Raw genomic sequence first — 230,686 nt, 5'->3', positions numbered from 1 at the left:
AGAGCCGCCTGCCGGAAGGCGACGTGACCGTTGATATCGACTGGTCCAGCCTGAACTATAAGGACGCGCTGGCCATCACGGGAAAAGGTAAAATCATCCGAAATTTCCCGATGGTGCCGGGCATCGATTTTGCGGGCCGCGTGCACGCGAGTGAAGATCCGCGTTTTCATGCCGGGCAGGAGGTATTGCTCACCGGCTGGGGCGTGGGTGAAAACCACTGGGGCGGGCTGGCGGCACGGGCTCGCGTGAAGGGCGACTGGCTGGTACCCATGCCGAAAGGTATGGATGGCCGCAAAGCGATGATCGTCGGCACGGCTGGCTTTACCGCCATGCTCTGCGTGATGGCGCTGGAAGAGGCGGGGATCCGCCCTGAATCCGGCGAAATTGTCGTGACCGGCGCCAGCGGCGGCGTGGGCAGCACGGCCGTCACTCTTCTTCACAAGCTGGGATATCAGGTCGCCGCCGTCTCTGGCCGCGAAAGTACCCACGACTATCTGCGCCAGCTGGGCGCAAGCCGCATCCTCGGCCGCGACGAGTTTGCCGAAACGCGCCCGCTGGAAAAGCAGGTTTGGGCGGGAGCGGTTGATACCGTCGGTGACAAAGTCCTGGCGAAGGTGCTGGCACAGATGAACTATGGCGGCTGCGTGGCAGCCTGTGGGCTGGCGGGCGGCTTTGCTCTGCCGACAACGGTAATGCCATTTATCCTGCGTAACGTGCGTCTTCAGGGCGTCGATTCGGTTATGACTCCAGCCGAGCGGCGCGCGGAAGCCTGGGAGCGTCTGGCGCAGGATCTGCCGGCCTCGTTCTACGATCGGAGCGCCACCGAGATTACCCTGAGCCAGGCGCCGGAGTTCGCGAATAAAATCATGGACAACCAGTTCCACGGCCGCGCGCTGGTCAAAATTGCCTAATCTTCAAATTTTCGTGACATATTCGCGCTAAACCGCCTCCTCCGTCATGCTTAGAAAAACGCCCGACGGAGGATGCCATGAAAACCCGAAAACTGACGGAAGCCGACGTAACGTCTGAATCTGTCTTTATGCTACAGCGCCGCCAGATCCTGAAGATGCTTGGCATCAGCGCTACCGCCCTGACGCTTACGCCTGCGGCCCACGCCGACCTGCTCGACTGGTTTAAGGGCAACGATCGTCCGAAAGCACCCTCCGGCGCACCGCTCGACTTCACCAAACCCGCCCGGTGGCAAAATAAGCTGACGCTGACGCCGGAAGATAAGGTCACCGGCTATAACAACTTTTATGAATTTGGTCTCGATAAGGCCGATCCGGCCGCCAACGCGGGCAGCATGAAAACCGATCCGTGGACCCTCAAAATTGACGGCGAGGTGGCAAAGCCGCTGACCCTCGATCATCACGACCTCACCACCCGCTTTCCCCTCGAAGAACGCATTTACCGTATGCGCTGCGTGGAGGCCTGGTCAATGGTGGTGCCCTGGGTTGGCTTCCCTTTGCATAAACTGCTGGCGCTGGTTGAGCCCACCAGCAATGCGAAATATGTCTCCTTCCAGACGCGCTACGCTCCGGACGAGATGCCGGGCCAGAAAGATCGGTTTATCGGCGGCGGGCTGGAATATCCCTATGTGGAAGGGTTACGTCTCGACGAAGCCATGCATCCGCTAACGCTGTTAACCGTAGGGGTTTACGGTAAAGCCCTGCCCCCGCAAAACGGGGCCCCCATTCGCTTAACCGTACCGTGGAAATACGGTTTCAAAGGCATTAAGTCGATCGTCAGCATCAAGCTCACCCGCGAACGCCCGCCAACCACGTGGAACCTGGCGGCGCCCAACGAGTACGGTTTTTTTGCCAACGTTAATCCGCACGTTGACCATCCGCGCTGGTCGCAGGCGACGGAGCGTTTTATCGGTTCCGGCGGCGCGCTGGACGTTAAGCGCCAGCCAACCCTGCTGTTTAACGGCTATGCGGATGACGTCGCGTCGCTTTACCGTGGGCTGAATTTACGGGAGAACTTCTAGGTGCGTTTGACTGCAAAACAGATAACCTGGCTGAAAGTGCTCCTGCATCTGGCGGGGTTGCTGCCCTTTCTCTGGCTCTTTTGGGCAGCCAGTCAGGGGCAGTTCAGTGCCGATCCGGCAAAAGATATCCAGCATTTTACGGGTCGGATGGCTCTGAAATTTTTGCTGGCATCCTTGCTCGTCTCGCCGCTGGCGCGTTACGCTAAACAGCCATTATTGATACGCACTCGCCGGTTACTGGGGCTATGGTGTTTTGCCTGGGCGACGCTGCACCTTACCAGCTATGCGCTGCTGGAACTGGGCATTAATAATCTGGCACTGTTAGGCAGCGAGCTGATTACGCGTCCGTATCTGACGCTCGGCGTTGTCAGCTGGCTGGTTTTACTGGCGCTGGCGCTGACCTCAACGCAATATGCGCAGCGAAAGCTGGGCAGGCGCTGGCAGCTATTGCATAATTTCGTCTATCTTGTCGCGATCCTCGCCCCCATTCATTACCTGTGGTCGGTGAAGATTTTATCCCCTCAACCGGTCATCTACGCCCTGCTGGCACTGGCCCTTTTAGCGTGGCGTTACAAGAAGTTCCGCCAGTGGCTGCGATAGTTCGCGAAACTGTGCGTTTTCCCGCAGATTATTTATCAACCGCGAATCTTTTTCGGATAGCGGTTGATAATCTTCCCTGATAAGACCAGTATTTAGCTGCCAAATGCTACGAAATCGTTATAATGTGCGACTTTGGTTTTCCTGAATGAATTTTAGGAAAGTCATCAGGTGACTTTCGCGTTTCGAAGGTATATTTTGGTTTTTACCCGAGAATCGCAGGAGATAGCGACACAATGACGGAGAAATTCCGAATCTTAGTTTTGAACGGACCGAACCTGAACATGCTCGGCACCCGTGAGCCAGAGAAGTATGGCACGCTAACATTAGGCGAAATTGTTAACCGTCTGGATACGGAAGCAGGATCGCTGAATGTGGATTTGGACCATTTTCAGTCAAATGCGGAGTACGCAATCATCGACCGTATTCATCAGGCTAAAGACACTGTGGACTATATCCTGATCAATCCGGCCGCGTTTACGCACACCAGTGTAGCTATTCGCGACGCACTGCTCGCGGTGAGTATCCCGTTTATCGAGATCCACCTGAGCAACGTGCACGCCCGAGAGCCGTTCCGCCACCATTCTTACCTGTCGGATATCGCCGCTGGCGTTATCTGTGGGCTGGGTGCAGACGGCTATTCATACGCTTTACAGACAGCGGTAAAACGCTTGTCACAATCACACTAAACAAGAGTACGGAACCCACTCATGGATATTCGTAAGATTAAAAAACTGATCGAGCTGGTTGAAGAATCAGGCATCTCCGAACTGGAAATTTCTGAAGGCGAAGAGTCTGTACGCATCAGTCGTGCAGCCCCAGCCGCTAGCTTCCCGGTAATGCAGCAAGCCTATGCTGCGCCAGTGCAACAGCCTGCGCTCTCCGCAGCCGTCGCACCAGCAGCAGAAGCGGCACCTGCGGCTGCAGCAGAAATCAGTGGTCACATCGTACGTTCCCCAATGGTTGGTACTTTCTACCGCACCCCGAGCCCGGACGCGAAAGCGTTCATCGAAGTGGGTCAGAAAGTCAACGTAGGCGATACCCTGTGCATCGTTGAAGCCATGAAAATGATGAACCAGATCGAAGCAGACAAATCAGGTACTGTGAAAGCGATCCTGGTCGAAAGTGGTCAGCCGGTAGAATTTGACGAGCCGCTGGTCGTCATCGAGTAACGAGGCGAACATGCTGGATAAAATTGTTATCGCCAACCGTGGCGAGATTGCACTGCGTATTCTTCGTGCCTGTAAAGAACTGGGCATCAAGACCGTGGCCGTGCACTCAAGCGCGGATCGCGATTTAAAACACGTATTGCTGGCGGATGAGACGGTCTGTATTGGCCCGGCTCCGTCCGTAAAAAGCTATCTGAACATCCCGGCGATCATCAGCGCCGCCGAAATTACTGGCGCGGTCGCGATTCACCCGGGTTATGGTTTCCTCTCAGAGAACGCCAACTTTGCCGAGCAGGTTGAACGTTCTGGCTTTATCTTCATCGGCCCGAAAGCCGACACTATTCGCCTGATGGGTGACAAAGTGTCTGCAATCACCGCAATGAAAAAAGCCGGTGTTCCAACCGTACCAGGTTCTGACGGCCCTCTGACCGACGATATGGATGCTAACCGTGCCCATGCTAAACGCATTGGCTATCCGGTGATCATCAAAGCGTCCGGCGGCGGCGGCGGTCGCGGTATGCGCGTTGTGCGCAGCGATGCTGAACTGGCGCAGTCCATCTCTATGACCAAAGCGGAAGCGAAAGCGGCTTTCAGCAATGACATGGTGTACATGGAAAAATACCTGGAAAACCCACGCCACATCGAAATTCAGGTGCTGGCTGACGGTCAGGGTAACGCGATCTATCTGGCAGAACGTGACTGCTCCATGCAGCGCCGTCACCAGAAAGTCGTCGAAGAAGCGCCAGCGCCGGGCATTACCCCGGAACTGCGTCGCTACATCGGCGAGCGTTGCGCCAAAGCGTGTGTTGATATCGGCTATCGCGGGGCGGGTACCTTTGAGTTCCTGTTCGAAAACGGTGAGTTCTACTTCATTGAGATGAACACCCGTATTCAGGTTGAACACCCGGTTACCGAAATGATCACCGGCGTTGACCTGATCAAAGAACAGCTGCGTATCGCAGCCGGCCAGCCTCTGTCCATCAAACAGGAAGAAGTTGTGGTGAAAGGCCATGCGGTTGAATGCCGTATCAACGCCGAAGACCCGAATACCTTCCTGCCAAGCCCGGGTAAAATCACGCGTTTCCACGCGCCGGGTGGCTTTGGCGTGCGCTGGGAGTCCCATATCTACGCCGGTTACACCGTACCGCCGTACTATGACTCAATGATCGGTAAGCTTATCTGCTACGGCGAAAACCGTGACGTGGCAATCGCCCGCATGAAAAACGCCCTGCAGGAGCTGATCATCGACGGTATTAAAACCAACGTCGATCTTCAGATGCGCATTATGAGCGACGAGCACTTCCAGAATGGTGGGACTAACATCCACTACCTGGAGAAAAAACTGGGTCTGAACGAGAAGTAAGAGAGCTGTGTTGCTAAAAGGCCGGATAATCCGGCCTTTTTTATTTCTGGGGATCGCCAGGCCCCATCATGTACAATCCCCGCTTTCTTCATCCACAAGGGACAAAAAATGGACAAACGTTTTGTTCAGGCCCATAAAGAAGCGCGCTGGGCGCTGTGGCTGACCCTTCTCTATCTTGCTGCATGGTTAGTAACTGCTTACTTACCTGATTCCGCTATCGGCATAACCGGCCTCCCGCACTGGTTCGAAATGGCCTGCCTGCTGCTGCCGCTGGTGTTTATCGTGCTGTGCTGGGCGATGGTGAAATTCATCTATCGCGATATTTCACTGGAGGACGATGATGCAGCTTGAAGTCATTCTGCCCCTTATCGCTTACCTGTTCCTGGTGTTTGGCCTGTCGGTTTATGCGATGCGTAAACGCTCGACCGGCACCTTCCTGAACGAGTATTTTCTCGGCAGCCGCTCGATGGGTGGCGTGGTGCTGGCCATGACGCTGACCGCTACCTACATCAGCGCCAGCTCGTTTATCGGTGGCCCCGGAGCCGCCTATAAGTACGGTCTGGGCTGGGTACTGTTGGCAATGATCCAGCTTCCCGCCATCTGGCTCTCTCTTGGCATACTGGGTAAAAAGTTTGCCATTCTGGCGCGCCGCTACAATGCCGTGACGCTGAACGATATGCTGTTTGCCCGCTATCAGAGCCGCTTGCTGGTATGGCTGGCAAGCCTGAGCCTGCTGGTGGCTTTTATTGGGGCAATGACGGTGCAGTTTATCGGCGGCGCGCGTCTGCTGGAGACGGCGGCCGGGATCCCCTACGAGACGGGCCTGATTATCTTCGGCGTCAGCATCGCGCTGTATACCGCGTTTGGCGGGTTCCGCGCCAGCGTGCTGAACGACACCATGCAGGGAATGGTCATGCTCATTGGCACCATCGTTCTGCTGGTGGGCATCGTTCATGCCGCAGGTGGCCTGAGCCATGCGGTTGAAACCCTGGAAGCGATCGACCCGAAACTGATCTCGCCGCAGGGGGCGGATGATATCCTCTCCCCAACCTTCATGACCTCGTTCTGGGTGCTGGTGTGCTTTGGGGTCATTGGCCTTCCGCATACCGCCGTGCGCTGCATCTCTTATAAAGACAGCAAAGCCGTACACCGGGGGATTATTATCGGAACGATTGTGGTGGCGATCCTGATGTTTGGCATGCACCTGGCGGGCGCGCTGGGGCGGGCGGTGATCCCTGACCTTACCGTACCGGATCTGGTCATTCCGACGCTGATGGTGAAAGTGCTTCCGCCGTTTGCCGCCGGGATTTTCCTGGCCGCGCCGATGGCGGCTATTATGTCGACAATCAACGCTCAGCTGCTGCAAAGTTCCGCTACGATCATTAAAGATCTCTATCTTAACCTGCGCCCTGAGCAGGTCGAGAATGAGCGACGTCTGAAGCGGATGTCGGCCGTCATTACGCTGGCGCTCGGGGCGCTGCTGCTGCTCGCCGCGTGGCGTCCACCGGAGATGATCATCTGGCTGAACCTGCTCGCCTTTGGCGGGCTGGAAGCCGTATTCCTGTGGCCGCTGGTGCTGGGCCTGTACTGGGAGCGAGCGAATGCCGCGGGCGCGTTGAGCGGCATGATCGTCGGGGGCGTTCTGTATGCCGTTCTCGCCACGCTTAACGTGCAGTACCTGGGCTTCCATCCCATTGTGCCTTCGTTACTGTTAAGTTTACTGGCGTTTGTGGTGGGAAACCGTTTCGGTCGCCCGCTTCCGCAAACTGTCCTGATTTCTACTGATAAATAAAGAGTTTTGCCATGCCGTGGATCCAATTAAAACTGAACACAACCGGCGCCAACGCCGAAGAACTGAGTGATGCGCTGATGGAGGCCGGTTCGGTCTCTATCACCTTCCAGGACACGCATGACACGCCGGTCTTTGAGCCGCTGCCGGGCGAAACACGCCTGTGGGGCGATACCGACGTTATCGGCCTGTTTGATGCAGAAACCGACATGAAAGAGGTGGTGGCAATACTGGAAAACCATCCGCTGCTGGGCGCAGGCTTCGCGCATAAAATCGAACAGCTCGAAGACAAAGACTGGGAGCGCGAGTGGATGGATAACTTCCATCCGATGCAGTTTGGCAAGCGCCTGTGGATCTGCCCAAGCTGGCGCGACGTTCCCGATGAAAACGCGGTCAACGTGATGCTGGATCCGGGTCTGGCGTTCGGAACCGGTACTCACCCGACCACGTCCCTGTGCCTGCAATGGCTGGATGGTCTGGATCTGGAAGGCAAAACCGTGATCGACTTCGGTTGCGGATCCGGGATCCTCGCTATCGCGGCGCTGAAGCTGGGAGCCGCAAAAGCTATCGGGATCGACATCGATCCGCAGGCCATTCAGGCCAGCCGCGATAACGCCGAACGTAACGGCGTTTCCGATCGCCTTGAGCTGTACCTCCCCGACGCGCAGCCAGAAGCCATGAAAGCCGATGTGGTGGTCGCCAACATCCTTGCTGGCCCGCTACGCGAGCTGGCGCCGTTAATCAGCGTACTGCCGGTTGAGGGCGGCCTGCTGGGGCTTTCCGGTATCCTTGCCAGCCAGGCAGAAAGCGTCTGCGAAGCCTATGCGGATCGCTTTACCCTCGACCCGGTGGTCGAGAAAGAAGAGTGGTGCCGCATTACCGGTCGTAAAAAATAAGCGTCTGGCGTGGTCCTCTGACCACGCCTTTCCCCTACGATTTTTCTCCCGCCCTTGTCTCTTCCCCGATAAAATACCCCTACAAATCATGGCGGAATCCATCGATTTGAATAATAAAATTCACAGGAAGAATACGATGAAACACATTGCAGGCAAGGCAGCGCTGCTGGCGCTGAGCATGATCCCGGCTTCGGCTTACGCATCACACTGGAGCTATCAGGGGGAAGCCGCACCGGAGCACTGGGGCGAGCTGGACGAGGCGTACAGAACGTGTAAAAGCGGAATGTACCAGTCGCCCATAAACATCGATACCACCACAAAAGGCCACATTGCTCCGCTGGAAACGCGCTACATTGACGGCCCAATCACCCTGACGAATAACGGCCATACTATCCAGGCAAGTGAAAAGGCGGACACGCGGGATAGCATCACGCTTGATAAGCAGACCTGGACGTTACAGCAGTTTCATTTCCACGCACCATCCGAAAACACGGTGCACGGAAAAAAATACGCAATGGAAATGCATCTGGTGCACAAAAATGCCAACGGCGAACTGGCGGTCGTTGCCGTTATGTTCGATCGGGGTGCCGCAAATCCCGAGCTGGATAAGCTCTGGGGCGTGATGCCGGGACAGGTTGACCAGAACGTCACGATTAAGCCACACCTTGATATGAATAAATTACTCCCTGCGGATAAAACCTACTGGCGCTTCAGCGGCTCTCTGACCACGCCACCCTGCTCAGAAGGGGTTACGTGGCTGGTGCTCAAGCACCCGCTGACCGTTTCTGCCGAACAGCTGCAAAAATTCACCCATACCCTGCATCATGAAAACAGCCGGCCGGTGCAGCCGCTTCATGGCCGGGTGGTTGTTGAATAGGTCGATTTTTCGCCCTGATATCCTGTGCTGAAATGCGACGTAGATCGCAAAGAAGCACCATAATCTGCTGCATATAGCAGCAGATTATCCCGGACAAGAGGTTCATTTATTCAGAAATGATGAGAAGTTACGGGAAATTGTAAGCGCCTATAAAATATTCATTTATTCATAACACAATGATTTAAATAGCGAATAATCCTATCCGAAAAGTTTGACTGGCGATTCCTTGATCTACAACAGAGGATTGTTCAAAGTTTGGCCTTTCATCTCGTGCAAAAAATGCGTAATATACGCCGCCTTGCAGTCACAGTATGGTCATTTCTTAACTCATGCGCATCGGACACCACCAGCTCAGAAATCGCCTGATTGCAGCCCCAATGGCAGGTATTACCGACCGGCCGTTCAGGACGCTGTGTTACGAGATGGGAGCAGGTCTGACCGTTTCCGAGATGATGTCGTCTAACCCGCAGGTTTGGGAAAGCGATAAGTCCCGCCTTCGGATGGTGCACGTTGATGAGCCAGGTATCCGCACCGTGCAAATTGCCGGAAGCGTGCCTGAAGAGATGGCAGATGCCGCGCGTATTAACGTGGAAAGTGGCGCCCAGATTATTGATATCAATATGGGTTGCCCGGCCAAAAAGGTGAATCGCAAGCTTGCAGGTTCAGCCCTTCTGCAATACCCCGATCAGGTGAAGTCAATCCTAACGGCGGTTGTCAGCGCAGTGGACGTTCCTGTTACGTTGAAGATTCGCACGGGTTGGTCGCCGGAACACCGTAACTGTGTAGAGATTGCCCAATTGGCCGAAGACTGTGGCATTCAGGCCCTGACCATTCATGGACGCACTCGCGCCTGTTTGTTCAACGGAGAAGCTGAATACGACAGCATTCGGGCAGTTAAGCAGAAAGTTTCCATTCCGATTATCGCGAATGGCGACATTACTGACCCGCTTAAAGCCAGAGCTGTGCTCGACTATACGGGAGCTGATGCTCTGATGATAGGACGTGCCGCTCAGGGAAGACCCTGGATCTTTCGGGAAATCCAGCATTATCTGGACACTGGGGAGCTGCTTGCCCCGCTGCCTCTGGCAGAGGTAAAGCGCTTGCTTTGTTCGCATGTTCGGGAACTGCATGACCACTACGGCCAGGCAAAAGGGTACCGAATTGCGCGTAAACACGTATCCTGGTATCTCCAGGAGCACGCTCCAGATGACCAGTTTCGGCGCACATTCAACGCCATTGAGGATGCCAGCGAACAGCTGGAGGCGTTGGAGGCATACTTCGAAAATCTTGCGTAATGAAATAAAGAGCTGACAGAACTATGTTCGAACAACGCGTAAATTCTGACGTACTGACCGTTTCTACCGTTAACTCTCAGGATCAGGTAACTCAAAAGCCCCTGCGTGACTCGGTTAAACAGGCACTGAAGAACTATTTTGCTCAACTGAACGGTCAGGATGTTAATGACCTGTATGAGCTGGTACTGGCTGAAGTTGAACAGCCACTGTTGGACATGGTGATGCAATACACCCGTGGTAATCAAACCCGCGCTGCCCTAATGATGGGCATCAACCGTGGTACCCTGCGTAAGAAACTGAAAAAATACGGCATGAACTAATTTCGATTAGCTAAATGCTTGTTTAAAAAGGCGCTACTCGGCATGGGGAAGCGCCTTTTTTATCGCCCGGAACCGTAAGCGTCAACGCTTTGTAAACCTTCTCTTTCCCCACTTTTCAACGTCCGCTTTTCGTGTATATTTCCACCACCTGAAAGCTCTCTTTTCCCGGAATGACGCATGATTCGTAAATACTGGTGGCTGGTCGTTTTTGCTGTCTCTGTTTTCATTTTCGATGCGCTGCTCATGCAGTGGATTGAGCTGATGAGCACCGAAACCGATAAATGTCGCAATATGAACTCCGTGAATCCGCTCAAACTGGTGAACTGCTCAGAGCTGGAATAATTTCTCTACCGGGTTAGAAACCTGTTTACACCCAATAAAAACAGGGGTTTAAATCACTTTTCGTCATTTCCTGACGATGATAATGTCTGTGCCCTTTCCGACCGCTCATGCTTAACGTCCCTCAGCGAGTGAACAGACCATGCTGGTTAGCCAATACAACCAAATCCTTGTAGCCATCTCCTTTGTGGTCGCCATACTTGCTGCCTATACCGCCCTGAATATGGCGGCGCGCGTCGCCGGAAGCCGGGGAATGGCTGCACGCGTCTGGCTGGCGGGTGGCGGTGTTTCGATGGGTATTGGCGTGTGGGCAATGCACTTCATCGGCATGCTGGCGATGGACCTGTCCATGAGCATGAGCTACAGCGTCGCCCTGACCGTGTTCTCAATGGTTATCGCCATCTGCTCGTCAATGTTCGCCCTGTGGCTCGTCAGCTGCGAGCAGCTGCGTTTACGCCGGCTGCTTCCCGGCGCAGCCGTGATGGGAACGGGTATTGTCGCTATGCACTACACCGGCATGGCGGCACTGAACGTCACGCCGGATATTATCTGGGATAAAACATGGGTAGCCATATCCGTGGTTATTGCCCTGGCGGCGTCACTGGCCGCTCTCTGGCTGACGTTCCGTTTACGGCATGAAGCCGCGCGAATGGCATTGATGCGGCTGGGGGCGGCAATCGCCATGGGGATCGCCATCGCCGGTATGCATTACGCCGGCATGAAGGCCGCACAATTTCCGATGTCAACGGTGGTTCACCATCACGGCATTAACGGTAGCTGGCTGGCGGTACTGGTGAGCGTGGTCGCGCTCGCGATTCTGGGGATCACTTTACTGGTGTCGATGTTCGATGCCCGCCTTCAGGCTCGTACTTCGCTGCTGGCCTCTTCACTGGCAGAAGCTAACCGTGAACTCGCGCAGCTGGCGTTACATGACACGCTGACGCGCTTGCCCAATCGAGTCCTGCTGGAGGATCGGCTCGATCAGGCCATCAGCAAGGCCGATCGCGAGGGAAACCATTTCGCGCTGATGTTTATGGATCTCGACGGCTTTAAAACCGTTAACGATGCCTACGGTCATGACGTCGGCGACAAGCTTCTGGTCGCGGTGACGCAGCGTCTGCTGTTGCAGCTAAAGGGCCAGTACACGCTGGCGCGTATTGGCGGGGATGAATTCGTTCTGCTGGCCGAAACCAGCAGCCCGGACGATGCGGCCTCGCTGGCCAATTCGCTGGTGCGCGTCATTGACAGCCCGTTCCATCTCGATCCTTACGAACTGATGGTCACGCTGAGCATTGGCATCGCGCTTTATCCGCACGATGGCAAAACCGATCGTGAACTGATGTTTAACGCCGATGCTGCGATGTATCACACGAAGCATATGGGCCGCAACGGCTATCACTTTTTCCAGCCGTCGATGAATACGCTGGCGCAGACGCATCTTCAGCTGATGAATGACCTGTGGCAGGCCATCGCCCGTAACGAGTTGCGTCTGCTCTATCAGCCAAAATTCCACGCTCCTGCCGGGCCGGTTCTCGGATTTGAGGCCTTGTTACGCTGGCAGCACCCAAAACAGGGCTTACTGTCTCCCGACCTGTTTCTGCCGCTGGCGGAAAAAACCGGGCTGATTATTCCGATGGGTAACTGGGTTATCGACGAGGCCTGCCGCCAGCTGCGTGAATGGCATCTTCAGGGTCATACGGACTGGTCAATGGCGGTGAATCTTTCAACGCTGCAGTTCGAACAGCCGTCGCTGGTGAAAACGGTCCTCGACTGTCTGGCGCGCCATAAGGTTCCGCCCGACATGCTCATTCTGGAAGTGACCGAGACCACCGCGATGAGCAATCCGGACGAAAGCGTTCGCCTCCTGACGGCGCTGACGGATGCCGGCGTCAAAGCGTCGATAGATGATTTTGGAACGGGCTACTCAAGCCTTCTCTATCTTAAGCGTCTCCCCGCCTGTGAGCTGAAAATCGACCGCGCTTTCGTCAAAGAGTTAAGTGGAGAGAGCGAAGATGCGACGATTGTCTCGGCGATTGTCGCCCTGGCAAAAACGCTTAACCTGAAGGTTGTAGCGGAAGGGATTGAAACCGAGGCGCAGCAGCAATTTCTGACACAGCTGGGGTGTAATACGCTTCAGGGTTATCTGCTGGGTAAACCGATTACCGCGCAAGCCATTGAGGAACAGTGCCGGCACGGCGACATGTCGCCACCCCGGATGCCGTCATGAGGCTGTATCGTAACGCATCGGCGGCACCCGCGTAATATGCAGCGTCGCCAGAATATGATCCACCAGCGCCGGCGCCTGTTTGTACAGATTAAAACTGTTGCTGTTCATTAACCAGTTTTTGATTATCCCACTAAAAAAGCCGTGAAAAACAATCAGCGTGAGATCGATATTTATCTCTGAGGAGATCGCGTTCCCCGCAATGCATTGCTCCAGTCTCGTACGAAGAAAATCGTCGTTTATCCCAATGCGCCTGCGTATTTCATATTCTGAAATCATATCGTCATGAAATTCACACTTATGATACAGGATTTGTAAAAGAGCGCACTGTCGAGGCTCCCGCGCAATATACTGTAGCGTAACGATGAACTGTTCACGCAGTTTTAACAGCGGATCGTCCCCTTCCGACAGTAACAGCCTGTCGCGAATAACCTCGCGCAGCGGTAATTGTTGCTCCCAGATTGCGTTAAATATTTCTGATTTACTGGAAAAATGCCAGTAAACCGCCCCACGAGTCAGGCGCGCAGCATCGGCAATGTCCGTCAGCGTGGTGTTAGCCACGCCGCGCGCCGCAAACAGCCCGATAGCGGCTTCAATCAGCTGTTGACGGGTCTTTTGAGCCTCTTCTTTCTTTTTACGCGCCATACTCTGCTACTCATTACTCATGCGGTTAATACATCAACAAATCAAAATAAATGGACCGTATAAATTAAAGTATTCACCATCGTCCGTATCGAGTTTGCACAAAAAAAGTCAGTCTCTTTAATTTATAATTCGGGTAAATGAATTGAACGCATTTAATTCATAAGAAATATAAATGTAGCCAGCAAAAATAATTTTGTGGTTTCCCTGGCAGAAATATAGCGTTGAATGCACGCAAACAGATGCCGCTTGTACTTTTCGATGCCTTTCTCAGCACGTATAAATTAAAAAACATTAATTACCCTCATTATTATACGCCACTACATTTTATTTTTGCCTCACGCCCTTTTACCGATTCACGGCCAGTATCGGCTTAAGGGTGATTTAAGGAACAGTAATGACGAATTATTTCAGCCGCTTACCCTTATCCGGTTTAATTGTCTGCGCCGCGCTGCTCGCCGGGTGCGATGGACAAGAAAATCCACAGCAGCATCGCCAGGCTCCTCAGGTCAGTGTTCATATTGTTAAAAGCGCGCCACTGGCGGTAACCACCGAATTGCCGGGCAGAACGGACGCGTTTCGCGTTGCGGAGGTTCGTCCTCAGGTTAGTGGTATCATTCTGCACCGTAATTTTACCGAAGGCAGCGATGTCAAAGCGGGTGAATCCCTTTATCAAATCGATCCTGCTACCTATCAGGCAGCCTATGACAGCGCAAAAGGTGAGCTGGTAAAAGCGCAGGCGGCGGCAAACATTGCCCATCTGACGGTAAAACGCTACGTCCCGCTGGTCGGTACGCAGTACGTGAGCAAGCAGGAATACGATCGGGCGGTAGCAACCGCCCGGCAGGCGGATGCGAGCGTCGTTGCCGCAAAGGCTGGCGTTGAAAGCGCGCGGATCAACCTTGCCTATACGAAAGTCTCCTCGCCAATCAACGGACGTATTGGCAAATCCAGCGTCACCGAAGGGGCGCTGGTCACTAACGGCCAGTCGACGGCGCTGGCAACGGTTCAGCAGCTCGATCCCATTTATGTCGATGTGACGCAATCCAGCAGCGATTTTATGCGTCTGAAGCAGACAAGCCTGCAAAAGGGGGACGCCAGCAGCGTCGAGTTGCTGATGGAAAACGGCCAGCCTTATCCGCTGAAAGGAACCCTACAGTTCTCGGATGTCACGGTAGATGAAAGCACCGGCTCCATTACCCTTCGCGCCATCTTCCCGAACCCGCAGCATATGCTGTTACCGGGTATGTTTGTCCGTGCGCGCATTGATGAAGGTACGCAGCCGAACGCCATTCTTGTTCCGCAGCAGGGCGTAACCCGTACACCGCGCGGGGATGCAACCGTCCTTGTGGTAAACGATAAAAACCAGGTGGAGCCTCGCACTGTTGTTGCACCGCAGGCCATTGGCGATCGCTGGCTGGTGACGGAGGGGCTGAAAAACGGCGACCGCGTCATTACCAGCGGCCTGCAAAAAGTTCGCCCGGGCGTCACCGTTGTGGCTATTCCTGATACCGCCGCCACACCGGCCAGTTAAGGGATAACGACATGGCTACTTTCTTTATTCAACGGCCTGTTTTCGCCTGGGTACTCGCCATCATTCTGATGATTGCGGGCGGGCTGGCCATCTTACAGCTGCCTGTCGCGCAATATCCCACTATTGCCCCCCCGGCAGTTGCCGTGACGGCCACCTATCCTGGCGCTGATGCCCAGACGGTTCAGGACACCGTGACGCAGGTTATCGAACAGAACATGAACGGCATCGATAATCTGATGTACATGTCATCTACCAGCGACTCTGCCGGTAACGTCACCATTACCCTGACATTCGAATCGGGTACGGATCCTGATATTGCGCAGGTGCAGGTTCAGAACAAGCTTCAGCTCGCCATGCCGCTTCTGCCGCAAGAAGTGCAGCAACAGGGGATCGGCGTGGAAAAATCCAGCAGCAGCTTCCTGCTGGTGGCTGGTTTCGTTTCGGATAATAAAAGCCTCACTCAGGACGATATCTCCGACTATGTTGCCTCTAACGTAAAAGATGCAATTAGCCGTACTTCCGGGGTTGGCGACGTGCAGCTTTTCGGTGCGCAGTATGCAATGCGCATCTGGCTGGACAGCAACGCGATGAATAAATACCAGCTGACGCCGCTGGATATCATTAACCAGCTGAAAACGCAGAACGATCAGATTGCTGCGGGCCAGCTGGGGGGAACGCCGTCTATACCTGGACAGCAACTCAACGCCTCAATTATTGCTCAAACGCGCCTGAAATCGCCGGAAGAGTTTGGCCGGGTCACGCTGAAGGTGAACCAGGACGGCTCAATGGTCCACCTGAAAGATGTGGCCCGCATCGAGCTGGGTGGCGAAAACTACAACATGGTCACCAAAATTAACGGTCAGGCCGCAACGGGACTGGGGATCAAGCTGGCAACGGGCGCAAACGCGCTGGATACCGCTGCCGCCATCAAGAGCAAACTGGCGCAATTACAGCCTTTCTTCCCTCAGGGTCTGAAGGTTGTCTATCCATACGACACTACCCCCTTCGTGAAGATTTCAATTCATGAAGTGGTGAAGACGCTGTTTGAAGCGATCGTTCTCGTGTTCCTGGTGATGTACCTGTTCCTGCAAAATCTGCGGGCGACCCTGATTCCGACAATTGCCGTGCCGGTGGTATTACTTGGCACTTTTGCGGTACTGGCTGCGTTCGGCTTCTCCATTAACACGCTGACGATGTTCGGGATGGTACTGGCGATAGGCCTGCTGGTCGATGATGCCATCGTAGTGGTCGAGAACGTTGAGCGCGTCATGGTTGAAGACGGGCTGCCGCCAAAAGAGGCGACGCAGAAGTCGATGGAGCAGATCCAGGGCGCTCTGGTGGGCATAGCCATGGTGCTTTCGGCGGTGTTTATACCGATGGCGTTTTTTGGTGGTTCAACCGGGGCTATCTATCGCCAGTTTTCACTCACTATCGTCTCCGCAATGGCTTTGTCGGTACTGGTGGCATTGATTTTAACCCCTGCCCTTTGTGCAACGCTGCTCAAACCCATATCCAGCGAGCATCATGAAAAGAAAGGTGGTTTCTTCGGCTGGTTTAACGCGCTTTTTGATAAGAGCGTGGAGCACTACAGCAACAGCGTGAGCGGCATATTACGTAAAACCGGGCGCTATCTGCTGGTGTACGTCATCATAGTCGGCGGCATGGCGGTACTGTTCCTGCGCTTACCTACCTCCTTCCTGCCGGAAGAGGATCAGGGGGTGTTTATGACGATGGTTCAGTTACCGGCAGGTGCGACGCAGATGCGTACCCAGCAGGTGCTCGACCAGGTTCAGGACTACTATCTGACGAAAGAGAAAGCGAACGTCGAATCGGTCTTTACCGTAAACGGGTTTAGCTTCAGCGGTCAGGGCCAGAACTCCGGTATCGCGTTTGTCAGTCTGAAGCCGTGGGAAGAACGTCCGGGCCATGAAAACGGCGTTGGAGCCATCGTCAGCCGCGCGACGAAAGCGTTCAGCCAGATTAAAGATGGCCTTGTATTTCCGTTTAACCTGCCCGCTATTATTGAACTGGGCACCGCAACTGGCTTCGATTTCGAACTGATCGATCAGGCAAACCTGGGGCATACACAGCTAACGCAGGCGCGTAACCAGCTGCTTGGCCTGGTGAGGGAACATCCTGAATTACTGGTCCGCGTTCGCCCTAACGGCCTGGAAGATACGCCACAGTTCAAGCTGGATGTCGACCAGGAGAAGGCACAGGCGCTGGGGGTGAGCGTGTCTGACGTCAATCAGACGATTTCAACCGCGCTGGGTGGCACCTATGTAAACGACTTTATCGATCACGGACGTGTGAAAAAAGTCTACGTTCAGGCTGATGCACCCTTCCGCATGTTGCCTGGAGACATTAACGGCCTGTATGTGCGTAGCGCTAACGGCGAAATGGTGCCGTTCTCCGCCTTCAGCAGCTCTCACTGGATTTACGGTTCACCGCGTCTGGAGCGCTACAACGGTATGCCATCTATGGAGATCCTCGGTGAGTCAGCGCCAGGTAAAAGTACCGGTGAGGCGATGGCAATGATGGAAAGCCTTGCGTCGAAATTGCCTGCTGGCATCGGTTACGACTGGACGGGGATGTCATACCAGGAACGTCTCTCCGGTAATCAGGCTCCGGCACTGTACGCCATTTCACTGATTGTGGTGTTCCTGTGTCTGGCAGCGCTCTATGAAAGCTGGTCAATTCCATTCTCGGTTATGCTGGTCGTGCCCCTGGGGGTAATTGGTGCGCTTCTGGCGGCTTCCATGCGCGGCCTTAACAATGACGTTTACTTCCAGGTTGGGCTGCTCACGACAATTGGCTTATCCGCCAAGAACGCCATTTTGATCGTGGAGTTCGCCAAAGATCTGATGGATAAAGAGGGTAAAGGGATTATTGAAGCTACTCTGGAAGCCTCGCGGATGCGTCTGCGGCCTATCCTGATGACTTCTCTCGCATTTATCCTTGGCGTTATGCCGCTGGTAATCAGTAGTGGTGCAGGTAGCGGTGCACAAAATGCCGTCGGGACGGGCGTTATGGGAGGAATGTTGTCAGCAACGTTGCTGGCTATATTCTTCGTTCCTGTTTTCTTTGTAGTAGTCCGAAGACGGTTTACAAAGCACAGGGATTAAGAAACGATAAAGGCACCTCGGGTGCCTTTTTTATTCCATTGTTTTCTGGAAATAAAAAAACCGCCTCTCCACATTTCCTCCATTAATAATGTCCATCCTTCTTTTTTCTCCATGATTTTTACAATTCACACAAATTGAGATTATTCCCCGTGCTGCGCGGGATTGTTGCGGTGGTAAAATATCAACCAGTTCGTTAATTGCCGCATCGGCTTTATAGCGAATAAGCGATTATTTTGAGGTAACATCATGAAAAGATTCATTTCCGTTGCACTTCTCGCTGCGCTACTTGCTGGATGCGCGCACGACTCTCCATGTGTACCGGTATACGACGATCAGGGCCGACTGGTTCACACCAATACCTGTATGAAGGGCACCACCCAGGATAACTGGGAAACAGCAGGTGCGATTGCCGGAGGCGCCGCTGCAATAGCAGGCCTGACGCTGGGTATTGTCGCTTTGACCAAATAAATCAGCCTTTAAAAGCGCGGCAATGTCCGCGCTTTTATTTTTTCTGATGTATTCGTTTTCTGTATTTCGTCAGGGCTTTTCTGATATCAACGCTATTCTTTAGCCTATATTATTTTCCACCACTCCCCTTATTCTCACGCCTGGATATTCAGTTCACCGGGCGCTGACGTGCAGCATTTTATCTCTGCAATACAGGCTGATTAAAAGGCTTTAATACACCCGCACGGTATTAACATTGCGGGTAAATAGAGGAGGAAGAGGTTGATTAACGGAAGCTATAACGCAAAAAGGCCATCCTTTCGGATGGCCTTTCTACTTGTTTGATGTCTGGCAGTTCCCTACTCTCACATGGGGAGACCCCACACTACCATCGGCGCTACGGCGTTTCACTTCTGAGTTCGGCATGGGGTCAGGTGGGACCACCGCGCTAAAGCCGCCAGACAAATTCTTTTACTTCTTGCCGAACTTTAACCTAAGTATAAAGTGGTGCTGATACCCAGAGTCGAACTGGGGACCTCACCCTTACCAAGGGTGCGCTCTACCAACTGAGCCATATCAGCACGCTAAATTTGATGCCTGGCAGTTCCCTACTCTCACATGGGGAGACCCCACACTACCATCGGCGCTACGGCGTTTCACTTCTGAGTTCGGCATGGGGTCAGGTGGGACCACCGCGCTAAAGCCGCCAGGCAAATTCTGTTAATCTGTATCAGGCTGAAAATCTGTCTCTTCGCCAAAACATCTTCGGCGTTGTAAGGTTAAGCCTCACGGTTCATTAGTATCGGTTAGCTCAACGCATCGCTGCGCTTACACACCCGACCTATCAACGTCGTCGTCTTCAACGTTCCTTCAGGACTCTCAAGGAGTCAGGGAGAACTCATCTCGGGGCAAGTTTCGTGCTTAGATGCTTTCAGCACTTATCTCTTCCGCATTTAGCTACCGGGCAGTGCCATTGGCATGACAACCCGAACACCAGTGATGCGTCCACTCCGGTCCTCTCGTACTAGGAGCAGCCCCCCTCAATTCTCCAGCGCCCACGGCAGATAGGGACCGAACTGTCTCACGACGTTCTAAACCCAGCTCGCGTACCACTTTAAATGGCGAACAGCCATACCCTTGGGACCTACTTCAGCCCCAGGATGTGATGAGCCGACATCGAGGTGCCAAACACCGCCGTCGATATGAACTCTTGGGCGGTATCAGCCTGTTATCCCCGGAGTACCTTTTATCCGTTGAGCGATGGCCCTTCCATTCAGAACCACCGGATCACTATGACCTGCTTTCGCACCTGCTCGCGCCGTCACGCTCGCAGTCAAGCTGGCTTATGCCATTGCACTAACCTCCTGATGTCCGACCAGGATTAGCCAACCTTCGTGCTCCTCCGTTACTCTTTGGGAGGAGACCGCCCCAGTCAAACTACCCACCAGACACTGTCCGCAACCCGGATTACGGGTCTACGTTAGAACACCAGCCATTAAAGGGTGGTATTTCAAGGGCGGCTCCACGCAGACTGGCGTCCACGCTTCAAAGCCTCCCACCTATCCTACACATCAAGGACCAGTGTTCAGTGTCAAGCTATAGTAAAGGTTCACGGGGTCTTTCCGTCTTGCCGCGGGTACACTGCATCTTCACAGCGAGTTCAATTTCACTGAGTCTCGGGTGGAGACAGCCTGGCCATCATTACGCCATTCGTGCAGGTCGGAACTTACCCGACAAGGAATTTCGCTACCTTAGGACCGTTATAGTTACGGCCGCCGTTTACCGGGGCTTCGATCAAGAGCTTCGCGTTGCCGCTAACCCCATCAATTAACCTTCCGGCACCGGGCAGGCGTCACACCGTATACGTCCACTTTCGTGTTTGCACAGTGCTGTGTTTTTAATAAACAGTTGCAGCCAGCTGGTATCTTCGACTGATTTCAGCTCCACCCGCAGGGGCTTCACCTACATATCAGCGTGCCTTCTCCCGAAGTTACGGCACCATTTTGCCTAGTTCCTTCACCCGAGTTCTCTCAAGCGCCTTGGTATTCTCTACCTGACCACCTGTGTCGGTTTGGGGTACGATTTCGTGTTACCTGATGCTTAGAGGCTTTTCCTGGAAGCAGGGCATTTGTTACTTCAGCACCGTAGTGCCTCGTCGTCACACCTCAGCGTTAAAAGGTACCGGATTTACCTGGAACCTCCGCCTACATGCTTAAACCGGGACAACCGTCGCCCGGCTAACATAGCCTTCTCCGTCCCCCCTTCGCAGTAACACCAAGTACAGGAATATTAACCTGTTTCCCATCGACTACGCCTTTCGGCCTCGCCTTAGGGGTCGACTCACCCTGCCCCGATTAACGTTGGACAGGAACCCTTGGTCTTCCGGCGAGCGGGCTTTTCACCCGCTTTATCGTTACTTATGTCAGCATTCGCACTTCTGATACCTCCAGCATGCCTCACAGCACACCTTCAACGGCTTACAGAACGCTCCCCTACCCAACAACACATAGTGTCGCTGCCGCAGCTTCGGTGCATGGTTTAGCCCCGTTACATCTTCCGCGCAGGCCGACTCGACCAGTGAGCTATTACGCTTTCTTTAAATGATGGCTGCTTCTAAGCCAACATCCTGGCTGTCTGTGCCTTCCCACATCGTTTCCCACTTAACCATGACTTTGGGACCTTAGCTGGCGGTCTGGGTTGTTTCCCTCTTCACGACGGACGTTAGCACCCGCCGTGTGTCTCCCGTGATAACATTCTTCGGTATTCGTAGTTTGCATCGGGTTGGTAAGCCGGGATGGCCCCCTAGCCGAAACAGTGCTCTACCCCCGAAGATGAGTTCACGAGGCGCTACCTAAATAGCTTTCGGGGAGAACCAGCTATCTCCCGGTTTGATTGGCCTTTCACCCCCAGCCACAGGTCATCCGCTAATTTTTCAACATTAGTCGGTTCGGTCCTCCAGTTAGTGTTACCCAACCTTCAACCTGCCCATGGCTAGATCACCGGGTTTCGGGTCTATACCCTGCAACTTAACGCCCAGTTAAGACTCGGTTTCCCTTCGGCTCCCCTATACGGTTAACCTTGCTACAGAATATAAGTCGCTGACCCATTATACAAAAGGTACGCAGTCACCCCATAAAGAGGCTCCCACTGCTTGTACGTACACGGTTTCAGGTTCTTTTTCACTCCCCTCGCCGGGGTTCTTTTCGCCTTTCCCTCACGGTACTGGTTCACTATCGGTCAGTCAGGAGTATTTAGCCTTGGAGGATGGTCCCCCCATATTCAGACAGGATACCACGTGTCCCGCCCTACTCTTCGAGTTCACAGCATGTGCATTTTCGTGTACGGGACTATCACCCTGTACCGTCGGACTTTCCAGACCGTTCCACTAACACACAAGCTGATTCAGACTCCGGGCTGCTCCCCGTTCGCTCGCCGCTACTGGGGGAATCTCGGTTGATTTCTTTTCCTCGGGGTACTTAGATGTTTCAGTTCCCCCGGTTCGCCTCGTTAGCCTATGTATTCAGCTAACGATAGTGCAACGGATTGCACTGGGTTTCCCCATTCGGACATCGCCGGGTCAAGGGTTCATATCACCTCGCCGGCGCTTTTCGCAGATTAGCACGTCCTTCATCGCCTCTGACTGCCAGGGCATCCACCGTGTACGCTTAGTCGCTTAACCTCACAACCCGAAGATGTTTCTTTCGATTCATCGTCGACTTGCGAAAATTTGAGAGACTCGAACACACATGAGCTGTGTGTCGTTTCAATTTTCAGCTTGATCCAGATTTTTAAAGAGCAAATATCTCAAACGTCACCCGAAGATGAGTTTTGAGATATTAAGGCAGGTGACTTTCACTCACGAACCAGCAAGTGGCGTCCCCTAGGGGATTCGAACCCCTGTTACCGCCGTGAAAGGGCGGTGTCCTGGGCCTCTAGACGAAGGGGACACTGAAGTCTCAATCGCAAGACGCCTTGCTATTTACTTTTCATCAGACAATCTGTGTGAGCACTGCAAAGGCAGGTTCTTTAAGGTAAGGAGGTGATCCAACCGCAGGTTCCCCTACGGTTACCTTGTTACGACTTCACCCCAGTCATGAATCACAAAGTGGTAAGCGCCCTCCCGAAGGTTAAGCTACCTACTTCTTTTGCAACCCACTCCCATGGTGTGACGGGCGGTGTGTACAAGGCCCGGGAACGTATTCACCGTAGCATTCTGATCTACGATTACTAGCGATTCCGACTTCATGGAGTCGAGTTGCAGACTCCAATCCGGACTACGACGCACTTTATGAGGTCCGCTTGCTCTCGCGAGGTCGCTTCTCTTTGTATGCGCCATTGTAGCACGTGTGTAGCCCTACTCGTAAGGGCCATGATGACTTGACGTCATCCCCACCTTCCTCCAGTTTATCACTGGCAGTCTCCTTTGAGTTCCCGGCCGGACCGCTGGCAACAAAGGATAAGGGTTGCGCTCGTTGCGGGACTTAACCCAACATTTCACAACACGAGCTGACGACAGCCATGCAGCACCTGTCTCAGAGTTCCCGAAGGCACCAATCCATCTCTGGAAAGTTCTCTGGATGTCAAGAGTAGGTAAGGTTCTTCGCGTTGCATCGAATTAAACCACATGCTCCACCGCTTGTGCGGGCCCCCGTCAATTCATTTGAGTTTTAACCTTGCGGCCGTACTCCCCAGGCGGTCGACTTAACGCGTTAGCTCCGGAAGCCACGCCTCAAGGGCACAACCTCCAAGTCGACATCGTTTACGGCGTGGACTACCAGGGTATCTAATCCTGTTTGCTCCCCACGCTTTCGCACCTGAGCGTCAGTCTTTGTCCAGGGGGCCGCCTTCGCCACCGGTATTCCTCCAGATCTCTACGCATTTCACCGCTACACCTGGAATTCTACCCCCCTCTACAAGACTCTAGCCTGCCAGTTTCGAATGCAGTTCCCAGGTTGAGCCCGGGGATTTCACATCCGACTTGACAGACCGCCTGCGTGCGCTTTACGCCCAGTAATTCCGATTAACGCTTGCACCCTCCGTATTACCGCGGCTGCTGGCACGGAGTTAGCCGGTGCTTCTTCTGCGGGTAACGTCAATCGGCAAGGTTATTAACCTTACCGCCTTCCTCCCCGCTGAAAGTGCTTTACAACCCGAAGGCCTTCTTCACACACGCGGCATGGCTGCATCAGGCTTGCGCCCATTGTGCAATATTCCCCACTGCTGCCTCCCGTAGGAGTCTGGACCGTGTCTCAGTTCCAGTGTGGCTGGTCATCCTCTCAGACCAGCTAGGGATCGTCGCCTAGGTGAGCCGTTACCCCACCTACTAGCTAATCCCATCTGGGCACATCCGATGGCAAGAGGCCCGAAGGTCCCCCTCTTTGGTCTTGCGACGTTATGCGGTATTAGCTACCGTTTCCAGTAGTTATCCCCCTCCATCAGGCAGTTTCCCAGACATTACTCACCCGTCCGCCACTCGTCAGCAAAGCAGCAAGCTGCTTCCTGTTACCGTTCGACTTGCATGTGTTAGGCCTGCCGCCAGCGTTCAATCTGAGCCATGATCAAACTCTTCAATTTAAGTTTGATGCTCGTGAATTAAACTTCGTAATGAATTACGTATGTTCACTCAGAGACTTGGTATTCATTTTTCGTCTTGCGACGTTAAGAATCCATGTCACTTTGAGTGCCCACACAGATTGTCTGATAAATTGTTAAAGAGCAGTTGCAACGCGGCTTTCGCTCACCGTTGCGAGGTGGCGTATATTACGCTTTCCTCTTTCAGAGTCAACCCGTTATTTCAGGATTTTTTCTCTTCAGCCGACCGGGCTGTTTGTGAAGTGATTCACATCCGCCGTGTCGATGGAGGCGCATTATAGGGAGTTCCCGAGCGACCGCAACAGAAAAGTTGCAAAAAAATGACTGACTGCTGTATTCCCCAGCAAAACCCCGCCTTATACCCTTTTACGCACAGAGTTATCCACAATTCATCGACGATCCCTGTGCGATCCAACGAATTGAAAGCGAAGATCCACTATACTAGCGGCAAATAATTCCCTCGCAGGTCAACCTTATGACGACACAACGTCTTCATCGTGACTGGCGCATCCCTGCAGCCGGACTCACCGTGCTGGTGTTACTCATTGCAGGTTTTGCCCTTCACGCGCACTGGAATGCTTTTCTTCAGTGGTGCCTGGCTGCCCAGATCGCTCTGCACCGTTATCTGGTGATGTATCTGTTGCAGCTTAATAACCACCAGTACAGCGGTGGGCTATGGCTGGTAACCGGCGCTTTCTTTTATGGCGTACTCCATGCCATTGGGCCAGGGCACGGCAAATTTATCGTCGCTACGTATCTCACCACCAATAAAGAGAGCCAGCTCGCGGCGCGCGTCGTACCGTTTATCGGTAGCCTGATGCAGGGCGTCAGCGCGATCCTCTTTGTCTTTATCCTGGCGGTGGGCTTAAACCTCGCATCCGGGGATATCAGCACCAGCCGGTGGTACGTCGAGAAAATCAGCGCCGTACTGATTGCCGCCTTCGGGGCGTTTATCATTTATCAGGCCTTCAAAAGCCTGCGCCCGCGCAAATTGACGATTAACACGCTCACGCCGCTTCACCAGCACGATGAGCATTGCGGCTGCGGCCATCACGGCGTGGGGGTAGATCTCGCAAAAAGCGACTGGAAAACCCGTCTGGGAGTAGTGCTGGCAATTGGCGCGCGCCCGTGCAGTGGCGCAATCATGATTCTGATGTTTTCGAATGCGCTTGGCATCATCAGCTGGGGCATTGCTGCGGTAATGACGATGTCGCTGGGCACGGCGCTGTCGATTATGGGCCTGTCGCTGGCGGTACGTTACGCCCGTGAACGCACAGTGGCCTGGTTTGGCGGCGGATCTTCCCTGAGCGGGATGGTTCCGCTGGTCAAAATTGCCGGCGGGATAGTTCTTATCCTCTTCGCGACCGTCCTGTTCCTGACGGTAATCCCCGTCAGCGCCGGCGGCGACTACATTGCCGCAGGATGCTAATAAAAGAAAACCCGCCAGCGGCGGGTTTTTTTATTACTCGTTGATTCGCGGATGCTGGTCAACAAGGCGAGAGCGTTTTTTCTGAAGCTCTTCAATCTCTGCGTCAATATCTTCAATCTTCTGCTCTACATTATCGTAGTGCTCACGCAGGATCTCTTTCGCTTCCTGAATATCGGACGCCGCGGGCGTTGCCCCTTTCAGCGGACGGTTCGCCGTCTCCTTCATGGTAATACCGGTAATCAGGCCGACCACCGCAATGACCATCAGGTAATAGGCAGGCATCATCAGATTCTGCGTGCTCTCCACCAGGGAAGCGGCAAGCGTCGGCGTCAGGCCCGCAATCAGAACGGAGATGTTAAAGGCTGCCGCCAGCGCACTGTAGCGAATATGCGTCGGGAACATTGCCGGCAACGTAGAAGCCATCACCCCGATAAAGCAGTTAAGGATCACCGCCAGCATCAGCAGACCGGCGAAAATCAGCCCCAGCACATTACTGTTAATCAGGATAAAGGCCGGAATAGCCAGGGCGAACAGCGCGACGCTGCCGAGAATGATGAATGGTTTACGGCCAAAGCGGTCGCTCAGCAGACCCATAATCGGCTGCACAAACAGCATACCCACCATGATGGCGATAATAATCAGCACACCGTGGTCTTCCGAGTAGTGCAGGTTATGCGACAGGTAGCTCGGCATGTAGGTCAGCAGCATGTAATAGGTGACGTTGGTGGAGATCACCAGGCCAATACAGGTCAGCAGGCTGCGCCAGTGTTTGGTTGCAATCTCCTTGAACGACACTTTCGGGCCATCCTGCAACCCTTCGCGGTCGCCCTGCTCCAGTTTTTCTACGTGCTGCTGGAATGCAGGCGTCTCTTCCAGCGCGTGGCGCAGGTAAAGACCGATGATGCCCAGCGGCAGCGCCAGGAAGAACGGGATACGCCAGCCCCAGCTGAGGAAGTTCTCTTCCCCGACCACGGTTGAGATCAGCACCACGACCCCCGCGCCCATGACGAACCCGGCAATCGAGCCAAAGTCCAGCCAGCTGCCCATAAAGCCGCGTTTACGGTCCGGAGAATACTCGGCGACAAAAATCGACGCGCCGGTATATTCGCCGCCAACGGAGAAGCCCTGTGCCATCTTACAGATCAACAGCAGAATCGGCGCCCATATGCCAATGGTGGCGTAGGAGGGAATAAGGCCGATACAGAATGTACTTATCGACATAATGACGATGGTAATAGCCAGGATCTTCTGGCGACCATATTTATCACCCAGCATGCCGAAGAAAAGGCCACCGAGAGGGCGAATAAGGAAGGGAACAGAGAACGTACCCAGCGCGGCAATCATCTGCAGGCTGGGATCGGCACCAGGGAAGAACACTTTACCAAGCGCGTAGGCAACAAAGCCGTAGACGCCAAAATCGAACCACTCCATCGCATTACCGAGCGAGGCCGCCGTAATCGCTTTGCGCAGCTTAGCGTCATCAATAATGGTGACATCGCGCAGCGTGATGGGTTTAACCTTTTTCCTTCTAAGCATAGCTTTCCTCGTAGACTCAGCCCCGTCCGTTTCACAGCGTATTTAGCACTCTGTGAACCAGGGATCCGCTCCATGCGAATCTCCTTATTCAAGCGTAGCAGGTTTACTTACATTGACGTTTTACGTCGATACAACCGAACCTGTTGACGCCTGTCTGGGCAGTTAATGACCTTTTTACCCTACCAGCGTTTATATATGTGATCAACTTCACATATATTTTTCGCCTTCGTAAACTGGCTTCAGCTTTTGTCAATTCCCGAGAATTAAGGTCATTCGCAATCTCCTTCCCGAAGAGATCTTCACGGGCGTTATTATTCCTTTCAAAACCAAAAGCAATCACATTTCTTCACATCGAATTTACACAAAATTTAATAATTAACAGCGGGAAACGCGGTTTACATTGAATATGTGACGAAGATAACTAAAACACTGTTTTATTTTCATTGAATCACAATTCCAAAGATCGCATCATAAATCCGAACACGATTTCTCAACGGCTTTCAAGCGAAGCCTGCATGAAAGCCAGTATTTCGCTTTACAGCATAAGTGACCAATTAACTGGCCTGTCCATAAGCCAATTAGTTGAATTTATTTAGCTATTTTTTTAAAGCTTTCCGCCAGCCAAGCGGGCGAGATGTGAGGGTTAATGATGAAGATTAAAGCAACAATAGAACGCATCCCTGGTGGGATGATGCTGGTCCCGCTGGTACTTGGTGCGATATTAAATACGCTGGCTCCGAATACCGGCGCTTATTTTGGTGGTTTTACAAAAGGAATGATTACCGGAACGGTACCGATTCTGGCCGTCTGGTTCTTTTGCATCGGCGCGTCTATTAACTTACGTGCAACAGGTACGGTATTACGTAAATCGGGGACGCTGGTTATTACTAAAATAGCGGTCGCCTGGGTTGTTGCCATGGTCTGCGCGATGTTCATTCCGGAGAATGGGATCCAGACCGGATTCTTCGCCGGGTTATCCGTTCTGGCGATTGTCTCAGCGATGGATATGACCAACGGCGGTCTGTATGCCAGCCTGATGAATCAATACGGCACCAAAGAAGAGTCCGGCGCGTTCGTGCTGATGTCCCTGGAGTCGGGTCCGTTGATGACCATGCTGATCCTGGGCTCTGCGGGCCTCGCCTCCTTTGAACCTCACCACTTTGTCGGCGCAATTCTGCCATTCCTGATCGGCTTCGCGCTGGGTAACCTCGATCACGATCTGCGCGATTTCTTCAGCAAAGCTACGCCGGTGCTGATCCCATTCTTCGGTTTCGCGCTGGGCAATACCATCAACCTGAACGTGATCCTGGAAACCGGCCTGCTGGGCATTGTGCTGGGCGTGGCAGTTATCATCATCACGGGTATTCCGCTGATTATTGCAGACCGCGTAATCGGGGGAGGCAACGGAACGGCAGGCGTGGCCGCCTCGTCAGCAGCGGGCGCAGCGGTAGCCAACCCGGTGATTATTGCCCAGATTAACCCGGCCTTCGAACCAGTTGCGGCCTCCGCCACAGCTCTGGTTGCCGCCAGCGTGATTGTGACCGCAATTCTGGTGCCGATCATTACGGCGCTGTACGCCAGACGCTTTGGACAGGTTCCGGAGACTCAGGCAGAGCCAAAAGCGGTAGAAATGCACCACTGATCCAGTCGCCCCCTCTTCCCAACGAGGGGGCATCTCACGCGCCAAAAATCTCCTCCACCATGCCATCTACCAGCCGTTTTGCCGAACAGAGCCTCGGCATACCCAACGCGACCGTCTGCCAGCTCTGCGTCACCGACCAGCACAGCGGGTGGTTATCCGCCTGACACCAGTCCCCCAGCCAGCCCAGCATATCTTTATAATCCGTCAGATCGGGAGAAGCGGGCGTCGTCAGCCATTGATGATAAAAATGGCGGGTGGTGGGAGAGGCATTGATCCCCTGCGCCAGATAGTTAGCCGCCATGCTGCGCAGGTTATCCTTAAGCATTGCCGCCACATCGTGATTTGCCAGGCGGCAGGCATCGCCAAAGGCCCCCCAGCGCAGCTCCTCCAGGACAATATAGCAGCGGCCAGCCAGCGACCAGCCGTCATACTGCCCGGCCCGCCAGCGGGTAAAGATTTGCTCGCTGTGCTCCCCTGCCTGAACCATCAGGCCGCGCTGGGCAAGCGCTTTCTCTTTATAGGCGGCACGCTGGCTGAAATGAGCGGAGAGCGCCTCGTACTGCTGTAACACTCCGGGAGACTGAGGAAGGCGTGGATTAGCCTGCTGGCGCAGGGCTACCAGCCTGTCGGTCATACGGGTCAGCGCCAGGTGCCCGGGATCGAGCATACCGGCCAGCTTCTCCGCCAGCCCCATCCGTAATGCTGCATTTTCGTTGAGCATTCCCGCCATGGCCCACGCCCGCAGCCGGGCGTGCAAAATGATTTCCTGCGTCAAACGCTCACGAAACTGCAGCTGCTGTGGCCCGGAGAGGGAATGACGCGCAGCATCCACCCCCTGCACCAGATCGACCATAAATTTGGGATGAATACACTCCAGCGTCCGCCCGGGACCGTCCAGTAGCCGTGTTGTCATGGTTGCTCTGCCGCGAATAAGGTTTGAATATCATCGCGTAACAGTCGGGTATCTTCCTGAATCCACGCCGCTGTGGTCATACTCTGCTTCAGCTGCTGGCTAAGCGCCCGGGTTGAACGCTCATTTTGCTGCCGCACGGCAAGGCTATCACGCAAGCTTTCCTGTAAACCGGTCAGGCATAACGAAAATTCCGCAAAGAACGTTGCCATACCCGCCGTAACAGAAACATCGACCTGCGCAGCCAAAGCTTTACGGATTTGATCGCAAAACCGATCGGTATGCTGCGTAAAGTTGTCATGAAGCTGAGCGATGTTGATGACGTATCGTGTGCGGGTCGCCACATATTCCTCCCAGCCCCAGGACGGATTATTGAGCCAGCGCGAGACGGTCTCCCGCATGCTGCCCGTCCCTGAAGGCCGATCGGCTGGAGGGGTATCCCGCACAATGGCATCATTAAACAGCCCGCGCGTATTGAAATTAAGCTGGTTTGCCTGAAACGCCGGAAAGCTGATCCGCGCCCGAAAACCGGCATGGCTGAGCTGTTCTTTAATTCGCGTCTCGATGGGGCGTATGGCCTCGTTCAGCGAGCGGGCCAGCGTGGACTCCAGCTGATCGAAGCGTAGCGCCAGCTCCCGGCTAATCCTGCTCTGCGCATCCAGCACGATCGGCTCGCATGACGATCTGATCTTATTCAGCAAAATCTGCGCCTGCCCTTCATCTTCAAGCACCAGCTGCTGGATCCCGTCCGCGTCGTCAGCATGCGTGCAGGCTGACTCTCGTCCTGCTAAATCAAGAAGATAAGGACGGCTAAAAATGTCGCCTAGCGCCTGCCGAAGCGCTTCTTTCTGGCGAAGCAGGAACGCATCCGCTGCGTTGAGGGCCTCTTCGACTTCATGCTGCACCTCATCGCTTACCGCGCTCTGCCGCTGCCTGAGCATCGCCATATCCTCTTCCAGACGGGCAATATTCAGCTCCAGTTCGTCAAAGGCGACGGTCAGCCCCTGATGGCGAAAGTCCAGGTACTCTCTGGCGTTTTGCGCGTAATTAAGCAGCTTATGCGAAGCCGAACGCAGCGCGAACAGCGAGGCGTTGGCGTAAGCCGCGTAAATCAGCCTGCGGATCGGTTGCTCAAACAGCGAATCTTCCCACAGCAGATCTGCCGCGTGGCGAATATGATCGATATCGTCCAGATCCGCCGTTCGCCAGCGTCGGCCCAGCGCGGCCTCGGCAAAATCCTGTACCCAGCGCTGATCCTGATGATCGGGAAGCCGCCCGTGGGCGTTAATCTCATAGCGGGCGCGGTTCGCCAGATAGGCCCACATGGATGAAACGGGGTAAATCTGCCCGGGCGAAATATTCCCCTTCATCAGCGTGCCGGAGATCATCGCCCGCACCTGCTCAGCATCGTCGCTGTTACGATCTTTCTGATCGAACTTATTGACCAGGGCATATAGCGGCACGGATTTTCCCGCTGCCGAAACCGCCTGACGAACCTCTGCGTCCGAAATGGATTTGAGCTGGGTATAGTCCATCACCGCCAGCACGGCGGAGGCGCGCGCCAGCTGCTCGCTGAGCATTTTTTGCAGATGCGGCTGACCGGCCTCGTTCGGCCCCGGCGTGTCGAGCAGCGTCAGCTGGCCAAGGTGCGCATCCAGTCCGGCGAGGTGCACAAACTCCACCTCAATCACCGGAATATTTTCAATCGCCGCATACTCGGAAAACGGAAACTCCACGCCCAGCGCCTGGGAAAGGCGCACCAGATCGTTCAGGCTTTTCAGGCAGTGAAAGATAGGCTCTGCGCCCAGATGATGTTTTTCAAACGCCTCGCCTTTTTCGATGCGCGCCAGCAGCGTGTTCATGTCCTTGTCTATTTCCAGACGCCGCGCCAGCTTGCCGCGATCTTTATCGGACAATTTTTTCTGCAGCTGAGAAATCAGGATATCAATGGGCGCAACGTGCAAAAAATGGAGAACCGGCTCCTTCTGGCCCGGCGTATGGCGGATTAGCGTGGGAAGCGCCGTCATCGGACGATTGCGATTTGGCAGCACCTCGGTGCCCACAATGGCATTGATGGTGGTCGATTTCCCCGCTTTCATGGTGCCAACAATCGCCAGCACCATTTCGAGGCGGGTTATTTTGCGTAATTCATTATTCAGCATCGCCTGCTGCGCATCGACGCCACGCGCGCTGAAATGTAATGGCAAAACGTTGTTATTAATGCCGCTCATCGCAGCGGCTGTACTATCCAGCTTAGCTATCGGTATTGATTTTAATGAAGCAAGATTGTTCAGCGCGAGCTGCAACAAACGTTCGGCTTCCTGGCTTAATTCAAATATGGTCTGTGTGTGCATGATAAAAGCCTTTCCTTAACGCAAATTTATTACTTTTATTAAGCCACTTTTTTTAATTATGCTTTTCAGGCTTATATGACCACGTATGGAAAACATGTTCATTTAATACAACGTACTGAAGGCAATGGAAATTTAATTCCCATTGTTGTAACGCGTGTAAAGCATCCCCTGGCCAGAAAGCCAAAAGCGAATAGACAGAGCTCATTTTCAGAAAACTTCAGGATATATCACCGTTATTCCCCCCCTAAAAAAGAGAGGTATTCCCCGTCACCAAAAGATGTATAGGTTAAGAGAAGATGGATAAATAACGGCTTGTGGCTTCACCTTATCCGAAATGACACAGCGTAGCAATTTGCTGTAATAAAATATTCGATATCGTTAGCATCATTACCATCACTGCCGTTAGGGGCTTAAGCTTCCCTTAAATGACTGACGATACCTCTCACCCGGCAGCATTGATACGCTATTTTTATAAGATAATATCACCGACAAAAGTGGGGATTTGCGCTATACTCGCTGCCTTTTTCGGCATCCTGCCGTCATTTGCTGGCATTTTCCAGCGTGTTAACACTTTTGAGGATACCAACATGCAACTTCCACACTGCCCGAAATGCAATTCTGAATACACCTATGAAGACAATGGCATGTTCATTTGCCCGGAATGCGCCCATGAATGGAATGATGCGGAGCCTGCACCGGACAGCGATACGCTGATTGTGAAAGACGCAAACGGCAACCTGCTGGCAGACGGCGACAGCGTTACCGTAGTAAAAGACCTGAAGGTAAAAGGCAGTTCTTCCATGCTGAAGATTGGTACCAAGGTGAAAAACATCCGTCTGGTGGAAGGCGATCATAATATCGACTGCAAAATTGACGGCTTTGGTCCTATGAAGCTGAAATCTGAATTTGTGAAAAAGAACTGATTTATCCGCCCGGTCGCGCTTCGCTCACCGGGCTGACGGGTACTACACTTAACGGGCTTCTCTTACCTGAGGTAATGATTATGCCCTTAAGTCCCTACGTCTCCTTCGCCGGCAACTGTGCAGAAGCCACCGCCTTCTATCAGCAGGCCGTCGGCGCAGAACTTCTCTATAAAATCACCTTCGGTGAAATGCCAAAAGACGAAAACAGCGATGAAGGCTGTCCGTCGGGCATGAACTTCCCGGACTCCGCCATCGCCCACTCTAACGTTCGCATTGCCGGCAGCGATATCATGATGAGCGACGGGCTACCGCCAGGCAGCAACGCGCAGTATGCCGGTTTCACGCTGGTGCTCGACACCCGGGACGTGTCGGAAGGCAAGCGCTGGTTCGACAACCTCGCCGATGGCGGCACTATCGAAATGGCCTGGCAGGAAACCTTCTGGGCGCACGGATTCGGCACAGTGACCGACAAATACGGCGTACCGTGGATGATTAACGTCGTTAAGCAACAGCAACCGCCCCAGGCCGGATAAGCGCTGCGCATCCGGCAACCGCGCCCGGTGACGCCTTGCTCACCGGGCCTGGCGTGGCTGTCATCAAACTCCGCACAACTCTTCAAATTCCCGCAACCAACACTTAACCCAAATGTCACATTGATGCGCCAGCATGAGGCCACATTTATCGTGAGGCCCAGCACATGCAAACTGTCATCCGCGTCGAGAAACTGAGCAAAACCTTCAATCACAACAGGGCGCTGCATGCCGTTGATCTGACCGTCCAGCAGGGCGAAATGGTAGCGCTGCTGGGGCCGTCTGGTTCAGGTAAATCCACCCTTCTGCGCCACTTAAGCGGCCTCATCACCGGTGATAAAACGCCGGAAAGCCACGTTGAGCTGCTGGGTAACACCGTGCAGCGCGCGGGCCGCCTGGCGAGCGATATCCGTAAAAGCCGCGCCCGCACGGGCTGCATCTTCCAGCAGTTCAACCTGGTAAACCGCCTGACGGTGCTGGAGAACGTGCTGATTGGCGCGCTCGGCAGCACCCCGTTCTGGCGCACCTGCCTGCGCTGGTTCTCCCCGTCCCAGAAGCAAGACGCCTTAAGGGCGCTGACCCGCGTCGGCATGGCCCATTTCGCCCACCAGCGTGTTTCTACCCTGTCCGGTGGGCAACAGCAGCGCGTGGCCATTGCCCGCGCCCTGATGCAGAAAGCGAAAATCATTCTGGCCGATGAGCCTATCGCCTCGCTGGATCCGGAATCGGCCCGCATCGTGATGGAGACCCTGAGCGACATCAACAAGCACGACGGCATCACCGTGGTGGTAACGCTGCATCAGGTGGATTACGCCCTGCGCTACTGCGAGCGGATCGTTGCCCTGCGTCAGGGGCATGTCTTCTTCGATGGCGCCAGCCACCAGTTTGATAACGAACGTTTTGATCGTCTCTACCGCAGCGTAAACCGCGTCGAAGAGCGCGCGCAGGCTGCTTAACGTCCGCATAACGAGGAATGGAAATGAACTACAAAGCCGTTGCCGCGCTGGCCTTTACCAGCATGTTCAGCATCAGCACCCTGCTAAGCCCGGCGTACGCCGAGGAGCAGGAAAAAGCGCTGAACTTCGGCATCATTTCGACGGAATCACAGCAAAACCTGAAGCCGCAGTGGGAACCGTTCCTGAAGGATATGGAAACCAAACTGGGGATCAAAGTGAACGCCTTCTTCGCCCCGGACTACGCGGGCATTATCCAGGGGATGCGCTTCAATAAAGTGGATATCGCCTGGTACGGCAACCTCTCCGCCATGGAAGCGGTGGACCGCGCCAACGGTCAGGTTTTTGCCCAGACCGTTGCGGCAGATGGCTCCCCGGGCTACTGGAGCGTGCTGATCGTTAACAAAGACAGCCCGATCAACAACCTCAGCGACATGATCGCCAAACGCAAAGCGCTGACGTTTGGTAACGGCGACCCGAACTCGACGTCCGGCTTCCTCGTGCCGGGCTACTACGTCTTCGCGAAAAACAACATCTCCGCCAGCGATTTCAAACGCACGGTGAACGCCGGGCACGAAACCAACGCGCTGGCCGTGGCGAACGGGCAGGTGGACGTCGCCACCAACAACACCGAGAACCTCGACAAGCTGAAGACCTCCGCGCCGGACAAGCTGAAGGCGCTGAAGGTCATCTGGAAATCACCGCTGATCCCCGGCGACCCGATCGTGTGGCGCAAAAATCTCTCCGAAGGCACCAAGGACAAGGTCTACGACTTCTTCATGAACTACGGCAAAACGCCGGAAGAGAAAGCGGTTCTTGAGCGTCTGGGCTGGGCACCGTTCCGAGCCTCAAGCGATCTGCAGCTGGTCCCGATTCGCCAGCTGGCGCTGTTTAAACAGATGCAGGGCGTGAAGGATAACGCGGGTCTGAAGGAAGAGGAGAAGACCAGCAAAGTGTCGGAAATTAAGGCGCAGCTGGAAGATCTCGACCGTCTGACCGCCGCGCTGAGCGCTATGACCAGCGTGAATAAAGCGGTGCAGTAATGCTTTTCTACCCCTCACCCTAACCCTCTCCCCATAGGGGAGAGGGGACTGCCCGGTGCGGTCTTTTCCCCCTCGCCCCTTTGGGGAGAGGGTCGGGGTGAGGGGACATAAACCAACGGAGTTATCATGCAAACCATCACTCTCCCACCGCCAAAACGCAGCTGGTTCTCGCTCATAAGCTGGGCCATTCTGCTGGCGGTGCTCGTTATCTCCTGGAAGGGCGCGGAGATGGATCCGCTGCTGCTCTTCAAGGATTCCGGCAACATGGTCACCTTCGCCGCCGACTTCTTCCCGCCGGACTTCAGCCAGTGGCAGGACTACCTCGGTGAAATGGCGATCACGCTGCAAATCGCCGTCTGGGGCACCGCCCTCGCCGTGATCCTCTCCATTCCGTTTGGCCTGATGAGCGCCGAAAACATCGTGCCGTGGTGGGTATACCAGCCCATGCGCCGCCTGATGGACGCCTGCCGCGCCATCAATGAAATGGTCTTTGCGATGCTGTTCGTGGTGGCCGTCGGCCTCGGTCCGTTCGCGGGCGTGATGGCGCTGTTCATCCACACCACCGGCGTGCTCTCCAAGCTGCTCTCGGAAGCGGTTGAAGCCATCGAGCCCGGCCCGGTGGAAGGCATCCGCGCGACCGGTGCGAACAAAATCGAAGAGATCCTCTACGGCGTGCTGCCGCAGGTCATGCCGCTGCTCATCTCCTACTCTCTGTACCGCTTTGAGTCCAACGTCCGCTCCGCCACCGTTGTCGGCATGGTCGGCGCAGGCGGGATTGGCGTCACCCTGTGGGAAGCGATTCGCGGTTTCCAGTTCCAGCAAACCTGTGCGCTGATGGTGCTTATCATCGTCACCGTCAGCCTGCTGGATTTCCTTTCTCAACGTTTGCGTAAGCACTTCATCTGAGAAGCGAGGCTTTGTTTTATATGCACTTATCCAGACATCCGACCAGTTACCCCACCCGCTGGCAAGAGATTGCAGCAAAGCTCGAAGTGGAGCTGCGCATGCACTACCGCTGCGGTGACTACCTGCCCGCCGAGCAGCAGCTTGCCGACCGCTACGAGGTCAATCGTCATACCCTGCGCCGCGCCATCGACCAGCTGGTGGAGCGCGGCTGGGTGCAGCGTCGCCAGGGCGTGGGCGTGCTGGTGCTGATGCGCCCGTTCGACTATCCGCTCAATGCGCAGGCGCGCTTTAGCCAGAACCTGCTGGATCAGGGCAGCCATCCCACCAGCGAAAAGCTGCTCTCGGTACTGCGCCCGGCCTCCAGCCACGTGGCCGACGCGCTGGGGATCCAGGAGGGCGACAACGTCGTTCATCTGCGCACGTTGCGCCGGGTAAACGGCGTAGCGGTGTGCCAGATCGACCACTACTTCGCGGATCTTACCCTCTGGCCGGTGCTGCAACATTTTGCCAGCGGTTCCCTGCACGACTTCCTTCAGGAAGCCGCCGGCATTGCCCTCAAACGCACCCAGACGCGCATCAGCGCCCGCCGCGCGCAGGCGAAAGAGAGCAAGGTGCTGGAAATTCCCAACATGGCCCCGCTGCTCTGCGTGCGCACCCTCAACCACCGTGACGGCGACATCAACGCAACGGAATACTCCGTCAGCCTGACCCGCGCCGACATGATTGAATTTACCATGGAGCACTGAATGCACTTCGACACCGCCACCCGTCAGCGCTGGATGCGCGTGCTGGCCCACAGCCAGCCTGCCGCGCTGCACAGCCGCATGAAAGCGCTCGGCCTGACGCCGGACTACGACACCATTCGCGCGCCGGAAATTGGCCTGGTACAAATTCAGGCGCGCATGGGCGGCACCGGCGAGCGCTTCTTCGCCGGTGACGCCACCCTTACCCGCGCGGCAATCCGCCTGCACAGCGGCACGCTGGGTTACAGCTATGTGCTCGGCCGCGATAAACCGCACGCCGAGCGCTGCGCGGTAATCGACGCGCTTTTACAGGAACAGCCGCATTTTCAGACGTTAATGGAAAGCCTTATTGCCCCGCTGGAAGCCGACCGCGCCGCACGCATTGCCGCGCGTCAGGCCGAGGTGAACACCAGCCGGGTCGACTTCTTTACGCTCGTTCGCGGAGATAACGCATGACGCTTCAACCTGCTTTTACCCTTGCCGTTCAGGATGCCCAACAGAGTTTTCGTCGTCTGCTGAAGGCCATGAGCGAGCCCGGGGTGATCGTTTCGCTGCACCAGCTTTCGCAGGGCTGGCTGCCGCTGAACCTCGCCTCCACCAGCGTGCTGCTGACCCTGGCCGACAACGACACCCCGGTGTGGCTGTCGGGCGCGTTACTGAACGATATCGCCAGCCAGAACCTGCGTTTTCACACCAGCGCACCGCTGGTCGATTGGCCCCAGCAGGCGGTCTTTGCCGTGGCCGACGAGCAAATCAGCCATGAGCAGCTGAATGCCCTGAGCGAAGGCAGTGCCGTCGCCCCTGAAACCAGCGCCACGCTGATTTTGCAGGTCTCCAGCCTGAGCGGCGGGCGCATGCTGCGCCTGACCGGTGCAGGTATTGCCGACGAACGCATGGTCGCGCCACGGCTGCCGGAGTGCATTATTCACGAGCTGACCGAGCGCCCGCATCCGTTCCCGCTGGGCATTGACCTGATCCTGACCTGCGGCGAGCGCCTTCTGGCGATCCCGCGGACCACACACGTGGAGGTGTGCTGATGTACGTAGCCGTCAAAGGGGGCGAGAAGGCGATCGCCGCCGCCCATGCGTTGCAGGAGCACAGACGACGGGGTGATGAACAGCTTCCCGAGCTCAGCGTCGCCCAGATTGAGCAGCAGCTTAACCTGGCCGTCGACCGGGTGATGACCGAAGGCGGCGTGGCCGACCGCGAGCTTGCAGCGCTGGCGCTGAAGCAGGCCAGCGGCGATAACGTCGAAGCCATCTTTCTGCTGCGCGCCTGGCGCACTACCGTTCCCCGCCTTGCCGTCAGCGAGCCGGTGAACACGGCGGAGATGCGCCTGGAGCGCCGCATTTCTGCCGTTTATAAAGATATTCCCGGCGGCCAGCTGCTTGGCCCGACTTATGACTATACCCACCGCCTGCTGGACTTTACCCTGCTGGCGAACGGCGAAGCCCCAACGCTCAGCACGTCAGACGCCGGGCAGGAACCGTCTCCGCACGTCTTCAGCCTGCTGGCAAACCAGGGGCTGGCGAAGGCGGAAGAAGATACGGGCGCACAGCCCGACGACATCACCCGCACGCCGCCGGTTTACCCCTGCTCGCGCTCGTCCCGCCTGCAGCAGCTGATGCGCGGCGACGAAGGCTACCTGCTGGCGCTCGCCTACTCTACCCAGCGCGGCTACGGGCGCAACCACCCGTTCGCGGCGGAGATCCGCAGCGGCTATATCGACGTTGAAATCGTGCCGGAAGAGCTTGGTTTTGCGGTGAACGTCGGCGAACTGCTGATGACCGAGTGCGAAATGGTCAACGGCTTTGTCGCGCCAGAAAATGAAGATCCGCATTTTACCCGCGGCTACGGCCTGGTGTTTGGCCTCGGCGAACGCAAGGCGATGGCAATGGCGCTGGTTGACCGCGCCCTGCAGGCGCCGGACTACGGCGAACCTGTCTCCGGCCCGGCGCAGGACGAGGAGTTCGTGCTGGCCCACGCGGATAACGTCGAGGCCGCGGGCTTTGTCTCGCACCTAAAGCTGCCGCACTACGTCGATTTCCAGGCCGAACTGGAACTGCTGAAACGCCTGCAACGGGAGCGCGCCAATGGCTAACTTAAGCGGCTACAACTTTGCCTATCTGGATGAGCAAACCAAACGCATGATCCGCCGCGCCATCTTAAAAGCGGTCGCGATCCCCGGCTACCAGGTGCCGTTCGGCGGCCGTGAAATGCCGATGCCCTACGGCTGGGGGACGGGCGGCATCCAGCTTACCGCCAGCGTCATTGGCGAGACGGACGTGCTGAAGGTCATCGACCAGGGCGCGGACGACACCACCAACGCCGTATCGATCCGCAACTTCTTTAAGCGCGTAACGGGGGTGAACACCACCGAAAAAACCGAAGACGCGACGCTGATCCAGACCCGGCACCGCATCCCGGAGACGCCGCTGGCGGAAGATCAGATTTTGATTTTCCAGGTGCCGATTCCGGAGCCGCTGCGCTTTATCGAGCCGCGCGAAACCGAAACCCGCACCATGCACGCGCTGGAGGAGTACGGGATCATGCAGGTCAAGCTCTATGAAGATATCGCCCGCTTCGGCCATATCGCCACCACCTACGCCTATCCGGTGAAGGTGAACGGTCGCTACGTGATGGACCCGTCGCCGATCCCGAAATTCGATAACCCGAAGATGGACATGATGCCCGCCCTGCAGCTCTTTGGCGCCGGGCGCGAAAAACGCATCTACGCCGTCCCGCCCTGGACGCGCGTCGAAAGCCTGGATTTTGACGATCACCCGTTTACGGTGCAGGAGTGGGACGAGCCGTGCGCCATCTGCGGCTCGACGCACAGCTATCTGGATGAAGTGGTGCTGGACGACACGGGCAAACGGATGTTTGTCTGCTCCGACACCGATTACTGCCGCCAACAGAGCGAGGCGAACGCCCAATGAAACCGCTGCTTTCGGTTAATAACCTGACCCATCTTTATGCGCCGGGAAAAGGCTTCAGCGACGTGTCGTTTGAGCTGTGGCCGGGCGAAGTGCTGGGCATTGTCGGCGAGTCCGGCTCCGGCAAAACCACCCTGCTGAAGTCTATCTCCGCGCGCCTGACGCCGCAGAACGGCGACATTTTGTATGAAGGCAGGTCGCTGTACGGCATGAGCGAAGCCGAGCGCCGCCGCCTGCTGCGCACCGAGTGGGGCGTGGTGCACCAGCACCCGATGGACGGCCTGCGCCGCCAGGTATCGGCGGGAGGCAACATCGGCGAACGGCTGATGGCCACCGGCGCGCGCCACTACGGCAGCATCCGCGCTACGGCACAGCGCTGGCTTGAAGAGGTTGAGATCCCCGCCTCGCGCATCGACGACCTGCCCACCACCTTCTCCGGCGGCATGCAGCAGCGTTTACAGATCGCCCGCAACCTGGTCACTCATCCGAAGCTGGTGTTTATGGATGAGCCCACCGGTGGGCTGGACGTCTCGGTGCAGGCGCGCCTGCTCGACCTGCTGCGCGGTCTGGTGGTGGAACTGAACCTTGCCGTGGTGATTGTCACCCACGATCTGGGCGTTGCGCGCCTGCTGGCGGACCGCCTGCTGGTGATGAAGCAGGGCCAGGTGGTGGAAAGTGGGCTAACCGACCGCGTGCTCGACGATCCTCATCATCCGTATACCCAGCTGCTGGTGTCATCTGTTTTGCAGAACTGATGCTCATTCGCCGGGTGGCGCTGCGCTTACCCGGCAAGTCGATTCGCGAGGCCAAAATGATTCACGTTGAAAATGTCAGTAAGACCTTTGTGCTCCATCAGCAAAACGGCGTGCGCCTGCCGGTGCTGCAAAACGCCTCCCTGAACGTCAGCAAGGGCGAATGCGTGGTGCTGCACGGCCACTCCGGCAGCGGCAAATCCACCCTGCTGCGCTCCCTGTACGCCAACTATCTGCCGGACGAAGGCCATATCCGCATACGCCATAACGAAGAGTGGGTCGATCTGGTGCAGGCCCCGGCGCGCAAGGTGCTGGAAGTGCGCCGCTCGACGATCGGCTGGGTCAGCCAGTTTCTGCGGGTGATCCCGCGGATCTCCGCCCTGGACGTGGTGATGCAGCCCCTGCTTGACCTCGGCGTGCCGCGCGAGACCTGCGTCGCCAAAGCGTCCGGCCTGCTCGCGCGCCTCAACGTGCCGGAGCGCCTGTGGCACCTCGCCCCGTCAACCTTTTCTGGGGGCGAGCAGCAGCGCGTGAACATCGCGCGCGGCTTTGTCGTCGACTACCCGATTTTACTGCTGGATGAACCTACCGCCTCGCTCGACGGTAAAAACAGCGCAGCGGTGATGGAGCTGATCGAACAGGCCAAAGCGCGCGGGGCGGCGATCGTCGGGATCTTCCACGACGACGCCGTACGCAACCGCGTGGCGGACAGGCTGCATCCGATGGGGGCAAACGCATGATTATCAATAACGTCAGGCTGGTGCTGGAAAACGAGGTTGTGGAGGGTTCGGTCGATGTCCAGGACGGCGTCATCCGCTCGTTTGCCGAAACCCAGAGCCGCTCCCCCGAGGCGATGAACGGCGAAGGCGGCTGGCTGCTGCCGGGGCTGATCGAACTGCATACCGATAATCTCGATAAATTCTTCACTCCACGCCCGAAGGTGGACTGGCCCGCCCATTCGGCGATGAGCAGCCACGACGCGCTGATGGTCGCCAGCGGCATCACTACCGTACTGGATGCGGTAGCGATTGGCGACGTGCGCGACGGCGGCGATCGCCTGGAAAATCTGGAGAAGATGATTAACGCCGTAGAAGAGACGCAAAAACGCGGCCTCAACCGCGCCGAGCACCGTCTGCACCTGCGCTGCGAATTGCCGCACCACACCACCCTGCCGCTGTTTGAAAAACTGGTTGGCCGCGATCCGGTCTCGCTGGTCTCGCTGATGGATCACTCGCCGGGGCAGCGCCAGTTCGCCAACATAGAGAAATATCGGGAATACTATCAGGGCAAATACGCCCTCAGCGATGCGGAGATGGCGCGCTACGAAGAGGAGCAGCTTCAGCTTGCGGCGCGGTGGTCGCAGCCGAACCGACTTTCGATTGCCGCAATGTGCCGTGACCGCAACATCGCGCTGGCCAGCCATGACGACGCCACGCACGACCACGTGCGTGAATCCCACCAGCTTGGCAGCGTCATAGCCGAATTTCCCACCACCTTCGAGGCGGCAGAAGCCTCGCGTAAGCACGGTATGAATGTGCTGATGGGCGCGCCGAACGTCGTGCGCGGCGGTTCGCACTCCGGCAACGTGGCGGCAAGTTCGCTCGCCTCCCTCGGCCTGCTGGATATCCTCTCTTCCGATTACTACCCCGCCAGCCTGCTGGATGCGGCCTTCCGCGTGGCGGACGACGAGGAGAACAGCTTCACCCTGCCGCAGGCGATTAGCCTGGTGACGAAAAACCCGGCCACCGCGCTTCACCTTCACGATCGCGGGGAAATCGCCGAAGGCAAGCGGGCCGATCTGGTGCTGGCCCACCGTAAGGGCGAACACGTTCATATCGACCACGTCTGGCGTCAGGGAAAAAGGGTGTTTTGATGGGAAGATTAATCTGGTTAATGGGCCCGTCCGGCTCCGGTAAAGACAGCCTGCTGTCGGCGCTACGGCAGCGGGAACATTCACAGCTGCTGGTGGCGCACCGCTACATTACGCGCGCCGCTAACGCCGGAAGCGAGAACCATATCGCCCTGAGCGAGCAGGAGTTTTTTACCCGCGCCGGGCAAAACCTGCTGGCGCTCAGCTGGCACGCGAACGGCTTTTATTACGGCGTGGGCATTGAAATCGATCTCTGGCTGCACGCGGGGTTCGACGTGCTGGTTAACGGCTCGCGGGCGCATCTCCCGCAGGCTCGCGCCCGTTACGAAACGGCGCTGCTGCCGGTCTGTTTGCAGGTTTCTCCGGACGTTTTGCGCAGCAGGCTGCAAAACCGGGGACGCGAGAACGCGCGCGAGATAGACGAGCGGCTGGCGCGCGCGGCGCGCTACACCCCGTCCGGGTGTCACGTCCTCAATAACGACGGAAGTTTGCTACAGTCAGTCGAGACCTTTCTATCCCTTATCCGCCAGAAGGAGAGACAGCATGCCTGACTGCCAGCTTCGCCCCGCCTCGGCCGAGGATGCACAGAGCGTTTACGCCCTTATCTGCGAGCTTAAGCAGTGTGAATTCGATCGCCAGGCGTTTCACGCCGGATTTCTTGCCAACCTTCAGGATCACAATATGCGCTACCAGCTTGCCGAGCTGGACGGGCAGGTCATCGGCATGATCGGCCTGCACATGCAGTTTCACCTGCACCACGCCCGCTGGATCGGCGAGATCCAGGAGCTGGTCGTGATGCCGCAGGCGCGCGGGCTGAAGGTGGGCAGTCAGCTGCTCGCCTGGGCAGAAGATTTCGCACGACAGGCCGGCGCCGAGCTGACCGAGCTCTCCACCAGCGTGAAGCGCGTGGACGCGCATCGTTTTTACGTTCGTGAAGGGTACACGCAAAGCCATTTCCGATTCACCAAACCGCTGTAGAGGTGCGCCATGAGTCTGACGATCGCGTTAACGGGTACCGGAGGCGCGCAGCTGGTGCCGGTTTTTGGCTGCGACTGCGCGGCGTGCCGCCGGGCGCGTTTGCAGGAGAATTATCGTCGTCGCCCCTGCAGCGCGGCCGTTAAGTTCAACGATGCGGTCACCTTGCTTGACGCGGGGATCCCGCACCTGATGGACGACTGGCCCGCGGGCAGCTTCCAGCAGTTTTTGCTTACCCATTATCATATGGATCACGTTCAGGGGCTGTTCCCCCTGCGCTGGGGCGTGGGCGCGACGATCCCGGTCTACGGGCCGCCTGACGACGCAGGCTGCGACGACCTGTTTAAACATCCTGGCCTACTGGATTTCAGCCACACGGTCGAGCCGTTTGTGACGTTTGAGCTACAGGGTCTACGGGTCACGCCGCTGCCGCTCAACCATTCAAAGCTTACCTTTGGTTATCTGCTGGAGTCTGCCCACAGCCGGGTGGCGTGGCTTTCGGATACCGCCGGCCTGCCGGATAAAACGGTGAAGTTCCTGCTCAACAACCAGCCGCAGGCGATGATTATCGACTGTAGCCATGAACCGCGCCCGGAGACGCCGCGCAACCATTGCGATTTAAACACCGTGATTGCGCTGAACGAGGTGATTGGCTGTCCGCAGGTGATCCTGACGCATATCAGCCATCAGTTTGACGTGTGGATGATGGATAACCCGCTGCCGGACGGCATCGAAGCGGGATATGACGGCATGGTATTGGTGCTGGATTAGGTTATCTCCCTCTCCCGCGGGAGAGGGCAACAGGCTGTCCTTACCACCGTTCGTAATCCTCTTCCAGCCTGCGTTCATCCTCTTCTAGCCGACGTCGGTCATCATCCAGCTGGCGCTGGCGTTCGTCTAAGCGGCGGCGCCTGTCTTCGAGCTGTCGGCGGCGATCGTCGTACTGCCGGCTGTCGGTTTGACGGCTGCGATCGTAACGATCGTCATCATCGTCATTACGGCTGCTGCCGGGGTTATAGGCGTCGTTGATCGCCTGCTGAATATTGCCAATGGCATCATCAATCACATCGGCATGCGCCAGCTGGCTGGTTAAAGTCAGCAGACCCCATAGCAGGGCGGTAGAGTAACGTTTCATAAGGCCAGACTCGCAGGTGAACTGGCCTTAAGGTAATGACTGGCTACTGGCCGGTGTAGCGGAGGAATCTCAAATTATCATCACCTGAGCAGCGCCGCTCAGGCTTGCCGAAGGTTTATTCAATCCCCGTCACCTCCCCCTGCCCTTTCGACACGTCAATTTTGACGATTGCCTGTTTTTCGTCAGGGTTTTGCCCGACAAAGGGTCGTAAAGTCAGGAAATACCCACAACAAAAACATGGCATAGAAGCTGCATAATGGGCAGGTAAGAACTGTTTAACTGGAGCAAAGTGATGAAAAAAGTCGTCACGGTTTGCCCTTATTGTGCCTCAGGTTGCAAGATCCACCTGGTGGTCGATAACGGCAAAATCGTCCGGGCGGAAGCGGCGCAGGGTAAAACCAATCAGGGCACGCTGTGCCTGAAAGGATACTACGGCTGGGATTTTATTAACGATACCCAAATCCTCACGCCACGCCTGAAAACCCCTATGATCCGCCGCGAGCGCGGCGGCAAGCTGGAAGCCGTCTCCTGGGATGAGGCGCTGGATTACGTCGCCTCGCGCCTCAGCGCTATTAAGGCCAAGTATGGTCCGGATGCGATTCAGACTACCGGCTCCTCCCGCGGAACCGGGAATGAAACCAACTATGTAATGCAAAAATTCGCGCGCGCCGTTATTGGTACCAATAACGTTGACTGCTGCGCTCGCGTCTGACACGGCCCATCGGTTGCAGGTCTGCACCAGTCGGTCGGTAACGGCGCAATGAGTAATGCCATTAATGAGATTGATAACACCGATCTGGTGTTCATCTTTGGCTATAACCCGGCGGATTCTCACCCTATCGTTGCGAACCACGTGATTCGCGCCAAACAGAACGGGGCGAAAATTATCGTCTGCGATCCGCGCAAAATCGAAACCGCGCGCATTGCCGATATGCACATCGCACTGAAAAACGGCTCGAATATCGCGCTGCTGAATGCGATGGGGCACGTCATTATTGAGGAGAGCCTGTACGACCAGGCGTTTGTTGCAAGCCGTACGGAAGGGTTTGAGGAGTACCGGAAAATCGTCGAAGGCTATACGCCGGAGTCGGTGGAAGCGATAACCGGCGTAAGCGCGCAGGAGATCCGCCAGGCGGCACGTATGTATGCCGGGGCCAAAACCGCCGCCATCCTCTGGGGTATGGGCGTGACCCAGTTCTATCAGGGCGTGGAAACCGTGCGCTCGCTGACCAGCCTCGCCATGCTGACCGGCAATCTGGGTAAAGCGCATACGGGCGTGAACCCGGTGCGTGGCCAGAATAACGTGCAGGGTGCGTGCGATATGGGTGCGCTGCCGGATACTTATCCAGGCTATCAGTACGTAAAATTCCCGGAAAACCGCGAGAAGTTTGCGAAGGCCTGGGGCGTGGAGAGCCTGCCGGAACATACCGGATATCGCATCAGCGAGCTGCCGCACCGCGCGGCGCATGGTGAAGTGCGTGCGGCGTACATTATGGGTGAAGATCCGCTCCAGACCGACGCCGAGCTGTCCGCGGTGCGCAAAGGCTTTGAGGACCTGGAGCTGGTCATCGTCCAGGATATCTTTATGACCAAAACCGCGGCGGCGGCGGATGTGATTTTACCGTCGACCTCCTGGGGCGAGCATGAAGGTGTCTATACGGCGGCAGACCGCGGCTTCCAGCGCTTCTTTAAGGCGGTTGAGCCGAAATGGGATCTGAAAACCGACTGGCAAATCATCAGCGAAATCGCCACCCGCATGGGCTACCCGATGCACTACAACAATACCCAGGAGATCTGGGACGAGCTGCGTCATCTGTGCCCGGACTTCTACGGTGCTACCTATGAAAAAATGGGTGAGCTGGGCTACATCCAGTGGCCGTGCCGGGACGAGTCGGAGGACGATCGGGGAACGTCTTATCTCTTTAAGGAGAAATTCGATACCCCGAACGGGCTGGCGCAGTTCTTCACCTGCGACTGGGTCGCGCCGATCGATAAACTCACCGATGAGTATCCGATGGTGCTCTCCACCGTGCGCGAAGTGGGCCACTACTCCTGTCGTTCGATGACCGGTAACTGTGCCGCGCTGGCGGCGCTGGCGGACGAACCGGGCTACGCGCAAATCAACACCGCCGACGCCGAACGGCTCGGTATTGAGGATGAAGCGCTGGTGTGGGTGAACTCCCGTAAGGGCCGCATCATTACCCGCGCGCAGGTCAGTGACCGTCCGAACAAAGGCGCGGTGTATATGACCTACCAGTGGTGGATTGGCGCCTGTAACGAACTGGTGACGGAGAACTTAAGCCCGATAACCAAAACGCCGGAGTATAAGTACTGCGCCGTAAACGTGGAGCCCATAGCGGATCAGCGCGCTGCGGAACAGTATGTGATCGACGAATATAACAAGCTGAAAGCCCGCCTGCGTGAAAGCGCAATGGGATGACGCTGTTAATTATTCAATAAATAAATGGGGTGAAATATTCACCCCGTTTTTATTTCTGGCATTGCTATTAATAATATCAATATATATACCTGAAGGCGTCTCGCAGAAAAATGTAATTCACAAGAAAATGAATTACATCTTTGCATTTTGATTCAGGCAGATAAGATATGCGGCGGGTGCTTAAGGCTTTCTGTCTTGAGCATGGTTGAGGGACAGAAGGTGGAAAGCCCCGGGAAATCGTCATTTACCCGAGGCTACCCCTCAACTACCAACAGGTTGAGAGTAGCCTCTTATTCTATTTTTCACAAGGAGTAAAAGGCATGACGCCATTAAAAACTGCGTTAGGCATCGTCTTTATTATTTGCCTGACGATAGTGGTATTTACCTTTATTACTCGCGGCAAGCTATGCGAGTTTTCAATTAAGGGTGAACATCGGGAGGTGGCGGCGAAATTAGCCTGCAACGCAGGCTAACCTCTTCGGGCGGAGCGACGGTTCCGCCCGGCTTGTAGGATGCTGAGGTCTTAACGCACCCGTTTTTTTCTTCTGTCACCGCGACTATACTGCGCGGCATGTACCCAGATGATAAGAATCCATGAAATCCATTTTTTTGTTGTTGTTATTTTTTACCGCTTTTGCCCACGCCGACGAGATTGGCAGCCAGTATAAAAAGCAGGCTGAAGCCGGCGATGCGCGCGCGCAGTATTATCTCGCTGACACCTGGTTCAGCTCCGGCGATAGCGCGCAGGCGGCACGGTGGGCAGAAAAAGCGGCAAAGGGCGGCGACGTCGACGCCATGGCGCTGCTGTCGCAAATCCTCTTTACGCAGGGCGACTATGCGCAGGCTAAAGCCCTGGCCCAGCAGGCGAACATTGCCGGCAGCAAACGCGGCGCAATCATGCTGGCGCGGTTGCTGGTGAACACGCAGGCGGGCAGTACCGATTACCCACAGGCCATCAGGCTGCTGCAAACGGCTACCGAAGACATCGATAGCGACTCGGCGGTAGACGCGCAGCTGCTGCTGGGGCTGATTTATGCCAACGGTGTAGAAGTGGCGCAGGATGACGTGCAGGCCGCGTCGTGGTTCAAGCGGAGTTCAGCCCTGTCACGCACGGGCTATGCGGAGTACTGGGCAGGAATGCTGTTCAGGCAGGGCGAGAAAGGCTTTATCACGCCGAATAAACAGAAAGCGCTCTACTGGTTGAACCTGAGCTGTACCGAGGGGTTTGATACGGGGTGCGAGGAGTTTGATGCGCTGAGCGGGGAGTAGAACCCCCTCACCCTGACCCTCTCCCCACAGGGGAGAGGGAAGGATACGTTACATTACTGGTCAGCCGTCTTATCAAAACGGCCCAGCACGTCGCGTTCATACGCGAGCGCTTTTTTACGGTCGAACTTGTGTTCCCACTTGGAGATAACCAACACCGCGAGCGCATTGCCCACCACGTTCAGCGCGGTACGCGCCATATCGAGGATACGGTCCACACCGGCGATAAACGCCAGGCCTTCCAGCGGAATACCGACGCTGCCCAGCGTTGCCAGCAGCACCACGAACGAGACGCCCGGCACGCCTGCGATACCCTTTGAGGTCACCATCAGGGTCAACACCAGCACGATTTCCTGCCACAGCGACAGGTCAATGCCGTACAGCTGAGCGATGAAGATTGCCGCAATACTCTGATACAGCGTTGAACCATCCAGGTTGAAGGAGTAACCGGTCGGTACAACGAAGCTGGTAATGGAGGCCGGCGCACCGTAGGCCTCCATCTTCTCAATGATACGCGGCAGCACGCTCTCGGAGCTTGCCGTGGAGTAGGCCAGAATCAGCTCATCTTTCAGAATGCGGATCAGGATCCAGATACTGAGCCCGCACAGACGCGCCACAATCCCCAGCACCACCAGCGCGAAGAACAGGATCGCGAAGTGCACCAGAATCACCAGCTTCGCCAGCGGCCACAGGGAAGCAAAGCCGAAGTTCGCCACGGTCACGGCGATCAGCGCAAAGACGCCGACCGGAGCATAGCGCATCACCATGTGGGTCACTTTGAACATGGTTTCAGAGATAGAGCGGAACACGGTTACCAGCGGTTCACGGTGCGTCGCCGGGAGTGAAGAGAGCCCCAGACCGAAGAGAACCGAGAAGAAGATGATCGGCAGCATCTCGCCCTTCGCCATCGATGCCACGATGTTGGTCGGAACCAGCGACAGGATCGTGCCCATCAGACCGTGCGCATGGCTCTGCACGTCGGCGGTGGTGCTTTGATATTTCGAAATATCCACCGTCGCCAGCTGCGACATATCGATCCCGGAACCTGGCTGGAACACGTTCGCCAGGGTAATGCCGAGAATGATGGCAACCGTAGTGATCACTTCGAAATAGATAATTGTTTTTGCACCGATGCGGCCCAGCTGTTTCGCATCACCCACTCCGGCAATACCGACCACCAGCGTCGAGATCACAATCGGCACAACAATCATCTTGATAAGATGAATAAAGATATCGCCCGCCGGCGAGAGAAGGTTCGCAATCAGCCACTCGCGGCTGTCACTATGATAATGGAGATAACTGCCCAGCAAGATGCCCAGCACAAGGGCCAGCAGGATCTGCCAGGCCAGGCTGACTTTCAAATTTTTCATAGAAACTGACTTCCTCAATGAAATCTCCGCACCATCAAAACTGCATGAATATGGAGACATACTGAAAGGGTATGAATTGTGTTGCGTTGGTTTATGGGATTTTTTAACGCGGCGTATGAGTATCATTTGCACGGCATGCTGCGCAAGCCTTAAAGAACAAGGCATTTCACTGCAAAAAGGGGCAATGACGGTAATTTATAACAATACGCATAAATAACCGTTTGTTATACAAACTATTTTTACTTCAAAAAAGTGAATAATTCTTCAGTTGAATTATTTCCCTTCAAAGTTTCATTCGCTCAATTTTCATACTATTCAAACATTGCGTGATCTGTCGCCCAAATACTAAACAAAGCTTGTAAAGCCCCTACTATTAACGTTTTTGCGACATATTATTAACATCTTACAAGGAGAAAAAAAGCCATGAGCCAAATACACAAACACGACATTCCCGCAAACATTGCGGACCGTTGCCTGATCAACCCGGAGCAGTACCACGAGAAATATCAGCAATCCGTATCCAGCCCTGACGCATTCTGGGGTGAGCAGGGCCATATCCTCGACTGGATCAAACCTTATCAGAAGGTAAAGAACACCTCCTTCGCGCCGGGCAACGTCTCCATTAAATGGTATGAAGACGGCACGCTGAACCTGGCGGCAAACTGCCTGGACCGCCACCTGGCGGAACGCGGCAACGAAACGGCTATTATCTGGGAAGGCGACGATGCCTCTCAGAGCAAACATATCTCGTATAAAGAACTGCACCGCGACGTGTGCCGCTTCGCCAACGTCCTGCTGGCCCAGGGCATTAAAAAGGGCGACGTGGTGGCTATCTATATGCCAATGGTGCCGGAAGCCGCAGTGGCGATGCTGGCCTGCGCGCGCATTGGCGCGATCCACTCCGTTATCTTCGGCGGCTTTTCGCCGGAAGCGGTTGCCGGACGCATCGTTGACTCGAACTCGAAGCTGGTGATCACCGCTGACGAAGGCGTGCGCGCCGGGCGCGGTATCCCGCTGAAGAAAAACGTCGACGACGCGCTGAAAAACCCGAGCGTAAAATCTGTCACGAACGTCATTGTGCTTAAGCGCACCGGCGGCAAAATCGACTGGAACGAGGGGCGCGACCTGTGGTGGAGCGACCTGATTGAAAACGCCAGCGACCAGCACCAGCCGGAAGAGATGAACGCGGAAGATCCGCTGTTTATCCTTTATACCTCCGGCTCCACCGGCAAGCCAAAAGGCGTCCTCCATACCACCGGCGGCTATCTGGTTTACGCGGCCACGACCTTTAAATACGTTTTCGACTACCATCCGGGCGACATCTACTGGTGCACCGCCGACGTGGGCTGGGTCACCGGTCACAGCTACCTGCTGTACGGTCCGCTGGCCTGCGGCGCAACGACGCTGATGTTTGAAGGCGTACCGAACTGGCCGACCCCGGCGCGTATGTGCCAGGTGGTGGATAAGCACCAGGTCAACATTCTCTACACCGCGCCGACGGCCATCCGCGCGCTGATGGCGGAAGGCGACAAGGCCATCGAAGGCACCGATCGCTCATCCCTGCGTATTCTCGGATCCGTAGGCGAGCCTATCAACCCGGAAGCCTGGGAGTGGTACTGGAAGAAAATCGGCAACGAGAAGTGCCCGGTGATGGACACCTGGTGGCAGACCGAAACCGGTGGCTTTATGATCGCCCCAATGCCCGGCGCCACGCAGCTGAAAGCCGGCTCCGCCACCCATCCGTTCTTTGGCGTGCAGCCTGCGCTGGTGGATAACGAAGGCAACCCGCAGGAAGGCGCTACCGAAGGCAACCTGGTGATCGTCGACTCCTGGCCGGGACAGGCGCGTACCCTGTTCGGCGATCATGAGCGCTTCGAACAGACCTACTTCTCCACCTTTAAAAACATGTACTTCAGCGGCGACGGCGCGCGCCGTGATGAAGACGGATATTACTGGATTACCGGACGCGTGGACGACGTGCTTAACGTCTCCGGCCACCGTCTCGGCACGGCAGAGATTGAATCGGCGCTGGTGTCACATCCGAAAATCGCCGAAGCGGCGGTTGTTGGCATTCCGCACAACATTAAGGGCCAGGCGATTTACGCCTACGTTACCCTGAACCACGGCGAAGAGCCGTCGCCAGAGCTGTATACCGAGGTGCGTAACTGGGTGCGTAAAGAGATCGGCCCGCTTGCCACGCCGGACGTACTGCACTGGACGGACTCCTTACCAAAAACCCGTTCCGGCAAAATTATGCGCCGAATCCTGCGCAAAATCGCGGCAGGTGACACCAGTAACCTCGGCGACACCTCGACGCTTGCCGACCCTGGCGTGGTGGACAAACTGCTCGAAGAGAAGCAGGCCATCGCAATGCCATCATAATCTTTTCTCCCTCTCCCTGTGGGAGAGGGCCGGGGTGAGGGCATCAGACCGCACCTTCCTCCCCTCACCCTAACCCTCTCCCCAAAGGGGAGAGGGGACTAAAAACAAACCAACCTTACTTCTGGAGATTTCTGTGATGAATAACGATATTTGTCAGCAGATAGAGAATAGTGCGCACTACAGGGAGCTGGTCGAAAAACGGCAACGGTTTGCCTTCTTGCTTTCCATCATCATGCTGATCATCTACGTCGGCTTTATTCTGCTGATCGCCTTTGCCCCCCAGTGGCTCGGCACGCCGCTGCACGCCGGAACCAGCGTCACGCGCGGTATCCCGATTGGCATTGGCGTTATTGTGATTTCATTCCTGCTGACCGGCGTCTACGTCTGGCGCGCGAACGGCGAATTCGATCGCCTTAATAAAGCGGTACTGCAAGAGGTAAAAGCATCATGAAGCGAGTCCTGACGGCGCTTGCCGCCACACTTCCCTTTGCAGCCCACGCGGCAGATGCCCTTACCGGCGAGGTCCAGCGCCAGCCTACCAACTGGCAGGCGATTGTTATGTTCCTGATTTTCGTCGTGCTGACGCTGTACATCACCTACTGGGCGTCAAAGCGCGTGCGCTCCCGTAACGATTACTATACCGCGGGCGGCAATATTACCGGCTTCCAGAACGGGCTGGCGATTGCGGGCGATTTTATGTCTGCCGCCTCCTTCCTCGGGATTTCCGCGCTGGTCTATACCTCCGGCTATGACGGCCTGATCTACTCCCTCGGATTCCTCGTCGGCTGGCCGATCATTCTGTTCCTGATTGCCGAGCGCCTGCGTAACCTTGGCCGCTATACCTTTGCGGACGTGGCCTCCTATCGTCTGAAGCAAGGCCCTATCCGCATGCTCTCCGCCTGCGGTTCGCTGGTGGTGGTGGCCCTGTATCTGATCGCTCAGATGGTGGGTGCAGGCAAGCTGATCGAGCTGCTGTTTGGCCTGAACTACCACGTCGCGGTGGTGCTGGTTGGCGTGCTGATGGTGATGTACGTCCTGTTCGGCGGCATGCTCGCCACCACCTGGGTGCAGATCATCAAAGCCGTGCTGCTGCTATTCGGCGCGAGCTTCATGGCCTTTATGGTGATGAAGCACGTGGGCTTCAGCTTCAATAATCTGTTTACCGAAGCGATGGCGGTGCACCCGAAAGGGGAAGCGATCATGAGCCCGGGCGGGCTGGTGAAAGATCCGATATCCGCGCTCTCTCTCGGTCTCGGCCTGATGTTCGGTACCGCAGGCCTGCCGCATATCCTGATGCGCTTCTTCACGGTATCAGACGCGCGTGAGGCGCGTAAGAGCGTGTTCTACGCCACCGGCTTTATGGGTTATTTCTACATCCTGACCTTTATCATCGGCTTCGGCGCGATCATGCTGGTGGGTGCAAACCCGGCGTTTAAGGATGCGGCGGGTGCGCTGATCGGCGGTAACAACATGGCGGCGGTGCATCTGGCCGACGCGGTGGGCGGTAACCTGTTCCTCGGCTTTATCTCTGCCGTGGCCTTCGCCACCATCCTCGCGGTGGTTGCAGGGCTGACGCTGGCTGGCGCGTCTGCGGTATCCCACGACCTTTACGCCAACGTCTTCCGTAAAGGCGCAAGCGAGCGCGATGAGCTGAAGGTCTCCAAAATCACCGTGCTGGTGCTGGGCGTGGTGGCGATCCTGCTGGGCATTCTGTTTGAGAAGCAGAACATCGCCTTTATGGTGGGGCTGGCCTTCTCGATTGCCGCAAGCTGTAACTTCCCGATCATTCTGCTCTCCATGTACTGGTCAAAACTGACCACCCGAGGGGCAATGATTGGCGGCTGGCTGGGGCTGCTGACGGCGGTGATTTTGATGATCCTCGGCCCGACCATCTGGGTGCAGATCCTCGGTCACGAAAGCGCGATCTTCCCGTATGAATACCCGGCGCTGTTCTCCATTGCCGTGGCGTTTATCGGGATCTGGTTCTTCTCGGCTACCGATAATTCACCGGAGGGTAACCTGGAGCGTGAGAAATTCCGCGCCCAGTTTATCCGCTCGCAAACCGGCCTGGGCGTTGAGCAGGGCCGCGCGCACTAAGCCTTACTCCCCGGCCGCTCCGGCCGGGGTTTTAAAACATCACCCACGCCACCAGCGGTGCAATCAGCACCATCAGTACGCCCGAAAGCATCATCACCAGGCTTGCCACGACCCCTTCCTGCTGGCCGAGCTCGTACGAACGCGCCGTCCCCGCACCGTGCGACGCCGCGCCAAACCCCGCCCCTTTCGCCATCCCTTCGCGGATAGAAAGCCGCAGGAACAGCACATCCCCCACCGCCATACCAAAGACGCCCGTAACCACCACAAACAGCGCCACCAGATCCGGCTGTCCGCCGAGCGGCTTCGCGGCCGCCAGCGCAAACGGCGTGGTCACCGAACGCACGGCCAGGCTGCGCTGAATTTCATCGGACAGGGTAAACAGCCGCGCCAGCCAGACGGAACTGCACACCGCCACCACCGTCGCGGTGATAACGCCCGCGCAGAGGGACATCCAGTGACGTTTGATAACGCGCAGATTGTCATACACCGGCACCGCAAAGGCGACGGTAGCCGGGCCGAGCAGCCACAGTAGCCAGTGGGATTCGCCGATGTAGTTCTGCCAGGAGATATGGCCGAAGACCAGCATCAGCACCAGCAGGATCGGCGTAAAAACCAGCGGCATCAGCGGCAGCGCGCGAAAGCGGCGATACAGGCGCTTGTTGGCATAGTAGATGGCCACCGTCGCAATCAGGCACAGTACGCTTATCTGAAAGTTAGTCATGCTTGTGCCTGCTGATTTCAAACCGATACACCTTATCCACCACCCAGGCGGTGGCGCCCAGCACCATCAGCGTGCTCAGGGCGATAACCGCGAAGATGCGCCAGCCGTCGACCATCAGCAGCTGCGCATAGTTCACTACCGCCACCACGGCCGGCACGAAGAACAGCAGCATCTCCGCCAGCAGCCAGCGCGCGCCGGCCCGCACCCAGCTAAGGGGCAAGGCGCGCGAGAGGATCAGCGTCAGCATCAGCACCATCCCCACCAGGTTGGCGGGTAAAGGCAGATGCAGCCAGTCGACAAGATATTCCGCAAAAACAAACAGTCCCGCGTAGAGCAGTACCTGAACCGGTACCTGGAGTCGTTGCACAACGGCAGGCGTAACACGGCTTAACGCCACGGCCATGGGGGTTTTCCTCAGAAATGAGACGAGGCGCCAGTATAGTGAGCGTACGTAATCGACTGAAATGAATTAAAATCATCGAAGGTATAGTTTCGAGGAATAATCATGGACATAAGAACGCTGCGCTATTTTGTCGAGGTGGTTCGCCAGCAAAGTTTTACCCGCGCAGCGGAGAAGTTGTTCGTTACCCAGCCCACCATCAGCAAGATGCTGAAAAACCTTGAGGATGAGCTGAACTGTACCCTGCTGATCCGCGACGGACGCAAGCTGCTGCTGACCGATACCGGACGCGTGGTGTTCGAACGCGGGCTGGCGATCCTCGCAGAGTTCCGCCAGCTGGAGGCCGAGCTTGGCGATATCAACCACCTGACGAAGGGGCTGCTGCGGCTCGGCATTCCGCCGATGGTCGGCATGATGATGGCCGGGCCGATAAGCCTGTTCCGCCAGCGCTACCCCGGCGTTGAGCTAAAAATTTCCGAGTTTGGCGGCCTGACCGTGCAGCAGGCAGTGATGAACGGCGAGCTGGACGTTGCCATGACGGCCCTTCCCGTGGAGGAAGAGAGCGGCCTGGCGACGCTGCCGCTGTTCAGCCATCCGCTGTGCGTTCTGGTACCGCGCTCCGGCGACTGGCTGAAAACTGACTCGGTGAAGCCCGAGCTGCTCGGCGAACACCCTTTGCTGATCTATAACGAAGATTTCGCCTTAAGCCGCCAGCTGATGGCGCTGTTTAATCACCACAGCGTGAAGCCGCGCATTGCGGTGCGCAGCGGCCAGTGGGATTTTCTGGCTGCCATGGTGCAGGCGGGCGTGGGGATTGCCATTCTGCCGCAGCCCATCTGCGAGCGTCTGGATAAAAGCACGCTGCGCTGGATCCCACTCGAAAGCGATCTGCACTGGCAGCTGGGGATGATCTGGCGGGAAGGGGTGTATCTGTCGCACAGCGCGCAGGCGTGGCTGGAGTGTTGCGAGGGGTTTTGGGTTTCCCCCTCACCCCAACCCCTCTCCCCATAGGGGCGAGGGGCTCGATCGGTTCCCTCTCCCCTATGGGGAGAGGGTCAGGGTGAGGGGCAACAGCGCTACTGATTCTCTATCAGCAGCGCTTCCAGCAGATCCAGATCGTGCAGCAGCTTTTGCAGCGTCTCGTTGCTGATCTGACGCGTCGCGCGCAGGTGATACAGCTCGGCACGCTCGGAGCGCAGCGCCGCAAGGCGGAAACGCCGCTCCAGGTTCTCTTCCTGCAACGAGCTTTCCACGTCGTTACGTCCGTCAGCACGGCGACGCAAATTACCTATCACGCGTGAGCTGACTTCCTTCAGCAGCTGGTTATCAATATTCTCTTCGGCATCGGCTGCCAGACGCTCCTCCATCTTCTCGATGGCCACAATCGCCACCTCTGCCGTCGCCGCACGGGCAATCCGCTCCTCTTTGTGCTGCTGCGAAGAGTCACCCGCGTCAATATGTTGCAGCAGAATCGGCAGCATAATCACGCCGACAAACAGCGAGAAGAGGATCACGCCCGCCGCCAGGAACACCAGTTCGTAACGCGCCGGGAAGACGTCGCCCGTCGGCAGCAGCAGCGGAATAGAGAGCACACCGGCAAGGGTAATCGCCCCGCGAACGCCAGCGAAAGAGGCAATCAGCAGCTCGCGCGTGGTCCAGGAGCCGAACTCCATCGGCTTTTTCGTCAGGAAGCGAACGCTGAACTTTTTCATCGTCCACAGCCAGCCGAAACGCACCAGCATCAGCGCGATGTAGATCAGCACGATGTCGGTAAACAGCATCCAGACTTCAACGTTGGGATCCGCTTCTGCCGCGATAAGCGAGGATTCCATGATGCCCGGCAGCTGCAGGCCCAACAGCAGGAAGACCATGCCGTTAAAGACAAACTCCAGCATCGCCCAGGTGCTGTTTGCGCGCAGGCGCATCGCCAGCGGCGCGCGGCGCATCACGCCGGAACGGGTGATGGTCATCCCCGCCGCTACCGCCGCCAGAATGCCCGATACGCCGATATGTTCGGCAATCAGGTAGGAGGCAAACGGCAGCAGGAACAGCAGAACGATCTGCGTCGCCGGCTCATCGCCGCCCCAGCGGCTGAGGAAGCGCAGCGAGCGGCCGTACAGCCAGCTCACCACAAAGCCTGCGAGGATGCCGCCAATCGCCACCTTGAAGAATTCCAGGGTCGCGCCGCCCACGGTAAAGACCATGGTTCCCATGGCAACCGCCACGGCAAACTTCAGGGCCACCAGGCCGGAGGCGTCGTTCATCAGCGCCTCGCCCTGCAAGATGCCCATGATTTTCTTTGGAATACGGCCTTCGCCCACGATGCCGGACAGCGCCACGGCGTCGGTAGGCGACAGCACGGCGGCCAGCGCAAAGGCGGGAATTAACGGGATACCCGGTACGGCCCAGTAGATCAGAAAGCCAATCCCAACCACGGTAACGACCACCAGCGCCAGCGCCAGCCCGAAGATCTCTCGCCCGTGCTCAAGAAATTCGCGCGTCGGCGTTTTCCAGCCATCGGCAAACAGCAGCGGCGGGATAAACAGCACGAGGAACAGTTCCGGATCGAACTCCACGTGCAGACCGAACGTCGGCCACGCCAGCAGCGCGCCGATAGCTATTTGCATTAAAGGCAGGGGGACCTGGAAGGGCAGTACGCGTGTAACCACCCCGGATAATGAGACCACAAGGGTCATGATGAGTATTGTGAAGAAAATTTCCATGCGTTCCCTGTTTGCTGTGTTACTTATGTACTACGGAAGGCGTCGTGCCTTTTATTCTATCCTCACCAGAGTAACGCAAAAGACAACGGGATGAGTCCTGAAAATAAAAAAACGGGCGGCCTTAGCCACCCGTTTTCGCATCAAAGGTTAACTCAGATTGCCCAGCCGCCCGCGTAGAACGCGACCAGCGCAACGGCGATAACCACGGTACCAACGTTCAGCTTGCGCCACTCGCCGGATACCAGACGGCCAATCACCAGCGAGGCGAAACCGATCATAATGCCGGTCACGATGTTACAGGTCAGCACGATAAACACCGCGGTGATCAGGCCGGACATGGCATCCACGAAATCCGCAAAGTCGATTTTCGCCACGTTGCTCAGCATCAGCAGGCCGACGTACATCAGCGCAGGCGCGGTCGCGTAAGCCGGCACCAGATAGGAGAGCGGCGAGAGGAACAGGATCAGCAGGAACAGCACGCCGACGGTAATTGCCGTCAGGCCGGTTTTACCGCCTGCCGCCGTACCCGCCGCGGACTCAATGTACACTGCCGCAGGCGCGGCCCCTACCAGCCCAGAGAAGACGCTGCTCAGGGAGTCGGTGGTCAGCGCTTTGCCGCCGTCGATAATCTGACCGTCTTTATCCAGCAGGTTTGCCTGACCGGCCACGGCACGAATGGTACCGGTCGCGTCAAACACGGCGGTCATCACCAGCGCCAGCACGCTTGGCAGAATAACCGGGTTCAGCGCGCCCACGATGTCCAGGCTGCCGATCAGAGAGTTGCCGTTGTCGTCGCTCAGCGACGGCATGGCGAAGATACCGGAGAAATGAACGGCTGGATCGAAGATCAGGCCGACGATGGAAACGCCGATAATGGTCAGCAGAATGCCGCCCGGCACCTTCAGCTTTTCAAGACCGATAATTACCGCCAGCCCCACCAGCGACATGATCACCGGGAAGCTCGCGAAGTTACCCAGCGCAACCGGCAGGCCGTCCAGCGGGTTCTTGATGACCAGGCCCACGCCGTTCGCGGCAATCAGCAGCAGGAACAGGCCGATACCGATACCGGTACCGTGCGCCACGCCCTGCGGCAGGTTGCGCAAAATCCAGCTACGGATGCCGGTGGCAGAGATTACGGTGAACAGTACCCCCATCAGGAATACCGCGCCGAGCGCTACCGGCACGCTGATCTGCTGGCCCAGCACCAGGCTAAAGGCGGTAAACGCGGTCAGGGAGATGGCGCAACCGATCGCCAGCGGCAGGTTCGCCCACAGGCCCATCACAATAGAGCCAACACCCGCAACCAGACAGGTAGCAACAAAAACCGCCGCTGGCGGGAAGCCGGCTTTGCCGAGCATGCCCGGCACGACGATAACGGAGTACACCATCGCCAGGAACGTCGTCAGACCGGCAACGACTTCCTGACGCACGGTGCTGCCGCGTGCAGAAATTTTAAACATGGCGTCAAGTGAACCGCCGGTACGCGCGGATGGCGTAGACATAGAAAACATCCCCTGAGAGTTTTTATAGAAAGTCCGTAAGCGTGGTGGAGACTCCACTGCCAGCGAAACGTCAAATCCTTGTGCTGCGTTTGCGACGAAAGGGGCGTCACAAAAAAAGCAAACGTTTAGCTCCGCGCTTACAAAACGGGTGGTCAAATTTAGGCAAACGATTATCCAGCCTAATACCCGCCCTTTTCAACTGAACTTTGTCGTTTTTCGCTAAAATTCCCTTATGACGATGAAGAAGTAAACAGAGGATGCGCAAACGTTATCGTCCATGCGCAATTTCGTTACAGATCACCCCTCGCCGGGAATGGTCAGCGGGCCGCCTTTCTCCAGCGTGGTCTGCCAGCCGGGACGCGCTTCCACTCTCTGCTTCCACGCCTGAATATGGTCCAGATTGTCGATGCCGCCTCGCGCCAGCAGGGCAAAAAGCGGAAAACTCATCTGTATATCGGCCATGGTCAGCGCGTCGCCCGCAAACCAGGGGCGCTTAGCCAGATAATCGTTGATAAAACGCGCGTGCGTTTCCAGCTGGCGGTTGAGATATGCCTTTTGCACCCCCTGCCCCAGCGCCTTACCCAGCGTGCGCAGGCCAAACGGTACGGGAGGATTACCCAGGCTGCTGAAGACCAGCTTCATTAACAGCAGCGGCATCAGCGAACCTTCGGCGTAGTGGAGCCAGAATCGATACTGCACTTTATTGGCGGGATCTAACGGCTTGAATCGTGATTCCGGATCGTACGTTTCCTGAAGATATTCCAGAATCGCCCCCGATTCGGCCAGAACCAGTCCGTTATCTTCAAGCACCGGGGATTTACCCAGCGGATGCACTTTTTTGAGCGAGTCAGGCGCCAGCATGGATTTTTCGCGCTGGTAGCGCACAATCTCATACGTCAGCCCCAGCTCCTCCAGCGCCCAGAGGACGCGATGTGAACGAGACTGGTTAAGGTGGTGGACCGTTAGCATGATGTTCTCCTGTGAGTCATACTTATTAACTATAGAAAACTGAACAACTTCACGAAAAAAATTCGGCTAAAATCCGACCGTCCCCGCTGGAAAAAACGACCACCACGCTTAAAATTAAAGTGTCAGCACAAACCGGAACCTCCTCCACAAGCTCGACACGAGGGGTGCTGATGTCGGGGGAAACCCTCCCGTGAACCAGCGGGATAGAGCGAAAGACAAAGACCGGAAATAAACTAAAGCGCCCTTGTGGCGCTTTAGTTTTTGATGCTTTTACACGGCAACAGGCGGCGCTGGCTCAATCTTCCTCCAGCAGGCGCGCCCCCGTCCCCTGTTCGCCCAGCCTGTCGCCCGGGTTACGCAGCGGGCAATCGCTACGGGATAAGCACCCGCAGCCAATGCATCCGTCCAGCTCATCGCGCAGCGCTACCAGGGTATGAATACGCCGGTCCAGCTCCTCTCGCCACTGGGACGACAGCTCCTTCCACTCTTTTGCGCTCAGGGAGTGCCCTTCCGGCAACACGCCGAACGCGTCCCCAATCGTGGCCAGGGGGATACCGATACGTTGCGCAATTTTAATGATGGCCACGTAGCGGAGCACGTCACGGGTGTAGCGCCGCTGGTTTCCGGCGTTACGGATACTTTTTATTAACCCTTTGCTTTCATAGAAGTGAAGCGCCGACACCGCCACGCCGCTTCGCTTAGCCACTTCACCGGGGGTTAACAGCGCTTTGATGCGCGGCAATCTCTTTTCCATAAAACCTCTTTACCTCAAGTTAACTTGAGGAATTATACTCCCCCGCAGAGAAAACGACGAATCAACCAGGACAGATGTCTCCACAGAGGGGTAACCTTATGTCGCATCAGCAAATTATTCAGACGCTTATTGAATGGATTGATGAACACATCGACCAGCCGTTAAGCATTGATGTGGTCGCTAAGAAGTCGGGCTATTCGAAATGGTATCTTCAGAGAATGTTCCGCACCGTGATGCACCAGACGCTCGGGGACTATATCCGCCAGCGCAGGCTGCTGCTGGCGGCACAGGCGTTACGCTCTACGCAGCGGCCCATTTTTGATATCGCGATGGATTTGGGTTATGTGTCGCAACAAACGTTTTCCCGCGTGTTCCGCCGCGAGTTTGACCGAACGCCGAGCGACTACCGCCATCAGCTTAATTAATGCGTGTTAACGCGATGGCTGCTGCTGCCAGGCCATAAACGCCTGGGGCGGCATCGCTTTCGCGAAGTGCCATCCCTGACAGTACTGCACGCCGCGTTTCAGCAGCCAGCTCACCTGATCCCCCGTCTCGACCCCTTCCGCAATGGTCTTTAGCCGCAGGCTTTGCGCCATCTCTATGATGTGCTCGGCAATCAGGTGGCTGGTGCTGTTGGTGGTTAAGGTATCGATAAAGGATTTGTCGATTTTCAGAATATCGACGTTCAGCGAATAGAGGTTATGCAGGTTAGAGTAGCCGGTTCCGAAATCATCAATCGCCACTTCATAGCCCGCCTGGCGGAACGCCTGAATCACCGGCGTGGTTTTGGGCACATCAATAAAGCCACGCTCCGTCACTTCAATTTTGATCTGCTGCGCGCGAACCGCGTAGTAGCGGGCTTTGTCTGAGATCAGCGCGATAAGACGCGAGGAGTGGAAGTCCGAGGCCGACAGGTTAATCGAGATATAGAGATGAGGATGAGCGGCAAGAAAATGCCCCAAATCGCTGAACACCTCCTCCACGACGTAATCCGTTATGCGCTCGATCATCCCCTCTTTTTCGGCCAGGGGAATAAACTCCGCCGGGCTCATGACCTGTCCGTTAAAGCCGGGCCAGCGCAGCAGCGCCTCTGCACCCACGCACTGGTTATTTTTAATATCAATAATGGGCTGATAATGTACGCAAAGCTGCCGCTTATTCAGCGCCCGGTGCAGAAGGCGGCCAGGGGAATTAAATTCACGGTGCGTGCGGGACCACACCAGCAGAATAATAATGCTGCAAATCATCCCCAGCGGCAGCGTCAGGGTAGCCTGATGATAAAGCGTTTGATAAAAGCGGGCGCTGGAGGTTGAAACGATGGCGGCAATGGGCCGCGTTTCCGATTTCACGATCGTATAAAACCGGTCATCCTTTTGAAACGCCGCGTCCTTATGTCCAATCATCGAGCTTAATAAGGAAATATTGGCTTTCTGGCTAACGGAAAAAAAAGCATTGCTGACGGTGTCATACACGCCCCACGCCAGGGCACGATCGTCTGACATCACTTCGCTATATGAAAGCGGATTAACCACCACCACATTATGTCCGCGCTGCACATATATCATTTTATAGCCGTTAAAAAATGGCGTATCGCGAAAATAATAGATGGCAACGTCGGGCTTGCGATTGTAATTGGCAGTGGAGATCGTATAAGGATGTGCCGGTGTAGAAATGGTCGAACAAAGAAAACTCTGACCTTCAGCATAAATTAAATCAGCAACAAACAGGCGGCCGCGGACAACGTTCAACATATATTCACGATGCTCCGGCGTACAAACTTTACCCTGATATTTTTCCGCCTCGTCCTGCGCCAGACCAATCTGTTGAATAACCAGTTCAGTTTTGTCTAAAGCAAGTTCAGCAAACGTGCGAAGCTGGGAACTGGTTTCCGACACGGCTCTCAGCTGGGCAAACCATAGCGCAAGCATCACCGGCAGCATGACTACCATGATAATCCCTACCGCTCTGAGCACCTTGCGCCGCGCGCTACGATTCATTTCCCGCTCTATATCCCTGCATGTTGTACGCCTGCGGCAATCAAGGCCGGCTGCTTTGAAAAACAGGTGATTACGTTGCATGAATCATGCGAAGTTAGCAACTGACTTTTGGTATTAAAAATCTGAAATTTCATGATGACGATAATATTTTCCCGTAAGCCAAACTAAAAGTATTCGTTTCGTTTAAGGTAAGGAAATAATTACCCGCGGCAGAAGTGAAAAGTCCGCCAACATGAAATAGGGTGCTATTTGTTCCCGTGCTGATTTATAAATAATCAGATGCCAGGACCGTTTTCCGTTTTTCCGTACGCCTGGCGTCATATAAGGCATTATCGGCACGGGTCAGTATTGCTGAGTTTCCCGCTGCCGCTCACGCTTCAACCACGCCTGCGCTGAAGGAGAGCACCGGCGCCGCCCAAGGAGAGATTTGCCCCATGCCGCCGGCTGGTGCAGCGTTTTCAGCGAACGCCGGGCGTTGAGCGACGCCAGCGCCTGCATGCCGTCGTTAATAAGCGCCCGTTTTTCTTACATTATCTGTTCTCTGCACCGCAGAGATGCTGATTTGCGCGACGGAGATATATTTTCCTGAGCTATAAATCCCCTTTTTTCGACGCGCAGAGACTGGCGAATAAAACATCAAATGTGATATAGTTCACACATCTTATGTAACGAGAAACATTGTTTCATTCCAGTTCGTCTGCTCTGTCGAGGATGGGTTTTATGGCAACCATTACCACCAGCATGGTACTCCTGCGCTGGCCGTTGTTAAGCGCGATTTTGATGTTCCTGGCCAGCACGTTAAACATTCAGTTTCGAAAATCGGATTACGCGGGTCTTGCCGTCATTAGCACCCTGCTGGGACTAGGCGCCGCGTGCTGGTTCGCGACAGGTCTGCTCGGCATTACGCTGATGGATATGGCCGCCGTCTGGGAAAACATTAAAGTGGTAATGGTGGAAGCCATGAGCCATACGCCACCAGACTGGCCGATGGTCATTACCTGATTATCTATTGATAACAAGCTGTTGAAAGCCTCCTGCGGGAGGCTTTTTTATTTCCAATTGTAATGATAACCATTCTCATATTAATATAGCGGCGTGATGATTAACTTTTGATGCATTCCGCATGTCTGACCGCGCCGCCAACACAGCTTCTTTGACCCTCGAATCGCTTTACGGCGCGCATCACGGCTGGCTGAAAAACTGGCTTACCCGCAAACTGCAGTCCACCTTTGATGCCGATGATATCGCGCAGGACACCTTCCTGCGGGTGATGGGTAGTGACGCCCTGACCACAATCCGCGATCCGCGCGCCTTCCTGTGCACGGTTGCTAAACGGGTGATGGTCGATCTCTTTCGCCGAAACGCGCTGGAAAAAGCCTACCTGGAGATGCTGGCGCTTATGCCAGAGGCGCTGGCACCGTCACCGGAAGCGCGCGAAAGCCAGCTGGAAACCCTACAGCTTATCGACGCCATGCTTGACGGGCTCAGCGGCAAAACGCGCGAGGCTTTTTTGCTGTCACAGCTCGAGGGCCTTTCCTACAGCGAGATTGCCCAAAGGCAGTCCGTCTCCGTCAGCTCGGTAAAAAAATACGTGGCAAAGGCCGTTGAGCACTGCCTGCTGTTTCGCCTGGAGCACGGCCTGTGAATCCTTCCGTAACCGACTCCCGCCGCCGGGCGCTGCGCTCGGCATCGCACTGGTATGCGGTATTAAGCGGCGAACGCGTCAGCCCGCAGCAGGAAGCGCGCTGGCAGCAGTGGTATGAAGAGGACCAGGATAATCAGTGGGCCTGGCAGCAGGTCGAAAACCTGCGCAGCCAGCTCGCCCGCGTGCCGGGTAAGGTTGCCAGCCGGGCGCTGCAGGACACCCGTCTTACCCGTCGTCACGTCATGAAAGGTCTGCTGCTGTTGCTCGGCGTCGGCGGCGGCTGGCAGCTCTGGCACTCTGAAGCCGGGGAAGGCCTGCGTGCCGACTACCGTACCGCCAGAGGCGCGGTCAGCCATCAGCGGCTGGAGGATGGTTCACTGCTCGCGCTCAACACGCAGAGCGCAGCGGATGTTCGTTTTGACGAGCATCAGCGTACCGTCCGGCTCTGGTACGGCGAAATTGCCGTCGCTACCGCTAAAGATGAGCGCCAGCGGCCTTTCCGCGTTCTGACCCGCCAGGGCCAGCTCACCGCGTTAGGCACGCGGTTCTCCGTGCTGCATGAGGACAACACCACGCTGCTCACGGTCCAGCAGCATGCGGTTGAGGTTTCACTGGCACGCCATCCTCAGGAAAAACGCATCGTAAACGCTGGCGAAAGCCTGCGGTTCAGCGACGCTGAGTTCGGCGAGACGATGCCGGCGGAGGAGGAAAGCGCCAGCTGGACGCAGGGGGGGCTGAGCTTTAGCGATAAACCGCTGGGTGAGGTTATTGCCACGCTGAGCCGCTACCGCAGCGGCGTACTGCGCTGCGATCCGGCGGTGGCGCAGCTACGGCTGAGCGGCACCTTCCCGCTGAAAGATACCGATGCGGTTCTGAACGTTATAGCACAGACGCTGCCGGTGAAAATTCAGTCAGTTACGCGCTACTGGATCACCCTCTCTCCAGCGTAAGAAAAATAATTCTCATTTCGATTGTCCTTTTTACCCTTCTCGTTCGACTCATAGCTGAATACAACAAAAATGATGATGGAGAAGGTATGACGCCTTTACGCGTTTTTCACTCAGCAACACCTTTGGTTAACGCCATTCGCCTGAGCCTGCTGCCGCTGGCCGGGCTTTCGCTATCCGCCTTCGCCGTACAGGTCGATATCGCACCGGGCACGCTCGATAAAGCGCTTAACCAGTATGCCGCACGCAGCGGAATTACCCTGTCGGTTGACGCCAGCCTGACGCGCGGCAGGCAAAGTAACGGTCTGCACGGCGACTACAGCGTCGAAAGCGGCCTGCAGCAGCTGCTGAACGGCAGTGGCCTGCAGGTTAAAGCGCTGGGTAACAACAGCTGGACGCTGGAGCCTGCTCCCGCTCCACAGGAAGATGCCCTGATCGTATCAGGAGACTGGCTGGGCGAAGCGCGTGAAAACGACGTATTCGAACATGCCGGCGCGCGCGATGCGATTCGCCGTGAGGATTTCGCCAAAACCGGCGCAACCACCACGCGCGAAGTGCTCAACCGCATTCCCGGCGTTAACGCCCCGGACAATAACGGAACCGGCAGCCACGATCTGGCGATGAACTTTGGTATTCGCGGCCTCAACCCGCGTCTGGCCAGCCGCTCGACCGTGCTGATGGACGGTATTCCTGTGCCGTTTGCCCCCTACGGCCAGCCGCAGCTCTCTCTTGCACCCGTCTCGCTCGGCAACATGGATGCGATTGACGTGGTGCGCGGCGGCGGAGCGGTTCGCTACGGGCCGCAAAGCGTGGGCGGCGTGGTGAACTTTGTCACCCGCGCGATCCCACAGGATTTCGGCATCGAAGCGGGGGTGGAAGGCCAGCTCAGCCCCACCTCCTCACAAAACAACCCGAAAGAGACCCACAACCTGATGGTGGGCGGCACGGCGGATAGCGGATTCGGCACTGCCCTGCTCTACTCCGGCACCCGCGGCAGCGACTGGCGCGAGCACAGCGCAACCCGCATCGACGACCTGATGCTGAAAAGCAAATATGCGCCGAACGACGTGCACAGCTTTACCAGCCTGCTGCAATACTACGACGGCGAAGCAGATATGCCCGGCGGCCTGTCCCGCGCGGATTACAACGCCGACCGCTGGCAATCTACCCGTCCGTACGATCGTTTCTGGGGCCGTCGCAAGCTGGCAAGCCTGGGCTATCAGTACCAGCCTGACGGTCAGCATAAGTTTACCGTTCAGGGCTTTTATACCCAAACCCTGCGCAGTGGCTATCTGGAGCAGGGGAAACGTATCACGCTCTCCCCGCGAAACTACTGGGTACGCGGCATCGAGCCACGTTACAGCCAGAGCTTTACGATCGGCCCGACCGCGCACGAAGTGGGCGTAGGTTATCGCTACGTGAATGAATCCACCCACGAAATGCGCTACTACACCGCCACCCGTAGCGGCCAGCTGCCGTCCGGTTCAAGCCCTTACGACCGTGACACCCGCTCCGGTACCGAGGCGCACGCCTGGTATCTGGATGACAAAATTGACGTCGGCAACTGGACCATCACGCCGGGCATGCGTTTTGAACATATCGAGTCATACCAGAACAACGGCATCAAAGGCACGCACCAGGAAGTGAGCTACAACGCCCCGCTTCCGGCACTAAACGTGCTCTATCACCTGACTGACAGCTGGAATCTTTATGCAAACACCGAAGGCTCGTTCGGCACCGTACAGTACAGCCAGATTGGCAAGGCTGTGCAAAGCGGCAATGTGGAACCGGAAAAAGCGCGAACCTGGGAGCTCGGCACCCGATACGACGATGGGGTGCTGACGGCGGAAATGGGGCTGTTCCTGATTAACTTTAACAATCAGTACGACTCTAACCAGACTAACGACACCGTTACCGCGCGCGGCAAAACGCGCCACACCGGGCTGGAAACCCAGGCTCGTTACGATCTCGGTACCCTGACCCCGACGCTGGATAACGTCTCTGTTTACGCAAGCTACGCCTACGTGAATGCGGAGATCCGCGAGAAAGGCGACACCTATGGCAATCAGGTGCCATTCTCCCCGAAACACAAAGGTACTCTGGGCGTGGACTACAGGCCGGGCAGCTGGACGTTCAACCTGAACGGCGATTTCCAGTCCAGCCAGTTTGCGGATAACGCCAACACCGTTAAAGAGAGCGCCGACGGCAGCACCGGACGCATTCCGGGCTTTATGCTCTGGGGCGCGCGCGTGGCGTACGACTTTGGCCCACGGATGGCCGATCTCAACCTGGCGTTCGGGGTGAAAAACATCTTCGACCAGGCGTACTTCACCCGCTCTTACGACGACAACAACAAAGGCATCTACGCTGGCCAGCCGCGCACGCTGTATATGCAGGGGTCGTTGAAGTTTTAACTCCCGCCAGCCCGACCTGCACGCGGGTTTTGCAGGTCGGGTCAGCGAAGCGCTACAGGACACAGGCTACTCACATGTTCACACCATTACGCACCCTTTTCGCCGCTCTGCTGCTGATCGCCGGCCACGCCTTTGCCGTCACGGTTCAGGACGAACGCGGCACGTTTACGCTGGATAAAACGCCGCAACGGATCGTGGTACTGGAGCTGTCGTTCGCAGACGCGCTGGCCGCCGTAGACGTCAGCCCGGTCGGTATTGCCGACGATAACGATACCAACCGCATCCTCCCCGAGGTGCGCGCGCGGCTGAAGCCCTGGCAGTCCGTCGGCACGCGTGCGCAGCCGAGCCTGGAGGCGATAAGTGCCCTGAAGCCGGACCTGATTATTGCCGACAGCAGCCGTCATTCAGGCATCTATGGCGCGTTGCAGAATATTGCTCCGGTATTATTGCTCAAGTCACGGAACGAAACGTACGCGGAAAACCTGCAGTCTGCCGCCCTCATCGGCGACGTTGTGGGGAAATCAGCACAGATGAAGGCCAGGCTGGCGCGTCATAAACAGCTGATGGCGCAGTGGGCCAGCCAGCTGCCAAAGGGAACGCTGGCGATCTTCGGTACCTCCCGGGAACAGCAGTTCAACCTGCACACCCGGGAGACCTATACCGGCAGCGTCCTGACCGCCCTGGGGCTAAAGGTGCCGACGGCGATGGCCGGGGCATCCATGCCGTCTGTTGGGCTGGAGCAGCTGCTGGCGCTCAATCCGGCCTGGCTGCTGGTTGCGCATTATCGCGAAGAGAGCATCGTTAAGCGCTGGCAGCAGGATCCGCTCTGGCAGATGTTAACCGCGGCGCAAAAACAGCAGGTTGTTTCGGTCGACAGCAACGCCTGGGCGCGGATGCGCGGTATTTTCGCCGCCGAGCGCATCGCCAGCGATACGGTAAAAATCGTTCATCACCAGCCTTTATCCGATGTGAAATAATGCCTATCAGACATCCGGCGCTACGGTGGGGCCTCCCCGCTGTCGCGCTCTTGCTTCTTTTCTGGCTGAGCCTGTTTTGCTACTCGGCCATTCCCGTTTCCGGGGCTGACGCTTTTCGCGCCCTGCTGCCTGGCCACGCGCCGACGCTCCCCGAGGCGCTGGTGCAAAACCTCAGGCTACCGCGCAGCCTGGTTGCGATCCTGACCGGTGCAAGCCTGGCCCTTGCAGGCTCGCTCCTGCAAACCATGACGCATAACCCCATGGCCTCTCCTTCCCTGCTCGGCATTAACAGCGGGGCAGCGCTGGCCATGGCGCTTACCAGCGCGCTGAGCCCGACGCCGGTGGCCGGTTTTTCCCTCTCCTTCATCGCCGCATGCGGCGGCGGCGCGAGCTGGCTGCTGGTGATGACCGCAGGCGGCGGATTTCGCCATACGCAGGACAGAAACAGGCTGATCCTCGCGGGTATCGCCCTGTCGGCCTTTTGCATGGCCCTGACCCGCATTACGCTGCTGCTGGCGGAAGATCACGCTTACGGCATTTTCTACTGGCTCGCAGGGGGCGTTTCACACGCCCGCTGGCAGGAGTTCTGGCAGCTCCTGCCGGTGGTGGCCATTGCCGCGCCGGTCGTGTTGCTGCTGGCGAAGCAGCTGAATCTGCTTAACGTCAGCGACAGCACCGCCCATACGCTGGGGGTGGATCTGCCGAGGCTGCGCCTCATCATCAACGTACTGGTGTTACTTCTGGTGGGAGCCTGCGTCAGCGTGGCGGGGCCGGTGGCCTTTATCGGGCTGCTGATGCCGCATCTGGCACGCTACTGGACAGGATTCGATCAGCGCAGCGTCTTGCCGATAAGCATGCTGCTGGGCGCGATGTTTATGCTGCTGGCTGATGTACTCGCCCGCGCGCTGGCTTTCCCCGGCGATCTTCCCGCCGGCGCGGTGCTGGCGCTGGCCGGTGCCCCCTGCTTTGTCTGGCTGGTCAGGAGGCGGGGATGAAAAAGGTGCTGGCCATCGTGCTTGCCCTGGCAGGGTGTTCCCTGCTGTCGCTCCATCTGGGCGTAATCCTCGTTCCGTGGCGTTCGCTGCTGACCGACTGGCAGCCCGGACGCGAGCACTATTACGTATTGATGGATTACCGACTGCCGCGCCTGCTGCTGGCGCTGTTTGTCGGGGCGGCCCTCGCGGTGGCGGGCGTGCTGGTGCAGGGGATCGTACGTAATCCCCTGGCCTCGCCGGATATTCTCGGCATCAACCATGCCGCCAGCCTTGCCTCGGTGGGCGCTTTGCTGCTTATCCCGTCGCTGCCGGTAATGGTCCTGCCGCTGCTGGCGTTTGCCGGAGGCATGGCGGGTCTTTTCCTGCTGAAAATGCTGGCAAATACCCGACAGGCGATGAAGCTGGCGCTGACGGGGGTCGCCCTTTCAGCCTGCTGGGCAAGCCTGACGGATTACCTCATGCTCCTGCACCCGCAGGATGTGAACAGTGCCCTGACGTGGCTGACCGGCAGCCTGTGGGGACGAGACTGGACCTTTGTGAAAATTGCCGTGCCGCTGCTGATGGTATTTCTGCCCCTGAGCCTGCGTTTTTGCCGCGATCTTGACCTGCTGGCCCTGGGCGATGCCCGGGCAGCCACGCTCGGCGTATCGGTATCCCGCACCCGGTTTCGGGGCCTCCTGCTGGCGGTTGCCATGACCGCAACCGGCGTGGCCGTCTGCGGCCCCGTCAGCTTTATCGGCCTCGTGGTGCCGCATATGGTGCGAAAAATTACCGGCGGAAGACACCGCAGGCTGCTGCCCGTTTCTGCCCTGACGGGCGCGCTGTTACTGGTTATCGCCGACCTGCTGGCGCGGGTGATTCATCCGCCGCTGGAGCTTCCGGCAGGCGTTATGACCGCGATTATCGGCGCGCCGTGGTTCGTCTGGCTGCTTGTGAGAATGCGATAAATGACGTTACGAACTGAAAATCTGTCCCTCCGCTACGGCACGCAAACGGTGCTCGACGGGCTATCTCTTACGCTGCCTGCCGGAAAGATCACCGCGTTGCTCGGCCCGAACGGCTGTGGAAAATCGACGCTCCTGAACTGTTTTTCCCGGCTGTTAACCCCTGAGTCCGGGACAATACTGCTTGATGAACAGCCTGTCGCAGGCATGACGGCCCGCCAGCTGGCTCGTCGTCTGGCCTTGCTGCCGCAACACCATTTAACGCCCGAGGGGATCACCGTTCGGGAACTGGTCTCTTATGGCCGCAGCCCGTGGCTACCGCTATGGGGGCGTTTATCCGTTGAAGACAATGCCCGCGTTAACGTGGCCATGAGCCAGACCCAGACCCACGCTCTGGCTGACCGGCGGTTAACCGAACTGTCTGGCGGCCAGCGCCAGCGCGCGTTCCTGGCAATGGTGCTGGCGCAGGATACCCCCGTCGTGCTGCTTGATGAGCCAACGACGTATCTGGACATTAATCATCAGGTTGAGCTGATGCGTCTGATGGGTGACCTCAGGACGCAGGGAAAAACGGTGGTCGCGGTGCTGCACGATTTAAATCAGGCAAGCCGCTACTGCGATTATCTGGTGGTGCTGGCAAGCGGACGCGTGATGGCGCAGGGTACGCCAGAGGAGGTGATGACCCCCGCGTTGCTGAAAGCCGTGTTTAACGTGGAGGCGGAAATCCATCCGGAGCCGGTATCGGGCAGGCCGATGTGCGTGGTGGTGTAGTTTTTTACCGCCCGTAGCCGCGTTGGCCATCGCGTACTAACACACCTACGCGCTAATCGGCAGCGGAAATTTACTGATAATCGCCAGTCGGTTCTGGTGGTGCTCTTCATCGCCCCAAAGCCAGTTCACCTGATCGCCTATATCACTGTCTTTCACAATCGGCCGCATTTCACAGCTGATCATGTCGTACGCATACAAATGATGCCCACTGGCGATGGCATCATATAGACGCGACTGCCAGAAGCTCATGCCATCTCGTGTCTGATGGCGGTCTGTAACAATGACGTTGTATTTTTCCAGTAAATAGTGAGAAAACACTTTTCCTGGCAAATCGCGCAACACGCCACGGTGCGACGGTTTAGGCGAGCGCCATATCAGAATTTGCGTCACTGGCATGTAATTTAAAAATGCATCTTTCTGATAAATCACGCGATTGTAGTAAACAATCTCCTGCGTAATTTCATTGACCAGCGCCAGTTCAAAGTGCTCATTAGGAATATCAGCAATTCGATTTTCAGCTCTGACAAAATGATATCCCGGCGGGAATGGGCCAAAGCACAGTTCTTCATCCACTGACGCGCAAGGGGAAATTTCATTCAGCAACGCAGCGTTGTGGTTATCCACCGTGAGCATTGCGAATGTCTTCTGAACGTCTGCGGGATCAAAGAGTTGTTGTGGCATAGCTCCTCGCGGATGATATGGGTCAGGTACCCAATATAACGTGATGAGTATTAAACAAGAAGCCCTGCAACAGCAGGGCTTTTTTTAGTGCTGAAGACAATCAGAACGGGATGTCGTCGTCAAAATCCATTGGCGGTTCGTTAGACGGTGCCGGAGCAGACTGCTGCTGCGGACGTGACTGCGCGCCGCCGCTGAACTGGTTGCCGCCCTGTGGCTGCTGAGGCTGGCCCCAGCCGCCCTGCTGCTGACCGCCACCCGCTGGTGCGCCACCGCCCTGACGGCCACCCAGCATCTGCATGGTGCCGCCAACGTTGACCACCACTTCCGTGGTGTATTTTTCCTGACCGGATTGATCGGTCCATTTGCGGGTGCGCAGCTGGCCCTCAATGTAAACCTGAGAGCCTTTACGCAGATATTCACCGGCCACTTCTGCCAGCTTGCCAAACAGCACTACGCGGTGCCATTCGGTCTGCTCTTTCATTTCACCGGTCGCTTTATCACGCCAGGATTCGGAAGTAGCCAGCGTAATGTTGGCAACTGCGCCACCACTCGGCATGTAGCGTACTTCCGGGTCCTGGCCCAGATTACCGACGAGAATCACCTTGTTTACGCCTCTGCTGGCCATGTTCGTGTCTCCTGAATACGTTTCTTAATAGTGTAAACGCGCGAGTGTACCATTTCCATGCGACACTTTGATAGTTGCGTAGCATGTTCCAGAGTTCTCTCGCGGACTCGACATTGTTACACAGACAATCAGAAAATGCATTCCAATACTGTATATTCAAACAGGTCATTTTGTGTCATAATTAGCCGTTTCTGACAGCCGTTTGTCCTTCAAACAAATCAGGCAATCCGTGTTCCAACCGGGAAAGGTGAATGGATAAGATCGAAGTTCGGGGCGCCCGCACCCATAATCTCAAGAATATCAACCTCATAATCCCTCGCGACAAACTTATCGTCGTGACCGGGCTTTCGGGGTCTGGCAAATCCTCACTGGCTTTCGACACCTTGTATGCCGAAGGACAGCGTCGTTACGTTGAATCACTCTCGGCGTACGCGCGTCAGTTCCTGTCGCTGATGGAAAAACCGGATGTAGACCATATTGAAGGGTTATCGCCTGCTATCTCCATTGAGCAGAAATCCACGTCGCATAACCCGCGCTCCACGGTCGGTACGATTACCGAAATCCATGACTACCTGCGTCTGCTGTATGCGCGCGTGGGCGAGCCGCGCTGTCCGGACCACGACGTCCCGCTGGCGGCGCAGACCGTAAGCCAGATGGTGGATAACGTGCTGTCGCAGCCGGAAGGCAAACGCCTGATGCTGCTTGCGCCAATTATTAAAGAGCGCAAGGGCGAGCACACCAAAACGCTGGAAAACCTGGCAAGCCAGGGCTATATCCGCGCCCGTATCGATGGCGAAGTGTGTGACCTGTCGGATCCGCCAAAGCTGGAGCTGCAAAAGAAACACACCATCGAAGTGGTGATTGACCGCTTTAAGGTGCGTGACGATCTGGCGACCCGTCTGGCGGAATCCTTTGAAACGGCGCTGGAGCTCTCCGGCGGCACGGCGGTGGTTTCCGACATGGACGACGCAAAAGCGGAAGAGCTGCTGTTCTCCGCTAACTTCGCCTGCCCGATTTGCGGCTACAGCATGCGTGAGCTGGAACCGCGCCTGTTCTCGTTCAACAACCCGGCGGGCGCATGCCCAACCTGCGACGGCCTGGGCGTGCAGCAGTACTTCGATCCGGACCGCGTGATCCAGAACCCGGAGCTGTCGCTGGCGGGCGGGGCCATTCGCGGCTGGGATAAGCGTAACTTTTACTACTTCCAGATGCTGAAATCGCTGGCGGAGCACTATAAGTTCGACGTCGAAGCCCCGTGGGCCAGCCTGAGCGCAAACGTGCACAAAGTGATCCTGTTCGGCTCCGGTAAAGAGAACATCGAGTTCAAATACATGAACGATCGCGGCGATACCTCCGTGCGCCGTCACCCGTTTGAAGGGGTGCTGCACAACATGGAGCGCCGCTACAAAGAGACCGAATCCAGCGCGGTGCGCGAGGAGCTGGCGAAGTTCATTAGCAACCGCTCCTGCGCCACCTGCGAGGGCACGCGCCTGCGTCGCGAAGCGCGCCACGTGTTTGTTGAAAACACGGCGCTGCCGACCATCTCAGACATGAGCATCGGCCACGCGATGGACTTCTTCAACAACCTGAAGCTCTCCGGCCAGCGGGCGAAAATCGCCGAAAAAGTGCTGAAAGAGATCGGCGACCGTCTGAAGTTCCTCGTTAACGTCGGCCTGAACTACCTGACGCTTTCCCGCTCCGCGGAAACCCTGTCCGGCGGTGAAGCCCAGCGTATTCGTCTGGCGAGCCAGATTGGCGCGGGCCTGGTCGGCGTGATGTACGTGCTGGATGAGCCGTCTATCGGCCTGCACCAGCGCGATAACGAACGTCTGCTCGGCACGCTGGTTCACCTGCGCAACCTTGGCAACACGGTGATCGTGGTTGAGCACGACGAAGACGCAATTCGCGCCGCAGACCACGTGATTGACATCGGCCCGGGCGCTGGCGTGCACGGCGGCCAGGTGGTTGCGGAAGGAACGCTGAAAGACATTATGGCGGTGCCGGAGTCGCTGACCGGTCAGTACATGAGCGGAAAGCGCAAGATTGAAGTGCCGAAACAGCGCGTGGCAGCGAACCCGGAAAAAGTGCTGAAGCTAACCGGGGCGCGCGGCAACAACCTGAAAGACGTGACCCTGACGCTGCCCGTCGGGCTGTTCACCTGTATTACCGGCGTGTCCGGTTCCGGTAAATCGACGCTGATCAACGATACGCTGTTCCCGATTGCGCAGACGGCGCTGAACGGCGCGACGCTGGCCGAACCTGCGCCGTACCGCGACATTCAGGGGCTGGAGCATTTCGATAAGGTTATCGATATCGACCAGAGCCCGATTGGCCGCACGCCGCGCTCCAACCCGGCGACCTATACCGGCGTCTTTACGCCCGTACGTGAACTGTTTGCCGGCGTGCCGGAAGCGCGCTCGCGCGGGTATACGCCAGGACGCTTCAGCTTTAACGTGCGCGGCGGCCGCTGTGAAGCGTGCCAGGGCGACGGCGTGATCAAGGTTGAAATGCACTTCCTGCCGGATATCTACGTGCCGTGCGACCAGTGCAAAGGCAAGCGCTATAACCGCGAAACGCTGGAGATTAAGTACAAAGGCAAGACCATTCACGAAGTGCTGGATATGACCATCGAAGAGGCGCGCGAGTTCTTTGACGCCGTCCCTGCGCTGGCACGCAAGCTGCAAACGCTGATGGACGTGGGTCTGACCTATATTCGTCTGGGACAGTCAGCGACGACGCTGTCCGGCGGGGAAGCGCAGCGCGTGAAGCTGGCGCGTGAGCTGTCCAAACGCGGTACCGGTCAGACGCTGTATATTCTGGACGAGCCGACCACCGGCCTGCACTTTGCGGATATCCAGCAGCTGCTGGACGTGCTGCACCAGCTGCGCGATCAGGGCAACACTATCGTGGTCATTGAGCACAACCTGGACGTGATTAAAACCGCGGACTGGATTGTCGATCTCGGCCCGGAAGGCGGCAGCGGCGGCGGTGAAATCCTCGTCTCCGGTACGCCAGAGACCGTTGCAGAGTGCGAAGCCTCGCACACCGCGCGCTTCCTCAAACCACTGCTGTAATCGTCACACGGAGAGCTGCTGACGAATTGTTTCCGGCAGCAGCTCAACCGCCTGTTGATACGACGCGTCTACCAGATAGTAAATCTGCGATCCCGGCAGCGAGCCGTCGAGAAACACCGTACTCCAGTGCGCTTTATTCAGATGCTTGCTTGGCCTGACGTCATCGTGCTGCTGGCGCAGTAAATCGGCCAGTTCCGGGCTGGTTTTCAGCGACGCCGCAGGACGTCCCTCCACCTCTTTCACCATCGCGAACAGCACGTCACCCACTTTGATCTGCGTGGCTTTCCAGTCGCTGTGAACGCTTTGTTCCGCGCCAGGCTTGCTCATGCAGTACTGAAGTATCTCCGAAATTGTCATCATTATTCCCCTTGTAGCGTTGCGATAATTTTACGCGAACCACCGTGAATGCGATGCTCTCCCAGCCAGATCCCCTGCCAGGTACCCAAAAGCAGGCGTCCATTGTGGACCGGCAGCATCAGCGAGACGCCCAGCAAAGAGGATTTGATATGCGAAGGCATATCGTCCGCCCCCTCGTAATCATGCTCATACGGAGCGTTATCCGGAACGCTTTTCAGGAAATGTCTTTCCATATCGGACCGGACGGTGGGATCGCAATTTTCATTAAGCGTGAGAGAAGCTGAGGTGTGCTGAAGCAGCAGATGCAGTAAACCCGTTTTAACGCGCGACAGGTCGCGGATTTGACCGATGACTTCGTCCGTCACAAGGTGAAATCCGCGTGGTTTTGCGCTTAGGGTCAGGGTCTGTTGATACCACATGTGCTGCTCCGTGTTGAAAGATGAATCTTTCTAAGTGTGCAGCAAGAAAGCGAAAGGTAAAACCCGCGCGGCGAGATTTGCTTAAAAAAGAATCAACCCGCCGCTAACGCCTCAATATTCGGAGTTAACGATCACCTCTTCGCCAAATTTTCCGGCCATTGGCAGCGGCCGGTAGGTCGAGTTCGAGGCGCGTAACACCCGGATGCCTCTGGCTCCCACGTCGTGCGCCGCAGTGATGTCGTTATCCGAATCGCCGTAGAACACCCTGATGTTTTTCTTTTCCAGCCACTGGGTTTTGGTGTTTTGCCCTTCATGGTCACCGGCAAAAATGACCGGGTTCATGCTGGCTGCCGGGATCAGGAAATCATCCTGCAGCGTTTTCGATACGGTTTCGGTTTTGGTCTGGCTGCGCCCGGTTACAAAGTAGATGCTGTCGCCGCGCTTTACGTGCATGGCGATAAGCGCGCGGGCAACCTCTTTCGGGATACTGAACTCATCCCAGCCGTTGTTCATCTTTTCCCAGAATTCCGGATTTTTCAGATAGGCTTCGCTGCCCGGCGAATAAGTTTTTTTGCCGCGCCAGAAGCCGGGGCTGGAGAAGAGAACGGTGTCGTCAATGTCGAAACCCACGGCCATCGGCGGCCGACCCGTCAGGCTGTTTTCAATTTGTGCCACAGAGACCCAGTGAATGGGCGCCTGTTCGGCAAGAATGGCGGCGGTGGTTCCGGTGTAAAGCGGCGTCGGTGCGGAGGCTCGCGCCACTACGGCGCTATTAAGCGAGAACAATAAGCAGGCGGCGCTGAGCGCCAGTGTGATCTTGCGCATATTTTCCCCTGAATATTCAGCTTGTTATCGTTTTAATTTGAGTGGATGGTCAAAAAACTATCCGACCATAACCCCGACGGGAGGGGATGGAAAGGAGTTTTTACTTATGAAGCTGAATAAAAAGAAGAAGATCACAAAGCGGGACATCGACCTGAGCAGCCTGATGCCCTCACCCCGACCCTCTCCCACAGGGAGAGGGAGAGGGATAGTTAGTGAGTGCTTACATGACGGCGGCAAAGGCCTGCGCCACGCGCTGAACGTTGCTGGCGTTCAGCCCCGCCACGCACATGCGGCCGCTGGCGATCAGGTAGACGCCGAACTCTTCGCGCAGGCGATCGACCTGCGCAGCGCTTAGCCCGGTGTAGCTGAACATCCCGCGCTGCTTGAGCAGATAGTCGAAGTTATGCCCCGGCACCGCCTCTTTCAGCACGTTAACCAACTCCTGGCGCATCGACAGAATGCGCTTACGCATCGCTTCCACTTCCGCGAGCCAGCTGGCTTTCAGCTGGTCATCGCCCAGTACGGTCGCCACCACCTGCGCGCCAAAGTTCGGCGGGCTGGAGTAGATCCGGCGGACCGTCGCTTTAAGCTGGCCGAGCACGCGGCCTGCCGCTTCAGCATCGTCACACACCACGGAAAGGCCGCCAACGCGCTCGCCGTACAGTGAGAAGATTTTCGAGAAGGAGTTGCTGACCAGAGCAGGCAGACCCGCGCTGGCGATAGCGCGAATGGCGTACGCGTCCTCCTCCATGCCCGCGCCGAAGCCCTGATAGGCGATGTCGAGGAACGGGATCAGGTTTCGCGCCTTCAGCACTTCGATTACCGCATCCCACTGCGTATTCGTGAGATCGGCACCGGTCGGGTTATGGCAGCACGGGTGCAGCAGCACGATGCTGCGCTCCGGCAGGGTATTGAGTTTTTCAAGCAGCGCGTCAACGCGCACGCCGTTGGTTTCGCTGTCAAACCACGGATAGGTCGCGACCTTAAAGCCCGCGCCTTCAAAAATGGCCACGTGGTTTTCCCACGTCGGGTCGCTGACCCATACGCCGGAATCCGGGAAATATTTTTTCAGGAAATCAGCGCCCACCTTCAGCGCACCCGAGCCACCCAGCGTCTGGATAGTGGCCACGCGCTTTTGCGCTAGCACCGCGTGGTCCGCACCAAACAGCAGCGGCGCGATGGTATTGCGGTATGCGTTTAACCCTTCCATCGGCAGATAAAGCGAAGCACCGTGCGGCGTGGCGTTAAGACGCGCTTCAGCTTCGGCAACGGCCTGTAGCTGAGGAATAATGCCGTCCTCGTTGTAATAAAGACCGATGCTGAGGTTCACTTTATCGCTGCGAGGATCTTCTTTGAAACGCTCCATCAAGGAGAGGATAGGGTCGCCGGCGTAGGCGTCTACTTTCTGAAACACGCGATGTTCTCCGGATTTTTTTTGCGGCAGGGAATTCCACAATAAACCGGAAGCAGGAGAAGATCGAGAAGGTTATGAAAACCGTTTCTGTATATGCCGACGAATTCGTTCGATACGCTCAGACGTCGACCCTGTGACGTGTAAATACGGGATATTTCGGCGCGCCAGTTCAGCGACATACCACGCCTGCTGCCTGTGGCGAAACGCCGCGCCTTGCCGGGTACCATCCTGTACAAATGGAAATTCATCGCCGCACAGTATAACCAGCGAATAGTCCCGCCCGGCTAAGTCGTGCAGCGCCTGAGGCGCCGAGCCATACTGGTCGAGCGTATAAAACAGCGTGGTTAAGGGCGACGTATCGCAGATCAGATAAGGCGCCGTGCTGGCTGCTTCCTCACGCCGCACCTGCTCACGCGCAATATGCAGGAGATCGTCGCATTCCAGTACTCCGTTCTTTTCCTCCCAGTATTCGCGCCCGAACTCAGCGACGCAGGGCGCGTTAAGCGCTGCTGCCAACGCCCGGGAAAGCGTGCTTTTGCCCGTCGATTCGCCGCCTAATAAGCAAATTCGAAAGACAAAACTCCGGTAAACCTCCGCCGGGAGCATCTCACGGTAGCGATGAACATCGGAGCGAATAAGCGTGCCTGAGGGCGCATCAGGGCCCTCCGGGCGCTGAAGCCGCACGTGCATAACCGGGGATCCGAAACGCTGGCTTAACACACCCGCAAAACCGTCCCCATAGTCTTCTGCGGTAAATACCGCCTGCGGCTGACAGTGCAGAACGTCTTCACACAGCGTGGCAACGTAATGACGATGGAGATCGTCACCAGCGTCATTCGGTGGCGGTGGCGCAATATCGTGGGTCGCCATCACCGGCTCAGACAGCACAAGGTGGCGGCACTGAGGGAAACGCGTCCGTAACCAGTGAAGCCGCTTTTCTGGCTCGTAGCCCGGTATTTCAGGCGACGAATAGCTGATGATAACGACCGTATCGCACTGCGCGAGCGCTGCATGGATAAGCGCTTCATGGCCTAAATGTAAAGGTGCAAATTTGCCCACGACCAGGCCGGTTGGGTAACGCTTCATTGCGTACGGAGTTCCTTACGCCATTGATACAGTCCATGCCAGGCATTACACCAAAACGCCAGGTATAAACCGGCCGTCAGATACAGCTCTCTCGTCGCATACAGCGGAACTGCCAGCGTGTTTACTGCCAGCCACACGTACCAGTTTTCCAGGCGCCGTCCCATCAACATAAACTGAGCAAGGACGCTGAATGTTAAAATAAGGGAGTCCAGCCAGGGGGCCCAGGCATTGGTGTAGAGATGCAATATCAGTCCATACCCCGCCGCCACAATCGTGGCGCAGGCTAGCAAAATAGCAATATGCCCAGGCCTGGTTCGCCGTACAGGTAATACATCTCCACGGTGCCCTTTAAGCCAGTGTATCCACCCCGCTATGCTCGTGATGATGAAGAAGAGCTGGAGGGTAACATCGGCATAGAGCTGCACCGAATAGAAGACCCAGGCGTATAGCCCGCTGCCGAGAATGCCGATCCACCACGTATTGATATTGTTTCTGGCCGCCAGCCAGACGGAGAGCGCATAGGCCAGACAAGCAGCCATTTCAGATGGTGACATATCCCTTCCCGGACAATGTGTTAGTCGATGTATTTCATCGCCACCCGCGACGTCAGCCGCGTAATAAGTTCGTAAGCACTCACTTTTGTGATTTCAGCAATGCGCTCAACGGGCAGGCCTTCACCCCACATTACCGCTTCATCGCCCGCCTTATCCTGCGCGTCTGGCCCCAGATCGACACAAATCATATCCATCGCCACGCGGCCGACAATCTTCACTTCCCGGCCGTTGACCAGCACCGGCGTACCCGTTGGGGCAGCGCGCGGATAACCGTCGCCGTAGCCCATCGCCACCACGCCGAGGCGCGTATCGCGCTCGCTGGTCCAGGTTCCGCCGTAGCCCACCGGCTCCCCCGCTTTGTGCTCGCGCACGGCAATCAGCTTTGAAACCAGCGACATAACCGGCCTGAAGCCAAAGTCCGGCCCCCAGGGTTTGTGCTCCAGAGGCGAAACGCCATAAAGAATAATGCCCGGGCGCGCCCAGTCGAAGTGCGACTGCGGCCACAGCAGAATACCGCCGGACGCCGCAATCGAGCGCATCCCCGGCTTGCCTTCGCAGAAGGTGTTGAAGATATCAAGCTGCTGCTCGGTCGCACCGCATTCAGGCTCATCGGCACGGGCAAAGTGGCTGACAATATTCACCGGCTGGCGCACATTTTTGCACCGGCACAGGCGCTGATAAAAGGCCTCTGCGTTTTCCGGGCGCACGCCCAGACGGTGCATGCCCGTGTCGAGCTTCATCCACACGGTAACCGGCTCGCTCAGCCCGGCCGTTTCCAGCGCGGCCAGCTGTTCTTCATTGTGTACCGCGGTGTGCAGATGCTGGTCGGCAATGGTCGGCAGATCGGCGGCGTCAAAAAAGCCTTCGAGGAGCAGAATCGGTTGCGTTATGCCGCCCGCGCGCAGGCGCAGAGCTTCTTCGAGACGGGCGACGCCAAAGGCGTCGGCATCGGGGAGCGTTCGCGCGGTCTCAAGAAGACCGTGACCGTAAGCGTTCGCTTTCACGACTGCAACGAGCCTGCTGGCGGGTGCCAGCTCACGCAGACGTTGCAGGTTGTGTCGCAGAGCGCGGCGGTTAATAACAACAGTTGCCGCTTGCATGTAAAAAATCCTTATTCGTCGTCGTACTGCGGGCCCGCATAGTTATCAAAGCGTGACCACTGGCCGTTAAAGGTAAGACGTACCGTACCGATAGGACCGTTACGTTGCTTACCAATAATAATTTCGGCGATCCCTTTCAGGTCGCTGTTCTCGTGATAAACCTCATCACGGTAGATGAACATGATTAAGTCGGCATCCTGCTCGATGGAGCCGGATTCACGCAGGTCGGAGTTGACCGGACGTTTGTCAGCACGCTGTTCCAGGGAGCGGTTAAGCTGGGAGAGCGCCACCACCGGGACGTGCAGCTCTTTGGCTAACGCCTTGAGCGAGCGGGAGATCTCGGCGATTTCCAGCGTACGGTTGTCGGAGAGCGACGGAACGCGCATCAGCTGAAGGTAGTCGATCATGATGAGGCCGATGCCGCCGTGTTCGCGGGCGATGCGGCGCGCGCGGGAGCGCACTTCCGTCGGGGTCAGGCCGGAGGAGTCATCGATGTAGATATTACGCTTTTCCAGCAAAATGCCCATGGTGCCCGAGATGCGCGCCCAGTCCTCATCGTCGAGCTGGCCGGTACGGATACGGGTCTGATCCACGCGCGACAGGGATGCCAGAGAACGCATCATGATCTGCTCGGAGGGCATTTCAAGACTGAAGATAAGCACCGGCTTATCCTGCAACATCGCCGCATTTTCGACGAGGTTCATCGCAAATGTCGTCTTACCCATAGACGGACGCGCCGCGACGATAATCAGATCCGAAGGCTGTAGGCCCGCGGTTTTCTTGTTGAGATCGTCATAGCCGGTGTTAACGCCGGTGACGCCGTCGTGCGGCTGCTGGAAAAGCTGTTCGATACGCGCAACGGTGGCATCGAGCACGTCGGCGATGTTTTTCGGCCCTTCGTCTTTGTTCGCGCGGCTTTCAGCGATTTTAAAGACCCGGGATTCCGCCAGGTCGAGCAGATCTTCGCTGGTGCGCCCCTGCGGATCGAAACCGGCCTCGGCGATTTCGTTCGCCACCGAGATCATCTCGCGAACAACGGCGCGCTCACGAACGATGTCCGCATAGGCGCTGATGTTCGCGGCACTTGGCGTGTTTTTTGACAGCTCCGCCAGATAGGCAAACCCGCCGACGCTGTCCAGCTGCCCCAGGCGCTCCAGCGATTCTGCGAGCGTAATCAGGTCAATCGGGCTGCCCGACTCCTGCAAACGCGCCATCTCAGTGAAGATATGGCGGTGCGGGCGGGTATAGAAATCTTCCGCGACAACGCGCTCGGCGACGTCGTCCCAGCGTTCGTTATCCAGCATTAAACCGCCCAACACGGACTGTTCCGCTTCAATCGAGTGCGGCGGGACTTTTAACCCGGCGACCTGATAATCACGCTCACGAGGTTCAGTCTGTTTGTTGAAGGGTTTGTTTCCTGCCATAGTGAATGGAGTTACCGAGATAAAGAGTGGGTCGAAAGGTTACCATATTTTTCTTACGGAGGGAGCATGGCAACGCGCATTGAGTTCCAGAAACACGGCGGTCCGGAAGTGCTGAAGGCGGTTGAATTTACCCCCGCTGCGCCTGGCGAGAACGAAATTCAGGTTGAAAACAAAGCGATTGGCATTAACTACATCGATACCTATATTCGCGGCGGTCTCTACCCGCCCCCATCAATGCCGAGCGGGCTGGGCACCGAGGCGGCCGGTATCGTCAGCAAAGTAGGCAGCGCGGTTAAGCACGTTAAAGAAGGCGATCGCGTGGTGTACGCGCAGTCCGCGCTGGGTGCTTACAGCTCCGTTCATAACGTACCGGCCGAGAAGGCGGCGCTTCTGCCAAACGCTATCTCCTTCGAGCAGGCTGCCGCCTCATTCCTGAAAGGGCTGACGGTCTTTTACCTGCTGCGCAAAACCTACGAAATTAAGCCGGATGAGCAGTTTCTGTTCCACGCTGCCGCAGGTGGCGTGGGGTTGATTGCCTGCCAGTGGGCGAAGGCCCTGGGCGCGAAGCTGATCGGCACCGTCGGCAGCGCGCAGAAAGCCCAGCGTGCGCTGGACGCGGGCGCATGGCAGGTGATCAACTACCGGGAAGAGAGCATCGTTGAACGGCTGAAAGAGATCACCAGCGGCAAAAAAGTGCGCGTAGTGTATGACTCGGTGGGGAAAGATACCTGGGAGTCCTCGCTCGACTGCCTGCAACGTCGCGGGCTGATGGTGAGCTTCGGTAACGCCTCGGGCGCTGTCACCGGCGTGAATCTGGGCATTCTGAATCAGAAAGGGTCGCTGTACGTCACGCGCCCCTCTTTGCAGGGTTACATCACCAGCCGGGAAGAACTTGAGGAAGCCAGCAACGAGCTGTTTTCGCTGATCGCCAGCGGCGTAATCAAAGTGGACGTGGCCGACGCGCAGAAGTACGCGCTAACCGATGCGCAGCGGGCGCACGAGGTGCTGGAGAGCCGGGCGACGCAGGGGTCGAGCCTGCTCATTCCCTGAGTTCTGAAAAGAAATTGGGCTTCCCGTGGGAAGCCCTTTCTTTTTTTAGTTCGGCTGTATGTAGGGTACAGCTCGATGAATTCTTTAGCGGCAGCCATAGTGACAGATTCGATAAGTAAATCCTATTCTGTTCTAAACATTGCTGCCGGAAAAGTTGCAGGTATGTGACGTACCCCTCAATCCCTTAGTAACGAAAGCGGTTATTACGCTGATAAGTGGGCAGTTTTGGCGATTTAATCGCCCGTATCGCCCATACCACCGCAACCGCCAGCAGCAGCCACGGCAACAGCTTGATCGTCAGGGCAAACAGTCCGCCGACAAACATCACCACCGTAGCGACAACGAGCGCGGCCAGAATACCGAGCAGCGATACGCCCGTGACCATCAGCATGATAAAGAAGCCAATCACAAAAAGTAGTTCCAGCATGGTGCTCTCCCACGAATTCCCGAATGATGCTGCAATCGTTACAAGAATCATGCCAAAAATAACCCTTTGTTTTGAAAACAAAACGCCCCGCAACGTGTTGCAGGGCGTGGTGTTTTTGACCATCTTTTAGCGAATTTTATTGCTTATCCGCGACCAGGCGCAGCGCGTGTTCCAGCACGTTAATATCCGCACCGGCCTTATGCGCGTTCTCGCTGAGGTAGCGACGCCACTGGCGCGCGCCAGGAATGCCCTGGAACAGGCCGAGCATGTGGCGGGTAATGTGGCCCAGATAGGTACCGTTGCTCAGCTCGCGCTCAATGTACGGATACATGGCGCGCACCACGGCTACCGGATCGGCGTCGGCACCTTCAGTGCCGAAGATTTCACGGTCAACCGTCGCCAGGATGCCCGGGTTTTGATACGCCTCGCGCCCGACCATCACGCCATCCATATGTTCGAGGTGCGCTCTGGCTTCGTCCAGCGACTTAATTCCGCCGTTGATCGACATGGTCAGATGCGGGAAATCGCGCTTCAGCTGGTACACGCGCGGGTAGTCCAGCGGCGGGATCTCGCGGTTCTCTTTCGGGCTGAGGCCCGAGAGCCAGGCTTTACGGGCGTGGATGATAAACATGCCGCACTCACCCTTCCCTGACACCGTGTCGATGAAGTCACACAGGAATTCGTAGCTGTCCTGGTCGTCAATGCCGATACGGGTTTTGACCGTAACCGGAATGGACACGACATCGCGCATCGCTTTGACGCAGTCTGCGACCAGCTGTGCGTTACCCATCAGACAGGCGCCGAACATGCCGTTCTGCACGCGGTCGGAGGGGCAGCCGACGTTGAGGTTAATCTCGTCATAGCCGCGCGCTTCAGCCAGCTTTGCGCACTGCGCCAGCGTGGCCGGATCGCTGCCACCCAGCTGTAGCGCAACCGGATGCTCTTCTTCGCTGTACGCCAGATAGTCACCCTTGCCATGGATAATTGCGCCGGTGGTGACCATTTCGGTGTACAGCAGCGTATGGCGGGAGAGCTGGCGCAGGAAATAGCGGCAGTGTCTGTCCGTCCAGTCGAGCATCGGCGCAATGGAGAAACGGTGTGCTGGGAAGGTGGTCTGGCGTTCTGACAACATGGCGAAGTTTTAAGCATCTGGTGGAAAAGGGGCGCTACTATAGCACAAAGAAAAGCCGGAGGCGCAGCGCCTCCGGTGTACTTTAGAACGTCATGCTCAGCTGAGCGCCGGCGCCCCAGGTTTCGTCTTCGCCATAAAGCCCCATCAGATCGACATGAACGGTGCTGAACGGCGCAAACCCGACGCCGCCGGTAAAGACGTTGCTGTCATTACCTTTCATGTCCGCACGGTAACCGGCGCGCACCGCCAGCCAGCTAAGCGGCGTGACTTCAGCACCAATGCCGGCATACTGGGAGGTATCTTCGCTTTTGAAGCCTTTGGTTTCGGTCAGGTCACCGTCCGCGGTCAGCGTCACCAGATCGTTGTGCCAGGCGGCTCCGGCGGTCACCAGCGGACGGATCTGATAGGTGTCTTTATAACTCACCACCTCTCCCGTACGCCCGTTGCGGATGCGGATATCCTTGGTTTCGATATCGCGCGACATCAGATTTTGCCCACTCACGCCAACCGTCCAGTTTTCACCGAAATCAGCAGCAATACCGGCATCGACGTTGAAGCCGGTGTCGTCGGTACGGTAGCGGCTGTCGTTCCACTTACTACTGTCGTAATCGTAGATTGAGGTGGTGTAGTTATAAAGCCAGGTTTGTTGCAGCTTTGGCGTGACGCCAACGTAAACCGGAACGCCGCCAAGATCGAACTGGCGGGCCACCGCAATACCGTAGTCGGACACAATTGCCGCCCGGCCGGACGCCGTAGAGTTCAGGTTTTTGGTGATTTGATCGGTACCGTTTAGCGCGGCGTCCAGCGCCACGCCGGCAGCCACCGCATCGCTTCCCTGAATACCGCGCAGATAATCAATATCCTGCTGATCGATAGAGGAGCTGACCCGGCCATGGGCGTAGCCTTTCGCCATAAAGGCCACCGAGAGCACATCGTTAGGGATACTGACGGCAATTCCGGCGCCCGCGTTAGCGCGTGCGGTTTTGCCCTTCAGGTAGTCCAGCTCATCAGCGAGATCTTTCGCGGCGCCCTGGAACTGATTGATCGAACCTAATGGATTGGTGATGATATCAATGGGCGTCAGGCTATCAACCACATCCTTGTAGCGATTGATTTTGTCGTTAATGGTGTCGATCTCGTCCTGAAGATTGTCTTCATCGGTCACCTGCACGCCAACGGACGGCAAAATGACCGTCACGTCATCCTCAGGTTTAGACTTTGCCAGCAGCGCAGGGTTGATTAACGCCCCGCTGCCATAGCTGCCTGCTGCCACGCCCGTGCCGCCCATTGCGTCACTACGCGCTTCCGTCCAGGTATTGGCTGCTCCCGCCTGATTTGCCATAAAAAAGGAGACAGCGATGCTAACCATCGAAAACTTAAAATGTTTTTTCACAGTGTGCTCGTAAATAGTTTGTTATTAGTTAACCCTGTCTGTTATCACCCAAACAGGAACGAACTATTGCTGTGAATAAGTGCAAAAAGACCCGCTATTTCCTTAAGTTAAATTCCATCCCGGCCTGTTGTAATATGTGACGACCATCAATATTTATAGAAGAGGAAATTATTTTCGCCCAGGTTTTCCATCGTGCGGACCAAAAAATTGAGGCGGATGATCCACCCAGCGGTCTTCGCGGGTCGCGGCATATACCGGATTGAGCGGATAGTAGATGCGGTTATGTTTTTTATTGGCCTCCCCCACTACCAGCAAGCGCACCTCTTCATCGGTGTTGTTGATAAAGGTATGGCAGACTCCCGTCCCGGCAGGGAACCCCACGCTGTCTCCGGGTTCGAGCTTCCACAGATAGCCATTGATCCAGGCCTCCGGGTAACCCTCCAGAACGTACACAAACTCTTCTTCGTCGCTTTCAGCATGGGGATAAGACGTGCGGCGTCCGGGCGGCAGCCGTTCATGGTGAATACCGATGCGGCCCAGCCCCAGCTTGCGGGACAGCGGCGCACCAATTGAAAAATGTTCGTTGCTGTCAGGATAGGTGGCGTTATCGGCACCTTCTACGTCCCGCCAGTGCCGAATACAGTCAGGTCTTTTCATTATGCATTCTCCCCATTTGCGATGCGTCAGGTATAGCACAGCCCGGCGGATCTCGGTGTTTTTATCAGAACATGATAAAGTGAGGGTTTTCTACCCTTTCCACATCCGAGGTGCCCGATGGACAAGTCCACAAAAGAGCTGTTAGCGCAAGCTGAAAAGCTGTGCGCGCAACGCAATGTGCGCCTGACCCCGCAGCGCCTTGAGGTACTGCGTCTGATGAGCCTGCAGCAGGGCGCCATCAGCGCGTACGATTTGCTCGACCTGCTGCGCGAAAGCGAGCCGCAGGCAAAACCGCCAACCGTCTACCGGGCGCTCGATTTCCTGCTCGAACAAGGGTTTGTGCATAAGGTGGAATCAACAAACAGCTACGTGCTTTGCCACCTTTTCGACCAGCCGACCCACACGTCCGCTATGTTTATCTGCGATCGTTGCGGCGTGGTAAAGGAGGAAGGTGCAGAAGGCGTGGAAGATATTATGCATACGCTGGCAGCCAGAATGGGCTTTGCGCTACGCCATAACGTGATAGAAGCACACGGCTTATGCTCTGCCTGCGTGGAGGTGGAATCATGCCGCCATCAGGATGCCTGCCAGCACGATCACTCCATTCTGGTGAAGAAAAAGCCGCGCTGACGGCAAAGAAAAAGGCGGCTCATGGCCGCCCTTTGGGGTACTGTCCGGTTACCAGCGGTAGTCGTTACGGGTTTCCCAGTCTTTGACTTCGTTTTCCGCCTGATCTTTTTCGTAACCGTAGCGCTCCTGGATTTTACCTACCAGCTGATCGCGCTTGCCTTCAATGACGGTCATATCGTCATCTGTCAGCTTACCCCACTGTTCTTTCGCTTTACCTTTGAATTGCTTCCAGTTGCCGCCGATTTCATCTTTATTCATAATCGTGTCCTCGTGTTAAGCGTCTAAGAGTATCGTCCGCTTCGTTCTTTTCTGCTGGACGTGATTATTATTGTAGTTAAGGATTCGGCAGCTGGTTTTATATTCGGAATCTTTAACCGTTACGATATATCGCTTCGGGCAGGAAACCAGGTATTGTTTCGCCAGTGGCGACGCCAGATAACAGCCAGCGAAAGGCCGCGCAGTGAGAGAAAGACCGCCAGCGCAAGCCACAGACCGTGGTTGCCGAGATACGGCAGCGTCAACAGCGTCAGGCCGAACCCCGCCGCAGCGACGGCCATGCTGTTACGCATCTCCGCCCCTCGCGTCGCACCGATAAACATGCCGTCCAGCAGATAGCACCACACGCCCACCACCGGTAAAACCACCTGCCAGAGGATATAGCGATCTGCCAGCTCGCGCAGCGTGGGCAACGAGGTGAGTAGCGCGACAATATGCCCGCCAAAGCAGGCGTAAACCAGCGCAAAAATCAGTGCCACCAGGCCCGCCTGCCGGCAGGCTGCACGCCATACTTCGCGCAGCTGGCCGCTTTCACGCGCGCCATAGGCCTGACCTGAGTGCGCTTCTACGGCGTAAGCAAAGCCATCCAGCGCGTATGCGGTAAAGGTCAGGAGCGTCATCAGAACGGCGTTGACCGCAACTATTTCTGGCCCAAGGCGCGCGCCAAAAACCGTCAGTGCGCCAAAGCACAGCTGCAACAGGAGCGAACGCAGCATGATGTCGCGATTGAGCGCCAGCAGCTTACGCATATTGCCGCGCCAGGCCGTTTTCAGCAGCGCAAGCGTAATACCGCGCATCGCCAGCACGCGCCAGACCATCCACAAACCGATAAGCAGCGTGCCGTATTCGGCGATTGCCGTGGCCAGCGCCGCGCCGCGGACGTTCATGTGCAGCCCCATTACCAGCCAGAGATCGAGGACAATATTGAGAAGGTTACCCACCACCAGCAGGATCACCGGCGCGCGGGCATACTGCACGCCCAGCAGCCAGCCCAGCAGGACCAGGTTTGCCAGTGAAGCAGGCGCGCTCAGCCAGCGAATTTCAAGGAACCGCCGGGCCTGCTCCAGTACAGCATCACTGCCGCCCACAATATGAAGCGCCAGATCGATAAGCGGCGTACGCAACAGAACGATTAACGCGCCGGCACCAAAAGCCAGGATAAGCGGCTGAACCAGCGCGCGAGCAAGACGCAGGGGATCTTTTGCACCGTACGCCTGGGCCGTCAGGCCTGTCGTACTCATGCGCAAAAAGAGCAGCAGCATAAAGAGGAAGCTGGTCGCCGTTGCGCCAATCGCGACGCCGCCCAGATAAATCGGCGAATCCAGATGCCCGATTACCGCCGTATCAACCAGCCCCAGCAGAGGAACGGTGATATTGGAAAAAATCATCGGTAGCGCAAGACGCCACAACGCCTTATCGGCAGAAGTTAGCAAGGCCATTGAAATTACCGGAATCAGAAAATAAGCCAGGCCGCAGAGGAACTGCGGCCTGTCAGGAAGAGATTACAGCCATTCGCCGTTGCGGATAACACCTACCGCCAGGCCTTCAACAGAGAAGTTCTGCTCGCGGAGATCCACTACAATGGGGGAAAACTCGCTGTTTTCTGGCAGAAGCTGTACGGTATTACCCTGTTTCTTCAGGCGCTTAACCGTCACTTCATCATCGATGCGCGCCACGACCACTTGTCCGTTACGCACGTCCTGGGTTTTGTGTACCGCCAGCAGATCGCCATCAAGAATACCGATATCTTTCATGGACATTCCGCTAACGCGCAGCAGGAAATCAGCGCTCGGCTTGAACATGCCCGGGTCAACCTGATAGTGCCCTTCGATATGCTGCTGTGCCAGCAGGGGTTCACCTGCGGCGACGCGACCCACCAGCGGAATACCGGTCTCTTCTTCCACCAGCAGACGAATACCGCGTGACGCGCCGGAAACTATCTCAATGACGCCTTTACGCGCCAGCGCCTTAAGGTGCTCTTCGGCAGCATTAGGAGAACGGAAGCCCAGACGCTGCGCGATTTCTGCACGCGTGGGTGGCATACCCGTCTGGCCGATATGATCCCGAATGAGATCAAACACCTCTTGCTGCCTGGTCGTTAACGCTTTCATTCCGCCCCCTGGGTGTATATACAGTTATGCTGTGAGTATATACAGTCAAAGGCGATTTTGGAACCAAAAACTGCACAAAAAACCAGGGACTTAATTATTCCTCGAGGCTCATCGGAAATGTGACCAAAGCAGCGTGACCCAGGTTATTACCGCAGTGATAATCGACAGCAGCACGGCGGCAGAGCCCATGTCTTTCGCACGGCCAGAAAGCTCATGGAATTCTGACCCAATACGGTCAACGACGGCCTCAATAGCGCTATTAAGAATTTCCACTATCATCACCAACAGTACGGAGCCAATTAAAAGCACGCGGGTAATCGCGTCAACATCAAGGAAACAGGCGATAATCACCGCAACAATAGCTGCGATACCCTCCTGGCGAAATGCGGCTTCATTGATCCACGCGGCACGGAAACCTTTCCAGGAATAGCCGGCGGCTTTAATGATTCGGGTTAACCCAGTGGTATTATTGGCCATTTAAAGAACCTTTCAGGAAAAAGAGCGTCTGTAACAGGGGGCACAGCGCGTTGCGCTACAGCCTCAAGTATGACGGGTAACAACAGAAATTTTGCGCGCTTTCTGTTATCCTTGCGCCGCAATTGCATTATTAACCAGAGGCTTTACATCGTTTATGTCCGGCTGGCCACGAATTTACTACAAATTACTTAATTTACCATTAAGCGTACTGGTAAAAAGTAAGTCTATTCCAGCAGAACCCGCGCTGGAATTAGGGCTCGATACGTCGCGCCCTATTATGTACGTTTTGCCTTATAACTCGAAGGCAGACCTGCTGACGCTTCGCGCTCAATGTCTGGCGCACGATTTACCCGACCCGCTTGAGCCGCTGGAAGTCGACGGCACCCTGCTGCCGCGCTACGTGTTCATTCATGGCGGGCCACGCGTGTTTACCTATTACACGCCGAAAGAAGAGTCCATCAAGCTGTTCCATGACTACCTCGATCTGCACCGCAGCAACCCCGATCTGGACGTACAGATGGTGCCGGTGTCGGTGATGTTTGGGCGTCGTCCGGGACGCGAAAAAGGGGAAGAGAACCCGCCGCTGCGCATGCTCAACGGCATTCAGAAGTTCTTCGCCGTCTCCTGGCTGGGACGCGACAGCTTTGTCCGCTTCTCTCCTTCCGTTTCATTGCGCCGCATGGCGGACGAACACGGCACCGATAAGATCATTGCGCAAAAGCTGGCGCGCGTTGCCCGGATGCACTTTGCACGCCAGCGTCTGGCGGCCGTGGGACCACGCCTTCCGGCGCGACAGGATCTGTTCAACAAGCTTCTGGCATCCAAAGCGATTGCCCGTGCAGTAGAAGACGAAGCGCGCAGCAAGAAAATTTCACACGAGAAAGCGCAGCAGAACGCGATTGCGCTGATGGAAGAGATCGCCGCGAACTTCTCCTACGAGATGATTCGTCTGTCCGACCGTATTCTCGGCTTCACGTGGAACCGCCTATATCAGGGCATTAACGTCCACAACGCCGAGCGCGTGCGTCAGTTAGCGCACGACGGCCATGAGATTGTCTACGTGCCCTGCCACCGCAGCCACATGGACTACCTGCTGCTCTCTTACGTGCTTTATCACCAGGGTCTGGTACCGCCGCACATCGCTGCCGGTATTAACCTGAACTTCTGGCCAGCGGGCCCGATTTTCCGCCGTCTGGGCGCATTCTTTATCCGTCGTACCTTTAAGGGCAACAAGCTCTACTCCACCGTTTTCCGTGAGTATCTGGGCGAGCTGTTCAGCCGCGGCTATTCCGTTGAATACTTCGTTGAAGGGGGACGCTCCCGTACCGGTCGTCTGCTCGATCCGAAGACCGGCACGCTGTCGATGACCATCCAGGCGATGCTGCGCGGCGGTACGCGCCCTATCACGCTGGTGCCGATTTACATTGGTTATGAGCACGTGATGGAAGTGGGAACCTACGCAAAAGAGCTGCGCGGTGCGACCAAAGAGAAAGAGAGCCTGCCGCAGATGCTGCGTGGGCTGAGCAAGCTGCGCAACCTCGGTCAGGGCTACGTAAACTTTGGCGAGCCAATGCCGCTGATGACCTGGCTGAACAACCACGTTCCGGAGTGGCGCGAGTCTATCGATCCTATCGAAGCGGTACGCCCGGCCTGGCTGACGCCAACGGTTAACGGCATTGCTTCCGAGCTCATGGTGCGCATCAACAACGCCGGTGCTGCGAACGCCATGAACCTGTGCTGTACCGCGCTTCTGGCCTCTCGCCAGCGTTCACTCACCCGCGAACAGCTGACCGAGCAGATCGATTGCTACCTGGACATCATGCGCAACGTGCCGTACTCCGCGGATTCGACCGTGCCGTCTGCCACCGCCAGCGAGCTAATCGACCACGCGCTGCAGATGAACAAGTTCGAAGTCGAGAAAGATACGATCGGTGACATCATCATTCTGCCGCGCGAGCAGGCCGTGCTGATGACCTACTACCGCAATAACATCACGCATATGCTGATGCTGCCGTCGCTGATGGCGGCCATAATTACCCAGCATCGCCGTATTTCACGTGAGGAACTGCTGCGCCATATTCAGACCATCTACCCGATGCTGAAAGCGGAGCTGTTCCTGCGCTGGAGTAAAGATGAGCTGGCGGTAGAGCTCGATAAAATGTCGGCAGAGATGCATCGTCAGGGGCTAATTACCACCAATAGTGACGAACTGCATATCAATCCGTCACGCTCTCGTACCCTGCAGCTCCTCGCTTCCGGCGCGCGCGAAACATTGCAGCGCTATGCCATCACCTTCTGGTTGTTGAGTGCAAACCCTTCAATCAACCGCGGTACGCTGGAAAAAGAGAGCCGGACCCTGGCACAGCGCCTGTCCGTACTGCACGGCATTAACGCACCGGAATTCTTCGACAAAGCGGTATTCAGCTCGCTGGTACTGACGCTGCGCGATGAAGGGTTTATCAGCGATACGGGCGACGCCGAGCCTGCTGAGACGCTGAAGGTTTATCAGATGCTGGCGGAGCTGATTACCTCGGATGTGCGTTTGACGATTGAGAGTTCGACGCAGGGCGAGTGATGTTTCAGCGGTTCGATGCCCTATCCCAGGTGCATATGTGAAAACATGAAAAACGGCAGTCTCTGACTGCCGTTTTTTTACCTCGTCACCGGGCTTTCAGGAGAAGTAACTCATCGCCAGCCCCAGGAACAGCACCAGCCCGACGTAGTTATTATTCAGGAACGCCTTAAAGCAGGCTTCACGCTCGCGCTTTGCGATCAGCTTCTGCTGGTACGCAAACAGCAGCCCCGCCACCAGCACGGACCAGTAAAACTCCCAGTTCAGCCCGTTCAGGCGACCAATCGCCACCATCAGCGCCAGCACCGCCACCTGCAAAATGCCGATGATTAGCCTGTCGTGACGACCAAACAGGATCGCCGTCGACTTAATGCCGATCTTCAGATCGTCATCGCGATCGACCATCGCATATTGCGTATCGTACGCGACGGCCCAGAGAATATTCGCCAGGAACATCAGCCAGCAGCTAAGCGGAACGGACTCGCTGACCGCGGCAAACGCCATCGGAATCGACCAGCCAAATGCTGCACCCAGCACCACCTGCGGCAGATGGGTGTATCGCTTCATAAACGGGTAAACCCAGGCCAGCGCCAGCGCGGCGACGGACAGGAGGATAGTCATGGTGTTGAGCGTTAACACCAGCAGGAAAGAGAGCAGCACCAGCACCACAAACAGGATGCGCGCCTCTTTTCCGGTTACCTGACCGCTCGGCAGAGGACGATTGGCGGTGCGCTTAACGTGTCCATCAAATTTTCGGTCGGCATAGTCGTTGACCACGCAGCCCGCGGCGCGCATCAGCCAGACGCCCGCCACGAACACCGCCAGGATCCACAGCGGCGGCACGCCCGGCGTTGCAACCCACAGCGCCCATAAGGTCGGCCACAGCAGCAGCAGCGCGCCGATGGGTTTATCGGTACGCATTAAGCGGTGATAGGCCAGCAGCTTATTCTGCGTCAGACTCCACTCCATTTTTTCTCCCTCTTAGTACAACGGCGATGCGGGCAAAAATAGTTCCGTCAGTATTAACGGCTTGCCGCTCAAACGAAGGCGGGAACGGCGCCCCCACAGGTCGGCATCGCGACCAATTTCAATAAAATCACGGGTCAGTTCAGACGAGGTGAACAGATATCGCCCCAGCGGCGTTTTGCCGAGGCGTTGCAGTGCAAGCTCCGGCCCGGAAAGTGTAGACTCAGGAACGACCGTCCGCCCGGCAAGCCACGGCTCGCCATCCGCACAGAGTAAAATTTCACGCAGCCAGTAGCGTTCTTCCTGCGGCAACAGCGGCAACTCGCTGGCAATCGCCTCAGCCGAGACAAACCCTTCCTGAATCACCGTCACCGTGACCGTTTTGCCCTGCTGCTCAAAACGTTTTGTCATGGAATCTTCCAGCAGCAGCCAGTCCAGCTGTTCCGGGTCAAGCGCAGGGATGTGGTCGAAATAGCGTAGCGCACGCAGCTGCGTTAGCGCGGGGTGTGACATGCGAGACTCTCCGATACATAACGTAAAAGCATTGTATCGCAGATTGGCAAAATGAGGACGGACAAACAAAATTTAACGATCACTATCGCAACAATGGCGCAACGAAGCCAAAAAAAGTGCGCCCGTTAAGGCGCACTAAACTACTAACAAAATCAGCACTGTGGGGAGACGGTTACCCCTTGCCTTTTACACTGCTGATAAAGGTGGAACGGGCAGTGGTTGAACCTAAACGTTCGGCTTCATCAAGCAGCTTCAGCGCTTTGTCGACGTCGCCGCGCTTCACCGCCTGCTTAATGGCGTTGTTGAAGTATTCTTCGGTGTCGTTCAGTACCGGCTCAGCTTTCTTCGCCGGGGCCGGCGCTGCGGCTGGTGCAGCGGCAGGGGCGGCATAAGCAGGCGCGGCGGTATTACCTACCGTTACCGGGCCAGGACCCGACGAGCCGAACAGCGGGCCTACGAGCACGCTGGAGGCGCTGTTGGTGGACACTTTCAGTTTGATCAGGCCGTCGGTAGTATGGCGAGCATGCGGGTCCGGGATGTCAGGGACAGCGTTACCGGTGCCTTTCGCGTAGGCTTTTGCCGGATCGACAAGCTTCGTTGTCTGTTGCAGATCTTTCTCTGTGGTGAACACCAGTACATAAATCTTCTGCTGACCCAGGGCCGGCGTCAGGCGCATAACGCCTTCCAGACGGTCTGCACTCATCACGCCAGGCTCCTGATAGCTAAAATAGGAGCTTGGGAAGAATGCGGATGGCGTCATGTTCTGATCGAGGATCAGCACGTTAGGCGCGAAGACGCTGGTCTGTTTATTGACTTCACTGGTCAACGTCAGGGTCAGCTCGCCGATATTCGCGGGCACGCTGAATGCCGCGACAGGACCGCTGATTCCCGGAACGTTCAGCGACTGACCGCCAGCGGCAAGCTGGGTGGTTTGCGTTTTCGACTGGTCAACTGGCGTCCACACCAGCTGCTGAAGTGCCGCCGCCGGAATAGCTGGCGCAGCACTGGTATTTTGAGGAACGAAATTCACATCTGCAAAGGTGACCGCAGGCGCGCAGGCCAGCAGCCCCGCAGAGAGGCACAGCGCGACGAGACTTTTCTTCATTTTCATTGTTATTACCTCTGATAGCGTGAGCGCTGCGGTGGCCAGGCAATAGCGCGCAGCGCCTAAGGAGAGAGGGGCTTACGCCCCTCTTTTCAGGTGATTACGTCAGGTTTGACGAATTACCACCAGATTTCCATCTGGGCGCCGAAGGTCCACTCATCGTTGTCGCCACGGCTGAAGGTTTTCGCGGACGTGTCGCTATACGCTACGCCAGAGGTGTAACCTGCACCTGAGTCGTTGTTCGCGTAGCCCCATTTCTCATCCCACTTCGCGTAGGTTGCAAAGACGCGGATAGCCGGACGAGACCAGATGCTGTCGCCTGCCTGCCACTGCTGGGCCAGGGTGATTTTGTACTGGCTGTTTTTGTCGTCAGTTTTCTGAGACTTAACGTTGTCGTAGCCCACTTCAAGCAGGGTGCTCATGATCGGCGTCCATTTGAACATTGGACGAACGCCCACGGTCCACCACTCGGTACCGTTGTTGTTATCACGATCGATGTTCTGGTACATACCGACGTACATCAGGTCCCAACGGTCTGCCAGGGTGATTGCACCGTGGTCCAGCACGCGCCACATGGAGCCGTCGTTATCGATGCTGCCACCCTGCGGAATGCCTTTACCGTTAGAGGTCATGGAGTCCGTACCGTACTGGAGCACGAACTTGTTGAAGCCCTTCATCATGCTCTGGGTGTGTTCAGCGGTGAACAGCCAGCCATCTTTAGAGGCGCCAGGTTGCAGGTAGTAGTCGTCAGGAATGTTGGTGTGACCGTAGTCAACGCCCAGCTCCAGCGTACCGCCCGGGTTAGTTTCCAGACCGGCTAAGCGAACGTCGAAGACGTCGTTTGGCACCACGTTGTCATAAATACGGTCACCGTTCGCGTCACGATCGGCGAAGGTTGCAGAGCCGCCGGATTCAGAAGAACGGGTCGCGGCCAGAGACAGTTTACCGAAGCCCAGATCGATGTTTTCGATACCCGCACCAGGACCAGAGATATCCCAGTAGTAGAAGTCGATCATGTGGACGTCATGACGCTGATAGAAGCGCTTACCGGCCCAGATGGTGGAGCCCGGCAGCCATTCAATCAGGTTTTTACCCTGCACGTTAGCTTCACGGAAGGCCGGGCTGGTGGATTCCCAGTCGTTCTGCTGCGAAACGGAATAGGCTACGTTGGTGTCGAAGTAGAAGCTCTTGTCGCCCTCTTTCCACACTTCCTGGCCCAGCTTCAGCTCGGCGTAGGTTTCACATTCGTTACCGAGACGGTACTTACTTTGTGCCCCGGTTGCCTGGAAACACTGTTGTTCACCGCCACTACCGGTCCAGCCGATGCCGGAACGAGCATAACCTTTAAAGTCTACGGCGCCCGCCTGGGCAGACAGGATGCCTGCCGCAATGGCGACAGCCAGAGGGACCTTGCGCAGAGTAATCATTATTCTATCTCCTGAGATCATTGCTTTTCTTTGTAATTGGAATGCTTAAACGCCTGGCTCTTTGTGCAGCCGACGACATGCTGTGCCATCCTCACGGAACAGATGGCAACGCTCTGGCGGCAAACCGATAGCGAATGTGGCACCCTCTTCTACCAACACCACGTCATTCTGGCGGTAGACCAGGTTCTGACGGATGGCGGGGATCTGGATATGAATCTGTGTTTCGTGACCAAGCTGTTCGACCACCTGAACTTCACCTTCCAGCGTCACATCGGCGATATGGCTCGGCAGTAAATGCTCAGGACGGATACCGAGGGACATATTGGCCCCCACCTGTACGTTGGCGCTGTCGACCGGCAGCCAGACTTGCTGACGGTTAGGCAGTTCCACCTGTACCTGTTCAATCGCCGTCGCGGTCACTTTAACGGGCAGGAAGTTCATTTTTGGCGAGCCAATGAAGCCCGCAACAAAGCGGTCTGCCGGATAGTGATAGAGCTCAAGCGGTTTGCCCACCTGCGCCACGCGGCCGGCATCAAGCACCACGATCTTATCGGCCAGCGTCATCGCTTCGACCTGATCGTGGGTGACGTAAATCATCGTGCGGCCAAGACGCTTGTGCAGACGGGAGATTTCGATACGCATCTGGACGCGCAGGGCGGCATCCAGGTTAGAGAGAGGTTCATCGAGCAGGAATACGCGCGGCTCGGCCACCAGCGTGCGGCCAATCGCCACGCGCTGACGCTGACCACCGGAGAGCGCTTTCGGCTTACGCTCCAGCAGGTGTGCCAGCTGGAGCACTTCCGCCACCTGAGTGACGCGCTGGTTAATGGTCTCTTTTTTCGCCCCGGCCAGCTTCAGGCCAAAGGACATATTCTCGGCAACGGAAAGATGCGGATACAGCGCGTAGGACTGGAACACCATGCCCACGCCGCGTTCAGCGGGCGGGACGTCGTTCATTCGGGTATCACCAATAAACAGATCGCCGCTGGTGATGGTTTCAAGACCGGCAATCATACGCAGCAGAGTCGATTTACCACAGCCTGATGGACCAACAAACACCACGAACTCGCCGTCGTGGATGTCCAGATTGATGTCTTTTGACACCACTACGTCGCCCCAGGCTTTCGTTACATTACGCAGCTGTACGCTCGCCATGCCCTTCTCCCTTCGTTACAACCTGTCACCGACAGAAACATTCAAGATAAGTTCACTATGCGTGTTTCATTACTTTCGTGAATCCTCCACCCCCCGGCTTTTTTATGGGGGAGGAGGCGGGAGGATGAGAGAGCAGGCTCTGCGACCGCAGCTGTGGGGCTGAGGCAAAAATCGTGAAGCGGCCTGCAAATTTCGGTGGGTTTTTATGTGCGCCAGCACTCATAACTTAAATTTATGTTACAGCGATCACACAAACGGGGGGTGGGGCGTAGGGCCTGGGAGGATGGAAAGAGGATGTCAAATAAGGAGACTGAGTCACGTTGAACCACCTTATGTATCCACGAGCACATCACCAAAAAGGATGGCAGATATGAAGATCAAGACTGGCGCACGCGTTTTCGCATTGTCCGCCCTCGCAGCAATGATGATTTCCGCACCGGCTCTCGCCAAAATTGAAGAAGGTAAGCTGGTTATCTGGATTAACGGCGACAAGGGCTATAACGGCCTGGCCGAAGTGGGCAAAAAATTCGAGAAAGACACCGGTATCAAAGTTACCGTAGAACACCCGGACAAGCTGGAAGAGAAGTTCCCGCAGGTTGCCGCAACGGGCGACGGCCCGGACATCATCTTCTGGGCGCACGACCGTTTTGGCGGCTACGCGCAGTCTGGCCTGCTGGCGGAAGTCACGCCAGACAAAGCCTTCCAGGACAAGCTGTTCCCGTTCACCTGGGACGCCGTTCGCTATAACGGCAAGCTGATTGCTTACCCAATCGCGGTTGAAGCCCTGTCGCTGATTTACAACAAAGACCTGGTGCCAAACCCGCCGAAAACCTGGGAAGAGATCCCTGCTCTGGATAAAGAGCTGAAGGCGAAAGGTAAATCCGCCCTGATGTTCAACCTGCAGGAGCCGTACTTCACCTGGCCGCTGATTGCTGCCGACGGCGGCTACGCGTTCAAGTTTGAAAACGGCAAATATGACGTGAAGGACGTGGGCGTGGACAACGCGGGCGCGAAAGCGGGCCTGACCTTCCTGGTTGACCTCATCAAGAACAAACACATGAACGCCGATACCGACTACTCCATCGCGGAAGCGGCGTTCAACAAAGGCGAAACCGCGATGACCATCAACGGTCCGTGGGCCTGGACCAACATCGACAAGAGCAAAATCAACTACGGCGTTACCCTGCTGCCAACCTTCAACGGCAAGCCGTCTAAACCGTTTGTTGGCGTGCTGAGCGCGGGCATCAACGCCGCCAGCCCGAACAAAGAGCTGGCGAAAGAGTTCCTGGAAAACTACCTGCTGACCGATGAAGGTCTGGGTAACGTGAACAAGGACAAACCGCTGGGCGCCGTTGCGCTGAAATCCTTCCAGGATCAGCTGGCGAAAGATCCGCGCATTGCGGCCACCATGGATAACGCCCAGAAAGGCGAAATCATGCCGAACATCCCACAGATGGCAGCGTTCTGGTACGCCACCCGTACCGCCGTCATCAACGCCGCCAGCGGTCGTCAGACTGTCGACGCCGCGCTGAAGGATGCTCAGGGCCGTATCACTAAGTAATGCCGTAGTCTCCTCTCCCTCTGGGAGAGGGTTAGGGTGAGGGTTGTCGCTATCCGCACGCCCTCACCCCGGCCCTCTCCCCCAGGAGAGGGAGAAAAGATCAAATGTTGTAGAGGAAGAACCCCATGGATGTCATTAAAAAGAAACACTGGTGGCAAAACGACGCGCTGAAGTGGTCAGTGATTGGTCTGCTGTGTCTGCTGGTGGGTTACCTTGTTGTTTTAATGTACGTGCAAGGGGAATACCTTTTCGCCATCATGACGCTGATTTTAAGCTCGGTTGGCCTGTATATTTTCGCCAACCGCAAGGCGTATGCCTGGCGCTATGTCTACCCTGGCGTTGCCGGAATGGGGCTTTTTGTCCTCTTTCCGCTGATCTGCACTATTGCGATTGCCTTTACCAACTACAGCAGCACCAACCAGCTCGCGCAAGAGCGCGCCACTCAGGTGCTTCTGGACCGTTCCTATCAGGCCGGTAAGACCTTCAACTTCGGTTTGTATCCTGAGGGCGACGAATGGAAGTTAGCGCTTACTGACGGCGAGAGCGGCAAACATTATATTTCCGACGCGTTCAGGTTTGGCGGCGAGCAGAAGCTGGCCTTAAAAGAGGCGGCGGCCCTGCCGGAAGGTGAACGTGCCAACCTGCGTATCATTACCCAGAATCGTCAGGCGCTGACCCAGCTCACCGCCGTGCTGCCCGATGACAGCAAAGTGACCATGAGCTCGCTGCGCCAGTTCTCCGGCACGCAGCCGCTTTACACCCTGGCGGATGACGGCACGCTGACGAACAACCAGAGCGGCGTGAAGTACCGCCCGAACAACGATATCGGTTTTTATCAGTCCGTGAACGCAGACGGCGGCTGGGGTGATGACAAACTCAGCCCGGGCTATACCGTCACCATCGGCTGGGATAACTTTACCCGCGTATTTACCGACGAAGGCATTCAGAAACCCTTCTTCGCCATCTTCGTCTGGACGGTGGTGTTCTCCGTACTGACCGTGATCCTGACCGTAGCCGTGGGCATGGTGCTGGCCTGTCTCGTTCAGTGGGAGTCACTGAAAGGTAAAGCGATTTACCGCGTGCTGTTGATTCTGCCCTACGCCGTACCGTCGTTTATCTCGATTCTGATTTTCAAAGGGCTGTTTAACCAGAGCTTCGGTGAAATCAACATGATGCTGAGCGCGCTGTTCGGCATCAAACCGGCCTGGTTCAGCGACCCGACCACCGCCCGCTCGATGATTATCATCGTGAATACCTGGCTGGGTTATCCTTACATGATGATCCTGTGCATGGGGCTGCTGAAGGCCATACCGGATGACCTGTATGAAGCCTCGGCGATGGACGGCGCAGGCCCGTTCCAGAACTTCTTCAAAATTACGCTGCCGCTGCTCATTAAGCCGCTGACGCCGCTGATGATCGCCAGCTTCGCCTTTAACTTTAACAACTTCGTGCTGATTCAGCTGTTGACCAACGGCGGCCCGGACCGTCTCGGCACGACCACGCCGGCAGGCTATACCGACCTGCTCGTGAGCTACACCTACCGTATCGCCTTCGAAGGCGGCGGCGGTCAGGACTTCGGTCTGGCGGCAGCGATTGCCACCCTGATCTTCCTGCTGGTTGGCGCGCTGGCGATTGTGAACCTGAAAGCCACACGTATGAAATTTGACTAAGGAGGGCACTGAATATGTCTATGGTACAACCCAAATCTCAGAAGCTGCGCCTCCTCGCGACGCACTTAGGCCTGCTGATTTTCATCGCGGCAATCATGTTCCCGCTGCTGATGGTTATCGCCATCTCCCTGCGTTCGGGTAACTTCGCAACCGGAAGCCTGATCCCAGACGAAATCTCCTGGGAGCACTGGAAGCTCGCGCTGGGCTTCAGCGTTGAGCACGCCGACGGCCGCGTTACTCCGCCGCCGTTCCCGGTGCTGCTGTGGCTGTGGAACTCGGTGAAGGTGGCGACCATCACCGCAATCGGCATCGTAACGCTCTCCACCACCTGCGCTTACGCTTTCGCCCGTATGCGTTTCCCGGGCAAAGCGACGCTGCTGAAAGGGATGCTGATTTTCCAGATGTTCCCGGCGGTGCTTTCTCTGGTGGCGCTGTATGCCCTGTTTGACCGTCTCGGCCAGTACGTGCCGTTTATCGGCCTGAACACCCACGGCGGCGTGATCTTCGCCTATCTTGGCGGTATCGCCCTGCACGTGTGGACCATCAAAGGCTATTTCGAAACCATCGACGGTTCGCTGGAAGAAGCCGCCGCGCTGGATGGCGCGACCCCGTGGCAGGCATTCCGTCTGGTACTGCTGCCGCTGTCGGTCCCGATTCTGGCGGTGGTGTTTATCCTGTCGTTTATCGCCGCCATCACCGAAGTGCCGGTCGCCTCGCTGCTGCTGCGTGATGTGAACAGCTACACCCTGGCCGTGGGCATGCAGCAATACCTCAACCCGCAAAACTACCTGTGGGGCGACTTTGCCGCTGCAGCCGTACTTTCCGCCATCCCGATTACCGTGGTGTTCCTGCTGGCGCAGCGCTGGCTGGTTAACGGCCTGACGGCGGGCGGTGTGAAAGGTTAAGTTTCATCTGTTATGCCACTGCAACCCTCAACTTTAGACGTATTGTATTAACCCAACTTGTGACTGTTGTTAGGCGCTCTCCGGAGCGCCATTTTTTTATTCGCGTTTAAGCCGCTTCGAGTTGCACAGCCAGAGGGTGATCACCAGCAGCAGGATCGCCGCCGAGTAGATCAGCACGTCGAGCGGGGATTTGTGATCGACGATGATCAGCCGCACAATCGCGGTGATGCCAATGTAGATGAAATAGCGCAGCGGGAAGTGAAAGCCGGACTGGAAATACTTCACAATCAGGGCAATAAATTCGAAGTAGAGAAAATAGACCACCAGGCCTTCCACCAGCGCGTATTTGCTGGTTTGTTCGGGAGCAAACAGCACATCCGCCAGATGCACCGTCTCTTTGCCGAGAAAGACGACCAGGATCAGGCCAAGGCTTAGCAGACCGAGGTTGAGCACGGTCTGGAGGATGGTTGAGATGAACTCAACGCGCGGACGAGTCAGGGATGTCATACAGCACCTCATTCTCCGGGGCGAGGTTCCTGTATAACGCAAAAATGTGACGGGGATCTATATTTTTTGTTTATGTTTGACGCAGTGGAGAGGGGACTGTTCGGTGCGGTTTTCACCCTCGCCCCTCTGGGGAGAGGGACGGGGTGAGGGGAACAAGCGTCAGCGGAAGTTAATGTTCTTATCGCTGGTCATGTTATACAGCTGGAACTTGCGCCCAAGCTGCTGACCACCGTCACGCGTCAGCGGGGTCCAGCCCACCGCCGCGCGGCTGCGGGTTGGGCCTGACGAGAAGAGATCCAGCGGAATCGACACATACACCCCTTTGGTGAAGTCCCCTTCACCGTACTCGTCCGGCGAAACGTTGGTGATGGTGGCATAACCGCCCACCACTACGCCGCTGTCGAAGTGTTTAGAGATATCCAGCGTGCCGCCCTTATCGCCGGCCAGATACTGCCCGACGCTGGCTTTCACCAGCACGTCCTGCGCGAACGACGGCGTCCAGTAGGCGGTCAGGTGGCCGGTTTTGACGCTGTAGTCGGTGAACTTCATCATGTCCTGCGCGCTGCGCCAGTCACGCTGTTTCACGTAGTTGGCATCAATCCCAAACGCCCAGTTGCTGTCGACGGGACGGTAAAGCACCTCAGCGCCCGCACCGCCAAACATGGTTTCCAGATAGCCACCGTAAACCTGGCCGTAGAAGCCGTTGCCGAAATACTGGAAATAGTTGGCCTGCAGGTTGTTCACGTAAGCGTTGTTCTGTACGTATTCACGCACCTGGGTACGCACGCGCGGCAGTTTTGAATCGTTCGGCGGGTTGGTGTAGTTAAATTTATCGTAGTTGTTCGCAATATTGCCGAACAGGCTGCCCGTCGTCAGCAGGTGATCGGTGACCCACAGATCCGCCGTCGCCATGACGCCCAGCTGATACATGTAGAAGTTTTCCGGCCCGCCGACGGACTGGTTCAGCACCGGATCGATATGGAAATCGAAGCGGGATTTATCGATATACCAGCCCTGCTCGGTGGTTTCTGGCACTACCGGCTCAACGCGTTTTTGCACCAGCTCGGTTTCATGCCCCAGCGGTTCGCCTTCCAGATGGCGCTTAAGGCTGGCAACATCGGTTTCGGTGGTCACCTGCGGCAGGTTAAGACGGTTCTCCGTAATGCGGATCGTGCGGATCCCCTCCGGCAGATCGTTCATGACGATCCGGTTGGCGCGCTCGATCCCTTCGCGGGAGTCACGGTATTTCACCTGCTCGCCGGTGACGTACAGCGTATCGCCTTTGGTCTGGATCTTCGGATCCGCCAGCCCCGCGTTATACTTCAGCAGCGTCAGCTGGTTCGCCACCACGGAGTGCTGAATGATCGCATCCTGCGGCTCCGGCTGGTATTTCGGCCGCGGATTGTCGTTATAGCGCGGGCGCATGTCGTTAAAGTTGGTGCGCAGCGTAAAGCCAAACATCAGGGTATTGCCGCGCTCGTAGCTGAGGTTAACGTCGGCCCAGTCGGTCACGCGATAAATGGCCCCGACGTTAAACTTGCTCTTCTGCTCAATTTTGCCGGCGAAATCTTCGCTGTAGTTATTGCCTTCGTATTCCAGCTTCAGGCGCAGGGGCTGCCATGGGGTTTGATACTCGACGCCGCCAAACAGCGAGGCCGGGCCGTGGAACATCTGGTCGCCGTTGATGGAACCCGCTTTTTTGTAGCTGTTATCGCGGTAGCAGTATTTGTCGCTGTAGGTACAGAACGGGTTGGTTACGTTGCCGCTGGTACCGAGGTAGCCCCAGCCAAGACCCAGCGAGAAATCAAACGGTCCCCAGGCTTTGCTGGCAACGATGTATTCCGCATCAAACAGGCCGGTCCCGCCAATGTCTTTCGCCCCAACGGAGACCTGCGGCATCCAGTAGCTCTCTTCCCACAGGCGCAGCTTCACGTCGAAGGCTTTGTCTTTATAGGTCTGATCGCCGGAGAAGGCGTCGACGCTGCTGTACTGTTTTGTACGCACGTCGGTGTAGCGCAGCGTGGTCTCCAGCCAGGGGAACAGCTGCACGGACGCAGAGTAATAGCGGTACTGATCGTTATCGCGATAGTTAAGGCTAATTTCCCCCTCGCGCGCCATACGCGCGGTTGGGGTTTGCAGTAAGCCCACGCCGCCAAAGTCGGACTGAGACGGGCCAATCGGTGCCGGATACGTTTCTGCATGACAGGCGGCACTCACGCACAGTGCAAGCATGCTGTAGAGATAGGTTTTTTTCATTATTCCGGTATCCGCTGTATCAGGGAGCGAAGGATATCGGCATTAAGCCCGTCATACGCTTTCGTCCAGAAATGGTCGGCAAATCCGACAAAAATGATGCTGCCCGGCATGGGTTCGATATGGCGTTTATTCCAGTAAGCAACCGGCGCTTTTTGCGTGCGCCCGTCAGGGTAAACGACCCAGGCGTAGCTGTTATCGGCACCGCTCAGCAGGCTTTGCTCGTCAAGGTAGCTCGCAACATCGCGGCCCGGCGTAAACGGCTTATCGCCAGGGCTGCTGATAAGCCCCATCACGGTGACGGTGGACGGCTGAGCCGGAAGCCACAGGGTATATTCACCTTCCAGCGACGGGTTGCCGTTTTCCGCCACCCGCACTTCGTCGGGATCGAGGTTCACCTTCTGGCGTCCCGTCACCTTCAGCGCCTGGAGCTGCTGGCGCAGGCTGTTGATGGCGCCCGCATCGTCGGCATCTTCCTGTTGCGTCAGCCCGGTCAGTCGGGCGAGCAGCGCCTGATGCCTTTGTTCCGCGCGAATCGTCGCCTGACGCTCGCTTATTACCGCCCCGGTCCACCAACTTTTCGCCAGCCTCGGCTGTCCAACCAAATCAAGCAGGTGTCCGGCATTGGTTAAGGTTTTGGGTTTTTCGCTGTCGGGGGTATAGACCTGTACCGTTCCGGCAGACCATGCCAGCGGTGAGGCAAGAGAGGCGATCAGCGCCGCGTGAAGAAGTGCTTTCATGATTTCGCCGCCTTGATCAGGGTGGTTTTCACCGGGAAGAAACCGGCACCAAGATACTGTAAGGACTGGCGAATCTGCCCCTCGTCGTCCACCCAGAAGCGGTTATGCCAGGTGGCCCGATCGGTAATCACCTCTTCATCAAGCACGCGAACCTGCGTTTCGTCGCTGCCGACCTTCACGGTGTCCGTACCGTCCCAGCGGAAGGTCGAGCGAGCCGTGGCATAGCGCACCTGCTTGTGCTCGGTCCAGCCCATCGTGCGCGTCCAGCCTGCACCGTCGACGATCTGATTGGGCCTGACGAGCGGATCCGCAGCCAGGTTGTTCACCTCAAGCAGGTTGTCGCCGCCGAGCAGGGTTTTCACGATGCGGGCGTGCTGCGTTACGATGGTGGCCTGATCCTGCGTCACCCATTTCTGCTGCCCGTTTTCGTCGAAAGCGAGCACCACAAACAGTTGCGGACCATCGTTTAGCTGCATGTACTGGCTGGCATACGGCATGTTCTGAAGTTCGTCATCGGTCAGATGCACGCCCGGTGTGCCGAACATGCTGTCCCACAGTGAGTTGCCCAGCCCTTTGGTGGTGGCTGAGCACGCCTGCAACAGCAGGCAAATCAGGATGATTGCAGGTCGCTTCACGACTCTTCTCCGAAGGGGCGAAATAACCACACCGAAGTGTGGTTATGATTAAAACACCCGGAATTACTGGGTGCTGGTCGTCGTAGTGGTCGTGGTTCCGGTATTGGAGCCATCACCGCCACCGGTTGCCGCCAGCGCGACACCCACGGCTGAACTTACGGCGCTGGTGCTGGCTGCGGTAGAACTCCCCGCAGACGCAGACGTCGCTGCCGACCCTGCTGCTTCCCCGACCTGGACCGGAGCTGCATAGACAGACGTCGCCGCAAGTGCAGATATGGCAAAAATGCCATACAGTACTTTCTTCATAACAATTTCCCTTCAATGAATGAATGGAGATTTGCCCGAAAAGAAATTCAGGCGGATTCGAGTATACACAACTAAAGCAGCGGGTTTACCGTGGGGGGAAATAGGGATGAAGTTTTCGGACTAATGGTTAAAATGGAAAGAGGATAAAAATAAATAAAATATATAAACCATATAAATCAGTTATTTATAATATAACTTCAATATAATCCTGCTCCGTATTTTCTTAAAATAAACCGCAGTAATTAACGGGTTGCCCGCCTTTTTCGGATTAAACTCAGATTCAGAATTTGAGTTAACTAACAGACATCAGGAATTATCCGATAAAAAAATGCCGGCTTATCGCCGGCATGCTTCATGACATATTTATTACGCGCGCCATGCTTTATAACGGTTAATCAAACCATTGGTGGAGCTGTCGTGGCTGTCAATCGCTTTATCGTCACCCAGCTCTGGCAGAATACGGTTTGCCAGCTGTTTGCCCAGCTCTACGCCCCACTGGTCAAAGGTGAAGATGTTCAGGATGGCGCCCTGAGTAAAGATCTTGTGCTCATACAGCGCAATCAGCGCGCCCAGGCTGAACGGGGTGATTTCGCGCAGCAGGATGGAGTTGGTTGGGCGGTTGCCTTCGAACACTTTGAACGGCACAACGTGTTCCAGGGTTGCCGGATCTTTACCCTGGTCACGGTATTCCTGCTCAACCACCTCGCGGGATTTACCAAACGCCAGCGCTTCGGTCTGCGCGAAGAAGTTAGACAGCAGCTTCGGATGGTGGTCGGACAGCGGGTTGTGCGTGATAGCCGGGGCGATGAAATCGCACGGTACCATTTTGGTGCCCTGGTGGATCAGCTGGTAAAACGCGTGCTGGCCGTTGGTGCCCGGCTCACCCCAGATGATTGGGCCAGTCTGGTAATCCACGGCGTTGCCGTTACGGTCAACGTATTTACCGTTGGACTCCATGTTGCCCTGCTGGAAGTAAGCCGCAAAGCGGTGCATGTACTGGTCGTACGGCAGAATTGCTTCGGTTTCAGCACCGAAGAAGTTGTTATACCAGATACCGATCAGCGCCAGCAGCACCGGCAGGTTTTTCTCTGGTGCGGTGGTGGAGAAGTGTTTATCCATCGCGTGCGCGCCGGAGAGCAGCTCAACGAAGTTGTCGAAGCCCACGGACAGGATGATGGACAGGCCAATCGCAGACCACAGGGAGTAGCGGCCGCCAACCCAGTCCCAGAACTCGAACATGTTCGCGGTATCAATACCGAACTCGCCTACCGCTTTACCGTTGGTAGACAGGGCCGCGAAGTGTTTCGCTACGTGCTTTTCGTCACCCGCGGTTTTCAGGAACCAGTCGCGCGCGCTGTGGGCGTTGGTCATGGTTTCCTGGGTGGTGAAGGTTTTAGACGCTACCAGGAACAGCGTGGTTTCCGGGTTCACGTTCTTCAGCACTTCGGCGATGTGGGTACCATCGACGTTAGACACGAAATGCATGTTGAGGTGGTTTTTGTATGGACGCAGCGCTTCGGTCACCATGAACGGGCCGAGGTCAGAGCCGCCGATACCAATGTTCACCACGTCGGTAATCGCTTTGCCGGTGTAGCCTTTCCAGCTACCGGAGATGATTGCTTCTGAGAAGGTTTTCATCTTTTCCAGCACCGCGTTCACTTCAGGCATCACATCTTTGCCATCAACGATGATTGGCGTATTGCTACGGTTACGCAGCGCCACGTGCAGCACGGCACGGTCTTCGGTGCGGTTGATCTTCTCACCGGAGAACATGGATTTGATGGCGTCTGCCAGCTCGGTCTCTTTCGCCAGATCCTGCAGCTTTGCCAGCGTCTCTTCGGTGATACGGTTTTTGGAGAAATCCACCAGCATCAGGTCATCGAACGTTGCGGAGAACTTGCTGAAACGATCGGCATCCTGCGCGAACAGATCCGCGATGGTGACGTCTTTCATTTCATCAAAATGTTTCTGTAGTGCCTGCCATGCAGCGGTCTGCGTTGGGTTGATGTTTTTCATAGCAATACTCTTCTGATTTGAGAATTGTGACTGCGGTCGATTGTAGCGCCTGCAAATAAAAATTGTGATGGTTTTTATGCCATTGCCCTGGCCTGCATCAAACGCAGGTGAAAAGACCCGAAAAGTATAGCTGCTGACGCCCCCTCCCGGAGGGGCGAAATGTCGGTCAAAATGGGGTAAAAAGGAGCATAAAATATGGGCCTGTTATAAGTCCTGTTTCTGAGGGGTACCCCCCCATGAAAAATCCGCATAATCCCAGCATTGACAGGACCTCCCCCGCATTTTATTTATAGGGCCGTATTTTGCGCCTGCACCTGTTCTCGCTCCACTCTTGTGCCAAGGTCGCTCTATTCATTCCCTGACACGAGGTTGTTATGACGAGTTTTGTGGTCGCCAAGTTTGGCGGCACCAGTGTGGCAGACTACGCTGCCATGAACCGCAGCGCCGATGTGGTGCTGGCCGATCCGAATACCCGCCTGGTGGTGCTCTCTGCATCCGCCGGCGTGACGAACCTGCTGGTTTCGCTGTCTGAAGGGCTGGAAGCGACTGAACGTTTCGTGAAGCTGGATGCACTGCGCAAAATTCAGTTCGATATTCTTGAGCGTCTGCAAAATCCGAACGTCATACGTGAAGAAGTGGAACGCCTGCTGGAAAATATCACCACCCTGGCAGAGGCCGCGTCGCTGGCAACCTCCACCGCCCTGACCGACGAGCTGGTCAGCCACGGCGAACTGATGTCCACCCTGCTGTTCGTTGAGATCATGCGCGAGCGTAATATTCAGGCGCAGTGGTTTGACGTGCGAAAAGTGATGCGCACCAGCGATCGCTTTGGCCGCGCCGAGCCGGACGTGGAAGCGCTGGCCGAGCTGACCAACCAGCAGCTTGCCCCGCGCCTGGAAGAAGGCATTGTGATCACCCAGGGCTTTATCGGTAGCGAAGCCAAAGGGCGTACAACGACGCTGGGCCGTGGCGGCAGCGACTATACCGCCGCCCTGCTGGGTGAGGCCCTGCACGCCACCCGCGTGGATATCTGGACGGACGTGCCGGGCATCTACACGACCGACCCGCGCGTGGTGTCTGCGGCAAAACGTATTGATGTGATTGCGTTTGAAGAAGCGGCTGAAATGGCCACCTTCGGCGCGAAAGTGCTGCACCCGGCAACGCTGCTGCCAGCCGTGCGCAGTGACATTCCGGTCTTCGTTGGCTCCAGTAAAGATCCAAAGGCGGGCGGTACGCTGGTCTGCAAGAAGACGGAGAACCCGCCGCTGTTCCGCGCGCTGGCCCTGCGCCGTAAGCAGACGCTGGTCACGCTGCACAGCCATAATATGCTGCACTCACGCGGCTTCCTGGCAGAAGTGTTTGGTATTCTGGCGCGCCATAATATCTCCGTGGATTTGATCACCACCTCGGAAGTCAGCATTGCGCTGACGCTCGACACTACCGGCTCCACCTCAACCGGTGACACCCTGCTGACGCAGTCGCTGCTGATCGAGCTATCCGAACTGTGCCGCGTGGAAGTAGAAGAAGATCTGGCGCTGGTTGCCATTATTGGCAACAAGCTCTCACGCGCCTGCGGCGTGGGCAAAGAGGTCTTTGGCGTACTCGACCCGTTCAGTATTCGCATGATTTGCTACGGCGCATCCAGCTATAACCTCTGCTTCCTGGTGCCCGCCGATCAGGCCGAGCAGGTCGTGCAGAAACTTCATCAGAATTTGTTTGAATAAAATTCGTTAGCACGATAAACAATATCAATAAGCCGGGCACAGACCCGGCTTTTTTATAACAAAACAACACGACAATACTGCAAGGAATCCACTATGTTATCCGCCATCACCCGGCTGTTCCCGTTATGGGCGCTGCTGCTCTCCGTACTCGCGTACTACACCCCCACCACGTTCACCGGCATTGGTCCGTGGGTAACCACGCTACTGATGCTGATTATGTTCGGCATGGGCGTACATCTTAAAATCGACGACTTTAAGCGCGTGCTTGCGCGTCCGGCCCCGGTTGCCGCAGGGATTTTCCTGCACTATCTGGTGATGCCGCTTGCGGCGTGGCTGCTGGCGATGGCCTTCAGGATGCCGCCGGACCTCTCCGCCGGGATGGTGCTGGTGGGCAGCGTAGCCAGCGGTACGGCCTCTAACGTGATGATCTATCTGGCGAAAGGGGATGTCGCGCTCTCCGTCACCATCTCATCCGTTTCGACGCTGGTGGGCGTGATTGCCACACCGCTGTTAACCCGCCTGTACGTGGATGCGCATATCCAGGTGGACGTGATGGGCATGCTGCTGAGCATTCTGCAAATCGTGGTGATCCCGATCGCGCTGGGGCTTATCATTCACCACCTCTTCCCGCGCGTGGTGAAGGCCGTTGAGCCGTATCTGCCCGCGTTTTCGATGGTCTGCATTCTGGCCATCATCAGCGCCGTGGTGGCAGGTTCAGCATCGCACATCGCATCCGTGGGCTTTGTAGTGATTATCGCTGTGGTGCTGCACAACACCATCGGCCTGCTGGGCGGCTACTGGGGCGGGAAGCTGTTTGGCTTTGACGAATCCACCTGCCGCACGCTGGCGATCGAAGTGGGAATGCAGAACTCTGGCCTGGCGGCGGCGCTTGGCAAAATTTACTTCTCGCCGCTGGCGGCTCTGCCGGGGGCGCTATTCTCCGTCTGGCACAACCTGTCCGGTTCGCTGCTGGCGGGCTACTGGTCCGGCAAACCGATCGACGAACAAGCGAAAAAAGATGCGGTGAAGCAGGGTTAATTTACGCGGCTTGCTTTACACTGAAGCCTCCCCATCAGGAGGCTTCAGCAATGGCTACACCACGATTGACCCAGAAAGACATGACGGAAGCCGAGCAGCGCGAACTAAAAACGCTTCTCGACCGCGCCCGCATCGCGCATGGCCGCACGCTGACCAACGCCGAAACCAACCAGGTTAAAAAAGAGTACATCGATAAACTGATGGCACAACGTGAGGCCGCGGCAAAAAAGGCCCGCAAGCTGAAAAAAGAGCAGGCTTACAAGCCGGACGCAGAGGCGACCTTCTCCTGGTCCGCCAGTACATCAACCCGTGGAAGGCGCTAATCAGCGCCCTTTCTTTTTTCGCCCCGGCTGGGTAAAGCGTTTTCCGTTACCCGGCTTGCCTCGTCCTTTCTCTTCCGCCTGCGGCGCCTTAACCACCGGACGCTTAACCGCCTGCGTTTTCGGTTTGGCTTTGGCTTTCGGCTTCGCTTCTGACGAGGAGTTCTCGATAAGTTTGAACAGCTCAATCAGCTCGTCGTCCGTTAAGTCACGCCACTCGCCCAGCGGGATCCCGGACAGGCTGACGTTCATGATGCGCGTGCGTTCCAGCTTCGTCACTTCATAACCGAAGTATTCGCACATGCGGCGGATCTGTCGGTTTAAGCCCTGCACCAGAGTAATGCGAAACGCGAACGGCGCTTCTTTCCTCACCTTACACTTCTTCGTCACGGTGCCCAGAATCGGCACGCCTGCGCCCATTCCGCGAATGAATTCGTCCGTGACCGGCTTGTTCACCGTAACGATGTACTCTTTTTCATGATCGTTACCGGCACGCAGGATTTTGTTCACCAGGTCGCCGTGGTTGGTGAGAAAAATCAGCCCCTGAGAGTCTTTATCCAGGCGGCCAATCGGGAAAATACGGCTGCTGTGGTTCACGAAGTCAACAATGTTGTCCCGCTCGCCATCTTCCGTGGTGCTGACGATACCAACCGGTTTATTCAACGCGATAAACACCAGGTCTTCGGCATCACGCGGTTCGATGACCTGACCATTCACTTTGACCACGTCGCCAGGCACCACCTGATCGCCGATGGTGGCGCGTTTGCCGTTCAGAAACACGTTACCCTGTTCAATGTAACGGTCAGCCTCGCGACGTGAGCAGATCCCGCTCTCGCTAATGTATTTGTTTAATCGGGTTGATTGAGTTGGCAGCATAGTTTCTCCTGTGAAGGGCGAAATATACCTTAGGTTCAGGCAGGAAAAAAAGATTAGCCGACGGTAACTGAGACGGGTTTTTTAATTTGCGAGACGCTTTCAGGTCTTAGCGTCCTGTCATTTACCGGTGTGCTCGCTCCTTTTAGTTTTTACTCTCCAGGAACAATCGATTGTTGTTTATAAACTACAGGGAGTAATATGAAGGAGATCGTTCAAACAGAATCCTTCCGACGCTGGGAGCAAAACTTAAAGGATCGGCGGGCAAGGACGATTATTGCTTCCCGGCTCTTCAGGCTGGCGAATGGCTTACAGGGAGACAGCAGACCTGTAGGTGAAGGAATAAGTGAACTGAGGATCCATTTTGGTCCGGGTTACAGGATCTATTTTAAGTCGCAGGGTAACTGCATCATCGTGCTGTTATGTGGTGGTGACAAAAGCAGCCAGCAAAAAGACATACTGATGGCAAAAATGCTGAGCAAAATGGTCGAACTGCAGGAGTGAATGAGCATGCATAAATTAACACCCTACGATCCCGCAGCTGCGCTGGTGGATGACGAGGAAATCGCCGTATTTATGGCTGATGCATTAGAAACCGGTGACTCAGCGTATATTGCTAAAGCGTTGGGCGTTGTCGCGCGAGCGAAAGGAATGTCGACCATTTCGCAGCAGACTGGCTTATCACGAGAGCAGCTTTATCGTTCATTCAGTGATAAGGGAAACCCAACGCTCAAAACCACGCTGGCGGTCATGAAAGCATTGGGCCTTGGGCTAACAATTAAGCCGGCCCGGGATTAATACTCATCCCGCTGGTCGTCTTCATCCGGCTGTTCCATCACGCTGTACGCCACGGCGCAGAATAGCGAGTTGAGGCGCTTCATATCCCCCAGCAGCCCCAGGTGCAGGGAGCTGGTCTCGATACTCTGCACGTTTTGCTGATGCAGGCGCTCAACGTGGGCGTGCGAGTAGCGACGGTTAAGGATGCGGAAACGATGCTTGTTGCGGCGCAGGCGCCTCGCGCTCGGCACGTCGCTGGAGAAGAAGACCGACATCGCCAGCTTCAGGTTGCTCACCAGCTGTTCGTGTAGCGCTTCCAGTTCCTTCAGCCCTTCAACGGAAAAGGCCCGACGCGCGGCCAGGGATTTGTCCGCGATTTCGCTGCCCATACGCTCGACGATATCCGAGGCCTGTTCCAGGTTCAGCGACATCTCGATAATTTCCGCCCAGCGTCGGGACTCCTCTTCCGCCAGCTCGTCCTGCGGGAGGCGCGCCAGATAGAGCTTGATGGCGGTGTACAGCACGTTGATGTCGTCTGCCAGCCTGCGCAGCTCTTTCTCTTCGCGCGGCTCGCCGTGCATCACCTTCTGCAGCCCTTCGAGCATGGTCTCCATCGCATCGCCCATGCGCAGCGTTTCACGGGCGGCATTGGCGATAGCCAGCGCCGGGGTATCCAGCACCGAGGTGTCCAGATGCTTCGGCTTAAGGCGCGCGTCCAGCTCTGGTTCATCGCGGATGAGGCGCTCGCAGAAGCGGGCCATCGGCGCAGCGAACGGCACCATCGCCAGACAGCGCACCAGGTTGTAGAAGACGTGGAAGTAGATCACCAGCTCCGCCTTCGGCAGCGGGAGGTTGTCCATCAGGTTCGCCAGCGGATGAACGAACGGCAGAATAATCAAGCTGCCCACAAGCTTAAACAGCAGACTGCCCAGCGCCACGCGGCGGGCGGCGGCATTGGCAGCGCTGTTATTGAGCATCGCCAGCAGGCCGGAGCCGAGGTTGGCCCCGATCACCAGACACAGCGCCACCGGGAAGGAGATCGCGCCTGCAGCGGTGAGCGTGGCCGTCAGCAGGACTGCCGCCAGGCTGGAGTAGCTGACGATAGCAAACACCGCACCGATCAGTGCATCCAGCATGATATCCCCGGTCAGCGAGGCGAAGATGACCTGCACGCCGTTGGCCTCGGTGATAGGGGTAACCGCCTGAACAATCAGCTCCAGCGCCAGCAGAATCAGCCCGAGGCCAATACCGACGCGACCGAGCTGCCCGGCGCGGCTTTGCTTACGGCTGAGGAAGAAGATGACGCCGATAAAAATCAGCAGCGGCGACAGCCAGGAGAGATCGAAGGTGAGGACACGCGCCATCAGCGCGGTACCGACGTCGGCACCCAGAACAATGACCAGCGCCGGGGCGAGCGCCACCAGATCCTGCGCCACGAAAGAGGTGACGAGCATGGTGGTGGCATTGCTGCTCTGCACCAGCGCCGTCACGCCAATGCCCGCGCAGAAGGCGAGCGGCTTCTTCTCAACGCTGCCGCTAAGAACGGTACGTAAGCGCGCGCCGAACACGCGCATCACGCCGGTACGGACAATATGGGTGCCCCATACCAGCAGTGCGACTGCCGAGAGCAGGTGTAACAACGTCAACACGGAAGGTGTTCCTCCTTATCGTTATTCGTTTTTATGATTCAGTATAAGGGTTTAAACGTAAGAAAGAGACAAGGCACCCTAGCGGTGCCCTGTTTGTTGTAAGGAAAAGTGACGTTAGTCCGCGTCGTAGCCTAAATTTGGCGCGAGCCAGCGCTCTACCTCTGACACGCTCATGCCTTTGCGCCGGGCATAATCTTCAACCTGATCGCGCTGAAGCTGCGCCACGGCGAAATACTTGCTGTCCGGATGGCTGAAATACCAGCCCGAAACGGACGCCCCCGGCCACATGGCGAATGACTCGGTGAGCTTCATGCCGGTATGCGCTTCTACGTCGAGCAGGTTCCAGATGGTGCCCTTCTCCGTATGTTCCGGGCAGGCCGGATAGCCCGGCGCCGGGCGGATGCCCTGGTAGTTTTCGCGGATCAGATCCTCGTTGCTGAGATTCTCGTTCGCCGCATAGCCCCAGTACACCTTGCGCACGCGCTCGTGCAGATACTCGGCGAAGGCTTCCGCCAGGCGGTCGGCAATCGCTTTAACCATGATTTTGTTGTAATCATCGTGCTGCGCGTCGAACGCGTCCGCCAGCGCGTCTTCTTCCAGACCGCCGGTTACCGCAAACGCGCCGATGTAGTCGGCTTTACCACTCAGCTTCGGCGCGACAAAATCCGCCAGGCAGTAGTTGGCAAAGCCCACTTTCTCCGTTTGCTGGCGCAGGTGATGGCTTACTGCCAGCACGTGGGTACGGGTCTCATCGCGATAAATTTCCACATCGTCGCCCACGCGGTTCGCCGGGAACAGGCCCACCACGCCGCGCGGATTAAGGGCTTTTTCTGCGCTCAGTTTGTCGAGCATGTCGTTGGCGTCTCTGAACAGGCGCTTCGCCTCTTCGCCTACCACTTCATCTTCAAGGATGCGCGGATATTTGCCCGCCAGCGACCAGGTCATAAAGAACGGCGTCCAGTCGATGTAGTTACGCAGCGTCTCGATGCTGGCGGTGACGTCCTGCACGCCCAGTCGGTGCGCGACCGGTGGCGTATAGCTGGACCAGTCGAACGCCAGATCGTTATCCCGCGCCGCCTGAAGTGAAACAGGCGGCGTGCGCGGTTTTTTACGGCCGTGCTGAATGCGGACGGTTTCATACTCTTTGCGGGTGCGCGCCACGAAGTCATCGCGCTGGGTGTCGGAGAGCAGCGCGGAAACCACGCCAACGGTGCGCGAAGCGTTCTGCACGTAAACCGTCGGGCCGCTGTAGTTCTGTTCGATTTTCACCGCCGTATGCGCTTTCGAGGTGGTCGCCCCGCCAATCAGCAGCGGAATGGTGAAGCCCTGACGCTCCATCTCTTTTGCAACGTTGACCATCTCGTCCAGCGACGGGGTGATTAGCCCTGAGAGGCCAATCAGATCGGCGTTCACCTCGCGCGCGGTCTTGAGGATTTTATCCGCCGGAACCATCACGCCGAGATCGATAATCTCGTAGTTATTGCACTGCAGCACCACGCCGACGATGTTCTTGCCGATGTCGTGCACGTCGCCCTTCACGGTGGCGATGACCATCTTGCCGTTGCTGGAGCCTTTCTCTTTGCTGGCTTCGATAAACGGCTCCAGATAAGCCACGGCCTGCTTCATGACGCGGGCGGATTTCACCACCTGCGGCAGGAACATTTTGCCCTCGCCAAATAGATCGCCGACCACGTTCATGCCGTCCATCAGCGGCCCCTCGATCACCTCAATCGGGCGGGCTGCCTGCTGACGCGCTTCCTCGGTATCCTGCTCGATGAATTCGGTAATGCCTTTCACCAGCGAGTATTCCAGACGCTTTTTCACGTCCCAGGCGCGCCATTCGGCCTGCTGAACGTTGGCTGATTCGTCAGATTTACTGCCGCGGTATTTTTCCGCCAGCTCCAGCATGCGTTCGGTTGCGTCGTCACGACGGTTGAGGATCACATCTTCCACCGCATCGCGCAGCTCCGCTGGCAGATCGTCGTAAATTGCCAGCTGCCCGGCGTTAACGATCCCCATGTCCATCCCGTTGCGGATGGCATAGTAGAGGAACACGGCGTGGATTGCTTCACGCACCGGGTCGTTACCGCGGAACGAGAACGACACGTTCGACACGCCGCCGGAGATCAGCGCATGCGGCAGCTCGCGCTTAATATCTTCACATGCCCCGATAAAGTCCTGGGCGTAGTTATTGTGCTCCTCGATGCCGGTCGCGACGGCGAAAATATTCGGGTCGAAGATAATGTCTTCCGGCGGGAAGCCCACCTCTTCGGTCAAAATCTTGTACGCGCGGCGGCATATCTCGATTTTGCGCTCGCGGGTATCCGCCTGGCCCACTTCGTCGAAGGCCATCACCACCACGGCGGCACCGTAGCGGCGCACCATCTTCGCGTGGTGGATAAAGATATCAACACCCTCCTTCATGGAGATGGAGTTAACGATGCCTTTACCCTGAATGCACTTCAGCCCCTTTTCGATCACTTCCCATTTGGAGGAGTCAATCATGATCGGCACGCGGGCGATGTCCGGCTCGCCGGCAATCAGGTTGAGGAAGCGCACCATCGCCGCTTCGGCGTCGAGCATCCCCTCGTCCATGTTGATATCGATGATCTGCGCGCCGCTTTCCACCTGCTGGCGGGCAACGTCCAGCGCTTCGCTGTACTTCTCTTCTTTGATCAGGCGCTTGAATTTAGCAGAACCGGTCACGTTGGTACGTTCACCCACGTTCACAAACAGGCTGTCGTCGCCGATGGTCAACGGCTCCAGGCCGGAAAGGCGACAGGCAACGGGAAGCTCCGGCAGCTTGCGCGGCGGCAGCCCGGCCACCGCATTGCTCATGGCGGCGATGTGCTCCGGCGTAGTACCGCAGCAGCCGCCAACGATGTTCAGGAAGCCGGACTCGGCCCACTCGCGGATTTGCGCCGCCATGGTGTCGGCATCCAGATCGTACTCGCCAAACGCGTTCGGCAGGCCGGCGTTCGGGTGCGCCGTGACGTAGCACTCCGCAATGCGCGACAGCTCCTGCACGTACTGGCGCAGTTCGTCTGGCCCCAGGGCGCAGTTCAGGCCAAAGGAGAGCGCCTCCGCGTGACGCAGCGAGTTGTAGAAAGCTTCCGTTGTCTGGCCGGACAGGGTACGGCCGGAGGCGTCGGTAATGGTGCCGGAAATCATGATCGGCAGGTCAACGCCCAGCGCCTCGAACTCCTCCTTCACCGCGTAAATCGCGGCTTTGGCGTTGAGGGTGTCGAAGACGGTTTCAATCAGGATCAGGTCGGAGCCGCCCTCCACCAGCGCTCTGGTCGATTCACGATAGGCCGCGACCAGCTGGTCAAAGGTGATGTTACGGAATGCCGGGTCATTGACGTCCGGTGAAATCGACGCGGTGCGGTTGGTGGGGCCAAGCACCCCGGCAACGTAGCGCGGCTTGTCCGGCGTGCGCGCCGTCCACTCATCGGCACAGGCGCGGGCGAGTCTGGCCGCTTCAAGGTTGATCTCCGCCGACAGGGATTCCATCCGGTAATCCGCCATGGCGATGGTTGTCGAGTTAAAGGTGTTGGTCTCAACGATATCCGCCCCCGCTTCGAAGTAGGCGTTGTGGATATCCTTAATCACGGACGGCTTGCTGAGCACCAGCAGGTCGTTGTTGCCTTTCAGGTCACAGGGCCAGTCGGCAAAGCGTTCGCCGCGGAAATCGTCTTCGCTCAGACGATAGCCCTGGATCATGGTGCCCATGCCGCCGTCCAGCACCAGAATTCGTTCATTTAACTGCGCACGCAGTTGCTCTACTTTGCTGCTCACACTTGCTCCCGACAACGCTCAACATGGCCAATAGGCTGCGTTCCATACTGGCATAATCTCGCAGGGCCGAAAAGCCACACGGCGGGAACATGAGACATGTTCACCATCACTCCTCCGATCAGTCAGGATAACGGTTGCAAAACCACCAAATAAAACGAAAATGATTTCCACGATACAGAAAAAGGAGTTCATCATGGTTACGACCGTTCCCGCCAAACGCGGCAGAAAACCTGCCGCCAACCCTGCCGCACAGCCCGGCGGACAGGTTCAATCCCTGACCCGCGGCCTGAAGCTGCTGGAATGGATAGCCGAATCGCACGGCAGCGTGGCCCTGACGGAGCTGGCGCAGCAGGCGGGACTGCCGAACTCCACCACTCACCGCCTGTTGACCACCATGCAGCAGCTGGGCTTCGTACGTCAGGTGGGCGAGCTGGGTCACTGGGCGGTTGGCGCGCACGCCTTTATCGTTGGCAGCAGCTTCCTGCAGAGCCGCAACCTGCTGGCCATTGTCCACCCGATTCTGCGCAAGCTGATGGAGGAGTCCGGCGAGACGGTAAATCTCGCGGTGCTGGACCAGAGCGACCATCAGGCGATTATCATCGACCAGGTGCAGTGCACGCAGCTGATGCGTATGTCCGCGCCGATAGGCGGCAAGCTGCCGATGCACGCCTCCGGGGCGGGAAAAGCGTTTCTCTCGCAGCTGAGCGAAGAGCAGGTGACGGGGCTGCTGCACCGCAAAGGGCTGCACGCCTACACCCACGCCACGCTGGTGTCGCCGGTTCATCTGAAGGAAGATTTGGCCCTGACCCGCAAGCGCGGCTATTCCTTTGATGACGAAGAACATGCCCTCGGGCTGCGCTGCCTCGCGTCCTGTATCTTCGACGAGCACCGCGAGCCGTTTGCCGCCATTTCTATCTCCGGCCCCATTTCACGTATGACCGATGACCGGGTAACCGAGCTAGGCGCGCTGGTCATTAAGGCGGCGAAAGAGGTCACGCTGGCGTACGGCGGGATTCGCTAGGATTGAGGGCGGTCTGATGTCCTCACCCGGGCCCTCTCCCACAGGGAGAGGGAGAAAACATGATGCCCTTACCCTGCGGGAGAGGGAGAAAACCGTACGCAAAACCGCTGCTTGCGGCGGTAAGCGTAGACGTCTTCCACATGTCCGTTTTTAATCCGCGTTTGCAGCCCGCGCCAGTAGCTGGCCCGAAACAGGTCGGCATGCATCTCTTCAAATAACGGTGCAATGCGCGGGTCCGCACATAGCCAGTGGCGAAACTCTTCGGGAAACACATCACCCGGCGAAACGCTGTACCACGGCTCGGCGGAAAGCTCGTCATCCGGATACCGGGGCGGCGGTATGTCGCGGAAATTCACCTCGGTCATATAGCAAATTTCATCGTAATCGTAGAACACAACCCGCCCGTGGCGGGTGACGCCGAAGTTTTTAAACAGCATATCGCCCGGAAAAATATTGGCGGCGGCAAGCTGGCGAATCGCGTTGCCGTACTCCTCAATGGCATCACGCAGTGCCTGGCCTTTGGACTGCTCCAGCCAGATATTCAGCGGCACCATGCGGCGCTCTATATAGAGATGGCTTATCACGATTTTGTCACCAAGATCGGTGATTTTGCCGGAGGCTTCCTGCATTAACAGCGACATGAGCGCCGGGTCGATTTGCTGCTTGTCCAGCACAAAGTTTTCAAACTCCTGGGTATCGGCCATGCGCCCGACGCGATCGTGCTCTTTAACCAGCTGGTAGCAGGCGCGAACGTGGGCTGCGGTCATCTCTTTCTGCGGGGCGAATCTATCCTTAATCACCTTAAACACCCGGTCAAAGCCCGGGAGCGTGAAGACCAGCATCACCATGCCGCGGATTCCCGGCGCTTCGATAAACTGCTCATCGGCCGTCGTGACGTACCGCAGATACTCCCGGTAGCTTTCCGTTTTGGCGTGCTTCTGGCAGCCAATCGCCATATACAGCTCGGCGGTGGTTTTGCCCGGCAGGATCTCCCGCAGCCACTCCACCAGCGCGGCGGGCAGCGGGGCGTAAACCATAAAGTAGGAGCGGGCGAAGCCAAATACGATACTGGCCTCGGCGCTGGTGGTCAGGCAGGTATCGACAAACAGTTCGCCCTCGTCGGTACGGTGGATGGGTAACAGAAACGGCACGATGGCTGTTGGCGTAACCAGTTTGCCGACCAGCCAGGCGGCTTTATTGCGGTAGAATAGCTCGTTGGCCACCTGCAAATGGCTGCGGCTGAGCACCTGCCCGCCGAAGGTTTCGCTGAGATGCGCATGGATATAGCCGACATCACGGGATTTATTCTCCCAGGGCAGACGCAGCGGCAAATCCGTTAAGATGCGGTGCAGCAGCTTTTCCCATCCGCGGTCGGGGAAAAAATCTTTCGCCAGCGGGCGCGGAATGGTACGAAAGCGTCGCTCGGGCTGGGAGCTGAAGATAAATAACCGCTCAGGAGATAACGAGCGGTGGTCAAATAACCGGCAATAGACGGAGTTAAAAAAACTCTCCGCAATTTCGAAGCGAGGGTAGTCGGGTAACAAATGGGTGTAGTGCTCTTTGACGCGCAGTAAAAATTCCGCATCAGGACTTTTACCGTCGGTAATACAGCGCAGCTGCTCCACCACCAGACCCACGTGGTGGTCATAAAGATGGATACGCTGCTTCATGGCCTGCTGAACCGCATGCCAGTCTGCATGTTCGAAGCGCTGCTGCGCGCCGGATGTCACTTCAAGAAAACGGCCATACTGGGCATCGAAGCCCTGCAAAATGGTTTGGGCAATCAGTAATTCCAGGCCACGCGACATAGATTTCCCCTCACCCCTCACCCCGGCCCTCTCCCCGGAGGGGAGAGGGAGAAAACAGATCCGCACCAGACCATCCCCTCTCCCTTTCGGGGGAGGGTTAGGGTGAGGGAAAAAATTAGAACTGCGCTTCTTCAGTTGACCCCGTTAAGGCGGTGACGGAGGAGGTGCCACCCTGAATGATAGTGGTCACGTTATCGAAATAGCCCGTCCCGACTTCCTGTTGGTGCGAGACGAAGGTATAGCCCTCTTTACCCGCGGCGAATTCCGGCTGCTGCACCTTCTCAACATAGTGCTTCATGCCTTCGCCCTGCGCGTAGGCGTGCGCCAGGTCGAACATGTTGAACCACATGCTGTGGATACCCGCCAGGGTGATGAACTGGTACTTGTAGCCCATATCCGACAGCTGCTGCTGGAAGCTGGCGATGGTGGTATCGTCCAGATTCTTTTGCCAGTTGAAGGATGGCGAGCAGTTATAGGCCAGCAGCTTGCCCGGATATTTCGCATGAATGGCGTCGGCAAAGCGCTTCGCCAGCGCCAGATCCGGCGTGGAGGTTTCACACCAGACCAGATCGGCATACGGCGCATACGCCAGGCCGCGGCTGATCGCCTGTTCGATACCGGCATGGGTGCGGTAGAACCCTTCGCTGGTGCGCTCGCCGGTGATGAACTCGCTGTCGTACGGGTCACAGTCAGAGGTGATCAGATCCGCCGCGTCTGCATCGGTACGGGCAATAACCAGCGTTGGCACGCCGAGCACGTCCGCGGCCAGACGCGCGGCAACCAGCTTCTGAATCGCTTCCTGGGTCGGCACCAGCACTTTCCCGCCCATGTGGCCGCACTTCTTCACCGACGCCAGCTGATCCTCGAAGTGAACGGCCGCTGCACCAGCCTCAATCATCGATTTCATCAGCTCGAAGGCGTTCAGCACGCCGCCGAAACCGGCTTCCGCGTCCGCGACGATCGGCAGGAAGTAGTCAATAAAGCGCGGATCGTTAGGTTCGATACCCGCGGCCCACTGGATCTGATCCGCACGGCGGAAGGTATTGTTGATCCGATCCACCACCGACGGTACGGAGTTAGCCGGGTAGAGGGACTGATCCGGGTACATGCTGGAGGCCAGGTTGGCGTCAGCCGCAACCTGCCAGCCGGAGAGATAGATAGCCTCAATGCCGGCCTTCGCCTGCTGCAGCGCCTGACCGCCGGTCAGCGCACCGAGGCTGTTGATATAGCCCTTTCTGGCGCCCCCGTGCAGCAGATCCCACATTTTCGCCGCGCCGTTCTGCGCCAGCGTGCATTCCGGGTTAACCGAGCCGCGTAACTTCACCACTTCCTCTGCGCTAAAGGGACGGCGGATGCCTTCCCAGCGTGGTTGAGTCCACTCTTTCTGTAATTCTTCGATTTGTTGGGTACGGGTTTTCATGTGCAGATGCTCCATATTGTTATGTGGTGAATTACGCCAGGAAGCGGTAGCCCGGCAGGGTCAGGAAGTCGATTAACTCATCCGACGTGGTGATTTGCTCCATCAGGCGCGCGGCATCGTCAAAGCGCCCGCTGCTGAAGCGATGCTCGCCCAGCTCGTCCTGGATCACCCGCATCTCTTCGGCCAGCATCTGGCGGAACAGTGCTTTCGTTACCGGTTTTCCGTTGCTGAGCGTTTTTTGATGGTGGATCCACTGCCAGATTGAGGTACGTGAAATTTCCGCCGTCGCCGCATCTTCCATCAGGCCGTAGATTGGCACGCAGCCGTTACCGGAAATCCACGCTTCGATGTACTGAACAGCGACGCGAATGTTAGCGCGCATTCCCTCTTCCGTTCGTTCACCCGCACACGGTGCCAGCAGGTGTTCTTCAGCGATGGGGGCATCGTCTTCACGCGTAACAAAAAGCTGGTTTTTATTGTCACCCAGCACGCGGTTGAAAACCTCCATCGCCGTATCGGCCAGGCCCGGGTGAGCGATCCACGTCCCGTCATGGCCGTTGCGGGCTTCCAGCTCTTTATCGGCTTTCACCTTGTTGAGCACCTGATTGTTGCGTTCCGCGTCTTTGCTCGGGATAAAGGCCGCCATGCCGCCCATCGCAAACGCGCCGCGTTTGTGACAGGTTTTGATCAGCAGGCGCGAGTAAGCGCTGAGGAACGGCTTATCCATAGTGACGACCTGGCGATCCGGCAGCACCCGATCGGCGTGATTTTTCAGGGTCTTGATATAGCTGAAAATGTAGTCCCAGCGACCGCAGTTCAGGCCCACAATGTGGTCGCGCAGCGCGTGAAGGATCTCGTGCATCTGGAATACGGCAGGCAGGGTTTCAATCAGCAGCGTGGCCTTAATGGTGCCGCGCGGCAGGTTGAAGCGGTCTTCTGCGTAGCTGAACACTTCACTCCACCACGCCGCTTCCTGCCAGGACTGGGTTTTCGGCAGATAGAAATAGGGTCCGCTGCCTTTCGCCAGCAGGTTTTTATGGTTGTGGAAGAAGTAGAGCGCAAAGTCGAACAGGCTGCCCGGAATCGCTTCTCCGCGCCACGTGACGTGTTTTTCAGGCAAATGCAGACCGCGTACGCGGCAGACCAGCACTGCCGGATTAGGTTTGAGCTGGTAAATTTTACCGGCTTCATTGGTATAGCTGATGGTACCGTTTACGGCATCGCGCAGGTTGATCTGCCCGTCGATAACTTTCCGCCAGTCCGGCGCGAGGGAGTCTTCGAAGTCCGCCATAAACACTTTGACGTTCGCATTCATGGCGTTGATCACCATCTTACGCTCTACCGGACCGGTGATCTCGACGCGACGATCCTGTAAATCTTCAGGTATACCGCGGATTTTCCATTCACCCTGCCTAATGGAAGCGGTTTCCGAAATAAAACCAGGCAACTTGCCGTTATCGATTTCCTGCTGTTGATGAATGCGTGCCGCCAGCAGCTTGTTGCGCTGCGGGGTAAAGCGGGTCACCAGCTCAGTCAAAAATTCGACGGCTTCTGTCGTTAAAACGTGTTGTTCCTGCTCGCCGTGTGGCTGGGTAAAGGCCAGTTCATCCGCAGTGGTTGCCTGTTGATTCATTACGCTGCTCCTCGTCAAAGATCCAAATTCACGCTCCCGATGCGAGCGAAAGATCGTTGTGTAGTTTTCGCTCAGCAGAATTAAGACTATCTATATTTTCTCCAAAATCAAAAACAATTTCCATTTTAATAAAATATTGTAGATAACCTGTTGATTAACATTGAATTAAAATTTCATTGCTTGTTGAGCGGTATTTCGGAAATAAAAAAGGCACCCGAAGGTGCCTGTTTTGAACAGCTGAAACGCTTTAGGATCGTTTAACGCAGAAGATTACTCCAGCGTCGGATTCATGTGGCGCAGATCGTATGGCGTGATTTGGTAGACGTAATAGTTGAGCCAGTTGGTAAACAGTAAATTGCCATGGCTGCGCCAGGTAGCTCTGGGTTTGTTCTGCGGATCGTTTTTTGGGAAATAGTTGTACGGCACTTCAGGATTAAGGCCCGCTTCGACATCACGGAAATACTCTGACGCGAGGGTGTCCGGATCGTATTCCGGATGGCCAGTCACAAACGCGATGCGCTTGTCCCGGCTGGCAAACAGGTAAGCATCGCCCTCTTCCGTTTCGGCCAGGATCTCCAGATCGGTGTAATCGCGGATCAGCTGCGCCGGGAAATCAGCATAGCGGGAGTGCGGTGCCAGGAAGGAGTCATCGAAACCGCGCGTCAGCAGCGCGTGAGGGTGAATAATGTGGTGTTCATAAACGCCAGAAAGCTTTTCGGTTCGGGTTTGCTTAGGGATGCCGTAGAGAATATTCAACGCGGCCTGGACTGCCCAGCAGACAAATAGTGTGGACGTGACGTGATCTTTTGCCCACTCCAGCACCTGCCTGATCTGCGGCCAGTAGGCAACGTCATTAAATTCTACCAGCCCCAGCGGAGCGCCGGTGACGATCAACCCGTCGAAGTTCTCCTCGCGAATGTCGTCAAAATTACAGTAGAAGTTATTCAGATGCTCAGCAGGCGTATTCCGCGATTCACGCGCGTCAATGCGCAGCAGCTGGATATCAACCTGAAGCGGAGAGTTCGAAAGCAAACGCAGGAACTGGTTCTCCGTTTCGATCTTCTTTGGCATCAGATTAAGAATCAGTACCTTCAGCGGGCGAATTTCCTGACCTGTAGCGCGTGAAGCCGTCATCACAAAGACGTTTTCTTCACGTAAGAAATTGACGGCTGGTAGCTCGTCCTGCACCCGAATCGGCATAACCTTAAATCCTCACAGCATACGTATAAACGTTTAGACATCCAGACAGCTAACGATAACCAGATTTGGCTGGAATGTCGAGTCTGCAAGCGAAAGGTGAGAAAGTTTCAAGGAGGGGATGGTGCGGTCTGAAGGCCTCTTTCACAGGAAGAGAGGAAAGCCCAAAGCAAAAAACCCCGCACCTTACGGTACGGGGTTCTTCTAATTGATGCCTGGCAGTTCCCTACTCTCACATGGGGAGACCCCACACTACCATCGGCGCTACGGCGTTTCACTTCTGAGTTCGGCATGGGGTCAGGTGGGACCACCGCGCTAAAGCCGCCAGGCAAATTCTGTTAATCTGTATCAGGCTGAAAATCTGTCTCTTCGCCAAAACATCTTCGGCGTTGTAAGGTTAAGCCTCACGGTTCATTAGTATCGGTTAGCTCAACGCATCGCTGCGCTTACACACCCGACCTATCAACGTCATAGTCTTTAACGTTCCTTCAGGAGACTTAAAGTCTCAGGGAGAACTCATCTCGGGGCAAGTTTCGTGCTTAGATGCTTTCAGCACTTATCTCTTCCGCATTTAGCTACCGGGCAGTGCCATTGGCATGACAACCCGAACACCAGTGATGCGTCCACTCCGGTCCTCTCGTACTAGGAGCAGCCCCCCTCAATTCTCCAGCGCCCACGGCAGATAGGGACCGAACTGTCTCACGACGTTCTAAACCCAGCTCGCGTACCACTTTAAATGGCGAACAGCCATACCCTTGGGACCTACTTCAGCCCCAGGATGTGATGAGCCGACATCGAGGTGCCAAACACCGCCGTCGATATGAACTCTTGGGCGGTATCAGCCTGTTATCCCCGGAGTACCTTTTATCCGTTGAGCGATGGCCCTTCCATTCAGAACCACCGGATCACTATGACCTGCTTTCGCACCTGCTCGCGCCGTCACGCTCGCAGTCAAGCTGGCTTATGCCATTGCACTAACCTCCTGATGTCCGACCAGGATTAGCCAACCTTCGTGCTCCTCCGTTACTCTTTGGGAGGAGACCGCCCCAGTCAAACTACCCACCAGACACTGTCCGCAACCCGGATCACGGGTCTACGTTAGAACACCAGCCATTAAAGGGTGGTATTTCAAGGGCGGCTCCACGCAGACTGGCGTCCACGCTTCAAAGCCTCCCACCTATCCTACACATCAAGGACCAGTGTTCAGTGTCAAGCTATAGTAAAGGTTCACGGGGTCTTTCCGTCTTGCCGCGGGTACACTGCATCTTCACAGCGAGTTCAATTTCACTGAGTCTCGGGTGGAGACAGCCTGGCCATCATTACGCCATTCGTGCAGGTCGGAACTTACCCGACAAGGAATTTCGCTACCTTAGGACCGTTATAGTTACGGCCGCCGTTTACCGGGGCTTCGATCAAGAGCTTCGCGTTGCCGCTAACCCCATCAATTAACCTTCCGGCACCGGGCAGGCGTCACACCGTATACGTCCACTTTCGTGTTTGCACAGTGCTGTGTTTTTAATAAACAGTTGCAGCCAGCTGGTATCTTCGACTGATTTCAGCTCCACCCGCAGGGGCTTCACCTACATATCAGCGTGCCTTCTCCCGAAGTTACGGCACCATTTTGCCTAGTTCCTTCACCCGAGTTCTCTCAAGCGCCTTGGTATTCTCTACCTGACCACCTGTGTCGGTTTGGGGTACGATTTCGTGTTACCTGATGCTTAGAGGCTTTTCCTGGAAGCAGGGCATTTGTTACTTCAGCACCGTAGTGCCTCGTCGTCACACCTCAGCGTTAAAAGGTACCGGATTTACCTGGAACCTCCGCCTACATGCTTAAACCGGGACAACCGTCGCCCGGCTAACATAGCCTTCTCCGTCCCCCCTTCGCAGTAACACCAAGTACAGGAATATTAACCTGTTTCCCATCGACTACGCCTTTCGGCCTCGCCTTAGGGGTCGACTCACCCTGCCCCGATTAACGTTGGACAGGAACCCTTGGTCTTCCGGCGAGCGGGCTTTTCACCCGCTTTATCGTTACTTATGTCAGCATTCGCACTTCTGATACCTCCAGCATGCCTCACAGCACACCTTCAACGGCTTACAGAACGCTCCCCTACCCAACAACACATAGTGTCGCTGCCGCAGCTTCGGTGCATGGTTTAGCCCCGTTACATCTTCCGCGCAGGCCGACTCGACCAGTGAGCTATTACGCTTTCTTTAAATGATGGCTGCTTCTAAGCCAACATCCTGGCTGTCTGTGCCTTCCCACATCGTTTCCCACTTAACCATGACTTTGGGACCTTAGCTGGCGGTCTGGGTTGTTTCCCTCTTCACGACGGACGTTAGCACCCGCCGTGTGTCTCCCGTGATAACATTCTTCGGTATTCGTAGTTTGCATCGGGTTGGTAAGCCGGGATGGCCCCCTAGCCGAAACAGTGCTCTACCCCCGAAGATGAGTTCACGAGGCGCTACCTAAATAGCTTTCGGGGAGAACCAGCTATCTCCCGGTTTGATTGGCCTTTCACCCCCAGCCACAGGTCATCCGCTAATTTTTCAACATTAGTCGGTTCGGTCCTCCAGTTAGTGTTACCCAACCTTCAACCTGCCCATGGCTAGATCACCGGGTTTCGGGTCTATACCCTGCAACTTAACGCCCAGTTAAGACTCGGTTTCCCTTCGGCTCCCCTATACGGTTAACCTTGCTACAGAATATAAGTCGCTGACCCATTATACAAAAGGTACGCAGTCACCCCATAAAGAGGCTCCCACTGCTTGTACGTACACGGTTTCAGGTTCTTTTTCACTCCCCTCGCCGGGGTTCTTTTCGCCTTTCCCTCACGGTACTGGTTCACTATCGGTCAGTCAGGAGTATTTAGCCTTGGAGGATGGTCCCCCCATATTCAGACAGGATACCACGTGTCCCGCCCTACTCTTCGAGTTCACAGCATGTGTGCTTTCGTGTACGGGACTATCACCCTGTACCGTCGGACTTTCCAGACCGTTCCACTAACACACAAGCTGATTCAGACTCCGGGCTGCTCCCCGTTCGCTCGCCGCTACTGGGGGAATCTCGGTTGATTTCTTTTCCTCGGGGTACTTAGATGTTTCAGTTCCCCCGGTTCGCCTCGTTAGCCTATGTATTCAGCTAACGATAGTGCAACGGATTGCACTGGGTTTCCCCATTCGGACATCGCCGGGTCAAGGGTTCATATCACCTCGCCGGCGCTTTTCGCAGATTAGCACGTCCTTCATCGCCTCTGACTGCCAGGGCATCCACCGTGTACGCTTAGTCGCTTAACCTCACAACCCGAAGATGTTTCACTTCTGATTGCGAAAATTTGAGAGACTCGAACACACATGAGCTGTGTGTCGTTTCAATTTTCAGCTTGATCCAGATTTTTAAAGAGCAAAACTTCTTAATGCACTCGAAAGTACATTCAGAAGTTCATCATTCATCAGACAATCTGTGTGAGCACTGCAAAGGCAGGTTCTTTAAGGTAAGGAGGTGATCCAACCGCAGGTTCCCCTACGGTTACCTTGTTACGACTTCACCCCAGTCATGAATCACAAAGTGGTAAGCGCCCTCCCGAAGGTTAAGCTACCTACTTCTTTTGCAACCCACTCCCATGGTGTGACGGGCGGTGTGTACAAGGCCCGGGAACGTATTCACCGTAGCATTCTGATCTACGATTACTAGCGATTCCGACTTCATGGAGTCGAGTTGCAGACTCCAATCCGGACTACGACGCACTTTATGAGGTCCGCTTGCTCTCGCGAGGTCGCTTCTCTTTGTATGCGCCATTGTAGCACGTGTGTAGCCCTACTCGTAAGGGCCATGATGACTTGACGTCATCCCCACCTTCCTCCAGTTTATCACTGGCAGTCTCCTTTGAGTTCCCGGCCTAACCGCTGGCAACAAAGGATAAGGGTTGCGCTCGTTGCGGGACTTAACCCAACATTTCACAACACGAGCTGACGACAGCCATGCAGCACCTGTCTCAGAGTTCCCGAAGGCACCAAAGCATCTCTGCTAAGTTCTCTGGATGTCAAGAGTAGGTAAGGTTCTTCGCGTTGCATCGAATTAAACCACATGCTCCACCGCTTGTGCGGGCCCCCGTCAATTCATTTGAGTTTTAACCTTGCGGCCGTACTCCCCAGGCGGTCGACTTAACGCGTTAGCTCCGGAAGCCACGCCTCAAGGGCACAACCTCCAAGTCGACATCGTTTACGGCGTGGACTACCAGGGTATCTAATCCTGTTTGCTCCCCACGCTTTCGCACCTGAGCGTCAGTCTTTGTCCAGGGGGCCGCCTTCGCCACCGGTATTCCTCCAGATCTCTACGCATTTCACCGCTACACCTGGAATTCTACCCCCCTCTACAAGACTCTAGCCTGCCAGTTTCGAATGCAGTTCCCAGGTTGAGCCCGGGGATTTCACATCCGACTTGACAGACCGCCTGCGTGCGCTTTACGCCCAGTAATTCCGATTAACGCTTGCACCCTCCGTATTACCGCGGCTGCTGGCACGGAGTTAGCCGGTGCTTCTTCTGCGGGTAACGTCAATCGGCAAGGTTATTAACCTTACCGCCTTCCTCCCCGCTGAAAGTGCTTTACAACCCGAAGGCCTTCTTCACACACGCGGCATGGCTGCATCAGGCTTGCGCCCATTGTGCAATATTCCCCACTGCTGCCTCCCGTAGGAGTCTGGACCGTGTCTCAGTTCCAGTGTGGCTGGTCATCCTCTCAGACCAGCTAGGGATCGTCGCCTAGGTGAGCCGTTACCCCACCTACTAGCTAATCCCATCTGGGCACATCCGATGGCAAGAGGCCCGAAGGTCCCCCTCTTTGGTCTTGCGACGTTATGCGGTATTAGCTACCGTTTCCAGTAGTTATCCCCCTCCATCAGGCAGTTTCCCAGACATTACTCACCCGTCCGCCACTCGTCAGCAAAGCAGCAAGCTGCTTCCTGTTACCGTTCGACTTGCATGTGTTAGGCCTGCCGCCAGCGTTCAATCTGAGCCATGATCAAACTCTTCAATTTAAGTTTGATGCTCGTGAATTAAACTTCGTAATGAATTACGTATGTTCACTCAGAGACTTGGTATTCATTTTTCGTCTTGCGACGTTAAGAATCCATGTCACTTTGAGTGCCCACACAGATTGTCTGATAAATTGTTAAAGAGCAGTTGCAACGCGGCTTTCGCTCACCGTTGCGAGGTGGCGTATATTACGCTTTCCTCTTTCAGAGTCAACCCGTTATTTCAGGATTTTTTCTCTTCAGCCGACCGGGCTGTTTGTGAAGTGATTCACATCCGCCGTGTCGATGGAGGCGCATTATAGGGAGTTCTCCGCAGGCCGCAACCGCTAAATGACAGAAAAATGACTGACTGCTGCATTCCCCAGCAAAACCCCGCCTTATACCCTTTTACGCACAGAGTTATCCACAGCGCTTCGAAAAAGTGAAAATATGCGAGCGTTGCGCAAACGTTTTCGTTAAAATGCTCGCGCCTAACAAGGATGCCCCGTCAGGTGTGTTAGATGAGTTTTTCGCGGGAAAATTCATCTAACGCTCTCTGTAATCGTGAAATCCAGGGGATTTACCATGCAACAACGTCGTCCAGTCCGCCGCGCTCTGCTCAGTGTTTCTGATAAAGCCGGTATCGTCGAATTCGCTCAGGCACTTTCCGCACGTGGTGTGGAGCTGCTTTCTACAGGTGGCACCGCGCGCCTGTTAGCAGATAAAGGTCTGCCGGTAACCGAAGTGTCCGACTACACCGGTTTCCCGGAAATGATGGATGGACGCGTCAAAACCCTGCACCCGAAAGTGCACGGAGGTATTCTTGGCCGTCGCGGTCAGGACGACGGCATTATGGAACAGCATGACATCGCGCCAATCGACATGGTTGTCGTTAACCTCTATCCATTTGCCCAGACCGTAGCCCGCGAAGGCTGCACCCTGGAAGATGCGGTTGAGAATATCGACATCGGCGGTCCGACCATGGTGCGCTCTGCCGCCAAGAACCATAAAGATGTAGCCATTGTGGTGAAGAGCAGCGACTACAACACCATTATTAATGAGATAGACGCCAACGAAGGGTCGCTGACCCTGGCAACGCGTTTCGACCTCGCCATCAAAGCCTTCGAACACACCGCCGCGTACGACAGCATGATTGCCAACTACTTCGGTAGCCTGGTGCCTGCTTACCACGGTGAAAGCAAAGATCCTTCCGGCCGCTTCCCGCGCACGCTGAACCTGAACTTCATTAAGAAACAGGATATGCGTTACGGTGAGAACAGCCACCAGCAGGCTGCCTTCTATATAGAAGAAGAGGTAAAAGAAGCTTCTGTCGCAACCGCTCAGCAGGTTCAGGGCAAAGCGCTCTCCTATAACAACATTGCCGACACCGACGCTGCGCTGGAATGCGTGAAAGAGTTCAGCGAGCCGGCCTGCGTTATCGTCAAGCACGCCAACCCATGCGGCGTTGCCGTGAGCACCTCTATCCTTGACGCTTACGATCGCGCCTACAAAACCGACCCGACCTCCGCGTTTGGCGGCATTATCGCCTTCAACCGCGAGCTGGATGCCGAAACCGCACAGGCCATCATCTCCCGCCAGTTTGTCGAAGTGATCATCGCGCCGTCCGCATCAGAAGAAGCGCTGAAAATCACCGCTGCGAAACAGAACGTGCGCGTGCTGGTTTGCGGCCAGTGGGCAGAACGCGTGCCGGGCCTGGACTTCAAGCGCGTGAACGGTGGCCTGCTGGTTCAGGATCGCGATCTGGGTATGGTGACGGAAGCCGACCTGCGCGTGGTGACCAAACGCCAGCCGACCGAGCAGGAGCTGCGCGACGCGCTGTTCTGCTGGAAGGTGGCGAAGTTCGTGAAATCCAACGCCATTGTCTACGCGAAAGAGAACATGACCATCGGGATAGGTGCAGGCCAGATGAGCCGCGTTTACTCTGCGAAAATTGCCGGTATCAAAGCAGGTGACGAAGGTCTGGAAGTGAAAGGCTCCGCCATGGCCTCTGACGCCTTCTTCCCGTTCCGCGACGGCATCGATGCGGCCGCTGCGGTGGGCATCACCTGCGTGATCCAGCCTGGCGGCTCAATCCGCGACGACGAAGTGATTGCCGCCGCCGACGAACACGGCATCGCGATGATCTTCACCGACATGCGTCACTTCCGCCATTAATTCCCGGAGCAGAAAATGAAAGTATTAGTGATTGGCAACGGCGGGCGCGAGCACGCGCTGGCGTGGAAAGCGGCGCAGTCCCCGCAGGTTGAAACCGTCTTTGTGGCACCGGGTAACGCCGGTACCGCGCTTGAGCCCGCGCTGCAGAACGTCGCCATCGGCGTCACCGATATCCCCGCGCTGCTGAGTTTTGCTCAGCGCGAAAACATCGATCTGACTATTGTTGGTCCGGAAGCGCCGCTGGTGATCGGCGTGGTAGACGCCTTCCGCGCCGCTGGCCTGAAAATCTTTGGCCCAACGGAGGGTGCTGCCCAACTGGAGGGGTCGAAAGCCTTTACCAAAGATTTCCTGGCTCGCCATAACATCCCGACGGCGGAATACCAGAACTTCACAGAGGTGGAGCCCGCTCTGGCTTACCTGCGCGAAAAAGGCGCACCGATTGTCATTAAGGCCGACGGCCTGGCCGCCGGGAAAGGCGTGATCGTGGCGATGACGCTCGAAGAAGCCGAAGCCGCCGTTCACGATATGCTGGCCGGCAACGCCTTTGGCGATGCGGGTCACCGCATCGTGATTGAAGAGTTCCTCGACGGCGAAGAGGCGAGCTTTATCGTGATGGTCGACGGCGAGCACGTTCTGCCGATGGCCACCAGCCAGGATCACAAGCGCGTGGGTAATGGCGATACCGGCCCGAATACCGGCGGAATGGGTGCCTACTCCCCTGCTCCGGTGGTCACTGATGAAGTGCATCAGCGCACCATGGATCGCATTATCTGGCCAACCGTGAAAGGGATGGCGGCAGAAGGCAATACCTACACCGGTTTCCTCTATGCGGGCCTGATGATCGACAAGCAGGGCAATCCGAAGGTTATCGAATTCAACTGCCGCTTTGGCGATCCGGAAACGCAGCCGATCATGCTGCGCATGAAATCTGACCTGGTGGATCTGTGCCTGGCGGCCTGCGACGGCAAGCTGGACGAGAAAACCTCAGAGTGGGACGAGCGTGCATCGCTGGGCGTGGTGATTGCTGCGGGTGGTTATCCTGGCAACTACAACACCGGAGATGAGATCCACGGCCTGCCGCTGGAGGAAATTGACGGTGCGAAGGTGTTCCACGCCGGTACGACGCTGGCTGACGACGATCGCGTCCTGACCAACGGTGGCCGCGTGCTGTGCGCCACCGCGCTGGGTCACACCGTAGCAGAAGCACAAAAACGCGCCTATGCGCTGATGGCGGATATTCGCTGGAACGGCAGCTTCAGCCGTCAGGATATCGGCTATCGGGCGATTGCGCGGGAACAGGGCGAGTAATTTCCCCCTCACCCTAACCCTCTCCCCTCAGGGGAGAGGGAAATCAAATCAGAAACTCTTTTCTGTCGGCTGCCAGGTGCAAAAATCTTCGTTCGCCACCAGCAGCAGCTGTGAACCTTCCGGCGCCTCAAGCCACGCCACGCTCACTTCCATCGATGAATGCCGCTGACGGCGCTGAATATGTTCGGTTGCCCAGGATTCAAGGTCAGGCTTTACCGTCTGCCCTTCGCAGGTGGTCACCGTCCCATCGGTATGCCAGCGCCCCTGGCGCAGCACCACGCGGCCCTGACGCAGCGCATCGCTGGTCTGGCGGATTTGTTCAGCGCGGTAACGGTAGAGGGCGATCTGATCGCTGGAAAGCTGCTGTTTCTGACCGCTGGCTTCATGCTGCATAAAGCTCAGCTCGCCGTGGTCATCGAAACGCACTTTCACGTGTTCGGGGGTCTTGCTGTAGATGTTCAGCTCAATCAGCGTTAGCGCCTCGCCCTGCCAGCGATATTCTGCGGTCGAGGTATTGCCGCTATGCCACGGGCTGAATGCGGAAAGCAGGTGAACTTCATTGCTGGAGTCTTTACGCCAGATCCTTACCGCCCCCTGGTTGTCAGCGTAGCCGCTGGCGGTAAACGGAGGGAGTGAGGCATCGTGGCTACAGGCGGAAAGCAACAGCACGCCTGCCAGCGCGAGCGCGCCACGCCAGAATGACAAAAGGGGCGTTGCCGCCCCTTCGTTAAAACTGTTCACTGCCACGCGTCTTACTTAACTGCGTCTTTCAGTGCTTTACCAGAAACAAATGCCGGCACGTTAGCTGCGGCGATTTTGATTTCTTTACCGGTCTGCGGGTTGCGGCCAGTACGCTCAGCGCGGTGGTTCACTTTGAAGGTACCGAAACCAACCAGTTGTACAGCATCACCTTCTTTCAGAGACTCAGTAATAGCAGCCAGGGTAGATTCCAGAGCAGCTTTAGCCTGCACTTTAGACAGATCAGCCTTGTCCGCAATTACATCAATCAGTTGAGTCTTGTTCATAAGTTATCCTTTCAATGTGTTTATCGCTTGCTAAGCATCGAGTGCGACGAAAATGCCAAAAAAGCACTCTCCTGCATACACGCACCGATAGCCACTTTTTTTCGCCCCCCAAATGTAGACCAGACGGGGGGCGAAAGGGAAGAGTCGAGGAGTGACAAAACAGGCGTTAAATCACGTTTTGTTGTCTCATTGGTTAAAAATTATACCAATATTGCTCTCACCGGCCTCGCGCAGGTCCGCGCGCAGCCCTTTGATCAGCTCAATATCACGCTCTTCACACTCTGCCAGCAGGCGGAAAATCTCCCACTGAATGTCCCATTCTTGTTCCACCGCCGGGTTAGCACGCAGCTCATCGTCGGTCATTTCGCGGCCTTCCTGGGTCATTTCCAGCATCGCGACGGTAGTGATAGATGCCTTACTGACTTCAATGGCGTGTTCCAGGGTTTCACCGCTCAGACGGGAGTGGATTAGCTCGCTCAATGCCACACAGGCATCGATGGCCGGGTAAACACCATACAGGTCGTAATCATCCGCTGCCGGGATCGCCTCCTCCAGCTTTTCGAGCTGAGAGTCAAAATTCACCTTCGCGTCTTTGACCGTCAGCGTCTCCCAGATCAAATCCAGGATACGACGATAAATCTGGCCTTCGCCAAACTCCGTTTGCTTACAGAACGCGGCGTAGTTGGGATACATGCGCTCGCACAGGCAAGCCATAAAAGTCACGTGCTGCCAGCTTTCCAGCTTCTCAAGGCGCAGATGAATCGGGTTTTGTAGCATGATGATGTCTCGAATCGAAAATTAGCCGCAGTTTACCTGAATCACGGCTGAATTGCCTGCCATCGAACAAAAGCCGGTCGCGAGGAAGCGACGGCATCAGCCCAGCGCGTCGGCTCCGGTAAGCGGTAGCCCTTCATGCAGCGTTGTACCCACGCCAGCGCGCTGTCCATGCTCACACGGTGCCCGGTCGCGATAAACAGCGGATTGCAGCGCGCCTTACTGCGCCAGACCCACGCCAGCTGCTCGCCTTTATGGATAAGCGGCGCCAGCGCGCCCGGTTCAGCAGAGAGCGGCTCAAACGCGCCGCACAGGCGTTTTTTCGCCACGCCAATGGTAGGCACATCCACCAGCAGACCAAAGTGGCTGGCGACGCCCAGGCGGCGCGGGTGCGAAATACCGTGTCCGTCCACAAACAGCAGGTCCGGTTTTTGCGAGAGTTGCTCCCACGCGGCCAGCAGCGCCGGATATTCGCGGAAGGAGAGAAAGCCGGGGATGTAGGGCATCGTGGTGGCAATACGCGCCACCTTGTATTCCACCAGCTCCAGCGAAGGGTATTTCAGCACCACCATCGCCGCCCGCGTGACTTCACCGCCCTGCTCAAACCCGACGTCCGCCCCGCCAATGTACTGCGGGGGATCCTTATCCAGACGATCCTCGCGGATCACTGATGAAGCCAGTTCGATTTGCTGAGCGCGTAGCGACGCGAGATCCATACCTACTCCTTACCTGTGATACTGGGCTGAAAGCCGATGCACCGCCTCCACAAATACGCCTGCGTGTTCTGGCGGCACATCCTGATGAATGCCGTGGCCGAGGTTGAAGACGTGGCCTTCACCCTGGCCGAAACCAGACAGTATAGTCGACACTTCCTCTTCAATGCGGGCTGGCTGAGCATAGAGCATGGAGGGATCCATGTTGCCCTGAAGCGCGACTTTGTCGCCCACGCGACGGCGCGCATCCGCGATATCGGTGGTCCAGTCGAGGCCCAGCGCGTCGCAGCCGGTTGCCGCCATCGCTTCCAGCCACTGGCCGCCGCCTTTCGTGAACAGCGTCACCGGCACGCGGCGGCCTTCGTTTTCACGCAGCAGGCCATCGACGATTTTGTGCATGTAATACAGCGAGAACTGCTGATAATCACGCCCGGTCAGCACGCCGCCCCAGGTGTCGAAAATCATCACTGACTGCGCGCCCGCTTTGATCTGCGCGTTGAGATAGAGCGTGACGCTCTTCGCCAGCTTGTCGAGCAGCGTATGCAGCGCCTGCGGCTCGGCGTACATCATCTTTTTAATAACGGTAAAGGCTTTGCTGCTGCCGCCTTCCACCATGTAGGTTGCCAGCGTCCACGGGCTACCGGAGAAGCCAATCAGCGGCACTTCACCTTTCAGCTCGCGGCGAATGGTGCGCACGGCGTTCATCACGTAGCCCAGCTCGCCTTCCGGATCCGGGATCGGCAGCTTATCGACGTCGGCTTTGCTTTTAATCGGAGAGGTGAAGCGCGGACCTTCGCCGGTTTCAAAATAGAGTCCAAGGCCCATCGCGTCCGGAATGGTAAGAATGTCCGAAAAGAGAATGGCGGCATCGAGCGGGAAGCGGCGCAGCGGCTGGAGCGTCACTTCGCAGGCCAGCTCGGCGTTTTTGCACAGCGACATAAAATCGCCCGCCTGCGCGCGCGTGGCTTTATATTCTGGCAGATAGCGTCCCGCCTGGCGCATCATCCACACCGGGGTGACATCAACGGGCTGGCGCAGCAGCGCACGCAGATAACGATCGTTCTTCAGTTCGGTCATTTTGCAGTTCCTTATTGCGTCAGTCCGTCAGTGTAACACTACTCATACTCGGCCCGACACATTGCCACAGTATCTTCTATCAGGCGGCGCGCCACGGTTCCCGGCGGGGGCAGCAGAGGTAAATCGTCGTAGCGATACCAGTTCGCCTCAAGCAGCTCTTTCTGGTCGATAACAATCTCGCCGCTGTCGTAGTCCGCCATAAACGCCGTCATCAGCGACATCGGGAACGGCCACGGCTGGGAGGTCACGTAGCGCAGATTTTTCACCTTAATGCCGCTCTCCTCCATCACCTCCCGCGCCACCGCCTGCTCCAGCGTTTCACCCACTTCGACGAAGCCGGCGAGGACGGTATGAATGCCGTTACGATGACGAGTGTGCTGCGCCAGCAGAATGGAATCGTCACGCCGGATGGCGACGATGATGCACGGTGCGATTTGCGGGTAGTAGCGTTCCCGGCAGTGGCCGCAGAGCATCGCCCACTCGGTTTTGCTCGGGTGCATGGTGTGGCCGCAGTAGCCGCAGAATTTGTGCGAGCGGTAGAACTCCGCCAGCTGCACGCCGCGCCCCGCCAGCTGGAACAGGCCAACATCCAGATCCAGCACCTGGCGAACGGATCCCATATCCTGACGGCGCGCCTGTTGGATCAACCACACGGATTCGCCCTGCCACTCGCCGATCTTCAGCGCGGGTTGCCCCACAAGATCGAACGTTTCCGCCGTACCGTAGGGTAATTCTCCACCGGGCAGCCATAATTTCTGTTCGTGGCTGACGATCCACCAACCCAGATCTGATTTTTCAATAATACGATCCATATCTATTGCACTACCTTCGCTTCACTGACATGTTGTTAGCATTGTGGTTACATTTTGGATAAGTAGATCCCATTCTAAACCTTGTGGAGTCGACCATGTTAAACCAGCTGGAAAGCCTGACTGAGCGCGTTGGAGGAAGTAACAACCTGGTGGATCGCTGGCTACATGTGCGCAAGCATCTACTCGTGGCGTATTACAATCTGGTCGGTCTTAAGCCTGGCAAAGAATCCTTTATGCGGCTGAATGAAAAGGCGCTGGATGACTTTTGTCAGCGCCTGGTCGACTACCTCTCCAACGGCCATTTCAACATTTATGAACGCATTATCCGCGAAATGGAAGGCACAAGCCCGTTTTTAGCCGCAACAAAACTCTATCCACCGCTGGAGGCCAATACCCAGCAGATAATGGAGTACTACGATTCAACGCTCGAAAACGCTATCGATCACGATAATTATCTTGAGTTTCAGCAGGCGCTGTCCGACCTCGGCGAAGCGCTGGAAGAGCGGTTCACGCTGGAAGACAAGCTCATTGCCCTCGTGCTGGATAACAACCTGTTTGTCAGCAGCAACGATAACGTCGTGCGTCCCGCTTGAGTTATTAATCGTTAACGAGTAATTTACAACCAGTCGCCCCTCTGTGGAGGGGGATTTTTCTTGTCGGAGTGCCCAGTGTGAAAGCACGGGCTGAGACCGTTAATTCGGGATCCGCGGAACCTGATCAGGTTAATACCTGCGAAGGGAACAAGAGTCATGCTGCTGTTGTATCGCCCCAAAGGCGATCTTCTCTTGCTTCATCCGTCGTCTGACAAGCCATGTCCTTCACTTTTGGAATGAGCTATGTCTACAACAAAACTGACCCGCCGCGAACAGCGCGAACACGCCCAACGCTTCATCGACACCCTGGAAGGCACCGCTTTCCCGAACTCTAAACGCATCTACATTTCCGGCTCGCAGGCCGATATCCGCGTGCCGATGCGCGAAATCCAGCTTAGCCCGACGCTTATCGGCGGCAGCAAAGAGAATCCGCAGTTTGAAGACAACGAAGCCGTGCCGGTGTACGACACCTCCGGCCCGTACGGCGATCCTTCTGTTGCTATCAACGTGCAGCAGGGTCTGGCGAAGCTGCGACAGCCGTGGATTGACGCGCGTAACGACTGCGAGGAACTGAGCGTGCGCAGCTCAGCGTACACTAACGAGCGCCTGGCCGACGACGGCCTGGACGAGCTGCGCTTCACCGGCCTGCTGACGCCAAAACGCGCCAAAGCGGGCAAATGCGTGACCCAGCTGCACTACGCGCGCCAGGGGATCGTCACGCCGGAGATGGAGTTCATCGCCATTCGCGAAAATATGGGGCGCGAGCGCATCCGCAGCGAAGTCCTGCGCCACCAGCACCCGGGCGAAGGGTTTGGCGCACGCCTGCCGGAGAACATCACGCCGGAGTTTGTGCGTGACGAAGTGGCCGCAGGCCGCGCGATAATCCCCGCCAACATTAACCACCCGGAATCCGAGCCGATGATTATCGGCCGCAACTTCCTGGTGAAGGTCAACGCCAACATCGGCAACTCGGCGGTAACGTCCTCTATCGAAGAAGAGGTGGAAAAGCTGGTCTGGTCAACGCGCTGGGGAGCGGACACGGTGATGGATCTTTCCACCGGCCGCTATATTCACGAAACTCGCGAGTGGATCCTGCGCAACAGCCCGGTGCCGATTGGCACCGTCCCGATTTATCAGGCGCTGGAAAAAGTGAACGGCATTGCGGAAAACCTTACCTGGGAAGCGTTCCGCGATACGCTGCTGGAGCAGGCGGAACAGGGCGTGGACTACTTCACCATCCACGCCGGCGTGCTGCTGCGCTACGTGCCGATGACGGCGAAACGTCTGACCGGCATCGTCTCGCGCGGCGGTTCGATTATGGCGAAGTGGTGCCTGTCCCATCATCAGGAAAACTTCCTCTACGAACATTTCCGCGAGATCTGCGAAATCTGCGCCGCCTATGACGTTTCGCTTTCGCTGGGCGACGGCCTGCGTCCGGGCTCCATCCGCGATGCCAACGACGAAGCGCAGTTTGCCGAGCTGCATACGCTGGGCGAGCTGACCAAAATCGCCTGGGAATATGACGTGCAGGTGATGATTGAAGGCCCGGGACACGTGCCGATGCAGATGATCCGCCGCAACATGACCGAAGAGCTGGAGCACTGCCACGAAGCGCCGTTCTACACCCTGGGGCCGCTGACCACCGATATTGCGCCGGGCTATGACCACTTCACTTCAGGGATTGGCGCGGCGATGATCGGCTGGTTCGGCTGCGCCATGCTCTGCTACGTTACGCCGAAAGAGCACCTCGGCCTGCCCAACAAAGAGGACGTAAAGCAGGGGCTGATTACCTACAAAATCGCCGCCCACGCCGCCGACCTGGCGAAAGGCCACCCGGGCGCGCAAATCCGCGACAACGCCATGTCCAAAGCGCGCTTTGAATTCCGCTGGGAAGACCAGTTTAATCTGGCGCTCGATCCCTTCACCGCCCGCGCCTATCACGACGAAACCCTGCCGCAGGAATCCGGCAAAGTGGCTCACTTCTGCTCCATGTGCGGACCAAAATTCTGCTCAATGAAAATCAGCCAGGAGGTTCGCGACTACGCCGCCGCGCAGACCATTGAAGTGGGTATGGCGGACATGTCAGAAACCTTCCGCGCGAAAGGCGGCGAAATCTACCTCAAAAAAGAGGAGGCATAATGTACAAGCCCGATTTCCCCGCCGTCCCCTTCCGCTTAGGGCTTTACCCGGTGGTGGACAGCGTGGCGTGGATTGCCCGTCTGCTTGAGGCAGGCGTGCGCACAATCCAGCTGCGCATCAAGGATAAGCGCGATGAAGAGGTAGAGGCTGACGTGGCCGCCGCCGTTGCGCTGGGGCGTCGCTACGATGCCCGCCTGTTTATCAACGACTACTGGCGGCTTGCCGTTAAGCACAGGGCCTATGGCGTGCATCTGGGCCAGGAGGATCTGGAGACGACCGATTTGCATGTCATCCGCGAAGCCGGCTTGCGTCTTGGCGTTTCCACTCATGACGATATGGAGATTGACGTGGCGCTCGCGGCCCGCCCCTCCTACATCGCCCTCGGCCACGTTTTCCCGACGCAAACCAAACAGATGCCGTCGGCCCCGCAGGGCTTGACGCAGCTGGCGGCACACGTTAAACGCCTCGCCGATTATCCCACCGTCGCCATCGGCGGGATCGGCCTTGAGCGCGCGCCTGCCGTGCTGGAAACCGGCGTCGGCAGCATCGCCGTGGTCAGCGCGATCACCCACGCGGCCGACTGGCAGGCCGCCACCGCGCAGCTTTTACAACTGGCAGGAGCTGGCGATGAGAGATCGTGATTTTATGCGCTACAGCCGCCAGATCCTGCTGGAGGATATCGCCATCGACGGGCAGCAAAAGCTGCTCGCCAGCCGGGTACTGATTGTTGGCCTGGGCGGATTAGGCGCCCCCGCCGCGCTCTATCTGGCCGGCGCGGGCGTGGGCACGCTGGTGCTGGCGGACGACGACGAGGTGCACCTCAGCAACCTGCAGCGACAAATCCTCTTCACAACGGAAGACGTCAGCCAGCCTAAAGCGCACGTCACGCGCCAGCGGCTGAACCAGCTAAACCCGGACATTGAGCTGGTTGCGCTCCGGACGCGGCTTAGCGGCGAAGATCTGCAGCGCGAAGTTGCCCTTGCCGACGTGGTGCTGGACTGCACCGACAACATGGCGACGCGCCAGGCGATCAACGCCGCCTGCGTGGCCCGGAATACGCCGCTGATCACCGCCAGCGCGGTCGGTTTTGGCGGGCAGATAATGGTGCTTACGCCGCCGTGGGCTCAGGGCTGTTACCGCTGCCTGTGGCCGGACGAGGCTGAACCGGAACGCAACTGCCGCACGGCAGGTATTCTTGGCCCGGTTGTGGGCGTGATGGGCACGCTGCAGGCGCTGGAGGCCATCAAGCTGCTTAGCGGCATGGAGACGGAACGGAACACGCTGCGGCTGTTCGATGCCCGCTCCGGCGGCTGGCGCCATCTGGCGTTACATCGCGCCAGCCGCTGCCCGGTATGCGGAGGCCGCGATGCACATTCTGCTTAACGATGAGCCGGTGACGTGCGACGACGGGCTCACCGTTGCCGCACTGCTCGACACGCTGCGCCAGCTAAAGCCGGGAACGGCGCTGGCGCTCAATCAACAGATCCTGCCGCGCGAGCGGTGGGAACACCAGCAGGTCAATGAAGGCGACCAGATCCTGCTGTTTCAGGTTATCGCAGGGGGCTGAGATGTTACGTATTGCCGATAAGGTCTTTGATTCACATCTGTTTACCGGAACCGGGAAGTTTGCCTCTCCGCAGCTGATGGTTGAAGCCATCCGTGAAAGCGGCAGCCAGCTGGTGACGCTGGCCATGAAGCGCGTGGACCTGCGCCAGCACAACGATGCCATTCTTGCGCCCTTGCTGGAGGCTGGCGTGACGCTTTTACCGAACACCTCCGGGGCGAAAACGGCCGAGGAGGCGATTTTCGCCGCCCGGCTGGCTCGCGAGGCGCTCGGCACCCGCTGGCTGAAGCTGGAAATTCATCCGGATGCCCGCTGGCTGCTGCCCGACCCGATTGAAACCCTGAAAGCCGCCGAGAAGCTGGTGCAGCAGGGGTTTATCGTGCTGCCTTACTGCGGCGCCGACCCCGTTCTCTGCAAGCGCCTGGAGGAGGTCGGCTGCGCCGCCGTGATGCCGCTGGGCGCGCCCATCGGCTCTAACCAGGGGCTCGAAACCCGCGCGATGCTGGAGATCGTCATTGAGCAGGCTACCGTACCCGTGGTGGTGGACGCGGGAATAGGTGTACCCAGCCACGCCGCGCAGGCGCTGGAGTTAGGGGCCGATGCGGTACTGGTGAATACCGCGATTGCGGTCGCCGACGATCCGGTGATGATGGCGCGCGCGTTCCGTCTGGCCGTGGAGGCTGGCGTGCTGGCGAGAGAGTCCGGCCCCGGCGCGCGCAGCTTTCAGGCGCAGGCCACCAGCCCGCTCACCGGCTTTCTGGAGGCGCTCTGATGGCTACCTTTACCGATCGCTGGCGTGAGCTTGGCTGGGACGATATTGCCCTGCGCATCAACAGCAAAACCGCGGCTGACGTTGAGCGCGCGCTGCATGCCCGCCACCTTACCCGTGAGGATCTGATGGCCCTCCTCTCCCCCGCGGCCAGCGCGTATCTCGAGCCAATGGCGCAGCGCGCGCAGCGCCTCACCCGCCAGCGCTTCGGCAACACGGTGAGCTTTTACGTGCCGCTCTACCTCTCTAACCTGTGCGCTAACGACTGTACCTACTGTGGTTTCTCCATGAGCAACCGCATTAAGCGTAAAACGCTGGACGAGCATGAGATCGCCCGCGAGTGTGCGGCTATACGTGAAATGGGGTTTGAGCACCTTCTGCTGGTGACGGGTGAACATCAGAGCAAAGTAGGAATGGACTACTTCCGCCAGCACCTTCCGGCCATTCGTCGGGAATTTTCCTCATTGCAGATGGAAGTGCAGCCTTTGTCGCAGGAGGAATACGCAGAGCTGAAAACCCTCGGGCTGGACGGCGTTATGGTTTACCAGGAAACCTACCACGAGGCGACGTATGCCCGGCACCACCTGAAGGGGAAGAAACAGGATTTCTTCTTCCGGCTGGAGACGCCGGACAGGCTGGGACGGGCAGGGATCGACAAAATCGGTCTGGGGGCGCTGATTGGGCTTTCCGACAGCTGGCGGGTGGATTGCTACATGGTGGCGGAACATTTGCTGTGGTTGCAGCAACGCTACTGGCAGAGCCGCTATTCCATCTCGTTCCCGCGGCTGCGTCCCTGCGCGGGCGGCATTGAGCCGGCCTCGCTAATGGATGAACGCCAGCTGGTGCAAACCATCTGCGCATTTCGCCTGTTCGCGCCGGAGGTGGAACTGTCGCTCTCCACCCGCGAGTCCCCGGCGTTCCGCGATCGCACCATCCCGCTGGCCATCAACAACGTCAGCGCTTTTTCCAAAACGCAGCCTGGCGGCTATGCCGACGAGCGTCCGGAGCTGGAGCAGTTTGCGCCTCACGACGGGCGGCGGCCAGAGGCGGTCGCGGAAGCGCTGGCCGCGCAGGGGCTACAGCCCGTGTGGAAAGACTGGGACAGCTGGCTGGGAAGAGCCTCGCATTTGCGCTGAAACAGACTGTAAAAACGCGGAAAGGTTACGAGGCGTCTCGTAGGATTGAAACCGGGCGATTGTTATCCTCAGCCCGGTTTCCTTATGCTTGGCACGTCAGCAACGGATGCTGACCAGGGCGAAAATGCTTCTTCCTCGTTTCGCCCTGCCCCCCGCCTCTTAATCAGAATCTTAATCGATAAAAAAATAGGACGCTTCTTATCTGTTCTTAAGATAAATCATCTCGTCGGTAATCACCTTCTGTATAATTTACTACCAGCAACCGGACAGCGACTATGCTGAGGATTACGACAGACGCAACGCGTCCACCTTCTGGACTGATGTACAACTCATGGCACTCCACAGTAAAAAGCTCTCTTTTACGCGGCCGATTATGGTCAGCTTCGCCGGGATCCTGTTCAGCTTCGTGCTGATCGCCGTGCTGGTAACCCTTTCACAGCGAAAGGATTTTCTCGAGGATTATCATAAAATTAATGGTAATTTCACCCATAACCTGGCGGTGAACTACACCGAGTCTATCCTGCGAGAAAATGACTATATTCTCGGGCGCGCCGCGATGTACTTCGCGCGTAACGACAGAGTGAATCAGACCATTAATATCGATCCGACACACGGCCTGCAGATGTTAATGCATTTACAGAACCTGATGCCGACCGTGTCGTCTATCTCTCTCGCGGACACCGGGGGGCGTCATCTGCGCGCGCCGGAAGTGCTGCCTACGGAAAAGAGCCGGTCTTTCGACGCGCGAACCCGTCCATGGTTTGTCGGGCAGGCGGAGGCCAGCAACTTCCCCCACTATACCCGCCCCTATCTGGACTATTTCACCGGGCATCCCACCGTCACCCTTTTTAAGCCGGTCATTTCACCCGAAGGCCGCCTCAAGGGCACGCTCGCTTTCCATCTTGATTTGACCTCCATGGGATATACCCTGCGCCAGATGGTGGCGCCGGTGCAGGGTGAGTTTTTTGTCGTTGAGCGCGACGGCGCCGTTGTGCTTCATCCGGACACGGGCGCGCTCTTTAAGCAGTACGTAAGCGAAGCGCTGATGGACAAAATGACCAGCGGCGAAGGCCATATTTTCGATCCCAAAAGTAAGACCTGGTACTACTACTACTCCTTCACCAACCCGGACTGGTTTGTAATTTATCGGGTTTCCGATACCACCCTCACCGTCATTACCCGGCATGAAACCACTATCGTCGGCTGGGGATTTGCGCTGGCGGCCATCATCATCATCCTGTTCGGGCTGTACCTGCGTCACGCCTCACGTTCCGTGCTGATGAACATTATCAACGCCATCAAAACCGGGGACGTCAACCAGGCTCCGCGCCTGGAGGCGATGCTCAGCCATACCATACAGTCGAACAAGGAACGCGAGATGGCGTATGTACGTCAGGCCACGCATGATGCGCTAACGGGCTGTAAAAACCGCCGGGCGTTCGACAGCGACGTGGATGAGTTGCTGAACGCCCATCAGCCGTTCGCCCTGGCGCTGGTCGACATTGATAACTTCAAATCCATCAATGACACCTGGGGCCACCTGAGCGGGGATATCGTGCTGCGCAACGTGGCACGCGAAGGCATTCAGATCATGCAGCCGCATCACCTCTCCGTTTACCGCTACGGTGGTGAAGAGTTCGCGGTGATTTTCCCTGCCGAGCTGATTCACTCCGCTCACGCACTTCTGGAGGCCTGGCGCACCGCCGTCCAGCAGCGTGCCTGGCGGGAAGAGAACCTGCAGGTGACCTTCAGCGCCGGGCTGGGAGAATGGCATTTCGAACCGCTGGAGCAATTTGTCGGTAGCGTTGATGAAGCGCTTTACCGCGCCAAACAGCAGGGCAAAAACCGTGTTTTAAGCACGTCCAGCCGTTAATTTCCCGCCTGACATTTCGCCCGTTCCGACGGGCAGAACGCACGCCTGTGAAAAATTGTAACCGGTTTCAGGAAAATGCCGATTTCTTTGTGATGCCTGACACACAATCGCGGTAAAGCGGTTGTTGAAGCGGTCTGCACGGGATAATTATCAATAAACACATGTAGATCGAGGCTGACTATGAAGAACATCGTTTTATGCTGTGCAGCGGGAATGTCAACCAGCATGCTGGTTCAACGTATGAAAGATGCCGCGCAGAAAAAAGGAGTCGAAGTAACCATTAAAGCCGTTCCAGTCGCGGAGTTTAAAGACAACATCGCGACGGCTGACATCGTATTACTGGGGCCACAGGTTAAATACGAGCAGGCAAAACTGCAGGCGCAGGCCGATCCGCTGGGCAAGAAGGTCGCGGTGATCGACATGATGGATTACGGCATGATGAAAGGCGATGCCGTACTGGAAAAAGCGCTCAAGCTGCTGGAGTCATAATGGAAGACTTAGAAACCACCATCATGGAACTGCTGGTCAACGCGGGCGCGGCGCGCAGTGCGGCGCTGACGGCGCTGCAGATGGCGCGTAAGGGTGAGTTTGACGAAGCTGAAAAAGCGATGGAAGAATCGCGCGAGTATGTGAAGCATGCGCACACGATCCAGACGCAGCTTATCGGCCTTGACGAAGGGACCGGGAAACTTCCGGTTAACCTGATCACCGTTCACTCGCAGGACCATCTGATGAACGCGATGGTTATTCAGGATCTGGCAGGCGATATGATTGAGCTTTATCGGCGGATCCCGCTGGTAAACTGATAAAAAGCCCGGAGGCTCTTCGCGTTATGGGCCTGAAAAAACACAATAAAAAAACCCGCCGAAGCGGGTTTTTTATTTACGGCATCAACGATTATTCGTTGTCGGAACCGCCCAGACCTGCGTTCAGCAGTTCTGCAAGGCTCGCGGATGCATCTTCGGCAGTAACCTGCGGAGCAGCCGGCAGTTCGCCCGCTGCGCGACGACGCATACGATCCTGGTGGTACGCATAACCGGTACCGGCCGGGATCAGACGACCCACGATAACGTTCTCTTTCAGACCGCGCAGTTCATCACGTTTACCTGCAACAGCCGCTTCGGTCAGGACACGAGTAGTTTCCTGGAACGACGCTGCGGAGATGAAGGACTCGGTTGCCAGAGACGCTTTGGTGATACCCAGCAGATCGCGTGCGAAGGTTGCACCGATTTTGCCATTCGCTTCCAGATCGCGGTTAGCGATCTTAACGCGTGAGTATTCAACCTGCTCGCCTTCCAGGAAGTCGGAGCTGCCCGCGTTTTCGATGGTTGCTTTACGCAGCATCTGACGAACGATAACTTCGATGTGTTTATCGTTAATCTTAACGCCCTGCAGACGGTATACGTCCTGTACTTCGTTAACAATGTAACGAGTAACAGCATGCACACCACGCAGACGCAGGATGTCGTGCGGCGCTTCTGGACCGTCGGAAACCACGTCACCACGTTCCACGCGTTCACCTTCGAACACGTTGAGCTGACGCCACTTAGGAATCATCTCTTCGTACGGCTCGCTGCCATCTACTGGAGTGATAACCAGACGGCGTTTACCTTTGGTCTCTTTACCGAAGGAGATGATACCGCTGATTTCAGCCAGGATTGCAGGCTCTTTCGGACGACGTGCTTCGAACAGGTCCGCAACGCGTGGCAGACCACCGGTGATGTCCTTGGTACCGCCGGATTCCTGAGGAATACGCGCCAGGGTGTCACCAGAGCTGATCTGTACGCCATCTTCCAGCTGTACAATCGCTTTACCCGGCAGGAAGTACTGCGCAGGCATATCGGTACCAGGGATCAGAACGTCGTTACCCTGAGCATCAACGATTTTCAGTGCAGGACGCAGATCTTTACCGCCGGTAGTACGTTCAGCAGAATCCAGAACTACCAGAGAAGACAGACCGGTCAGCTCGTCGGTCTGACGAGTAATGGTCTGGCCGTCAATCATGTCAGTAAAGCGGATGAAACCACTTACTTCGGTGATAACCGGCATGGTGTGTGGATCCCAGTTTGCAACGGTTTCACCGCCGGCAACCTGCTCGCCATCACCTTTCGCCATAACCGCACCGTAAGGCACTTTATAGCTCTCTTTGGTACGACCGAATTCGTCGATCAGCTTCAGCTCGGTGTTACGAGAGGTCACAACCAGCTTGCCTGCAGAGTTAACAACAGACTTCGCGTTGCTGAGCTTGATGCTACCTTTGTTTTTCACCTGGATGCTGGATTCAGCAGCCGCACGAGATGCCGCACCACCGATGTGGAACGTACGCATCGTCAGCTGTGTACCCGGCTCACCGATGGACTGTGCCGCGATAACGCCGATGGCTTCACCTTTGTTGATGATGTGGCCACGCGCCAGGTCACGACCATAGCAGTGTGCACACACGCCAAAGTCGGTGTCACAGGATACAACGGAACGCACCTTCACGGAGTCAACAGAGTTCGCTTCCAGCAGGTCACACCACTGTTCGTGCAGCAGCGTGTTGCGTGGAACCAGAATGTCTGCGGTGCCCGGCTTCAGAATGTCTTCCGCGGTCACACGACCCAGTACGCGATCGCGCAGTGGCTCTTTAACATCACCACCCTCGATAACCGGGGTCATGGTGATACCTTCAAGGGTGCCACAGTCGTCTTCGGTTACGACCAGATCCTGCGCAACGTCAACCAGACGACGCGTCAGATAACCGGAGTTCGCCGTTTTCAGTGCGGTATCCGCCAGACCTTTACGCGCACCGTGCGTGGAGATGAAGTACTGGAGTACGTTCAGACCTTCACGGAAGTTCGCGGTGATTGGCGTTTCGATGATGGAGCCATCCGGCTTCGCCATCAGACCACGCATACCTGCCAGCTGACGAATCTGTGCCGCAGAACCACGCGCACCGGAGTCGGCCATCATGTAGATGCTGTTGAAGGAAACCTGCTGCTCTTCTACGCCGTCACGGTTAATCACGGTTTCGGTTTGCAGGTTATCCATCATCGCTTTGGATACACGATCGTTCGCCGCAGCCCAGATATCGATAACTTTGTTATAGCGTTCGCCTGCGGTTACCAGACCAGACTGGAACTGCTCCTGGATCTCAGCAACTTCAGCTTCCGCTTCAGAGATGATCTCGTGTTTCTTCTCCGGGATGACCATGTCATCGATACCAACAGATGCACCTGAACGCGCTGCATAAGCAAAGCCGGTGTACATTGTCTGGTCAGCAAAGATAACGGTCGGCTTCAGACCCAGAATGCGGTAACAGGTGTTCAGCATTTTGGAGATCGCTTTCTTGCCCAGCGCCTGGTTGACGATGGAGAAAGGCAGACCTTTCGGTACGATCATCCACAGAATCGCACGGCCAATGGTCGTGTCTTTCAGGCTGGTTTTCGCAACGAATTCGCCGTTTTCATCTTTTTCGTACTCGGTGATACGCACTTTAACGCGCGCATGCAGAGAGGCCAGGCCAGCGCGATAAATACGCTCAGCTTCTTTAGGGCCAGTCAGCACCATGCCTTCGCCTTTGGCGTTAACACAGTCACGGGTCATGTAGTACAGACCCAATACAACGTCCTGAGAAGGAACGATGATTGGTTCACCGTTCGCTGGAGACAGGATGTTGTTGGTAGACATCATCAGCGCACGCGCTTCGAGCTGGGCTTCCAGCGTCAGCGGTACGTGGACAGCCATCTGGTCACCATCGAAGTCGGCGTTATATGCCGCACAAACCAGCGGGTGCAGCTGGATAGCTTTACCTTCGATCAGTACTGGCTCAAATGCCTGGATACCCAGACGGTGCAGGGTTGGTGCACGGTTCAGCAGTACCGGGTGTTCGCGGATAACTTCGTCCAGGATATCCCAAACGACAGCTTCTTCACGCTCAACCATTTTCTTAGCGGCTTTGATGGTGGTGGCCAGGCCACGCAGTTCCAGCTTGCCGTAGATGAACGGTTTGAACAGCTCCAGTGCCATTTTCTTCGGCAGACCGCACTGATGCAGACGCAGGTATGGACCTACGGTGATTACAGAACGACCGGAGTAGTCAACACGCTTACCGAGCAGGTTCTGACGGAAACGACCCTGTTTACCTTTGATCATGTCGGCCAAAGATTTCAGAGGACGTTTGTTAGAACCGGTGATCGCACGACCGCGACGACCGTTATCCAGCAGGGCATCTACCGCTTCCTGCAGCATACGTTTTTCGTTGCGTACGATGATGTCCGGCGCAGCCAGGTCCAGCAGACGTTTCAGACGGTTGTTACGGTTGATAACGCGACGGTACAGATCGTTAAGATCGGACGTTGCGAAACGACCACCATCCAGCGGAACCAGCGGACGCAGATCTGGCGGCAGAACCGGCAGAACGGTCAGGATCATCCACTCTGGTTTGTTACCAGACTGAACGAACGCTTCCAGCAGTTTGATACGCTTGGTCAGCTTTTTACGCTTGGTTTCGGAGTTGGTTTCGTTCAGCTCTTCGCGCAGAGTTTCACACTCTTGCTCCAGATCCATGCTCTTCAGCAGGGCCTGAATAGCTTCCGCACCCATCTTCGCGTCGAATTCGTCACCGAACTCTTCCAGCGCGTCCAGATACTGTTCTTCGGTCAGAATCTGGTTACGTTCCAGATTCGTCATACCGCCTTCGATAACCACATAAGATTCGAAGTACAGAACACGTTCGATATCACGCAGCGGCATATCCAGCAGCAGGCCGATACGGGACGGCAGGGATTTCAGGAACCAGATGTGAGCAGTTGGAGACGCCAGCTCGATGTGGCCCATACGCTCACGGCGTACTTTGGTCTGGGTCACTTCAACGCCGCACTTCTCACAGATCACACCACGGTGTTTCAGGCGCTTGTACTTACCGCACAGGCACTCGTAGTCTTTTACTGGCCCGAAAATACGTGCACAGAAAAGGCCGTCACGCTCAGGTTTGAACGTACGGTAGTTGATGGTTTCCGGCTTTTTAACTTCACCAAAAGACCATGAACGGATCATGTCTGGCGAAGCCAGAGCAATTTTGATCGCATCAAACTCTTCGGTTTTAGTCTGCGCTTTCAGAAACTTTAATAAATCTTTCACGGATTTGCTCCCGTCGGAGTTAGCACAATCTGGTGTCGGGGGTTAACCCGACACCAGTGACCTGTTTGAGCGAGAATTACTCGTCTTCCAGTTCGATGTTGATACCCAGCGAACGAATCTCTTTCAACAGTACGTTGAAGGATTCCGGCATGCCTGGTTCCATCTGATGGTTGCCGTCTACGATGTTTTTATACATCTTAGTACGACCGTTCACGTCATCAGACTTAACGGTAAGCATTTCCTGCAGGGTGTATGCTGCGCCGTATGCTTCCAGCGCCCACACTTCCATCTCCCCGAAGCGCTGACCACCGAACTGAGCCTTACCACCCAGCGGCTGCTGAGTAACCAGGCTGTAAGAACCGGTAGAACGAGCGTGCATCTTGTCGTCGACCAGGTGGTTCAGTTTCAGCATGTACATGTAACCTACGGTTACCGGACGCTCGAACTGTTCCCCGGTACGGCCGTCAAACAGCGTAATCTGACCAGACGTTGGCAGACCACCCAGCTGCAGCAGCTCTTTGATTTCAGCTTCTTTTGCACCGTCGAATACCGGCGTTGCAATTGGCATACCTTTGCGCAGGTTCTCTGCCAGACGCAGCACTTCTTCATCGCTGAAGGTGTTCAGGTCGACTTTCTGACGCACGTCGGTACCCAGATCGTAGGCACGCTGGATGAATTCGCGCAGTTTCGCGACTTCCTGCTGCTGTTTCAGCATGGCGTTAATCTTGTCGCCGATACCTTTCGCAGCCATACCCAGGTGGGTTTCCAGAATCTGACCGATGTTCATACGAGACGGTACGCCCAGCGGGTTCAGTACGATATCTACCGGCGTACCGTTAGCATCGTGCGGCATATCTTCGATCGGGTTGATCTTAGAGATAACACCCTTGTTACCGTGACGACCTGCCATCTTATCACCAGGCTGGATCTGACGTTTAACAGCCAGATATACCTTAACAATCTTCAGCACGCCTGGTGCCAGATCGTCGCCCTGAGTGATTTTACGGCGTTTCGCTTCGAGTTTTTTCTCGAACTCGTGTTTCAGTTCGTCATACTGCTCAGCCAGCTGTTCCAGCTGATTTTGTTTCTCTTCGTCGGTCAGGCCCAGTTCCAGCCAGCGATCGCGTGGCAGTTTGTCGAGCTTCTCAGCTTCAACGCCACCGGCAACCAGCACCGCATAGATACGGCTGAACAGACCCGCTTCGAGGATCTGCAGTTCTTCAGACAGGTCTTTCTTAGCCTGCTTGAGCTGCATCTCTTCGATTTCCAGCGCACGCTTATCTTTCTCAACGCCATCACGAGTGAAGACCTGAACGTCGATAACCGTACCGGAAACACCGTTTGGTACGCGCAGAGAAGAGTCTTTAACGTCAGACGCTTTCTCACCGAAGATTGCACGCAGCAGTTTCTCTTCTGGCGTCAGCTGGGTTTCACCTTTCGGCGTTACCTTACCAACCAGAATGTCGCCGCCGGTCACTTCCGCACCGATGTAAACAATACCGGATTCATCCAGTTTGGAGAGCGCAGCTTCACCCACGTTAGGGATGTCAGCGGTGATCTCTTCTGGCCCCAGCTTGGTGTCACGGGACACACATGCCAGTTCCTGAATGTGGATGGTGGTGAAACGATCTTCCTGAACCACACGCTCGGAGACGAGGATGGAGTCTTCGAAGTTGTAACCGTTCCACGGCATGAACGCTACGCGCATGTTCTGACCGAGCGCCAGTTCACCGAGGTCGGTGGACGGACCGTCTGCCAGCACGTCGCCGCGCTCAACTGGCTCACCCAGAGATACGCAAGGCATCTGGTTGATACAGGTGTTCTGGTTAGAACGGGTGTATTTGGTCAGGTTGTAGATGTCGATACCCGCTTCGCCCGGATACATCTCGTCTTCGTTAACTTTGATAACGATACGGGATGCGTCAACGTACTGAACGGTACCGCCACGCTTAGCAACTGCAGTAACACCGGAGTCAACGGCAACAGCACGTTCCATACCGGTACCAACCAGCGGCTTATCAGCGCGCAGAGTTGGAACGGCCTGACGTTGCATGTTCGCACCCATCAATGCACGGTTGGCGTCATCGTGTTCCAGGAACGGGATCAGGGACGCACCGACGGAAACCACCTGCTGGGTGGAAACGTCCATGTAGTCAACCTGGTCGCGGCTGAACAAGCTGGATTCGCCTTTGCTACGGCAGGTAACCAGATCTTCTACAAAGTGGCCTTCGTCATCCAGGTTGGAGTTCGCCTGAGCGATAACGTAATTGCCTTCTTCGATAGCAGACAGGTAATGAATTTCGTCGGTAACAACACCGTCAGTCACTTTACGGTACGGCGTCTCAAGGAATCCGTATTCGTTTGTCTGTGCATACACGGACAGGGAGTTGATCAGACCGATGTTTGGACCTTCAGGCGTTTCGATAGGACATACGCGACCGTAGTGCGTCGGGTGTACGTCTCGAACTTCAAAGCCTGCACGTTCACGGGTCAGACCGCCTGGGCCGAGTGCAGAGATACGACGTTTGTGCGTAATCTCAGACAGCGGGTTGTTCTGGTCCATAAACTGAGACAGCTGGCTGGAACCGAAGAACTCTTTCACTGCTGCAGAAATCGGCTTGGCGTTGATCATATCCTGAGGCATCAGGGTATCCAGATCGCCCAGAGACAGACGCTCTTTCACCGCACGCTCTACACGTACCAGGCCAACGCGGAACTGGTTTTCCGCCATTTCGCCTACGGAACGGATACGACGGTTGCCGAGGTGGTCGATATCATCCACTTCGCCTTTACCGTTACGGATATCGATGAGCTTCTTCATCACTTCAATGATGTCGTCTTTGCTCAGGATACCGGAACCTTCGATTTCGTCGCGCAGCAGAGAACGGTTGAACTTCATACGACCAACCGCGGACAGATCGTAGCGGTCCTCGGAGAAGAACAGGTTCTCGAACAGGCTTTCAGCCGCTTCGCGAGTTGGTGGCTCACCAGGACGCATCATGCGGTAGATTTCTACCAGCGCGCTCAGACGATCGTTGGTTGGATCGACGCGTACAGTCTCAGAGATGTACGGACCGTGGTCCAGATCGTTAGTGAACAGCGTTTCGATACGTTTGTGGCCAGACTGGCTCAGCTTAGCCAGCAGATCCAGGCTCAGCTCCATGTTAGCCGGGCAGATCAGCTCGCCAGTTGATTCATCAACGTAATCTTTCGCGGCTACTTTTCCTGCAATGTACTCAACCGGAACTTCGATGTGTTTGATATCATCTTTTTCCAGCTGGCGGATGTGGCGCGCGGTGATACGGCGACCTTTTTCCACATACACTTTGCCGTCGGCTTCGATGTCGAACGACGCGGTCTCACCACGCAGACGTTCCGGCACCAGCTCCATCTGCAGCTTGTTGTCGCGGATTTCAAAGATCACTTTCTCAAAGAACAGGTCCAGGATCTGCTCAGTGGTATAGTTCAGTGCACGCAGAATGATGGTTGCAGGCAGTTTACGACGACGGTCGATACGGACAAACAGGTTGTCTTTCGGATCGAACTCGAAGTCCAGCCATGAACCACGGTAAGGAATGATGCGTGCGTTATACAGTACTTTACCGGAAGAGTGTGTTTTACCTTTATCGCTGTCGAAGAAGACGCCCGGGCTACGATGCAGCTGGGAAACGATAACACGCTCAGTACCGTTGATAACGAAAGTACCGTTGTCCGTCATGAGTGGAATTTCACCCATGTAGACTTCTTGTTCTTTAATGTCTTTTACGGTGCCTTCCGGCGCTTCGCGCTCGTAGATCACCAGACGCAGTTTTACGCGCAGCGGTGCGGAATAGGTCACGCCACGGATCTGACATTCCTGAACGTCAAACACCGGTTCGCCAAGGCGGTAGCTGACGTACTGCAGCTCGGAATTACCGCTGTAGCTCTGAATCGGGAACACGGAACGGAAGGCTGCTTCCAGGCCGTACTGCCCTTCAGGATCTTGCTCGATAAACTTCTGGAACGAGTCAAGCTGGATAGAAAGGAGATATGGAATGTCCAGAACTTGTGGACGTTTACCAAAATCCTTACGAATACGTTTTTTCTCGGTATAGGAGTAAACCATAGGGTTCCTCAGCTCGCTGACAAGTCGACCCATCTGTCCGACGAAGGGACAGTTTGTGCAACACCATTTTGTGGACCGGAAAATTGAATACTTTCCGCAATACCTGTTGCTATCACGCTTAAACCATTTCATTGCGATTTACACAGAGCGAGCACCCTGTCGCAGTATATTAAGTCGTCGATAGAAACAAGCATTGTCAGGACAACCAGCAGTCAAACAGTGTGAAATGCTGCTGATGCCTTACAGCGCAAAAAGGCTGGTGACTAAAAAGTCACCAGCCATCAGCCTAATGACTTAGGCTGCAACCAGAAAAGTTGGCTTATTTAACTTCAACTTCAGCGCCAGCTTCTTCCAGAGATTTTTTCAGTGCTTCTGCGTCGTCTTTGCTCACGCCTTCTTTCAGCGCAGCTGGAGCAGATTCTACCAGGTCTTTAGCTTCTTTCAGACCCAGGCCAGTTGCGCCACGTACTGCTTTGATTACAGCAACTTTGTTCGCGCCAGCAGCTTTCAGAATTACGTCGAATTCAGTTTTTTCTTCAGCAGCTTCAGCCGGGCCAGCAGCTACAGCTACAGCAGCAGCAGCAGAAACACCGAATTTTTCTTCCATTGCAGAAACCAGCTCTACAACGTCCATTACGGACATAGCTGCTACTGCTTCAATGATTTGATCTTTAGTGATAGACATTTAAATTGTTCCTGAAAATCAGAATAAGTTTATACGTAAGCAAATGCTTTATAAAGATAACTGCGATTAAGCAGCTTCTTTCGCATCGCGTACAGCAGCCAGAGTGCGAACCAGTTTGCCAGCCGCAGCTTCTTTCATGGTTGCCATCAGGCGTGCAATTGCTTCTTCGTAGGTCGGCAGGGTTGCCAGGCGATCGATTTGCGATGCCGGGATCAACTCACCTTCAAAGGCTGCAGCTTTGACCTCAAATTTTGCATTCGCTTTCGCGAACTCTTTGAACAGACGAGCAGCAGCGCCCGGGTGTTCCATAGAGTATGCAATCAGGGTCGGACCAACAAACGTGTCTTTCAGGCACTCGAACTGAGTACCTTCAACTACGCGACGCAGCAGGGTGTTACGAACAACACGCATGTATACGCCAGCTTCACGACCTGCTTTACGCAGTTCAGTCATTTTGTCTACAGTAACGCCACGGGAATCCGCAACTACTGCAGACAGCGCGCCTTTGGCTACTTCGCTGACTTCAGCAACAATCGCTTGTTTGTCTTGAAGATTTAAAGCCATTAGCTTTGCTCCTGGATGTTTGCCGGAACTCATGTTCCGGAACTCACTTCACTCAACCCAACGGGAAGAGCGTCTTAATACGGTGAGCAGAAACAAGCCAGAGTATTTAAAATAATCTTAGCGTTCTGTCACCGTCTACGCAGGGGATTAAGTTTCTTGCGAAACACCTGCGGTCTTCGACGGAGGCCTGGATAGGCCAGGCTCCAACGAACAATTCTTTTAGCCGCTAACTTTTGTTAGCAAACGTGGGGGTAAGATTGTAGACAAAATCACCGCCCACGTAAAGGCATTAGTTTGCAGCAGCGCTCAGGCCAGCCTGGTCAACTGCAACACCTGCACCCATGGTGGTGGAGATGCTAACTTTCTTGATGTACACGCCTTTAGCCTGAGTTGGTTTTGCTTTTTTCAGCGCAACCAGCAGAGCTTCCAGGTTTTCTTTCAGTTTGTCAGCGTCAAAGTCCACTTTACCGATGGTGGTGTGGATGATGCCGTTTTTGTCGTTACGATAACGAACCTGACCTGCTTTAGCGTTCTTAACCGCTTCAGCAACGTTAGGCGTTACAGTACCGACTTTCGGGTTTGGCATCAGGCCGCGTGGACCCAGAACCTGGCCCAGCTGGCCAACAACGCGCATTGCATCTGGAGATGCAATAACAACGTCAAAGTTCATTTCGCCTTTCTTGATCTGATCAGCCAGATCTTCCATACCTACCAGTTCAGCGCCGGCAGCTTTTGCAGCTTCAGCGTTTGCACCCTGAGCAAATACAGCTACGCGTACGGAACGGCCAGTACCGTGTGGCAGTACAGTTGCGCCACGAACGTTCTGATCGGATTTACGAGCGTCGATGCCCAGGTTAACGGCAACGTCAACGCTTTCAACGAACTTAGCGGTAGCCAGTTCTTTCAGCAGAGCGATAGCTTCGTTGATGTCGTACTGTTTGGTCGCATCAACTTTGTCACGGATCACGGACATGCGCTTGGTCAGTTTAGCCATTTCTTAGTCCTCCACTACCAGGCCCATGGAACGTGCAGTACCTTCGATGGAGCGAGTCATCGCTTCAATGTCGGAACCAGTCATGTCGGCAGCTTTGGTCTGCGCGATTTCCTGCAGCTGAGCGCGGGAAATTTTACCCACTTTGTCTTTGTTCGGCTTACCGGAACCAGACTTGATACCAGCCGCTTTCTTCAGCAGAACTGCTGCTGGAGGGGTCTTGGTAACGAAAGTGAAAGAACGGTCAGCGTAAACAGTGATAACAACTGGAATTGGCAGACCTTTTTCCATGGATTCAGTTTTCGCGTTGAACGCTTTACAGAATTCCATGATGTTCACACCCTGCTGACCCAGAGCTGGACCAACTGGTGGACTTGGGTTCGCCATACCTGCTGCAACCTGCAGCTTGACGTAGGCTTGTACTTTCTTAGCCATTCTAAAATCCTCTGATTGGGTAATAACGCCTCAGAGAGGCTCCCCGTGAATAAAATTCGTTTTACGGGCCGGGACCCATAAAAACAAAAGGCGCGAAATTGTATTCCAATCTCGCGCCCTGTGCAACGATTAAATCGTCGCTTTTTTGATCGCTGCTTAGGCTTTTTCTACCTGGGCAAAGTCCAGCTCTACCGGGGTCGCACGACCGAAGATAGAAACAGAAACTTTCAGGCGGGACTTCTCGTAGTCCACTTCTTCCACAACGCCATTAAAGTCAGCAAACGGACCGTCATTAACACGAACCATTTCACCCGGTTCAAACAGCGTTTTCGGACGCGGCTTATCACCAACCTGCTGGAGGCGGTTCATAATCGCATCAACTTCTTTGTCGCTGATTGGCGCCGGACGGTCAGACGTGCCGCCGATAAAGCCCATCACGCGCGGTACGCTGCGCACCAGGTGCCAGCTCGCGTCGTTCATAACCATCTGAACCAGCACGTAACCCGGGAAGAATTTACGCTCGCTTTTGCGACGTTGGCCGCCACGGATCTCGACCACTTCTTCGGTCGGAACCATAACTTCGCCAAATAATTCTTCCATATTGTGTAATTTGATATGCTCACGCAGCGACGTTGCTACGCGGCCTTCAAAACCGGAAAACGCCTGAACGACGTACCAGCGCTTTTTAGGGGCTTCAGACATCTCAGAACCTCAGGCCAGTGATAAAGGATACCAGGCGAACCAGAATACCATCCAGTCCCCACAGGATCAGTGACATTACAGCGGTAACCGCCGCTACAATCAGCGTGGTGTGCAATGTTTCCTGGCGAGTCGGCCAAATGACCTTGCGGACTTCGGTACGCGCTTCGCGGGCAAACGCAACGGTCGCTTTGCCTTTTGTCGTCAACAGCGCGACACCACCCGCTGCAGCAATCAGAATTACCACTGCAAGCGCACGTAGCGGCAGCATCATGTCACGATAAAGATAGTTGCCGACAATCGCCACAATCAGCAGCACGGCTACAACTATCCATTTCATCGCTTCCAGGCCGCGCCCGCTCCCTTGAGCTTCGGTATTCGCACTCATAAACCAACCTGTCAGAAGTATTCTACAAACATTTTCACCCCGCGAGCGCGAGGCAAACCAATCGAAATGCTATTCGCTTTTCGTATTATACGCTCTCTGCAGAGCCTGTCTCAGCAATGATTATGACAAAATTAATCACTGATGAGCCAGGTTCTGATGTGAAAGCGTGCAAAAAGGGCATCAAATGATGCCCTTTTATTGCGCATTGCGTCAAATATTATCAGCGATTAGCCGAGAACTTTAGCAACAACGCCCGCGCCAACGGTACGGCCGCCTTCACGGATTGCGAAACGCAGACCGTCGTCCATCGCGATTGGGTGGATCAGCGTCACAACCATCTTGATGTTGTCGCCTGGCATTACCATCTCTACGCCTTCTGGCAGTTCGATGGTACCGGTCACGTCAGTTGTACGGAAGTAGAACTGTGGACGGTAGCCTTTGAAGAACGGAGTATGACGGCCGCCTTCGTCTTTGGACAGAATGTACACTTCAGATTCGAACTTGGTGTGTGGCTTGATTGAACCTGGCTTCGCCAGTACCTGACCACGTTCGATTTCTTCACGTTTGATACCACGCAGCAGAACACCTACGTTCTCACCAGCACGGCCTTCGTCCAGCAGTTTGCGGAACATTTCAACGCCAGTACAGGTAGACTTCGCAGTCTCTTTGATACCAACGATTTCAACTTCTTCACCAACTTTGATGATACCGCGCTCTACGCGACCGGTAACAACGGTACCACGACCGGAGATGGAGAATACGTCTTCGATTGGCAGCAGGAATGGCTTGTCAATCGCACGCTCTGGTTCTGGGATGTAAGAATCCAGGTAGCCAGCCAGTTCGATGATTTTCTCTTCCCACTCTGCTTCGCCTTCCAGCGCTTTCAGCGCGGAACCACGAACGATTGGGGTATCGTCGCCTGGGAAATCGTACTGAGACAGCAGTTCACGAACTTCCATCTCTACCAGTTCCAGCAGCTCTTCGTCATCAACCATGTCGCATTTGTTCAGGAACACGATGATGTAAGGAACGCCTACCTGACGACCCAGCAGGATGTGCTCACGGGTCTGAGGCATTGGGCCGTCAGTCGCAGCAACAACCAGGATCGCGCCGTCCATCTGCGCAGCACCGGTGATCATGTTTTTAACATAGTCGGCGTGGCCTGGGCAGTCTACGTGCGCGTAGTGGCGAGTCGGGGTGTCATACTCAACGTGAGAGGTGTTGATGGTGATACCACGAGCTTTTTCTTCTGGTGCGTTATCGATCTGGTCGAAAGCACGAGCAGCACCGCCGTAGGTTTTAGCCAGTACGGTAGTGATTGCAGCGGTCAGCGTTGTTTTACCATGGTCAACGTGGCCGATAGTACCGACGTTAACGTGCGGTTTTGTACGTTCAAACTTTTCTTTAGACATCGATTGTCCCTCTAAGACACGGATAAATCGGTGATATCACCACATCAACCAGGCGAAAATGCCTGAACTGTTGAATACATTTATATTGAAACAGAGAGAAATGGGAGGGAGAAGTGAAGTGGTGCTGATACCCAGAGTCGAACTGGGGACCTCACCCTTACCAAGGGTGCGCTCTACCAACTGAGCCATATCAGCACGTATTGGAGCGGGCAGCGGGAATCGAACCCGCATCATCAGCTTGGAAGGCTGAGGTAATAGCCATTATACGATGCCCGCATCCTGAAACTCGGCTACCCAGTTCTTTCTGTAACAAAAAAAGAGATTTCTCTCTTTTCTGTTCGAGCTGGTCAATTTTTCCAACCAGCTCCGGCGGCTTTGACGCTGCCAGAAAGTGGTGGTGGGGGAAGGATTCGAACCTTCGAAGTCTGTGACGGCAGATTTACAGTCTGCTCCCTTTGGCCGCTCGGGAACCCCACCGGACTTGATGGTGCCGACTACCGGAATCGAACTGGTGACCTACTGATTACAAGTCAGTTGCTCTACCTACTGAGCTAAGTCGGCATCAAGTAGCGCGCATTCTATGGAGACATGCGCGGTCATGCAACTAAAAAATTGCATAAAACGTTCTTTCGCTCACATTTTATGCGAAACCAGTGCTAACCGCTGTAAATTCATCCACTCGCGGTTAAATATTCAACATGAACCCCTGATTTTGACATGCTATAGCCCTGCGTGATGCCTCCCCGGTTACGCATCGCTTTCCCATATTTTTTCTTATTATTCCTCTCATCTGGTGTTAACCTCCTGCCCATTGTCCAAAATTAACTATGTGATGAGCCCGCACCCGCCGTTTCGTGATGGTTCACAGAAGCATGCTTATGAGCAAAAAAGAGCAAACGTTAATGACGCCATATCTTCAGTTTAACCGTAGCCAGTGGGCAGCCCTGCGTGACTCCGTCCCTATGACACTGACGGAAGGTGAAATCGCACGGCTAAAAGGGATAAACGAAGATCTCTCCCTGGAAGAGGTGGCAGAAATCTATCTCCCCCTCTCTCGCTTGCTTAACTTCTATATCAGCTCCAATTTGCGTCGTCAGGCCGTGCTGGAACAGTTCCTTGGCACGAACGGTCAACGTATTCCTTATATCATCAGCATTGCGGGCAGCGTGGCAGTGGGCAAAAGTACCACCGCGCGCGTGCTACAGGCGCTGCTGAGCCGCTGGCCAGAACACCGCAGCGTTGAGCTGATCACCACCGACGGCTTCCTGCATCCCAACGAGGTGTTAAAAGAACGCGGCTTAATGAAGAAGAAGGGCTTCCCGCTCTCCTATGATATGCACCGCCTGGTGAAGTTTGTCTCTGACTTAAAATCGGGCGTGCCGAACGTTACCGCGCCGGTCTACTCGCATCTGATTTACGACCGCATCCCGGACGGCGACAAAACGGTTGTGCAGCCCGATATCCTGATTCTGGAAGGATTAAACGTCCTGCAAAGCGGGATGGACTATCCTCACGATCCGCATCATGTGTTTGTCTCTGACTTCGTCGATTTCTCTATTTATGTCGATGCGCCGGAGGAACTGCTGCAGCGCTGGTACATCAACCGCTTCCTGAAGTTCCGCGAAGGCGCGTTCACCGACCCGGATTCCTATTTCCACAACTACGCCCAGCTCTCTGAAGAAGAGGCTATCAACGTGGCGACCGGACTGTGGAATGAGATCAACTACGTGAACCTGAAAGAGAACATCCTGCCGACGCGCGAACGCGCCAGCCTGATCCTCACCAAGAGTGAGAAACACGCCGTCGATCAGATTCGTTTACGAAAGTAGACGTCAGGCGAAAAAAAACCGGCTCATCGCCGGTTTTTTTCTTTATGCTTGCGGCTTTTCGCCGTTTTCATCCTGATCGACCGCGAAGCAGGCCACCAGTTGACCGCCGTAATCCTTCAGCTGTGGCTGCAGCTGCGTGCACGGGCCAAAGCGGCGACGGCAGCGGGCGTTGAAGGCACATCCCGGCGGCGGATTCAGCGGGCTTGGCAGCTCGCCGGTCAGCTTGATGCGTTCACGACGGTCGTCCGGGTTCAGTCTCGGCGTCGCCGACAGTAGCGCCTGCGTATAGGGATGACGCGGGTTAGTAAAGATCTGGTCTTTAGTCCCCTTCTCCACGCAGCGTCCCAGATACATCACCATTACCTCGTCGGCAATGTGCTCGACGACGGAGAGGTCATGGGAAATGAAAACGTACGACAGCCCAAGATCCTGCTGTAAATCCATCATCAGGTTAAGCACCTGCGCGCGAACGGAGACGTCGAGCGCCGAAACCGGCTCATCGGCAATCACCACGTCCGGGTCAAGCATCAGACCACGGGCGATGGCAATACGCTGACGCTGACCGCCAGAGAACATATGCGGGTAGCGATCGTAATGCTCGGTTTTAAGCCCCACTTTCGCCATCATTGCCAGCGCTTTTTCGCGGCGCTGCGCTTTGCTCAGATTGCTGTTAATCAGCAGCGGTTCTTCCAGAATTTGCCCGACCTTCTTCCGCGGGTTCAGCGAACCGTACGGGTTCTGGAACACAATCTGGATTTTCTGACGACGCAGCTTCTGCGCCTGCGGATCGTGCTTGAGCAGATCCTGCCCCTGATAGTAAAGCTCGCCGCCGGTTGGCGTTTCAATCATCGTCAGCAGACGACCCAGCGTGGATTTCCCACAGCCAGACTCCCCAACCACCGCCAGCGTTTTACCGCGTTCGAGGCTGAAGGAGACGCCGTCCAGCGCTTTCACCAGGCGCTCAGGGGCAAAAATGCCCTTCTTCACCGGGTAGTGTTTTTTCAGGTCGATAGCCTGCAACAGCGGCTGTTGCGTGGTGGCCTGTTGCGTACTCATAATGTTGGCCTCCCGGCATCATCGAGTGGGTAGTGGCATTTTGACTGTCGACCGTCGGCCAGCAGATTCAGCTCTGGCTCCTCAGCGCGGCATTTGTCCGTCGCGTACGGGCAGCGCGGGTTGAGCAGACAGCCCTGCGGACGGTCGTATTTACCCGGAACCACACCCGGCAGCGACGCCAGACGCGCTTTGTCCTGGGCAAACTCCGGCAGCGCACGCAGCAGCGCCTGCGTATACGGATGACGCGGCGCGCGGAAGATATCGTGCGAACTTCCGGTCTCCACCACCTGGCCCGCGTACATCACGATGATCTTGTGCGCCGCTTCCGCCACCAGCGCCAGATCGTGCGTAATCAGCACCAGCGCCATGTTCTCTTTCTGCTGCAGCTCCAGCAGCAGCTCGATGATTTGCGCCTGGATGGTAACGTCCAGCGCGGTTGTCGGTTCATCGGCTATCAACAGCTTTGGCCGACAGGCGATCGCCATGGCGATCATCACGCGCTGGCTCATCCCGCCTGAAAGCTGATGCGGGTAAACGTCCAGGCGTGACGCCGGATCGGGGATCCCCACCTGCGTCAGCAGATCGATAGCACGCTGGCGGCGGGTTTTCTTATTACCGCCCTGATGCACCTTAATCGCTTCCATAATCTGGAAGCCAACGGTGTAGCACGGGTTCAGGCTGGTCATGGGGTCCTGGAAGATCATTGCCACTTCTGCGCCCACCAGCTGGCGGCGCTGCTTCTCGGAAATGCGCTTCAGATCCTGGCCGTTAAACTCCAGGCTTTCCGCCATCACGCGGCCGGGGTAGTCAATCAGCCCCATGATTGCCAGCGAGCTGACGGATTTACCGGAACCTGACTCTCCAACGATACCGACCACTTCACCCTGATTTACGCTGTAGCTGATTCGGTCCACGGCGCGAAACGGTGTGCCTTCGTCGCCGAAGTGCACGGATAATTTATCTACATTTAATAACGCCATCTCGTGCCTCTTACTGCTTCAGTTTGGGATCAAGTGCATCACGCAGGCCATCACCCATCAGGTTAAATGCCAGCACCGTCAGCAGAATCGCCAGACCCGGGAAGGTGACGACCCACCAGGCGCTTTGCGCGAACTGCAACACGTCGGAGAGCATGGTGCCCCACTCCGGCGTTGGCGGCTGCGCACCCATGCCAAGGAAGCCAAGAGCGGCCATATCGAGAATGGCGTTAGAGAAACCGAGCGACGCCTGAACGATCAGCGGCGCAAGGCAGTTCGGGAAGATATTGATAAACATCTGGCGCATCGCACCGGCACCCGCCACCCGGGACGCGGTGACGTAATCGCGGTTCACTTCTACCAGCACCGCCGCACGGGTTAAACGCACGTAGTGCGGTAGCGCAACAAACGTAAGCGCAAGCGCGGCGTTACCGATCGACGGACCGAAGACCGCCACCAGCACCAGGGCCAGCAGCAGGCTTGGCAGCGCCAGCATAATATCGACGACGCGCATAATGATGTTATCAACGATGCCGCCGAAGTAGCCCGCCACTAGGCCGAGCACGACGCCCATGACCAGCGACAGCACCACGACAAGACAGCCAACCAGCAGCGACAGACGCGCGCCGTACATCAGGCGCGACAGGACATCGCGGCCCACGTCATCGGTGCCCAGCAGGTGGGCAAAGCTGCCCCCGTCCTGCCAGACCGGCGGCACAAGCAGCGCATCGCGGAACTGATCCGCCGGGTTATACGGTGCGAGGAAGTTCGCAAATACCGCAATCAGGATCATGATGGAAACATACGCCAGCCCGACAACCGCGCCTTTGTTGCGCTTGAAGTAGTGCCAGAACTCCTGCATCGGCGTCATAGGTACCGGTGCAGTGACCACGTTATTTTGAGTTACTTGTGACATGATGGCCCCTTACTTCTTATGACGAATACGCGGGTTCACCACGCCGTACAGCAAATCGACCAGCAGGTTGACGAGGATAATCATCGTCGCGACCAGCAGCACACCGCCCTGCACCACCGGATAGTCACGGCGTTGCAGCGCATCAATCAGCCAGCGTCCGAGGCCCGGCCAGGAGAAGATGGTTTCGGTCAGGATCGCCCCCGCCAGCAGCGTGCCCACCTGCAGGCCGATAACGGTGACAACCGGCAGCATGGCATTACGCAGGGCATGAATGATGATGACGCGCATACGGGTCAGGCCCTTGGCGCGGGCGGTACGAATATAATCTTCTCCCAGCACTTCCAGCATGGAAGAACGGGTCATACGCACGATTACCGCCAGGGGTATGGTGCCCAGCACCATCGCAGGCAGGATCATGTGCGCAACCGCATCAATGAAGTTGCCCTCTTCGCCCCAGATCGCCGTATCAATCAGCATAAAGCCGGTTAACGGGTTGGTGTCGTCAAGGAAGACCATATCGCTGACGCGACCGGAGACCGGCGTCAGGTTCCACTGCACCGATACCAGCATGATCAGCATCATGCCCCACCAGAAGATAGGCATGGAGTAGCCGGTCAGGGCCAGGCCAACGGCAGTGTGGTCGAAAATAGAGCCACGCTTAACGGCAGCCAGTACGCCAACGGGAATACCCACCGCGGTCGCAAAGATCATGGCGCAGATACCCAGCTCCAGCGTCGCTTTAAAACGCGGCACGAACTCGTCCCACACCGGGAGCCGGCTTTTTAGTGAAATCCCTAAATCGCCGTGCAATACGCCCCAGATATAGTGGAGGTACTGCTGCCACATCGGCTTATCAAGGCCGAGTTCAGCCAGCAGTTGCGCATGACGTTCAGGGGAGATACCACGCTCGCCCGCCATAATCATCACCGGGTCACCCGGGATCATATGGACGAAGGCAAAAGTGAGAAGGGTGATACCGATAAACGTCGGGATAACAAGTCCCAGACGTCGGAGGATGAACTGCAACATAACCCGGATTCTCTCTGATGACGCACGCCCAGTGGCGCAACGTCTGTATTGCTCACAAATGTAAATTCCCTCTCCCATCGGGCGAGGGTCAGGGTGAGGGCAAACATGCGCGGCCCTCACCCCTGCCCTCTCCTGAAGGGAGAGGGAGAACATCCTACTTATTATTCGATTGATACGTTTTCGAAGTGATGTTTGCCCAGCGGATCAACCACGTAGCCCTTCACTTCTTTACGCACCGGCTCGTACACGGTGGAGTGAGCAACAATCAGCGCCGGAGCCTGGTCGTGCATGACAACCTGCGCCTGCTTGTACAGTTCAATACGTTTGTTGTGATCGTCGGTCGCACGCGCCGGCTGGATCAGGTCTTCAAACGGCTTGTAGCACCAGCGAGAGTAGTTAGAGCCGTCTTTCGCTGCCGCACAGCTGAACAGGGTAGCGAAGAAGTTATCCGGATCCCCATTGTCGCCGGTCCAGCCCATCATTACCGCCTGGTGTTCACCCGCTTTGGCGCGCTTCAGGTACTCGCCCCACTCGTAGGTCACGATCTTGGCCTGAACGCCAATCTTCGCCCAGTCAGCCTGGACCATTTCCGCCATACGGCGTGCGTTCGGGTTGTAAGGACGCTGTACCGGCATTGCCCACAGCTCAACGGTGAAGCCTTTGTCCTGACCCGCTTCCTTCAGCAGCGCTTTCGCTTTCTCAGGATCGTAGGTGTAGTCCTTGATGTCGTCGTTATAGCCCCACATGGTTGGTGGGATCAGGTTCTTGGCCGCAACGCCCGCGCCCTGGTATACGGCTTTGATGATCGCTTCTTTGTTCACCGCGTAGGTCAGCGCCTGACGCACTTTCACGTCGTCGAACGGTTTCTTCTCGGTGTTAAAGGAGAGATAGCCCACGTTCAGGCCCGCCTGCTCCATCAGGTTGATATTTTTGTCCTGCTTCATGCGAGCAATGTCAGCCGGGTTTGGATACGGCATCACCTGGCATTCATTTTTTTGCAGTTTTGCGTAACGCACGGATGCGTCAGGCGTGATGGAGAAGACCAGACGGTCGATCTGCGGCTTGGTGCCCCAGTAGCCCGGGAAGGCTTTATACAGGATACGGGAATCTTTCTGGTACTGAAGCAGCTGGAACGGGCCGGTACCGATTGGGTTCAGGTCCACTTTTTCCGGCGTGCCGGCTTTCAGCATGTTGTCCGCGTACTCTTTAGAGAGAATAGAGGCGAAGTCCATGGCCAGGTCAGCCAGGAATGGCGCTTCCGGACGCGTCAGCACAAACTGAACGGTTTTATCGTCCACTTTTTTCACTTCAGCGATCAGGTCCGGCAGGCCCATCCCTTCGAAGTATTCATAGCTGCCGCCAGACACTTTATGGTACGGGTTCTGCGCGTTTTTCTGACGGTCGAAGGAGAACACAACGTCGTCGGCGTTAAGATCGCGCGTTGGTTTGAATTCTTTGCTGTCCTGCCACTTCACGCCCTGACGCAGGTGGAAGGTATAGGTTTTACCGTCTTCGCTGATATCCCACTTTTCAGCCAGGCCAGGAATCACTTCCGTGGTGCCGGTTTTAAATTCAACCAGACGGTTATAGATCGGTACAGAGCTTGCGTCGTAAGTCGTACCAGAGGTAAAGAGCTGTGGGTTAAAGCCTTCCGGAGAGCCCTCAGAACAGTAAACCAGGGTTTTGGCCTGTACGCTTGCTGCGACGGTCATGGCCACCAGGCTCAGACCAAGCTTCAGCATCCCTGACTTCTTCAAGGAAATACTCATTATTGTGCTCCAATGTGATGTTTTGCTTTGTTGTGTTACGCCGCCTGACCTTTATTTATTTTTTACCCGGTCCGGTCGGTGATGCCCGAAGGCGTTAAAAGGGATAGAGAATCCTTTCAGAAGAGCGTTTGAGTTGCAGCGCAGATCCTCCCTGATATGCCCCTCGTGCCCTACAATCTGTCAACAGAATGTGAAAACGTCAATACAGGTGGCGGGGATTTACGTGGAGTGTGAGAAACCGCAAACAAAGATTAAAAAAACTCTGAAAGCCAGTTTTCAGCAGAGAAATTTATGCTACTCGCCATGATGCAGCACAACTATCTTCATATTTCGCAACACACAGTGATTAAGTTTTATTCAGAATGGGTAAATTTTCTTACAGAATGGTGATTATCTGAGCACTAAATACCGCGAACGTTAAAACGCACAGCGAAAAATGCTGAGGTTATCCATAAGCAACGCGAAAAAAGATCAAACTATATATAAAAAAATACAATGGATTATGTCACAAAACCGTGAGCAGACAGGGAGAAGCAGGGCTAAGGGGTATTTTACTGAGTGGCACCGGATAAGGCGTTAATGCAAAAAGGGCTAACCTTGCGGTTAGCCCTTTTTAGAATGTGGTCGGCGAGAGAGGATTCGAACCTCCGACCCACTGGTCCCAAACCAGTTGCGCTACCAAGCTGCGCTACTCGCCGAATGCGGAGCGCATCTTACTGCTGAGGTGCGCTCCCCGTCAATCCCTTATTTTCAAAAAGCCATTCAACTGGCGATATTCTCGCCAGAGCAGCTACTGCGCGGCTTTTGTGGTGTTATCAGGGAGTTTACACCAGTTGTTATTTTCGTTAATCCCGCCGTCAGGCGAGGTATAGCCGAGACAGCCCATAATGGTGTCGTACAGCTCAACGTGACGGCGCGGCACCTTGATTTCTGCCTGCTGTTTCAGATGGGCGAACATTTTGGCTTTGTCAGGGTTTTCCAGATACTTATCCGACATCCACATAATCATCGGTACCCGGAACTGCTCCGGCGGCGCCAGCTTACGCGGCGTACCGTGTAAATGCTCTTTCTCGTTGATGGACTCGCCGTGGTCAGCCGCGTAGATAACGATCGCTTTCTTATCGCGTAGCTGATCGATAACCCGGCTCAGGAACGTATCTACATACAGCACCGTGTTATCGAAAGCATTTACCAGCTCTTCCTTACTACAGCTGGCATTAATGCTGACACACTCCGGCTGCCACTTCGCATAATCTCGCGTGTAACGCTGGTAATAGCTGTAATGTGATCCTTTGGTATGCAGGATAATCAAATGCTTACCTTTAGGATGACTTTTCAAAGACTGTGACATCTCCTCGAGCAACAGCATATCATCGACGCTCTTTCCACGGTTACGCGGCTCGGCGCCAATCTGCTCGCGGTAGGCGATATTGTCCGCCATGGTGTTGGTGTAGAACCACATCTCGCTTTGCATGGCGAACAGATCAGAGCTAAAGCCAAGCTGCTTCAGCACAGCAAACACGTTTTGCTCTTTGAGGGTACGCTGCGGGTTTTCACTCGCACCGCCCTCACGCACAAACATACAGCGCAGCGAGAGCTTCGTGGCGGTATCGCAGGAGTAGCCGCGGTAAGCCACCAGATTCTTTTCCTGCGCCAGCTTCGGCGTGGTGTCGCGGTCATAACCGAGAATGCCCATATGATCCCAACGCGTCGTTTCGCCGATTACAAAGACCACATACGTATCATCCAGCCCGTCTGCCGGGGCCTGGTAGGTGAATTTTTTGGTCGGGTTGATCAGCGATTTCACATCACTGGACTCGTCCGCCTGCGCCCATGCATACAGGCCTAGCGCCGACAGCCAGTTAGAGGGCAGATACGAGTTGGCGACCACGCCGCCGTAGCTTGGCATATCCACGCCCGTGGCTTTTTCGACATTTCTTTGCTGTTTTTCCATCAGGCGAATCGGTGCCCACACCAGCAGCCCCGCCAGCAGAACAACGACGACGTTGCGGATACGCTGTCCCCGGGTACGCAGCTGGCGTAACAGGGTATAGCGGCAGGTATTACTCCAGATAAAGAAGAGCGGCACCAGGCAGGTCAGGATTGTCCACATGATGAACCCTTGTCCCACCACCTCTTTCGAGAGGTCGATGTCCGTGGTCATCACCGAGGCGACAATACCGTAGCCAATAACTACGTTCATGAAGGTCATGTAATAGCTGGCGGCGGCGGAGATAATCACCACCAGCGAGGCCAGAATTTGCCAGGTACGGCGGCCAAAGAGCGAGAGCAGGCGTAACAGGAAGAATGTCGCGAGGACGGAACCGAACACTTCAATTACGGCAAAAATTCCATTTCTTACGGTGAGGTGCTCGAAGTAACCTTCCACTCTTCTGAACAGCACCGCGCCATTCAGAAATAATCCGATATAGACAGCCAGCATCAAACACAATCTTTGCTGGGTAAGAGACCTAATATATTTCATGCAAACAACCCTGGGGGAAGGGGTATATAGACCCGCCGAATCTCATTGAGAAAGCTGACAGAGTAAGTAGATGCGAGAGAAACCGTTATCAGAAACGTCTACAAGCGCGATAAGTAGACCACAGCGGGAAAGAAAAGTGGCAGCAGAGAATGTGATCGTTGAAGATTTTTACAAAATAACAAGTCCGGAAGCGATGCTGAGATAAAAAAAGAGGCCCTGCGGCCTCTTTTTATCGAATCATGCATGCGCTTCTTTATACGCTTCACGCTGCGGCTGACGAATCGTCGTGGAGAGCGCGAGGGAAATAATCAGCAAGGCAAATATCACGCAGAAGGTCACGTAGAAGCCACCAAACAGCGAGGCAATCAGCGAACCGCAAATACTGCCGATACCAAAGCCGAGATAAATCACGCCGTAGTTTTTTGCCAGGTTATTCAGGCCAAAGAACTCGCTCACCAGCGACGGGAAGACGGTAATGGTGCCGCCAAAGTTAAAGGCCACGCACGCGATTGCCGCAAAAAATGTCGCCTCGTTCAGCGGCGCGAACAGCAGCGCCGCCATGCCCACCAGCGAGATAACCTGCCCCAGCGTAATCACGCGGATACGGGCGATTTTGTCAGACAGAATACCCAGCACCAGGCGCCCAGAGAGGTTAGCGATGGAGATCACCGTCACCGCATTCGCCGCCGTCGCTGCATCCAGCTTCACCATTCCCTGCGCGATATCTTTCGCCACGCCAATGACATACAGACCGCTCATGCAGGCCGTCAGGAACATCACCGCCAGCATCCAGTACTGCGGTTTACGCATGGACTGCGCGAGGGTGAAATCATTCTCCACCACGCCGTTAACGCTTTTTACCTCCTGCTGAGGAGCATCTTTCATCAGCGTGGCGCCGAAGAGGATCATGACCAGAACAATCACGCCCCAGATCATAAAGGTTTTCTCAAGCCCTACCGAGGCCAGCAGTTGGGAGTCGATGAATTTAAACCCGAGGCTGCCCAGGCCATATGAACCAATGGCAAAGGCGGAGATGAGCCCTTTACGCTCCGGGAACCACTTCACGCAGTTGGACAGCGTCAGCAGGTAGCCCGCGCCGTCCGCCAGCCCCACCAGCACCCCTGCGCTCAGCCACAGCATCATCAGGTTACTGGAGTGCGCCGTCAGGAAGAAGCCCACGCCCAGCAGGATGCCGGAGGCCATGGTCACGCGCTTCACGCCGAAGCGCTCCTGCAGTTTACCCGCCACGGAGGAGGAAATTGCTAACCCAAGGCTCAGCAGGCCAAAGGAGAACGCCACCTGGCTTATCGGTGCGCCGAGCTTATCGGACAGCGCGCTGTTAAACAGGCTCCAGGTATAGACCGAGCCCAGTGCAAACTGGGTAACGATGGTGCCGAATAGCGTCAGCCAGCGCGTGCGGTTATAGGTTGATGTGTTCATGGCAGTTGTCCTGCAAGAGAAATTAAGGGAATTCGCTGAGGACAACGATACAGAAAACCCTGCAACAGCTGGGGTAAAACGGCATGAGATGCAGGAGAAACGGAATGAAATGCCTGGAATCGGGAATGAATGACCTTGCCGGGAAAGAAAACGCCCGGATGTGAGTGGACACTATCGCCACAAGCCGCGCCATTATTGTATTAAATATGTTACCGCAGCGTTTAAAAAAATAACAACCCTAAAATCTGGCACTCAATCCCAGGGTATATAAATACTCTTCATCGGCCTGCTGGTTATAGCTTATCTTCGCCCAGGGGTGTAAATCACCGTACTGCGTATCGACACGCCACCCCAGCGAGTTAACGCTGGCATGCCAGAGGGGGTCGGTAAGCGACTGCGTGGTGGTTGTATCGCCATACGCATTCACCACTACAGGGGCAGAGCCATCATTGCGCCACGCCATGACGGGTCCGGTCGTGAAACGTCCCGCCACGGGAAAATTCCAGCCAACGCTCAGAACGGTTTCCGCATCCGAACCGGATGGGTCGTTCAGGGCAAACCCCGCAGCATTCTGCGAGCGATTAATGCGTTCCGCGAGAATATCTTCATAGCGAGGTTGGTGATCGGCATCCCATGTATAGCGTTCTGTCGTATTACTTTGTGCATCTGAAACGATATATTCCTGTTGCCACGCAAAAGCGGTGTTACAAAAAAACAGGCAGGCTGAGACGCCCACCAGGCCAGAAGCAGCATGGCGACCACTGATTTTTTTTATCATCATCAAAGCGACTCCAGAAAGAGCCGAGTTCGGCGATATATGTCATTGTTCGAAGAGGTATTAGGGCATATAGCCCTGTATTAACTATTGTCTCTTTAGCAGGCACGTCAAGCCGGGCAGATTGAAATTTTTGCGTTTACCGTATCAGGAAGGGAGAGAGCCTATGCAACGTTGCGGCTGGGTAAGCCAGGATCAGCTTTATATCGATTATCACGACAGGGAATGGGGCGTACCGGAAACCGACGGTAAAAAACTGTTTGAGATGATCTGCCTTGAAGGCCAGCAGGCTGGGCTATCGTGGATCACCGTGTTGAAAAAGCGGGAGAACTACCGCAACGCCTTTCACCGGTTCGATCCGGTTGCCGTTGCGGCTATGGGCGACGAAGACGTGGAAAGGCTGGTTCTGGATGCCGGCATCATCCGCCATCGCGGTAAAATTCAGGCGATTATCGGTAACGCGCGGGCTTACCTGGCGATGGAGCAAAACGGCGAACCTTTTTCGGCCTTCGTCTGGTCGTTTGTGGATAACGAGCCGAAGATAACCCAGGCCGCCACGCTTGCAGAGATCCCAACCTCGACACCCGCCTCAGATGCCCTGTCAAAAGCGCTAAAAAAACGCGGCTTTAAATTTGTGGGCACCACCATCTGCTACTCCTTTATGCAGGCCTGCGGGTTAGTCAATGACCACATCACGGGCTGCTTCTGCCACCCGGAGGGAGAACATGATCCGCAAATGGGAAAGTGAGAATACCGCCCGGCTTTTAAGCCTGTGGCTTGAGAGCACAACCGAGGCACACCCGTTTATCGATGCAGGCTACTGGAAAGCGAATGAAGCGATGGTGCGCGATGAATACCTTCCCGTTGCCGAAACCTGGGTATGGGAGGAGAACGGCGCCCTGCGTGGCTTTATCAGCGTGATGCAGTCCCAGTTCGTTGGCGCCCTGTTTGTCGCCCCGGCATTCATCGGAAAGGGTATCGGGCATGCGCTGCTGAACCACGTTCAGCAGCACTACCCGTATTTAACCCTGGAGGTGTATCAGAAAAACGTGCGGGCGGTGAATTTCTATCATGCTCAGGGTTTTCGCATTGAAGACAGCGCCTGGCAGGATGATACTCAGCACCCGACGTGGATCATGAGCTGGCAGGCGGATCGAACGCCGTCAGCGTAAGCTCTGGCCCCTGATATTTTTCGACCCATGCCAGCGCCGTATTGCCCGCGCAGCCGTTCCCCAGCTTCGAGCTGGGGAGATCTTTGGTCAGCACGTTTACGGCCCCGTTCTTACAAATGCCGCCCTCGTTCAGCGCCAGATCGGGCCATGCGCCCTGATGAATGCAGAAAACGCCAGGGCGGATCCCGTCGCTCACCACGGCACCCGCCAGCACCTGCCCGCGCGCGTTCCAGACGCGAACGAGATCGCCGCTGTGAATCCCCCGCGCTTTTGCGTCATCGCTATTCAGCACGATAGGCTCACGCCCGGCCACCGCATACTGCTCGCGCAGCGACGAATAGTTGAGCTGGCTGTGCAGACGATGCGCCGGATGGGCTGAGAGCAGCTGGAGCTGCTCCGGCTGCGCATTGCCATGCCATTCGTCCGGCTCCAGCCACGCTGGGTGCGGCGGGCAGTCCGCATAGCCAAAGCTGGCGATGCGCTCGCTGTGGATCACAATCTTCCCGCTTTCCGTTTTTAACGGGTGATTCTCCGGGTCGCGACGGAAATCCGCAAAACGTATAAACCGCGCGTTCTGCTCGCTTTCCGGCATTTCGATAAGCTGATTCGCCTCCCAGAATTCAGCAAACGGCGGCAGCGTCACGCCCTGCGCGGCACCGCGCTGGCCGGCAATCTGATAAAACGTTTCCAGCCATTGCAGATCCGTTTTACCTTCGGTGAAACGCTCGCGGCCGCCCGCTTCCCACATTTCGCTCAGGTCGGCAAAGACGTCAAAATCATCACGCGCTTCATCCCGTGGAGCGACGACGCGCTTCATCGGCACCATGTGCTGGTTGCTGTAATCCCCGGTCATGGTGAGATCGTTACGCTCGAATGAGGTCGTGGCCGGCAGCACGATGTCGGCATGCTTCGCTGATGCGGTCCAGAAGCACTCCGAAATCACCACCAGCTCCGGCTTCTGCCAGGCGCGGATCAGGCGGTTAGTATCCTGATGATGGGTGAAGTTGGCCCCGCCCGCCCACCAGACAAATTTGATATCCGGGAAATGGCGGTCCTGGCCGTTATGCTGATAAAACCCGCCCGGGTTCTCCAGGGCCTCAACGATGCGCGCCACGGGGATTTTATCTACGGCATCCACGCCGCCCTGCACCGAGCCCTGCATGGAAGCCAGCACCGCCGCTTTACGCGTCGGATTGCCGCCGTTCGCAAAGTGATAGGAAAGACCAAAACCGCCGCCCGGCGTGCCAATCTGTCCGAGCATGGCGGCAAGCGTCACCAGCATCCAGTGCTTCTGCTCGCCAAACTGCTGGCGCTGCATTCCCCAGCCGGACATCAACATCGTTGCATTATTATGGAATAAGGCCGCCAGTTCGCGAATTTTAACCGCCTCTACGCCGCAAATGCCCGCGGCCCACTCTGCCGTTTTGGCGACACCGTCGGATTTGCCCGTCAGATAGTCGGCAAATTTATCGAACCCCGTGGTACAGCGCGCGAGAAATGCCGTATCGTGCCAGCCGTTCTCAACCAGCGTATGGGCGATACCCAGCATCATTGCCACGTCGGTACCCATATGCGGCGCGATCCACTCGGCGCTGTCCCCGAAGAAATCCATGGTTTCAGAGCGCATCGGGTCGATACAGATGATGCGCTTGCCGCTTTTACGCAGCGCATCGAAATACCCGATGCCCTGTTCGTCGGACGCATTCCAGGCAATTTTCAGGGTGTTGAGCGGGTTTGCGCTCCACAGCACCACCACCCCGGTATGCTCCAGCACCAGCGGCCAGCTGGTCTGCTGCTGGTATACCTCATTGCCTCCTACGACATACGGCATGATCGCCTGCGCCGCTCCGGTAGAGTAATCACCCAGATGGCCGGTATAGCCCCCGGCCAGGCTCATGTAGCGCTGCAGCAGGGTTGCGGCCTTATGCAGCACGCCGTTAGAGCGCCAGCCATACGATCCGGCAAAAATGGACGACGGGCCGTAGCTGTCGCGGATGCGTTTATGCTGCGAGTGGATCAGCGCCAGCGCGTCGTCCCAGCTTACGCGAACGAATTCATCCTGCCCGCGAATGCCCTGCGGTTTATCCGGCGAGGCCAGAAAGCCCTTACGCACCATCGGCCAGCGCACGCGGGTTTTGCTGTGAACCTGGTCGCGAACAACGGTCTGTAACGAGTTGAGGTGGTGTGAAGGCAAAGCCCCGCGGGACGACAGCACAGTATCGCCATCAGTTTCGACCAGCATTGGCCCCCAGTGGGCGGCGGTCAGAATGGTTTTGATTGAGGTGCTCAAAGCGTGCGCTCCTGGTTGCGTGCAGGTGTTCCGGCCTTTCGATGAGGCAGTTTAAGGTTTGTGACAAATTTCAGAGTTATGCACTGAATTTTCTCCGTATCCGGACGTCATAATCCACTGCCACGTTCGTCGTGGCAAAGAATAAAAAGGATTAAGGAAATAAGATGAAAAAACGCGTACTCGTTATTGCCGCTCTGGTGAGCGGTGCACTGGCTGTTTCTGGCTGCACAACCAACCCTTACTCCGGCGAACGCGAAGCGGGTAAATCCGGCATCGGCGCAGGTATTGGCTCGCTGGTCGGCGCAGGCGTGGGTGCCCTCTCCTCCTCCAAGAAAGATCGCGGCAAAGGCGCGCTGATTGGCGCAGCAGCAGGCGCAGCGCTGGGCGGCGGCGTGGGTTATTACATGGATGTGCAGGAAGCGAAGCTGCGTGACAAAATGAAAGGTACGGGCGTGAGCGTCACGCGCAGCGGCGACAACATCATCCTGAACATGCCAAATAACGTGACCTTCGACAGCAGCAGCGCAACGCTGAAGCCCGCAGGCGCGAATACCCTGACCGGCGTGGCCATGGTGCTGAAAGAGTACAACAAGACGGCGGTAAACGTAATTGGCTATACCGACAGCACCGGCGGCCAGGAGCTGAACATGCGCCTGTCGCAGCAGCGTGCCGATTCCGTGGCCAGCTCGCTGATTACCCAGGGCGTTGAAGCGAACCGCATCCGCACCAGCGGTATGGGTCCGGCTAACCCGATTGCCAGCAACAGCACGGCGGAAGGCAAAGCGCAGAACCGTCGCGTTGAGATCACCCTAAGCCCAATTCAGTAGGTGGAAGCAAAACGGCAACGTTCGTTGCCGTTTTTAGCGTTTGCGCCCTCTCCCACGGGAGAGGGTTGGGGTAAGGGCATCAGGCAACACCTTTCATAATGAACCACTTGCCATCGATAATTTTCCCGCTAAGGTATTCTCACTCATTTCAGGGAAATCAGCGATGCGCAAACCAGCCCGGGCCACCATCAGCGACGTGGCGAAAGCCGCCAGAACCGGTAAAACCAGCATCTCGCGCTACCTCAACGGCGAGAAACACCTGCTTTCCGATGCCTTGCTGGCGCGTATTGAACAGGCCATTGCCGAACTCGACTACCGTCCCAGCCTTATGGCTCGCGGCCTCAAGCGCGGTCGAACCCGTCTGATAGGCCTTATTATCGCCGACATCACCAACCCCTACTCCGTTAACGTCCTCAGCGGCATCGAAGCGGCGTGCCGTGAAAAAGGCTTTACCCCGCTGGTCTGTAATACCAATAACGAGGTTGATCAGGAGCTGCACTACCTCGATCTGCTCCGCAGCTATCAGGTAGAAGGGATCGTGGTGAACGCCGTCGGGATGCGTGAAGAAGGGTTAAATCGCCTGCAACAGTCGTCCCTGCCGATGGTGCTTATCGACCGTAAAATCCCGGAGTTTGCCTGCGATGTAGTCGGGCTGGATAACACCCAGGCCGCCACCACCGCCACCGAGCACCTTATCGAGCAGGGTTTCGAAGCGATTCTGTTCCTGAGCGAACCGCTGGGCATGGTAAACACCCGCCGCGACCGTCTGGCTGCGTTTCGCGCCACGCTGGCGCGTTATCCCGGCGTAATCGCCGAAAATGCCGAAATTCCCCTGCACGAATCTGGCCAGATGGATAATACCCTGCGCCAGTTCCACACCCGCCATCGGGGCATGCGTAAAGCGGTGATCTCCGCTAACGGCGCGCTCACGCTTCAGGTGGCGCGCTCGCTCAAACGTATTGGCCTGCACTGGGGCAGCGACATCGGCTTACTCGGCTTCGATGAGCTGGAGTGGGCAGAAATAGCAGGCGTGGGTATTACCACACTTAAGCAACCTACCTGGCAGATCGGCTATGCCGCTGTTGAACAAGTGGTTCGTCGAATTGAAGGCACCAGCGGCGCCGTCCGCGAGCAGGTTTTTTCCGGCGAGCTGATCGTTCGCGGCTCTACCGCCCGTTAAACTCCCCTTCGTGACAGCGATCATAAATCCGGCATCCTGAACTTTTCTTTGGAACCGGTTCCATCTAGCGTAATACTATCGATTACGCGATGGAGTCAGGAAATGAGCAGGAAAATAATGGTGGTCACCGCCGCGTATGGCGCCGACCGGGTGCGTCAGGCGGGCGGCCAGCGGGCGATGCTGCCCGTAATTGCTGCCGCAGGGGCGGATGGCGTCGAGATCCGCCGCGAGCTGTTTTGCAGCGACGAACTGCTGGCGCTGCCTGCGCTTGGCGAGTCCATTGAACTGCTGGGTTTGCTGGCGTGCTACTCGGCACCGGCGCCCCTGTTTATGCCAGACGGAACCCTCAATCCGGATCTCCCGCGCTATCTTGCCGAAGCCAGCACGCTGAACGCGCTGTGGCTTAAGGTCTCACTGGGTCATTTCAGCAACAAACAGCCGCTTCACTCCCTGCGCGCGCTGCTGGATGAAAGCGGCATGACGCTGGTGGTAGAGAACGATCAGACGGACTGCGGCCAGCTCGCCCCGATGCAGCGCTTCAAAGCCGCCTGTCGGGTGATGTCGCTGCCGGTTACGCTGACGTTCGATATGGGCAACTGGCTGTGGGTCGGCGACTCTCCGGAAGAGGCCGCGCGCCAGCTGGCTCCGGCCGTCAGCTATATTCACGTCAAAGCCGCCGTCCCCCACAAGGAGCAGTTCCGCGCCGTTGCCCCGGACCAGAGCGATTCAGGCTGGCGGGATCTGCTTAATCAACTGCCTGCCGACGCCCCGCGCGGTATCGAGTTTCCGCTCGAAGGGACGGACTTGACCGCCGTTACCCGTCATTACGTCAACCTGCTGCGCGAGGAGTAAACCATGCACAAGACGCTGGATGTTATCACTATCGGCGAGGCCATGGCGATGTTCGTTGCCACCGAAACGGGCGAGCTGAGCGCGGTAGAACGCTTTATTAAACGCGTGGCAGGCGCAGAGCTGAACGTTGCAACCGGGCTGGCGCGCCTTGGGCTGAACGTCGGATGGGTGAGCCGCGTGGGGGATGACAGCTTTGGCCATTTCGTTCTCGACTCGCTGAAAAAAGAGGGGATTGATGCCGAAGGCGTCACGCTCGACGGGCGCTTCCCGACCGGCTTTCAGCTTAAGTCTAAAGTCGAAAATGGAACCGATCCCATCGTGGAATACTTCCGCAAAGGGTCGGCGGCAAGTCATCTCTCGGCGGAAGATTATCACGCCGACTATTTTGCATGCGCACGCCATCTGCACCTGAGCGGTGTGGCAGCCGCGCTGTCGGCCAGCTCGTATGAGCTGCTCGATCGTGCCGCGACCACCATGAAGGCTCTGGGTAAGACGATCTCGTTCGATCCTAACCTGCGTCCGGTGCTGTGGAAAAGCGAGGCGGAGATGGTCGAGAAGCTGAATCGTCTGGCATTCCAGGCGAACTGGGTTCTGCCGGGTATAAAAGAGGGAATGATCCTCACGGGCGAAAGTACGCCGGAAGGCATTGCTGATTTTTATCTCAACAGAGGGGTGAAAGCCGTGGTGCTGAAAACCGGTGCCGACGGCGCATGGTTTAAAACCGCCGACGGTGAGCGAGGCGCGGTCGCCGCGGTAAAAGTCGACAACGTGGTCGATACCGTGGGCGCTGGCGATGGATTTGCCGTCGGGGTCATCAGTGCCCTGCTGGAAGGCAAACCGCTGCCGCAGGCCGTGGCGCGGGGCAACAAAATTGGTTCGCTGGCGATTCAGGTGCAGGGCGACAGTGAAGGCCTGCCAACCCGCGCGCAGCTTAACGACTAAATCCCCTCACCCCGGCCCTCTCCCCAAAGGGGAGAAGGTACAAGTCATCACCTTTACCCTTTGGGGAGAGGGTTAGGGTGAGGGGTTAACAACCTCAACAACAGAGGCAAGCCTATGAACAGTTCGACCAATGCAGTAAAACGCTGGTGGTACATCATGCCAATCGTGTTTATCACGTACAGCCTGGCGTACCTGGATCGTGCCAACTTCAGTTTTGCATCCGCCGCCGGGATCAACGAAGACCTCGGGATCACCAAAGGGGTATCCTCCCTGCTGGGGGCTCTCTTCTTCCTGGGCTATTTCTTCTTCCAGATCCCCGGCGCGATTTACGCCGAGCGCCGCAGCGTGCGAAAGCTTATCTTCATCTGCCTGATCCTGTGGGGCGCCTGTGCATCCCTCACTGGGGTGGTGAATAATATTCCTGCTCTGGCCGCCATTCGCTTCATTCTCGGCGTGGTTGAGGCGGCAGTTATGCCGGCGATGCTGATTTACATCAGCAACTGGTTCACGAAATCCGAGCGTTCACGCGCCAATACGTTCCTGATACTCGGCAATCCGGTCACCGTACTGTGGATGTCGGTGGTTTCCGGCTACCTCATCCAGTCCTACGGCTGGCGTGAGATGTTTATCATCGAAGGGGTTCCCGCGATCCTCTGGGCCTTCTGCTGGTGGGTGCTGGTAAAAGATAAGCCTGCCCAGGCAAAGTGGCTTTCGGAGGATGAGAAAGCCGCACTGCAGGCGCAGCTGGATAAAGAGCAGCAGGGGCTGAAAGCGGTGCGTAACTATGGCGAAGCCTTCCGCTCCCGTAACGTCATCCTGCTGTGCGCGCAGTATTTTACCTGGAGCATTGGCGTGTACGGCTTTGTGCTGTGGCTGCCGTCGATTATCCGCAGCGGCGGTGAGAACCTGGGCATGGTGGAAGTTGGCTGGCTGTCATCGGTGCCTTACCTGGCCGCAACCATCGCGATGATCGTCGTTTCCTGGGCGTCGGACAGGCTGCAAAACCGTAAGCTGTTCGTCTGGCCACTGCTGCTGATCGCTGCCTTTGCCTTTATTGGCTCCTGGGCCGTGGGTGCGAACCACTTCTGGGCCTCCTATACGCTGCTGGTGATCGCGGGTGCTGCCATGTACGCCCCGTATGGTCCGTTCTTTGCCATCATCCCGGAAATGCTGCCGCGTAACGTCGCGGGCGGCGCGATGGCGCTGATCAACAGCATGGGTGCGCTGGGCTCGTTCTTTGGCTCGTGGTTTGTCGGCTATCTCAACGGCGCAACCGGCAGCCCTTCAGCCTCTTACATCTTTATGGGGGTGGCGCTTTTTGCCTCGGTATGGCTTACTCTGATCGTTAAGCCTGCTAATAATCAACAGCTACCCGTCGGCGCACGCCACGCCTGAATCCTTTTAAAATCAACGGAGATTAGCATGAAGCCGTCCGTCATTTTGTACAAAGCACTGCCCGAAGATCTGCAAAAACGCCTGGAAGAACATTTTACCGTTACCCGGGTGAAGAACCTCAGCCCGGAAACCGTGGCGCAGCACGCCGACGCGTTTGCCAGCGCCGAGGGCCTGCTGGGTTCAAGCGAAAAGGTGGATGCAGCGCTGCTGGAGAAAATGCCGAAGCTTCGTGCAACCTCAACCGTTTCCGTGGGTTACGACAACTTCGACGTGGATGCGCTTAACGCGCGCAACATCCTGCTGATGCATACGCCACATGCCCTGACGGAAACCGTCGCCGACACGCTGATGGCGCTGGTGCTCAGCACTGCCCGTCGCGTGGTGGAAGTGGCTGAGCGCGTAAGGGCAGGCGAATGGACGAAAAGCATCGGCTCCGACTGGTTCGGCGTGGACGTTCATGGCAAAACCCTGGGAATAGTCGGGATGGGGCGTATCGGTATGGCGCTGGCCCGGCGCGCCCATTTCGGCTTCAACATGCCGATTCTCTATAACGCACGCCATCATCACGGCGAAGCTGAGGAGCGCTTCAACGCCCGCTACTGCGAGCTTGATGCGTTGCTACAGGAAGCCGACTTTGTCTGCCTGATCCTGCCGCTGACGGATGAAACGCGTCATCTCTTTGGCAAAGCGGCGTTTGAAAAGATGAAGAGATCGGCCATTTTCATCAACGCGGGTCGCGGCCCGGTGGTGGATGAGAAGGCGCTGATTGAGGCACTGCAAAACGGTGAGATCCACGCCGCCGGCCTGGACGTGTTTGAACAGGAGCCGCTGCCCGTAGATTCTCCACTGCTGGCCATGCCAAACGTCGTCGCCCTGCCCCACATCGGCTCTGCGACTCACGAAACGCGCTACAGCATGGCGGCGACCGCGGTAGACAACCTGATTGCTGCGCTTAGCGGAAAAGTGGATAAAAACTGCGTTAATCCGCAGGTACGGCAGTAGAAACGAAAAAACCCGCCAGAAGGCGGGTTTTTGAATTTTGTGCTACTGGGTTGGAAGCTTACAGGCTTACAACGTTACCAGCTGCTGGACCTTTAGCGCCGCTTTCGATGGTGAAGGAAACTTTCTGACCTTCATCCAGAGATTTGTAGCCATCGTTCTGGATAGCAGAGAAGTGTACGAACACGTCTTTAGAGCCATCGTCAGGAGTGATGAAGCCGAAACCTTTATCAGCGTTGAACCATTTTACCAGACCAGTCATTTTAGCAGACATAGAAATTACCTTATTAACAAATATATTGTGCCTTCCGGCTTTGATGGATTGCGTTACAGATTTTTAAGCGATGAAGGAAGGGTCACTACGAAGGGTATCTATGGATAACAATCTGGACTGCTTTACTAAACTGCTTTAGGTCTGTGTAACAAACCGACGAACATAGTTATACCGATGTGGTAGACGAATGACAAGCGTTATTTTCATTACGCATAAAAAAACCCCGCCAGAAGCGGGGATTTTTATTATTCCGTAGCAGCGACCGCTGCGCTCCATGCCTGGCTAAAGGCCTGGTGCTGGGACGCCAGCGGCCCGATCAGCGTATTGTACTGGCTCGCCTGCTGGGAGGTCGGGAACTGGATACCATTGGAGACGAAGCTCACCTGCGTACCCTGTTCACTGATAAAGTCACCCACCTGCACCAGCTGCTGAGTAAAGACCTGAGCGGCCGGGATCAGCGGCTGCAAGGCGTTTGACGGTTTGGTCACCACTTTCTCATACACCTGGTCGTAGACCGGTTTCAGATCTTCGCCCTGCTTCAGCGCGGAGCGCGATGCATCAGCCTGCATTTTGGCATTTTGCAGCTGCTGGCTCAGTACCCCAAGCGCGCCATTGGACTGGCGCAGCGGTTCGCGCTGGGTCATATAATCCTGCGGTACGCGGATGGCATTTACGCTGTCCACGACCGGGCGGATCCCGGAATCCATCGCCTGGCTTACCTGCTGCGAATAGCCATACAGAATGGCGTAATCAGAGACGAATGGACCAAACTGTTTTTTCTGATCCGCAGTCAGCGTTGGTAAACGCTCGCCGCTACGCAACACTGTATTCTGGAGAAAATCGATAAACGCTTTGCGCTGATCGCCTTCCTTATCAAAACACCCGCTCAGGCTAACCACCATTAATAACGCCGCTACAGGCGCAAACCAGCGAGAGCAGGACTTTCCTGTCGCCATTTTATTACTCCTTTCACCCAAAAAAGCGCACACCGGCACACGCGTGCCTAACGCTGACAAGAATAGTCCAGGACAGCCTTGCAAGATAGACTTTTCATACAAAACGGGTATTCCCGTTTTATAGCTTACTATTTACAAAAAAATACCTGACCCGCCGATATATGACTAATCAGGTAATTAGCATAAATATCCATATAGCTGAAACGCGTAAAGCGATGGTGATCGCACAATTAATCACAGCCGTGACGATCCTGTGTCTGGTTTAGGGACTATTCTTAACAGGCTCTCTGATGTTCATGATCCCGATGTGTGATTTATGAGGAGTTCTCAATGGAATTAAAAGATCCTGAGTTTGAGCTGCTGAGCAGCCTGGAACAGATTATTTTTAAAGATGTACCGCCGACGTATATCCTGCAAACAAAGCCCAATCCTTTCAGTGAATTTGAGCGTTTACGCAAAGGGTCGGGCCTGAAAACAGATGAATTCGCAAGAGCGATGGGTGTCAGCGTAGCGATGGTAATGGAGTGGGAGTCAAAACGTGAAAAGCCTACTCCGGCCGAGTTAAAGCTGATGCGCCTGATTCAGGCGAACCCTGACCTTCGCAAGCAGTTAGCCTGATAACGTTTTTTTGCCCCCGCCCTTGCGGGGGCTTGTGTTTACAGACTTTCGCATCGCCATCCTGACTCTTCCCACACCAGCTCATGCGTCAGCTTCAGCCCTTTCAGAAAGGCTTCATCGTGCGATACCACCAGCAGCGCGCCGGGAAAATCGGCCAGAGCCGCTTCAATGGCCTGAACGGAGGCCAGATCGAGATGATTGGTCGGCTCATCCAGAAGCAACAGCTGCGCTGAAGCTTCACGCCACAACGCGCAGGCCAGCGCGGCCTTCAGGCGCTCGCCACCGCTCAGTTCACCCAGAGGAAGCGTTACTTTTTCCGCGCCCAGCTGAAGCTGCGCCAGCCGGGTACGCAGCGTGCCCTCCTCGAGCGGCGTATTGCCCAGGTTGAGGTGTGTCATCACCGACTGCGACAGATCCAGCCGGGAAAGTTGCTGATCGAGACAGGCGCGCGTGACGGAGACGTTACAGGTACCGGAAACGGGGGCAGTTTCGCCCAGCATCACTTTTAAAAGCGTAGATTTCCCACAGCCGTTAGGCCCGCGAAGCGCCACGCGCATGGGGCCGTCCATTCGCCAGTTTATCGGCGGGAGAGACACATGCGGAAGCACCAGATCCTGCAGCACCAGCACCTGCTTCCCTTGCGCAATTTGACTGCCCGGCAGGGTAAACATCACCGCGTTATCCGCTTCTACCCGCTCGCGTGCCTGGTTAACCGCAGCGTTAAGCGCATCATTTTGATCGCTATGCTGTTTTTTCCAGGAACCGATGCGCTCTTTCGCCGCCGCTTTGTACTTGACCCGTTCAAACGAGGCAATGTTGAGGCTATCGACCTTGCGAAGCGTTTTTGCTGAACGCCGCTGGCTGTCATCATGCTCTTTATGCATACGGGTGCGGGTACGTTTACGCTCGGTGGCGGCATGTTCCAGCGCAGCGCGGGCGGCCTGCTGCTCAGCGTCGCGCTGGCTTTTATAGTCAGCATAATTTCCGCCGAAGCTGCGCAAGCCAAAAGCACTCAGTTCAAGGATGCGCGTTACCTGCGCCAGTAACTCACGGTCGTGAGAGGCCACCAGCACGCCGCCCTGGTACCGGGAAAGCTGCTCGTAGAACCATTCCCGGCCCTGCCCGTCGAGGTGGTTGGTCGGTTCATCCAGAAGCAGGTAATCCGCATCTTCGGTGAACGCACCACACAGCAAGGCACGAATACGCTCGCCGCCGCTCAGCGCCGCTGCGGGTTTATTCGGATCGAACGGGGGAAGGTTTGCAGCGATGAAAGCATGGCTCAGACGTTCAGCCAGATCCCAGCGTCCCTCGAGCGTGTCGAGATCCTCGGGTTCATAATCACCGCTGTCGACGCGTTTACGGGCGGCGAAGATCGCCTCATGGCCAAGCAGCCCGGCAAGCGTGGCGTGAGGGGAAATATCCTGCTGCTGGGCCACGTAGGCGTGCGAGCCAAAGCGCTCAACGTGCCCGCTGGCGGGTTCGTCTATGCCAGCCAGCAGGCGCAGCAGGCGCGTTTTTCCACTGCCGTTGCGGCCAACCAGCGCGCAAACCGACGAATCCAGAGAAAGATTCAGTGGACCGAAAAGGATATCGCCCGTCGCAAACTGACAGGTGACCTGATGCAAAATAAAAGAGGGGGACTGCGCAAAATGAGCCATAAGCACTCCTGAATGAAATCAAAACATCCCCTGCCGACGCGGTGCGTTTAGCAAGGATCGAAATTCATCAGTCGTGTTTGTTCATTTTTGGGGGGCGCTCCTGAGGACGAAATTTATCCGGAACAAGGATAGCGGTAATGCGCCGCCCATTTCAAGGTTAAATTTTCGCCAGCGCTTTTGTCAGAGCAGAAAAAACCCGCCGAAGCGGGTTTCTGATTCAGATAAACGCAAACGCATCGCCGAACAGGCGATCTTCCCGCGCGTCACGTTCGTTACAGAACAGGTCGCGGGCAATTTTCGCCATTTCAAAGCGACCGGCAATGTAGATATCGTGCCCGGCCAGCGTTCCGTGATCCTGCAATACCGCTGTCAGCACGGTACCGCTGCGCCCGCGCCAGCCCTCTTCCGGCTGCTCGACAACCGGCTCGATGCGCAGGTGTGGATGATTCACGCTCAGCGCTTCCAGCTCAGACAGATCGTAAAGGTGCTTCTCTTCACGGCCGCCCCAGTAGATGGTGATATCACGATTCGGATTGCGCGCCAGAGCGGTCAGCAGAATAGAGCGAACATAAGAGAAGCCCGTGCCACCGGCAATCAGGATCAGCGGGCGATCTTCGTCTTCACGCAGCCAGGCCTCGCCGTGAGGGATATCGACCACGATTTCACGCTCTTTCAGGATGCGGTCCATCACGGCCATCGCGTACAGGTTAAGCTCAGACGCACCAATATGCAGCTCAATAAATTCCTTCTCTGCAGGCGTAGAGGCCATAGAGAAAGGACGCTTATCACGCTCGTCCATCACGACCATCAGGTACTGGCCGGCACGGAATGAGAATGCCGCTTCAGGAACCAAACGGACGCGATATACGGTGTCGGTAATAGCATCTACCGACGTCACTTTACAGCTTAAGGTTGTCATTCGCTCTCTCTGTCGGGAAGTCTATAGGGCTAAACGGTCTTATTCTGCCTTACCGTTATTCATTATGGCCAGCTCGTCCCAGATCGCGTCAATGCGCGCGGTCACGGCAGGATCTTTCTCGATCGGGCGACCCCATTCACGGTCGGTTTCGCCAGGCCATTTATTCGTGGCATCCAGTCCCATTTTTGAGCCAAGGCCGGAAACCGGCGAGGCAAAGTCCAGATAATCAATCGGCGTGTTTTCCACTAACACCGTATCACGCGCGGGATCCATACGCGTGGTGATGGCCCAGATGACGTCATTCCAGTCGCGGGCGTTAACGTCATCATCGCAGACAATCACAAACTTGGTATACATAAACTGGCGCAGGAAAGACCATACGCCCATCATCACGCGTTTAGCGTGACCGGCATACTGCTTCTTCATCGTTACCACCGCCAGGCGATACGAACACCCTTCCGGCGGCAGATAAAAATCAACAATTTCCGGGAACTGTTTTTGCAGGATCGGCACGAACACTTCATTCAGCGCCACGCCCAGTACCGCCGGTTCGTCGGGTGGACGGCCGGTGTAGGTGGAGTGATAAATGGCATCTTCACGCTGGGTAATGTGCGTGACGGTGAACACCGGGAAGTTATCCACTTCGTTGTAGTAGCCGGTGTGGTCGCCGTACGGCCCTTCGGGTGCCAGCTCGCCCTGTTCAATGTAGCCTTCCAGCACGATCTCCGCACTGGCCGGTACTTCCAGGTCATTGGAGATACACTTCACCACTTCAGTTTTGGTGCCGCGCAGCAACCCTGCAAAGGCATATTCCGACAGCGTGTCAGGAACGGGCGTAACCGCGCCCAGAATGGTTGCCGGATCGGCACCCAGCGCGACGGAAACCGGGAAGCGTTCGCCCGGACGGGCCGCGCACCACTCCTGGAAATCCAGCGCGCCTCCGCGATGGGACAGCCAGCGCATGATGAGCTTGTTTTTGCCAATCAGCTGCTGACGATAGATTCCGAGATTTTGTCGCTCTTTATGCGGCCCACGCGTGACGGTGAGGCCCCATGTTATCAGCGGTGCGGCATCTTCAGGCCAGCACTGCATAATCGGAATGGTGGTAAGATCAACCGCATCGCCTTCCAGCACTTTTTGCTGGCACGGCGCACCGCGCAGGCGTTTGGTCGGCATGTTCAGTACCTGCTTAAACTGCGGCAGCTTGTCGAACAGGTCGCGGAACCCTTTCGGCGGTTCCGGCTCTTTCAGAAAGGCCAGCAGTTTGCCCACTTCGCGCAGCGCCGTAACATCTTCCTGCCCCATCCCCATCGCCACGCGGCGAGGAGTGCCGAACAGGTTACACAGTACCGGCATGGCGTAGCCTTTTGGGTTTTCAAACAGCAACGCCGGGCCGCCCGCGCGCAGGGTGCGGTCAGCGATTTCTGTCATTTCCAGATACGGATCAACAGGAAGCGTAATGCGTTTGAGTTCGCCCTGCTTTTCAAGCAGCGCCAGGAAGTCGCGTAGATCGTGGTATTTCATGCAGTTAATCATGGCCTCTCTGTAAGCGCTTCATTATACGGCGTAAGCCCGCGTGATGCTGTAATTTTGTTAAATTAGCGTGAACTTCCACGACTTACTCGCTTTTTGCCCATTATAATCACCTTAGCGATCCCGCCAGGGTTTTGATATGCTTGCGCCCCGAACAATGGGAAGAGTGATTATGCAGGCCTGGTATTTACTGTATTGCAAACGCGGGCAACTTCAGCGCGCGCAGGAACATCTTGAACGTCAGTCTGTTAACTGCCTGACACCCGTGATCACGCTTGAAAAAATGCAGCGTGGAAGACGCACGACCGTCAGCGAGCCCCTGTTCCCGAACTACCTGTTCGTTGAGTTCGACCCCGAAGTGATCCACACCACGACGATCAGCGCCACGCGCGGCGTCAGCCATTTTGTGCGTTTTGGCGCCCATCCGGCAAAGGTGCCGTCATCGGTTATTCATCAGCTTTCCGTTTACCAGCAGCCTGAAGATATTACCGATCCGGAAACCCCCTATGCCGGCGACAGCGTGGTGATCACCGAAGGCGCCTTTGAAGGCTTACAGGCCATCTTCGCTGAGCCGGACGGTGAAGCGCGTTCAATGCTGCTGCTTAACCTGTTGAACAAAGAGGTGTTGCAGAGCGTCAAAAACACCGATTTTCGAAAAGTTTAAAACTGCACGCCGAACAGACGACGCACGTTGTCATCGGTTCGTGCTGACAGCCACTGGGCATCCTCTCCGCGCCAGTGCGCCACGCGTTCAGCTATGTGCCCCAGGTAAGCGGGTTCATTACGTCGCGATGCCGGTTTAGGCTGCATATCCCGAGGCAGCAAATACGGCGCATCTGTTTCAAGCAGCAAACGATCGGCCGGGATAACGGGCAGCAGCTCGCGCAGCTCAAGCCCACGACGTTCATCGCACACCCAGCCGGTAATTCCCAGATAAAGCCCGCGATTCAGGCAATCCAGCGCCTCCTGCCGGGAGCCCGTAAAGCAGTGCAGCACCGCGCCAGGCAGTTTATCCAGCCAGGGCTCCAGCAATGCCAGAAAACGTTCATGGGCATCGCGACAGTGCATAAACACCGGCATTCCCAACTCTGCTGCCAGGGCGAGCTGGGCGGTAAACGCGTTTTCCTGCTCTTCAGGCGTTGAGAAGTTGCGGTTGAAATCAAGCCCGCATTCACCAATGGCAACGACTTCCGGCGTTTTCGCCAGGCGATGAAGTACCTCAGCACTTTCATGCGTCCACTGGCTGCTGTCATGAGGGTGCACGCCTGCGGTGGACCAGCAGCGTTGATAGCGTTGCGCCAGCTGCTGTGCCTGCTCGCTCTCGTGCAGATTGGTTCCCGTCAGCAACAGCCCGTTAACGCCAGCGGCAAACGCGCGCGCCACCACCTCATCACGGTCTTTCGCAAACTGTGAGCTGGTCAGGTTAAGCCCAATATCAAACATGGTATTCCCCATATGACAACCGCCCTGACGGGCGGCTGATTTTATTCTTTAGTGGTCTCTTCCGACTCTACGTCTTCATCATCACGCGTACGCCCCTTACCCACGTAGAAACGTGCGAAGAACACGCCGACTTCAAACAGGCAGTACATGGGTATTGCCAGCAGCGTCTGCGAGAAAACGTCTGGCGGAGTTAACAGCATACCCACGACAAACGCCCCGACGAGGATGTACGGACGCTTTTTACGCAGATCGTCCGGTGTCGTAACGCCTACCCAGCAGAGCAGGACTATCGCCACGGGCACTTCGAACGCGACGCCGAACGCCATAAACAGCGCCATGACAAAGCTGAGGTAGCTGGCGATGTCCGTGGATACCTGCACCCCTTCCGGCGCGGTATGCGTCAGAAAACCAAAGGCCAGCGGGAAGACCACGAAATAAGCGAACGCCATGCCGATATAGAACAGCAGGGAGCTGGATACCAGCAGCGGGATCACCAGCTTACGCTCATGCCTGTACAGCGCCGGGGCGATGAAGGCCCAGACCTGATACAAAATAACCGGCGCAGACGCAATCAGCGACACCCAGAAGGTGAGCTTGATTGGGGTAAAGAACGGCGAAGCAACGTCCGTTGCGATCATCGTTGCCCCCAGCGGCATCTGTTTAATCAAGGGCGCAGAGACCACCTGGTAGATATCGTTGGCGAAATAGACCAGACACAGGAAAATGAGGAAAACCGCAATAATGCAGTTTAACAGGCGCTTGCGCAGTTCAATGAGGTGCGCGATGAGCGGTTGAGTATCATCTACTGCCATGTTTACGCTTTATCACTTGAGGAAGGGGATGATTCGGAAACGGGTGCGGCAGGTTTTACTTCAGCCGCTTTCACCACGGGCTCTTCTGACGGCACCTGCTTTTTCACTTCAGGCTCCTGCGGCGATTGCTCTGGCGAAGCAGCCTGATGCTCCGCGCTGGAAGGCGTTACCCCCTCGCGCTGCTCCTCGCTGCCCTTCACCACCGGGTTATGGATGGTGTTAGCTTCGTCGCTCGCCTTTTCAGGATCGTTAATGCTGTATGAGCGCTTCATGGATTCGGCTGCTTCACGCAGTTCATCCATCGACGCTTTCAGCTCCGGCGTCAGGTTGTCCATGCTCGCCTTTTCAACCTTTTTCAGGCTGTCCTGAAATTCCTGAAGCTTAAGCTCCTGCGCCAGCTCGTTCTGCACGGTCGTTGCCAGCGAGCGAAGCGCACGCACCCAGCCCACCACGGTTTTCACCGCAACGGGCAAGCGCTGCGGCCCCAACACGATCAGACCAATCACAAATACCAGCAGTAACTCACCAAAACCAATGTCGAACACGAATTACACCTGCTCTTTATCGTGACGTTTAGCATCGTCCTTTTTGGCTTCATCTTGCTTGTCGGCGATGGACTTAGCAGTGAAATCAGCATCCTGACCGGTTTTATCCTGCTTATTCTCGTCATCGCTCATGGCTTTCTTAAAGCCTTTGATTGACGCGCCAAGGTCGGAACCAATGGACCCGAGTTTTTTCGTGCCAAACAGCAGCACAACGATGACGGCAATGATCACTAACTGCCAGATACTGATACCACCCATGCGTGTTCCCCAGTGATAGATGATTAATTAGTCAGATCGCATTATACGTATGCAACCCATCAATAGCGACGCTAATTCAGCGCGTTTTTCGCCAGCCAGCAAGCCAGACAACAACACCGGCAGCCATAATCCACGCAGGCATCATTTCCCAGTCCGGGCGATTGATCAATAGCAACGTGCCGCTTATCAGCAGCGTCGCGCCAATTCCGAAGAGATAGCGAGACTGCCCCTGACGCACGCGGCTGGATTGAAGCTCGTGCGCGATTTTATCCATGCTGTGCTGAAGGTTCTTGCTCTGACGCAAACTGTCGTAAACCAGCTCAGGAATTTCAGGCATTTTTTCAATCCAGAACGGGCCTTTCTCCTTAAGCGAGCGAACCAGCGCTGGAATACCGACCTGATCCTTAATCCAGGATTCGAGGAAGGGTTTAGCGGTTTTCCACAAGTCTAACTGAGGATAGAGCTGGCGGCCTACGCCCTCAACGTAAAGTAATGTTTTCTGAAGTAAAACTAATTGAGGCTGCACTTCCATATTGAAACGGCGCGCGGTGTTGAACAGGTTGAGCAGAACGTGTCCGAACGAGATCTCCGACAGAGGCTTTTCAAAAATCGGCTCGCAGACGGTGCGGATCGCAAACTCGAACTCTTCCACGTTGGTATCTGGCGGAACCCAGCCTGAATCTACGTGCAGTTCGGCCACCTTACGGTAGTCGCGGTTGAAGAACGCGATAAAGTTCTCGGCGAGATAACGCTTATCCTCTTTGTTCAGCGAGCCGACAATACCGCAGTCGATGCCAATATATTGCGGATCTTCCGGGTGCTCATAGCTGACAAAAATGTTGCCAGGATGCATATCCGCATGGAAGAAGCTGTCGCGGAAAACCTGAGTAAAGAAGACCTGCACGCCCCTTTCGGCCAGCAGCTTCATGTTGGTGCCCTGTTTTTCCAGCGCCACCACGTCCGAGACCGGAATACCGTAGATACGTTCCATCACCATCATGTTCTGGCTGCAATAGTCAGAATAGACTTCAGGAACATACAGCATCGGGCTGTTTTCAAAGTTACGACGCAGCTGAATGGCGTTCGCCGACTCGCGCAGCAGGTTTAGCTCATCAATCAGCGTTTTTTCGTATTCCCGTACCACTTCCAGCGGGCGCAGACGGCGGCCATCCGGCAGCAGGCGCGGCACCCAGCGAGCCAGACGATAAATCAGCTTCATGTCCGCTCTGATAACCGGCAGGATATCCGGGCGAATCACCTTGATGACCACCTCTTTGCCATTCTCCTTCAGGCGCGCGGTGTGAACCTGCGCGATAGAAGCGGATGCCAGAGGCTGGATATCGAAATCATCAAACCAGGTGTCGATGGGAATATTGCCCATCGCTTCCTCGATTTGTTTCTTTGCCCTCTCCCCATCAAACGGGGCGACGCGGTCCTGCAACAGCGCGAGCTGGTCGGCTATCTCCGGCGGGAAAAGGTCGCGACGTGTTGAGAGCATCTGACCAAACTTGATCCAGACCGGACCCAGTTCCTGCAAAGCAAGACGCAGGCGTGTACCCAGCTCCTGATCCTTATGGCGATTCGGCATCCAGAACAGCGTGCGCCGCCAAAGCCGAAGCGGCAGGGTGATACGCATTCTGGGGATAAGCTCGTCGAGCCCGTAGCTCAAAAAGGTGCGAACGATAAAATAGAGGCGCCGAATTTCACCAGGCGTCATTTGCCCTCCAGTTTTTCCAGCCGTTTGGTTAACGCATCCACTGCGCGCTCAACTGCCGCGGTCTCTTCTGCAAACCAGGCAACTTCCAATGGCCCCGGCGCCATACGCCACTCTTCGGTCAGAACCTCAGCAGCGTAGCGCTGTTGACGCTGGAGACCTTTGCGCAAAAAAGCAGAACCCGTGCGCAGCGTTTTGCTTATCCCTTCAGCCGCGATATCGCCGATATAGGGCGCCAGCAGCTCCGCCGGGTCGAATTCAGCCTGATCGCTAAGCGCAGCGAAGTTCTGTACCACCTGAATATCGCCCTGGACTTCCAGTTCGCCGCTGCGAATAAGCGCCGTCAGCTGCTGGCGATCGCGCAGTTTTGGCAACACGCTCATGTGCGTGATCACCGAGCAGTCAGCCTCGCCTTCCCACTCACCCAGAACGTCAAGCTGGCGTTCGCTGAAGACCAGCACAAGCGGCGTCGAGAACTCTTTTAAAACGATACGCAGTACCTTTCCGTTAAGCCGCTGACGTGCGGTTTTGAGCGCCGGGGCGCGATACAGAAAGGCATTCAGTACATTCTCGATGCCTGCGGTGACTAAGGGTTTAATGGGCACGGGAAACCTCCACTCAGAACTTGTAACCACGATGCAGCGCGACGACACCCGCCGTCATATTGAAGTACTCCACGTTTTCAAATTCTGCATCCTGCATCATCGCTTTCAGCGTGTCCTGATCCGGGTGCATTCGGATGGATTCAGCCAGATAACGGTAACTTTCGGCATCGTTCGCCACCAGCTCGCCAATGCGTGGCAGAACGTGGAAGGAATACGCATCGTAGGCTTTGCTCAGCGGGTCGATAATCGGTTTGGAGAACTCGAGCACCAGCAGGCGTCCACCCGGCTTCAGCACGCGGTACATAGAGCGCAGCGCTTTATCTTTATCGGTCACGTTACGCAGCCCGAAAGAGATGGTGATGCAGTCAAAGGTATTGTCCGGGAAGGGCAGCGCTTCGGCGTTGGCCTGAACGTATTCAACATTGCCTACCACGCCGATGTTGCGCAGCTTCTCGCGTCCCATTTTCAGCATGGAGTCGTTGATATCGGCCAGCACCACACGACCGGTTTCACCTACCAGGCGGGAAAATTTTGCGGTGAGATCGCCCGTTCCTCCGGCTAAATCCAGCACCGTTTGTCCACGGCGTACGCCGCTGCAATCAATGGTGAAGCGTTTCCACAAGCGATGAATGCCGAATGACATCAAATCATTCATCACATCGTACTTCGCCGCCACGGAATGAAATACGTGGGCCACCATGTCAGCTTTCTGCGCTTTGGCGACAGTCTGAAAGCCAAAGTGCGTCGTGTCTTGTGAATCGTCAACCATCTCAGAGCCTGCTAATCAGTCAAATGTTCGTGAAGTGTAACAGATTGGGCGCATTTGCCCTACGTTTCAACCACCGCGAAAGAAACGCGTCGGCTGCGCTTCTGGTGATAAACTCGCCGCTAAATCGTTGTCTTCATTGCGGGTATTTTGCTCAGCGTCGCCTTCGCGCAGGCGGAACTCTTCGTCCTGCGCGGTCGCCTGCTCCACCAGATCCGGATTAATCTCGCGTTTAACCTCCACCCCAAGGCTGCGAAACGCCTCCGCCTGCGCCAGCAAATTGCCGCGCCCGGAGGAGAGTTTTTTCATCGCCTGACGGTAATTATCCTGCGCCCGATCCAGGCTTTGCCCCACCGAGGACATATCGTCCACAAACAGCCGCATTTTGTCGTACAGCTTGCTGGCGCGATCGGCAATCTGCTGCGCGTTACGGCTCTGGTGTTCATAGCGCCACAGGTTGGCAATGGTGCGTAATGCCACCAGCAGCGTGGTGGGGCTGACCAGCATAATGTTATTTTTCAGCGCTTCGGTTATCAGTTCGGGCTGTCTGTCCAGCGCCAGCAGAAAGGCCGGCTCAACCGGAATAAACATCAGCACGTAATCCAGCGATCGCAGCCCCGGCAACTGCTGATAGTCTTTTCTGCCAAGCTGACGAATATGGTTACGCACGGAGGCGATATGCTCCTGCAACGCTGATTCTCGGGTGTAGTCATCCTCGGCGTTGAAGTAGCGTTCATAGGCCACCAGCGTCATTTTCGCGTCGATGACCACATCTTTGCCCTGCGGCAGACGCACAATCACGTCCGGCTGCATTCGCGAGCGCGCGTCAGTCTCGATGCTGACCTGCGTCTCATATTCGTATCCCTCGCGCAGGCCAGAGGCTTCCAGCACGCGGGTTAATACGACTTCGCCCCAGTTCCCCTGCGCTTTGTTATCGCCTTTGAGGGCGCGCGTCAGGTTAACCGCCTCTTGCGCCATCTGGGCATTCAGCTGCTGGAGATTGCGAATTTCATGCGCCAGCGTGTGGCGCTCGCGTGCCTCCTGGCCGAAGCTGTCCTGCACCTGGCGGCGAAAGCCGTCCAGCTGTTCGCGCAGCGGCGTCAGCAGGCTGTTCAGGCTCTGGCGGTTCTGTTCATCCACGCGGCGGTTGCTGTGTTCAAAAATACGGTTCGCGAGGTTCTCAAACTGCTCGCTAAGGCGCTGCTCGCTGTTGATCATCTGGCGGATTTTGTCTTCGGCGTGCAGCTGGGTGGATTCGAGGCGGGTGGTTACTTCGCGAAGATCGGCCTCCAGCGAGGTGTTGATATCACGCAGGTTACGCAGTTCGTTATTGAGCAGTTCGCACTCGTCGCGCCAGTGGTCGCTCAGCGCAAGCTGCTGTTTCGTCGCGCTGAGTTCAGCCACGATCTCTTCGCGCTCTGCCAGCTGTTCGGCTTTCTGCTGCGCGTGCTGGTAGCTGGAAATGAGCCAGCCAATCCCCACGCTCGCCAGCGCCACTACCGCATAAATCAGGATTGAGATATCCACAATGCCCCCTGCATCCACGTATAACCCGCACAAAATAGAATTGTGCTGTATAAACGTCCAGTTTGAAAGGGTTTTCCTGCGAGGCGCTACGCAAAAAATAAAGGCCGAACGCGTCGGCCTTTTATCTCAGACGAGAGGATTAGAGGAGACGGCGAGCCGCTTCAACCACGATTTTCACCGCATGACTTTCGGTCTGCTTCATGGTTTCGGCGTTCGGGATCTCCTGCTGGGTACGGTTGACGATCACGCCCGCCACCATACCGGCACGCAGACCCTGGCTTGCGCACATGGTCAGCAGCGTTGCAGATTCCATTTCATAGTTCATCACGCCCATGGACTGCCACTCTTCCATTGAGCCTTTGAAACGGCTCACCACGCGGCCAGAGAAGGTGTCGTAACGCTCCTGGCCCGGATAGAAGGTGTCGGAGGATGCCGTGACGCCCACGTGAGTGGTGGCACCCACGGATTTCGCCGCTTCAACCAGCGCGGTGGTGCATTCGAAATCAGCCACTGCCGGGAACTCCATTGGCGCAAAGTGCAGGCTTGCCCCGTCCAGACGGACGGATGCCGTCGTCACCAGCACGTCGCCCACGTTGATGTGCGGCTGAATGGCGCCAGTGGTGCCAATACGCAGGAAAGTACGAATGCCCAGCTGCGCCAGCTCTTCAACGGCGATAGAGGTAGACGGGCCACCAATACCGGTAGAGCACACGATCACCGCTTTACCGTCCAGCTCCGCGCGCCAGGTGGTGAATTCGCGATGGGCTGCCAGCTTAACCGGCTTATCCATCAGCGCGGCGATCTTTTCCACACGCTCAGGATCGCCGGGGACGATAGCAAGCGTAGCCCCTTGTAAATCGTTTTTAGTGAGGCCGAGATGAAAAACATCAGACTTAGACATAGGTGACTCCTCTGTGGGTCGGTTAGTCAGAAGAAGTAAAACGGTACTTTACAGAAGCAACACGCATCATTTCGTGACACACCTCACCATGAATGAAAATGGTTGCAGTTAATTTCCACAAAATAGTGATTTACATCACATTAACAAGTTATAACGTAGGGTGCTGCACAAAAGATAGACGCTATGAGGCACTGTGGGTTGTTAACCTGGTGTCTATATTTATCTTTGCGCTAATCCATTCATTGGTACGGAGAATGCCATGACTGAAAAAACCGGTTTTGCACCTGCTGCTGCCCCGCATGCTTCAACCATCGTCTCAACCCCTGAAGAGGCTATTACCGCGGGCGAGACCTCCATTCCCTCGCAGGGAGAGAACATGCCGGCGTACCACGCGCGGCCAAAATCCGCCGAGGGCCCGCTGCCCATCGTGATTGTGGTTCAGGAAATATTTGGCGTTCATGAACATATTCGCGACCTCTGCCGCCGTCTGGCGCTGGAGGGCTATCTGGCCGTTGCGCCAGAGCTCTATTTCCGTCAGGGCGATCCGAACGATTACAGCGACATCCCGACGCTGTTCAGCAACCTGGTCAGCAAAGTGCCGGATGCGCAGGTGCTGGCCGATCTGGATCATGTTGCCAACTGGGCGGCGCGCAACGGCGGTGATGCGCATCGACTGATGATAACGGGTTTCTGCTGGGGTGGACGTATTAGCTGGCTGTATGCCGCGCATAATCCACAGCTCAAAGCCGCCGTCGCCTGGTACGGCAAACTGGTGGGGGAAAAGACCCTGAACTCACCGAAATATCCGGTGGATATCGCCACGGATTTAAATGCACCGGTATTAGGCCTGTATGGTGGCCAGGATACGGGGATCCCGCTTGATACCGTCGAGACCATGCGCCATGCCCTACGCGCGGCGAATGCGAAGGCGGAGATTGTGGTGTATCCGGATGCCGGACACGCGTTTAACGCCGACTATCGTCCGAGCTATCACGCCGAATCCGCGAAAGATGGCTGGCAGAGAATGCTGGCGTGGTTCAGCCAGTACGGCGGAAAGAAAGCGTAAAGCAGAAGCCCGGCGGCGGCTACGCCTTACCGGGCTATAGATATGACTAATGACTTAACCCTGACGCAAGTTCTGCGCCGCCTTCACCATGTTCGCCAGCGCCGCGCGCGTCTCCGGCCAGCCGCGGGTTTTCAGGCCGCAGTCCGGGTTCACCCACAGGCGTTCCGCGGGGATGCGCTGGGCCGCTTTTTGCAGCAGGGCTTCAATCCACTCCACGCTCGGCACGTTCGGGGAGTGAATGTCATACACGCCCGGCCCTATTTCATTCGGGTAGTCGAACTCTTCAAACGACTCCAGCAGTTCCATGTCTGAACGCGAGGTCTCGATGGTAATAACGTCGGCATCCAGCGCGGCAATCGAATCCATGATGTCGTTAAATTCGCAGTAGCACATGTGGGTGTGGATCTGCGTGTCGTCCTTAGCGACGGCGGCGCTGATGCGGAACGCTTCCACGCCCCACCGTAAATAGGCATCCCAGTCGCTGCGGCGCAGCGGCAGACCTTCGCGCAGCGCCGGCTCGTCGATCTGAATGATGCCAATGCCCGCCGCCTCCAGATCCGCTACTTCATCCCGCAGCGCCAGCGCTATCTGTTTGGCGATGGTTTCGCGGGTCACGTCTTCGCGCGGGAAGGACCAGCAGAGGATCGTCACCGGCCCGGTCAGCATGCCTTTTACCGGCCTGTCGGTCAGCGACTGGGCATACTTCGCCCACTCAACCGTGATCGCTTCGGGGCGGCTGACGTCGCCAATAACCACCGGCGGCTTCACGCAGCGGGATCCGTAGCTCTGCACCCAGCCGTTCTGGGTAAAGACGAAGCCGTCCAGGTGTTCACCAAAGTATTCCACCATGTCGTTACGCTCGGCCTCGCCGTGTACCAGCACGTCCAGCCCGAGGCGTTCCTGCTCGACGATCGCCTGCTTGATGTGTTCGGCGATACCGGTGCGGTAGTGGTTCGCATCAAGGTTGCCCTTTTTGAAGTCCAGGCGCAGGCTGCGGATCTCCGTCGTTTGCGGGAAGGAGCCGATGGTCGTGGTCGGCCACGCGGGCAGGTTGAAGCGGGCGCGCTGGGCTTCGGCGCGCACTTCATAGGGGCTTTGACGCTGGCTGTCCTGGCCGGTGATGGCCGCCAGACGTTTCTCCACCGCCGGGTTATGCACGCGCGCCGAGTGGCGACGTGCCTGGATCGGTGCGCTCCAGTCGGCAATCGCCGCCGTATCGCCGCTGTTCAGCGCGTCGCGCAGCAGGGCCAGCTCTTCACATTTTTGCAGGGCGAAGGCAAACCAGCTTTTTACCTCGGCATCCAGGCGGGTCTCTACGCTCAGGTCGATCGGGCTGTGCAGCAGGGAACAGGACGAGGCCACCCACAGCTCACGTTTGCCGACGATATCTTTGATTTGCGCATATTTCTCCGTCAGATCGGCGCGCCAGACGTTACGGCCGCTAATCAGGCCAGCGGAGAGCAGCCAGTCTGCGGGCAGTCGCTTGTGCAGTTCCGAGACATCGTCTTTACCGTGTACGAGGTCAACGTGTAGGCCCTGCACCGGCAATCTGGCGATGGTGCCGAGGTTCGGCGTCACGCCCTCGAAATAGGTGGTCAGCAGCAGCTTCACCTGCCCTGTGAGCGCGTCATACGCCGGCCTGAAGGCGTCGAGCCAAACCTGGGGCAGCTCGAGCACCAGCGCCGGCTCGTCGATTTGCACCCACTGAATGCCGCGTTTGCCCAGCTCAATCAGCACCTGTTTGTAGACCGGCAGAATGTCCTTCAGCAGGCTCAGACGATCGAACTGCTCGCCTTTCACTTTACCCAGCCACAGGTACGTTACCGGCCCCAGCAGCACCGGTTTTACCTGGTGGCCCAGCGCCAGCGCTTCGTCCACTTCATCCAGAAGCTGGGTCCAGGTCAGCCTGAACTGCTGGCCTTTTACAAACTCCGGCACCATATAGTGATAGTTGGTGTTAAACCATTTGGTCATTTCCGCCGCCGCCGCTGGCTCACCCGTTGGCGCACGGCCACGGCCAATGCGGAACAGGGTATCGATATCTACCGATCCATCGTTGTTCTGATGACGAGCCGGCACGTTGCCAAGCAGCAGGCTGGTCGTCAGAACATGGTCGTACCAGGCAAAATCGCCCACCGGCAGCAGGTCAATGCCCGCCTGCTTTTGCTGCTCCCAGTGACGAGCACGAAGCTCACGCCCCACCGCCAGCAGTTCTTCACGGGTGGCATTACCCGCCCAGTAGCTTTCTTGCGCTTTTTTCAGCTCGCGACGCAGGCCAACGCGAGGGAAACCGAGAGTGTGATTGCGGATTGTCATGGCATACCCCTTGTAGAAATTCGTTATTTAGACGTCCAGATGTTTACACTTCTATAATTGGCAGGTACTGTATATTCCTCAAGCGCAAAATGTTCATGGCGAAGTGAAGGACTTTCATGATCGAGATTAAACACCTGAAAACGCTACAAGCGTTGCGGAACTGCGGTTCTCTTGCGGCGGCAGCGGCCACGCTGCACCAGACCCAGTCTGCCCTTTCGCACCAGTTCAGCGATCTGGAACAACGCCTCGGCTTCCGTCTTTTCGTGCGTAAGAGCCAGCCGCTGCGCTTTACGCCGCAGGGCGAAATTCTGCTTCAGCTGGCTAACCAGGTACTGCCGCAAATTGCCAGCGCGCTGCAGTCCTGCAACGAGCCGCAGCAGACCACGCTGCGCATCGCCATTGAGTGTCACAGCTGTATTCAGTGGCTGACCCCCGCGCTTGAGAACTTCCGCCAGAAGTGGCCGCAGGTGGAGATGGACTTCAAATCCGGCGTCACGTTTGATCCGCAGCCGTCGCTCCAGCAGGGCGAGCTGGATCTGGTGATGACCTCGGACATTCTGCCGCGCAGCGGCCTGCACTATTCGCCGATGTTTGATTTTGAGGTGCGTCTGGTGCTGGCGCCGGATCACCCGCTGGCCGCCAAAACGCGCATTACGCCGGAAGATCTTGCCAGCGAAACGCTGCTGATTTACCCGGTGCAGCGCAGTCGCCTGGATATCTGGCGTCACTTCCTGCAGCCCGCTGGCATTAGCCCACAGCTGAAAAGCGTGGACAATACCCTGCTGCTGATCCAGATGGTGGCGGCCAGAATGGGGATCGCGGCGCTGCCGCACTGGGTGGTCGAGACCGTTGAACGGCAGGGTCTTGTCGTGACCAAAACCCTGGGTGAAGGACTGTGGAGCCGGCTGTACGCCGCCGTGCGCGACGGCGAGCAGCGTCAGCCGATTACGGAAGCGTTTATTCGCTCAGCGCGGAACCACGCGTGCGACCATCTTCCATTTGTGCGGAGCGCGGAGCGACCCAGCGGCGATGTACCCACAGCGAAGCCAGGATCACCGTTCCCCCAATAAGGAAGCTCGGCCAGTGCGGCTGTTCCTGCCAGATGGCGAGGTTCACCAGCAGCCCCGCCGGCACGTGCACGTTGTTCATGATCCCAAGCGTACCGGCGTCTACCTGCGTAGCGCCGTAGTTCCACATGAAATATCCCAGCCCTGACGCCACCACGCCCAGCCAGACCAGCACTCCCCACTGCACGGAGGTAGTCGGCAGCTTTTGCGGGTTGCCGAGCAGAAACCACGCCGCCACCGCGACGATCGCCGCGCCCGTATAGAACCACGCAAACGCGTTGTGCTGTGGCATCGGGCGGGTTTCCATCAGGCGCTTGTAGCCCACCATACCGATGGCGAAGCTGATATTGGCGAGCTGGACGAACATCAGCCCGGTCCAGAAGTGATCGCTCACCTTGTCGTAGCGAATGATCGCCGCGCCAACCACCGCCAGCGCGGCGCTCAGCAGATATCCCCAGCGCAGGCGGCGCTTGCTCAGCAGATCGTAAATCAGCGTGATATAGAGCGGCGTAAGCACGGTAAAGAGCAGAAACTCCGAGACGGACAGGTAAACGTAAGCCCTGAAGCTGAAGAGGTACATGATGCCGAGCTGCATCGCGCCCACCAGCATGTACAGCAGAATGGTTTTCAGCGTTTGCCCGCGGGTGCGCAGGAACGGCAGAAACACCAGCGCCGCCAGCCCTACGCGCATCAGCACCGAGAAGTAGCTGTCGACCGATCCGGCAAGGTATTCGCCAATCAGGCTAAAGGAGAAGGCCCACAGGATAGTGGTGATAATGAGTAGCGCCACAATGCTTGTCTCTGAGAAAGAAGGAGAGGCATTGTAGCGAACTCTTTAGTTGACATCTGAACAATAAATAACCGAATGAAGATTATTCAAGGAACAGCTTGCGCAGGTATTTTGGTACCGCGTTGTCGCCGTTGGTGCCGATGACCTCCAGCTCCGGGTGCAGATCCTTCAGGCGCTGGTGCGCGTTCTGCATGATGCAGCCTTTGCCCGCCATAGAGAGCATCTCGGCATCGTTCATGCCGTCGCCAAAGGCGATGCAGTCTTTCAGATCAAAGCCCAGGCGTTTTGCTACCGCTTCCAGCGCATGGCCTTTGGACACCCCGCCCGCCATCACTTCCAGACAGGTCAGCGTGGAGAAGCTCACGTTTACGCGGTCGCCCCAGCGCGCGTTAATCGCCTGCTCCAGCGGCAGCAGGGCTTCGTGGCTTTCACAGGTAAAGAACACCTTGCTGATCCCTTCAGGATCCAGCAAACCCGGCTCATACAGGGAATAGCTGAACACCGCTTCCTTGAAGAAGCGCATTTCGTCCGGACGATGACGGTTCATAAACCATTCGTCGTCGCGGTAAACGTTGGTAACGATATCCGGGTTGTTATGCACCACGCCAAACAGATCGGTGGCAATATCGCGATCCAGGTTGTGGGTGAAAATCAGGTTGCCGTCCGTGTCATGCACGCGCGCACCGTTGGAGGTGATCATGTACGACCTGATCTCCAGGTTATCGCGGATCTGCCCCACGTCCACGTGGTGGCGGCCCGTGGCGAACACAAAGTTCACGCCGCGGGCAGTCAGGAGTTTTAAGGTCTCTTTCGCGTAAGGCGACAGGGTGTGGTCGGGAGAAAGCAGCGTGCCATCTAAATCAGATGCAACAACCTGGTACATAGGGATTTAAACCTCTGGTAAAAACAAGAATCAGTTATGCCTGTTGAAAAATTCAACAATGGCGTTGAGCGCGACTGAGCGCATAGCGTCCTTTTCAAAAAGGATCTCATGGTACGCGCCGTTGATGACCAGCGGTTTACCCCCTTCACAGGGGTGGCCCGCGGCGGCGCGCAGTTCACAATAGCGGTCGTGCATGCGGTTATCTACCACACGCTCTTCTTCTGCCTGAATCAGGAGCGTCGGCGTGTCATCATCGCCAACGCCAGCCAGCACCTGCTCACCGGCATGAATACCTTCCCGCACCCAGTGCCAGGTGGGGCCGCCAACGCGCAGGCGCGGCTCGTCGGCATAGAAGCGCAGGTTGCGGCGATAACGCTGCCGGCTGTGGGTTAAGACGTTGATGGCAAACGGCAAAGCCCGCCAGCGCCCCGTTCCGATGGCGTAACCTTCGCGAATGCGCTGATGGCCCTCAGCCCAGTCGAGAAGATGGCGCACCATCCAGTCCGGAAAACGTATCACGATGCCATACATCGGCGCGGTAAGCGCAATGGCATCGCACTGGTGATCGTAGCGCTGCAAAAAGAGCGTAGAAATGGCGCCGCCCATGGAGTGCGCCAGAATATAGCGCTTGCGCCACGGGCCGGGCTGCACTTCCTGCTGCCAGAAGGCGGCCAGATCGTCGACGTAATCGCTGAAGTTATCCACGTGGCCGCGATGGGTATCCGGCAACATCCGGCCGGAGAGTCCCTGCCCGCGATGGTCGATAATTAACACGTCAAAACCCAGATGGAACAGGTCATACGCCAGCTCGGCATATTTGATGTAGCTTTCGATACGCCCGGGGCAGACCACAATCACCCGGTCATTTTTTTCATCACGGAAACGAACGAAGCGTACCGGGATATCCCCGACGCCCGTAAACTCATCTTCCTCACGCTGGCGCCAGAAATCGGTCAGCGGCCCCATGGAGAAAGCAGCAAATGCGTTTTCTCGCGTTTCCCAGTCCTTTTTCTGCTGCAACATCGGGTTTCCACCCCCCGTTTTCAGGGAATATTGTTTTTTTCGTCACCGGTCACAAAATGACTTAACAATAGCGTATTGTGGCATAAAAACAGACGTTCCGGGAGCTTCAAATGACCTTCGAGTGGTGGTTCGCTTACCTGCTGACATCCATCATCCTCAGCCTTTCACCTGGCTCTGGCGCAATTAACACCATGACCACCTCCATCAACCATGGCTATCGCGGTGCGGTGGCGTCGATTGCCGGCTTACAGACCGGGCTCGGCATTCACATTGTGCTGGTGGGGATTGGCCTGGGTACGCTGTTCTCCCGTTCGGTACTGGCCTTTGAGGTGCTGAAATGGGCCGGTGCGGCGTATCTGATTTGGCTCGGTATTCAGCAGTGGCGGGCGGCAGGCTCGATTGACCTGAACACGCTCTCCCGGACGCAAACCCGCGGGCACCTGTTTAAGCGCGCGGTATTCGTTAATCTGACCAATCCGAAAAGCATTGTGTTCCTTGCCGCCCTGTTTCCGCAGTTCATCGTGCCGCATCAGCCCCAGGTGATGCAGTACGTGGTGCTGGGCGCGACCACTATCATTGTCGACATCATCGTGATGATTGGTTACGCAACGCTGGCGCAGCGAATTGCGGCGTGGATCAAAGGGCCTAAGCAGATGAAGGCCCTGAATAAAGTCTTTGGTTCGCTGTTTATGCTGGTTGGCGCGCTGCTTGCGTCAGCGCGTCATGCTTAGCGAGAGAGGATAAGATGAATGCCGAAGCCGGCGAACAGCGCGCCGGCAAAGCCGTCGATCCACTTAGCGATGCGCTGGTAGCCGCGGCGCATCGCCGGTAAGGCGAACAGGCTGGCAACGATAGTGAACCAGGCAAACGTCTCAACAACGATCAGCAGGAATATCCCCCAGCGTGCGCCTGCGCCGACGCTGTCGCCGACAAACAGCGAGAACACAGAGCCGAAGTAGATGATCGCTTTCGGGTTCGCCAGGTTGGTCAGCAGCCCTTTCACAAAGCTACGGCCTCCGGTGGCCAGCTCTACCTTTGGCGCTTCCGGTTTTTTCGCTTCTTTCTTTAAGGCCCCGCGCAGCATCTGGTAGCCCATCCAGCACAGGTACAGACCGCCACCGACCATGATGATGTTATGCAGCCACGCCATCTTCGCCAGGATCAGGTTCAGACCGAGCAGCGCAACCGCTGCCCAGACCATGACGCCCATGGTAATACCGAGCACGCCCATCATCGCCTCTTTGCGGGAGCGGCTGACGGCCGTTTGCGACACGAAGAAAAAGTCAGGGCCAGGACTCATCAGCGCAACGATGTGCACTAACGCCACGGTGAGAAATAGCATTAACATAATTAGCTCGCGGGGAAATAATTCAGTGAGTCATCATCCTGGCACTTTTTAGCCCGGCTGACTACTCCTCATCATCACCATCAGCGTGGGAACGGATAAGCGCCATAAACTCTTTACCAAAGCGCTCCAGCTTACGCGTGCCGACGCCGTTGACGCTGAGCATCTCGCTGGCGCTGAGGGGCATCTGTTCGGCCATCTCAATCAGCGTCGCGTCGTTGAACACCACGTATGGCGGGATGTTCTCTTCATCAGCTATGGCTTTACGCAGCTTGCGCAGCTTGGCGAACAGCTTGCGGTCGTAGTTGCCGCCGTAGGATTTCTGCATCACGCGCGGCTTCAGGGCGATGACGCGCGGAACGGCGAGCTTCAGTTCAACTTCACCGCGCAGGACCGGTCGCGCGGCTTCGGTTAGCTGAAGCGCAGAGTGCTGGGCAATGTTTTGCGTGGCAAAGCCGAGGTGGATCAGCTGGCGGATGATACTCACCCAGTGCTCGTGGCTCTGGTCTTTACCGATGCCGTAAACCGGCAGCTTGTCGTGGCCCATGTCGCGGATACGCTGGTTGTTGGCACCGCGCAGCACTTCTACCACGTAGCCCATCCCGAAGCGCTGGTTCACGCGTCCGATAGTCGAGAGCGCTTTACGCGCGTCCATCAGGCCGTCGTACTGCTTCGGCGGGTCAAGGCAGATATCACAGTTGCCGCACGGCTCCTGGCGCCCTTCCCCAAAGTAGTTGAGCAGCACCAGGCGGCGGCAGGTCTGCGCTTCGGCAAACGCGCCCATCGCGTTGAGCTTGTGGCGCTCGATATCCTGCAATTGACCCTGCGGTTTCTCTTCCAGGCAGCGGCGCAGCCACGCCATGTCGGCCGGATCGTAAAACAGCATCGCTTCCGCAGGCAGGCCGTCGCGCCCCGCGCGGCCGGTTTCCTGATAGTAAGATTCGATGTTGCGCGGGATGTCGAAATGCACCACGAAGCGGACGTTGGGCTTGTTGATACCCATGCCGAACGCCACCGTCGCCACCACGATTTGCAAATCGTCGCGCTGGAATTTCTCCTGCACGTCGGCGCGGATGTGGTTCTCCAGCCCGGCGTGATAGGCCGCGGCGCTAAAGCCGCGGTTTTGCAGACGCGCGGCGGTGTCTTCCACCTTCGCGCGGCTGTTGCAGTAGATGATGCCGGACTTGCCGCGCTGCTCCTGCACGTAGCGTAAGAGCTGGTCCAGCGGCTTGAATTTTTCCATCAGCATGTAGCGGATGTTCGGGCGGTCGAAGCTGCTGACCTGAATGTAGGGGTCGTTCAGCCCCAGCAGGCGAACGATATCCAGACGCGTGGTGTCATCCGCCGTGGCGGTAAGCGCCATAAACGGCAGCTCAGGGAAGCGCTGACGCAGCTGGCCGAGAGCGGCATATTCGGGGCGGAAGTCATGCCCCCACTGTGAGATACAGTGCGCTTCATCCACCGCCAGCAGCACCGGATTCCAGTGCGCCAGGTGATCGAGGAAGTTGTCCAGCATCAGGCGCTCTGGCGCAATATACAGCAGGCGAACCTGCCCGGTACGGCACCCGGCCATCACCTCTTGCTGCTGCTCGCGGGTCTGGGTTGAGTTAAGACAGGCGGCAGCTACGCCGTTGGCGAGCAGCTGGTCGACCTGGTCTTTCATCAGGGAAATAAGCGGGGATACCACGACCGTCAGGCCGTTAAGCACCAGCGCGGGCACCTGATAGCAGAGCGATTTCCCGCCGCCGGTCGGCATCACCACCAGGCAATCGCGCCCTTCCAGCACGGTTTCAATGATGGTTTCCTGGCCAGGGCGGAACTGCTGATAGCCAAAGGTTTCATGCAAAACCTGTTTAGCCAGCGATTCCTGATTCAATACTTCCGCCTGCGCCACGTTAACCCCATATGCCAGAAATGAAACAGGCGCTATTTTCAGCGCCTGAGAGAGAAACTTCAACGTTTAACGAAAAAACATTCGAGCAGCTTAGAAAATATCGTTCAGCATCACGCCCACGCCGACGCGGGTCTGGTTGAAGTTATAGTCGATCAGCGATTCGCCGTAGCCGCTATATACCTGAGTATAAAGGCGTACGTGTTTCGTTACCGGGTAGCTCAGGCCCAGCTCAGCGCCGCCGTATCCGGTATTCCAGTTGTACTGACCTTTGGCGCTCAGCACCGCGTCACCCAGCTGATAGCCCACCTTAAGCTGGTAGTAACCCATGTATTTGGTGATATCCGGGTTGTCATCGGTATCGCCCACCACATACCACGGCTTCACTTCCACCATGAAATTGCCGTTCTGCGCCATCAGACGCGTATAGGCGCGGTTCCAGCTGCGTGAGGTTGGGTCGGAACGACCGTTGGAATCATGGTTGAAGCCCACCTCAACGTCGCGCAGCGTCCAGCCTGCAAACTCATAATCGGTGGCGAAACCGAGGAACAGCTGCGGTTCATAGTTGGTTTCGCGGAACGGTGAAGATTCGCCGCTGTTGGAGAGCTGCCACCAGGACTTCTGGGTGTACGACGCGCCAAGCACCGAGTTAGGCCCTAAAATCCCACGCCAGAACGGGAAGGCGAGGCTGAGCTGGAACTTCACCTCATCTTTACGCGCATTATCAGACCAGTTATAGGAGCTTATCGCCTCTTTGTTGAGATCGCTGGTCTGGGTGTAAATCACGTAGTTCGTGTCGTAAGGGTAAAGCGTGAACGGATTGTCATGCTCCTGAAGCATATTGGCGATGATGCTGCCCTGAACGGCAGGCTTATCATGCACCTCTTTGATCGTCGCTTCCTGCGCATATGCTGTGAGGGGCAGCGCAACCGCCGCCAGTAACCAACCCAGATACGTCCGCATCGGTGGTGTTCTCCTGAAATGGTGACATTTAATGAATAGTTTTGTCCGGGCATTCTACAGACTTCTGCGATAACTTCCGCTACCTCGTTTCTTAAAGTGGCATTCCTTAATCCTGAAGCATAAAATCAACATTTTGTTAACAACAAGGATGCCGCGTCTCATGTCAGCCACGCTAACTGCCGAAGAAACCTTAAAACTCGTGGGCGAGATTTTTGTGTACCACATGCCGTTCAACCGAGCGCTCGGTCTTGAGCTGGAGCGATACGAAAAAGACTTTGCCCAGCTGAGCTTCAATAACCAGCCAATGATGGTGGGTAACTGGGCGCAAAGCATTTTACACGGCGGCGTTATTGCCTCTGCGCTGGACGTGGCGGCAGGGCTGGTCTGCGTGGGCAGCACGCTGACGCGCCACGATACCATCAACGAAGATGAGCTGCGCCAGCGCCTTTCACGCATGGGCACCATCGATTTACGCGTCGACTACCTGCGTCCGGGGCGTGGAAATCGCTTTACCTGCACCAGCAGCCTGCTGCGCGCCGGGAATAAAGTCGCCGTTGCCCGCGTTGAGCTGCATAACGAAGAGCAGGTTTATATCGCCAGCGCAACCGCCACTTATATGGTGGGTTGAGGCGGCAAAATCGGGTAAAATTACTTCACTTTTTTGTAACGGATTTTCCCGATGGATGCTAAACAGACGCGGCAGGGCGTTTTACTCGCCCTTGCCGCTTATTTTATTTGGGGTATTGCACCAGCGTACTTCAAGCTTATCGCCTATGTACCGGCGGACGAGATCCTCACCCACCGCGTCATCTGGTCGTTTTTCTTTATGATCGCGCTGATGAGCATTAGCCGCCAGTGGTCAGGCGTCAAAACGCTGCTCAAAACCCCGAAGAAGGTGTTCCTGCTTGCGCTCTCCGCGGTGCTGATTGGCGGAAACTGGCTGCTGTTTATCTGGGCGGTAAATAACCACCACATGCTCGAAGCGAGCCTTGGCTACTTTATTAATCCACTGGTGAATATTTTGCTGGGGATGATTTTCCTCGGCGAGCGGTTCCGCCGCATGCAGTGGGTGGCCGTGATTCTGGCCTTCTGCGGCGTGCTGGTGCAGCTATGGACCTTCGGCTCGCTGCCGGTTATCGCCCTGGGGCTGGCATTCAGCTTTGCGTTTTACGGCCTGGTGCGTAAGAAAATTGCCGTAGAAGCGCAGACGGGAATGCTGTTTGAAACCCTGTGGCTGCTGCCGGTTGCCGCGATCTACCTGTTTGGCATTGCCGACAGCGCGACGAGCCACATGGGCAGCAACCCGTGGTCGTTGAACCTGATGCTGATGGCCGCAGGCGTGGTCACGACGATCCCCCTACTGTGCTTCACCGGCGCGGCAACGCGTCTTCGCCTCTCCACGCTGGGCTTCTTCCAGTACATTGGCCCGACGCTAATGTTCCTGCTGGCAGTGGTGTTTTACGGCGAAGTGCCGGGGGCAGATAAGATGGTCACGTTCGCGTTTATCTGGGTGGCGCTGGCGATATTTGTCGCCGATGCGATTTATACCCAGCGCCGGGTGCGTAAAGGGTTGTAATGCTGCCTCACCCTAACCCTCTCCCACCGGGAGAGGGAGTTCGCCTGGATCTTACAGCCAGTTCTTCCGCTTGAAGTACAGATACGGCGCCAACCCCGCGAGGATCATAAAGATAATCGCCCCCGGGTAGCCAAAGCTCCACTTCAGCTCCGGCATAAACTCAAAGTTCATCCCATAGCTGGATGCCACCAGCGTCGGCGGCAGGAACACCACGGATACCACCGAGAAGATCTTGATAATGCGGTTCTGCTCGATGTTGATAAAGCCCATCGCCGCCTGCATCAGGAAGTTCACCTTCTGGAACAGGGATTCGTTGTGCGGCAGCAGGGATTCGATATCGCGTAAGATCTCACGCGCCTGCTCCAGCTGGCCGCCCGGCAGACGCGCCTTGCGCACCAGGAAGTTCAGCGCGCGCTGGGTATCCATCAGACACAGGCGCACCTTCCAGCCGATATCTTCCAGCTCCGCCAGCGTGGACAACGCTTCGTCGTACTCATCGCCCTGATGGCCTTCCATGATCACCCGACTCAGCTTTTCCAGATCGCTGTAGATGTTTTCAATTTCATCCGCCAGCTGTTCGATTTTGGTTTCAAACAGGTCCAGCAGCAGCTCGTAGGCGTTACCGTCCATCATCGCCTGGCTACGGGCGCGCATGCGGTAGAGACGAAACGCAGGCAGTTCGCGCTCGCGCAGGGTAAACAGGCGGCCATCACGGATGGTGAACGCCACGGTGGAGTTCCCCGCGTGGTCTTCGGCATCTTCAAAGAAGAAGAAGGAGTGAATGTGCAGGCCGTCTTCGTCTTCAAAAAAACGGGCGGATGCTTCGATGTCTTCCAGTTCCGGGCGTGTCGCCAGGCTTTGCCCCAGTTCAGATTGTACGCGAAGGCGTTCATCGTCGTCCGGCTCGACCAGATCCACCCATACGGCATCAATGAGGGGCTGTGACTCTTCGGCTTCAAGCCGAGTCAGTCGGTTATTTTCGAGTTGAAATGCGCTCAACATGACCGGGACTCCCAATGCAAAAAATATCGGACAGTTCGGTGGGCACACAGAAACAAATTGGGTTTCAGACCATTAAACAGCCTGACTCAGCGCGACGGGAATGATGCAGTCGCTGACAACCACTAAGGCCATCAGCAAGAGGAGATAGCCTTAGGAGTTGTTCCTGGATGACAGGGAATTGAGCCAGTATCTACTGGGTGTGTCCAAGGCGAATGTCCTCTTAGCGTAATCGTGCGCGCATGTTACGCCAGCAATAACTGTGGCGTCAACACGCAACGAAACGCTGAAGGGCATTAATTGACCTTCAACGTATAAGGCTAGCAGATTATTACAAAATAGTGATATTTTTCTGAAAGTTACACACTTTCCAGCTTAGCATAGGCCGCTACCAGCCATTTGATCCCCTGCCCCTGGAACGCGACCTGCAAACGGCTGTGCTCGCCGCTGCCTTCCAGGTTCACGATGGTTCCTTCACCAAACTTCGAATGGCGAACGCGCTGGCCCAGCTTGTAGCCGGTGTCGGTTTCAGAGATTGGCGACCCCATACGCTGATGGCTGACCGGACGGCTGATGCTGGCGCGCAGACGCACCTCTTCCACGCACTCTTCCGGCAGCTCGCCGATAAAGCGCGACGGACGGTGATACACCTCTTTCCCGTACAGACGGCGGGTTTCGGCGTAGGTCAGCGTCAGTTTCTGCATCGCACGGGTCACGCCCACGTAGGCCAGACGACGCTCCTCTTCCAGCCGTCCGCCCTCATCCAGCGACATCTGGCTCGGGAACATGCCTTCTTCCATCCCGACGATAAACACCTGCGGGAACTCCAGACCTTTCGCGGAGTGCAGGGTCATCAGCTGAACCGCATCCTGCCAGGTATCGGCCTGCCCTTCACCCGCCTCAAGCGCGGCGTGAGAGAGGAATGCCTGCAACGGCATCAGGTCTTCATCTTCTTCGTTGTAGCTGAACTGGCGCGTTGCCGTCACCAGTTCCTCTAAGTTCTCAATACGGGTCTGGCCCTTCTCGCCTTTTTCCTGCTCGTACATGGTGCGCAGGCCGGAGTCTTTGATTACCCGGTCAGTCTGCACGTGCAGCGGCATGTCGGCAGTTTCCTGCGCCAGCGCGTCAATTAGCTCCAGGAAGCGCTGCAGCGCGCTCGCGGCGCGCCCGGCGAGGGCTTTTTCCTGTAACAGCTCGCGGCACGCCTGCCAGAGCGTAAGCTGGCGATCGCGCGAGGCCTGGCGCACCACGTCCAGCGTACGGTCACCGATGCCGCGCGTCGGCGTGTTTACCACGCGCTCAAACGCCGCATCGTCGTTACGGTTGGCAATCAGGCGCAGATACGAAAGGGCATCTTTGATTTCCTGACGTTCGAAGAAGCGCATGCCGCCATAAATACGGTACGGCATGCTCACCTGTAACAGCGCCTCTTCCAGCACGCGCGACTGGGCGTTGCTGCGATAGAGAATGGCACACTGCTCCAGCGCGCCGCCGTTGTCCTGCCAGGTTTTGATGCGGTTCACCACGAAGCGCGCTTCGTCGAGCTCGTTGAAGGCGCAGTAAATCGAAATAGGTTCGCCGTCGACGCCGTCGGTCCACAGCTTTTTACCCAGACGCCCGTTATTGTTTTCAATCAGGGCGTTGGCCGCGCTCAGAATGTTGCTGGTTGAACGATAGTTCTGCTCCAGTCGGATGGTTTGCGCGCCGGGGAAATCGTTGAGGAAGCGCTGGATGTTCTCTACCTGCGCCCCGCGCCAGCCGTAGATAGACTGGTCATCATCCCCTACGATCATCACCTTGCCGGTATCCCCCGCCAGCAGGCGGATCCAGGCGTACTGGATGTTGTTGGTATCCTGGAATTCGTCCACCAGGATGTTGGTGAAGCGCTCGCGGTAATGTTGCAGGATATGCGGCTTATTCAGCCACAGCTCGTGGGCGCGCAGCAGCAGCTCGGCAAAATCGACCAGGCCGGCGCGGTCGCACGCTTCCTGATAGGCCTTGTACACGTTCTGCCAGGTCTGCTCGACCGGATTGCCGAAGCTCTGAATGTGGTGCGGGCGCAGCCCCTCGTCTTTCTGACCGTTGATGTACCACATCGCCTGACGCGGCGGCCACTGCTTCTCGTCGAGGTTCATCGCCTTAATCAGGCGTTTAAGCAGGCGAAGCTGGTCTTCACTGTCGAGGATCTGGAAATCCTGCGGCAGGTTGGCGTCCATGTGGTGCGCGCGCAGCAGACGGTGCGCCAGGCCGTGGAAGGTGCCAACCCACATGCCGCCCTGGCTGGTGCCCATCAGCTGTGCGATACGGTGGCGCATCTCTGCTGCCGCCTTGTTGGTAAACGTCACCGCCATGATGGAGTACGGCGAACAGTTCTCCACGCTCTGGAGCCAGGCGATACGGTGAACCAGCACGCGCGTCTTACCACTGCCCGCTCCAGCCAGTACCAGCAGGTTTGTACGCGAGGCGGCAACCGCGTCACGCTGTTTGTCATTAAGGCTGTCGAGCAGGTAAGAAACGTCCATTGGCACCGTCACGTCATGTCGGGCAGGCGAATGTTTCCACTCGCCAAAACCCTGTTAATTTATACAGAACAATTGATGATTATATCAGCGTCGTGAGGGATGCCAACCGTGAAATTTCCACGTGCGGCAGAAGACGGCTGTCGGAAGTGGTCATCAGGTCGGCGTTTTCCGGCTTGATCCAGCAGGCCTGCATGCCGCAGCGGATCGCCCCGGCAACGTCCGTGGTCAGGTCATCGCCCACGTGCAGAATTTCACCGAGCGGCAAGCCCAGCTTTTCCGCCGCCAGATGATACATATCGTTGAACGGCTTCGAGCGTCCGTGCGGGCCCGCGCGCAGCACGAACTGAAAATAATTCCCCAGGCCAAACAGTTCTGGCTGGGCATTGCCGTTTGTTATTGCCACCAGCGGCCATTTCGCGGCCAGTTTAGCCAGCGTGTCGTGGGTTTCCTGGGGCACGTCGATGCGGCTACGCCATCTGGCGAAGTTTTCCATGGCCGCTTCGGCACCCACGGCCGCTTCCTGCGCGCTCAGGCCCGCGTTGAGCATTGCCTGCTCAACCGCACGACGACGCCATTCGGTTACGTCGTGGTAAATCTCCGGTTCGGTTTCCCGCAGGGACTGGCGCAGCAGCTGGAAGTCTTTGTTCTGCATCGCTTTCAGCGCAGGATGATAGTTCTGCACAAACGCCAGCGACTCCTGCTCGGTGCGCACGATCACCGGGCGGTTGTCGTAAAGGGTGTCATCAAGATCAAACGTCAGGGCTGAGATCTGGCCGAGTGGGCGGTAAAAACGCATTATTTCCCCCGTTTGGCGCGTGGATGCGCCGCGTCATACACCGAGGCAAGGTGTTGGAAGTCTAAGTGGGTATAGATTTGAGTGGTCGACAGATTCGCGTGACCAAGAAGTTCCTGCACGCCGCGCAGGTCGCCGCTCGATTCCAGCATGTGCGTCGCAAAGGAGTGGCGCAGCTTGTGCGGGTGAACGTGGCTGTTCAGCCCCTGTTTGATCCCCCACTCCGCAAAGCGCTTCTGCACGTTACGCGCCGAGATCCGCTTGCCGAGCTTCGATAAGAACAGCGCATCGTCTTCCGCGCCAAACAGCCCGCGCAGATCCAGCCAGTGCTCGATCCACGAGACGGCGTTGCGGCCAATCGGCAGGCGGCGCTCTTTGCTGCCCTTGCCCATTACCCAAACTTCACCCGTTTCCAGATCGAGGTGTTTTATGTCGAGATTGACCAGCTCTGACAGACGCAGCCCGGCCCCGTACATCACTTCCAGCATCGCGCGGTCGCGCACGGCCAGCGGATCGTTAAGATCGATATCCAGCAGGCGGTTTACGTCGTCAACGTCGATATTTTTAGGCAGATGGCGCGGAGCCTTTGGCGTGGCAATACCCTTTGCCGGGTTGGCTTTCAGGCTGCCCTGGCTGACCAGCCAGTCGAAGAAGCTGCGCAGCGCAGAGAGCCGGAGCGCCAGGCTCGCCGGGCTTAAGTTTTTTTTACGGCTACGCACGACGAAGCCGCGTACCATCGCGGCGTCGCACTGCTGCCAGCTTTTAAGGCCGATGTCGCCGGCAATCTGCATGATGGCTTCAAGCTGGCGCCGATAGTTCAGCAGCGTGACGGGGCTGAGCTGACGTTCCACGCTCAGGTAACGCAGAAAGCGCGTGACGTCAGCGGCGAGGAGATCGTCCATCATACGCGCTCGATCCAGCGCTCCAGCAGCTCGGGCAGCATCAGTGCTACCTCCTGCAACAGCTGCGTGCCTTGCCCCTGCTCATAGTGATGCGCGTCGCGGCTGGTAAATAACATCACCCCCAGATCGCCGTCGCGCCCCATCAGCGACATCGCCACCGAGCCGATGGCTTTAGCTTCAGGCAGCACCACCAGCAGCTCTGGCCCGTTCAGCGGCCCCAGATAATGGTGCTCGTGGCCCAGACGCTGAATGCGCAGCGGCTCAAACGCCTGACGGCTCAGCGCCAGGTGGGTAAAACCGGACGGCGCGCCAATACGCCAGCGGTCAGGGAACAGGCGGATAGTTGCGCCTGCCAGCCCCAGCTCGCGCGCCCAGCGGTGGAAGCGGTTGAGGAACTCTTCGAGGCTATGCGCAGAAGCCAGGCGCGCCTGCAGGTGCAGAAGGCGGTAGAACAGGCTTTCGTTAGTGCTGGCCTGCTCCATCAGCAGCGTCATGTTCTCTTCGAGCTGGCTGATGTGGTTGCGCGAGCGCGCCATGTGCCATTCGACCAGCGACACGGTCTCGCGAACCGGATGCGGCACGCGCATCCGTTCGACGACGCGTGCATTGCGGATAAAAAACTCAGGATTGTTCAGCAGGTAATCCACAACAGTGCTGTCGTCCAGCTCCGTTACGGGTTCCTGCAGTTCTTCCCCTGGTTGCTTCATAGATGGATAAACCCGTCATAAACATGTGTCGCCGGGCCAGTCATGTACAGTGGATGACCCGGTCCTTTCCAGGCGATATCAAGCCGCCCGCCTGGCAATTCCACGCGAACCTCTTCCGCCAGTAACCCCTGGGAGATACCAACAGCCACGGCCGCACAGGCACCGCTTCCGCAGGCCTGGGTTTCACCCGCGCCGCGCTCGTAAACCCGCAGGCGAATGTGTTCACGCTTCACCACCTGCATGAAGCCGATGTTCGCCCGCTCAGGGAAGCGTTCATGGCCTTCCAGCACCGGGCCAAGCGTTTCAACCGCGGCGGTGGCAACATCATCCACCTGAATTACGCAGTGCGGGTTACCCATCGAGACGACGCCGCACAATACTGTCTGCTCGGCGGCACGCATGATATAGGTCTTTTCCGCTTTGTTGGCGCGAAACGGCACGGCAGACGGTTCGAAGTTCGGCTCGCCCATGTTCACGCGCACCAGCTCGTCGTCAGTGACGCTGAGCACCATCCGGCCATTGGCCGTGCTGACGCGGATATCGCGCTTGTTGGTCAGCCCTTTCAGGCGAACAAAGCGGGCAAAACAGCGCGCGCCGTTGCCGCACTGGGAGACTTCACTGCCGTCGGCGTTAAAAATGCGATAGTGGAAGTCCAGGTCAGGATCGTAAGGAGGTTCCACCACCAGCAGCTGATCAAACCCCACCCCCACGTGTCGATCCGCCAGACGACGGATCAGCTCCGGGGAGAAAAAAACATTCTGCGTTACCGCGTCGACGACCATAAAATCGTTGCCAAGGCCATGCATCTTAGAGAACTGCATCATTTGCTCCATTGCGCGGGTACAGAACGTAATCGTCAGAGATTGACCTGAGTCGGGCCACCGTTGTTGCCGCGATCGTTAGTATTCGGCGTTGATGACTCGATACCACTTTGCACCGGTTTCGTCGGCGGTGGTGCGTTTTTATCCTCTGGCGGGAAGTACAGTGGCCCTTTCAGTCCACAGCCGGTCAGGCTAAACAGAGTGACAAGAACGGCAAGCGTTCGAAAAACGTTTTTCATGTAGAGGTTGCCCGTAAGTTCAAATCTGTTTCTATCATCGCAGGAGAAGACACAAAAGCAAGAGTTTGCCGCTTTCCTGCAACGGGAATTATTTAGCGTTATACTGCCGCCATCACGAAAAACAGGAACAACACCATGAACGACAGTGAATTTCATCGCCTCGCCGACACCCTGTGGATGACCATCGAAGAGCGTCTGGACGACTGGGACGGCGACAGCGATATCGATTGTGAAATCAACGGCGGGATCCTGACCCTGAGTTTTGAAAACGGCAGTAAAATCATTATTAACCGCCAGGAGCCGCTTCACCAGGTATGGCTGGCGGCCAAACAGGGCGGCTATCACTTTGATCTGAAAGGTGACGAGTGGATTTGCGACCGCAGCGGCGAAACGTTCTGGGATCTGCTGGAGCAGGCAGCGACGGCGCAGGCGGGCGAGGACGTGAGTTTCAGGTAGTTTTTTGCTGCCCGGTGGCGGCTATGCACCGGGCCTGCAACGGCTCGAACCGCAGGACGGGTAAGCGCAAGCGCCACCCGGCTAAAAGACTCAGGAGAAATACTGCTGCAACAGCGGTGCGGTATCCTGATTAGCAGGCACGGCGGGCGTAATCGCCTGCGTACGGAACGGGATAACCTGCGCGCGCCCGTCGACGTTCACAATCTGGTAGAACTGCGGCAGGTTGAAGTTGATGAAGCTTGAGCCGTAGGTGAAGCGGTCGTGCGAGGACGAATAGAAGCGGCTGACGTCGCGCACCAGCTCCTCTTTGCTGCCTTCACAGTGGTGATACACCTCGGCGCGGTTGGTTTCATCCAGGATGTAGATGTTAAACCCGGCGTTGTCGCCCGACTCTTCGAAGAAGAACTGAATAATCCCTTCACTCGCAAAGCCGTCCACCACCTGCGGCAGCTTGACGTGGTTGGTTTCCACCTGAACGGACAAGCCATGCAGCTTGTTGTGCGAAATCGCGCCGTAGAACTCAATGGCGTTTTCCAGCTTCTGCACCGACACGTTCAGACGTTCAAAGAACAGGCCCCAGGTCTGACCGGAGACGCGCAGCGCTTTGAAACGCCCGGTTTCCTGACGGGTGCTGGAGAGGCGCAGCTCGATGCACTCTGAAACCAGCTGCTGTACGCGGGTACGAATCAGGCCGCGCAGGTGCTGGCTGTAGCAGAACACTTCCACGCTGTCCGGCGGCGCGGCGTCCTGATGCATCTTGCCGAGGATGGTTTTCAGCGCTTCGATCATCGCCTGCTCGCCGTTGAAGTGCAGGGTACGCACTTCGTTCCACGAGTTGCGGTACAGCAGATCCACGCTACCCACCAGGCAGTTTTGCTGCTCGCCGAAGCTAAAGACGTCCAGCTTGCGGAAGTCGAAATGGACCACCTGATTGCGGAAGGCCGCCGTCGGGTCATATTCCAGGTTGACGATGATCGCCAGGTGGCGAATCTCGCATGGGCTATAGAGCGCTTTCGGCGTTGGCGCCGGCAGGCGCAGCGGGAAGTGGTGGGAGACATCCGCCACCATCTCCTGCAATTTGGCTAAATCGACCACCTCGTTGCCTTTGATAAACAGGCGGGTGCGCGAGGTCAGCAGGCCGTTAAACCAGGCCCAGGCCACCAGCTTGTTCAGGTAGCGGTTATACTCCAGCGGCTGATGGCTGATGATCGAGTCCATGCTTGGCGCACGGTTGTACAGATACCATCCGGTGCGGTTAGCGCGGCCCGGCGGCACGTAGATAAAGGTCAGATTCGGCTCAGACAGGTCAGGCGAAATCTGCGGGTTCACCAGGGTAACTTTGCCCGGCAGCGCTTCAAACGCGGCGTACAGCTTACGGGTCAACACCCCGATATCCTGCGGGCTGGCGGAAACGCTCAGGTTGTTTCGGCGAGCAAAGCGGATCAGGTTACGGTAGCTCTGCATCATCGCATCGAGCAATTCGTTGTGCGCTTCACGCACCTGATCGATCTTCCAGTTGGCGCGGTTGTCGAGCATAGAGAGACGCTCTTCGTCCCATCCCCACTCTTTTACCAGCTGGCTCACCACTTCACGACGCCAGCCAACGCAGGCGCGCTCGCGGCTCAGTTTTTCACAGACTTTGAGGTAGAAACACCGGCGCACCAGGTCAAGACGCGTGGTGTCATCAATGGCCGTCAGGTATTCGGTAACGCGTTCCAGCATCATGCAGTAGGCATCAAGCCCGTAGGAGACAATCTCTCCGTCGTGCAGACGCTGCTTGATATCTTTCGCCAGCAGGCGCGGCGTTGGGTATTCCCAGGAATAGGCTTCCAGCAGCAGGGTTTTCAGCACCGCTTTGTACGGCGAATCAATACTTTTATAGAGCTGCCAGAGGCTTGCGCCAAAGTACTCTTCGGCGGACAGGGAGCTAAGGCCGCCCAGATCCAGCCACTCGTTTGGCGTCAGGACGCCCTGCGAGTAGAGCGACATAACGTAGTCGTCGTAATGCTCTTCTTCATCGCACGGCACCATATTCCACAGAATACGCTTCCCGGCCAGACGAACGGCAGTACGGTAAAATTCATCCAGCAGCAGGATGTGCTGAGTCGAGCCGCAGTCTTCACCACCCAGACTGCCGCTTTCATTATGGCGGAAACGGTTTTCATCAATGAGGAAGAAGCTCACTTCCACGCCGAGCGACGCCGCCCAGCTCTCCAGCAGGCTGCATTTACGCTGCAGCAGCTGGCGCTCTTCGTTATCGAGCCATGACTGATGGCAGACCCAAATATCCAGGTCAGACGAACAGCTTTGCCCAACCGAGGACGTACTGCCCATGGAGTAAACCCCGGTGATCGGCAGCTCACCTTTCGGCGAGACCTGCGGCGGCATGCCGCGGTAAAGTTCAAGTTCAGTCAGGTAATGCTGTTGGGTTTCATCAGGCGTGAAGAGGCAAATGCCCTGGGGAACGTTACCATCGAGGTAACCCGGCATTAGCGGATGGTGATAGTGCAACAATGTCGGCAGTAGACTGTATACCTGCTGGAAAGCAGGGCCCATGGCAGCAAGCGCGCGATCGACACGCAGTTGGTTGATGGCATCCAGTCTCTGTTTCAGAGTCTCAATATAGAGGTACAAGACGTATCGCCTGATGTTTCCGGGTGTCGCACGCCAGTCAAAACAGAAAAAGCAGCGGACCCGCAGTATTTCAAAAAGATAACCGTTACCCTTCTTTCGCCTTTTGCTTTTCTGGTGGTACAGACGAAAAAATGGTCTAAAACGTGATCAATTTAACACCTTGCCGGTTGACCGTAAAGAAAGATGCGCTACATACAAGTGTAGCACCGTTCTGCACGTGTAAATTCCTGAATACGGCTGTGGCTGACGAGAACGCCGCCCGTCCCTCTCACTCTTCATCAACCGTAAAACTGCCATCCGAGTGTCAACAATGTTAGGATGGTTAGCGATTGATAATGACGGTAACAAGCATGTTAGACAATGTTTTGAGAATTGCCACACGCCAAAGTCCTCTTGCGCTCTGGCAGGCACATTATGTTAAGCAGCGCCTGGAAGCCTGCCACACCGGATTACGCGTTGAGCTGGTGCCTATGGTTACGCGTGGCGATGTCATTCTTGATACGCCGCTGGCCAAGGTCGGTGGGAAGGGCCTGTTTGTCAAAGAGCTGGAACTGGCATTGCTTGAGAACCGCGCCGATATCGCCGTGCATTCGATGAAGGATGTGCCCGTTGAGTTCCCGGAAGGGCTGGGGCTGGTGACCATCTGCGAGCGCGAGGATCCGCGTGATGCGTTTGTCTCCAATCGCTACGATTCGCTTGACGCGTTGCCGGCAGGCAGCGTGGTCGGCACGTCAAGCTTACGCCGCCAGTGTCAGCTGGCTGAACGTCGCCCTGACCTGGTGATTCGTTCGCTGCGGGGTAACGTCGGCACGCGCCTTGGCAAGCTGAATAACGGCGACTACGATGCCATTATCCTTGCGGTTGCAGGTCTGAAACGCCTGGGGCTGGAGTCGCGCATTCGCGTGGCGCTGCCGCCCGAGCTGTCGCTGCCCGCCGTCGGTCAGGGTGCCGTCGGCATTGAGTGCCGTCTGGACGATGCGCGCACTCAGGAACTGCTCGCGCCGCTGAATCATGACGACACCGCCGTTCGCGTAAAAGCCGAGCGCGCAATGAATACTCGCCTTGAAGGTGGCTGCCAGGTGCCAATTGGCAGCTATGCTGAATTAACTGAGGGTGAACTGTGGCTGCGTGCGCTGGTCGGCGCGCCGGACGGTTCACGGATGGTGCGCGGTGAACGCCGCGGCACGCCGCAGGATGCCGAGCAGCTTGGCGTGTCGCTGGCGGAAGAACTGCTGAATAACGGCGCACGTGAAATTCTGGCCGAGGTCTATAACGGAGAGCCCCCTGCATGAGTATTCTTGTCACCCGCCCTTCTCCCGCAGGAGAGCAGTTAGTGAGCCGTCTGCGCACACTGGGGCAGGTGGCCTGGAGTTTTCCGCTGATTGAATTCTCCCCCGGTCGCGAGCTGTCCACGCTCACGAACCAGATGAATATCCTCCGCGAAGGAGATCTGCTCTTTGCCCTGTCGCAGCATGCCGTGGAGTTTGCCCATGCGCAGCTGCAACAGCAGGCCGTTAACTGGCCCCAGGCCCCGCACTATTTCGCCATCGGGCGCACCACCGCGCTGGCCTTACATACCGCCAGCGGAATAGATGTTCGTTACCCGTTAGATCGGGAAATCAGCGAAGTCTTGCTACAATTACCTGAATTACAAACTATTGCCGGAAAGCGCGCGCTCATTTTGCGCGGCAACGGTGGCCGCGAGCTGCTGGGCGAAACGCTGCGGGAACGCGGTGCGGACGTGACGTTTGTTGAGTGCTATCAGCGTTGTGCAAAACACTATGATGGTGCGGAAGAGGCGATGCGCTGGCAGGCGCGCGGAATTAATACGCTGGTCGTCACCAGCGGTGAAATGTTACAACAGCTTTGGTCGCTGATACCGCTCTGGTATCGCGAAAACTGGTTACTCCGCTGTCGGCTTCTGGTCGTCAGCGAGCGTCTGGCGAACCACGCCCGGGAACTGGGCTGGCAGGATATTCGGATCGCTGATAACGCCGACAACGATGCGCTGCTGCGCGCATTACAATAACTCTCAAATGGGAAGCCATAATGACGGAACACGAAAAATCCTCCGCCGTGGTTGAAGAGACCAGGGAGACTGTGGACACCACGTCACAGCCAGAGACGACAGACAAAACCGTTGAGAAGAAAAACGGCAGCAACAAAACCAGCCTTACGCTGAGCGTTATTGCCATCGCGATTGCGCTGGCCGCAGGCGTGGGTCTTTACGGGCTGGTGAAAAAACAGGGCACGAACCAGACGGCCACCAGCGACGCGCTGGTGAACCAAATCACGGCCCTGCAAAAAGCGCAGGAGACGCAAAAGGCCGAGCTGGAAGGCGTGATTAAGCAGCAGGCCGCCGCCCTCGCCGACGCGAACAGCAAGCGTGAAGCGTTGACCAAACAGCTGAGCGAAGTGCAGGAAAAAGTCGCCACGATTTCCGGGACCGATGCCAAAACCTGGCTGCTCTCGCAGGCCGATTTTCTGGTGAAGCTGGCCGGACGTAAGCTCTGGAGCGATCAGGATGTCACCACCGCCGCCGCGCTGCTGAAAAGCGCCGACGCAAGCCTGGCCGACATGAACGATCCAAGCCTGATCGGCGCGCGTCGCGCCATTACGGAAGATATCGCCAGCCTGTCGGCGGTGTCTCAGGTCGATTACGACGGCATCATTCTTAAGGTGAATCAGCTCTCAAACCAGATTGATAACCTTCAGCTTGCCGATAATAACGACGACGACTCCCCGATGGATTCCGACGGTACCGAGCTGTCCAGCTCCCTGAGCGAGTGGCGTATTAACCTGCAAAAAAGCTGGCAGAACTTTATGGACAGCTTTATTACCATTCGCCGCCGCGACGAAACTGCCGTGCCGCTGTTAGCGCCGAACCAGGACGTCTATCTGCGCGAAAACATTCGCTCTCGCCTGCTGGTGGCGGCTCAGGCCGTACCGCGTCATCAGGAAGAGACTTACAAACAGGCGCTGGATAACGTATCAACCTGGGTTCGTGCTTATTACGATACCAATGACGCCACCACTACCGCGTTCCTTGAGGATATCGACAAGCTAAGCCAGCAAAATATCACCATGAACGTGCCGGACAGGCTGGAAAGCCAGCCGATTCTTGAGAAGATCATGCAGACGCGCGTGCGTAACCTGCTGGCCCAGCCGGGCGTTCCGGCGGAGCGCCCGGCTGAAACCCCTGCCGCCGCGCCAGCGCCTGAAAGCGCGCCGCAAGGAGAGTAATGATGCTAAAAGTATTCTTGCTCTTCATCCTGCTTATCGCCGGGATCGTGCTGGGGCCAATGCTCGCCGGGCACCAGGGCTATGTGCTGATCCAGACCGATAACTACAATATTGAAACCAGCGTTACCGGGCTTGTGATTATCCTCATCCTGGGCGTTGTCGTGCTGCTGGCGGTGGAATGGATCCTGCGCCGTATTTTCCGCACCGGGGCCCATACCCGCGGCTGGTTCGTTGGTCGTAAGCGCCGTCGCGCCCGTAAACAGACCGAGCAGGCGCTGCTGAAGCTGGCCGAGGGCGACTATCAGCAGGTTGAAAAGCTGATGTCGAAAAATGCCGACCACGCCGAACAGCCGGTGGTGAACTACCTGCTGGCGGCGGAAGCGGCACAGCAGCGCGGCGATGAAGCGCGCGCGAATCAGCATCTTGAGCGTGCGTCTGAGCTCTCTACTAAGGATCCTATTCCGGTTGAGATCACCCGCGTACGCCTGCAGCTGGCGCGGAATGAGAACCATGCGGCGCGTCACGGCGTCGATCGCCTGCTGGAAATTACCCCCCGCCATCCGGAAGTGCTGCGTCTAGCCGAACAGGCGTACATTCGCACCGGTGCCTGGGGCTCGCTGCTGGACATTATCCCTTCCATGGCGAAAGCCGACGTGGGCGATGACGAACATCGTGATGAGCTTCAGCGTCTGGCCTGGATTGGCCTGATGGATCAGGCGCGTGCCGATCTCGGCAGCGACGGGCTGAAAACCTGGTGGAAAAACCAGAGCCGCAAAACGCGCCAGCAGGTTCCATTGCAGGTAGCGATGGCGGAACATCTGATCGAGTGTGACGACCACGACACCGCGCAGGAGATCCTCCTCGACGGCCTGAAGCGCCAGTATGACGATCGCCTGGTGATGGTGATCCCGCGCCTGAAGACCAATAATCCTGAGCAGATCGAAAAAGTGCTGCGCCAGCAGATTAAAACCGTCGGCGACCGTCCGCTGCTGTGGAGCACGCTGGGCCAGTCCCTGATGAAGCACGGCGAATGGCAGGAGGCGAGCCTCGCCTTCCGCGCGGCGCTGAAACAGCGCCCGGACGCGTTTGATTACGCCTGGCTTGCCGATTCGCTGGACAAGCAGCACAAGCCGGAAGAGGCCGCCGCCATGCGACGCGATGGGCTTTTGCTAACGCTACAGAACAACGGAACGCAGCAGTAATTATCAAGGAGGCCAGACGGCCTCCTTTTTTTACGCATAAAAAAACGCCTGCTATAAAAGCAGGCGTTAAAACAGGTCTGTAAGACAACATATTTGGTGCTTCACTCAACGTTATGCCCATGGTGTCTGATGAGGCCGAAGCGACATCTGTCAGTGGACGATAAGCACCGTAAACGGCTCTGCGTCATTCCTGAGTATATGAGGCACTAAGGCGAACATACGAGATGGAATGAGCATCTACATGTATATTATTGCACGTAATGTGCCAGGTTTACACGCAGAACTTTTACATCGCGCAACATTTTAAGATTAAAGGAAATTATGCTGTTAAGCGCCGTCTGAAGCCGCACAACGTAGCGCCGCAGGCGGTAATTTGTCGCCATCAGGAGACAGCCAGAGCGATAAAATTAAAAAGCTTTTAATATTAACAGGTTAAATGTCGCTGAATCGCGACAATGAAAAAGGGTGCTGTCGGGGAAGGACTACAGGATGTAAAAGCGCAGAAAACAAAAAACCCCGCCGAAGCGGGGTTCAAAATTGGTCGGCGAGAGAGGATTCGAACCTCCGACCCACTGGTCCCAAACCAGTTGCGCTACCAAGCTGCGCTACTCGCCGATGTACTGCTTTTTTGAATTTTTAGTTCAATTCATTAAAAAGTCGTGGTGCGAGGGGGGGGACTTGAACCCCCACGTCCGTAAGAACACTAACACCTGAAGCTAGCGCGTCTACCAATTCCGCCACCTTCGCAATTCACAACTCTTTCAATAATGGGGTGGCTAATGGGATTCGAACCCACGACAACTGGAATCACAATCCAGGGCTCTACCAACTGAGCTATAGCCACCACTGTATTCTTTCACGCGGTTCTGACTACTTCTCAGACCACCGCAGCTCTAGCGCCGGGACTAAAATGGCGCGCCCGACAGGATTCGAACCTGAGACCTCTGCCTCCGGAGGGCAGCGCTCTATCCAGCTGAGCTACGGGCGCTTAGCGCCGTTGCGGGGCTGGATATTACGTACCTCCGTCCCCGCTGTCTAGTGCTTTTTTGAAAAAAATGCGCGTTTGGTTATGGTTTGCACATTTTGCCGCTTATTCCTCCACTTCCTGGGCGGAGCCACGGCGGCCCAGGCCAAAAAGCTTATAGGCAGCCGTCACGGCGGCCAGGAAGATCATCCCGACAAACAGCGACATGCGGGTATCTTCATTAAAGTACATTCCAATTAATACGCAAATCAGGAACGCCATCGTTAAATAGTTCGCATACGGGAACAGAATGGAGCGGAACGGATGGCTGGCAATCGCCTGTTTGTGCGCCTGACGAAAACGCAGCTGGCTAATCAGAATAACAAACCACGGTACCATTCCCGGCAGCACGCTGGCGCTATAAACATACACGAATACGCGCTGCGGATTCGGGATGATGTAGTTCAGGCAAGAGCCAATCAGCAGGATCACAATCGACACCGCCACGCCCGCCACGGGGACCCCCACGCGGGAGACTTTGCCCATCGCTGCCGGCAGCTGTTTGTTCTGCGAGAGCGCGTAAAGCATGCGTCCGCAGCTGTACATCCCGCTGTTACAGCCCGAGAGCGCCGCCGTCAGCACCACAAAGTTGATAATGGCGGCTGCCGCCGTGATGCCAATCTTAGCGAAGGTTAAGACAAACGGGCTGCCGGTAGTGCCGATCTCGTTCCAGGGGAATATGGTGACGATAACGAAGATCGCACCCACGTAGAAAATCAGGATACGCCACAGCACCTTGCCAACCGCGCTACGCAGCGTGACCTGTGGGTTTTTCGCTTCACCCGCGGTAATGCCGATCAGCTCAACGCCCTGATAGGATGCCACCACGATACAGAGCGCCGTCAGGAAGCCCTTCCAGCCGCCCGCAAAGAAGCCGCCGTGCTCTGTCAGGTTACCAAAACCGATGGCGTGCCCGCCGTTACCGAAGCCAAAGAAGATGACGCCGAGGCCCACGACAATCATTACGATGATAGTGGTGACTTTGATCATCGCAAACCAGAACTCGATTTCGCCGTAAAGACGAACGGCGGCAAGGTTCGCCAGCGCTACCAGCCCTACGGCGATTAGCGCGGGTATCCACTGGGCCATCTCCGGGAACCAGAACTGCACGTAGACCCCGATGGCGGTGATCTCTGAAATGCCGACGGCCATCCACATAAACCAGTACGACCAGGCCGTGAGATAGCCGAAAAACGGGCTCATATAACGGTGGGCGTAAACGGCGAAAGAGCCCGTCACCGGCTCCAGGAAAAGCATTTCGCCCATGGAGCGCATGATGAAGAAGACGAACAGCCCGGCAATGATATAGGCCAGCAGGACGGAAGGGCCCGCCCACTTCAGCGTGCTTGCCGAGCCCATAAACAGGCCAACGCCGATTGTTCCGCCCAGCGCGATCAATTCAATATGTCGAGCTTCCAGCCCACGCTGAAGCTCCGGTTTTTTCTCTGCCATAAATCCTCGGTTGTGTTTGCTGTTTCCCGACTTACTGCCGGTTATTATTTTTGAGGGGTACTGAAATACGGAGCGAATGGTTTCTTAAATTCTGGCAAATGGCAAACAATGCATTAAAAAAATGAATGCATTGCGCATAAACTCAGCAGTTTTGCGGGAGGCATTGCAGCGCGAACAGCAGATCGCGCTGCCTTGTGGTTACATTTTTCCGGTGTAGTGCCAGGCGAGGTAGCGCAGCAGACGAATCTGCCGTTTGATACGCGTCGGCTGGGAAAGCAGGCGGTACAGCCACTCCAGCCCCAGGTTTTGCCAGACCTTTGGCGCACGCTTAACGTGGCCGGTAAAGACGTCGTAGGTGCCGCCAACGCCCATATAAAGCGCATCCGGGCTGACCAGACGGCAATCACGCATCAGGATCTCCTGGCGCGGTGATCCCATGGCAACGGTGACAATTTTCGCCCCGCTGTCGCGCACGCGCTCAAAGAGCGCCTGGCGGTCTTCCGGCCTGAAGTAGCCATCCTGGCTGCCCACGATGTTAACGTTCCACTGGCTGCGCAGCTTTTGTTCCGTCTGCGCCAGCACCTCGGGCTTACCGCCTATCAGAAACACCGGCGTGCCTTCAGCCCCTGCGCGCTCCATAAGCCGCTCCCAGAGATCGGCTCCCGCCACGCGAGAAACATTAGCGCCAGGAAACTTTTTCCGGATTGAACGCACCACGCTTATACCGTCTGCGTATTTGAACTCCGCGGCCTCAATCAGGCCTTTCACTTCCGCATTGTCCTCAACCGCCAGCATTTTTTCTGCGTTGATGGCCACCAGCGTGCCCGATTTCATCTGCCCGTCCGCGAACAGAAAATCCAGCGCATGTTGCATATCACGCCAGCCGATAAGCTGTAGCCCACGCAGCGCATAACGCGGTGCTGAAGTTGTATCCGTCATGATAATCCCTACTCAGACTTGCGGCAGCGTTGTGCTGCCCTGTGGCTCACGTCTGTGCACAAGCCCTGCACTTTCAAACAGCCAGTACAGGAGTTTTGCCAGCAGCAGACAGATGCCGAAAACGACCATAAAGAACACCACGCGTGAGACGAACGAATCTAGCCCCTCGCGCGCCAGAACGATCATATTGAAAATGGCACCGAAACAGAAACTGTGCAAAACAGCGGCTTTGTAGCGGTTGGTCTCTTCATTGCCCAGCGTGTACAGCCAGTCGAACCATTTTATTATCAGCCCTACCGCGATCGCGCCAGGCAGGATAAACCAGTTACCGCCCATCACTACCAGCGAGCCGATCAGGGTTGGCGAAATCGCCAGACCGGAATGGTTGTTCAGCACTTCCCAGGTGAAATAGTTCGCCGTGTTGAGGACAATACCGGGGCGATCGGGCCACAGCCACGACGGGATAAAGACGTAAAAATCGCGCGCAATCGGCGCCAGCCCCTGGAATTCGATCTTGTCGTAGTTTTGCAGCAGTAACGCCAGGTTTTC

Annotated in this window: 203 protein-coding genes, 11 tRNA genes, 7 rRNA genes and 1 riboswitch (1 of these 222 cut by a window edge); of the genes, 97 read left to right on the top strand and 124 right to left on the bottom strand. The window is 56.4% G+C overall.

The window, feature by feature from the left end; genetic code table 11:
* From MOQ06_RS01105 to MOQ06_RS01040, 14 genes are all read left to right on the top strand, one after another.
* Positions 1-911: the 3' portion of an MDR family oxidoreductase gene (locus tag MOQ06_RS01105; protein WP_148422324.1), read on the top strand. The gene continues 64 nt to the left of window position 1, outside the view; the window shows 911 of its 975 coding nt (coding positions 65-975); the start codon falls outside the window, past its left edge; the stop codon is at positions 909-911.
* A 77-nt stretch (positions 912-988) separates the two neighbouring features.
* Positions 989-1,990, top strand: a complete 1,002-nt coding sequence (gene msrP, locus MOQ06_RS01100; RefSeq protein WP_148422323.1) for a protein-methionine-sulfoxide reductase catalytic subunit MsrP — start codon at positions 989-991, stop codon at positions 1,988-1,990.
* The gene (gene msrQ / locus MOQ06_RS01095; protein ID WP_176609358.1) at positions 1,991-2,590 is read left to right on the top strand and encodes a protein-methionine-sulfoxide reductase heme-binding subunit MsrQ; all 600 of its coding nucleotides are present in this window, start codon (positions 1,991-1,993) and stop codon (positions 2,588-2,590) included. It begins immediately after the preceding gene.
* A gap of 233 nt (positions 2,591-2,823) precedes the next feature.
* Complete coding sequence (aroQ, locus tag MOQ06_RS01090; protein ID WP_242170042.1) at positions 2,824-3,276, top strand: type II 3-dehydroquinate dehydratase; 453 nt, start codon at positions 2,824-2,826, stop codon at positions 3,274-3,276.
* Positions 3,277-3,297: 21 nt separating this feature from the next.
* Positions 3,298-3,759 (top strand): acetyl-CoA carboxylase biotin carboxyl carrier protein, encoded by a 462-nt coding sequence (accB, locus tag MOQ06_RS01085; protein ID WP_010436174.1) that lies wholly within the window; start codon positions 3,298-3,300, stop codon positions 3,757-3,759.
* Between the two features lie 10 nt (positions 3,760-3,769).
* A complete protein-coding gene (gene accC / locus MOQ06_RS01080; protein ID WP_003860388.1) occupies positions 3,770-5,119 on the top strand; it encodes an acetyl-CoA carboxylase biotin carboxylase subunit in 1,350 nt (449 codons plus the stop codon).
* A 108-nt stretch (positions 5,120-5,227) separates the two neighbouring features.
* The gene (locus MOQ06_RS01075) at positions 5,228-5,470 is read left to right on the top strand and encodes a YhdT family protein (protein WP_022649569.1); all 243 of its coding nucleotides are present in this window, start codon (positions 5,228-5,230) and stop codon (positions 5,468-5,470) included.
* Complete coding sequence (gene panF / locus MOQ06_RS01070; protein WP_148422350.1) at positions 5,460-6,911, top strand: sodium/pantothenate symporter; 1,452 nt, start codon at positions 5,460-5,462, stop codon at positions 6,909-6,911. Before MOQ06_RS01075 ends, panF begins: the two co-directional genes overlap by 11 nt.
* A gap of 11 nt (positions 6,912-6,922) precedes the next feature.
* A complete protein-coding gene (prmA, locus tag MOQ06_RS01065; protein ID WP_148422318.1) occupies positions 6,923-7,804 on the top strand; it encodes a 50S ribosomal protein L11 methyltransferase in 882 nt (293 codons plus the stop codon).
* A 136-nt stretch (positions 7,805-7,940) separates the two neighbouring features.
* A complete protein-coding gene (locus MOQ06_RS01060) occupies positions 7,941-8,681 on the top strand; it encodes a carbonic anhydrase family protein (RefSeq protein WP_148422316.1) in 741 nt (246 codons plus the stop codon).
* Between the two features lie 329 nt (positions 8,682-9,010).
* Entirely contained in the window at positions 9,011-9,976 is a 966-nt protein-coding gene (gene dusB, locus MOQ06_RS01055; RefSeq protein WP_148422314.1) for a tRNA dihydrouridine synthase DusB, read from the top strand.
* 23 nt (positions 9,977-9,999) lie between these two features.
* Complete coding sequence (gene fis, locus MOQ06_RS01050) at positions 10,000-10,296, top strand: DNA-binding transcriptional regulator Fis (RefSeq protein ID WP_000462905.1); 297 nt, start codon at positions 10,000-10,002, stop codon at positions 10,294-10,296.
* Positions 10,297-10,473: 177 nt separating this feature from the next.
* Positions 10,474-10,638 (top strand): DUF2556 family protein, encoded by a 165-nt coding sequence (locus tag MOQ06_RS01045; protein ID WP_176609355.1) that lies wholly within the window; start codon positions 10,474-10,476, stop codon positions 10,636-10,638.
* Between the two features lie 139 nt (positions 10,639-10,777).
* Positions 10,778-12,862: a bifunctional diguanylate cyclase/phosphodiesterase gene (locus MOQ06_RS01040; RefSeq protein ID WP_242170039.1), complete on the top strand. Its 2,085-nt coding sequence runs from the start codon at positions 10,778-10,780 to the stop codon at positions 12,860-12,862.
* Here MOQ06_RS01040 and envR read toward each other — a convergent pair.
* A complete protein-coding gene (gene envR / locus MOQ06_RS01035) occupies positions 12,857-13,504 on the bottom strand; it encodes an acrEF/envCD operon transcriptional regulator (RefSeq protein WP_148422299.1) in 648 nt (215 codons plus the stop codon). The genes MOQ06_RS01040 and envR overlap by 6 nt on opposite strands.
* Before the next feature lie 394 nt (positions 13,505-13,898).
* On the opposite strand from envR, the gene MOQ06_RS01030 reads away from it, so the two are divergent.
* The 3 genes from MOQ06_RS01030 to MOQ06_RS01020 all read left to right on the top strand — a co-directional run bounded on the left by MOQ06_RS01030 (position 13,899) and on the right by MOQ06_RS01020 (position 18,628).
* Positions 13,899-15,035 carry an efflux RND transporter periplasmic adaptor subunit gene (locus tag MOQ06_RS01030; protein WP_242170036.1) on the top strand — a complete coding sequence of 379 codons (1,137 nt, stop codon included), beginning with the start codon at positions 13,899-13,901 and terminating at the stop codon, positions 15,033-15,035.
* Between the two features lie 11 nt (positions 15,036-15,046).
* Positions 15,047-18,160: an efflux RND transporter permease subunit gene (locus MOQ06_RS01025; protein ID WP_242170033.1), complete on the top strand. Its 3,114-nt coding sequence runs from the start codon at positions 15,047-15,049 to the stop codon at positions 18,158-18,160.
* 246 nt (positions 18,161-18,406) lie between these two features.
* A complete protein-coding gene (locus MOQ06_RS01020; protein ID WP_006178893.1) occupies positions 18,407-18,628 on the top strand; it encodes a lipoprotein in 222 nt (73 codons plus the stop codon).
* 325 nt (positions 18,629-18,953) lie between these two features.
* On the opposite strand, the gene rrf (MOQ06_RS01015) is transcribed toward MOQ06_RS01020, so the two are convergent.
* The 6 genes from rrf (MOQ06_RS01015) to MOQ06_RS00990 all read right to left on the bottom strand — a co-directional run bounded on the left by rrf (MOQ06_RS01015) (position 18,954) and on the right by MOQ06_RS00990 (position 24,181).
* Positions 18,954-19,069, bottom strand: a 5S ribosomal RNA gene (gene rrf, locus MOQ06_RS01015).
* A gap of 43 nt (positions 19,070-19,112) precedes the next feature.
* A tRNA-Thr gene (locus MOQ06_RS01010) sits at positions 19,113-19,188 on the bottom strand.
* A 14-nt stretch (positions 19,189-19,202) separates the two neighbouring features.
* A 5S ribosomal RNA gene (rrf, locus tag MOQ06_RS01005) occupies positions 19,203-19,318 on the bottom strand.
* 64 nt (positions 19,319-19,382) lie between these two features.
* Positions 19,383-22,286: ribosomal RNA gene (locus tag MOQ06_RS01000) — 23S ribosomal RNA — on the bottom strand.
* A gap of 192 nt (positions 22,287-22,478) precedes the next feature.
* Positions 22,479-22,554, bottom strand: a tRNA-Glu gene (locus MOQ06_RS00995).
* A gap of 85 nt (positions 22,555-22,639) precedes the next feature.
* Positions 22,640-24,181 (bottom strand): 16S ribosomal RNA (locus MOQ06_RS00990).
* Together the 16S, 23S and 5S rRNA genes with 2 tRNA genes alongside form the textbook arrangement of a ribosomal RNA operon.
* A 493-nt stretch (positions 24,182-24,674) precedes the next feature.
* On the opposite strand from MOQ06_RS00990, the gene MOQ06_RS00985 reads away from it, so the two are divergent.
* Entirely contained in the window at positions 24,675-25,628 is a 954-nt protein-coding gene (locus tag MOQ06_RS00985; RefSeq protein WP_242170030.1) for a nickel/cobalt transporter, read from the top strand.
* A 33-nt stretch (positions 25,629-25,661) separates the two neighbouring features.
* On the opposite strand, the gene proP is transcribed toward MOQ06_RS00985, so the two are convergent.
* Positions 25,662-27,164: a glycine betaine/L-proline transporter ProP gene (gene proP / locus MOQ06_RS00980; RefSeq protein ID WP_148422140.1), complete on the bottom strand. Its 1,503-nt coding sequence runs from the start codon at positions 27,162-27,164 to the stop codon at positions 25,662-25,664.
* A 649-nt stretch (positions 27,165-27,813) separates the two neighbouring features.
* Between proP and kdgT the strand changes: the two genes are divergently transcribed.
* Positions 27,814-28,806 carry a 2-keto-3-deoxygluconate transporter gene (gene kdgT, locus MOQ06_RS00975; protein WP_148422285.1) on the top strand — a complete coding sequence of 331 codons (993 nt, stop codon included), beginning with the start codon at positions 27,814-27,816 and terminating at the stop codon, positions 28,804-28,806.
* 34 nt (positions 28,807-28,840) lie between these two features.
* Here the strand turns inward: kdgT and MOQ06_RS00970 are convergent, their stop codons facing one another.
* Both MOQ06_RS00970 and crfC read right to left on the bottom strand, forming a co-directional pair.
* Positions 28,841-29,719, bottom strand: coding sequence for a YjcZ-like family protein (locus tag MOQ06_RS00970; protein ID WP_242170027.1), 879 nt, complete (start codon positions 29,717-29,719; stop codon positions 28,841-28,843).
* Positions 29,716-32,070, bottom strand: a complete 2,355-nt coding sequence (gene crfC / locus MOQ06_RS00965; protein WP_242170024.1) for a clamp-binding protein CrfC — start codon at positions 32,068-32,070, stop codon at positions 29,716-29,718. Before crfC ends, MOQ06_RS00970 begins: the two co-directional genes overlap by 4 nt.
* Before the next feature lie 587 nt (positions 32,071-32,657).
* Here crfC and MOQ06_RS00960 point away from each other — a divergent pair.
* From MOQ06_RS00960 to phnP, 16 genes are all read left to right on the top strand, one after another.
* Positions 32,658-32,993, top strand: a complete 336-nt coding sequence (locus tag MOQ06_RS00960; protein ID WP_148422145.1) for a zinc ribbon domain-containing protein YjdM — start codon at positions 32,658-32,660, stop codon at positions 32,991-32,993.
* Positions 32,994-33,073: 80 nt separating this feature from the next.
* Entirely contained in the window at positions 33,074-33,526 is a 453-nt protein-coding gene (yjdN, locus tag MOQ06_RS00955) for a VOC family metalloprotein YjdN (RefSeq protein WP_242170022.1), read from the top strand.
* Between the two features lie 164 nt (positions 33,527-33,690).
* Positions 33,691-34,479 (top strand): phosphonate ABC transporter ATP-binding protein, encoded by a 789-nt coding sequence (gene phnC / locus MOQ06_RS00950; RefSeq protein WP_176608930.1) that lies wholly within the window; start codon positions 33,691-33,693, stop codon positions 34,477-34,479.
* A 23-nt stretch (positions 34,480-34,502) separates the two neighbouring features.
* Entirely contained in the window at positions 34,503-35,519 is a 1,017-nt protein-coding gene (gene phnD / locus MOQ06_RS00945; RefSeq protein ID WP_242170004.1) for a phosphonate ABC transporter substrate-binding protein, read from the top strand.
* 126 nt (positions 35,520-35,645) lie between these two features.
* Entirely contained in the window at positions 35,646-36,425 is a 780-nt protein-coding gene (gene phnE / locus MOQ06_RS00940; protein WP_242170000.1) for a phosphonate ABC transporter, permease protein PhnE, read from the top strand.
* A 20-nt stretch (positions 36,426-36,445) separates the two neighbouring features.
* Positions 36,446-37,171: a phosphonate metabolism transcriptional regulator PhnF gene (phnF, locus tag MOQ06_RS00935; protein ID WP_242169997.1), complete on the top strand. Its 726-nt coding sequence runs from the start codon at positions 36,446-36,448 to the stop codon at positions 37,169-37,171.
* On the top strand, positions 37,172-37,624 hold the full coding sequence (gene phnG / locus MOQ06_RS00930) for a phosphonate C-P lyase system protein PhnG (RefSeq protein WP_242169994.1): 453 nt from the start codon (positions 37,172-37,174) through the stop codon (positions 37,622-37,624).
* Positions 37,621-38,205 carry a phosphonate C-P lyase system protein PhnH gene (gene phnH, locus MOQ06_RS00925; RefSeq protein WP_148422154.1) on the top strand — a complete coding sequence of 195 codons (585 nt, stop codon included), beginning with the start codon at positions 37,621-37,623 and terminating at the stop codon, positions 38,203-38,205. Before phnG ends, phnH begins: the two co-directional genes overlap by 4 nt.
* Entirely contained in the window at positions 38,205-39,269 is a 1,065-nt protein-coding gene (locus tag MOQ06_RS00920) for a carbon-phosphorus lyase complex subunit PhnI (RefSeq protein WP_242169991.1), read from the top strand. The genes phnH and MOQ06_RS00920 overlap by 1 nt, the downstream gene beginning before the upstream one ends.
* A complete protein-coding gene (gene phnJ / locus MOQ06_RS00915) occupies positions 39,262-40,107 on the top strand; it encodes an alpha-D-ribose 1-methylphosphonate 5-phosphate C-P-lyase PhnJ (RefSeq protein WP_242169989.1) in 846 nt (281 codons plus the stop codon). Before MOQ06_RS00920 ends, phnJ begins: the two co-directional genes overlap by 8 nt.
* Positions 40,104-40,859: a phosphonate C-P lyase system protein PhnK gene (gene phnK / locus MOQ06_RS00910; RefSeq protein ID WP_148422159.1), complete on the top strand. Its 756-nt coding sequence runs from the start codon at positions 40,104-40,106 to the stop codon at positions 40,857-40,859. The genes phnJ and phnK overlap by 4 nt, the downstream gene beginning before the upstream one ends.
* Positions 40,860-40,915: 56 nt before the next feature.
* Positions 40,916-41,596 carry a phosphonate C-P lyase system protein PhnL gene (gene phnL, locus MOQ06_RS00905; RefSeq protein WP_242173189.1) on the top strand — a complete coding sequence of 227 codons (681 nt, stop codon included), beginning with the start codon at positions 40,916-40,918 and terminating at the stop codon, positions 41,594-41,596.
* Positions 41,593-42,729 carry an alpha-D-ribose 1-methylphosphonate 5-triphosphate diphosphatase gene (phnM, locus tag MOQ06_RS00900; RefSeq protein ID WP_242169986.1) on the top strand — a complete coding sequence of 379 codons (1,137 nt, stop codon included), beginning with the start codon at positions 41,593-41,595 and terminating at the stop codon, positions 42,727-42,729. Before phnL ends, phnM begins: the two co-directional genes overlap by 4 nt.
* A complete protein-coding gene (phnN, locus tag MOQ06_RS00895; RefSeq protein ID WP_242169984.1) occupies positions 42,726-43,277 on the top strand; it encodes a ribose 1,5-bisphosphokinase in 552 nt (183 codons plus the stop codon). The genes phnM and phnN overlap by 4 nt, the downstream gene beginning before the upstream one ends.
* Complete coding sequence (gene phnO / locus MOQ06_RS00890; RefSeq protein WP_148422165.1) at positions 43,270-43,704, top strand: aminoalkylphosphonate N-acetyltransferase; 435 nt, start codon at positions 43,270-43,272, stop codon at positions 43,702-43,704. The genes phnN and phnO overlap by 8 nt, the downstream gene beginning before the upstream one ends.
* Before the next feature lie 9 nt (positions 43,705-43,713).
* Positions 43,714-44,472 carry a phosphonate metabolism protein PhnP gene (gene phnP, locus MOQ06_RS00885; RefSeq protein WP_148422167.1) on the top strand — a complete coding sequence of 253 codons (759 nt, stop codon included), beginning with the start codon at positions 43,714-43,716 and terminating at the stop codon, positions 44,470-44,472.
* A gap of 40 nt (positions 44,473-44,512) precedes the next feature.
* Here the strand turns inward: phnP and yjdP are convergent, their stop codons facing one another.
* On the bottom strand, positions 44,513-44,836 hold the full coding sequence (gene yjdP, locus MOQ06_RS00880) for a DDRRRQL repeat protein YjdP (protein WP_148422169.1): 324 nt from the start codon (positions 44,834-44,836) through the stop codon (positions 44,513-44,515).
* A gap of 292 nt (positions 44,837-45,128) precedes the next feature.
* Here yjdP and fdhF point away from each other — a divergent pair, with 292 nt between their 5' ends.
* The 3 genes from fdhF (at position 45,129) to MOQ06_RS00865 (ending at position 48,545) form a co-directional block, all read left to right on the top strand.
* Positions 45,129-47,276, top strand: coding sequence for a formate dehydrogenase subunit alpha (gene fdhF / locus MOQ06_RS00875; protein ID WP_242169980.1), 2,148 nt, complete (start codon positions 45,129-45,131; stop codon positions 47,274-47,276).
* Positions 47,277-47,596: 320 nt separating this feature from the next.
* Positions 47,597-47,749 (top strand): Hok/Gef family protein, encoded by a 153-nt coding sequence (locus MOQ06_RS00870; protein WP_148422173.1) that lies wholly within the window; start codon positions 47,597-47,599, stop codon positions 47,747-47,749.
* A 121-nt stretch (positions 47,750-47,870) separates the two neighbouring features.
* Complete coding sequence (locus MOQ06_RS00865; protein WP_193356743.1) at positions 47,871-48,545, top strand: tetratricopeptide repeat protein; 675 nt, start codon at positions 47,871-47,873, stop codon at positions 48,543-48,545.
* Positions 48,546-48,598: 53 nt separating this feature from the next.
* Here MOQ06_RS00865 and gltP read toward each other — a convergent pair whose 3' ends face one another.
* The gene (gene gltP, locus MOQ06_RS00860; protein WP_148422177.1) at positions 48,599-49,912 is read right to left on the bottom strand and encodes a glutamate/aspartate:proton symporter GltP; all 1,314 of its coding nucleotides are present in this window, start codon (positions 49,910-49,912) and stop codon (positions 48,599-48,601) included.
* A 423-nt stretch (positions 49,913-50,335) separates the two neighbouring features.
* Between gltP and acs the strand changes: the two genes are divergently transcribed.
* The 3 genes from acs (at position 50,336) to actP (ending at position 54,391) form a co-directional block, all read left to right on the top strand.
* Positions 50,336-52,294, top strand: coding sequence for an acetate--CoA ligase (acs, locus tag MOQ06_RS00855; RefSeq protein WP_242169978.1), 1,959 nt, complete (start codon positions 50,336-50,338; stop codon positions 52,292-52,294).
* A 136-nt stretch (positions 52,295-52,430) separates the two neighbouring features.
* Positions 52,431-52,745, top strand: coding sequence for a DUF485 domain-containing protein (locus tag MOQ06_RS00850; protein WP_003860260.1), 315 nt, complete (start codon positions 52,431-52,433; stop codon positions 52,743-52,745).
* Complete coding sequence (gene actP / locus MOQ06_RS00845; RefSeq protein WP_148422179.1) at positions 52,742-54,391, top strand: cation/acetate symporter ActP; 1,650 nt, start codon at positions 52,742-52,744, stop codon at positions 54,389-54,391. The genes MOQ06_RS00850 and actP overlap by 4 nt, the downstream gene beginning before the upstream one ends.
* A gap of 31 nt (positions 54,392-54,422) precedes the next feature.
* On the opposite strand, the gene MOQ06_RS00840 is transcribed toward actP, so the two are convergent.
* Together MOQ06_RS00840 and MOQ06_RS00835 are read right to left on the bottom strand one after the other, a co-directional pair.
* Complete coding sequence (locus MOQ06_RS00840) at positions 54,423-55,112, bottom strand: LrgB family protein (protein ID WP_242169975.1); 690 nt, start codon at positions 55,110-55,112, stop codon at positions 54,423-54,425.
* On the bottom strand, positions 55,105-55,515 hold the full coding sequence (locus tag MOQ06_RS00835; RefSeq protein ID WP_148422183.1) for a CidA/LrgA family protein: 411 nt from the start codon (positions 55,513-55,515) through the stop codon (positions 55,105-55,107). The genes MOQ06_RS00840 and MOQ06_RS00835 overlap by 8 nt, the downstream gene beginning before the upstream one ends.
* A 102-nt stretch (positions 55,516-55,617) precedes the next feature.
* Here MOQ06_RS00835 and MOQ06_RS00830 point away from each other — a divergent pair, with 102 nt between their 5' ends.
* Complete coding sequence (locus MOQ06_RS00830; RefSeq protein ID WP_148422185.1) at positions 55,618-56,523, top strand: LysR family transcriptional regulator; 906 nt, start codon at positions 55,618-55,620, stop codon at positions 56,521-56,523.
* 65 nt (positions 56,524-56,588) lie between these two features.
* Here MOQ06_RS00830 and MOQ06_RS00825 read toward each other — a convergent pair whose 3' ends face one another.
* The 4 genes from MOQ06_RS00825 to soxR all read right to left on the bottom strand — a co-directional run bounded on the left by MOQ06_RS00825 (position 56,589) and on the right by soxR (position 61,460).
* Complete coding sequence (locus MOQ06_RS00825; protein ID WP_148422186.1) at positions 56,589-58,235, bottom strand: Na+/H+ antiporter; 1,647 nt, start codon at positions 58,233-58,235, stop codon at positions 56,589-56,591.
* A gap of 152 nt (positions 58,236-58,387) precedes the next feature.
* A complete protein-coding gene (gene ghxP, locus MOQ06_RS00820) occupies positions 58,388-59,737 on the bottom strand; it encodes a guanine/hypoxanthine transporter GhxP (RefSeq protein WP_148422188.1) in 1,350 nt (449 codons plus the stop codon).
* Positions 59,738-60,034: 297 nt separating this feature from the next.
* Positions 60,035-60,706, bottom strand: a complete 672-nt coding sequence (locus MOQ06_RS00815) for a glutathione S-transferase (protein ID WP_242169972.1) — start codon at positions 60,704-60,706, stop codon at positions 60,035-60,037.
* Positions 60,707-61,001: 295 nt separating this feature from the next.
* Complete coding sequence (soxR, locus tag MOQ06_RS00810; RefSeq protein WP_176608944.1) at positions 61,002-61,460, bottom strand: redox-sensitive transcriptional activator SoxR; 459 nt, start codon at positions 61,458-61,460, stop codon at positions 61,002-61,004.
* Between the two features lie 98 nt (positions 61,461-61,558).
* Here soxR and soxS point away from each other — a divergent pair, with 98 nt between their 5' ends.
* Entirely contained in the window at positions 61,559-61,885 is a 327-nt protein-coding gene (gene soxS, locus MOQ06_RS00805) for a superoxide response transcriptional regulator SoxS (protein ID WP_148422194.1), read from the top strand.
* A gap of 6 nt (positions 61,886-61,891) precedes the next feature.
* Here soxS and MOQ06_RS00800 read toward each other — a convergent pair whose 3' ends face one another.
* Positions 61,892-63,457, bottom strand: a complete 1,566-nt coding sequence (locus MOQ06_RS00800) for an EAL domain-containing protein (protein WP_242169969.1) — start codon at positions 63,455-63,457, stop codon at positions 61,892-61,894.
* Positions 63,458-64,177: 720 nt separating this feature from the next.
* Here MOQ06_RS00800 and MOQ06_RS00795 point away from each other — a divergent pair.
* From MOQ06_RS00795 to fecE, 8 genes are all read left to right on the top strand, one after another.
* Positions 64,178-64,459, top strand: coding sequence for a YjcB family protein (locus tag MOQ06_RS00795; RefSeq protein ID WP_242169966.1), 282 nt, complete (start codon positions 64,178-64,180; stop codon positions 64,457-64,459).
* Between the two features lie 121 nt (positions 64,460-64,580).
* Positions 64,581-65,102, top strand: coding sequence for a ferric citrate uptake sigma factor FecI (gene fecI / locus MOQ06_RS00790; RefSeq protein WP_020686643.1), 522 nt, complete (start codon positions 64,581-64,583; stop codon positions 65,100-65,102).
* Positions 65,099-66,052 carry a ferric citrate uptake sigma factor regulator FecR gene (gene fecR, locus MOQ06_RS00785; protein ID WP_242169965.1) on the top strand — a complete coding sequence of 318 codons (954 nt, stop codon included), beginning with the start codon at positions 65,099-65,101 and terminating at the stop codon, positions 66,050-66,052. Before fecI ends, fecR begins: the two co-directional genes overlap by 4 nt.
* A gap of 86 nt (positions 66,053-66,138) precedes the next feature.
* The gene (gene fecA, locus MOQ06_RS00780; RefSeq protein WP_242169962.1) at positions 66,139-68,463 is read left to right on the top strand and encodes a TonB-dependent Fe(3+) dicitrate receptor FecA; all 2,325 of its coding nucleotides are present in this window, start codon (positions 66,139-66,141) and stop codon (positions 68,461-68,463) included.
* A gap of 74 nt (positions 68,464-68,537) precedes the next feature.
* Positions 68,538-69,440: a Fe(3+) dicitrate ABC transporter substrate-binding protein FecB gene (locus MOQ06_RS00775; RefSeq protein WP_193356425.1), complete on the top strand. Its 903-nt coding sequence runs from the start codon at positions 68,538-68,540 to the stop codon at positions 69,438-69,440.
* Complete coding sequence (gene fecC, locus MOQ06_RS00770; protein WP_242173187.1) at positions 69,437-70,435, top strand: iron-dicitrate ABC transporter permease FecC; 999 nt, start codon at positions 69,437-69,439, stop codon at positions 70,433-70,435. The genes MOQ06_RS00775 and fecC overlap by 4 nt, the downstream gene beginning before the upstream one ends.
* The gene (gene fecD, locus MOQ06_RS00765; RefSeq protein WP_193356424.1) at positions 70,432-71,382 is read left to right on the top strand and encodes a Fe(3+) dicitrate ABC transporter permease subunit FecD; all 951 of its coding nucleotides are present in this window, start codon (positions 70,432-70,434) and stop codon (positions 71,380-71,382) included. The genes fecC and fecD overlap by 4 nt, the downstream gene beginning before the upstream one ends.
* The gene (gene fecE, locus MOQ06_RS00760) at positions 71,383-72,150 is read left to right on the top strand and encodes a Fe(3+) dicitrate ABC transporter ATP-binding protein FecE (RefSeq protein ID WP_148422210.1); all 768 of its coding nucleotides are present in this window, start codon (positions 71,383-71,385) and stop codon (positions 72,148-72,150) included.
* Between the two features lie 45 nt (positions 72,151-72,195).
* Here fecE and MOQ06_RS00755 read toward each other — a convergent pair whose 3' ends face one another.
* Positions 72,196-72,831: a hypothetical protein gene (locus tag MOQ06_RS00755; RefSeq protein WP_242169959.1), complete on the bottom strand. Its 636-nt coding sequence runs from the start codon at positions 72,829-72,831 to the stop codon at positions 72,196-72,198.
* A gap of 100 nt (positions 72,832-72,931) precedes the next feature.
* Entirely contained in the window at positions 72,932-73,456 is a 525-nt protein-coding gene (gene ssb1 / locus MOQ06_RS00750; RefSeq protein ID WP_003860284.1) for a single-stranded DNA-binding protein SSB1, read from the bottom strand.
* A gap of 251 nt (positions 73,457-73,707) precedes the next feature.
* On the opposite strand from ssb1, the gene uvrA reads away from it, so the two are divergent.
* Positions 73,708-76,530, top strand: coding sequence for an excinuclease ABC subunit UvrA (uvrA, locus tag MOQ06_RS00745; RefSeq protein ID WP_242169957.1), 2,823 nt, complete (start codon positions 73,708-73,710; stop codon positions 76,528-76,530).
* Positions 76,531-76,533: 3 nt separating this feature from the next.
* Here the strand turns inward: uvrA and MOQ06_RS00740 are convergent, their stop codons facing one another.
* The 8 genes from MOQ06_RS00740 to dnaB form a co-directional block, all read right to left on the bottom strand.
* Positions 76,534-76,887 (bottom strand): MmcQ/YjbR family DNA-binding protein, encoded by a 354-nt coding sequence (locus MOQ06_RS00740; protein WP_148422293.1) that lies wholly within the window; start codon positions 76,885-76,887, stop codon positions 76,534-76,536.
* 2 nt (positions 76,888-76,889) lie between these two features.
* Complete coding sequence (locus MOQ06_RS00735; protein ID WP_063159204.1) at positions 76,890-77,306, bottom strand: secondary thiamine-phosphate synthase enzyme YjbQ; 417 nt, start codon at positions 77,304-77,306, stop codon at positions 76,890-76,892.
* 111 nt (positions 77,307-77,417) lie between these two features.
* Complete coding sequence (gene aphA / locus MOQ06_RS00730; protein WP_148422216.1) at positions 77,418-78,131, bottom strand: acid phosphatase AphA; 714 nt, start codon at positions 78,129-78,131, stop codon at positions 77,418-77,420.
* A 220-nt stretch (positions 78,132-78,351) separates the two neighbouring features.
* Positions 78,352-79,545 carry an aromatic amino acid transaminase gene (tyrB, locus tag MOQ06_RS00725; RefSeq protein ID WP_242169955.1) on the bottom strand — a complete coding sequence of 398 codons (1,194 nt, stop codon included), beginning with the start codon at positions 79,543-79,545 and terminating at the stop codon, positions 78,352-78,354.
* A gap of 72 nt (positions 79,546-79,617) precedes the next feature.
* Positions 79,618-80,631: an AAA family ATPase gene (locus MOQ06_RS00720; protein WP_242169952.1), complete on the bottom strand. Its 1,014-nt coding sequence runs from the start codon at positions 80,629-80,631 to the stop codon at positions 79,618-79,620.
* Complete coding sequence (gene pnuC / locus MOQ06_RS00715; protein ID WP_242169949.1) at positions 80,628-81,185, bottom strand: nicotinamide riboside transporter PnuC; 558 nt, start codon at positions 81,183-81,185, stop codon at positions 80,628-80,630. The genes MOQ06_RS00720 and pnuC overlap by 4 nt, the downstream gene beginning before the upstream one ends.
* A 20-nt stretch (positions 81,186-81,205) precedes the next feature.
* On the bottom strand, positions 81,206-82,285 hold the full coding sequence (gene alr / locus MOQ06_RS00710; protein WP_176608954.1) for an alanine racemase: 1,080 nt from the start codon (positions 82,283-82,285) through the stop codon (positions 81,206-81,208).
* Positions 82,286-82,296: 11 nt separating this feature from the next.
* The gene (gene dnaB, locus MOQ06_RS00705; RefSeq protein WP_003860298.1) at positions 82,297-83,709 is read right to left on the bottom strand and encodes a replicative DNA helicase; all 1,413 of its coding nucleotides are present in this window, start codon (positions 83,707-83,709) and stop codon (positions 82,297-82,299) included.
* Between the two features lie 66 nt (positions 83,710-83,775).
* Between dnaB and MOQ06_RS00700 the strand changes: the two genes are divergently transcribed.
* A complete protein-coding gene (locus MOQ06_RS00700) occupies positions 83,776-84,759 on the top strand; it encodes a quinone oxidoreductase (RefSeq protein WP_148422224.1) in 984 nt (327 codons plus the stop codon).
* Between the two features lie 184 nt (positions 84,760-84,943).
* Here MOQ06_RS00700 and pspG read toward each other — a convergent pair whose 3' ends face one another.
* The 4 genes from pspG to MOQ06_RS00680 form a co-directional block, all read right to left on the bottom strand.
* Complete coding sequence (gene pspG, locus MOQ06_RS00695; protein WP_242169946.1) at positions 84,944-85,186, bottom strand: envelope stress response protein PspG; 243 nt, start codon at positions 85,184-85,186, stop codon at positions 84,944-84,946.
* A gap of 136 nt (positions 85,187-85,322) precedes the next feature.
* Entirely contained in the window at positions 85,323-86,318 is a 996-nt protein-coding gene (dusA, locus tag MOQ06_RS00690) for a tRNA dihydrouridine(20/20a) synthase DusA (protein WP_242169943.1), read from the bottom strand.
* Positions 86,319-86,400: 82 nt separating this feature from the next.
* Positions 86,401-87,711 carry a conjugal transfer protein TraF gene (gene traF, locus MOQ06_RS00685; RefSeq protein WP_242169940.1) on the bottom strand — a complete coding sequence of 437 codons (1,311 nt, stop codon included), beginning with the start codon at positions 87,709-87,711 and terminating at the stop codon, positions 86,401-86,403.
* A gap of 168 nt (positions 87,712-87,879) precedes the next feature.
* Positions 87,880-88,368 (bottom strand): cupin domain-containing protein, encoded by a 489-nt coding sequence (locus MOQ06_RS00680; protein ID WP_176608958.1) that lies wholly within the window; start codon positions 88,366-88,368, stop codon positions 87,880-87,882.
* Between the two features lie 117 nt (positions 88,369-88,485).
* On the opposite strand from MOQ06_RS00680, the gene zur reads away from it, so the two are divergent.
* The gene (gene zur, locus MOQ06_RS00675; protein ID WP_047052067.1) at positions 88,486-88,998 is read left to right on the top strand and encodes a zinc uptake transcriptional repressor Zur; all 513 of its coding nucleotides are present in this window, start codon (positions 88,486-88,488) and stop codon (positions 88,996-88,998) included.
* Between the two features lie 48 nt (positions 88,999-89,046).
* Here the strand turns inward: zur and MOQ06_RS00670 are convergent, their stop codons facing one another.
* The 4 genes from MOQ06_RS00670 to MOQ06_RS00655 form a co-directional block, all read right to left on the bottom strand.
* The gene (locus MOQ06_RS00670) at positions 89,047-89,256 is read right to left on the bottom strand and encodes a CsbD family protein (RefSeq protein WP_003860314.1); all 210 of its coding nucleotides are present in this window, start codon (positions 89,254-89,256) and stop codon (positions 89,047-89,049) included.
* A 119-nt stretch (positions 89,257-89,375) separates the two neighbouring features.
* Positions 89,376-90,713: an MATE family efflux transporter DinF gene (dinF, locus tag MOQ06_RS00665; protein WP_148422233.1), complete on the bottom strand. Its 1,338-nt coding sequence runs from the start codon at positions 90,711-90,713 to the stop codon at positions 89,376-89,378.
* Between the two features lie 63 nt (positions 90,714-90,776).
* Positions 90,777-91,385, bottom strand: a complete 609-nt coding sequence (gene lexA / locus MOQ06_RS00660) for a transcriptional repressor LexA (RefSeq protein WP_148422235.1) — start codon at positions 91,383-91,385, stop codon at positions 90,777-90,779.
* 108 nt (positions 91,386-91,493) lie between these two features.
* Entirely contained in the window at positions 91,494-91,862 is a 369-nt protein-coding gene (locus tag MOQ06_RS00655) for a diacylglycerol kinase (protein WP_148422237.1), read from the bottom strand.
* Positions 91,863-92,016: 154 nt separating this feature from the next.
* On the opposite strand from MOQ06_RS00655, the gene plsB reads away from it, so the two are divergent.
* Positions 92,017-94,437, top strand: coding sequence for a glycerol-3-phosphate 1-O-acyltransferase PlsB (gene plsB / locus MOQ06_RS00650; RefSeq protein ID WP_242169937.1), 2,421 nt, complete (start codon positions 92,017-92,019; stop codon positions 94,435-94,437).
* Positions 94,438-94,533: 96 nt separating this feature from the next.
* Here the strand turns inward: plsB and ubiA are convergent, their stop codons facing one another.
* The 5 genes from ubiA to malK all read right to left on the bottom strand — a co-directional run bounded on the left by ubiA (position 94,534) and on the right by malK (position 99,600).
* Positions 94,534-95,403 carry a 4-hydroxybenzoate octaprenyltransferase gene (gene ubiA / locus MOQ06_RS00645; RefSeq protein WP_148422241.1) on the bottom strand — a complete coding sequence of 290 codons (870 nt, stop codon included), beginning with the start codon at positions 95,401-95,403 and terminating at the stop codon, positions 94,534-94,536.
* A 12-nt stretch (positions 95,404-95,415) separates the two neighbouring features.
* On the bottom strand, positions 95,416-95,913 hold the full coding sequence (ubiC, locus tag MOQ06_RS00640; RefSeq protein ID WP_242169905.1) for a chorismate lyase: 498 nt from the start codon (positions 95,911-95,913) through the stop codon (positions 95,416-95,418).
* A 172-nt stretch (positions 95,914-96,085) separates the two neighbouring features.
* Entirely contained in the window at positions 96,086-97,024 is a 939-nt protein-coding gene (gene malM, locus MOQ06_RS00635; RefSeq protein ID WP_148422248.1) for a maltose operon protein MalM, read from the bottom strand.
* Between the two features lie 113 nt (positions 97,025-97,137).
* Complete coding sequence (locus MOQ06_RS00630; protein WP_026080558.1) at positions 97,138-98,448, bottom strand: maltoporin; 1,311 nt, start codon at positions 98,446-98,448, stop codon at positions 97,138-97,140.
* Positions 98,449-98,490: 42 nt separating this feature from the next.
* Positions 98,491-99,600 carry a maltose/maltodextrin ABC transporter ATP-binding protein MalK gene (malK, locus tag MOQ06_RS00625; RefSeq protein ID WP_148422249.1) on the bottom strand — a complete coding sequence of 370 codons (1,110 nt, stop codon included), beginning with the start codon at positions 99,598-99,600 and terminating at the stop codon, positions 98,491-98,493.
* Positions 99,601-99,970: 370 nt separating this feature from the next.
* Here malK and malE point away from each other — a divergent pair, with 370 nt between their 5' ends.
* The 3 genes from malE (at position 99,971) to malG (ending at position 103,736) form a co-directional block, all read left to right on the top strand.
* Complete coding sequence (malE, locus tag MOQ06_RS00620; protein WP_176608966.1) at positions 99,971-101,161, top strand: maltose/maltodextrin ABC transporter substrate-binding protein MalE; 1,191 nt, start codon at positions 99,971-99,973, stop codon at positions 101,159-101,161.
* Between the two features lie 125 nt (positions 101,162-101,286).
* Positions 101,287-102,831: a maltose ABC transporter permease MalF gene (gene malF, locus MOQ06_RS00615; RefSeq protein WP_176608967.1), complete on the top strand. Its 1,545-nt coding sequence runs from the start codon at positions 101,287-101,289 to the stop codon at positions 102,829-102,831.
* A gap of 14 nt (positions 102,832-102,845) precedes the next feature.
* Positions 102,846-103,736 carry a maltose ABC transporter permease MalG gene (gene malG / locus MOQ06_RS00610; protein WP_042716434.1) on the top strand — a complete coding sequence of 297 codons (891 nt, stop codon included), beginning with the start codon at positions 102,846-102,848 and terminating at the stop codon, positions 103,734-103,736.
* 96 nt (positions 103,737-103,832) lie between these two features.
* Here malG and psiE read toward each other — a convergent pair whose 3' ends face one another.
* The 6 genes from psiE to pgi form a co-directional block, all read right to left on the bottom strand.
* Positions 103,833-104,243 (bottom strand): phosphate-starvation-inducible protein PsiE, encoded by a 411-nt coding sequence (gene psiE / locus MOQ06_RS00605; protein WP_063449873.1) that lies wholly within the window; start codon positions 104,241-104,243, stop codon positions 103,833-103,835.
* 159 nt (positions 104,244-104,402) lie between these two features.
* Positions 104,403-106,499: a YjbH domain-containing protein gene (locus tag MOQ06_RS00600; RefSeq protein WP_148422255.1), complete on the bottom strand. Its 2,097-nt coding sequence runs from the start codon at positions 106,497-106,499 to the stop codon at positions 104,403-104,405.
* Positions 106,499-107,236 carry a capsule biosynthesis GfcC D2 domain-containing protein gene (locus MOQ06_RS00595; protein WP_148422257.1) on the bottom strand — a complete coding sequence of 246 codons (738 nt, stop codon included), beginning with the start codon at positions 107,234-107,236 and terminating at the stop codon, positions 106,499-106,501. Before MOQ06_RS00595 ends, MOQ06_RS00600 begins: the two co-directional genes overlap by 1 nt.
* A complete protein-coding gene (locus tag MOQ06_RS00590) occupies positions 107,233-107,871 on the bottom strand; it encodes a YjbF family lipoprotein (protein ID WP_242169902.1) in 639 nt (212 codons plus the stop codon). The genes MOQ06_RS00595 and MOQ06_RS00590 overlap by 4 nt, the downstream gene beginning before the upstream one ends.
* A 63-nt stretch (positions 107,872-107,934) precedes the next feature.
* Positions 107,935-108,177: an exopolysaccharide production protein YjbE gene (gene yjbE, locus MOQ06_RS00585; RefSeq protein ID WP_003860341.1), complete on the bottom strand. Its 243-nt coding sequence runs from the start codon at positions 108,175-108,177 to the stop codon at positions 107,935-107,937.
* A 366-nt stretch (positions 108,178-108,543) separates the two neighbouring features.
* The gene (gene pgi / locus MOQ06_RS00580; protein ID WP_148422261.1) at positions 108,544-110,193 is read right to left on the bottom strand and encodes a glucose-6-phosphate isomerase; all 1,650 of its coding nucleotides are present in this window, start codon (positions 110,191-110,193) and stop codon (positions 108,544-108,546) included.
* A gap of 374 nt (positions 110,194-110,567) precedes the next feature.
* Between pgi and lysC the strand changes: the two genes are divergently transcribed.
* The 3 genes from lysC (at position 110,568) to MOQ06_RS00565 (ending at position 113,278) form a co-directional block, all read left to right on the top strand.
* Complete coding sequence (gene lysC, locus MOQ06_RS00575; RefSeq protein ID WP_148422263.1) at positions 110,568-111,917, top strand: lysine-sensitive aspartokinase 3; 1,350 nt, start codon at positions 110,568-110,570, stop codon at positions 111,915-111,917.
* Positions 111,918-112,010: 93 nt separating this feature from the next.
* Complete coding sequence (panS, locus tag MOQ06_RS00570) at positions 112,011-112,955, top strand: ketopantoate/pantoate/pantothenate transporter PanS (protein ID WP_176608972.1); 945 nt, start codon at positions 112,011-112,013, stop codon at positions 112,953-112,955.
* Positions 112,956-113,005: 50 nt separating this feature from the next.
* A complete protein-coding gene (locus tag MOQ06_RS00565) occupies positions 113,006-113,278 on the top strand; it encodes a DUF3811 domain-containing protein (protein ID WP_047354151.1) in 273 nt (90 codons plus the stop codon).
* On the opposite strand, the gene rluF is transcribed toward MOQ06_RS00565, so the two are convergent.
* The gene (rluF, locus tag MOQ06_RS00560; RefSeq protein ID WP_193356410.1) at positions 113,279-114,151 is read right to left on the bottom strand and encodes a 23S rRNA pseudouridine(2604) synthase RluF; all 873 of its coding nucleotides are present in this window, start codon (positions 114,149-114,151) and stop codon (positions 113,279-113,281) included.
* 198 nt (positions 114,152-114,349) lie between these two features.
* Here rluF and MOQ06_RS00555 point away from each other — a divergent pair, with 198 nt between their 5' ends.
* Both MOQ06_RS00555 and MOQ06_RS00550 read left to right on the top strand, forming a co-directional pair.
* A complete protein-coding gene (locus MOQ06_RS00555; protein WP_193356409.1) occupies positions 114,350-114,652 on the top strand; it encodes a type II toxin-antitoxin system RelE/ParE family toxin in 303 nt (100 codons plus the stop codon).
* 6 nt (positions 114,653-114,658) lie between these two features.
* Positions 114,659-114,946, top strand: a complete 288-nt coding sequence (locus tag MOQ06_RS00550) for an addiction module antidote protein (RefSeq protein ID WP_193356408.1) — start codon at positions 114,659-114,661, stop codon at positions 114,944-114,946.
* On the opposite strand, the gene MOQ06_RS00545 is transcribed toward MOQ06_RS00550, so the two are convergent.
* Complete coding sequence (locus tag MOQ06_RS00545) at positions 114,943-116,574, bottom strand: Na/Pi cotransporter family protein (RefSeq protein WP_242169900.1); 1,632 nt, start codon at positions 116,572-116,574, stop codon at positions 114,943-114,945. The two genes, MOQ06_RS00550 and MOQ06_RS00545, sit on opposite strands and share 4 nt — an antisense overlap.
* Before the next feature lie 114 nt (positions 116,575-116,688).
* Positions 116,689-120,372, bottom strand: coding sequence for a methionine synthase (gene metH, locus MOQ06_RS00540; protein ID WP_242169896.1), 3,684 nt, complete (start codon positions 120,370-120,372; stop codon positions 116,689-116,691).
* A 193-nt stretch (positions 120,373-120,565) separates the two neighbouring features.
* Between metH and iclR the strand changes: the two genes are divergently transcribed.
* Positions 120,566-121,393, top strand: coding sequence for a glyoxylate bypass operon transcriptional repressor IclR (gene iclR / locus MOQ06_RS00535; RefSeq protein WP_000258962.1), 828 nt, complete (start codon positions 120,566-120,568; stop codon positions 121,391-121,393).
* Positions 121,394-121,461: 68 nt separating this feature from the next.
* On the opposite strand, the gene aceK is transcribed toward iclR, so the two are convergent.
* From aceK to MOQ06_RS00500, 7 genes are all read right to left on the bottom strand, one after another.
* Positions 121,462-123,201, bottom strand: coding sequence for a bifunctional isocitrate dehydrogenase kinase/phosphatase (gene aceK / locus MOQ06_RS00530; RefSeq protein WP_242169894.1), 1,740 nt, complete (start codon positions 123,199-123,201; stop codon positions 121,462-121,464).
* Positions 123,202-123,316: 115 nt separating this feature from the next.
* A complete protein-coding gene (gene aceA, locus MOQ06_RS00525; protein ID WP_242169891.1) occupies positions 123,317-124,621 on the bottom strand; it encodes an isocitrate lyase in 1,305 nt (434 codons plus the stop codon).
* A gap of 31 nt (positions 124,622-124,652) precedes the next feature.
* The gene (gene aceB, locus MOQ06_RS00520) at positions 124,653-126,254 is read right to left on the bottom strand and encodes a malate synthase A (RefSeq protein WP_242169888.1); all 1,602 of its coding nucleotides are present in this window, start codon (positions 126,252-126,254) and stop codon (positions 124,653-124,655) included.
* A 270-nt stretch (positions 126,255-126,524) separates the two neighbouring features.
* Positions 126,525-127,454 carry a homoserine O-succinyltransferase gene (gene metA / locus MOQ06_RS00515; protein WP_176608978.1) on the bottom strand — a complete coding sequence of 310 codons (930 nt, stop codon included), beginning with the start codon at positions 127,452-127,454 and terminating at the stop codon, positions 126,525-126,527.
* A gap of 210 nt (positions 127,455-127,664) precedes the next feature.
* A 5S ribosomal RNA gene (rrf, locus tag MOQ06_RS00510) occupies positions 127,665-127,780 on the bottom strand.
* Between the two features lie 64 nt (positions 127,781-127,844).
* Positions 127,845-130,748: ribosomal RNA gene (locus MOQ06_RS00505) — 23S ribosomal RNA — on the bottom strand.
* A 198-nt stretch (positions 130,749-130,946) separates the two neighbouring features.
* Positions 130,947-132,488: ribosomal RNA gene (locus MOQ06_RS00500) — 16S ribosomal RNA — on the bottom strand.
* Positions 132,489-133,049: 561 nt separating this feature from the next.
* On the opposite strand from MOQ06_RS00500, the gene purH reads away from it, so the two are divergent.
* Positions 133,050-134,639 (top strand): bifunctional phosphoribosylaminoimidazolecarboxamide formyltransferase/IMP cyclohydrolase, encoded by a 1,590-nt coding sequence (purH, locus tag MOQ06_RS00495; RefSeq protein ID WP_242169884.1) that lies wholly within the window; start codon positions 133,050-133,052, stop codon positions 134,637-134,639.
* Between the two features lie 15 nt (positions 134,640-134,654).
* Positions 134,655-135,947: a phosphoribosylamine--glycine ligase gene (purD, locus tag MOQ06_RS00490; protein ID WP_242169865.1), complete on the top strand. Its 1,293-nt coding sequence runs from the start codon at positions 134,655-134,657 to the stop codon at positions 135,945-135,947.
* Positions 135,948-135,995: 48 nt separating this feature from the next.
* On the opposite strand, the gene MOQ06_RS00485 is transcribed toward purD, so the two are convergent.
* The 6 genes from MOQ06_RS00485 to nudC form a co-directional block, all read right to left on the bottom strand.
* Positions 135,996-136,688, bottom strand: a complete 693-nt coding sequence (locus MOQ06_RS00485) for a DUF1481 domain-containing protein (protein WP_148422716.1) — start codon at positions 136,686-136,688, stop codon at positions 135,996-135,998.
* 11 nt (positions 136,689-136,699) lie between these two features.
* Positions 136,700-136,972: a nucleoid-associated protein HU-alpha gene (gene hupA / locus MOQ06_RS00480; protein WP_002445246.1), complete on the bottom strand. Its 273-nt coding sequence runs from the start codon at positions 136,970-136,972 to the stop codon at positions 136,700-136,702.
* 186 nt (positions 136,973-137,158) lie between these two features.
* Positions 137,159-137,749: a YjaG family protein gene (locus MOQ06_RS00475; RefSeq protein WP_148422703.1), complete on the bottom strand. Its 591-nt coding sequence runs from the start codon at positions 137,747-137,749 to the stop codon at positions 137,159-137,161.
* A gap of 41 nt (positions 137,750-137,790) precedes the next feature.
* Complete coding sequence (gene nfi, locus MOQ06_RS00470; RefSeq protein WP_148422704.1) at positions 137,791-138,462, bottom strand: deoxyribonuclease V; 672 nt, start codon at positions 138,460-138,462, stop codon at positions 137,791-137,793.
* A 9-nt stretch (positions 138,463-138,471) separates the two neighbouring features.
* Positions 138,472-139,536 (bottom strand): uroporphyrinogen decarboxylase, encoded by a 1,065-nt coding sequence (gene hemE / locus MOQ06_RS00465; RefSeq protein ID WP_148422705.1) that lies wholly within the window; start codon positions 139,534-139,536, stop codon positions 138,472-138,474.
* A 38-nt stretch (positions 139,537-139,574) separates the two neighbouring features.
* The gene (nudC, locus tag MOQ06_RS00460) at positions 139,575-140,348 is read right to left on the bottom strand and encodes an NAD(+) diphosphatase (protein WP_148422706.1); all 774 of its coding nucleotides are present in this window, start codon (positions 140,346-140,348) and stop codon (positions 139,575-139,577) included.
* A gap of 95 nt (positions 140,349-140,443) precedes the next feature.
* Here nudC and rsd point away from each other — a divergent pair, with 95 nt between their 5' ends.
* The 10 genes from rsd to MOQ06_RS00410 all read left to right on the top strand — a co-directional run bounded on the left by rsd (position 140,444) and on the right by MOQ06_RS00410 (position 149,228).
* Positions 140,444-140,941 carry a sigma D regulator gene (gene rsd / locus MOQ06_RS00455; RefSeq protein ID WP_242169862.1) on the top strand — a complete coding sequence of 166 codons (498 nt, stop codon included), beginning with the start codon at positions 140,444-140,446 and terminating at the stop codon, positions 140,939-140,941.
* Between the two features lie 54 nt (positions 140,942-140,995).
* A riboswitch (TPP riboswitch) is annotated at positions 140,996-141,105 on the top strand.
* 79 nt (positions 141,106-141,184) lie between these two features.
* Positions 141,185-143,080 (top strand): phosphomethylpyrimidine synthase ThiC, encoded by a 1,896-nt coding sequence (thiC, locus tag MOQ06_RS00450; RefSeq protein ID WP_193356731.1) that lies wholly within the window; start codon positions 141,185-141,187, stop codon positions 143,078-143,080.
* Positions 143,080-143,721 (top strand): thiamine phosphate synthase, encoded by a 642-nt coding sequence (thiE, locus tag MOQ06_RS00445; RefSeq protein ID WP_242169859.1) that lies wholly within the window; start codon positions 143,080-143,082, stop codon positions 143,719-143,721. The genes thiC and thiE overlap by 1 nt, the downstream gene beginning before the upstream one ends.
* Positions 143,708-144,463, top strand: coding sequence for a thiazole biosynthesis adenylyltransferase ThiF (thiF, locus tag MOQ06_RS00440; RefSeq protein ID WP_148422710.1), 756 nt, complete (start codon positions 143,708-143,710; stop codon positions 144,461-144,463). Before thiE ends, thiF begins: the two co-directional genes overlap by 14 nt.
* Entirely contained in the window at positions 144,447-144,647 is a 201-nt protein-coding gene (gene thiS / locus MOQ06_RS00435; protein WP_242169856.1) for a sulfur carrier protein ThiS, read from the top strand. Before thiF ends, thiS begins: the two co-directional genes overlap by 17 nt.
* Position 144,648: 1 nt before the next feature.
* Complete coding sequence (thiG, locus tag MOQ06_RS00430; RefSeq protein WP_242169853.1) at positions 144,649-145,416, top strand: thiazole synthase; 768 nt, start codon at positions 144,649-144,651, stop codon at positions 145,414-145,416.
* On the top strand, positions 145,416-146,549 hold the full coding sequence (gene thiH, locus MOQ06_RS00425) for a 2-iminoacetate synthase ThiH (protein WP_242169850.1): 1,134 nt from the start codon (positions 145,416-145,418) through the stop codon (positions 146,547-146,549). Before thiG ends, thiH begins: the two co-directional genes overlap by 1 nt.
* 331 nt (positions 146,550-146,880) lie before the next feature.
* The gene (locus MOQ06_RS00420; protein WP_242169847.1) at positions 146,881-148,422 is read left to right on the top strand and encodes a sensor domain-containing diguanylate cyclase; all 1,542 of its coding nucleotides are present in this window, start codon (positions 146,881-146,883) and stop codon (positions 148,420-148,422) included.
* A gap of 180 nt (positions 148,423-148,602) precedes the next feature.
* Positions 148,603-148,911, top strand: a complete 309-nt coding sequence (locus MOQ06_RS00415; RefSeq protein WP_010425948.1) for a PTS sugar transporter subunit IIB — start codon at positions 148,603-148,605, stop codon at positions 148,909-148,911.
* A complete protein-coding gene (locus tag MOQ06_RS00410; RefSeq protein WP_008503455.1) occupies positions 148,911-149,228 on the top strand; it encodes a PTS lactose/cellobiose transporter subunit IIA in 318 nt (105 codons plus the stop codon). Before MOQ06_RS00415 ends, MOQ06_RS00410 begins: the two co-directional genes overlap by 1 nt.
* A gap of 91 nt (positions 149,229-149,319) precedes the next feature.
* Here MOQ06_RS00410 and rpoC read toward each other — a convergent pair whose 3' ends face one another.
* From rpoC to MOQ06_RS00345, 13 genes are all read right to left on the bottom strand, one after another.
* Positions 149,320-153,543 carry a DNA-directed RNA polymerase subunit beta' gene (rpoC, locus tag MOQ06_RS00405; protein ID WP_148422715.1) on the bottom strand — a complete coding sequence of 1,408 codons (4,224 nt, stop codon included), beginning with the start codon at positions 153,541-153,543 and terminating at the stop codon, positions 149,320-149,322.
* A gap of 76 nt (positions 153,544-153,619) precedes the next feature.
* Positions 153,620-157,648 (bottom strand): DNA-directed RNA polymerase subunit beta, encoded by a 4,029-nt coding sequence (gene rpoB / locus MOQ06_RS00400; protein WP_015569976.1) that lies wholly within the window; start codon positions 157,646-157,648, stop codon positions 153,620-153,622.
* Positions 157,649-157,967: 319 nt separating this feature from the next.
* A complete protein-coding gene (rplL, locus tag MOQ06_RS00395) occupies positions 157,968-158,333 on the bottom strand; it encodes a 50S ribosomal protein L7/L12 (protein WP_002445276.1) in 366 nt (121 codons plus the stop codon).
* A gap of 66 nt (positions 158,334-158,399) precedes the next feature.
* Entirely contained in the window at positions 158,400-158,897 is a 498-nt protein-coding gene (gene rplJ, locus MOQ06_RS00390; RefSeq protein ID WP_003862338.1) for a 50S ribosomal protein L10, read from the bottom strand.
* A 289-nt stretch (positions 158,898-159,186) separates the two neighbouring features.
* Positions 159,187-159,891, bottom strand: coding sequence for a 50S ribosomal protein L1 (gene rplA, locus MOQ06_RS00385; RefSeq protein WP_006810530.1), 705 nt, complete (start codon positions 159,889-159,891; stop codon positions 159,187-159,189).
* Between the two features lie 3 nt (positions 159,892-159,894).
* Positions 159,895-160,323, bottom strand: coding sequence for a 50S ribosomal protein L11 (rplK, locus tag MOQ06_RS00380; RefSeq protein ID WP_003862340.1), 429 nt, complete (start codon positions 160,321-160,323; stop codon positions 159,895-159,897).
* Positions 160,324-160,479: 156 nt separating this feature from the next.
* Positions 160,480-161,025 carry a transcription termination/antitermination protein NusG gene (gene nusG / locus MOQ06_RS00375; protein WP_003862341.1) on the bottom strand — a complete coding sequence of 182 codons (546 nt, stop codon included), beginning with the start codon at positions 161,023-161,025 and terminating at the stop codon, positions 160,480-160,482.
* Between the two features lies 1 nt (position 161,026).
* Positions 161,027-161,410: a preprotein translocase subunit SecE gene (gene secE, locus MOQ06_RS00370; protein WP_001275693.1), complete on the bottom strand. Its 384-nt coding sequence runs from the start codon at positions 161,408-161,410 to the stop codon at positions 161,027-161,029.
* A 227-nt stretch (positions 161,411-161,637) separates the two neighbouring features.
* Positions 161,638-162,822, bottom strand: a complete 1,185-nt coding sequence (gene tuf / locus MOQ06_RS00365; protein ID WP_022651945.1) for an elongation factor Tu — start codon at positions 162,820-162,822, stop codon at positions 161,638-161,640.
* 119 nt (positions 162,823-162,941) lie between these two features.
* Positions 162,942-163,017: transfer RNA gene (locus tag MOQ06_RS00360), tRNA-Thr, on the bottom strand.
* Between the two features lie 6 nt (positions 163,018-163,023).
* Positions 163,024-163,098, bottom strand: a tRNA-Gly gene (locus tag MOQ06_RS00355).
* Positions 163,099-163,214: 116 nt separating this feature from the next.
* Positions 163,215-163,299, bottom strand: a tRNA-Tyr gene (locus tag MOQ06_RS00350).
* 8 nt (positions 163,300-163,307) lie between these two features.
* Positions 163,308-163,383, bottom strand: a tRNA-Thr gene (locus MOQ06_RS00345).
* Between the two features lie 317 nt (positions 163,384-163,700).
* On the opposite strand from MOQ06_RS00345, the gene coaA reads away from it, so the two are divergent.
* Positions 163,701-164,651: a type I pantothenate kinase gene (gene coaA / locus MOQ06_RS00340; protein WP_063868899.1), complete on the top strand. Its 951-nt coding sequence runs from the start codon at positions 163,701-163,703 to the stop codon at positions 164,649-164,651.
* Between the two features lie 42 nt (positions 164,652-164,693).
* On the opposite strand, the gene dppF is transcribed toward coaA, so the two are convergent.
* From dppF to MOQ06_RS00295, 9 genes are all read right to left on the bottom strand, one after another.
* Positions 164,694-165,707 (bottom strand): dipeptide ABC transporter ATP-binding subunit DppF, encoded by a 1,014-nt coding sequence (dppF, locus tag MOQ06_RS00335; RefSeq protein ID WP_176608988.1) that lies wholly within the window; start codon positions 165,705-165,707, stop codon positions 164,694-164,696.
* Positions 165,704-166,687 (bottom strand): dipeptide ABC transporter ATP-binding protein, encoded by a 984-nt coding sequence (dppD, locus tag MOQ06_RS00330; RefSeq protein ID WP_148421546.1) that lies wholly within the window; start codon positions 166,685-166,687, stop codon positions 165,704-165,706. The genes dppF and dppD overlap by 4 nt, the downstream gene beginning before the upstream one ends.
* A 10-nt stretch (positions 166,688-166,697) precedes the next feature.
* Positions 166,698-167,600: a dipeptide ABC transporter permease DppC gene (gene dppC, locus MOQ06_RS00325; protein ID WP_148421548.1), complete on the bottom strand. Its 903-nt coding sequence runs from the start codon at positions 167,598-167,600 to the stop codon at positions 166,698-166,700.
* Positions 167,601-167,609: 9 nt separating this feature from the next.
* A complete protein-coding gene (gene dppB / locus MOQ06_RS00320) occupies positions 167,610-168,629 on the bottom strand; it encodes a dipeptide ABC transporter permease DppB (RefSeq protein ID WP_006810536.1) in 1,020 nt (339 codons plus the stop codon).
* Positions 168,630-168,790: 161 nt separating this feature from the next.
* Positions 168,791-170,398, bottom strand: coding sequence for a dipeptide ABC transporter periplasmic-binding protein DppA (gene dppA, locus MOQ06_RS00315; RefSeq protein ID WP_193355334.1), 1,608 nt, complete (start codon positions 170,396-170,398; stop codon positions 168,791-168,793).
* Between the two features lie 621 nt (positions 170,399-171,019).
* Positions 171,020-171,096 (bottom strand) — tRNA-Pro (locus MOQ06_RS00310).
* A gap of 92 nt (positions 171,097-171,188) precedes the next feature.
* Entirely contained in the window at positions 171,189-172,883 is a 1,695-nt protein-coding gene (gene eptB, locus MOQ06_RS00305; RefSeq protein WP_148421552.1) for a kdo(2)-lipid A phosphoethanolamine 7''-transferase, read from the bottom strand.
* Positions 172,884-173,120: 237 nt separating this feature from the next.
* Positions 173,121-174,323 (bottom strand): MFS transporter, encoded by a 1,203-nt coding sequence (locus tag MOQ06_RS00300; RefSeq protein WP_148421554.1) that lies wholly within the window; start codon positions 174,321-174,323, stop codon positions 173,121-173,123.
* Between the two features lie 238 nt (positions 174,324-174,561).
* Positions 174,562-175,104: a lipase gene (locus MOQ06_RS00295; RefSeq protein ID WP_148421556.1), complete on the bottom strand. Its 543-nt coding sequence runs from the start codon at positions 175,102-175,104 to the stop codon at positions 174,562-174,564.
* 160 nt (positions 175,105-175,264) lie between these two features.
* On the opposite strand from MOQ06_RS00295, the gene tag reads away from it, so the two are divergent.
* Both tag and MOQ06_RS00285 read left to right on the top strand, forming a co-directional pair.
* The gene (gene tag / locus MOQ06_RS00290; protein WP_242169844.1) at positions 175,265-175,846 is read left to right on the top strand and encodes a DNA-3-methyladenine glycosylase I; all 582 of its coding nucleotides are present in this window, start codon (positions 175,265-175,267) and stop codon (positions 175,844-175,846) included.
* A complete protein-coding gene (locus MOQ06_RS00285) occupies positions 175,824-176,270 on the top strand; it encodes an N-acetyltransferase (RefSeq protein WP_176608992.1) in 447 nt (148 codons plus the stop codon). The genes tag and MOQ06_RS00285 overlap by 23 nt, the downstream gene beginning before the upstream one ends.
* On the opposite strand, the gene MOQ06_RS00280 is transcribed toward MOQ06_RS00285, so the two are convergent.
* On the bottom strand, positions 176,233-178,560 hold the full coding sequence (locus MOQ06_RS00280; protein ID WP_277932163.1) for a molybdopterin guanine dinucleotide-containing S/N-oxide reductase: 2,328 nt from the start codon (positions 178,558-178,560) through the stop codon (positions 176,233-176,235). The genes MOQ06_RS00285 and MOQ06_RS00280 overlap by 38 nt on opposite strands.
* Positions 178,561-178,724: 164 nt before the next feature.
* Here MOQ06_RS00280 and MOQ06_RS00275 point away from each other — a divergent pair, with 164 nt between their 5' ends.
* From MOQ06_RS00275 to ghrB, 6 genes are all read left to right on the top strand, one after another.
* Entirely contained in the window at positions 178,725-179,387 is a 663-nt protein-coding gene (locus tag MOQ06_RS00275; RefSeq protein ID WP_148421564.1) for an OmpA family lipoprotein, read from the top strand.
* 163 nt (positions 179,388-179,550) lie between these two features.
* Complete coding sequence (locus MOQ06_RS00270; RefSeq protein WP_242169841.1) at positions 179,551-180,567, top strand: LacI family DNA-binding transcriptional regulator; 1,017 nt, start codon at positions 179,551-179,553, stop codon at positions 180,565-180,567.
* A 102-nt stretch (positions 180,568-180,669) separates the two neighbouring features.
* On the top strand, positions 180,670-181,419 hold the full coding sequence (locus MOQ06_RS00265) for a sugar phosphate isomerase/epimerase (protein ID WP_148421568.1): 750 nt from the start codon (positions 180,670-180,672) through the stop codon (positions 181,417-181,419).
* Positions 181,420-181,422: 3 nt separating this feature from the next.
* Positions 181,423-182,361, top strand: a complete 939-nt coding sequence (locus MOQ06_RS00260; RefSeq protein ID WP_242169839.1) for a sugar kinase — start codon at positions 181,423-181,425, stop codon at positions 182,359-182,361.
* 114 nt (positions 182,362-182,475) lie between these two features.
* A complete protein-coding gene (locus MOQ06_RS00255) occupies positions 182,476-183,756 on the top strand; it encodes an MFS transporter (RefSeq protein ID WP_176608997.1) in 1,281 nt (426 codons plus the stop codon).
* Between the two features lie 27 nt (positions 183,757-183,783).
* On the top strand, positions 183,784-184,758 hold the full coding sequence (ghrB, locus tag MOQ06_RS00250) for a glyoxylate/hydroxypyruvate reductase GhrB (protein WP_242169837.1): 975 nt from the start codon (positions 183,784-183,786) through the stop codon (positions 184,756-184,758).
* Positions 184,759-184,816: 58 nt separating this feature from the next.
* Here the strand turns inward: ghrB and cspA are convergent, their stop codons facing one another.
* Positions 184,817-185,029, bottom strand: coding sequence for an RNA chaperone/antiterminator CspA (gene cspA, locus MOQ06_RS00245; protein ID WP_003860775.1), 213 nt, complete (start codon positions 185,027-185,029; stop codon positions 184,817-184,819).
* Positions 185,030-185,274: 245 nt separating this feature from the next.
* Positions 185,275-185,985, bottom strand: coding sequence for a DUF3053 domain-containing protein (locus MOQ06_RS00240; protein ID WP_242169834.1), 711 nt, complete (start codon positions 185,983-185,985; stop codon positions 185,275-185,277).
* A 330-nt stretch (positions 185,986-186,315) separates the two neighbouring features.
* Between MOQ06_RS00240 and MOQ06_RS00235 the strand changes: the two genes are divergently transcribed.
* On the top strand, positions 186,316-186,603 hold the full coding sequence (locus tag MOQ06_RS00235) for an HTH-type transcriptional regulator (protein ID WP_242169830.1): 288 nt from the start codon (positions 186,316-186,318) through the stop codon (positions 186,601-186,603).
* A gap of 38 nt (positions 186,604-186,641) precedes the next feature.
* Here MOQ06_RS00235 and MOQ06_RS00230 read toward each other — a convergent pair whose 3' ends face one another.
* The 3 genes from MOQ06_RS00230 to ubiD all read right to left on the bottom strand — a co-directional run bounded on the left by MOQ06_RS00230 (position 186,642) and on the right by ubiD (position 190,716).
* Positions 186,642-188,261, bottom strand: a complete 1,620-nt coding sequence (locus MOQ06_RS00230; protein ID WP_242169828.1) for an ABC-F family ATP-binding cassette domain-containing protein — start codon at positions 188,259-188,261, stop codon at positions 186,642-186,644.
* Positions 188,262-188,478: 217 nt separating this feature from the next.
* Positions 188,479-189,180 (bottom strand): NAD(P)H-flavin reductase, encoded by a 702-nt coding sequence (gene fre, locus MOQ06_RS00225; RefSeq protein ID WP_148421582.1) that lies wholly within the window; start codon positions 189,178-189,180, stop codon positions 188,479-188,481.
* A 39-nt stretch (positions 189,181-189,219) separates the two neighbouring features.
* The gene (gene ubiD / locus MOQ06_RS00220; RefSeq protein WP_148421584.1) at positions 189,220-190,716 is read right to left on the bottom strand and encodes a 4-hydroxy-3-polyprenylbenzoate decarboxylase; all 1,497 of its coding nucleotides are present in this window, start codon (positions 190,714-190,716) and stop codon (positions 189,220-189,222) included.
* 169 nt (positions 190,717-190,885) lie between these two features.
* On the opposite strand from ubiD, the gene rfaH reads away from it, so the two are divergent.
* Entirely contained in the window at positions 190,886-191,377 is a 492-nt protein-coding gene (rfaH, locus tag MOQ06_RS00215) for a transcription/translation regulatory transformer protein RfaH (RefSeq protein ID WP_242173182.1), read from the top strand.
* On the opposite strand, the gene tatD is transcribed toward rfaH, so the two are convergent.
* From tatD to udp, 9 genes are all read right to left on the bottom strand, one after another.
* Complete coding sequence (gene tatD / locus MOQ06_RS00210; protein WP_148421585.1) at positions 191,374-192,156, bottom strand: 3'-5' ssDNA/RNA exonuclease TatD; 783 nt, start codon at positions 192,154-192,156, stop codon at positions 191,374-191,376. The genes rfaH and tatD overlap by 4 nt on opposite strands.
* A gap of 41 nt (positions 192,157-192,197) precedes the next feature.
* Positions 192,198-192,968, bottom strand: coding sequence for a Sec-independent protein translocase subunit TatC (gene tatC, locus MOQ06_RS00205; RefSeq protein ID WP_148421587.1), 771 nt, complete (start codon positions 192,966-192,968; stop codon positions 192,198-192,200).
* A 2-nt stretch (positions 192,969-192,970) separates the two neighbouring features.
* A complete protein-coding gene (gene tatB / locus MOQ06_RS00200; RefSeq protein ID WP_148421589.1) occupies positions 192,971-193,513 on the bottom strand; it encodes a Sec-independent protein translocase protein TatB in 543 nt (180 codons plus the stop codon).
* Positions 193,514-193,516: 3 nt separating this feature from the next.
* Positions 193,517-193,771 carry a Sec-independent protein translocase subunit TatA gene (gene tatA, locus MOQ06_RS00195; protein ID WP_148421591.1) on the bottom strand — a complete coding sequence of 85 codons (255 nt, stop codon included), beginning with the start codon at positions 193,769-193,771 and terminating at the stop codon, positions 193,517-193,519.
* Between the two features lie 76 nt (positions 193,772-193,847).
* A complete protein-coding gene (gene ubiB, locus MOQ06_RS00190; protein ID WP_148421593.1) occupies positions 193,848-195,488 on the bottom strand; it encodes a ubiquinone biosynthesis regulatory protein kinase UbiB in 1,641 nt (546 codons plus the stop codon).
* On the bottom strand, positions 195,485-196,090 hold the full coding sequence (ubiJ, locus tag MOQ06_RS00185) for a ubiquinone biosynthesis protein UbiJ (RefSeq protein WP_148421595.1): 606 nt from the start codon (positions 196,088-196,090) through the stop codon (positions 195,485-195,487). The genes ubiB and ubiJ overlap by 4 nt, the downstream gene beginning before the upstream one ends.
* A 13-nt stretch (positions 196,091-196,103) precedes the next feature.
* Positions 196,104-196,859, bottom strand: a complete 756-nt coding sequence (gene ubiE / locus MOQ06_RS00180; protein ID WP_003860790.1) for a bifunctional demethylmenaquinone methyltransferase/2-methoxy-6-polyprenyl-1,4-benzoquinol methylase UbiE — start codon at positions 196,857-196,859, stop codon at positions 196,104-196,106.
* Between the two features lie 66 nt (positions 196,860-196,925).
* The gene (rmuC, locus tag MOQ06_RS00175; RefSeq protein WP_242169825.1) at positions 196,926-198,383 is read right to left on the bottom strand and encodes a DNA recombination protein RmuC; all 1,458 of its coding nucleotides are present in this window, start codon (positions 198,381-198,383) and stop codon (positions 196,926-196,928) included.
* A 139-nt stretch (positions 198,384-198,522) separates the two neighbouring features.
* Positions 198,523-199,284 carry a uridine phosphorylase gene (udp, locus tag MOQ06_RS00170; RefSeq protein ID WP_045417628.1) on the bottom strand — a complete coding sequence of 254 codons (762 nt, stop codon included), beginning with the start codon at positions 199,282-199,284 and terminating at the stop codon, positions 198,523-198,525.
* A 259-nt stretch (positions 199,285-199,543) separates the two neighbouring features.
* On the opposite strand from udp, the gene MOQ06_RS00165 reads away from it, so the two are divergent.
* Entirely contained in the window at positions 199,544-200,350 is an 807-nt protein-coding gene (locus tag MOQ06_RS00165; RefSeq protein WP_176609002.1) for a dienelactone hydrolase family protein, read from the top strand.
* 54 nt (positions 200,351-200,404) lie between these two features.
* On the opposite strand, the gene metE is transcribed toward MOQ06_RS00165, so the two are convergent.
* Positions 200,405-202,666: a 5-methyltetrahydropteroyltriglutamate--homocysteine S-methyltransferase gene (gene metE / locus MOQ06_RS00160; protein WP_242169822.1), complete on the bottom strand. Its 2,262-nt coding sequence runs from the start codon at positions 202,664-202,666 to the stop codon at positions 200,405-200,407.
* Between the two features lie 116 nt (positions 202,667-202,782).
* Between metE and metR the strand changes: the two genes are divergently transcribed.
* A complete protein-coding gene (gene metR, locus MOQ06_RS00155; protein ID WP_063868862.1) occupies positions 202,783-203,736 on the top strand; it encodes an HTH-type transcriptional regulator MetR in 954 nt (317 codons plus the stop codon).
* Here metR and MOQ06_RS00150 read toward each other — a convergent pair.
* The 3 genes from MOQ06_RS00150 to pldB form a co-directional block, all read right to left on the bottom strand.
* On the bottom strand, positions 203,624-204,523 hold the full coding sequence (locus tag MOQ06_RS00150; protein ID WP_242169819.1) for a carboxylate/amino acid/amine transporter: 900 nt from the start codon (positions 204,521-204,523) through the stop codon (positions 203,624-203,626). The two genes, metR and MOQ06_RS00150, sit on opposite strands and share 113 nt — an antisense overlap.
* Before the next feature lie 82 nt (positions 204,524-204,605).
* On the bottom strand, positions 204,606-205,406 hold the full coding sequence (gene yigL, locus MOQ06_RS00145) for a sugar/pyridoxal phosphate phosphatase YigL (protein ID WP_148421605.1): 801 nt from the start codon (positions 205,404-205,406) through the stop codon (positions 204,606-204,608).
* A gap of 30 nt (positions 205,407-205,436) precedes the next feature.
* Positions 205,437-206,429: a lysophospholipase L2 gene (pldB, locus tag MOQ06_RS00140; RefSeq protein ID WP_193355347.1), complete on the bottom strand. Its 993-nt coding sequence runs from the start codon at positions 206,427-206,429 to the stop codon at positions 205,437-205,439.
* Between the two features lie 110 nt (positions 206,430-206,539).
* Here pldB and rhtB point away from each other — a divergent pair, with 110 nt between their 5' ends.
* Entirely contained in the window at positions 206,540-207,160 is a 621-nt protein-coding gene (rhtB, locus tag MOQ06_RS00135; protein WP_148421609.1) for a homoserine/homoserine lactone efflux protein, read from the top strand.
* Here the strand turns inward: rhtB and rhtC are convergent.
* The 3 genes from rhtC to pldA form a co-directional block, all read right to left on the bottom strand.
* Positions 207,157-207,777 (bottom strand): threonine export protein RhtC, encoded by a 621-nt coding sequence (gene rhtC / locus MOQ06_RS00130; protein ID WP_148421611.1) that lies wholly within the window; start codon positions 207,775-207,777, stop codon positions 207,157-207,159. The two genes, rhtB and rhtC, sit on opposite strands and share 4 nt — an antisense overlap.
* A gap of 61 nt (positions 207,778-207,838) precedes the next feature.
* Positions 207,839-209,668: an ATP-dependent DNA helicase RecQ gene (gene recQ / locus MOQ06_RS00125; RefSeq protein ID WP_148421613.1), complete on the bottom strand. Its 1,830-nt coding sequence runs from the start codon at positions 209,666-209,668 to the stop codon at positions 207,839-207,841.
* 90 nt (positions 209,669-209,758) lie between these two features.
* Positions 209,759-210,628 (bottom strand): phospholipase A, encoded by an 870-nt coding sequence (gene pldA / locus MOQ06_RS00120; RefSeq protein WP_148421615.1) that lies wholly within the window; start codon positions 210,626-210,628, stop codon positions 209,759-209,761.
* A 160-nt stretch (positions 210,629-210,788) separates the two neighbouring features.
* Between pldA and yigI the strand changes: the two genes are divergently transcribed.
* Both yigI and rarD read left to right on the top strand, forming a co-directional pair.
* Positions 210,789-211,256 carry an acyl-CoA thioesterase YigI gene (gene yigI / locus MOQ06_RS00115; protein WP_006812366.1) on the top strand — a complete coding sequence of 156 codons (468 nt, stop codon included), beginning with the start codon at positions 210,789-210,791 and terminating at the stop codon, positions 211,254-211,256.
* Positions 211,257-211,307: 51 nt separating this feature from the next.
* Positions 211,308-212,204: an EamA family transporter RarD gene (gene rarD / locus MOQ06_RS00110; RefSeq protein WP_017694744.1), complete on the top strand. Its 897-nt coding sequence runs from the start codon at positions 211,308-211,310 to the stop codon at positions 212,202-212,204.
* 51 nt (positions 212,205-212,255) lie between these two features.
* On the opposite strand, the gene corA is transcribed toward rarD, so the two are convergent.
* From corA to MOQ06_RS00070, 8 genes are all read right to left on the bottom strand, one after another.
* Positions 212,256-213,206: a magnesium/cobalt transporter CorA gene (corA, locus tag MOQ06_RS00105; RefSeq protein WP_003860807.1), complete on the bottom strand. Its 951-nt coding sequence runs from the start codon at positions 213,204-213,206 to the stop codon at positions 212,256-212,258.
* 150 nt (positions 213,207-213,356) lie between these two features.
* Positions 213,357-213,413, bottom strand: a complete 57-nt coding sequence (gene ysgD, locus MOQ06_RS00100; protein ID WP_212743980.1) for a YsgD/CorL family protein — start codon at positions 213,411-213,413, stop codon at positions 213,357-213,359.
* Positions 213,414-213,562: 149 nt separating this feature from the next.
* On the bottom strand, positions 213,563-215,725 hold the full coding sequence (gene uvrD, locus MOQ06_RS00095) for a DNA helicase II (RefSeq protein ID WP_148421619.1): 2,163 nt from the start codon (positions 215,723-215,725) through the stop codon (positions 213,563-213,565).
* Positions 215,726-215,804: 79 nt separating this feature from the next.
* The gene (gene yigB / locus MOQ06_RS00090) at positions 215,805-216,521 is read right to left on the bottom strand and encodes a 5-amino-6-(5-phospho-D-ribitylamino)uracil phosphatase YigB (RefSeq protein ID WP_148421621.1); all 717 of its coding nucleotides are present in this window, start codon (positions 216,519-216,521) and stop codon (positions 215,805-215,807) included.
* Positions 216,521-217,423: a tyrosine recombinase XerC gene (gene xerC, locus MOQ06_RS00085; protein WP_242169816.1), complete on the bottom strand. Its 903-nt coding sequence runs from the start codon at positions 217,421-217,423 to the stop codon at positions 216,521-216,523. The genes yigB and xerC overlap by 1 nt, the downstream gene beginning before the upstream one ends.
* Complete coding sequence (locus MOQ06_RS00080) at positions 217,420-218,127, bottom strand: DUF484 domain-containing protein (RefSeq protein ID WP_242169814.1); 708 nt, start codon at positions 218,125-218,127, stop codon at positions 217,420-217,422. Before MOQ06_RS00080 ends, xerC begins: the two co-directional genes overlap by 4 nt.
* Positions 218,124-218,948 carry a diaminopimelate epimerase gene (dapF, locus tag MOQ06_RS00075; RefSeq protein ID WP_148421689.1) on the bottom strand — a complete coding sequence of 275 codons (825 nt, stop codon included), beginning with the start codon at positions 218,946-218,948 and terminating at the stop codon, positions 218,124-218,126. Before dapF ends, MOQ06_RS00080 begins: the two co-directional genes overlap by 4 nt.
* 35 nt (positions 218,949-218,983) lie before the next feature.
* Positions 218,984-219,187 carry a lipoprotein gene (locus tag MOQ06_RS00070; protein ID WP_148421627.1) on the bottom strand — a complete coding sequence of 68 codons (204 nt, stop codon included), beginning with the start codon at positions 219,185-219,187 and terminating at the stop codon, positions 218,984-218,986.
* 135 nt (positions 219,188-219,322) lie between these two features.
* On the opposite strand from MOQ06_RS00070, the gene cyaY reads away from it, so the two are divergent.
* Positions 219,323-219,643, top strand: a complete 321-nt coding sequence (gene cyaY, locus MOQ06_RS00065) for an iron donor protein CyaY (protein ID WP_148421629.1) — start codon at positions 219,323-219,325, stop codon at positions 219,641-219,643.
* Positions 219,644-219,733: 90 nt separating this feature from the next.
* Here cyaY and cyaA read toward each other — a convergent pair whose 3' ends face one another.
* On the bottom strand, positions 219,734-222,277 hold the full coding sequence (gene cyaA, locus MOQ06_RS00060; protein ID WP_148421631.1) for a class I adenylate cyclase: 2,544 nt from the start codon (positions 222,275-222,277) through the stop codon (positions 219,734-219,736).
* 350 nt (positions 222,278-222,627) lie between these two features.
* Between cyaA and hemC the strand changes: the two genes are divergently transcribed.
* From hemC to hemY, 4 genes are read left to right on the top strand one after another with little or no spacing between them, the layout of a single operon-like run.
* The gene (gene hemC, locus MOQ06_RS00055; protein WP_242169809.1) at positions 222,628-223,569 is read left to right on the top strand and encodes a hydroxymethylbilane synthase; all 942 of its coding nucleotides are present in this window, start codon (positions 222,628-222,630) and stop codon (positions 223,567-223,569) included.
* Positions 223,566-224,306 (top strand): uroporphyrinogen-III synthase, encoded by a 741-nt coding sequence (hemD, locus tag MOQ06_RS00050; RefSeq protein ID WP_193355349.1) that lies wholly within the window; start codon positions 223,566-223,568, stop codon positions 224,304-224,306. Before hemC ends, hemD begins: the two co-directional genes overlap by 4 nt.
* A gap of 20 nt (positions 224,307-224,326) precedes the next feature.
* Positions 224,327-225,520: a uroporphyrinogen-III C-methyltransferase gene (hemX, locus tag MOQ06_RS00045; RefSeq protein ID WP_176609012.1), complete on the top strand. Its 1,194-nt coding sequence runs from the start codon at positions 224,327-224,329 to the stop codon at positions 225,518-225,520.
* Positions 225,521-225,522: 2 nt separating this feature from the next.
* Positions 225,523-226,722, top strand: a complete 1,200-nt coding sequence (hemY, locus tag MOQ06_RS00040) for a protoheme IX biogenesis protein HemY (RefSeq protein ID WP_148421690.1) — start codon at positions 225,523-225,525, stop codon at positions 226,720-226,722.
* A 538-nt stretch (positions 226,723-227,260) separates the two neighbouring features.
* Here the strand turns inward: hemY and MOQ06_RS00035 are convergent.
* The 7 genes from MOQ06_RS00035 to MOQ06_RS00005 all read right to left on the bottom strand — a co-directional run.
* A tRNA-Pro gene (locus MOQ06_RS00035) sits at positions 227,261-227,337 on the bottom strand.
* Positions 227,338-227,382: 45 nt separating this feature from the next.
* Positions 227,383-227,469: transfer RNA gene (locus MOQ06_RS00030), tRNA-Leu, on the bottom strand.
* A gap of 21 nt (positions 227,470-227,490) precedes the next feature.
* Positions 227,491-227,566: transfer RNA gene (locus tag MOQ06_RS00025), tRNA-His, on the bottom strand.
* Positions 227,567-227,633: 67 nt separating this feature from the next.
* Positions 227,634-227,710 (bottom strand) — tRNA-Arg (locus tag MOQ06_RS00020).
* Between the two features lie 102 nt (positions 227,711-227,812).
* The gene (locus tag MOQ06_RS00015) at positions 227,813-229,198 is read right to left on the bottom strand and encodes an amino acid permease (RefSeq protein ID WP_242169805.1); all 1,386 of its coding nucleotides are present in this window, start codon (positions 229,196-229,198) and stop codon (positions 227,813-227,815) included.
* A gap of 198 nt (positions 229,199-229,396) precedes the next feature.
* The gene (wecG, locus tag MOQ06_RS00010) at positions 229,397-230,137 is read right to left on the bottom strand and encodes a lipopolysaccharide N-acetylmannosaminouronosyltransferase (RefSeq protein WP_148421641.1); all 741 of its coding nucleotides are present in this window, start codon (positions 230,135-230,137) and stop codon (positions 229,397-229,399) included.
* Positions 230,138-230,149: 12 nt separating this feature from the next.
* Positions 230,150-230,686, bottom strand: a 537-nt coding sequence (locus MOQ06_RS00005) for a WzyE family oligosaccharide polymerase (RefSeq protein ID WP_242169802.1), incomplete at its 5' end; no start/stop codon positions are given.

The sequence above is a fragment of the Enterobacter sp. I4 genome (genome assembly GCF_022669095.1).
Taxonomy (GTDB): domain Bacteria; phylum Pseudomonadota; class Gammaproteobacteria; order Enterobacterales; family Enterobacteriaceae; genus Enterobacter; species Enterobacter pasteurii.
The sequence above is the reverse complement of the archived record's forward strand: the minus strand, read 5'-3'. Positions and strand labels throughout refer to the sequence as shown.

Excerpts from the sequence above, each read along its gene's own strand:
- msrP (WP_148422323.1), top strand. The coding sequence starts at position 989 with ATGAAAACCCGAAAACTGACGGAAGCCGACGTAACGTCTGAATCTGTC.
- aroQ (WP_242170042.1), top strand. The coding sequence starts at position 2,824 with ATGACGGAGAAATTCCGAATCTTAGTTTTGAACGGACCGAACCTGAAC.
- accB (WP_010436174.1), top strand. The coding sequence starts at position 3,298 with ATGGATATTCGTAAGATTAAAAAACTGATCGAGCTGGTTGAAGAATCA.
- accC (WP_003860388.1), top strand. The coding sequence starts at position 3,770 with ATGCTGGATAAAATTGTTATCGCCAACCGTGGCGAGATTGCACTGCGT.
- MOQ06_RS01075 (WP_022649569.1), top strand. The coding sequence starts at position 5,228 with ATGGACAAACGTTTTGTTCAGGCCCATAAAGAAGCGCGCTGGGCGCTG.
- panF (WP_148422350.1), top strand. The coding sequence starts at position 5,460 with ATGCAGCTTGAAGTCATTCTGCCCCTTATCGCTTACCTGTTCCTGGTG.
- prmA (WP_148422318.1), top strand. The coding sequence starts at position 6,923 with ATGCCGTGGATCCAATTAAAACTGAACACAACCGGCGCCAACGCCGAA.
- MOQ06_RS01060 (WP_148422316.1), top strand. The coding sequence starts at position 7,941 with ATGAAACACATTGCAGGCAAGGCAGCGCTGCTGGCGCTGAGCATGATC.
- dusB (WP_148422314.1), top strand. The coding sequence starts at position 9,011 with ATGCGCATCGGACACCACCAGCTCAGAAATCGCCTGATTGCAGCCCCA.
- fis (WP_000462905.1), top strand. The coding sequence starts at position 10,000 with ATGTTCGAACAACGCGTAAATTCTGACGTACTGACCGTTTCTACCGTT.
- MOQ06_RS01045 (WP_176609355.1), top strand. The coding sequence starts at position 10,474 with ATGATTCGTAAATACTGGTGGCTGGTCGTTTTTGCTGTCTCTGTTTTC.
- MOQ06_RS01040 (WP_242170039.1), top strand. The coding sequence starts at position 10,778 with ATGCTGGTTAGCCAATACAACCAAATCCTTGTAGCCATCTCCTTTGTG.
- envR (WP_148422299.1), bottom strand. The coding sequence starts at position 13,504 with ATGGCGCGTAAAAAGAAAGAAGAGGCTCAAAAGACCCGTCAACAGCTG.
- MOQ06_RS01030 (WP_242170036.1), top strand. The coding sequence starts at position 13,899 with ATGACGAATTATTTCAGCCGCTTACCCTTATCCGGTTTAATTGTCTGC.
- MOQ06_RS01025 (WP_242170033.1), top strand. The coding sequence starts at position 15,047 with ATGGCTACTTTCTTTATTCAACGGCCTGTTTTCGCCTGGGTACTCGCC.
- MOQ06_RS01020 (WP_006178893.1), top strand. The coding sequence starts at position 18,407 with ATGAAAAGATTCATTTCCGTTGCACTTCTCGCTGCGCTACTTGCTGGA.
- MOQ06_RS00985 (WP_242170030.1), top strand. The coding sequence starts at position 24,675 with ATGACGACACAACGTCTTCATCGTGACTGGCGCATCCCTGCAGCCGGA.
- proP (WP_148422140.1), bottom strand. The coding sequence starts at position 27,164 with ATGCTTAGAAGGAAAAAGGTTAAACCCATCACGCTGCGCGATGTCACC.
- kdgT (WP_148422285.1), top strand. The coding sequence starts at position 27,814 with ATGAAGATTAAAGCAACAATAGAACGCATCCCTGGTGGGATGATGCTG.
- MOQ06_RS00970 (WP_242170027.1), bottom strand. The coding sequence starts at position 29,719 with ATGACAACACGGCTACTGGACGGTCCCGGGCGGACGCTGGAGTGTATT.
- crfC (WP_242170024.1), bottom strand. The coding sequence starts at position 32,070 with ATGCACACACAGACCATATTTGAATTAAGCCAGGAAGCCGAACGTTTG.
- MOQ06_RS00960 (WP_148422145.1), top strand. The coding sequence starts at position 32,658 with ATGCAACTTCCACACTGCCCGAAATGCAATTCTGAATACACCTATGAA.
- yjdN (WP_242170022.1), top strand. The coding sequence starts at position 33,074 with ATGCCCTTAAGTCCCTACGTCTCCTTCGCCGGCAACTGTGCAGAAGCC.
- phnC (WP_176608930.1), top strand. The coding sequence starts at position 33,691 with ATGCAAACTGTCATCCGCGTCGAGAAACTGAGCAAAACCTTCAATCAC.
- phnD (WP_242170004.1), top strand. The coding sequence starts at position 34,503 with ATGAACTACAAAGCCGTTGCCGCGCTGGCCTTTACCAGCATGTTCAGC.
- phnE (WP_242170000.1), top strand. The coding sequence starts at position 35,646 with ATGCAAACCATCACTCTCCCACCGCCAAAACGCAGCTGGTTCTCGCTC.
- phnF (WP_242169997.1), top strand. The coding sequence starts at position 36,446 with ATGCACTTATCCAGACATCCGACCAGTTACCCCACCCGCTGGCAAGAG.
- phnG (WP_242169994.1), top strand. The coding sequence starts at position 37,172 with ATGCACTTCGACACCGCCACCCGTCAGCGCTGGATGCGCGTGCTGGCC.
- phnH (WP_148422154.1), top strand. The coding sequence starts at position 37,621 with ATGACGCTTCAACCTGCTTTTACCCTTGCCGTTCAGGATGCCCAACAG.
- MOQ06_RS00920 (WP_242169991.1), top strand. The coding sequence starts at position 38,205 with ATGTACGTAGCCGTCAAAGGGGGCGAGAAGGCGATCGCCGCCGCCCAT.
- phnJ (WP_242169989.1), top strand. The coding sequence starts at position 39,262 with ATGGCTAACTTAAGCGGCTACAACTTTGCCTATCTGGATGAGCAAACC.
- phnK (WP_148422159.1), top strand. The coding sequence starts at position 40,104 with ATGAAACCGCTGCTTTCGGTTAATAACCTGACCCATCTTTATGCGCCG.
- phnL (WP_242173189.1), top strand. The coding sequence starts at position 40,916 with ATGATTCACGTTGAAAATGTCAGTAAGACCTTTGTGCTCCATCAGCAA.
- phnM (WP_242169986.1), top strand. The coding sequence starts at position 41,593 with ATGATTATCAATAACGTCAGGCTGGTGCTGGAAAACGAGGTTGTGGAG.
- phnO (WP_148422165.1), top strand. The coding sequence starts at position 43,270 with ATGCCTGACTGCCAGCTTCGCCCCGCCTCGGCCGAGGATGCACAGAGC.
- phnP (WP_148422167.1), top strand. The coding sequence starts at position 43,714 with ATGAGTCTGACGATCGCGTTAACGGGTACCGGAGGCGCGCAGCTGGTG.
- yjdP (WP_148422169.1), bottom strand. The coding sequence starts at position 44,836 with ATGAAACGTTACTCTACCGCCCTGCTATGGGGTCTGCTGACTTTAACC.
- MOQ06_RS00870 (WP_148422173.1), top strand. The coding sequence starts at position 47,597 with ATGACGCCATTAAAAACTGCGTTAGGCATCGTCTTTATTATTTGCCTG.
- MOQ06_RS00865 (WP_193356743.1), top strand. The coding sequence starts at position 47,871 with ATGAAATCCATTTTTTTGTTGTTGTTATTTTTTACCGCTTTTGCCCAC.
- gltP (WP_148422177.1), bottom strand. The coding sequence starts at position 49,912 with ATGAAAAATTTGAAAGTCAGCCTGGCCTGGCAGATCCTGCTGGCCCTT.
- acs (WP_242169978.1), top strand. The coding sequence starts at position 50,336 with ATGAGCCAAATACACAAACACGACATTCCCGCAAACATTGCGGACCGT.
- MOQ06_RS00850 (WP_003860260.1), top strand. The coding sequence starts at position 52,431 with ATGAATAACGATATTTGTCAGCAGATAGAGAATAGTGCGCACTACAGG.
- actP (WP_148422179.1), top strand. The coding sequence starts at position 52,742 with ATGAAGCGAGTCCTGACGGCGCTTGCCGCCACACTTCCCTTTGCAGCC.
- MOQ06_RS00840 (WP_242169975.1), bottom strand. The coding sequence starts at position 55,112 with ATGACTAACTTTCAGATAAGCGTACTGTGCCTGATTGCGACGGTGGCC.
- MOQ06_RS00835 (WP_148422183.1), bottom strand. The coding sequence starts at position 55,515 with ATGGCCGTGGCGTTAAGCCGTGTTACGCCTGCCGTTGTGCAACGACTC.
- MOQ06_RS00830 (WP_148422185.1), top strand. The coding sequence starts at position 55,618 with ATGGACATAAGAACGCTGCGCTATTTTGTCGAGGTGGTTCGCCAGCAA.
- MOQ06_RS00825 (WP_148422186.1), bottom strand. The coding sequence starts at position 58,235 with ATGGAAATTTTCTTCACAATACTCATCATGACCCTTGTGGTCTCATTA.
- ghxP (WP_148422188.1), bottom strand. The coding sequence starts at position 59,737 with ATGTCTACGCCATCCGCGCGTACCGGCGGTTCACTTGACGCCATGTTT.
- MOQ06_RS00815 (WP_242169972.1), bottom strand. The coding sequence starts at position 60,706 with ATGCTAACGGTCCACCACCTTAACCAGTCTCGTTCACATCGCGTCCTC.
- soxR (WP_176608944.1), bottom strand. The coding sequence starts at position 61,460 with ATGGAAAAGAGATTGCCGCGCATCAAAGCGCTGTTAACCCCCGGTGAA.
- soxS (WP_148422194.1), top strand. The coding sequence starts at position 61,559 with ATGTCGCATCAGCAAATTATTCAGACGCTTATTGAATGGATTGATGAA.
- MOQ06_RS00800 (WP_242169969.1), bottom strand. The coding sequence starts at position 63,457 with ATGAATCGTAGCGCGCGGCGCAAGGTGCTCAGAGCGGTAGGGATTATC.
- MOQ06_RS00795 (WP_242169966.1), top strand. The coding sequence starts at position 64,178 with ATGGCAACCATTACCACCAGCATGGTACTCCTGCGCTGGCCGTTGTTA.
- fecI (WP_020686643.1), top strand. The coding sequence starts at position 64,581 with ATGTCTGACCGCGCCGCCAACACAGCTTCTTTGACCCTCGAATCGCTT.
- fecA (WP_242169962.1), top strand. The coding sequence starts at position 66,139 with ATGACGCCTTTACGCGTTTTTCACTCAGCAACACCTTTGGTTAACGCC.
- MOQ06_RS00775 (WP_193356425.1), top strand. The coding sequence starts at position 68,538 with ATGTTCACACCATTACGCACCCTTTTCGCCGCTCTGCTGCTGATCGCC.
- fecD (WP_193356424.1), top strand. The coding sequence starts at position 70,432 with ATGAAAAAGGTGCTGGCCATCGTGCTTGCCCTGGCAGGGTGTTCCCTG.
- fecE (WP_148422210.1), top strand. The coding sequence starts at position 71,383 with ATGACGTTACGAACTGAAAATCTGTCCCTCCGCTACGGCACGCAAACG.
- MOQ06_RS00755 (WP_242169959.1), bottom strand. The coding sequence starts at position 72,831 with ATGCCACAACAACTCTTTGATCCCGCAGACGTTCAGAAGACATTCGCA.
- ssb1 (WP_003860284.1), bottom strand. The coding sequence starts at position 73,456 with ATGGCCAGCAGAGGCGTAAACAAGGTGATTCTCGTCGGTAATCTGGGC.
- uvrA (WP_242169957.1), top strand. The coding sequence starts at position 73,708 with ATGGATAAGATCGAAGTTCGGGGCGCCCGCACCCATAATCTCAAGAAT.
- MOQ06_RS00740 (WP_148422293.1), bottom strand. The coding sequence starts at position 76,887 with ATGACAATTTCGGAGATACTTCAGTACTGCATGAGCAAGCCTGGCGCG.
- MOQ06_RS00735 (WP_063159204.1), bottom strand. The coding sequence starts at position 77,306 with ATGTGGTATCAACAGACCCTGACCCTAAGCGCAAAACCACGCGGATTT.
- aphA (WP_148422216.1), bottom strand. The coding sequence starts at position 78,131 with ATGCGCAAGATCACACTGGCGCTCAGCGCCGCCTGCTTATTGTTCTCG.
- MOQ06_RS00720 (WP_242169952.1), bottom strand. The coding sequence starts at position 80,631 with ATGAAGCGTTACCCAACCGGCCTGGTCGTGGGCAAATTTGCACCTTTA.
- pnuC (WP_242169949.1), bottom strand. The coding sequence starts at position 81,185 with ATGTCACCATCTGAAATGGCTGCTTGTCTGGCCTATGCGCTCTCCGTC.
- alr (WP_176608954.1), bottom strand. The coding sequence starts at position 82,285 with ATGCAAGCGGCAACTGTTGTTATTAACCGCCGCGCTCTGCGACACAAC.
- dnaB (WP_003860298.1), bottom strand. The coding sequence starts at position 83,709 with ATGGCAGGAAACAAACCCTTCAACAAACAGACTGAACCTCGTGAGCGT.
- MOQ06_RS00700 (WP_148422224.1), top strand. The coding sequence starts at position 83,776 with ATGGCAACGCGCATTGAGTTCCAGAAACACGGCGGTCCGGAAGTGCTG.
- pspG (WP_242169946.1), bottom strand. The coding sequence starts at position 85,186 with ATGCTGGAACTACTTTTTGTGATTGGCTTCTTTATCATGCTGATGGTC.
- dusA (WP_242169943.1), bottom strand. The coding sequence starts at position 86,318 with ATGTTGTCAGAACGCCAGACCACCTTCCCAGCACACCGTTTCTCCATT.
- MOQ06_RS00680 (WP_176608958.1), bottom strand. The coding sequence starts at position 88,368 with ATGAAAAGACCTGACTGTATTCGGCACTGGCGGGACGTAGAAGGTGCC.
- zur (WP_047052067.1), top strand. The coding sequence starts at position 88,486 with ATGGACAAGTCCACAAAAGAGCTGTTAGCGCAAGCTGAAAAGCTGTGC.
- MOQ06_RS00670 (WP_003860314.1), bottom strand. The coding sequence starts at position 89,256 with ATGAATAAAGATGAAATCGGCGGCAACTGGAAGCAATTCAAAGGTAAA.
- dinF (WP_148422233.1), bottom strand. The coding sequence starts at position 90,713 with ATGGCCTTGCTAACTTCTGCCGATAAGGCGTTGTGGCGTCTTGCGCTA.
- lexA (WP_148422235.1), bottom strand. The coding sequence starts at position 91,385 with ATGAAAGCGTTAACGACCAGGCAGCAAGAGGTGTTTGATCTCATTCGG.
- MOQ06_RS00655 (WP_148422237.1), bottom strand. The coding sequence starts at position 91,862 with ATGGCCAATAATACCACTGGGTTAACCCGAATCATTAAAGCCGCCGGC.
- plsB (WP_242169937.1), top strand. The coding sequence starts at position 92,017 with ATGTCCGGCTGGCCACGAATTTACTACAAATTACTTAATTTACCATTA.
- ubiA (WP_148422241.1), bottom strand. The coding sequence starts at position 95,403 with ATGGAGTGGAGTCTGACGCAGAATAAGCTGCTGGCCTATCACCGCTTA.
- ubiC (WP_242169905.1), bottom strand. The coding sequence starts at position 95,913 with ATGTCACACCCCGCGCTAACGCAGCTGCGTGCGCTACGCTATTTCGAC.
- malM (WP_148422248.1), bottom strand. The coding sequence starts at position 97,024 with ATGAAAATGAAGAAAAGTCTCGTCGCGCTGTGCCTCTCTGCGGGGCTG.
- malK (WP_148422249.1), bottom strand. The coding sequence starts at position 99,600 with ATGGCGAGCGTACAGCTGCGTAATGTAACGAAAGCCTGGGGCGACGTA.
- malE (WP_176608966.1), top strand. The coding sequence starts at position 99,971 with ATGAAGATCAAGACTGGCGCACGCGTTTTCGCATTGTCCGCCCTCGCA.
- malF (WP_176608967.1), top strand. The coding sequence starts at position 101,287 with ATGGATGTCATTAAAAAGAAACACTGGTGGCAAAACGACGCGCTGAAG.
- malG (WP_042716434.1), top strand. The coding sequence starts at position 102,846 with ATGTCTATGGTACAACCCAAATCTCAGAAGCTGCGCCTCCTCGCGACG.
- psiE (WP_063449873.1), bottom strand. The coding sequence starts at position 104,243 with ATGACATCCCTGACTCGTCCGCGCGTTGAGTTCATCTCAACCATCCTC.
- MOQ06_RS00600 (WP_148422255.1), bottom strand. The coding sequence starts at position 106,499 with ATGAAAAAAACCTATCTCTACAGCATGCTTGCACTGTGCGTGAGTGCC.
- MOQ06_RS00595 (WP_148422257.1), bottom strand. The coding sequence starts at position 107,236 with ATGAAAGCACTTCTTCACGCGGCGCTGATCGCCTCTCTTGCCTCACCG.
- yjbE (WP_003860341.1), bottom strand. The coding sequence starts at position 108,177 with ATGAAGAAAGTACTGTATGGCATTTTTGCCATATCTGCACTTGCGGCG.
- pgi (WP_148422261.1), bottom strand. The coding sequence starts at position 110,193 with ATGAAAAACATCAACCCAACGCAGACCGCTGCATGGCAGGCACTACAG.
- lysC (WP_148422263.1), top strand. The coding sequence starts at position 110,568 with ATGACGAGTTTTGTGGTCGCCAAGTTTGGCGGCACCAGTGTGGCAGAC.
- panS (WP_176608972.1), top strand. The coding sequence starts at position 112,011 with ATGTTATCCGCCATCACCCGGCTGTTCCCGTTATGGGCGCTGCTGCTC.
- MOQ06_RS00565 (WP_047354151.1), top strand. The coding sequence starts at position 113,006 with ATGGCTACACCACGATTGACCCAGAAAGACATGACGGAAGCCGAGCAG.
- rluF (WP_193356410.1), bottom strand. The coding sequence starts at position 114,151 with ATGCTGCCAACTCAATCAACCCGATTAAACAAATACATTAGCGAGAGC.
- MOQ06_RS00555 (WP_193356409.1), top strand. The coding sequence starts at position 114,350 with ATGAAGGAGATCGTTCAAACAGAATCCTTCCGACGCTGGGAGCAAAAC.
- MOQ06_RS00550 (WP_193356408.1), top strand. The coding sequence starts at position 114,659 with ATGCATAAATTAACACCCTACGATCCCGCAGCTGCGCTGGTGGATGAC.
- iclR (WP_000258962.1), top strand. The coding sequence starts at position 120,566 with ATGGTTACGACCGTTCCCGCCAAACGCGGCAGAAAACCTGCCGCCAAC.
- aceK (WP_242169894.1), bottom strand. The coding sequence starts at position 123,201 with ATGTCGCGTGGCCTGGAATTACTGATTGCCCAAACCATTTTGCAGGGC.
- aceA (WP_242169891.1), bottom strand. The coding sequence starts at position 124,621 with ATGAAAACCCGTACCCAACAAATCGAAGAATTACAGAAAGAGTGGACT.
- aceB (WP_242169888.1), bottom strand. The coding sequence starts at position 126,254 with ATGAATCAACAGGCAACCACTGCGGATGAACTGGCCTTTACCCAGCCA.
- metA (WP_176608978.1), bottom strand. The coding sequence starts at position 127,454 with ATGCCGATTCGGGTGCAGGACGAGCTACCAGCCGTCAATTTCTTACGT.
- purH (WP_242169884.1), top strand. The coding sequence starts at position 133,050 with ATGCAACAACGTCGTCCAGTCCGCCGCGCTCTGCTCAGTGTTTCTGAT.
- purD (WP_242169865.1), top strand. The coding sequence starts at position 134,655 with ATGAAAGTATTAGTGATTGGCAACGGCGGGCGCGAGCACGCGCTGGCG.
- hupA (WP_002445246.1), bottom strand. The coding sequence starts at position 136,972 with ATGAACAAGACTCAACTGATTGATGTAATTGCGGACAAGGCTGATCTG.
- MOQ06_RS00475 (WP_148422703.1), bottom strand. The coding sequence starts at position 137,749 with ATGCTACAAAACCCGATTCATCTGCGCCTTGAGAAGCTGGAAAGCTGG.
- nfi (WP_148422704.1), bottom strand. The coding sequence starts at position 138,462 with ATGGATCTCGCGTCGCTACGCGCTCAGCAAATCGAACTGGCTTCATCA.
- hemE (WP_148422705.1), bottom strand. The coding sequence starts at position 139,536 with ATGACCGAACTGAAGAACGATCGTTATCTGCGTGCGCTGCTGCGCCAG.
- nudC (WP_148422706.1), bottom strand. The coding sequence starts at position 140,348 with ATGGATCGTATTATTGAAAAATCAGATCTGGGTTGGTGGATCGTCAGC.
- rsd (WP_242169862.1), top strand. The coding sequence starts at position 140,444 with ATGTTAAACCAGCTGGAAAGCCTGACTGAGCGCGTTGGAGGAAGTAAC.
- thiC (WP_193356731.1), top strand. The coding sequence starts at position 141,185 with ATGTCTACAACAAAACTGACCCGCCGCGAACAGCGCGAACACGCCCAA.
- thiE (WP_242169859.1), top strand. The coding sequence starts at position 143,080 with ATGTACAAGCCCGATTTCCCCGCCGTCCCCTTCCGCTTAGGGCTTTAC.
- thiF (WP_148422710.1), top strand. The coding sequence starts at position 143,708 with ATGAGAGATCGTGATTTTATGCGCTACAGCCGCCAGATCCTGCTGGAG.
- thiS (WP_242169856.1), top strand. The coding sequence starts at position 144,447 with ATGCACATTCTGCTTAACGATGAGCCGGTGACGTGCGACGACGGGCTC.
- thiG (WP_242169853.1), top strand. The coding sequence starts at position 144,649 with ATGTTACGTATTGCCGATAAGGTCTTTGATTCACATCTGTTTACCGGA.
- thiH (WP_242169850.1), top strand. The coding sequence starts at position 145,416 with ATGGCTACCTTTACCGATCGCTGGCGTGAGCTTGGCTGGGACGATATT.
- MOQ06_RS00420 (WP_242169847.1), top strand. The coding sequence starts at position 146,881 with ATGGCACTCCACAGTAAAAAGCTCTCTTTTACGCGGCCGATTATGGTC.
- MOQ06_RS00415 (WP_010425948.1), top strand. The coding sequence starts at position 148,603 with ATGAAGAACATCGTTTTATGCTGTGCAGCGGGAATGTCAACCAGCATG.
- MOQ06_RS00410 (WP_008503455.1), top strand. The coding sequence starts at position 148,911 with ATGGAAGACTTAGAAACCACCATCATGGAACTGCTGGTCAACGCGGGC.
- rpoB (WP_015569976.1), bottom strand. The coding sequence starts at position 157,648 with ATGGTTTACTCCTATACCGAGAAAAAACGTATTCGTAAGGATTTTGGT.
- rplL (WP_002445276.1), bottom strand. The coding sequence starts at position 158,333 with ATGTCTATCACTAAAGATCAAATCATTGAAGCAGTAGCAGCTATGTCC.
- rplJ (WP_003862338.1), bottom strand. The coding sequence starts at position 158,897 with ATGGCTTTAAATCTTCAAGACAAACAAGCGATTGTTGCTGAAGTCAGC.
- rplA (WP_006810530.1), bottom strand. The coding sequence starts at position 159,891 with ATGGCTAAACTGACCAAGCGCATGTCCGTGATCCGTGACAAAGTTGAT.
- rplK (WP_003862340.1), bottom strand. The coding sequence starts at position 160,323 with ATGGCTAAGAAAGTACAAGCCTACGTCAAGCTGCAGGTTGCAGCAGGT.
- nusG (WP_003862341.1), bottom strand. The coding sequence starts at position 161,025 with ATGTCTGAAGCCCCTAAAAAGCGCTGGTACGTCGTTCAGGCGTTTTCC.
- secE (WP_001275693.1), bottom strand. The coding sequence starts at position 161,410 with ATGAGTGCGAATACCGAAGCTCAAGGGAGCGGGCGCGGCCTGGAAGCG.
- tuf (WP_022651945.1), bottom strand. The coding sequence starts at position 162,822 with ATGTCTAAAGAAAAGTTTGAACGTACAAAACCGCACGTTAACGTCGGT.
- coaA (WP_063868899.1), top strand. The coding sequence starts at position 163,701 with ATGAGCAAAAAAGAGCAAACGTTAATGACGCCATATCTTCAGTTTAAC.
- dppF (WP_176608988.1), bottom strand. The coding sequence starts at position 165,707 with ATGAGTACGCAACAGGCCACCACGCAACAGCCGCTGTTGCAGGCTATC.
- dppD (WP_148421546.1), bottom strand. The coding sequence starts at position 166,687 with ATGGCGTTATTAAATGTAGATAAATTATCCGTGCACTTCGGCGACGAA.
- dppC (WP_148421548.1), bottom strand. The coding sequence starts at position 167,600 with ATGTCACAAGTAACTCAAAATAACGTGGTCACTGCACCGGTACCTATG.
- dppB (WP_006810536.1), bottom strand. The coding sequence starts at position 168,629 with ATGTTGCAGTTCATCCTCCGACGTCTGGGACTTGTTATCCCGACGTTT.
- dppA (WP_193355334.1), bottom strand. The coding sequence starts at position 170,398 with ATGAGTATTTCCTTGAAGAAGTCAGGGATGCTGAAGCTTGGTCTGAGC.
- eptB (WP_148421552.1), bottom strand. The coding sequence starts at position 172,883 with ATGAAATATATTAGGTCTCTTACCCAGCAAAGATTGTGTTTGATGCTG.
- MOQ06_RS00300 (WP_148421554.1), bottom strand. The coding sequence starts at position 174,323 with ATGAACACATCAACCTATAACCGCACGCGCTGGCTGACGCTATTCGGC.
- MOQ06_RS00295 (WP_148421556.1), bottom strand. The coding sequence starts at position 175,104 with ATGATGATAAAAAAAATCAGTGGTCGCCATGCTGCTTCTGGCCTGGTG.
- tag (WP_242169844.1), top strand. The coding sequence starts at position 175,265 with ATGCAACGTTGCGGCTGGGTAAGCCAGGATCAGCTTTATATCGATTAT.
- MOQ06_RS00285 (WP_176608992.1), top strand. The coding sequence starts at position 175,824 with ATGATCCGCAAATGGGAAAGTGAGAATACCGCCCGGCTTTTAAGCCTG.
- MOQ06_RS00275 (WP_148421564.1), top strand. The coding sequence starts at position 178,725 with ATGAAAAAACGCGTACTCGTTATTGCCGCTCTGGTGAGCGGTGCACTG.
- MOQ06_RS00270 (WP_242169841.1), top strand. The coding sequence starts at position 179,551 with ATGCGCAAACCAGCCCGGGCCACCATCAGCGACGTGGCGAAAGCCGCC.
- MOQ06_RS00265 (WP_148421568.1), top strand. The coding sequence starts at position 180,670 with ATGAGCAGGAAAATAATGGTGGTCACCGCCGCGTATGGCGCCGACCGG.
- MOQ06_RS00260 (WP_242169839.1), top strand. The coding sequence starts at position 181,423 with ATGCACAAGACGCTGGATGTTATCACTATCGGCGAGGCCATGGCGATG.
- MOQ06_RS00255 (WP_176608997.1), top strand. The coding sequence starts at position 182,476 with ATGAACAGTTCGACCAATGCAGTAAAACGCTGGTGGTACATCATGCCA.
- ghrB (WP_242169837.1), top strand. The coding sequence starts at position 183,784 with ATGAAGCCGTCCGTCATTTTGTACAAAGCACTGCCCGAAGATCTGCAA.
- cspA (WP_003860775.1), bottom strand. The coding sequence starts at position 185,029 with ATGTCTGCTAAAATGACTGGTCTGGTAAAATGGTTCAACGCTGATAAA.
- MOQ06_RS00240 (WP_242169834.1), bottom strand. The coding sequence starts at position 185,985 with ATGGCGACAGGAAAGTCCTGCTCTCGCTGGTTTGCGCCTGTAGCGGCG.
- MOQ06_RS00235 (WP_242169830.1), top strand. The coding sequence starts at position 186,316 with ATGGAATTAAAAGATCCTGAGTTTGAGCTGCTGAGCAGCCTGGAACAG.
- MOQ06_RS00230 (WP_242169828.1), bottom strand. The coding sequence starts at position 188,261 with ATGGCTCATTTTGCGCAGTCCCCCTCTTTTATTTTGCATCAGGTCACC.
- fre (WP_148421582.1), bottom strand. The coding sequence starts at position 189,180 with ATGACAACCTTAAGCTGTAAAGTGACGTCGGTAGATGCTATTACCGAC.
- ubiD (WP_148421584.1), bottom strand. The coding sequence starts at position 190,716 with ATGATTAACTGCATGAAATACCACGATCTACGCGACTTCCTGGCGCTG.
- rfaH (WP_242173182.1), top strand. The coding sequence starts at position 190,886 with ATGCAGGCCTGGTATTTACTGTATTGCAAACGCGGGCAACTTCAGCGC.
- tatD (WP_148421585.1), bottom strand. The coding sequence starts at position 192,156 with ATGTTTGATATTGGGCTTAACCTGACCAGCTCACAGTTTGCGAAAGAC.
- tatC (WP_148421587.1), bottom strand. The coding sequence starts at position 192,968 with ATGGCAGTAGATGATACTCAACCGCTCATCGCGCACCTCATTGAACTG.
- tatA (WP_148421591.1), bottom strand. The coding sequence starts at position 193,771 with ATGGGTGGTATCAGTATCTGGCAGTTAGTGATCATTGCCGTCATCGTT.
- ubiB (WP_148421593.1), bottom strand. The coding sequence starts at position 195,488 with ATGACGCCTGGTGAAATTCGGCGCCTCTATTTTATCGTTCGCACCTTT.
- ubiE (WP_003860790.1), bottom strand. The coding sequence starts at position 196,859 with ATGGTTGACGATTCACAAGACACGACGCACTTTGGCTTTCAGACTGTC.
- udp (WP_045417628.1), bottom strand. The coding sequence starts at position 199,284 with ATGTCTAAGTCTGATGTTTTTCATCTCGGCCTCACTAAAAACGATTTA.
- MOQ06_RS00165 (WP_176609002.1), top strand. The coding sequence starts at position 199,544 with ATGACTGAAAAAACCGGTTTTGCACCTGCTGCTGCCCCGCATGCTTCA.
- metE (WP_242169822.1), bottom strand. The coding sequence starts at position 202,666 with ATGACAATCCGCAATCACACTCTCGGTTTCCCTCGCGTTGGCCTGCGT.
- metR (WP_063868862.1), top strand. The coding sequence starts at position 202,783 with ATGATCGAGATTAAACACCTGAAAACGCTACAAGCGTTGCGGAACTGC.
- yigL (WP_148421605.1), bottom strand. The coding sequence starts at position 205,406 with ATGTACCAGGTTGTTGCATCTGATTTAGATGGCACGCTGCTTTCTCCC.
- pldB (WP_193355347.1), bottom strand. The coding sequence starts at position 206,429 with ATGTTGCAGCAGAAAAAGGACTGGGAAACGCGAGAAAACGCATTTGCT.
- rhtB (WP_148421609.1), top strand. The coding sequence starts at position 206,540 with ATGACCTTCGAGTGGTGGTTCGCTTACCTGCTGACATCCATCATCCTC.
- rhtC (WP_148421611.1), bottom strand. The coding sequence starts at position 207,777 with ATGTTAATGCTATTTCTCACCGTGGCGTTAGTGCACATCGTTGCGCTG.
- pldA (WP_148421615.1), bottom strand. The coding sequence starts at position 210,628 with ATGCGGACGTATCTGGGTTGGTTACTGGCGGCGGTTGCGCTGCCCCTC.
- yigI (WP_006812366.1), top strand. The coding sequence starts at position 210,789 with ATGTCAGCCACGCTAACTGCCGAAGAAACCTTAAAACTCGTGGGCGAG.
- rarD (WP_017694744.1), top strand. The coding sequence starts at position 211,308 with ATGGATGCTAAACAGACGCGGCAGGGCGTTTTACTCGCCCTTGCCGCT.
- corA (WP_003860807.1), bottom strand. The coding sequence starts at position 213,206 with ATGTTGAGCGCATTTCAACTCGAAAATAACCGACTGACTCGGCTTGAA.
- uvrD (WP_148421619.1), bottom strand. The coding sequence starts at position 215,725 with ATGGACGTTTCTTACCTGCTCGACAGCCTTAATGACAAACAGCGTGAC.
- yigB (WP_148421621.1), bottom strand. The coding sequence starts at position 216,521 with ATGCGTTTTTACCGCCCACTCGGCCAGATCTCAGCCCTGACGTTTGAT.
- xerC (WP_242169816.1), bottom strand. The coding sequence starts at position 217,423 with ATGATGGACGATCTCCTCGCCGCTGACGTCACGCGCTTTCTGCGTTAC.
- MOQ06_RS00080 (WP_242169814.1), bottom strand. The coding sequence starts at position 218,127 with ATGAAGCAACCAGGGGAAGAACTGCAGGAACCCGTAACGGAGCTGGAC.
- dapF (WP_148421689.1), bottom strand. The coding sequence starts at position 218,948 with ATGCAGTTCTCTAAGATGCATGGCCTTGGCAACGATTTTATGGTCGTC.
- MOQ06_RS00070 (WP_148421627.1), bottom strand. The coding sequence starts at position 219,187 with ATGAAAAACGTTTTTCGAACGCTTGCCGTTCTTGTCACTCTGTTTAGC.
- cyaY (WP_148421629.1), top strand. The coding sequence starts at position 219,323 with ATGAACGACAGTGAATTTCATCGCCTCGCCGACACCCTGTGGATGACC.
- hemC (WP_242169809.1), top strand. The coding sequence starts at position 222,628 with ATGTTAGACAATGTTTTGAGAATTGCCACACGCCAAAGTCCTCTTGCG.
- hemD (WP_193355349.1), top strand. The coding sequence starts at position 223,566 with ATGAGTATTCTTGTCACCCGCCCTTCTCCCGCAGGAGAGCAGTTAGTG.
- hemX (WP_176609012.1), top strand. The coding sequence starts at position 224,327 with ATGACGGAACACGAAAAATCCTCCGCCGTGGTTGAAGAGACCAGGGAG.
- hemY (WP_148421690.1), top strand. The coding sequence starts at position 225,523 with ATGCTAAAAGTATTCTTGCTCTTCATCCTGCTTATCGCCGGGATCGTG.
- MOQ06_RS00015 (WP_242169805.1), bottom strand. The coding sequence starts at position 229,198 with ATGGCAGAGAAAAAACCGGAGCTTCAGCGTGGGCTGGAAGCTCGACAT.
- wecG (WP_148421641.1), bottom strand. The coding sequence starts at position 230,137 with ATGACGGATACAACTTCAGCACCGCGTTATGCGCTGCGTGGGCTACAG.